Raw genomic sequence first — 230,686 nt, forward strand, 5'->3', positions numbered from 1 at the left:
GCGGTACAGCGCTGCCAGCCGGCAAAGTCCGCCAGGTCCACGTCACCGTCACCGTCCGCGTCGGCCCACACGGTACCGCAGTCGCACGCATCGCCGGTGCCATCGCCGTTCGAGTCCACCTGCTCCGGGTTCCAGGCGCCGGGGCAATTGTCGTGGGCGTCGGCGATTCCGTCCACGTCATTGTCGGTCTGGAACGGCTGCCTCTGCCTAAAGAACAGCGGGTCGATGCTCTCGACCAAGCCGAACATCTGGAAGAGATGGTCGACCAGGCCGGAATCATACGGGACCCAGGACGGGTTGGCCGACGAGACGCGCGTCAGGCCGTAGCGGAACCGCACGTCGCTGTTGGGCGGCTGGGCTTGCGCGAACTCGAGCAGCGTGTCGAGATCACCCCACGCCGCCACGGCTTCCGGCGCGAAGACATTGTGATGATTGTAGATGCGGTCGGCGAAGTAACCGCTCGGATCGACGCCGGCAGTCAGGCCGTAGAGGTAGGGCAGGTTCAGCCCCATGGCGCCGTAGAGCGCATCTGCCCGCATGTGATTCAGCATGTACTGCTCGAACTCCGCGTTGGCGGCGAAGTCAGTGTTGAAGAAGTGCTGCTGGTGTACCCAGAACGCCGGGGCGAACCCGCCGGCGTTGTCAGTGAGTGTTGGAATGCCCTGGTACGAAATGTGCAGCACGTTGGCCGCGTTCAACCACAGCGGCGCGACCGCCAGGGCGCGCTGGTTGTTCGGTTGACGCAACGCCAGGCTCACCACCAGCATGTACTCGTTCCACGGCCGCAGCTCACCCGGTAGCGCGCCGCCGCCCGGGGCCATGCCGAGATACACGCGTCCGTCCAGGCTGGGATGGATCGCGGCGTTGAAGTCCGTTGTCGCATAGAGTTCGTCCGCCAGCGCGGCGATCGTGGCGTTGCCGTGAAAGTGGTTCTTTGCGAACAGTGCGCCGCTCACCAGCAACGCCGAGCCGATCGGGCTATACGTCGGGTCCCAGCCGCCGCCCGCGTACGCCCCCGTCGCCGGATCCATGAAATGCACCCAGTGCCCGTCCGGCTGGCGATCAGGAACCACGCCGGGCGTGTGCCCGGCGTACGCGGAGAGAATCCACTGCACCGCGACGTGACCGTTGTACATCAGGCCGAGATGATCCGCGGCGCAAATCGCCAGCAGCTCGAAGCCGGCGGCGTCCGGTGTGGCGGGGTGATAGGGTGGCACGGTCGGCGAATTGGGCAGGCCGTCCCGGACCATGCCGTTGCCGCACAGGGCATCGAGCACGTACGCCTTTGCGCGCTGCAACTGATCGGCGCGCAGTGCGTCAAGGTCGGTCGCGAAGTCGGTGCGCGTCAACGCCCATTTCACCCAGCGGATGCCGGATGGCTGGCCGTTGCCCACCTGCACACCCGAACCCTTCATGCGGATGTAGTTCGTCTGGCCAGGCACGAAGCACGTCACGGGGATCGTCGCGGCGTACGCGCGCGCCGTATCCATGTACTCGCTCTGTACCGGCTCCAGATTGGCAAGCGTTGGACCGGCAGAGACGGTAAGGTCAAAGGACTGCGTGAAGTGCTGCGATACAATGATGCGAAAGCGATACTGGCGCGCGTCGGCCGGGACGCCCGCGGGCAGGTCAAAGGCGATGTCGATCTGATCACCCTGCCAACCCATTTCGCTGGGCCAGGCCGTCGTCACGCCCACCGTGCCGCTGAACCCGGTGAAGTACGTCAGCGACCAGTCGCCGAAGTTCGTGACGTCAAAGATCGTGGTCGTACCGCGGGCGGGGAGCGCGCCGAGGCCGAGCGCCAGCCATACGCCTGCCCACATCCACGGTCGCGCACGCACCACGCTGCTCCTCACGACGACACCTCCACTCCACACTCCGGGCTGGTCACTCCGGCGTCATCCAGACGCCCTTCGGTGATGAAACGGGCATACCAGTGCCCACTGGCCTTGATCGTGCGGTGTTGTGTTTCAGGATCGCAACGCACGATTCCAAAGCGCTTGGTGAAGCCATACGACCACTCGAGGTTGTCGAACAGCGACCAGACGAAGTAGCCGCGCACATCCACGCCTTCCGCCAGCGCCTGCCCGACGGCCGCAATGTGATCGCGCAAGTACGTGATGCGCGGCAGGTCATTCACAAGACCGGTCTCGGAAGGCTGGTCGTCAAACGCGGCCCCGTTCTCTGTAACGTAGATCGGCAGGCCGGCATAGCGCTCGTGCAGCCAATGCAACAACCGGCGCAGACCATCCGGCACCACCGGCCAACCCATCTGCGTGTGCGTAACATGCCGCTGGGGAACGATTTCCAGCTCCATCGCCCCCACCCCAGGGGCGTGGCGCACAACGTCACTCGAGTAGTAATTCAGCCCCACAAAGTCCATCGAACGCTTCAGCAGTCGGCTATCCTCCGGCGAAAACGGCGGCAGCAGCGCCCCGAGGCGCTCGCGAAGCACGGCGGGGTAATCGCCAAAATACGGCGGGTCGGTGAACCAGCCGCCGAAGTTCAGCGTGGCCCGCTCGGCGGCCTCGGTATCCGCCGTGCTGTCTGACGCGGGATAGTTGTAGGTGGTGTTCAGCGCGAAGCTGATGGCACCCTGATTGTGCCGCCCGGCTCGATATTGCGCGACAGCATAAGCGTGGGCGCGCAACAGGTTGTGCCCGACGACGTAGCCGAGCGCCCGGTCCTGAATGCCAGGTGCGTGAACCCCCCGGAAGTAACCGTCGTTCACCACGACCCAAGGCTCGTTCACGGTCAGCCAGTGGCCTACGCGGTCGCCGAGACGGTCGAAGACCTGCCGGGCATAGTCGGCGAAAATCGCCGGCAGCTCAGCGCTGGTCCACCCGCCAAGCTCCGCCTGCAGCACAGCCGGAAGGTCCCAGTGGTACAACGTTGCCAGCGGCTGGATCCCGGCGGCTTGCAGCTCGTCCACCAGTCGGTCGTAAAAGTCCAGACCGGCGGCGTTCACGGCACCGCGACCGGCGGGCATGACGCGCGGCCAACTCACGCTGAAGCGGTACGCACGCAGATTCAGACGCCGCATAAGCTCAACGTCGTCCCGGAACCGGCGATAGTGGTCGCAGGTCACCTGGCCCGTAGCTCCGCCGGCGACCTTGCCGGGCCACTGGCAGAACTCATCCCAGATGCTGGACCCTTTGCCATCCGCGGCGTCGGCGCCCTCGACCTGGAAGGCCGAGGTCGCGGCACCCCACAGAAAGCGCTCGGGGAAATTGACGGCCATACGTGATCCACAACTGGACAGGCGGGCGCCTACAATATCTTAGCAGGTGACGCTCATGCCGGCACGCGGTACCCCGGAAGGCACCTGAATGCAAGTGCCCATGCAGCAAGCAGTTTGCGATCACAGGCGCACGTCGGCGCGTGCAATCGCGCCCGCACCTGTCCCAGAGCATACCAGATTATGAAAGCGCTTGCAATGCGAGTTTTCCCGTGGTATACTCCATAGTGCTCAGGACGGCACTCCGTCCTCCGGGCGCCGTGTCGCGAGTACACCGTGTCCTCGGCCGGCGCCGTGAGACGCAGATCGCACGTCTCGGCATCATTCTCCAGGAGGTGTGAACAATGAAGACAGCCATTAGCGTGTGCGTACTTCTGGTAGTGGCGACGGCCGTGGCGTCGCCGGTGATCGACTCCGCCATCATCAAGCCGCGGCTCTGGAACGACGCGTCGTATTCGGTCTTCACCAGTGGCAACCTGTATCCAGCGAGCATCTGGATGGACGACCAGGGCCTGGACCAGGGTGGCTGGGCCAACCGCCACAACTTCCGCCTTTCGGCCAACGGTGGCATCAGCGAAGCCGTCTTCATGAACAATGACGGCTTTGCGTTCTTCAGCGACGTGACCATCACCGGCACGGCCAACATCGAGGGCGGCCTGAACGTGTCGCCGTGGTGGTCGAAGGACTTCGACGGCGTGTTCATGCTCCGCACGGATGACGGCGAAGTGTCGTGCTGGGGCGGCCGGCTGCCGTTCTATAACTTCACGGCCAATCACGGCGTGACCTACACGAACGGCGAGACCGTGCGTCTGGGCGTGGTGTACAACCCGAACAGCCTGACTGCGGAGGATCCGGGCACGATCCAGTATTTCTACACCGAAGGTGGCACGACCTACACGAGCGGCGTCCTCAACTTCGACATGGGCAACCCGGCTGAGGACCCACCTTACGGCCTGTGGGGCATCCTGAATGACGCCCGCGTGGGCGGCTGGTTCATGCCGAAGGTGAACAGCGCGATCCCGGGCAACTGGGGTCACATCGAATTCGCGAACATGGTGTACACGCCGGAGCCGGCCGGCCTGGCGCTGCTGGGGCTGGGCCTGGCGCTGCTTCGGAGAGGACGGTAAGGGTCGCGCGGCCGCACGGATGTTGCGGCCGCTTGCTTTGAGTCGGCGCGCCCACACGGAGCCGGGTCACCGTCCCGGAGGCCGCGGGTCCGTGTGGGCGGCAGATGGTGAGCCAGGCACGGAGCGCCGGAGTACGACAGATGGCCTCGAGCGACAAGCGTCAACACGGGTGCACACAAGCGTTCACGCTCATCGAGCTCTTGGTGGTGGTTGCGATCATCGCGCTGCTGATATCGATCCTGCTGCCGGCGTTGGGCCGGGCGCGGGCAACGGCCAAGGAAGCCGTCTGCCGGTCCAACCTGCATCAGCTCGCCCTCGCGACGACGTACTACTCGGACGACAACAAGGGCCGGCTGCCGTACATTCAGGGCACGCCGGATGGCGAACAGGATCGCGCGCCTTACTACCAGTACCACCAGTTTTTCCACTTCTGGCCGTACCTGAAAGATCTCCGGGCTTACAAGTGCCCGTCGGCGGCTGGCGAAACGTCGGTTCTGTCGTACAAGCCGACGGACGAAGAATATAGCTTCTACGTCGTGAAGAAGGCGGACTCGCTCTACATCAAGGCCTTCAAGAACGGCTGGTGGCCGGCGATCAATCCGACCGACTATACCGGCGAGCTGATCTCCGCCCTGTACACCGAGTACTGGTTCAACGACTGGGGCAAGTGGGCTTCAACCGCGGAGGGTCCGGTGCCGGCGGTGAGCGGCGGGCTCATCAGCAAGATCCCGTTCGTCGCCGATACCGTGACGATCTGCGACGCGAAGTGGGAGTCGATGACGCCGCGACACGGCGACGGGCGCGCATTTGCGTTTCTCGACGCGCACGTGGAGCGGCTGTCACGCACCCGCTACAAGGACCCCGCCAAGCTGAAGGACTACGACGGCCATAAGAACCGCCCGTTTTACTGCTGGGGCCTGACGCGGACGGGGATAGACGGCGATCCTTGAACCTGACCATCGTCGCTCAGGCGCCTGCGCCGGACAGGGCATTGCGGTTCGAGACGCGTGAACATCTGTCCGTGTGTTTCTGTGTGCGCTGCAATTGAGAGGACTAAGGCGTTATGACACTACGCAGGGCAATGACAATCGGCGTGCTCGGGCTACTCCTGGCGCCAGCGGCGCTGCTGGCCCGGCAAAGCATTCTGAAGAACGGCAGCATGGAGTTCGGCGAGGGCGCGGGCGCGATCGATCCGCAGGTCGCGGACCAGTGGACCGAGTTCGGCATCAACGTCGAGCGCTCCCCCACCGTGAACTACTACCCCCCGGACGGGGGCTACGCGCTGAAGGCCTTCGGCGATGGCGACAGCACCGCGTCCGGCGCGAACCAGGTGATCGCCGGCGTCAGCGCCGGGCAGATCGTGAGCGCCTCGGTGCAACTGCACACCCCCTCATTCGACAAGCTCGGCGGCAGCGGTCAGGCCGGGCTGGTGCTTGAGTTCCTGGACATGTTCGGCGGCACGATCAGCCTCTACCAGGTCTATCCGCTGAACGCGGCTTCCCCGGGCAGCACCTGGATCCCGGCCGCACTCGGCCCCTACACGGCCCCGGCGGGCACCGTCAAAGTGCGCGTCGCCTGCCGCCTGACCTGGACGCCAGGCGACATTTCCGGCGCGGCGTACTGGGATGATGTCATCGTTCTGGTCAACGGGACTGACCTGGTGTTGAACGGCGATTTCGAGACCGCCGGCCACAGCACCGGGCAGAGCTCGATGGGCATCGACGACTGGATTGGCTTCAACGACCAGGAAAAGTCCGCCGACGTCGCGAACGACGGCCTGGCGAGCCTCAAGCTCGGGACGCGCGAGGCGTATTCCGGCCTGTTCCAGAACATGAAGACACTGCAGGAGGGCGACCGCGTGTACCTGCAGGCCTACGTCTGGAACCCGCAGACCGACCCGCTCGTCGAAAACTCGCGCGCCGGGCTCAAGCTGGAATTCTCGGCCGGCGGCGGCAGCGCTCCGCCCCCGGTGGAGAACCTGGCGTTCGATGAGACGGCGACCGCCGATCAGTGGACGCTGGTCGACCTGAGCACGACCGTGCCGGAGGACGTGTCCATCGCGAAGATCGTCTGCATTTACGTCGGCGACGCGCAGACGATTGGCGACGTGCACTTCGACTGGGCCTATGCCGAGCTCAGCACCGCGCCTGGCGTGAACCAACTGCTGAACCCGAGTTTCGAGGACGGCCTCGGCGGACCGAACGGCATCGCGGACTGGACCGAGTTCTATACGACGGGCGTCTCGTCCGCGCGCAAGAGCTGTTTCACGGTGCCGGCCTACGATGAAATCTGCACGATGAAGGCCACCGGCCAGGCCGTCGCCGGCATCTTCCAGGAAATCGCGGTGACACCCGGCGAAACACTGGACGTCAGCGCGTACCTGTACACGCCGAGCACGGCGAAGCTGACCGGGCCGGGCCTGGCCGGCGTCAAGGTCGAGTGGGTGCTGGGCACGGTGCCGCCGCCGGTCGACATCGGTCCGGCCAGCAACACGATCAACGCGAGCGCCCCGAAGAACACGTGGATCAGGCTCTACATCGACTACACGATGCCCGCGGGGACGAACGCGACCACGCGCTTCGTGGACATCATCGAGAAGGGCACGGCCCTGAGCGGCCGGGTCTACTTCGACGCCTGCGAAGCGGTTGTGCTCAACCGGTTCGACGGCGCCGATGCCGACGGCGACGACGACGAGGACCTGCACGACTTCGCCCAGATGCAGATCGCGTATACCGGCAGCGGGGGACCGATGAAGTGGAACGGCATGGTGTTCGACTCGACGGGCGACAATGACGTCGACTTTGCCGATTTCCAGTACTTTGCGCCGCACATGACCGGCCCGCTCCCGTAACCCGGAGGAATTGAAGATGCTTACACGTCGAATTTGTGCCCTGCTCGCGGTCGCGGCCCTGTCCGCCTCCGCGCTCGCGGCCGGCACCGTTTCGTTCATCCTCGAATCGCCCCAGGCCGGCACGAATGTGGCCCCCGGCGCGATCATCGACTGGACCATCAAGGTCAGCGTCTCCACCGGCGACAACGTCGGCCTGGCGCTGTTCGCCTGCGACCTGACGCAGGACGCCGCCAACCCCGAAAAGTTCGATCTGCCGTACGGCAACGCCGCCTCGATTCCCGCCGCACTGGCCAAGTTCAACCGCCCGCTCGGCATCACCAATCCCGGCGAAGCCGGCAACCCGTCCGGCTACGTCGGCGTGCAGCGCGGCACCGCCGGCGCGAAGAACCTGGTTCAGATCGGCGGCGCCCAGAACACGTTCGGCACCGCGATGGCCTCGGGCTCGGGCATTGCTGAGAACGCGGTCGTGACCGGCGGCATCGGCCAGAGCGGCCAGCAGATCGTGCTGTCCGGTTCGTTTACGGCCCCGGCGACCACGGGCGCTTACACCTTCCGCCTGGAGAACGCCCTGGCGAACGTGTTGACCAGCGTGGCGACGCCGCCGGCGTATTCGCCGGTGACGGCGGCGACTGTGAATGTCGCCGGTGCGAGCTTCACGTTCAACGTTCAGTCGGCGCCCGCGTACTGCCTGGGCGACCTGAACTGTGACGGCGTGGTGAGTTTCGGCGACATCAACCCGTTCGTCCTGTACCTGTCGAACTACGCGACGTGGCAGACGACCTACGCGGGCTGCAATCCGAAGAACGGCGACATCAATGATGACGGCGTGTATCCGGGCTTCGGCGACATCAACCCGTTCGTGACGCTGCTGAGCACGAGCTCGCTGCCGATCACCTGCCCGTAACGGCGGGCGCGACGTAGCACTTGAGCGTTGTTCACACACGCAGGCCGGCGAGTCATCGTCGGCCTGCGTCTCGTTTCTGCGTCACGGCGCCAGCGTCAACACCACGCGACCAGTGAGCGCCGTCAGCTTCACGTCGTGGTCGCCGAGCAGCTCCGCCGGCTGGCCGTCAAGCGTCGCCGCACGGATCGGACGCGCCAGCGGGTTATGGAGCACCAGACCGCCGGGCGGTACGGTGCCCGTGCCTTTTAGCTCGCACACCAGCTCATCACCCGCGAGTTTCAGCGTGTACGCCAGCGCGCCATGCTCCGTCGGAAAATCGGCGATCGCCACGCCGTCGGGTGATGTCAGCCACTCCGGCCGCACGCCGGCCGCGAGCACCAGGGCGACATCGGACTCGCGCTCGTACACAAACAGGCTGCGCACAGCACTGATATAGTCCGAGCCGACCCACGTGTGCGGCATGTCGCCGATGAACTTCGGCGTCGCCGGATTGCTCCAGACAACCTCGGCCCAGTGGTTCCAGCCCTGTGGCCGCTGGTCGCCGAAGAAAAAGTCCAGCAGCGCGTGGACGCGGTCCGGCTGCCCCAGGCGGACCAGCGTACCGACGATGCGAATCTCGTACGGCGTGTAGTTGTCCCAGTTCATCGGCCGCGTATCGCGCCGCTGGCAGAAGAAATCGTAGTACCGGTCAAATGTGTTGGTCAGCGCGGGTTGCGGCAGTGCCTCGAGTTCGCCACACGGGAAGATGGCGATCGCGGTGGACGTGGCGTCGAAATCGCCAAGTTCCACACAGCCGGGGATGTAATCGACGTGCTTCAGCTCCATCGCCAGGCGCAGTGAGTCGTACAGGCACTTGCGATAGTCATCGCGCAGTGCGCGGAAGCGCTCCTCCAGCTCCGGCCGCTCGAGAATCTGAGCGATCGTCGTCGCGTCCTTGAGCCCGCGCAGCGTGAAGAAGCTATCCCAGTACGAGTGCATCGGCTTCGCGGAATAGCCCTCGTGGCTGATGGACTCCGGCACCAAGCCGTAGCACGCGCGCTTTTCCGGCGGCCCGTCGCGGTATTCCGGCGTCATGCGTTCCTGGCGCAAGGCCTCGATGTAGTCCACGCCGGCGATGACCCGCGGCAAATGGCGCTCCAGCAGCGCGCGGTCATGCGTAAAGAGGTAGTATTTCCGAAGCAGGTAGATGAACTCGCCGGTGCTGTCGTGCTCCGGCACGGGGTCGGGGCCGCGCCGGTCGACGACGCAGGGCACCTTGCCACTGGGGAACTGGTAGCCCGCGTACCAGTCGGCGAAGGCCCGTGCACGCTCGCGATGACCGGTGTAGAGCAGCGCCGTAGACGTGAGCGCCCCGTCGCGAATCCAGCTTCGCTCGTAGCTCCGCGAACCGGGCTGAATCGACGGCCCGTCCGCGTTGATCAGGATGTACGCCTGCGTGGTCCGGAACGTGTTGACCAGTCGTGCCGCGCTCGCGGGCAGCGTCAGCTTGGCGCGATTCAGCTCGGCCGACCAGAGAGCGCGTACGTCCTTCTCGATCTCAGCGTAGCGCGCCTCCGCATTCGCCGGCACATCGGCGATCTTGCCGTGGAATGGCACCGCCACGACGTAGGTCGCCTGCGCCTGCTGCCCCAGCGCGAAATCGTAGCGCAGCGCGCCCGAGGCCCAGCCGGTCGGGTCCTGCACCGCGCTCGCCCCGGGCAATCGCTCCGCCGCCAGGTATTCGGTGATATCGCCCTGCGCGAACGTCATGGCCCCGAACGCCGCCGGCTTCGTCCACGGCACAACCACCTTGTCGTCGTTGACAGCGAGGCGCTGGCCATCCCACGCGAGCGACTCCACGCGACACGCACCGCCCGTGATGTTCAGTTCCTGCCACGGCGGCAACACCTGGAACGGTCGCACGGCCAGAAACAGCGTGCCGCGCACGGGCTGCGCGCCGCGATTCATAAGTTGATAGCGTGCGTAGAGCGTTGACGCCCCCGCATCGCCCGCCGCCAGCGCCGTCGTCACGAGTTCCAGATCGCCGTGTAGCCACGTCACCGACGGAATCGGCAGGTAGTCGTCGGCCAGCGACGGCGTGCTCTCCACGTCGGCCCAGGTGACCAAGCGCCCGTCAATGTACAGGAACGGCTCAATGCGGAAGCGGAGCTTATCGACCTCCAGCGCACCGAATATGTCGATCAGCGCTTCTTTCTCATCGTTGGCGACGCCGACCACCGTCCAGGGCGTCTGCTCGCCCAGGAAATAACGCGGCAAGCGCCCGCGCGACTGCTCACGCGCGATCGTGCTGAACATGTTGTTTGGCGTTTCCGCAAAGTCGACGCTGAGCAATCGCACATGCTGCACGCGCACGCCCTGTCCGCGGCTGGTCTCACGCACCGTGACCCGGAGTTGACGCGCCTCGGCATCGCGCAGCGGAATATACTCGCGCCCGCCGTCGGCGCCGGCAATCGTCGCAACGCTCTCCCAGGCTTGCCCATCGAGCGACAGCTCGATTTCGTACGCCGTGGCAAAGTCGTCGTTGCCCCAGTCGAGCGCCAGGCCGCCGAACTCGCGCGCTTGCTGAAAATCCAGCCGTAGAAACGGTTGCCGGTCGTCCGGCGCGCTGACCCACTCAATGAGCCCAACCTCCGCGAGCTGTGTCGGCCCGGATTCGCCATGCGCCGTGCCAGATGAGAAATGCGCTACCGGCAATTGCGTGACCGGCTGTGGCTCGGGCAGGCGCTCAAACATCAGGTTGTCGATGAGAATGTGGCCCTGACCGCCGGTCGCGGCGGCGACCGCGATTTCGATCGCCCCGATCTGCTCCAGCGGCGTGCCGCCCGACGGCCCCCACGCGAAGCGGAACTGCCGCGCCTTGAACCTCAGCGTCCGCCAATCCGTCGGAAACTCGAAGCTGCGCTGCGGCACCCACCAGACGTTGTCCCCGCTCGGATCGACGAGCTTGAATTCCAGCGTATTCGGCGACGCGGAACCACGCAGCGCAACGCTGAAGCGGTAGTTCTTTGGCAGCGTTAACTGCACGTCCCGGCGAACGACGCAGAAACCGGAGCCGCTCTGGAAATCGAAGTCCAGCCGCAGCGCCCCGCCATCGAGCCCGTCCGCCCGACTGATCTTCGCGACAACACCATCGGAGGCGACGACCTTCCAGGCGTCGAGCGTATCGCAAGCGTCGAGCACCGGTTGCTGCGCGACAGCCTTCGCAGCCACGCCGAGAGCAACGCACGCGAGTACGAACTTCAGGATGAAGCGCATGGTTTAGACTCCCAATTCGCACACGCGGCCCGCCGCCGCGCGCGACGTGTGACGATCGACCCACCCCCGCGACGGCCTATTGATGTTCCTCGCGCTTCAGCGCGGCCAGCCGCGCCAGCATCTGCCTGATGTCCACGGCGCCGCGAATGGCGACATACACGGTCACCGTCGAATACCACACCAGGCAGGCCAGCAGCAGCAACCCCCAGAACCACTGTATCGCAACGTGCGTGACCGCGAGAAACATAGGTTTCGCTCCGGGCTATGCGTGCGCCGACCGAGCTCCGCCGGGCCGAACGAAGACATTCTTGAGCAGCGAGCCGATCACCATGGCGGCCGCCGTGGCACCGTAGGTGCCGATGTTCAACCAGTGCGGCCCGATGTGCGCGGCGGTCCAGCCGATCATCTTGGTGGTGTTATTCTCGACCACGGGCACCTGCACGAGCTTGTCCAGTGCCAGGCCGATCACCGGCAGCGCCGCACCGACGATGATTGCAGCGATCGCACCCCAGCTATTCGCGCGGCGCCAGTAGCAGCACGCCAGCAGCAGGATGGACATCGCCGCCAGGTAGATCGTGCCCGTGAGCTGGAGGTACGCCCACAGATCGCCCTCCAGCTTGTACCACAACCCCCAGATGAGCAGGAAGATGCCAATGCACGCGACGATGCAGCGGTTCCACAAGATGCCGGCCCGCTCTGTAATCCCGCGCCGCCGGAATGGGCCGAGGATGTCGTTGTAGATCACGCTGCCCCACGTGAGCATATAGGACGAGTCCGTGGACATGTCCGCCGCCAGCATCGCCGCCACGAGAATGCCCATCAGCCCGCTGGGCAGAATCAAGGCCAGGTAATAGGGCATCGCGAAAATCGTCCCATCCTTTTCGCCCATCGTCCCGGCGATCTCGGCAAGCTTCTCCGGCGACACCGCGACGGCCGCCAGCGCGCCCATGGCCCAGAGGCCCGGCAGCATCCAGCGGGCGATGAAAAAGAACGACGTGCGCGTGTAGATCCTGCGGCCCGTGCGCGTGTCCTTCGCCGCCAGCACGCGGGTGATCACGGGCTGCCAAGTAAGGACGGCGGCCAGGCTCGTGAATGAGTTCGACAGCACAAACTGCCATTTCAGGTCCGGATTTACGAACGGGTTGAAGCCACCGTCGCCATGGTGCACGGCGACCGCGGTCACGATGTCGGCCCAGCCCGTCTTGATCAGCACCAGGATGGTCACCGCGACCAGGCCAACACTCATCACCACGAACTGCAGAAAGTCCGTCACCAGCACCGACAGCATGCCGCCCAGCACGGTGTACACCGCCACCGCGATGAGCAGGAACGTCATCGTGATTTCGAGGTAGTGCAGGTTCAGCCCGCAGCACACGACCAGGAATTGCCCGCCCATCCGCAGGAACACACCCATGTTCAGCAACCCGCCCAGGACGATCACCATGCCCGACAGCCACCGGACGAACTTGCCGTAGCGCTGCTCATACAGCTCCGGGATCGTCATCACCCCCGAATCGCGCAGCGGCTTGATCCCCAGCCCCGTGTAGCCCACGAGGAACATCGCCACCACGTTCGTCAGCCCCGGAATCGCCCCTGAAAAGCCGTACTTGTACGCGTTCTGCGCCGTGTACATGCACGTGACGATGCCGAACTCGGTCGCCGCCAGCGAGGCAATGCCGAGATACACATTCATCTCGCGGCCGGCGACCAGGAAATGCTCGACCTTGCCAACGTACTTGCGGACCATGATGCCCGCGATCATCGTCGCCAGCAGGTAGAAGCCGACGATGCTACCGTCGATCGGCCAAGAGAAATTGGTCTGCTCCGCGAGTAGGCTGAGCATGCACGATCTCCAGATCGGGATCGTGCGACATCATATCGCCCGCCGACCCCGCGACAACCCGCCCCGCGGCCCCGGTTTCGCGTGCCAACCGCCGCCCGCCGTGGTACCATGCCTGCCGCACGGTGGGGCTGTGGCGTATGTCTCCAATGCGGCGAGGATTTCCATGGCCGGCCGAGGTGTGATCATCGCGATGTGTGCTCTACTCAACTCCGCTCAGCAACTGGGGGCCAACTTGTCAACCACCGGACCGGCCATCGTGCCACAACCCGCCGAGCTCCAGCTCCAGTCCGGCACCTGCGCGCTCGCCAGCGCGACGGTGATCCGCGTCGACTTCGAAACCGCCGGCGTACGGGTGGTCGGCGAGTTCCTGGCCGATCAACTCCGCGCCGCCACCGGCCAGACCCTGCCCGTGCAGGAGACCGACGAGCCGGTCGCCCGCGACGGCGTCATCCTGCTGACGCTCGCCGGCGCACCGGAAATGCTCGGCGACGAGGGTTACGAGCTGTCCATCACGCCGCAGTCGGTCATGTTGCGGGCCCGTACGGCGCGCGGCCTGATCTATGGCGTCCAGACGCTCCGACAGCTTCTGACGCTCGACGCGCAGGCCGCCGCCGCGTGGCCGTGCCTGAAGATCGTCGACCGCCCGCGTTACGCGTGGCGCGGGATGTTGCTCGATTGCGGCCGGCACTTCATGAGCAAGGAATTCGTGAAGCGCTACATCGACCTGCTCTCGTACCACAAGCTGAACGTCCTGCATTGGCACCTGACCGAGGACCAGGGCTGGCGGATCGAGATCAAGAAGTACCCAAAACTGACAGAGGTCGGCGCCTGGCGCACCGTCACCCGCGACTCGGAGCAGGAACGCGACGACGCCGGCCGCTACGGCGGGTTCTACACGCAGGACGACGTGCGTGAGATCGTCGCCTACGCCGCCAGCCGCGGCATCACCGTCGTGCCGGAGATCGAAATGCCCGGCCATTCGCTGGCCGCCTTGGCCGCGTATCCCGAGCTGTCCTGCACCGGCGGGCCGTTCCAGGTGCGGACCGAATGGGGCATCACTGAGGACGTGTACTGCGCCGGCAACGACCAGACCTTCGCGTTCCTGGAGGATGTGCTCACCGAAGTGCTCCCGTTGTTCCCGTCCGAGTTCATCCACATCGGTGGCGACGAGTGCCCCAAGGCCCGCTGGCAGGCGTGCCCGAAATGCCAGGCGCGCATCCAGGCCGAGGGGCTGAAAGACGAGCGCGAACTGCAAAGCTACTTCATCCGCCGGATCGAGCGCTTCTTGAACAGCCACAACCGGCGACTGATCGGCTGGGATGAGATTCTCGAGGGCGGGCTCGCGCCGAACGCGACCGTGCAGGCCTGGCGCAGCCTGGACCACGCCGTCACGGCTGCCCGGGCGGGCCACGACGTGATCTGCTCACCCACCAGCCACTGCTACATCGACTACCCGCAGTACGCCGATCCGGCCCGGCCGGAATGGATGGGTTTCATCACGCTGGAAAAGTCGTACGCGTTTGAGCCCACGCCAGCCGGACTGACGCCTGAGCAAGCGCGGCACGTGCTCGGACTGGAGGGCACGATGTGGACCGAGCGGACCCCGATGTCGCGGGTCGATCACCAGGTCTTTCCGCGGATGTGCGCCCTGGCGGAGGCCGCCTGGTCGCCAGCCGAGACGCGCAACGCGGCCGACTTCGCCCGCCGGATGGACATGCATTATGCACGGCTGGAAGCCCTCGGCGTCACCTACTGCGTCCCCCCGCCGCGCCTCACACATCCCCAGGCGACTTTCACCGAGTCCGTCACGGTCGAGTTCGCACCGCCCTTCCGCGGCGGCGAAATCCGCTACACGACGGACGGCAGCGAACCGGACGCCAAGTCGCCGCAGTACCAGCAGCCGCTGAAATTCACCGAGACGACCATGATCCGGGCCCGCACGATTCTGCCCAGCGGCAACGCCAGCGACGCGGTCGAGATTCGCTTCGCGAAGCTGGCCGCGCATGCCCCCGTCGTGCTCCCCAAGGTGGTGCCCGGCCTGAGCTATGAATACTACGAGGGCCGCTGGAACCGTCTGCCGCAGTTCGCCAAGTTCACGCCGGCAGCGATCGGTCAGGCGACGGGCTTCGATCTGGCCGTGCGGCTGCGCGACGCGCAATTCGCGCTGCGTTTCACCGGCTTTATCGAGGTCCCCACCGACGGCACGTACACGTTCTATCTCAAGTCGGATGACGGCAGTCGGCTGCTGATCGGCACGGACGCGGTGGTGGACAACGACGGGCTGCACGCCGCGGAAGAACGGCGCGGCGAAGTGCTGCTCCAGGCCGGCCGGCACCCCCTCACGATCGAGTATTTCCAGGCCGGCGGCGCCCTGGCCCTCGAAATCAGCTACGAAGGCCCCGGCCTGCCGCGCCAGGCATTGCCGAACACTGTGTTGTTCCGCGTCCCATAGCGTCACTCCCCTCCCTCCCAAAGGGGGGCAGGGGAGGGTTAAGCGTCCAGAACTCACACCCTCATCCTGCCTTCCCGCTAAGAGGGCGAGGCCTTGGCGCAGTCCGCGACGATCCGGCTCAGCGCGTGCTCCTGCCGCTGCAACGACTGGAGCAGCTTGAATTGCGCGCGGCAGCGTTCCAGATTGTGCTCTGGGTGTCGCGTCTTGTAGTACGTGTCACCCGCCACGTAATCGGTCAGAAACCGCACGCCCTGCTCCAGCGTGATCAGCTCGCCCGCTGTCACCAGGTGTGCCCGTTCGGCCGCCGTCAGAAACGCTCCGGCAGCCGATACGTAACCGCGCGCCAGCGCCGCAAACAGGCTCGGTTGCACCTCGACCCGCGCCAGGTCCGTCTCATCCTCCGGCGCGGGACAGGTCATCGACCGCACCATGTCGCCGAAATCGTACAGCGACAGCCCCGGCATGACCGTGTCCAGGTCGACGATACACAGAGCTTCGCCGCTATCCTCATCGAGCAGCACGTTCGTGATCTTCGCGTCGTTGTGCACCACACGCTCAGGAATCGCGCCGCGCCGCTGCAGATCGAGCAGCACATCCGCCAGCGGCCGGTGCTGCCGCGCGAACTCGATCTCCGCCGTCGCACGCCGCACACGCTGGCAGACATCCGCGGCACACGCCCGGTCAAATGCCTCGAAGCGCGCCGGTGTATTGTGAAAATCCGCGATCGTCTCGTGCAGCCGCGGCGGCGGCAGGTCCGCAAGCAGCCGCTGAAACTCGCCGAACGCGCGCCCCGCCTGCTCAGCTTGCGCCGGCGTCTCCACCAGCGCATGCACGCGCGTGCGCTCGATGAACCGATACGCGCGCCAACACGCTCCGTCCGCCGCTCGGTGGAACGCCGCTCCGGCCTTCGTCGCCGTCAGCGTCAAAGTCCGCCGCGTCAGATCGGCGATGCCGGCCACCGCCAGCCGCCGCGCGACATGCTCCGTCACCCGCTGGATGTTCTCCATCACGCGGGCCGGCGCGCGAAAGACCCGCGCGTTGATCCGCTGCAGCAGGTAGCCGGTCGTGCCCTCAGGCGCGCGGCAGGTCAGCCGAAACGAGTCGTTGATGTGCCCCCCGCCGAACGGCTCACACGCCACAACCTCGCCCGCGAAGTCGAACGCGGCGCTCACCGCTTCGAGCTCGGGCGGCACAGTCAATCCCATAGCTGCGCCGGGTAATCGCCGCGCGCGACGAATGCGCGAATCGCCCGCTCCACGCGCGGCTTGTCCTGCGGGTTGGTCACGCCGCACCACACGCTGCCCGCCGGCAGGACGCGCACCCGCGCGCGGCCCGCCTGCAGCGCCTGCTGCACCGCGCTCGGCAAGTGCAGCTCCGTGTCCGCCCGCCCGCCGGTCTGCTCCAGGTACCGCTGAAACGCCGTCTGCAGCTCCCCGAAGATACCCGGCGTAAATGCCCACAAGTTCATCGAGACGATCGTGTCTCCGGGCAGCGTCCGCCAACCGCCATGCTCGTCCGGGCAGCGCGCATCAGCTCCGCACCGCTCGATCTTCAGTGTCTCGACGATGCTCTCCAGCCAGCCGTCGCGCGTACACTGGCAGATGCCGCGCGACACCGTCCCTTCCTCCGGCAGTGTATCGCGCAGCCGATAGCCAACCAGCGCGTGGTCCGACCCGCCGCCGCGCAGGAAATCCGCCGTCGCCGCCAGCCCCTGCGCCCCGTAGAAATCATCCGCGTTCACGACCGCGAACGGCTGCGTCACTTCCCGCGCCGCCAGCACCGCATGCCCGGTGCCCCATGGCTTCTTGCGGTCCGCCGGCACGCTGAACCCCAGCGGCAGGTCGTCATGCCGCTGGTACGCATACGCCACCGGCACGCGCCGCTCGTAGCGCCGCCCGACCGCCTCGCGAAACGCCCCGTCCATCTCCGGCCGAATCACGAACACCAGCCGGCCGAAGCCCGCCCGTAGCGCATCGTAGACCGAGTAGTCCATCAGCGTCGCGCCGCCCGGGCCGAATTTCTCGAGCTGCTTCATTCCGCCATAACGGCTGCCCATGCCGGCGGCGAGCACAACCAGCGTCAAGTCCATCGCCTGTTCCTCGGCCGCCGCCACCCGGCACAGGGCGGTTTCTGTCGCGGCACAGGGCGTAACGGTACCATATTCCCCGCGCGTGCGTCACGGGCGCACATCGCCTGCCAGTCCTGTGGAGAAGCGTCGCCATGACCGATTCTGCCGACCTGCACCCGCCGTCCGCCAGCGAACGTGAACCCCGCTCCCACGAGCACAACCGCCGCGATTTCCTGCGCCTGGCCGCCGCCGCCGGTCTCGGCGCCCTCGGTGCGCTCAGCCTCGCGGGCTGCGCCTCGGTCGGACGCCGCCTCACACCCGCCCCGGCCAAGCCGTTCGCCGCCCCGCCGATGCCGCGCGTACGCATCGGCTTCGTCGGTGTCGGCGGCATGGGCTCGAACCACGTGAATCAACTCCTGAAAGTCCCCGGCGCGGAAATCCGCGCGGTCTGTGACATAGTTCCGGAAAAGGTCGCCCGCGCGCAGGAAACCGTCGTGAGGGCCGGCCAGCCGAAGCCGACCGGCTACGACCGCGGACCATGGGACTTCAAACGGCTCTGCGAAACCGAAGACCTCGACCTCGTCTTCACTGCCACGCCGTGGGAATGGCACGTCCCTGTCTGCGTCGCGGCCATGCGCGCCGGCAAGCACGCCGCCACGGAAGTTCCGGCGGCCGTAACCATCGACGAATGCTGGGAGCTGGTCGAGTCGGCCGAGCAGTACGGCAAGCACTGCGTGATGATGGAGAACTGCTGCTATGACCGCGCCGAGCTGATGGTGCTGAACATGGTCCGCAAAGGGCTGTTCGGCGAAGTCCTGCACGGCGAATGCGGCTACCTGCACGACCTGCGCGACGTGAAATTCGGCACGGCCGGCGAAGGGCTCTGGCGCCGCGCGCACTCCATGCGCCGCAACGGCAATCTCTACCCCACGCACGGCCTCGGCCCCATCGCCCAGTGCATGGACATCAACCGCGGCGACCGCTTCGACTACCTCGTCTCCATGAGCGGGCCCTCGCGCGGCCTCCAGCTCTATCAACAGGAACACCTCGCCGCGGACGACCCGCGCCGCCGCGAGCAGTACGTGCTCGGCGACCTCAACCTGACGCTCATCAAGACGGTCAACGGCCGCACGATCTATCTTGTCCACGACACGAACCTGCCGCGCCCCTACAGCCGCATCCACATGCTGCAGGGCACACGGGCGATCAAGACCGGCTACCCCGATCAAATCCACGTGGAAGGCCGCAGCCCCGCCCATGCGTGGGAGCCGCTCGACAAGTACGCCGCCGAATTCGAGCACCCGCTCTGGCGCGCGGAGTCCGTGCAGCAGGCCAGCGGCGGCCACGGCGGCATGGACTACCTAGAGGATTACCGCCTGATCCGCTGCCTGATCACCGGCCAGCCGCTCGACATGGACGTCTACGACGCGGCGGCGTGGAGCTGTATCTCGGAGCTGACGGAGCGGTCGGTTGCCAACCGCAGCCGCGCCCTCGCCGTCCCCGATTTCACGCGCGGCCGGTGGAAGACCCATCCGCCTGTGACTATCGTCGAAGCATGAGGGCATCATCGGTTCGAACTGAGGACATCATCATGCGCCTGTGTCCCACGCTGTTGATCACCGCGCTGCTGTGCTGCGCCGGCTGGCCGACACACGCCGTTGCGCAAACGTCCGCACCGACCACGACCAGCGCACCCACGGCCGCCGGGCCGACCGCGGAAGCCTTCGCCGGCCTGAAGTTCCGCTCGATCGGGCCGGCTCTGATGTCCGGACGCATCGGCGATTTCGCGGTCAATCCGCAAGACCGGCGGCAGTACTACGTCGCCGTCGCGTCCGGCGGCGTGTGGAAGACGGGCAACGCCGGCACGACCTGGACACCGATCTTCGACGGCCAGGGCTCGTACTCGATCGGCTGCCTCGCGCTCGACCCGCACAACCCTTCCGTCTTGTGGGTCGGCACCGGCGAGAACAACAGCCAGCGCAGCGTCGGCTTCGGCGACGGCATCTACCGCACGCGCGACGGCGGGCAGACGTGGGACCAACTTGGCCTGAAAAACTCCGAGCACATCGGCCGGATCGTGATCGACCCGCGCGACTCGGACACGGTGTACGTCGCGGCCCAAGGCCCGCTGTGGCGCGCCGGCCCGGAACGCGGACTGTACAAGACGACCAACGGCGGCCGGACGTGGACCTGCGTGCTGTACATCAGCCCCGACACCGGCGTGAACGAAGTGCACATCGACCCGCGCGATCCCGACGTGCTCTACGCGTCGGCCTACCAGCGTCGTCGGCACGTGTGGACGCTCATCAACGGCGGCCCGGAATCGGCGCTATACAAGTCGACGGACGCCGGCGCGAACTGGCGCAAGCTCACGCACGGTTTGCCGGACGTGGATCTCGGGCGTATCGGGCTGGCCGTCGCGCCAGCCAACCCGGACGTGCTCTACGCGATCGTCGAGGCGGCGGACGGCAAGAGTGGGTTCTTTCGTTCCACCGATCGCGGCGAGCACTGGGAGCGACGCTCCGACTACAAGACCACGAGCCCGCAGTACTACAACGAGCTGACCTGCGACCCGCGCGACGCGGAACGTGTCTATGTCATGGATACGTTCCTGCACGTCACGACCGACGGCGGCAAGACGTTCCAGCCGCAGGTCAAGGACGACCGGCACGTTGATAACCACGCCCTCTGGATCGACCCGGCCAACACGGACTACTTGCTGCTGGGTTGCGACGGCGGCGTCTACGAAAGCTCTGATCGCGGCGCGAACTGGCGCTACATGGTCAACCTGCCAGTGACGCAGTTCTATCGTGTCAGCGTGGACAACTCGACGCCGTTCTACTACGTCTACGGCGGCACGCAGGATAACAACACCGTCGGCGCGCCCTCTCGCACGCTCGACCGCCTCGGCATCGCCAACGAACACTGGTTTGTCACCGTCGGCGGCGACGGGTTCAAGACCCAGGTCGACCCCGAAGACCCCGACACCGTCTACAGCCAGTGGCAGCACGGCGGCCTGGTCCGTTACGACCGGCCCAGCGGCGAGAGCATCGACATCAAGCCCCAGGAGCCGCCCGGCGCTGAGCCTTACCGCTGGAATTGGGACGCGCCGCTGCTGATCAGCCCGCACGACCACCGCCGGCTGTACTTCGCCGCCAACCGGCTCTTCCGCAGCGACGACCGCGGCGATAGCTGGACGCTCGTCAGCCCGGACCTCACGCGCCGCCTCGATCGCAACCAGTTGCCGGTCATGGGGCGCATCCAGCCCGCGGACGCCGTTGCCAAGAGCGATTCGACTTCGTTCTTCGGCAACATTGTCGCGCTGGCGGAGTCGCCGCTGCAGGAAGGCCTGCTCTACGTCGGCACCGACGACGGCCTCATCCAGGTGAGCGAGGACGGCGGGCGGAATTGGCGCCGCCTGGAGACCTTTCCGGGCGTGCCGGAGATGACGTACGTAAGCCGGCTCCAGGCATCGCGCCACGACGCGAACACGGTCTATGCCGCGTTCGATAATCACAAGAACGGCGACTTCCAGCCATATCTCCTGCGCAGTTCGGATCGCGGGCAGACGTGGACGTCATGTGCCGGCAATCTGCCCGCACGCAACGTGGTGTATAGCCTGGCCGAAGACACCGTCAGCGCGACGCTGCTGTTCGTCGGCACGGAATTCGGCGCGTACTTCACGAATGACGCCGGCCAGAAGTGGGTGCGTCTCACCGGCGGCCTGCCGACGATCGCGGTACGCGACATGGAGATTCAGGCGCGCGAGAACGACCTCGTGCTCGCCACATTCGGACGCGGCATCTACATCCTCGACGACTACACGCCCCTCCGCTCCGCCACGCCGGAGTTCCTCGAGCGCGGCCCTGCCCTGCTGCCGGTGAAGGACACCCTGCGCTACATCGAGAGCAATCGGCTCGGCGGCAATGCCGGCCGCGGCAGCCAGGGCGATGCCTTTTTCGCCGCCCCGAATCCGCCGTTCGGCGCTGTCTTCACGTACTACCTCAAGGACAAGCTGCAAACACGCCGCGAACGGCGTAAGGAGGCGGAGCAGAAGGCGGCCAAGGAGGGGGCGCCGACCACGTATCCGACGATCGACGAGCTGCGGGCCGAGGACCAGGAGCGCGCGCCGCAAATCGTGCTGCTGGTGCAGGACGCGACCGGGGCGACCATCCGGCGCATCACCGGCCCGCGTGAGAAGGGCTTCCAGCGTGTCGCGTGGGACCTGCGCTATCCGTCCTCCACGCCGACGCAGCTTCAGCCGCCGGGCGACCGTCCGCCCTGGGCCACCGATCCGGTCGGCCCGCTCGCACTGCCCGGCGAATACAGGGTGACGCTTGCGCAGGACGTGGACGGAGTCGTCACGCCGCTGGCTCTGCCGCAGTCATTCCAGGTGGTGCCGCTGGAGCGCGCCACGTTCGCGGCGCGCGATCGTTCCGCAGCCCTCGCGTTCAAGCAGAAAGTCGCGCGCTTGCAGCGTGCCGTGCTCGGCGCGTCGCGCACAGCCGGTGAGGCACAGGACCGGCTGGCGCACCTGCGCCGGACGATCCTCGACACGCCCGCCGCTGATCCGGCGTTGCTCGCCGAGGTTGAGCGGCTCGCGCTGCGCCTGGATGCACTGCTGACCAAGCTGCGCGGCGACCAGACGCGCGCCCAGCGCAACGAGCCGGCGCCGACCTCGATCACCGAGCGCATCGAGGGCGTTGCGGGCAGCCTCTGGTCATCCACCGCGGCCCCGACGCAAACGCAGCGCGACGCCTATCGCTACGCCGGCGAGGAGTTCGCGCCGGTGCTGGCCGAGCTGCGCAGCCTGATGGAAACCGATCTCCGGCAGCTCGAAGACCAACTCGAAGCCGCCGGGGCGCCCTGGACACCCGGACGGATTCCGACGTGGAAGCTGGAGACGGACTAGAACACGGTGCGTTTGAGCCGCACGCGTGCTGCGTGCAGGATTACAGCCTCACGCTACAGAAAGGGGGGCGCAAACCTCCGGTTTGCCGCGACAAAGCGGAGCTTGGCACTCCCCGGATGCGCGGACGAAGCTCAGGCCCGACTCACGCCAGCATCTTCCGCAGGTTGACCAGGCACTGCTTGACGCTGTCGATGGGTGCGCCCGCGTAGCGCTCCTGCTCGACGATGTACCACTCCGTACCGCCCTCTTTCTCGCAGAACCGCAGGATGTCCTTCCAGGCGACCTCGCCCTCGCCGATCACCGCGCCGGGCTTGCCGCCATGTTCCTTCAGGTGGATCGTCACCGAGCGCCCCGGGTAGCGCTTCAACACCGCCAGCGGGTCTGCGCCACCATCCAGGCAATTGCTCGTGTCGAGCTGCATCACGACTTCCGGACCCGTGTTGCCGAAGATCACGTCCCACGGCACCTGCTCCTCGACCGGCCGCAAATCGCCGGCGTGCGCGTGATACCCGACGCGCATCCCCAGCGGCCTGGCTTTCTCCGCCAGTTCGCCAAACAGCTTCGCCGTGTCCTTCAGCGCCTGCACCGAGGCCGTGTGGGTCGGCGGCAGACTCGGGACGATCAGGAACTTGTTGCCGAGCGTGCGGTTGAATTCGGCGGTGGCCTTCAGATTGTCGCCGGTGAGCGTGTCCAGCCCGGTGTGCGTGCCGCAGCACTTCAGCCCGTTGTCATCAAGCAGCTTGCGCAGCTCCTCGGCCTTGCGGCCATAATAGCCCGCGAACTCCACGCCCTCGTAACCCATCTTGCCCACGGCGGTCAGCACGCCCGGCAGGTCCTTGCCGCAGTCCTCGCGCACGGAATAGAGCTGCAATCCCACCGGAATCTTCTTCCGCGGCTCCGCCTGCATCGCCAGTCCTTTCGCCCGTGCCGCCCACAACGCCGCCGCACTCGCACCCAGTTTCAATATGTCACGCCGTGAGAGGTTCATGTCGTCTCCTCAGGTTGGCCTGCCGCCGTTCGCGGCTAAGTTCGCCGCGCAGAATACCGCACGAACACGCCGCATGCGAGTGGCGCACCCATCACGCTTACATCGCTACCGCGCGTTCGCGGGCATCCAACGTAGTACCTGCCCATCCGCATTCAGCCGCTTCGCCAGCCGCTCGTAATCCACGGCCTGCACGTCCACGTCCGCCTCGATCGCCAGCACCGCCGCCGTCGCCGCCGACTCCCCCAGCACCATGAACACCGGCTCCATCCGGATCGAGCCGAACGCAATGTGCGACGCCGACAGGCACACCGGCACCAGCAGGTTCGTGCACTCCTCCCGCCGCGGCACGATCGCCCGGTACGAGATCGGATACGGCGGGAACCCGCCCACCTGCACGTCGCCTTCGTTGCGCACGTGCCCGGTCGCATCCACATACCGCTGCACGTTGTGCGAGTCCATCGTGTACGCGGCCAGCCCGACGGGGTCCTCCGCCACGCGCTCGCCCTGGCAGTCATGCTGCGTCATCACGTAGTCGGAGATCATCCGCCGCGCCTCGCGCACGTAGAGCTGGTGTGGCCAGTTGTCGTTATCCATGAACTCGTCGCGTGCCAGCCCCCATGTCTGAAAGTGCGTCCGGACCGCCTCCGGCACGCGCGGACTGTTCGCCAGCGTCCACAGCAGGCCCTGCTGATACGACCGATGCGCCTGGATGATCCGGTCCCGCGTCGCGTAGTCGCCGTCCGGGTACGCGTAGTTCATGCCGATGTAGTCGGTCGAGATCGCGAAGTTGTTGTTCGTGTCCGTCTTGCGGTTCGGCATCGGCACCGGATGCCACGGCACGCGCAGGTCGCCGGCCTCGAAGTTGCGCAGCAGCAGTTCGTACCGCTGCGCGTCGTAATCCGCCGGTCGCGGCCACGGCCGGCGATTCTCCGGCACATCCGTCGTGCACACCCGGAAGTTGTAGGCCTGCACCCGCGCATCACCGCTGCCGTCCGGCCCCGGCGGCCGCGGCTCGATCCCCGGCAGGAGCCCGCTCGCCGGATCGCCCGGCACAACGTACGGATCAACCGCGTGCGTGAACTGGTGCTTCGTCGCGTTCGCGGCCTGCACGCCATTGAGCGTCTCGCCATAGGTCGCGTTGCTCTCGCGCCCCACGTGATAGCGCACGCCGGCCTTCGCCAGCACGTCACCCTCGTAGCTCGCGTCAACGAACACTCGCCCGGCGAACGTCCGACCCGACTCCATCGTCAGCGCCACGATCCGCGCTCCGTCCTTCCGCACGCCGCTCGCCAGATCCAGCCGCTCGCCGCGCACCACCGGCACTCTGGCCTCGCGGACCAGGTCTTCAAACACGCGCTCGGCGACGTGCGGCTCGAACTTCCAGCCCTCCTCCGCACCATACGCCCGACCAATCCGCCGGTAGAAATCGCGGGCCATCCCGCCGATCGCCCGCTTGTTCCCGATGTCCGTCGCCCCCAGCCCGCCCGCGCTGAGCCCGCCCAGATGCCGGCCCGGCTCGATCAGCACCACCGAGTGCCCCATCCGCGCCGCCTTCACCGCCGCCACGACGCCACCCGACGTCCCACCGTAGACAACAACGTCGTAGCGCTCGCTTCCCGCCCGACAGCCCGCGAACATGCAGACCGACATCACTCCGCACAGAAGTCTAGCTGTCATGTTCGTGCTCCCAATCGGAGACTACGGCCGCCGCGTCACCGGCAACCGCTCGTACCAGTAGCGCATGTTCCGCACGTGCGCCAGGTGGGCCTCGCCCGTCTGGCCGGCACACCCCCACACCTGAAAGCCGCCCTGCTCAACACGCGAAATCACGTGCATCCCCGCCGGGCCAGGCTCATCGACCGCCCGCCGCTGCGCACCCGCGCAGGCAATCAGCGCGTCCGCCGTCTCGTGCGTGCCCGCATACCGGCCCGGCTCGACGTACGAGTGCGTCACCAGCAGCAACTTGCGCCCCGCCGCGGCCTCCTGCGCATACCGGCAGAAATCCCGCACGTCCTCCGGATCAACGCGCCGCTGCCCGTCCGCTGCGACGTAGCCAGCGTACAGCGTGTCCGCGAGATACAACGCATCGATCCGCGCGAAGTACGTCGGCACTTTCAGGATCGCCCGCACCGCCCCGAAGCCGGCGCTGAACGACGACACGCAGACCCGGCCCCACTCGGCGGTCGCCGGAACGCGTCCACGCTGCCGCAGCTCCGCCAACGTCTTTTCCAGAATCGCACCGAAGAGCGCGGGATCCGAAAATGGCCGCTCATACGCGCTGGAGAGTCCCGGGATGCTGACCGTGACGAGCACTGCCTGCATTCCCGCGGCGGCGAATTCGCGTTCGGCCGTGGCCGCACCTCCGTGAAAATGCACGACCAAGTCCACGTGCTCCTTGTCCGCCGGCATTTCCGCGGGCACGAACACCTCACCCAGCGGGCTGAGCCGGAACCGTTCTGCCGCCAACGCCGGCTGCGCCGCCGGTGTCGGCTGTGACGCCGGTGCTGGCTGCGGCGTCGGCGCGACCAGCCCGCGCACCGCGGCCAGCGCCGCCGGGATTTCGCGAAACGACTCCCAGTTGTAGACCGCCACGAAGCGGCATTGCGCGAATCCCAGCGTGCGCTCAAAACTGACCCGCCACCCGGCCTCGTCCGCCGCCCCGCGCCACCATTCGCACGCCGCCCACTGCCGCCGCCCGGCGGCGCGCAGATCCGCCGGCAGCGAACCACAGTCCGGCGGATCATGACTGTAGAAGCTCCAGCCGGGGATCGAATAGTCGTTAATCGCCGGCTTGAACGACAAGTGCTGCTCCCAAGGCGCGTAGGTGCCGCCCTGATGCGTGAAGAGCAGATGTCGCGGCACACCGCGCCGCTGCGCCTCCGCGCTGCAGCGCAGCAGGTACTGCTGCGTGAGGCGCTCCACATCGTCGCGGGTCAACGCTCCGCCGCGCTTGAGGCCCGCCGTGCACGCCGCCGCGTAGCCGAGCGGCGCAACACCGAATGTCCACCCTTTCGCCGGGTCGTGCCCCTGAGGATCACGCGACTCGTCGTCCGGCCACTGTTCGAGGATGCGATTCCCGTCGGGGTAGTAGTACGCGTTGACGTTGATCGACGCTTCCCAGCCCACCTTCAAGCCGCCGAACAGGTACTTGCGCTCCGGCGGCAGCGCGCGGTACCACGCGACGATGATCGGAATCAGCACGTCGTAGCGCCGCCAGTGCTCGGCGAGAAAACGCGGCGACGCGATGTTCGGCGCCGGCGCCACGCGGATCTGCCGGCCCCAGTTGCGCCAGCCGATTTTCACCGCGTGCTCCGGTCCCCACCCGGTCCACTCGACATTCTCACGATTGCGTGGGTCGTACCCGGATCGGCCTGGGTCCCACCAGTTCCACAAGTCCGCGCGCGACTCCCACCAGTTCTGCCCGTCCAGCGTGATCAGCACCGGCACGTCCGCCGCCTGCGCCGCGCTCAGCAGGTTCCGCAGCGCCGCGGCGAGCGTCGCCGGATCATCCTCGAGAATCGAGAACACGAAGTGCACGCCGATCCGCAGGCGCGCGTCCCCCGGCGTGCCAACCGCCTCGATGATCTCGCGACACGACTCCGCGGTGAAGCTCTCCGGCCGCGCTTGCCGCCACGCGCGCGGCCCCCCCGCGGTCGGCGATTTGTTGAAGAAGATGTAGCGCGGCAACTCCCCCGCCGCCACCGGGTCATACGGCTCCCGGCCGGAGGTGACGCACCCGGTCAGCGCAATCACCGGCGCCAGCGCCAGACACAGCGCGGCCATGTTGTGCGACAGTCGCAGTGGCATCCCCGCACTATACCGGCCGCGCCCCGCTCCTGTGAACCGGTCGCATGTCGCCAACCCCGGCGGCGCGGTAAGTTACCCCCCGCGGCGCTGCGCCGCACCGGAGCCCAGCACGATGTTCCCACGGCGTTGTCCACCGCGGCACCCGCGCGCGTCCGCGCTTCTGCCAAGCCTGCTCTTCCTCACCGCGTGTGCCACGGCACCACCCCAGCCGCCCCCGCCCGCCGCGCCGGCTCCGCCGGCCCCGTCAGCACAAGAGGCACCCGCCGCCGATGTCAATCCGCCGCAGTACATTCGGCAGAATTACACCAAGCACGAATACCGCATTCCCATGCGCGACGGCGTGCACCTCTTCACCGCCGTCTACGCACCGAAGGACACGTCACGGCGCTACCCCTTCCTGCTCATGCGCACGCCGTACTGCATCGCCCCCTACGGCGAAGCGGCCTACCCCGAAGAACTCGGCCCCAGCAGCCTCTTCCCGCCCGCCGGCTACATCTTCGTCTACCAGGACGTGCGCGGCCGGTTCATGTCCGAGGGCGAATTCGTCAACATGACTCCGCACCTTGACCGCAAGTCCGGCCCACTGGACATCGACGAGAGCACCGACACCTATGACACCATCGAATGGCTGCTCCACAACATCCCCAACCACAACGGCCGCGCCGGACAGTGGGGCGTCTCGTACCCCGGTTTCTGCGCGGCGGCGGGAATGATCGACGCGCATCCGGCCCTGAAGGCCGTCTCACCACAGGCCCCCATCGCCGACTGGTTCTTCGACGACTTCCACCACCACGGCGCGTTCTTCCTGCCCGATGCATTCAACTTCTTCGCCTCGTTCGGCCAGCCGCGGCCCCAGCCAACCACCGAGTGGCCGCCGGAATTCAACCACCCCACGCCGGACGGATACCGGTTCTTTCTCGACCTCGGCCCGCTGAAAAATGTCAACGCCCGCTATTTCAAGCGCGAAATCGCCTTCTGGAACGACCTCTGCACTCACCCGAACTACGACGAGTTCTGGCAGCGCCGCAACATCCTCCCGCACTTGCGCCACGTCGCGCCGGCCGTCATGACCGTCGGCGGCTGGTTCGACGCCGAGGACCTCTACGGCCCGCTGCAGATCTATCGCGCCATCGAAAAACAGAACCCGGGCATCTTCAACGTGCTCGTCATGGGCCCGTGGGCCCACGGCGGCTGGACCTACTCCGCGGGCGACCAGCTCGGCAACATCCATTTCGGGGCCCCCACCGCGGAGTTCTACCGCGCGCAGATCGAGCTGCCCTTCTTCAACCACTACCTCAAGGACCAGGGCGAACTACAGCTCCCCGAGGCGTATGTCTTCGAAACCGGCGCCAACCGCTGGCGCACATTCACCCAATGGCCCCCGGCGAACGTGATCTCCCGGCCGCTCTACTTCGTCGCCGACGGGGGTCTGGCGTGGAGTGCGCCGTCGGCGTCCGGACGAGTCTGCGATGAATACGTCAGCGATCCAGCCGCGCCCGTGCCGTTCTGTGAGCGGACCGACCCCGACGTGCCGCAGGAGTACATGACGGACGACCAGCGCTTCGCCGCGCGGCGACCGGACGTGCTCGTCTATCGCACGCCGCCGCTGACGGCGGAAGTGACCGTCGCCGGCCCGATCCGCGCGGACCTGTGGGTCTCCATTTCCGGCACCGACGCGGACTGGATCGTGAAGCTCATCGACGTGCTGCCGAGCGACGCGCCGGACAACGATAACACGGTCCCCGGTCCACACCCGGGCGGCTACCAGATGCACGTGCGCAGCGAGGTCTTCCGCGGCCGGTTCCGCAACAGCTACGCGCACCCCGAGCCCTTCGTGCCCGATGAACCCGCCCACGTCGCGTTTGACCTTCAGGACGTCCTGCACACCTTCCAACGCGGACACTGCATCATGGTGCAGGTGCAGAGCACATGGTTCCCCATGGTCGACCGCAACCCCCAGACATACGTCGACAACATCTTCGAGGCCGACGAGGCCGATTTCATCCAGGCCACACACCGCGTGTACCGGGCGTCCGATTACCCCACGCACCTGCAACTTGGCGTGCTGCCGGCCGAATGATCGGCCTCAATAGCAGATCAACTTCCGCGCTGCCCCTGGGCCGATCGGCACACGCGCCAGGATGCGCGCAATGCGCGCACCCGCCCGTCCGTCACCGTACACCGTGCGCCCCCCGGCATGCGTCCGCAACCGCAGCGCCGCCGCCAGCCCCGCGCGCACCGCGGCGTACGTCTCCCCCACCTGCACAACCGAGCGGCCGCCCACCTGCCGCCCGGCCTGCCGCTGCCCCACGTTCACCGACGGCGTACCCGCCAGCGGCGCCTCGATGATCCCGCTCGACGAATTGCCCACCAGCACGTCCGCGGCGAGCAGCGCGCGCAGATATGCGTCCCGCGGCAGCGAGCGCACGACCTCCACATCCCGCGCATGCCGCCGCGCGTGCCGCGCGAGCGCCTGCAGCACGCCGCGATGACCACGGTCGCTGTTCGGATACAGGATAAGCCGCCGCAACCCGCGCTCCGCAACGGCCCGCAGCAGCGCGTCCATCGTCCGCGCCTCGACTGCCGCTGGCCGGCCCCACGCGTGATAAATGACCAGCGCTTGCCCGGCTGCACCCGAGGCGCGCGGCCGCCGGCGTTCGGCCACCAGCTCGCGCAGCCGATCCAGCCCCGGCGCCCCCACGACGTGTACTGACCGCGGGTCCTCGCCCATCCGCACGATCCGCCGGGCCGCATCACGCGTCGCCGCCAGGTGCACATGTGCCAGCTTCGTGATGGCATGCCGCAGCGCATCGTCGAAATCGCCAGACGCGACGTCGCCACCGTGAATATGCGCCACGAGTCGCCCGGTTGTAACGGCCGCCAGCGCCCCCGCCAGCGCCTCGATCCGATCGCCGAGCACCACCACGATGTCCGTCCGCGCCGCCCTGAAGAACCGCGCCAGGCCCGCGACGCCCCGCGCCAGACCCGTGGCCTGATCCAGCGGCGCATCCGAGCCCGACTGCATTGCCACCCGCGCGTCGATCCGCCACCCGTCGCGCACGATTTCATCAACCGTGTGCCCAAACTTCCGCAGCAGGTGCATTCCCGTCACCACGACCTGCAGCTTCAACCGCGGGTCCGCCGCAATCGCCTGCATCGTCGATTTCAACAGGCCATATTCCGCGCGCGTGCCGGTGACCACCGCGATCCGCCGCACACGCCGGCCCCGCCCGCCCCTCATTGCACGTGGTCCCACGTCAGAACCGTATCCGGTGCGATGTTGACCACCGCGTGCCGCCCCACCACCAGTTCCAATTGGTCCGGCGCGATACCACCGCCCGGACGTTTCACCGTCAGCATCACTTCGGTCACCTTCGTCCCCGCCGGAATCGCCACGGCCGCCACGACGCTCTTGCGAGCCACCGCCCGCACATCAGCCTCGACCGCTGACATGCCCAGCACGCCGTTGCCCAGCGCCGTTTCCGCATCCCGCGCCGCCGCCACGTACTCCCGCAACTGCCGCGGCTCGAGCGACATGGCATGGTCCGGACCCGCGGACCCGCGATCCAGCGTGAAGTGCTTCTCCAGTACGCACGCGCCCGCCGCCACCGCCCAGCCGGCAATCGCCGTCGATTCCGTGTGATCGCTGAATCCGCACGGCACGCCGCCAACCTGCCGCAGCGTCGCAAGTGCCCGCAGGTTCGCCTCTGCCAGCGGCGCCGGGTAGCCGCTGATGCAATGCAGCAGGATCAGCCGCGCGCCCGCACCCCAGGCCTTCAGCCGCTCCACCGCCGTTGCGATCTCATCCGCCGTCGCCGCCCCCGTCGAGACAATCAGCGGCAGGCCCGTGTCACTCGCCGGCCGCACCAGCCACGGGTTGTTCAGGTCCGTCGAGGCCAGCTTGATCGCCGGCACGCCCAGCCGCACCAGCCGCGCCACGTCCGGCGGACTGAACGGCGTCGCCAGAAACGCGATTCCACGGCTTCGGCAATGCGCCGCCAGGCTCGCGAAATCCGCATCCGACAGCTCCAGCCGCGCCAGCATCTCCCGCTGCGATGAGGCTCCCGCCGCCTTCTGGTAGCTCGCCGCGTCCGCCGTCGCCGTCACCAGCTCCGCCGCCCGGAACATCTGGAACTTCACCATGTCCGCGCCCGCGTCGACCGCCACGTCAATCATCCGGCGCGCGCGATCCACATTGCCGTCATGGTTGACCCCCGCCTCCGCAATGATCAGTACGCGCTGCCCTTCACCCACGAGCCGGCCGCCAATGTTCACGGCCCCCACCCCCCGGCCCGTGACCGGCGTATTTGCGTACCCACCAGGCGCGGCGAATCTCGTCATGCGAGCGCGACCTGCGGCATGTGTTCCAACACGAACTGCGCGTATTCCAGATCTTCAATCGTGTCCACATCGATGCCGCGCGCCGCCGGCATCGGATACGCGACCACCTTCCGCGGGCAACGATCCTCGACGTAGTCCTCCCAACGGTAGATGTAGATTGCACCGTTGAGCCGATACATCGTCCCCTCGCCGCAGCAGCGCTCGAACTGCCCGTCGCGCCCGATCCGCCCCGCCCACGATTCCCGCACCAGCGGCGACACCGCGACCACGCTGCACGGCGCGTGGTCCTCGAACAGGTCGTACGCGGCCCGAATGTCCCCTGCCGTCCGCAGCGGCGACGTCGGCTGCAACACCATCACCGCATCGTAGCACTCCCCGCGGCGTGCCAAGCAGTCCAGCAGATACAGGTTGGAATCCCGCGTCGGCGTATCATCCGCGGCCAGATGCTTCGGCCGCAGCACGGGACACTCGACGCCATGCTCGCCGGCGACGGCCGCGATGCGCGGATCATCGGTGTTCACGTACACGGCGGCGAGCACCTGACTCTCGAGCGCGGCGACGCACGTGTGCGCGATCAACGGCCGCCCCGCGAACGAGATGAGATTCTTGCCCGGCAACCGCTTCGAGCCCGCTCGCGCGGGAATGAGGGCGACGACCGACATTCGATCTCTCCCAGCCGCACCAGCGGTCGGGAGTCCCACGCCGCCGCGACCCGTCAGATCAGCGTCGGCCGGGGAGCCGGGCCCTCGGCGAAGCGGACACCCGCCAATCGACCCAGCACGACCACCGGCACAATTCGTCCGATAAACAGCGCCAGCATGAACCAAGCCATGCCGTACTGATATAAATCGACACCTTGTCGGATTCCTCTGGAGAGGTTCGCACCCGTTAACGACGCCAGCACGCCCGTCGTCAAGCCAGCGCCCGCGACGCTCGAACTTGCATCGACCAGCGCGTCGGCGAACGACGGCGGTGACTGGTGCGGTGAGCCGATGTGCACCTCGATCAGGAGCGCGCCAAGCGCGATAAGCACGGCGAGCCCCAGGAACGCACCTCCGAGCGCGCTCCCGCAATAGAACAGCTTTCGCGCCGCTTCACCCGGCGCGGACCCCTTGCCGCGCCCGACGAGCGCCGTCAGTGGCGTAAAAAGTGTGATGAACAGCGGCCACTTCAGCCCACCGCCCGCCGAACCGCCGAGCCCGCCGATCAGCACGACGCCCGCGAGGACAACCTTGGTGCCTTCGCTGACCGCGCGATCCGCGAGCGGCTCGGTCTGCATGCCGGCGCCCGACGCCGTGACGACTTGCGTCAGGGCGCGCGTGAAGCGCGTCCCAGCCGGCTGATCCGCCAGCCGCGTAGCTCCGGTTAGCTGCGCGCGTGTGCGCCCGCGCGGCTGTTCCAGTGCCGCGACCAGGCCCGCACAAATCAGCAGCAACACAACGTAGCCGCAGATCGTCGCCACAAGCGCCCTGGACCGCAGCTCACGCCGGCCGACCGCAAGCCACACCGGCCAGCCCAACGCACCCACAAACGCTACGACCGCAAAGCCCCAGCCATGCCGCCCATGCGACCACCCCAGCGACGCGAACGCTGCGATCGCGTTCTGCGCCGCATCCGCTACGTCGCCACCTCCGCCCGCGATCCTCCCGACCAGCGCAGCCAGCACCACGCAGGCAACCTGCAACCCCAGAAACACAGCTACGATCACGCGCAGCCGCGGCAACACCGTACCGCTCGCCGCCCACAGCGGCGCCGCCGCCTGCCGCGCCGCGGCCAGGTACAGCAGCGCGCCGGCCAGCCCCAGCCCCGTCAACACCCAGCGACCCGCTGGCGTGTAATCGTCTTCGATGCTGTACGTCAGCAACCCCGCGCCGCAGACCGCGCTCAGCGCATCGAATCGCGCCTGCCAGACGGGGCGCAGCCCATACGAACCCCGGTCGCGCTCCGACAAGTGCACGCAACGATCGTCGCGCAGCGGCTCGCTACCCAGTGCCGTCAGCACCGCGATCGCCAGCGGAAACCAGACTCCCGGCCGTCGCAGGAAGCTCATGCCTCCAGCCCCAACAGCTTGCGCCACTGCCGAATCTGCTCCAACGCCGCGCCCGGCTCACAGGCTCCGCCTTCCATCTCGCGCAATTGCCGCACGATCGTCTCTTCCGGCTCCTCGAACAGCCGCAATTGCCGCATCCGCCGGCGCTGCACCGCCGCCAACACCGGTCGCTGCGACTCCCGCGAGAACGTCTTTTCCAGTTCGTTCAGCACGGCGTTTGCCCGCTCCAGCACCGCGCGCGGCACGCCCGCCAGTTTGGCCACGTGCAGCCCGTAGCTGCGCCCCGCCGCCCCGGTCACGATCCGGTGCAGGAAAACCACCTGGTCCTCGTACTCGCGCACCGCGACGTTCAGGTTGAACACCGGCTCGAGCAGCTCGCCCAATTCGGTCAGCTCGTGATAGTGCGTCGCAAACAGCGTCCGGCAGCCGCTGCGCGTCGCCAGGTGCTCGGTGATTGCCCACGCCAGCGCGACGCCGTCGAACGTGCTCGTGCCGCGCCCGATCTCGTCCAGGATCACCAGACTCCGCGCCGACGCGTTGTGCAGGATGTTCGCCGTCTCCAACATCTCGACCATGAACGTCGACTGCCCGCGCGCCAGCTCGTCGCTCGCCCCGACGCGCGTGAAGATGCGGTCCACCACGCCCAGCCGCAGCGATTCCGCCGGCACCCAGCAGCCGCAGTGTGCCAGCAGCGTCAGCAGCGCGACCTGCCGAATGTACGTGCTCTTGCCCGCCATGTTCGGGCCGGTGATCAGCGCCAGCGAGCGCCCGCCCGCGCACAACTCCGTGTCGTTCGCCACAAAGCCCGCACCCAGCACCTGCTCCAGCACCGGGTGACGCCCAGCGCGAATCTCCAGCACCGGCTCATCCACGAACTCGGGGCGGCAGCCGTGCCGCACCGCCGCCAGTTCCGCCCACCCCGCGAGCACGTCGAGCCGCGCCACCGCCGCCGCCGCCCGCTGCATGGCTGGGATGTGCGGCGCCAGCCCGTCACGCAGCGCGATGAACAGCTCGTACTCGAGCTCATGCGCCCGGGACTCGGCCGACAGCGCCTCCGACTCGTAGCGCTTCAACTCGTCGGTGATGTATCGCTCCGCGTTCTTCACCGTCTGCTTGCGGACGTAATCCGCCGGCACTCGCGCGCGGTGCGTGTTCGTCACCTCGATGTAGAAGCCAAACACCTTGTTGTACGCGACCTTCAGCGACGGAATGCCCGTCCGCGCCGTCTCGCGCGCCTGGTACTCCGCCAGCCAGCGCTCCCCGTCCTGGGTCAATGTGCGCAGCCGATCCAGCTCTGCATCGAACCCCGCCGCGAAAATCCCGCCCTCGCGCATGGTCAGCGGCGCATCCGGCTGCAAGGCCGCGCAAAGCTGATCCGCAACTTCGTCCAACCCACCCAGCGCCTCCGCCAGCACGTCGCACTCGTCCGACCGCAGCCCCGCCAGCGCCGCCCGCAGCTCGCGCAACCGCCCCAGCCCATCGCCCAATCCGCGCAGATCGCGCGGCGTCGTCCGCTGCACGCCCAACCGGCCCACCATGCGCTCGATGTCACCAACCGCGCGCAGCTCCTTCCGGACCGCGCCACGCACCGCCGCCGCGTCGCGCAGCGCCCCAACCAGGTTTTGCCGCTGGCGAATCTCCACCACATCCCGCAGCGGGTAACACAGCCATCTGCGCAGCAACCGCGCGCCCATCGGATTGCTCGTCCGGTCCACCGCTGCCAGCAGCGTCCCCTCGCGCGCCCCCGTCCGCAGCGTCCGCTCGATCTCCAGCGACCGTAGCGTCACCGGGTCCAGCACCATGTAGTCTGCGCTCTGCACACGCCGCGGCGGCCGCAGGTGCAGCGCCGCCGCTTTCTGCGTCTCACGCACGTACGCAAGCAACCCACCGGCGGCCTGCAGCGCCACATCGACCGTTTCGAACCCGAGCCCCTCCAACGCACCCAGCTCGAAATGCTCGCGCAAGAGTTGCGCGGCCCGCGGCGGCGTGAAGTCCGCCAGACTGCGGTACGTGATCGCCACCTCCAGCCGCGCCCGCAGTTCGGCTTCCAGCGGGTGTCGCCCGACCCCCTCCGGCTCGGGCAGCAGGATTTCCGCCGGATCGATGCGGGCCAGCTCGTCGAGCAGCCCCTGCCAGGCGCCATGGCCGCCGGCGTCGCGCCGACCGGGGCAGGTTTGCACGTCGAATCGGCCGCTGGAGAGTTCCAGCACGGCCAGGCCAGCCTCGCCACCCTGCGGCATGATCGCCGCCAGGACGTTGCTGCGGGCCTGCTCGAGCAGCCCGTCCTCGGTCAGTGTCCCCGGCGTGACAATCCGAACGACCGCCCGGTCAACGACACCCCGGGCCTGGCTGGGGTCCTCGATCTGCTCGCTGATGGCGACCTTGTAGCCGGCGGTGACCAGCTTCGCGAGATAGCCCTCCAGGGCATGGTGCGGGATGCCCGCGAGCGGCGTCTTGCCCCCGTCGCGGCTGGTGAGCGTGATGCCCAGGATGCGGGCTCCCAGCTCCGCGTCGTCGTAGAACATCTCGTAGAAGTCCCCCATGCGAAATAGCAGGATCGCGTCGGGGGCCTGCTGCTTCTGCTCCCAGTATTGACGCATCGCGGGCGTCAGCCGCGCCCCGTCCGGCGGCTGCGTCGTCGGCCGCTGCGGTGTCGACGCTTTCGAGGCCACAATCGGAATCTAGCCGACCCCCAGTGTCCGCGAAAGCCCCCGCCCGGCGCGGGAGTGCAAAGCTCCCGCTTTGCCTCGGGCAGGATCAGGCTCCCGTCTTGCCGCCACCAGTGCAAAACCCCTGTTGACGCGGCGAAACCGGCAGCGAACATAGGCGTGTTGCGATCCTGTTCCGAAGCGAAGGCAGCCGACCATGAAGATCTTTGTCGCCGGCGGTGCGGGGTATGTGGGCAGTCACTGCGTCCGACGACTGGTGGCCGCCGGCCACGATGTAACCGTGTATGACAGCCTCCTCGCTGGCCACCGCCAGGCCGTCGCGCCAGAGGCCACTTTCATCGAGGGCGACCTCGGCGATACCGCGCTGCTCGATGGCGCCATCGAGGGCGGTCGCTTCGACGCCGCCATGCACTTCGCCGCACTGCTCAACGTCGGTGAATCCGTCCAGGTCCCACTGACCTACTGGCACAACAACGTGGTCAACACCCTCAATCTGCTGCAGGCCCTGCAGGCCCACGGCGTCCGGCGGTTCGTGTTCAGCAGCACTTGTGCCGTCTACGGCGAGCCCGACCAGCTACCCATCACCGAGGACCAGCCCAAACGCCCCATCAACCCCTACGGGTGCACCAAGCTGGCAGTCGAGTGGATGCTCGCGCACTCCGCGACCGCCTGGGGCTTGGGCTCGGTTGCCCTGCGGTACTTCAACGCCGCTGGCGCCGCGACCGACGGTGCGCTCGGCGAAGACCACGACCCGGAGATTCACCTGATCCCGCTGGTGCTGCAGGTCGCCCTTAATCAGCGGGCGCACATCAAAGTCTTTGGCGCCGACTACCCGACCCCGGACGGAACCTGCATCCGGGACTACGTTCACGTCGAGGATCTTGCGTCCGCCCACCTCGCGGCAGTCGAAGGCTGCACGCCGGGGCTGGCCGAGGCATTCAATCTCGGGACCGGTTCCGGACACAGTGTGCTGGAGATCGTCGCCGCCTGTCGCACGGTGACCGGGCACGCGATCCCCGTAGTCAGGGCCGACCGGCGGCCGGGGGATCCTGCCGTACTGTACGCGGATGCGAGCCGAATCCGGGTGCGGTTCGGCTGGCAGCCACATTATCGGAGCGTGACCGAGATCATCGCCACGGCCTGGAACTGGCACCGCGCCCATCCGCGCGGATTTCGAAGTTAATCGTGATTTTTTCTGGATGAACTGGACACGTGGTGCGGATATACTACTAGACGAAGTCGATATACTTTAGTGGCGGTTGTGTTGAGGCAAGTTATACATCGATCGCACTCTTAATCTCTTTTAGCTCGATATTCTGATCGTCCCACTCATCCTCGCCTCCCAACGCCGACATTCCAACGAGCCCATGAACGCGGTCTGTTGCTGACCTGCCACCGGAGCTGGTGCGCCGGATTGGCAGTAACGTCGGACCGGGCGGGCATTGCGCCTCCTCTCCTCCTCCCTCTCCGTGCCCACCCTTGCCCGCCCGGTTCCTCGACGTTCTGCCCCGCGACACAGCTTCGGTCAGTGTGATACGAAATGCGTTGTAAGTGCGTGAGGTAGACCCATGAGTTGGCCATTACGCCGGTCCATGATTAGACGAGTCGATGAAGCCTTTGGTCCCGATCTGACGCCAGAAGAGCTGACAGGCAATCTGTCCCTGCTCGAACGGCATCTGAACCGTACCATGAAGTGTACGGCGGGCCGGAACCAGGTTTATATCCGGTCGCTGTTGACCGGACAGTCGACGACCCGGCCGCGCATCGCGCTGAAGTGCCCGCTGCGGCGGGACATTGGCGAGACGCCCGAAGTCTACTTCGAGCACATTCGGGACGTGTGCTGCTCCGATCCGGACCAGTGCCCGGCCTGGCAGGCCTTCAAGAAGCGGCACGTCGTTACGTAGCGCAACACAAGCCGCGGTGCGGGGTCGCGCCGGTACCCTTGGGGAGCGACCCCCACCGACGGCTCACGATAGGGAGCCAGTGGAAAGGGCCCGCCTGCGGTTCACGGTGAACCGCAGCGGGCCCTTCTCCTTATGCCGCGCAGATCATCCGCGGCGAGAAATCGTCCGCCGATCAGGGCAGCCCGGGTGCGGGTGTCGGCTCAGGGGCCGGCTGCGTGGTCGCCACAGGCGGCTGAAACGCCTGTGCCACCGGGGGGTCATCGCGCAGCGCACCAATCGCCTTGTCGTAACGCCCACTCTGTTCAGGCGTTAGAATCGCCCGGACATTCTTGACGAATTGCTCGACGCGCTCCTCCGCCGCTTCCGGCTTTTCCGACCGGGCCGCAGCCGCAGCGGAACGGTACTCGGCGAGCAACGCTTCCAACTTAACGTTTTGTTCCGGCGTCAACCCCAGCTTGCGTGCGGCCCGCAGCACATGCACCGGCCGCAGAGATACATCTCCGGCCGTCTCCGCGCGCTTGCGAACGGCACCCAGACGGCCCTTCTGCTCATCATTCAGCACCGGCGTGAGCTGTTCGAAAAAGTGATTCTCCGCCTGGACCAGCGGGGCCATGTTCCGCAGTTCCTCCTGCAGCCTGTGCGTCAGCTCGACGTCGCCGGCCGTCTGGGCCGCTTTGACCTCGGCGGCCTTGTCCTGAATCCGCTGGAGCAGGTCGGCCGCGTTCTGCTGCAGGTCGGCCAGCTCGGCGTGATAAGTGGCAATCAACGCCTCCGCCTGCTGCATTTGCTGATCATCGAGCCGCAACTGACGGCAAACCCAGCGCAGCTTCTGCTCACCCTGTGGACCGGTCGGCTCCGCCGGACGACCCGGCGCCGGCCGCGGGGCGACTGGAGTGGGCGGCATAGGCGGCGGCTGAGCCACGGCGGACGCCGCACAGAACACACCGATGAACCAGAGCGTTACGCGTCGCATCATCGCACTATCCCCTGCGCAACTTAGGGCCTTCGCGGCCCCGGGCGACCCGCGCCGCCGGCCAGCCACGAGCCCGCTACCTTACTGCGTGGCGGCTGCTCCCGCAACCGACGCCGCGCGAGCCCCCGGGCTGCGAAGACCCCCGGAGGCGGGTATGCTATCCGACCTGACGGTCGCCGGCAGGGTGCGCGGCAGGCAGGCGCGGTGCGAGCCGGCCGCGGGGCCCGGGCGGCCGGTCCTGGAACCGCAGCGTTGCTGAAGGCGGTACTATTTCGACCGGAAACCCTGCTGGCCGGGACGTTCGGCGGTCTCATCGCGGCCGGCACGCTCCTGCTCAGTCTGCCCGTCGCCCACGCCGGCGAGCGCGTCTCCGTGCTCGACGCGTTCTTCACGTCCACGTCGGCGGCGTGTATCACGGGGCTGATCACGGTGGACACCGCGACGCGCTATTCGCGGTTCGGGCAAGGCACGATCCTGGTGCTGTGTCAGCTCGGCGGCCTGGGCATCATGACGTTCGCGGCGCTCGCGGCCCAGCTCTTCCGCCTGCGGATTTCATTCTCGTCGCAGGCCGCCTGGCACCGGGCGCTGTTCGACGGGGAGGCCCGCATCAACCTGCGACAGGCGCTGCGCCACATCTTCCTGCTGACCCTGCTGCTCGAAACCAGCGGGGCGCTGCTGCTCCACGCCGCACTGCGGGACCTCCCGCCGGAGCACGGCGGCTGGTTCGAGGCGGTGTTTCACGCGATTTCGGCCTTCTGCAACGCGGGCTTCTCCGTGTACAGCAGTAACGCCGTCGCCTTGCGCGAGTCGCACCTGGCGCTCTGGACCATCATGGGCCTGATCGTCGCGGGCGGGCTGGGCTACACGGTGCTCATGGAGCTGTTCGCCCGCACGGTGCGCGCCGTGCGCCGGCGGCGCGAGGGCCCGGTCGTGTGGAGTCTCCACTCGCGCGTGGTCCTGAAGGCCAGCGCGGTGCTCATCTTCGGGGGGGCGCTGTTGCTCATGCTCACGGGCCTGACCGCGGGTGAGAACACGTGGGGCGCCCGCCTCACCCACGCGCTGTTTCAATCCGTAACGGCACGCACCGCCGGCTTCAACTCCCTTGATATCGGCGCGCTGCCCGTGCCGTCACTGTTGATCCTGATCGCGCTGATGTTCATCGGCGGCTCGCCCGGCTCGTGCGCCGGCGGGATCAAGACCACGACCGCCACGGTCTGGGCGGCACGCGTGCGGGCCCGGCTGAGCGGCCGCAGCGAGGTCACGATCGGCGAGCGGCGGGTGCCGCATGATGTGGTGCGCCGCGCCGCGCTGGTCATCTCGATCGCCACGCTGTGGAATCTGGCGGGCGTCTTCCTGCTCGCCACCGCCGAGATCCACGCCGGCGGGCCGCGGCTGGAACAATTGATCTTCGAGCAGATCTCGGCGTTTGGCACGGTCGGGTTGTCGGCGAACGCCGGTGCGGCGGTCTCGCTCTCCGGCACCTTCACAGCCGTAGGCAAGCTGTGGATTATCGCGACAATGTTCGTGGGCCGGGTCGGACCGCTGACGCTGGCGCTGGCGGTCATCTCTACGCCCCGCCCGCTGTATGACTACCCGTCCGAACGGGTCATGATCGGCTAGGAGTGTCGCGATGAAACAGGTGTGCGTCATCGGGCTGGGGCAGTTTGGCACCCATCTCGCCCGCGCGCTGGTCAAGATGGGCTGCGAGATCCTCGCGATCGACAGCGACGAGGAGCGCGTCGCCGAGATTCGCGACGATGTGCACCGCGCCCTGATCGGCGACGCGCGCAACTACCAGACGCTCGCCAGCGTGGTCACGCCCTCGATCGACGAAGCCGTGATCTGCCTCGGCGCCAAGGACCTCGAACCCAGCATTCTCTGCACGCTGAACCTCAAGCGGATCGGCGTGAAGTGCATCCGCTCGACGGCCGCCAACGACGACCACGCACAGATCCTGCTCGCGGTCGGCGCCACCGAGACCGTGTTTCCGGAGCGCGACTCCGCGGTGCGCACCGCCCGGCGCGTCGCCAACCCGGACATCCGCGACATGTTCCCCCTGGCGGAAGACTACCGCATCATGGAGATCGACGCCCCGCCCAAGACGCACGGGCGGTCGCTGGCGGCGCTAGACTTGCGCTCCAAGTTCGACATCCTGATCCTGGCCGTCAAGAACCCTGAGGATCCCCACTTCCGGTTCCTGCTGCCAGCCGACAAGGTGATTCGCCAGGGCGAGATCCTCATGGTGCTGGGCCGCGAGCTCGACCTGGTGCGGTTCGCGAACTACGACTGAGCCCGGCAGGGCACGCGGCAACGGCTCCGAAACCGCGTCCGCACTGCCTGGGAGCGGCCGGGGGGCGCGCGACAGCGCCAAAATCGCTAACTTTTTGCAAATTAACGCTCCGTGCGGTAAACTTAGGAAAGGAGACCGGAGGTGCCAGTCGTCATCGACGGTAACAACCTCCTGTACGCCGCCCGCGCCGTGGGTACGTCCGACCTCTTGCTTGGCCGCTCGATGTTGTGTGACGCACTCGGGCAATGGGCCGAGCGGCGCCACGAGCGCGTGCACATCGTCTTTGACGGCCCGGCGCCGCCTCCCGCCTTCGCCAGTCAGGTTGCCCACCGCGCAATCGACGTGAGCTACAGCGGGACCGGGCAAACGGCGGATGCCGTGGTGGCATGCATCCTCGCAACCGATTCGGCTGCCCGACGCCTCCTGGTGGTTTCCTCCGACAGGGCCATTATCCGAGCGGCCAAACGCCGGCGGGCCCGGCCCATCCGCTCGGAAGACTTTTGGATACACGTGCAGCGCGATCTCGCGCGCCCGGTCCCGACCGGTCAGGAACCGGAGGAGAAGGAGGCGGGACTGAGCCCCGAAGCCACGCGCCAGTGGCTTCGCGAGTTTGGGCTCGATGATTCGCCCGGCACGGGCAGTTGAGCCCGTGCGGCGAAGGAGATGCGGTCATGACGACGCATGAGGTGCCTCCGACGCAAACCTTCGATTCCACCGCCACCAGCCTGGGCTCGCGCGTCGCGGCCGAGCGGCGCTTTGAAACCCGCCGGCCCGTGCTGTGCGACTTGTGGATGATCGATCACCACGGCTCCACGGTACTGCGCTGTCGGTGTATCGAAGTCTCGAAAAACGGGATGCGCCTGCGCGTGCCGCTCGGCTACGGCGTGGCCGAGGGCCAACGGTACGAGTTGCGCTCCCATCTTCCCGGGGCACCGTCGCAGACTTCTCTCGGACTGGTCGGCAGTCGCTGGGCCACCGTGGTGCGGACGCAACTGCTCCTCGGCGAACACGAGGACTACCTGGACGTCGGTGTCGTGCTCGACCACTCCGACGCCCTCTTGCCGCGCATGGTCAGTTGAGTCCGCGCGGCGACTGAACCAGTCCACGGAGCCGGCCCGCCCGTCAGCGGGCCGGCTTCTTTGTTGCGCCGGCCGGCACTACAATCCGTACCGCCCACCCGGTACAGGAGCTGCGCGGATGGCCAACCCGGTGCCCGACTTCTGCGACTTCATCTGCCCCCACGCCGAATTCCCGCCCGCCGAGACCGCCGGCATCTGCCGCACCATGTCCGGCGTCTGGTGCCGCCAGCTCCGCGCCCTCGTCCACAAGAACGCCCCCTGCGAATGGCGGCGCCGCGGCGGCCAATCCAAGGCCAAGACGACCAGGCGCCGCACCCGCTGAAGTCGGCGAGACCCACGAATACAGCTATACTCCCGACACGCAACCCGCTTGTCAGGAGACACCTGTGCCCGCTGCCGACCTGCAATCCTTCGTCGCCGAGCTCGAGCAGCGCGGCTGGCTCAAGCGCATCCGCGCCGAAGTGGATCCCATCCTCGAGATTACGGCCATCGCCGACCGTGTCACGAAGGCCGGCGGGCCGGCCCTGCTGTTCGAACGCGTCAAAGGCTCTACCTTCCCACTCCTGATCAACACGTTCGGCACGCGCGAGCGGATGTGCCTGGCCCTCGGCTGCGAGAGCTTCGATGAAATCGCCACCCGCGTGAAGACGCTCATCAAGCCGGAAATCCCGACGACGCTGCTGCAGAAGCTCAAGAAGCTCCCCGAGCTCGCCCAGCTCGGCAGCCTGCCGCCAAAGATCGCCAAGCGCGGCATCTGCCAGGAAATCGTCCACATCGCCGACGCCGACCTGTTCAGCCTGCCCGCCCTGAAGTGCTGGCCGGAAGACGGCGGACGCTACATCACCCTCGGCAGCGTGTTCACGAAGCACCCCGAGACCGGCGACCGCAACGTCGGCATGTATCGCGTGCAGCTCTTCGAGCCGCGGCTGGCCGCCATGCACTGGCACGTACACCATGACGGCGCCCGCCATTTCCGACGGCACCAGCAGAGTGGGCAGCGCATGCCGCTCGCGATCGTGCTTGGCGGGCCGGCCATCCTGCCCTACGCGGCGACCTGCCCGCTGCCGCCGGGCGTCGACGAATGTCTGTTTGCCGGCTTCCTGCAGGGCCAGGCGCTGGAACTGGTGCCGTGTGTCACGCAGCCCGAAATCGAAGTCCCCACGACGGCGGAGTTCGTCATCGAGGGCTACATCGACCCGCGCGAAGAGCTGATCCGCGAAGGACCCTTCGGCGATCACACGGGCTTCTACTCGCTCGCCGACATGTACCCGCGTTTCCACGTAACCGCAATCACGCACCGGCGTGCGCCGCTGTACCCGGCGACGATCGTCGGCAAACCGCCGCAGGAGGATTACTGGCTGGGCAAGGCGACGGAGCGGATCTTCCTGCCGCTGTTGCAGATGATCGTGCCGGACGTGATCGATTATGACCTGCCGATGTTCGGCTGCTTCCACAACTGCGCGTTCGTGAAAATTCGCAAGGAGTATCCGTACCAGGCCCGGCGGGTGATGCATGCGATCTGGGGCGCGGGGCAGATGTCGCTGACGAAGATCATCGTCGTCGTGGATGAACACGTGGACATCCACAACCAGGACGACGTGCTCTTCCACCTGTGCAGCAACGTCGATCCGCAGCGCGACCTCGAGTTCACGCACGGCCCGCTGGACATCCTCGATCACGCGACGCCGGTCTGCGGCGCGGGCAGCAAGCTGGGCATCGACGCGACGCGCAAGCTCGCGGGCGAAGGTCAGGTGCGGCAGTGGCCGGCGGAGCTGGAAATCCCGCGCGAGATCAGCGACCTCATCACCCGGCGGTGGGGGGAGTATGGGCTGTAGGGGACGATATCTGAGGCGCGCGGTCTGGAACGCCGTCCTGGTAACGGCGCTTGTGCTCGGGGTCGCATCCGGGTTGTTGGGGTTGCTTAGCATCTACTTTGGGACAATCGAATTCGAAGTGAGCTTCTGGCCGGAGACGTGGCCGGGCAAAATCGGCGACGGCGAGGTGGACTATACAGCTTGGTCGATCCACTTCTACCGCGGCGCGGTCACGTTGCGGCGATGGGACCACTTGTTCGACGTCGGCGGAGGAATCGACAACCTATTTCCGGACGAACGAGCGCTCGAAAAACTGGTCGCGTATTCCCGGCACGAATCGTCGAGCAACCGGATCACCGAACTCCGCGTGACGAGCCTGTTCCCCTTTCTTGCACTGGGCGTGCCAGCGGCCATCATCCTGGGCCGGCGTGCGTGGCGCGCGCGACGATTGCATCGCGTCGGGGTTTGTCGAAAATGCGGTTACGACCTCACGGGCAACATGTCCGGCCGCTGTCCGGAGTGCGGGACCGCGTTCACGGGGCATCCAGCTGTGTAAAACGGATCAGTTCACAGAGCACGGGGTATGGCCAATGAAATACGAACGCTTCGAGCAACTGCCGGTCTGGCAAGCCGCGATCGAGTTGGGGCGGCGTGTGTTCCGTCTGGTCGATGACCGGAGCTTCGGCGGCCAGGGCGACCTGCGCGACCAGTTGCAGCGCGCCGCGGTGTCCATCAGCAACAACATCGCTGAAGGCTTCGAACGCGGCACGACGCAGGAGCTGCTGACGTTCTTATACTACGCCCGCGGTTCGGCGGGCGAGGTACGGTCAATGCTTCTCCTGTGCGAGCGCCTGCCCTACTTCGATCATCTCAAATCTGATATCTCAGATTTGAAATCTTTGGCGGAGTCCATCGCGCGCCAGGTCCGCGCGTGGGCCGACTCCCTCCAGAACTCCGACATTCCGGGCCAGCGCCGGCTGACCGACGCCACGCGGGCGGATTACCAGGCCCGCCGGCGCGCCGCCGTCTTCTGGCACCAACTCGATGCACTGCGCGGCGCGGCACCGCCGGGTGGCGGCGGCGAGATGCGTCCTTCAGCGTGAGAAACGGTGCGGGCAGAGATCCGGGCGGCTAAGGCCATTTCGGCAGCGGCAGGTCGCCGGTGGACTCAAAGCCGGGCTGATTCGCGAGATAAGGTGATACGTCCGTGCCGCGGCACTTCGGGCAGGTGACGCCCAGCGGCAGGCGGAGTGGCCCACCCGCTTCGCGCTGCTCGAGCGGCGGCACGAAGCGCTTCTTGCAGGTGAAGCAGTAGTACCACGGATAGAAGGCCTGCTGTTGACAGCTTGGACAGCGGTGGGGGGCGGCCTCCTCGCGCGGGTAGGAAACCTGCGCCTCGCCCTTGCAGGACAGACAGATTCCATGCTCGGTGAAGCGGTCGCCGATCGACACGGTTTGCGATCCGCGGCCGAACACCATGTAGCCGGCAATCCCAAGGGCCACCACGCCCACGGCTCCCAGCACAGCCTGTCTCGTTTGCACGGCGATATCCTTATTTACGCCCGGCCTGATCACTGGGGAGATTGTGCCAGGCTTTGTTCAGCGTGCGCCAGGCGGCGTTCAGCTCTTCCGGGTAGGCAAACGGGTGGAAGTTGTCCAGCTCGGCGAGTTTCTTTGCGCCCGTCAGGCCGGCGGCCCTGATTTGCTGATACCGCGGCACCCGCCCCCGGTAGGCCTCGATCGTCGACTGGTTATCGCGGAAGTCATACTTGTCATAGCGTCCGCGGACCGGGCTTTCGCCGGGCAACCACGCAAACGTCCGCGTCGTGTCGAACGTGTTCCAGTACAGCGTGGTCGGGTCGGAGATCGGTGAGGACTTGGGAGTGAAGCCGGACACGTGACCATCGCGGTACACGAACTGGGCCGCGCGGTCGCGCCCGTGCCGCCAGCCGATCGAAGTGGCCCCCTCGGCCGGGAAGCTGACGGGCGGCACACCGTTCAGGACCTTGGGTGCCATGAGCCAGGCTGCGTTGATCGACGAAAACCACGTCCACCAGCCATCCGCCGCGTAGACCTGGTTGGATGAGCTCTTCCACACATCCTCGCGGAAGTTGTAGTGCAGCACCGCGTTCAACGTGTAGCTGTTGCGGATGCCACCTTTGGGCGTTTCCCCGGCGCCAAACCGGCGGACGAACTTATAGTTCCAGCCGCCGGTCGTGGTCCGCAGCTTCACGACCTCGTCAGGCTGCTGGTCGCTCGGACAGATTTGAGCATCGGGGTTGCCCAGGAACCCGAGGTCGAAAAGCGTGTCCGCCCACGAGAACAGGTACCATTCCGTGCCCGGACTGGGATTCGCGCCGCCATCATCCCAACTCGGACCAAAGTCGTTGTACTGCGCCCAGCAGTTGGCCACCGCCTGTCCGATCGAGTGCAGATTGGCCCCGCACTTCGCCTTCTTCCCCTGCTCCCGCGCGCTCCCCAGCGCCGGCAACAGGATCGAGATCAGCATCGCGATGATCGCCACCACCACCAGGAGCTCGATCAGCGTAAATCCCCCGCGCGCCCGGCGAACACGTGCCTGTCCGTCCATGTTGATCGCTCCCGTGCATGACCGCACGCCGCGACCCGCGGCTCGGCGGTGCCCGCCAGCCTGTTTGGCTTCTCTCCCGCCGTGCGGTCGACCGGCGGAATCGCAGCTGCCCAGCCTGCACAGCGTCCGAGCAAATTGTAGCACAAGACGCGGGCGCTGCCAGTGTTACGGCTATTTATATCGGCACCACCGCCGCCCAGAGGTGAACGCGGCGCGCCGCCGCGACGGCCACGGCGCAGCGCAAACCGGCCGCGGGCGGATCGCCCGCTGCGACCCCCAACAGCGACGCCGCGGCCGACCACCGACGCCGTCCCCGCACGCCGGGCTGCTTTGGACGGCCGCAGCCGCGATTTAACTTGACAGGCGCACATCCGTGGGCTAAGTTCATTCTGATTAGGAGTTTGCCGCACTCCGGGACCTCCACTTAAGCTCAGAGGTCACGTGTAACGCGGGAGCGCGGCGGGATGAAGCAGGGAGAAAGACGCACGCGCCTCAGCGAGTCGCATGCCTGCGGAGTGGATTCGTCGCGAGCATCTCGTTCGCTCGATATGCGCGCCGCATGACGGCAGCCCGTCGCGCGGTGCACCCCGGAACCACGAAGGTCGCAACGACAGGTCACCCACACACGAGGCCCCTTGGAGGATTGCCATGAAGAACTGGTGTTGTCTCACAGCAAGTCTCATGCTGTTCGCTCTGCCGGCGCTCGCCGGGCCCCCCGTCATCGACGGCTCAGCCAGCGATACGCTCTACCCCCCGGATACCCCCCTGGTCATCCAAGACACGCAGACAAACTTCGGCAACGCCAGCCTCGGTCGCCCGGACGCCTGCAACGGCTCCGAACTCGATGCCGCCTACGGCGTCATCTACAACGGCACGCTCTATCTCACGCTGGCTGGCAACTTCGAGGACAACGGCAACCGCCTCGAGATCTTCTTCGACACCCGCGCCGGCGGACAGAACCGCCTGCTCAGCACCAACCCCGGCACACCCAACGTCGGGCTGCTGCGCATGTCGGATGACGGCAGTGGCAACGGCCTGACCTTCCAGTTCGGGTTCGAGGCCGACTTCTGGGTCTCGGTGAACTGCTACGGCCGCAACCCGACCAATCTGTATGTGGACTACGCAGAGCTGTACGTGAACGCCGGCAATCCCGGCGTGTCATATTATTGCGGCGCCGGGCTGACGAAGTGCGAGACCCTGGGCGGGGTCCTGACGGGCGGTGATCTCGGCGCGCCGGCGATCCTCTGTACTGTGGACAACAGCAACATCTACGGCGTCGACGGCGGCGTCGGCGGCAGCGACGGCTCGGGCGTCCTGACCGGCATGGAACTGGCGATCCCGCTGGCGGCCCTCGGCAACCCGACGGACGAAATCTGGATCACCACGTTCATCAACGGGCAGCAGCACGACTTCGTGTCGAACCAGGTTCTCGGCGGCCTGGCCGGCCTGGTGGGCGACAACCTCGGCGAGCCGCGCAACGTCAACTTCGGGACCGTGGCGTTCGGTATCCAGCAGCCGTTCGCCGTCCCGGTCGCGCCCACGCCGACCGGCGCCTGTTGCATCGGTACGGCGTGCTCGATCCGGACGCAGGCCAACTGCGTGAGCTCGGGTGGCGTGTACCAGGGCGACAACTCGAACTGCGACGGCAACCCGTGCGACGCAACGCCGGCCGGCCGGTGCTGCATCGACGACGGCTACAGCGGCCAGTGCCTGATTCGGACGCAAGCGCAGTGCACGTCGCTGGGCGGCACGTGGGGCGGCGCGGAGACGACCTGCGAAGGTTGCCCCTGCCTGTTGGCAGCGACCGGCGCCTGCTGCGTGGCGAACACGTGCAGCGTCGTGACCGCGGCCGAGTGTGCCGCGCTGGGCGGCATCTACCAGGGCGACTACACCAACTGCGACAGCTCGCCGTGCGAAGCCGGCGCCTGCTGCGACGGACTGGTCTGCACCGAGACGCGGCGGTTTGAGTGCACTGGCCTGACCGTCTTCTTCCCGGGTGTCACCTGCGCGAGCAACCCCTGTGCGGAACCGACGATCGCCACGCCCTACGCGGCCGGGCAGATGCAGAGCCCGAACCAGTGGGACGCGGGCGCTGACCCGATGATCGAAACGGCGCCGGGTAGCCGGATCTGGACGATCACGTTCAGCGGGCTGACGGTCAATGGCCGTTACGAATGGAAAGTCACCGATGGCACGTGGACCCACAACCTGCCTTCGGCAAACAGCTGGTTCTACGCGAGCGCCGCGGGCGATATCACGCTCACGTACGACTCCAACTTCTACAGCGACGGCTGGTCGCCGACGCGCGACCGCCTCGGTGTGAGTGTGGACGCCGGCACCTGGACCGCGGTCGGCGACTTCTTGAGCGAGCTGGGCGGCGCCGACTGGAACAACGCCGACCCGCACGGCGCGATGGCCCCGCAGGGTGGCGGCATCCACAAGCTGGAAGTCACCGGACTGCCGGCCGCAACCTACGCCTGGAAGGCCGTGAAGACCGGCACGTGGGATTCGATCAGTTGGGATGCGCGCAGCGTCAACACGGCGAACTGGCAGTTCACGGTCGGCGCCGCGACGGACACTGTCGCCTTCTGGGTGGACGGGCTGGTCGGGCGCGCGAAGGTCGAAGTCACGGCCGCCCCGGAATACTGCCTGGGCGATCTGAACTGTGACGGGCAGGTCGCGTTCAGCGACATCAACGCCTTCGTGCTCTACCTGTCGAACACGCCGGCCTGGTTGACCACCTACCCCGGCTGCCCGCTGAAGAACGGCGACATCAACGACGATGACTCGTATCCGGGCTTCGGCGACATCAACCCGTTCGTGACGCTGTTGAGCACAAGTTCGCTGCCGATCATCTGCCCGTAGCAGCGATCCTGGAGGAGGAGCACATTGGTGTGGCGCCGGGCCACGGGGCCCGGCGCCACGATTGTCGCGAGGAACCTTGGAGTCTGAGGAGGAAGTCTAAATGAGAGCAATCGCAGTTGTATCAGTGTTGGCCGCGCTGGCCATGCCGGCCCTGGCGGATTACTTCGTCGCCGGCAGCTTCCAGGGCTGGAACCCCAGCGATCCGGCCTACGTGATGGCGGACATGGGTGGCTGGTACCAGTACACCGTGCTCGGCGCCACCGGCCGGCACGAGTGGAAGGTCACGGTCGGCGACTGGAGCCAGACGTGGCCGGGCAACAACGCCCGCGCGGACTTCGGCGCGGACGGGACCTTCACGATCAACTTCTATCCCGGCGCGCAGGGCGACGGCTGGTTCCCGCCGGAGAACCGCGTCGGCTACGTCGACAAGGGCCTCCACGGCTGGGACGTGATGGGCTCGTTCAACGGCTGGAGTGCGCCGGTCGTCACGCTGTCCGCGCTGGGCAGCGGCCTCTACGGCGGCGGGTACGTCGTTCCGACCATGGGCACGTACTACTTCAAGTTCCGCAAGGAGGGCGACTGGGACATTTCGATCGGCTCAGACTTCAGTAACTACGGCTACGACATCACCTGGACAACAACCGCCGATAACGAGCCGCTGTACTTCCTGCTCGACCTGCCGAACGGCCGCTGGAACGTCATCCCCGAACCGGCTTCGCTGCTCGGGTTGGCGCTGCTGGGTCTGTTCATCCGGCGCCGCTAGTCGGAAAGCCGCGTGTTTGAATCCCCGCGGGCGCGGGCTTGCGAAAGCCCGCGCCCGCTTTATTGGTCCTGCACGCACCGGCACACCCGCGCTGCTCTGGCTTGGTCGTCCGTGTCGCGCCCGGTATAATCAGGTGACTCCAGCGGCGTGCGCTGCGCCGCCGAACGAAAGAACGCCGCCCTCCCGCTCGAGGTCCATCCATGCCCGCGCGAACCCTGCTGCTTTGCAGTCTGGCCGTGCTGACGCTTGGCGCCACGCACGACAACGATGTCGAATGGGACGGCGTCACGCACATCGACTGGCTCGACCGCGCGCCGCGCTGCCCGATCGGCGGCGAGAGCTTCACCATCGCGTTCCAGACATATCACTATGACATCACCGCAGCCCGCGTTTACGTCAACGCCGGCGCGCCCGTCTGGGTGGACGCGGCCTTCAGCCATCACCGCGGCGTCTACGACGTGTGGCAGGCCACGGTCCCCGCCTCGACTCCGACCGGCACCCTGCAGTACTACATCGAATTGACCGACGGCAGCGACACCGACTACCTCGGGCCCAACGGCATGTCGGACGGCGTGCCGGCCGCTGCTTGGACGCTCAACTTCAGCACGCTCAGCCACGCCCCGCTCGGCGCCACGCTCACGAGCGACGGCGGCGCGGTCTTCAAGGTCTGGGCGCCCGGCGCAACCTCCGCGTACGTCGCCGGGCAGTTCAATGGCTGGAACTCCACGTCGCTGCCGATGACCAAGAGTGGCGCGTACTTCACGCGCAAGGTCGCCGCGCCCGTCAGCGCCAACCAGCAGTACAAGTACGTCTTCCAGCCGAACTCGGTGTGGAAGACCGACGCCCGCGGCCGGGCCATCAACCCCAGCGACAACAACAACACCTACATCATCGACCCCGACGCCCACGCGTGGGACGACGCGGACTTCGTCACGCCGCCGTTCGAGGACCTGATCATCTATGAGCTGCACGTGGGCACGTTCTCGGGCTACAACGACGGCCTGAACCGCATGGGCCGCTTCCGCGACATCGTCGACGCGCACCTGGATCACCTGCTCTACCTGGGCGTGAACGCCGTCGAGCTGATGCCGATTACCGAATTCGACTACTACGAATCGTGGGGCTACAACCCGATCGAGAACTGGGCGCCCGAGAACGCCTACGGCAGCCCCGCCGACCTGAAGTACACGATCGACCGGCTGCACCAGCACGGCATCGCCGTCCTGCTGGACGTCTGCTACAACCACTTCTCCCCCAGCGGCAACTTCATGTGGTACTACGACGGCACACAGATCTACTTCGACAACCCGGCCGTCGAGACACCCTGGGGCTCTCAGGCAGCCTTCTGGAAGCAGGAGGTCAAGGACTACTACGCCGACAACGTGCTGCACTGGCTCGACGAGTACCACGTCGACGGCTTCCGCATGGACGCCACCCGCTACATGCGCGACAACGCGATCTTCCCCGGCGGCTACCCCGATGGCTGGGCGCTCATGCAGCGCATCAACCACAACATCGACGCCCGCAAGATCGACGCCATCTCCATCGCCGAAGAGCTGCCCAACGATCCGTGGATCACCTACACGACCGGGGCCGGCGGCGCCGGCTTCGACAGCCAGTGGCACGACTCGTTCAACGACAACGTGCGGCAGGAAATCTTCGACGCCGGCTACGGCGACCCGGAGATGTCGAAGGTCCGCGACGCCATCACGGATTCCAGCTACCCAAACAAGACCCACCTGACGCGCTACGTTGAAAGCCACGACGAGGCGGCCCAGGGCCGGCTGGCGGTCGCGATTGACAGCGGCAACCCGTACAGCCTGTGGGCCCAGGGGCGCTCCAAGCTCGCCCAGGGCCTGACGCTGCTGGTCCCCGGGATCCCCATGTTCCTGCAGGGCGGCGAGTGGCTCGAGAGCATCGCCTTCGGCAGCGGCTACAGCAACCGCATCGACTGGTCCAAGGCCGTCGGCCGTGCCCCCATGACGTTGTTCTTCCGCGACCTGATCAACGTGCGCAAGACCAACTGCGGCTTCCGCTCCAACGCCGGCTATGAGATCCACCACGTCGACGACTACAACAACGTCATCGCGTTCCACCGCTGGTGCAACGACGGCAACGACCTCATCGTCGTCGCCAGCCTTAACAACAGTGATCTGTACAACTACCAGATCGGCTTCCCGCAGAGTGGCACCTGGTACGAGCTGCTCAACAGCCAGGCCGGCGCGTACCTCGGCAACAACGTCGGCAACGGCGGCTCGGTCAACGCCGTCAGTACGCCCTACGACGGCATGCCCAACTCGGCGTGGCTCACGATCCCGCAGATGGGCCTGCTGGTGTTCCGCTACAACCAGCCCCCGTTCCTGCGCGGCGACTTGAACTGCGACGGGCAGGTCGGCTTCGGCGACATCAACCCGTTCGTCCTGCGCCTGAGCAACCCGGCCACGTACGACGCGCTCTATCCGGATTGCCCGGATGCCAACGGCGACATCAACGCCGACGGCACGGTCGGCTTCGGCGATATCAACCCCTTCGTCGCCCTGCTGAGCGGCACTGGACGGTAGGCCGCAGCGCGGGAGCCGCTCTCAAATTGACCTGATTCGCCTGCCCTGGCCGTGACACCGTGACCCGCCCCACCGCGGCCGAGGCGCGTCACCAAGTCCCTGTTTCTCGTGATCGTGCGGGCGAGCGCGCGGTATACTGCACGCGGCGTGCGTTCGGCTGGCAGGCTTGGCCCTGCCGCGGCGCGACAACTCGGGCGGAGGTAAGACAGCATGACAGCCACGCATCTGCGGCGCGCTGGCCCGCTTCTGGCAGCGCTGCTGCTGAGCGTCGTCGCGCTGGGCCAGGACTCCGGGGCCATGGTTGTCTGGGGCGATTATGTCGCTCGGCCGCCGAGCGCAATGACCGGGCTGGTGGCAGCGGCGGTAGGTTCCGACCACTGTCTCGCTGTGCGTGGCGACGGATCGGTCGTCGCGTGGGGCCGCAATATTGACGGCGAATGTGCGGTCCCAGCGCCCAACACGGGCTTCACGGAGGTTGCGGTGGGCACGACCTGCAGCCTGGGCCTGCGCAGCGATGGCACAATCGTAACCTGGGGCTCCAGCAGCGCGCCGCCGTCGTCGGGCAACGGTTTTGTTGCGCTGGCGGTCGGCCGAATGCACGGCCTGGGGCTGAAGGCCGACGGGTCGATTGCGGCCTGGGGCGTCAACAACCAGGGCCAGTGCAACGTGCCGGAACCCAACACGGACTTCATCAGCATCGCGGCGTGCGAGAACCACAACCTGGGCCTGAAGTCCGATGGGACGATTGTGGCGTGGGGCAGTAACACGTACGGCGAGTGCAATGTGCCCGAGCCCAACGCCGACTTTGTCGGCATTGCCACCGGCGATGCCCACTGCCTGGGCCTGAAGGCCGACGGCTCGGTCGTCGCGTGGGGCAGCAACACCTACGATCAGTGCGACGTGCCCTCGCCTAACGCGGCCTTCGTGCGCGTCGCGGCGGGCGCGGCGCACAGTTTGGCACTGCGGGCCGACGGCACGCTCGTTGCGTGGGGACGCCGCTACGCCGGTCAGTGCAATATCCCCGCACCCAATGCAGGTTTTGTGGACATCGTCGCGGGCGGCGACCGGAACCTGGCGTGGAAGGCGGACAGCTCGGTCGTCGCGTGGGGAAACAGCCACTATGGCCAGTGCGACGTGCCGCCGTTCAACAGCGGGTTCGTCGGGATCTCGGGTGGCGGCTGCCTCTATGGGTACCCGTTTGGAATGCACCTCGCGGGCCTGAGGACCGACGGCTCGATCATCATCCGGGGATCAGACCTGGACAACGTGCACAGCGTCCCGTCGCCGAACTCGGGCTTTTTGGCCGTGTCCGCGGGAGGACACCACACTCTGGGCTTGCGGAGTGACGGCTCCGTCGTCGGGTGGGGCTGCTGTGCGTGCGGCCAGTGTGACGTGCCAGTGCCGAACAGCGGCTTCATCGCCGTGGCCGCGGGCGAGTGTCACAGCCTCGGCCTGAAGGCGAATGGGTCGGTAGCGGCGTGGGGCGACAACTCCGAGGGGCAGTGCCAGGTACCGCAGCCGAACGAGGGTTTTGTGGCCATCGCCGCCGGCGCGTATCACAGTCTGGGCCTGAAAGCCAACGGCACCATTGTGGCCTGGGGCGGGAACTCGTCCGGGCAGTGTGATGTCGCCGCTCCGAACCTCGGGTTTCGCGCGATCGCCGCCGGCGCGCATCACAGCCTGGGCCTGCGGATGACTGGCGCACTGGCTGCCTGGGGTCTGAACTCCGCCGGGCAGTGTGACATCCCTGCGCCCAACGCAGGCTTTGCCGCCATCGCGGCCGGCGCGGAGCACAGCATCGGGTTGAAAGTCTTCGGCGCCGTTGTCGCGTGGGGCTCGAACGAGTACGGGCAGTGCGCCGTCCCCGCGCCCAACGCGGACTTCGTCGCCATCGACGCCGGCGCATATCACAGCCTGGGACTGAAGGCCTGCCGCGGCGACTTGAATTGTGACGGGCTGCTCAACTTCGGCGACATCAACCCGTTCACGCTCTACCTATCGAGCGCCACCGCCTGGAAAACCGCCTATCCATACTGCCACGCGTTGAACGGAGACCTCAACCACGACGGGTACGTCACCTTCCGCGACATCAACCCGTTCGTCGCGCTGCTGAGCAGTGGCAGCCAGTAGTGACACGGTCAGCCCTTGACCGCCCCCAGTTGCAGGCCGCCGACGAACTGCTTCTGCGCCGCCAGGAACAGCACGATGCACGGCACCATCGTCACGATGCTCGCCGCCATCAGCCAGTGCGCATCGCGGAAATCGCCGTACTGGTTCTTGAATGAATTTAGCGCCACCGCCAGCGTCATCTGGTCCTCGCTGTGCAGGTAGATCAGCGGGCCCAGGAAGTCGTTCCACACGAAGATGAATACGAAAATCGCCGTGATCGCGATCACCGGCTTGCACAGCGGCAGCATCACCCGCCACCACACGCCGATGTGCCCGCAACCGTCGATCCGCGCCGCCTCCACCAGTGCCTCCGGCACCTGCGCGCAGAACTGGCGGAACATGAAGATGTAGAACGGCGTGCCAAAGAACATCGGCACCACCAGCGGCAGGAACGTGTTGATCCAGCCGAACCAGCGGAACAGGATGAACATCGGGATCATCGTCACCTGCGCCGGCAGCATCATCGTCGCGATCATGACGACGAACGCCGGCCCGCGCCCCCGAAACCGCAGCCGCGCGAACGCGTAGCCCACCAGGCTGCATGAGAGCACCTGCCCAATCACACTCAGCACCGTGACCACAATCGTGTTCGCCAGCGCGTCCAGAAAACCCTGCCACGGCTGCCGACTGCCCATGTTCCGCAGGGCCTCGGGATAGTTGTGCCAGTTCGCAAGCTGCGGCATCCAGTTGAAATCGCTCAGGCTGGTCGCCGCCGCACTGGCCTGGGCGGGCGTGGACAGGCTCACGCTCAGCATCCACCACAGCGGGAACAGCATGATCAGGCTGCCCGCGACGAGCGCGATCAACACCACCAGCGTGGAAGGCTTCATGGCGTCACGTCCGCAGGGCCTCGTAATACACGAACCGCCGGCTGCCGCGCATCACCAGCAGCGTCAGCACCAGGATGATCAGCAACAGCAGCCACGCCATCGCCGACGCATAGCCCATCTCGTGCAGGTCAAAGGCCTGGTTATACAGGTACACCACGTAGAACCGCGTCGCATCGCCGGGCCCGCCGGCGGTCATCACGTACGCCTGCGTGAACGTCTGCAGCGACGCGATCATCGCGATGATCGTATTGAAGAAAATGACCGGGCTGAGCATCGGCAACGTCACGTGCACGAAACGCCGCGGCGCGCTCGCCCCGTCGATCGACGCGGCCTCGTACAGCTCGCGCGAGATGCCCTTCAGGCCGGCGAGATAGATCATCATCGTCCCGCCGATGCTCCAGAAGCTCATGATCACGAACGCCGGCACGCCCCAGGTCTGCGCGTCGCGCTCGAACCAGCGCGGGGCCGCGTAACCCTCGGGCAGCAGCGGATTCAGCAGCGCATTCAGCATGCCGTGCTCGTGGTGGAAGACCCACTTCCACAGGATCGCGATCGCCACGCCCGCCAGCACGCTCGGGAGATACCACGCCGCCCGGAACAGCCGCACGCCGCGCACCTCGTGGTTCATCAGCAGCGCCGCCAGCAAGGCCAGTATCTGTCCGAGCGGCACCGCCAGCGCCGCGTAGAACGCCGTCACCCACAGCGCGTTGGCGAACGTCGCGTCGCGGCCCATCTGGCGATAGTTGTCCAGCCCGACCCATTCCGCATGGTCCAGCGTCGCCAGGCCGCTCCACTGCGTAAACGCCAGCAGCAGCGACAGCAGCACCGGAAACGCCGTGAAGGCGACGAAGCCGATCACCCAGGGGCTGATCATCCCCAGGCCCGCCAGCTCCTCGCGCAGCGCGATGCGGCTCGGCCGGCGCCGCCACCAGAGCACGCCCGCGACGACCAGCAGCCCGGCCAGCGGAATGCCGCTCCCTGTCGCGATGGTGCCCCACCGCACGCGCGGATAGTCGGTGCCCAGCACCTGCGCCTGCCGGTACGCCTCCCACTCGCGCTGCACGTCCGCGAGCACCGCGCGCACCGGCCGCGTGCCAATCTTGAAGATCTCCTCCATGCGCTTGCGCAGCCGGTCCATGTATTTCGGGTCCGCCGGCCAGTCGATCGCGCGGGCCCACGGGATCGCCTTCAGGTACACGTCGTCGTTGTCCGGCTTGAGCGCCGGGTCCGCAAACGACTTGCTCTCGGCCACCCGAATCATCGACGGAATCGCCAGCCCCTGCTCGGAGATCAGCCGCTGCCCCTCCTCGCCGCACAGGTACCGAATGAGCTTCCACGCCGCCTGCGGGTGCTTCGAGTTCGCGGACATTGCCCACGCGCTCGTGAAGATGCCGTTGGCCGGCGGATGGTCTCGCCCGTGCGGCAGCGGCGCAAAATTCCAGTCGAAATCGGTGATCAGGCGATAGACCGGCACCTTCCAGCGCCCAAACGGCCCAGCCATCCCCACCCGGCCCGACAGAAACGGGTCCTCGCCGGTCTCGAGCTGCGTCTTGGCGCTGGCCAGCGCGCGGGTGTCCTCGAAGAACCAGCCGCGCAGCCGGTCGAGCGCCTCCGCCAGCCGTGGGTTGTTGAAGTCAAACGTCTGGAATCCATCGGTCGTGAAGTCGACACCCTCGGTCCAGCAATACACCCGCAGCATCGCTTCCCACGTGACAAAATCGGCGCCGTAGCAGCCCGGCAACTGTCCGATCTGCCGGGCCGCCGCGATGAACTCATCCCAGGTCCAGCCGTCCGGCGACGGCTCCGGCACGCCGGCTTTACGGAACAGGTCGCGGTTGTAGTAAAACCCGACCGTCGTGAAATCCTTCGCGATCGCGTACAGCGGGCCACGCCCGGTCACACGGCCGTCGAAGCGAAAACAGTCGATCACGTTGGTGTAGAAGTCGCTCTGCGTCAGCGCGTCCGGATCGCCCGCCGCCCGGTCGGCCTCCATGAACGGCTCGAGCGCCGCGAGCAGTCCCTTGTCCGCCCAGCCGGCGACCTTCTCGTACCCGAGCTGCAGCACGTCCGGCGGATCGCCCGCCGCCACCATCGTCTGGACTTTGGTGGTGACGGAATCGGCACCGCCCGGGTTGATGCGCAGGATGCGAATGTCGGGATGTTTCCGCTCGAACCCCGCGACGAGCTGCGCCACGATCTGGTCCTCGCGGTCGTCCCCCCAGTGCATGAGCGTCAGTTGGACCTGGCCCGGACGCGCTTCCGCGTGGCGCAGAAACGGCCGGACGGCCACCCACCCGAACGCCCAGAGCGTCAAGCCCGCCGCCACGACTACCACGGCGATGCGGAGCAGGGACGCGATCTGGCGGAAAATGGCCGATGTCACGCGCGGTCCAACTCGTCGTCCACAGGCTTGCACGAGCAGCGCCACCGCGTTGCAATACCGGGAACCGCTCGGCACAGACGACGGAGTATAATCCGCGCCATGACACGGTTCAAACTGACCGCTCGATCCATCCTGCCGGTTGGCTGCTGCGCGCTTCTTCTGGCAGGAGCATTCTGTGCCTGCGCCGCGCGCGCCGGCGACGACTGGCCGCCGGCCCCGGCACTGACGATCGCGCGCGACGTCGATCCAGGTGCGCTACCCGCCTCGGTCACCACGACGTCGCTCGAGTCCGGACGCTGGCGCTGCCGGTTCGACTTCAAGCCGGATACGCCGGTGAAGTCCGTCACGCTCGCCGGCACGTTCAACAACTGGAACCCGACCGCGATGCCCATGAGCGGTCCAGACGCCGACGGTCGCTGGTCCACCACGCTCGACCTGGGCGCCGGCGTGCACCTCTACAAGTTCGTGCTCGACGGCGATCGCTGGCTGCCCGACCCGCAAAATGCCGACCGCGTCTCCGATGGCCGCAGCGGCGAGAACACGATTTTGCGCCTCGGCCGCATCGCGCAACTCAAGCAGTCGCCGGCCCGCACGGGCGACGGCCAGGTGGACGCCCTGGCTTTTGAGCATCAGCCCGACCGGCCGATGTATTTTCAGCGCCTCGCCGACCAGACGGTGCTGGTCCGGCTGCGCACACTGACCCACGATGTGGAGCATGTGTGGGTCGTGCCCGTCGGCGGCGACCGGGCTGAGATGGATGCCATCTCCACGGAAGAGCCCTTCACGCTCTGGGAGGCGCGCGTGGCCGCACCGCCGGCGGCCAAGGACGGCGCGGAACCGGAAATCCGCTACGTGTTTGTCGTGGCGGATGGAACCCTGCGGGCGAGCAGCCCCGAGACCTATGGAGTGCCCGTGTCCAAGGCCGACATCTTCCAGACCCCGCAGTGGGCCCAGCACGTCATCTGGTACCAGATCATGGTCGACCGCTTCCGCAACGGCGACCCGACCAACGACCGCGAGCCCGTGCGGCCCTGGACCAGCGAGTGGTTCACCAAGTCGCCGTGGGAAGGCCAGGACGGCCAGACGTTCTACAAGCACTTCGTGTTCGATCGCCAGTACGGCGGCGACATCGACGGGCTGGAAGAGAAGCTGCCCTACCTGCGCGACCTCGGCGTGAACGCGATCTACCTTCTGCCGATATTCAAGGCCGAGAGCAGCCACAAGTACAACGCGACGAACTACCTCCACGTCGACGACCACTTCGGAACCAAGGGCGACTACGACGCCGTCGCGGCGCAGGAAGACCTCACCGACCCGTCGACCTGGAAGTGGACCGCCTCGGACAAGCGCTTCCTGAAATTCCTGAAGACAGCGCATGCACAGGGGTTCCGTGTGATCATCGACGGCGTGTTCAACCACGTCGGCACGGCCCACCCCGCGTTCCAGGACGTGGTCAAGAACGGCAAGAAATCGAAGTACGCCGACTGGTTCAGCATCCTGTCGTGGAAGCCCTTCAAGCATGAAGGCTGGGCCGGGTTCAGCGAGCTACCCGTGTTCCGGAAGAGCCCCGACGGCCTGGCGTGCGAAGCGGTCAAGCAGCACATCTTCGCCGTCACGCGCCGCTGGATGGACCCCGATGGCGACGGTAACCCCAGCGATGGCATCGACGGCTGGCGACTGGACGTGCCGAACGAAATCGCGCCCCCGTTCTGGGTCGAGTGGCGCAAGCTGGTGAAGAGCATCAACCCCGACGCCTACATCAGCGGCGAAATCTGGGACCGCGCCGACCAATGGCTCGACGGCCGGCACTTCGACGCCGTCATGAACTACGAATTCGCCCGGCCGGCGACCGCGTGGGTCTTCAACCGTAAGCACAAGATTACGCCGAGCGAGATCGACCGCCGGCTGCGCGAGCTGCGCGTTGCCTACCCGCTGGCCGCGACGCTCGTGCTGCAGAACCTCCTCGACAGTCACGACACCGACCGCGTCGCGTCGATGGCGCTAAATCCGGACCGGCCCTACAACGAGGGCAACCGCCCGCAGCTCGAAGGCGTCAAGTACAACAACAACAAGCCGTCCGCCACGGAGTACGCCCGGGCCCGCCTGACCGCGCTGCTGCAGATGACGTACATCGGCGCACCGATGATCTGGTACGGCGACGAGGTCGGCATGTGGGGCGCCGCCGACCCGACCGGCCGCAAGCCGATGCTCTGGGAAGACCTGCAGCCGTACGAGAAGCCGGAAGAGAACTTCGTGATGCAGGACCATCTGGCGTTCTACAAGGCGATCATCGCGCTGCGCAACGCCCACCCGGCGTTGCAGACCGGCACGTTCCAGACGCTGGCCACCGACGACGAGGCGGACGCGTGGGCGTTTTTGCGGAAGGACGACAACGAGCAGCTCGTCGTCGTGCTCAACGCGTCCGACGTCGAGCGGCAGGTGATCGTGCCATTGCCGCTCAGTGCCCCGAACCCCTGGCGCTTCGTCTTCGGCGCCGAGGGCGACCTGACCGCGACCGAGCACAGGCTTACCGTGCGCGTCCCCCCGATCGCCGGCGTAGTCCTCCACGCAGCAACGCCGAAGTAGGGTGGGCACCGCCCACCACCTGAAGGCACGAAGGCACGCAGGCACGGAGGGGGACAGCAAAGCTCTGCTTTGCTTCGTGTGTTATCGGCGTCCCGCCGGTGATGTGGCGTCGGCCCCCCGTGGCGCGCGTGCGGTGGCCAACCCTCGACTCGGCCATCCAGCATGTAAGGCAGGTCGCATCTGTTCGCGACCTGCCAGCGAGCTGGACCACCGCGCCGCCGGGCAATCGCCCCCCGCCATTCCGTTCCCACGTTCCCGCATTCGCACGCGCCTCCCCCTCCTTGGCTGCGTGGCTCCACCGCGCTGCGCGGACCCGCCCGCTGGCGCTCGGGGCTCTGCCCGCATCGTTGCGTGGCACCGTGGCTTCGTGGCTCCTGTTCACGCCACGGCGGCGAACTTGCTGCGGGCAGCGTTGCACACCGGACACTTGTCCGGCGCCTCGCCGATCACCGTGTGGCCGCACACGGCGCAGACGTAGATCGGGGCGGCGGGCAAGTCGCGCCCGGCCTGCACCGCCTTCAACGCCGCGGAGTACAGATCGTGATGCGTCTTCTCCACCGCCATGGCGTTGCGGAACGATGTCAGCGCCGCCTTCTGACCCTCGCGCTCGGCCTCCGCGACAAACTCCGGGTACATACTTCGAAACTCGTGCGCCTCGCCCTCCATTGCCACCTTCAAGTTGTCCGCCGTGCCCTGCACGCCGTGCAGCACCCGCAGGTGGGCGTGCGCGTGGATGGTCTCCGCCTCGGCCGCCGCCCGGAACAGCCGGGCGACCTGCGGGAAGCCATCGGCCTCCGCCTTCTGCGCAAACGCCAGGTACTTGCGGTTGGCCTGGCTTTCGCCGGCAAACGCCGCCTTGAGATTGTCGGTGGTCGCCATGATGTCGCTCCTGGTTGGGTGTGGCTGCAGGCCGAGTTCGCTCGCCCGGTCTGCCCGTTGTCCTATGCCTGTTTCCGGCCGCGAATCGCCGCCTCGAGCATCGCTCGGTTGGCAAACTCGATCTGCGACCCCGGCGCAATTCCGCGCGCCAGGCGTGTCACGTTCACGCCGGTGTCTGCCAGCACGCTCGTGATGTGCAACGCCGTCGCGTCGCCTTCGAGCGTCGGGTTCGTCGCGAGAATCACCTCGCGCACGTCGCCGGCCCTCACGCGCTGCACGAGTGCGTCGATCGTCAGGTCCGCCGGCCCCAGCCCCTCGAGCGGCGCGATGTGCCCCATCAGGACGTGGTACACGCCGGTGATCAGGCCGGTGGCTTCCAGGCTCAACAAGTCCTTCGGCTGCTCCACGACGACGATCTGGGCCTGGTCGCGGCGGCCATCGGCACAGATGTGGCACAGCTCCGCGTCGGCCAGGTTGTAGCACCGCGCGCACGGGCGGATCTCGTCCTTCGTCGCGACGATCGCCTTCGCCAGCGCCAGCGCCTCGTCACGCTCGGCCTTCAACAGGTGGAACGCGATCCGCTCCGCCGAGCGCGCCCCGATGCCCGGCAGCTTCTTCAGCTCGTCCATCAGCCGTTGCAGCGGACCCGTCAGCGTTGATTCACTCATGGCGTCATTATGCGGCCGGCAGCGGACGATCCGCTACCAGCGCTCCTCCTCGGACGGCTCCGGCTCCTCGCCATGCTCGTCCCCCGCATCCTCCTCTTCCAGCGCCGTCTCACTCTCGGCCCGCTGCCAGAACCGCAGCCGCGTCGGCCCGACCGCGACACCCGCGATGCCCAGGCTCGCCAGCAGTCGTTCGAGGCACGCCTTCAGCGCAGCCGTCCGTGCATCCAGGCACGCCTGGCAGCACTGCGGCTCCCAACTGCGCCCGACGAACAGGAACGGCGCTTTGAGCGCCGGCTCGGCCGCCACCGCTTCGTCAACCACGCCGGACTCCGCCGGCCCGAACGAGTGGGCCGGAAAGTGCTGCCAGTCATAGTAGGCCCGCCCCACGTCCGCGCTCAGCGGCGGCAGATCGGGCGCGTAGTAGCGTGCAGCCGCGCTCAACTCCGCCTGCGGACTGGCGAACCACGCCTCGAACGTCTCGCCGAAGTGCGGCGGTCGCAGGTAGTACAGCGCGCGGAAGCGCTCGATGTCGCGTGGCTGGCTCAACAAGGCCCCGTAGAAGTGCATGAAGCGCTCGATATGCTCGAAGCCGCAGCGCAGGATCGGAATTGGCTCCGTGTGGTCCTCGAACTCGTCCGCGCTCCAGCCGAACCACGGGCTGCCCGGCGCCGGCCAGCGCGTCTCGCCCGGCTGGCGCACCATCAGCCGCCACGGCCACTCGTAGATCTCGGCCACCTCGTACCGCTGGCCGATCGTCAGCGGCGCGCGGGCCTTGGCCGGCGCGTCATCCTGCTCTTCGCCGATGTACTTCAGGATCATCCCGCCACCTCGCCACCGCTCCCGCGCGGTCGCGCACGCCTACGGTCGGCCCCCGCCCAGCAGGTCACCCATGCCCGGCAGGTTCAGCCCGCCAGTGAGCTCCTGCATCTCCTTCTGCACGGCGGCCCGGCTGCGATTGACGGCATCGCGGACCGCGGCGCAGGTCAGGTCCTCGAGCATCTCGACGTCGCCGGCCTGGACCAGCGCCGGGTCGATCTTCAGGGCGACCATCTCGCCGCGCCCGTCGACGGTGGCCTGCACCTGCCCACCCCCGGCCTCGCCCACGAACCGCGCCGCCTGCAAGCGCTCGTTCATGTCCTGCATGCCCTGCTTGATCTGGCCGGCGTTCTTCATCAGGTTCATGATCTGGCCGAGGTTTCCGAACATGGCTCACTCCGCAAGGGGGTCCGCAACGGTCGGGGCCGCAGCCCGCCGCTCGACATGAATCAAAACTCCGTCAAAAAGCTCCAGCGCCTGCCGTACCAGCGGATCCTGCTCCACCCGCCGCCGCTCCTCAGCCGAGATCTCGCGCCGGACGAGCTCGCCGGCGGGCGCGGGGGCTGCAGCCGGCGGCGTTTCCACCGACTGATAGTCATCCGGAATCTGTGTCAGGCCGTCGTGCTCCACGTCCGGTTCGTCCAGCGATGGCAGGTTCGGTCCCGAGCGCCGGACAACATCCACTGGGGGACCGACCTCTGGTCGGTCAGGCGACAGGCCGGAGGCCTGTCCTCCAGGGCCGGGATGCATAACCTTAGCGCTCGTTGTGTGAACGGGGGGACTTACCGCCGGCCGGACGGGCGGGAGCTTTTTTTTTTCGCCACCGCTGTCAGCCGCGGCCGGCACCTGGCGGAGCAGTTGCTCGATCGACGCCCACGCGTGCATCCGCGCGATGCGCACGAGCACGGCCTCCGTCAGCGCCCGGCCCACGCCACTGTAGCGCACGTTGCGGCGCAGCTCCTCCAGCATGGCGATCATCTGCACGTAGTGCGACAGCTCGAAACGCTGGCTGAGCGCGACGTACGCATCGCGCGCCCCGGCTGGCACGTCCACCATCGCCGCATCCGGCCCGCAGGTCCGCACAAGCAGCAGCGTTCGCGCGATCTCAATCGTGTCGTTACAGAAAACCTCCAGCCCCTGCCCGGCCCCGAGGATGCCGTCCAGCTCGCTCAGCAGCGCGGGCACGTCGCCCGCGGCGGCGTGCTGCAACAGGCTGAAGATGCGTTCGTCCTGGGCCGGCGGAAGCAACTCGTCGAGCACCGCCGCACTCAGCTTCTGGGGCGACACCGCGAGCAGTTGGTCCAGAATGCTCAGGGCGTCGCGCATCGAGCCGTTGGCCAGCCGCGCCACGCGCTGCACCACCGCCGGCTCAGCCTGCGCCCCCTCGGCGACAGCAATCTCCGCAAGACGCTGCGCGATCGCCTCGGGGCCGATGTTGCGGAAATTGAAGCGCTGGCAGCGGCTCTGGATCGTGGCCGGAACCTTGTGAATCTCGGTGGTGGCGAGGATGAACTTGACGTGCTCGGGCGGCTCTTCGAGCGTCTTCAGCAGCGCGTTGAACGCGCCGGTCGAGAGCATGTGCACTTCGTCGATGATGTAGACCTTGAAGCGGGCCCGCGCCGGCCGGTAGGCGGTGTTGCTCCGCAATTCGCGAATGTTGTCCACGCCCGTGTTGCTGGCCGCGTCGATCTCAAGCACGTCGACGTCCTGCCCTTCGGCGATCGCCCGGCAGACGTCGCACTCGCAGCACGGCGTGGCGGTCGGGGCGTCGTATTTCAGGCAGTTGAGGGCCTTGGCCAGGATGCGGGCCATGCTCGTCTTGCCGACGCCGCGCGTGCCGGTGAACAGGTAGCCGTGGTGGATCCGGCCGACCTGGATGGCGTTGACCAGGGTCGTGGCGATCGGCTCCTGGCCGATGACCTCGGTGAAGGTGCGGCTGCGGTATTTGCGGGCCAGGACGGTATATGCCACGGCCGGAACGCCTCGCTCATCTGCACAGGAACCCGGTCACAACGCAACTGCACGTGCCGTGGCACGCCTTGTTACCTTGTTACCTGGTCACCTTCGAACTCAGCAAGTGCCCGAGGCTCCAGCCAGGTTGACGCTGCACGTGGGCCGTGCCGGGTGGGCTGCTACCTTCCGGTCCTGACCCGTTGTCCGACCGACGCACTGCACCGGCCCAGCCGTCACCTCGGGCAACCGGGTATCTTACCCCTCCGCGCCCGAAGCATCCAGCCGGGGTTCCGGATCCTCAAAATCCTCGACGCACGTGTCGTACACGCGGATTTCGACGCGCCGGTTCTGGGCCAGTTGACCCTCGCCGTAGGCCGGGCGGACCAGAGGCTCGTACGCGCCGGCGGCGCTGACGCGGATGCGCTCGGGCGCGATGCCGAGTTCGATCAGCTTCAGACGGACCGCCTCGCCACGGGCAAACGCCAGGGCCATGTCGCTGGAGAACGGTGCATCGGCAGGCAGCGGTTCACGGGTGGCGTGACCGCGGATCTCAAGCTTGTTGCGGAAGCCGCGCACGCGCTCCGCGAATCCGGCCAGCAGCGGCTCGGCTTCCGGACGGAGCTCAGCGCTGAAGCGGGTGAAGGCAACCGGGCCGCCGACCACGAACTCCACCCCGTCGCGGATGTTGCGCACGGCCGCGTCGGGGCCTTCCAGCCCCTCCGCGTCGGCCCGGGCACGGTTGTTCCGGTTCGTCAGATGCACCACCTCGATCAGTTGCTGGTGGAGGGAGTTGAGATCGATTTCGTCGGCAGGCAGCCAGCCAACCTGTCCCGGCGTGCCCAGCGCCTCGCGGATCGACTCGATGGCAGTCATCAGGCGCTTGTCCTGCTTGTCGTAGTTCGCCAGGGCCGCCAGCATGATGAAGAAGCACAGCAGCAGCGACATCATGTCGCCGTAGGTGACGATCCAGTCCGGCGCCCCCGATGGAGCCTCACGCTTCTTGATCGCCATCGGGCTGTCTCCCGGCCCCGGGGCGGGCCTAGCTGCTCTTCTCGCTTTCCAGCTTCGCGCGCAGCCGCGGCGACAGGTAAACGGTCAGCTTGGACTGGAGAATGCGCGGGTTGTCCCCGGCCTGAATGCCCAGCACGGCCGCCTGCGCGATCGTCAGATTCAACATCTCCTGCGCATGGCGGTTGCTGAGCTTGTCGGCGAGTGGCAGACAGACCATGTTGGCCATGATCGCGCCGTACAACGTCGTCAGGATCGCCACCGCCATGCCAGGCCCGATCTTCTTCGGGTCATCCATGTTCGACAGCATGATCACCAGCCCGACCAGCGTGCCGATCATCCCGAACGCGGGGGCGTACTTGCCGAGCAGGTCGACCACCTGCTTGCTCTCGCCATGGCGGAAGTCGATCGCCGCCATCTCGGCCTCCATGCTCTGCTTGACGGTGTCCGGGTCCATGCCGTCCACGACCATCCGCAGCGCCGTTGCCACGAAGCGGTCGTCAATTTCCTCCAGGTATTTCTCGAGGGCCAGCACACCCTCGCGCCGGCTGACCTCGGCCAGCCGCACGAGTTCCTGGATCATCTGCAGTGGCGACTTCCGGTGGGTGAAGAGCGCGTTCTTGACGATCGACAGGAACCCCAGGAAGCGATCCAAGCGCACGCTGAGCAGCGTCATCGAAATGCCGCCGCCCAGCACCATGATGACCGAGGGATAATCGAGGAAGCCGCCGATGGAGTCACCCGCTCCAGCGATCAGCGACCCGATGAAGATGACCGCACCGGCGACAAAGCCAATGAGCGTCGCAAGGTCCATGCGTGCGCGTTGCCCTGGTAGACGAACAGTGGCCGCGCACCATGCGCGGCGTCCCGCCTGCTCCATACCTCGTATCGGTCCGGCAAGAACCAGCGTGCAACCGCGACGAGGATTCAATGCCCCGGCCCGCGGGCGCCTGCGGGCATGCCCATAATCCGGCCACCCGCACCGCGCCGGGGCGCTCCCGCCCCGCGTTGGCCGGCCCGGATCCGACACCCTTGCCGGCCCGGCGCCTTGGTGCTTCAATGCGGCATGGCCCCATACGGAGTACGGGTTATGAGACGCGCTACGCAGCGCCGCCCGCGAGGCGGCTGCGCATTCTTGCTGGCGACTTCGCTCTTGGCCTGCGCCGGCTGCGGCGGCAGTCAGTTCGGCAGCGAATTGTCCGCCCGCCCCAGGCCCCGCCTCATCGGGCAACCCCACAGCACCACGCTTCGGGTGCCGCAGGACGAGCGCTTTGCGATCGCCCTGCCGCGCAGCACCCGCCAGGCCGGCCTCGACGGCACCGCGGACGGGGACGCCACCGCCGACCCAACCGGCTCGGCCAGCGCCACGGCCGCCGTGAAGTTCAGCGGTACGGCCGAGAGCCTCTTCCAGCTTGGTCACTCGCTGGCGAATGGCACCGACCAGCAAATGGACCTCGACATCACCGCCCGCTGCCACAGCACATATCGCCTGCACGCCGAGCCCGACGCGCAGTTGCCGGACGCGGTTGTCGGCCTGCGGCTGTACGTGCGCGACAGTCGCGGGCGCATGCTGCGCGACCTGGTGCTCCTCGACCAAAACACCTCGAACGGCACCACGCAGAGCCAGGCCGAGCAGAGCCCGCGCTTCACGATCACGCTCGCGCCGGGTGAATTCGCCGATATCTACATCGCCGGCCTGGCCAAGGTCGACATCCCCACCGGACGCACCGCGACCGCCGAGTTGACCCTCAGCGGCCTGCAGTTCGAGGTCGTGACCCAGCCCGCGCCGCTCGTGCCGGCCGCCAGCCATGAGCCCCGGTAAGCCCGGTCCCGCGGACATCGCCGCCCGCATCGCGGAGCTGCGCGCCGAGCTCCGCCGCCACGACCACCTCTATTACGTCCTGTACACGCCGGAAATCAGCGACGAGCGCTACGACGCGCTGCTGCGCGAACTGCGGACGCTGGAGACCGCCCACCCCGAGCTCATCACCCCCGACTCGCCGACCCAGCGCGTCGGCGAACGCCCCCTCGAGGGGTTCGCACACGTCCGCCACGCCGTGCCGATGCTCTCCATCGATAACACGTATTCGCCCGAGGAACTGCGCGAATTCGACGCGCGTGTCCGGCGGGCACTGGGCGACGAGCCGTACACGTACCTCGTCGATCCCAAAATCGACGGCGTGGCCGTCGCGCTGCGCTACGAGGACGGCGCGCTCGCGCTGGGCGCTACGCGCGGCGACGGCGAGACCGGCGACGACATCACGCAGAACCTGCGGACGATCCGCAGCGTGCCCCTGCGCCTGCACGGCACCGGCTGGCCGCGCATCGTCGAGGTGCGCGGCGAGGTCTACTGGCCGCGGGCGAATTTCGAGGCGTGCAACCGGCAACGCGTCGCCGATGGCGAGGAGCCCTTCGCCAACCCGCGCAACGCGACCGCCGGCACGCTGAAACAGCTCGACGCCCGCATCGTCGCGCAGCGCGGCCTGGCGTTTCAGTGCCACGGCTTCGGTGTGCTCGACCCGGCTCCGATCGGTGCGCGAACGCACAGCGCGCTCAATGAACGCTTCCGCGCGTGGGGCATTCCGATCAGCCGCCACGCGCGCCAGTGCCGCGATATCGATGCGGTGATCGCGTTCGTCCACGAATGGGAACCCCAGCGGCACGCCTTGGAGTATGACACCGACGGGCTGGTCGTGAAAATCGACCGCCTCGACCAGCGCCGCCGGCTTGGGACGACGAGCAAGGCGCCGCGCTGGTGCATGGCGTACAAGTACGCCGCCGAGCAGGCCCAGAGCCGGCTGCTTTCGGTGGACTTCCAGGTCGGCAAGCTCGGGACGATCACGCCGGTCGCGAACCTGGAGCCGGTGCAACTGGCGGGGACCACCGTGAAGCGGGCCACGCTGCACAACTTCGACCAGGTGCGGCGGCTCGATCTGCACGTGGGCGATACGGTGACCGTGGAGAAAGCCGGCGAGATCATCCCGCAGGTCGTCGCGGTCGATGCGGCCCGGCGCCCGGCGGGTGCGAAGCCGATCCGACCGCCCAAGCATTGCCCGGAGTGTGGCGGGGACGTCGTGCAGGATGAGGGTGGCGTGTACGTCCGGTGCCTGAACCCGGCCTGCCCGGCCCAGGTCATCGAGCGTCTGCGGTTCTTCTGCGCCCGGGACCAGATGGATATCGAAGGAGCCGGCATCAAACTCGTCGAAGCCCTGGTGAAGAACAGGCTCGTGCACAATTATGCTGACCTGTACCGCCTGCACGAACGACGCCCCGCGCTGATCGAGCTCGAGCGCATGGGCGAAAAGAGCGTGGACAACCTGCTGGCCGGCATCGAGGCGAGCAAGCGGCAGTCGCTCGCCCGGGTGCTGGCCGCCCTCGGCATCCGCCACGTCGGCATCACCACCGCCGAGCTGCTCGCTGAGCACTTCGGCGATATTGACACTCTACTGGCCGCGGACGAGGCCACGCTTCAAGAGGTTGAGGGCATCGGGCCCGAAGTATCTGCTTCGCTGCGCGAATGGCTGACCAGCGCGACGGGCCAGCGCACCATCGCGGAACTGCGCGCCGTCGGCGTGAACATGCGCCAGCCGCGCACGCGGAAACGCGCCGCCGGCAGCCCCCTGGCCGGCAAGACCGTCGTCGTCACCGGCACGCTCAGCAAGTACTCGCGCAGCGCGGCCGAGGCGCTCATCAAGGAGCACGGCGGGAAAGCCACCGGCAGCGTCAGCAAGAAGACCGACTACGTTGTCGCCGGCGAGTCGCCGGGCAGCAAGCTGGACAAGGCGCGCGAGCTGGGAATACGCGTTTTGACGGAGGCGGAGTTCGAGCGGCTGCTGGCCGGCGCGGACTAGAACATGATCCGAAACCGCGCGAACACGCGCCGGAATTCCTCGTCGGAGAGCGTGGTCGCGAAGACCAGGTAGCGGTCTTTCGCCAGCACGCAGTGAATCGGCCCGGAGTACACGTCGCGGTCGATGCTGCGCGTCCGCGGCCGGGGCGCGCCATCGGGCAATACCAGCGTGTTCCACACGTCCAGCATGACGACGCCCCGCTCGACGAGATACTCCCACGTGGCGACCTTCTCGTGCGCAATGACACCCCGCTCCGTAATCGGTTGGTGCGCGATCCGGAGATCGTTCAGCCCGCGAAAGTCCAGCGCGGGCAGACGCGCGTAATACGGCAGCGCCCCCGCACCCCCCACCGCGATCAACGTGTCGTCACGCAGGTAGCCCTCGTCGACCAGCTCCCTGAGAAACAGACCCTCCTTCGTCCGCCACTGGGCATAGGCGCCCATGTTCTCCAGATGGGCGATCCCGCGCCGCTCTTCGTACCGCAGCGTGTTCGGCCGGTACGCGCACCACACCAGCCCCACCGCCGCCCCGATACACGCCAGCGTCACCACCACCCGCGTGCGCATGCGCCGCCACGGCCGCGCGCCCAGCGCGCGCAAGCCATCCTGCAGCAGCCAGAACAGCAGCGGCAACACCGGCGTCATGAAGCGAAACTCAAACCGATCGCCGCCGATGCAGAGCAGGTACGCGGCGAATGCGAGCACCAATACCAGCAAATACGCAGTGCCCAACTCCCGGCGCAGGACCACGACGAGCACCAGCCCCGGCAGCGCCCACACCAGCCAATGATCGGCGACAAAGAAGCCCAGGTACGCCGCCCCCTGGTCCAGCCACAGCCCCGGCACCTTGGCGTAAAACGTATTCGGCAACCACTGGCCATAGTAGCTGTAGCGCCACAGGAAGTGCGCGCCCACCACGACGCCGAATAACGCGCTCCAAATCGCCAGTGCCCGCCAGGTACGACGCCGCAGCACCAGCCAGTCGCATGCGAAAAACAGCCACGTCAGGCCGAAGAACAGCAGACCCTCCGGGCGTGTGAGGGCCGCCAGAGCGAAACAGGCCGCGGAGCCCCACGGGACACGCACGTTCCGCTCGCGCGCGCGCAAGAATATCAGCGCACCCGATAGCACAAGCAACGCAAAACACTGCGTCTCCAGGCCGCCCGTGGACCAGCCGCAAAACGTCCGGTTGACTGCCAGGGCCAGCGGCGCGATCCAGAGCCACGGCTCCGTCCAGCGCCCACCGCGCCCGCCCCACCACACCAGCACCGCCAGGATGGCCCCGCCGCATGCAATTCCCAGGACGTTGGCGACGAGCTCCACCGGCAGTTCTACCCACAGAGCCGCCGCCATCAGCAGCGTCCAGAGGAAATTCGTGTAGCCCTCGACGCGCTCGCCGACGTTGTAGACCAGTCCGTGCCCCGCCACGAGATTCTGCGCGTAGCGAAACGAAATGAAGCAGTCGTCGCCCAGAAAACAGTACCTGGCGACAAAATGGGCGAACAGCCACGCAACCGCCGCCGCGCCGGCCAGCGGGATCGCCCACGCCAGCCACCGCCAGCGCGACCGCGACGCGGCGGTCACCGGCGGCACAGCCTGGGGACTAAGGTCGAAGTGCTGAGATTCCGGGGTCGGTTCCATGATTTCAATCAGGAGTCAGGCTCGTCGCCACCGCGCCGATTGTCCGCCCGCCCGGCACGCAGCGTCAAGCCGTTCCGCGCCCGCGTCGCACGACAGAATTGACCCGTCGTGGGCAGATTCCTATACTCGCGCATCGTGCTCCACCCGATCAAAATGGCATGAACACCCGCGTCCCCCGGTTACTGGCTTCGCTCGTTCTGGCCGCGCTTGCGGTCCCCTGGAGCGGCTGCGACCGCGGGACCGGCCCGCAGGCGCGCCAGCCGCGCAACGTGCTGCTGGTCACGCTCGACACGACGCGGGCCGACTACATCGGCTGCTACGAGCCCCAGCGCGCCGCGAACACGCCGCACCTGAACGCCCTGGCCGCCGACGGCACGCAGTTCCTGCGCTGCATTTCCGCGTCGGCCGCGACGCCCGTTTCACACGCGTCGATCCTCACCGGGCTCTACCCGTTCGAGCACGGGCTGCGCGTCATCTACGCCAAGTCGGGCTGCCGGCTGAAGGCCGACGTGCCGTATCTGCCGGCGCTGCTGCAGGCCGCGGGTTGGCGGACCGCCGCGTTCCTGAGCGCGTTCACCGTGAGCGAGTTCTACGGATTTCAGCGCGGTTTTGACACGTTTGACAGCGGCCTGACGCGCGCCGCCGAGGGGATCATGCGCCCGGACGAAACGGGCCACTACGAATGGGGCGTGGTCGACAACCAGCGGCGCTCCGATCACACAACCGACGCGGCTCTGGCCTGGCTGGACCAGGCATCGCCGCGCACGCCGTTCTTCCTGTGGGTGCACTACTGGGATCCCCACGACTGGACGCCGGGCGTGCCCGAAACCGCCCCGCCGCCCGAGTTCAGCCGGCCGTTCATGGAGGCCGCGACGGGCTCCGGCCCCGACCAGTTGCGGGCCATGTACGCGGCCGAGGTCGCGTTCGTCGATCTGCAATTCGGGCGGCTGATCGACAAGCTCAAGGCCCGCGGCTGCTACGACGACACGCTGATCGTGGTGCTGGCGGATCACGGCCAGGGGCTGGGCGATCACAACTGGTGGCCCCACCGCCTGCTCTACCAGGAGCAGATCCACCTGCCGCTCATCGTGCGCATGCCGGCCCAGCCTGGTGGCCGGCGCATCGACAGCCTCGTGCGCAGCATTGATGTCTATCCGACAATCCTGGAAGCGGTCGGCGTGCCCAGCCCACAACCGGTCACCGGCGAATCGCTGCTCGGCCTGCTGCAGGGGCGCGCCGGCGAGCCGCGCTACGCCTACGCCGACGGCCCGCACAAGTACGACCTGAACGCGGCGATGCTCGCGCGGCGCCCCAAGGACGGCAACCTGTATTGCCTGACCGACGGCACCTGGAAACTTCTGCTGCGGCTGGACAACCAGGACGACAGCGAGCTGTTCAACCTCGCGTCCGACCCGCGCGAGGCCCGCAACGTGTATCGCACCGAGGTCGCACAGGCGGAGCGACTGCGCCGCATCCTGGACGATCTGAACCCGTATCAGCTCGAGCCATTCGCGGACGAGGGCCGCGGCGACCGCGGGGCGCTCAAGGCCCTGGAGAGCCTCGGCTACGTCGGCAGCCGGGCGGATGACCAAATCGAACCGGATACCCAACCGACTTCACGGAACGCGCCCTCCGACGACTGACGCCCCGGTCAACGACCGCTCTGCGCATTGAGCGCATCCACCAGCACGGTCGGCACGCGCCGCATCCGCACAATCGCCGCCCGCTCGCTACCCTTGACCTTGTGCGGGGAAACGAATTCCCAGACCACCTCGCCCGCGGGCGTCACCTCGAACGCGCGGCCTTTGTCCGACTCCGCGATCAGCGTGTTGCCGTTGGGCAGTCGCTGCGCCGAGCCTTTGCTCGCTGTGTAGAACGAAGTCGCCGGCTGCGCCTGGTAGCGCCAGACGATCTGGCCGGCCAGCGGATCGATTTCGAGCACGCGCGACGCCCCGCGGCCCAGGCCATTGTCGAACACCAGGATGTGCCCGTTTTCGAGCACCTGGGCATCGTGCGGCCCGCTCAATTCTTCCTCCCCCCACGCCCAGACCACTTCGTTGCGCTCCCAATTGAAGACGGCGATGCGATCCTGGTGCCGGAAACACACCAGGATGTTGCCCAGGTCATACAGCGGGTGCCGGCCGACCAAGTGCTCGCGGTGCAGCCACTCGACCGAGTTCGAGTGAAACACGTCCACCCACGGCGGCCCGCCCAGCACCGACGGCCCCACGCGCTTCAGGCGGAAGACCTTCGCGCTCCGCCGCACGGCCGCCAGCATCGAATGCGCCGCGCTCACCGTGCCATCGGCGTTTAGCAGCGTCAGGTAATCGTCGCGCGTGGGCACCTGCGCATTGATCTCCGGCTCCATCCGCCGCTCGAATGTGAGCACCAGCAGCTTCCCGTCGGGCACCGGCGTGATGTCGTGGTGGGCGCGGAGTTGTTTCTTCCACAGCACCTGGCCGTGCCAGTCGAGCCGCAGCACGTAACGCGACTCGTCCGCGATCCGCTCTGGAGGCCCGCCATCCTTCCAGACGTACGGGGCGGCGCCCACGGCGACCAGGTCGCCATTGGGGAGCAGCTCGGCACGCTCCCAGCGATCGCTCGGGGCATGATTCCAGGACCTGAGCACCCGCCCCTGCGCATCGATCAGCTCAGCGCGGCTGAGCATCTGCACTTCGTACAGGTTGTAGCCGGGGCAAACACGCTCCGCGTCGCAGAACACGACCCCCTCGGGCTCGTCGCCGCGTGCCGCCATGCTGTCCACGTATGGCAACGAGCGCAGCCGGTCAATGTCACCGGTCGTCGCCGCGGGCGGCGGCGCGGTCCCCGCCTCGGGCGGCTCGGTCTTACCGCAGCCGGCCAGGCACGCGCCCATCATCAGCAGAACCACCCCCACGGTCCGCAGGCATACCACGTGCGCCATCGCCGGCATCCGCCGCGCTTTTGAGGTACCGGCGTTCACTGAGCCCGTTCGCCGGCGCCGGGGGTTGCGGGCCGTGCCAGAAACTCGCCCAGCGCGGCTACGGCGGCGTCCGCCAGGTCGTCCTCGCCGCCCTCGCGGAATGACTGGCTCTCGGACTTGACGAGGGCATCGAGCGCCGGTTGGCCAGCCACCGTCATACGGACGCGCGCCAGCAGCAGCCCGCCGCTCAACAGGCCCTTCTTCTGGAAGTACTGGACATCGCTGGTCACGGCGAGTTGCGGCTCTCCGCCGGGATACCGTGGCCGCAGCCGGGCCACGAGCTGATTGGCCGAGCGGTCGTAGGCCCGGAGCACGGCGCTGGGGCACAGGCCCGGGCCGATCGTCGTCGTGGCCGGCGAAAACGTCAGCTCCGCCGCGCGCGCTAGCGCCGCCGCATCGGGCTGCGTGATGATCAGCACTTCGCCCTGCGCGCCGCGCACTTCGTAGTACGCCTGCTTGACCACACTGAAGCAGCCCGTCAACGGTAAGAACGACACCATCAGCGCCAAGACGGCGCCGCGCTGTAAACGTGTGCGCATCACATCCTCCCGGCCCACATCACGCATCGGAGAGACGCGCGGCGTCGGCATCCGAGATCTCGAAGTTGCTGTGCACCGCCTGCGTGTCATCGTGCTCTTCGAGGGCGTCGATCAGCTTCATCATCCGATCGGCCTCTTCACCCTGGAGCATGACCGACGTCGATGCGACCATCGACACTTCGGCACTCTCCGGCGTGATGCCGGCCGCCTCGAGGGCCTTCGAGACCGCGCCGAACACCGCCGGATCGCAAGTCAGCTCGAACGCATCCCCCAGCGCGCGGACGTCGTCAGCCCCGGTTTCCAGGGCGATCCCCGTGAGCGTGTCCTCGTCGGCCTTGTCGGCCGTGATCAGGAAGACCCCGCGTTTCTTGAACAGCCGCGCCACGCAGTTGGCCGCACCGATCCGCCCGCCGCGGGCCTCGAAGATCTTCTTGATCTCGGGCGCGGTGCGGTTGCGGTTGTCCGTGAGCACGCTGCACAGGATCGCCGCCCCGCCGGGACCGTAGCCCTCGAAGAGCAGTTCCTCGTACGTTGCACCGCCCAGTTCACCCGTGCCCTTCTTGATCGCGCGCTCGATCGTGTCCTTCGGCATGTTCGCCGCGCGGGCCGCATCGATCGCGTAGCGCAGCGTGAGGTTCATGTCAGGATCGCCCCCGCCCTGCCGCGCCGCGATGATGATGCCACGCGACAGCCGACTCCACGCCCGGCCGCGGCGCGCATCCGTGACCCCCTTTGCCCGCTTGATCCGTGCCCAGTGTGAATGCCCGCTCATAGTCCGTTCCCAGAAGTCGCGCGGCAATCGCAGCCGCCGCATTGTCGCTTCATTCTACGGCAACCGGCGGACGCCGCAAATCCCGTCCATCCGTCAGCGCCGCTTGACCGCCAACTGGTATAGCCGCCGTCCTTCCCGCAGATACTTGATCTCGAAATTCGTCGCCACCCGGGCCGCCTCCACGCCGAATTCCGGATCGTCGAACGGCGTCTCCCGCAGACCCGGATGGCTCAACAGCAGGCCCCGGATAACCTCGAAATACTCGGCGTGGTCCGTCTGCACCGCCCAGTGCCCGCCCGGTACCAGGCATTCGACCGCGGCGTTGACGAACGCCGGCTGGAACAGGCGACGCTTCTGGTGCCGCCGCTTCGGCCACGGGTCGGGGTGGTAAACGTGCAGCGCGGTCAGCGAGGCCCGCGGACACACCACCCGGATAAAGTGGCTGGCATCCGTGCGCAGCATCCGCACGTTTGGCACACCCCATCGCGTCAGGCGGTCCGCCGCGAAGCGATAGAACTCGTTCGCCCACTCGATGCCCAGGAAGTTGCGCTCCGGCCGCGCCCGCGCCCGGCGCAGCAGGAACCCCGCTTTGCCTGTGCCAATCTCCACCTCGACGGGGCGCTCGTCACCGAAGAGGACCTTCCAGGTGAAGTCGGTCAGCTCGTGGAGTTCAACGATCACATTGGGCGACGGCATGGCAACGTGAACTATCGGACCTCGACGGCCCGCGCCGGACCCGGCAATGCCGGCCCGTGCGCGCGCCGATGTAACCGATACGGAGCCGGACCCGGCCCGGCTCATCGCGCACAGCTTTTCTAAAGGAAGTGCGGCCGTGCGGCAACCAGTTCCCATTCCTACCGAGCGTCGCAAGGATCCGCGCTACCCGCAGGCCTTCGCGTTCTGGATCTGCCCGGAAGAGGGGTACCCGCGCACCAGCGCCTGGATGCTCGACATGTCGGCCGGCGGCGCCGCGTTCCTGACCGCCGCCGCCGAGGCCCCACCTGTCGGCGCCCGCATCAAGCTGGTCGAGATGCAGACGCACGACCGGCTGGTCCGCGAAGGGGCGGTGACCTTGCCGACGTTCGCACGGGTGCTCCGGCACGACGGCACCGAAGGCCTCACGCGCCGCGTCGCGGTGCGCTTCGAATCCGACGCCCAGTTGCCGATCGATCCGCTCAAACGCCGCACCGCCGCGGCCGTCTGCCCGCATTCGCCGTCCGCCCCGCCGTTGCCGCCGCCGGGCGTCACCCGGATGCCTGGCATCATCCGCGCGGCCGAGCGGACCGGTTCCGCCTCCGCGTGCTGAGCCGCCCACACCGCCGGGGCACGACTATACTCATGACTGGCCGAGTCCGCCGGACGGGTATCTCCCGCCCGGCGAGTCCACGACTGCAGGAGCGCGAAATGGGCCGACTCTTTGATGACGCCACCCGCACGATCGGCAATACGCCGCTGGTCCGCATCAATCGCATCATTCAGGCCAAGGCCACAGTCTACGCCAAGCTCGAATTCTTCAACCCGCTCAAGAGCGTGAAAGACCGCATCGGCGTGAGCATGGTCGAGGACGGGGTCCAGCGCGGCAAAATCCGCCCGGATACCACGCTCATCGAGCCGACGTCCGGCAACACCGGCATCGCGCTGGCGTTCGTCTGCGCCGCCCGAGGCCTGAAGCTCATCCTGACCATGCCGGAAAGCATGAGCCAGGAGCGGCGGGCCGTGCTGCGGCACCTCGGGGCGGAACTGGTGCTGACACCCGCAGCGGAGGGCATGAAAGGCGCGATCCGCAAGGCCGAAGAGCTCGTCGCCGCGACGCCCGGCGCCTTCATGCCGCAGCAGTTCCGCAACCCAGCCAACATCGCGATTCACAAGCAGACCACCGCCGAGGAGATCTGGAAGGACACGGACGGCCAGGCTGACATCCTCGTCGCCGGCGTCGGCACCGGCGGGACCATCACCGGCGTCGGCGAGGTCATCAAGCAGCGCAAGCCGACTTTCCAGTGCATCGCCGTCGAGCCGACGCATTCCCCGGTGATCACGCAGGCCCGCGCGGGCCAACCGCTGCAGCCCGGGTCGCACAAGATCCAGGGTATCGGCGCGGGCTTCATCCCCGAGAACCTGCACCTCGACGTGATCGACGACGTGGTACAGGTCAGCAACGACGAGGCCTTTGCCTGGGCGCGCCGGGCAGCCCGCGAGGAAGGCATCCTCTGCGGCATCAGCTCCGGGGCGGCCCTGTGCGCGGCCGACCAGGTCGCCCGCCGGAACGAGAACCAGGGTAAGCTGATCGTCGTGATCCTGGCATCCGCGGGCGAGCGCTACCTGTCCACACCACTGTTCGAGCAGTAAGGCGAAGCTCCAGCGTCACCGTACCAGGGGAGAGCGAAGCTCCAGCTTTGCCGCGAGCGCCTATTCCCGCCGCGCCACCCAACCGCTAAGCTGCCCCTTTTGCCGGCCCGGAAACGCCGGCACCGGCTTGGGAGCGAATGAACCGTAATGACGACACAGAAGGCAACCAACATCACCTGGCACGAGGGTCACGTCGAGCGCGCTGATCGCAACCGGCTGCTGAAGCAGAAAGGCGCAACGATCTGGTTCACCGGCCTGCCCTCCTCCGGCAAGAGCACGATCGCCTTTACGCTCGAGCACGCTCTGACCGAGCGCGGGCACCTCGCGTACGTGCTGGATGGCGACAACATCCGCCACGGGCTCAACAAGAATCTGGGCTTCTCGCCCGAGGACCGCAACGAGAACATCCGCCGCATCGGCGAAGTCGCCAAGCTGTTCGCGGACGCCGGCGTGCTGACCTGCACGAGTTTCATCAGTCCGTACCGGGCGGATCGCGACCAGGCGCGGAAGATCCACGCCGAGGCGGGGCTGCCGTTCATCGAGGTCTTCGTGCAGGCCTCGGTCGATTTGTGCGAGCAGCGCGATCCGAAGGGCCTGTACAAGAAAGCCCGCGCCGGCCAACTCAAGGAATTCACCGGCGTATCCGCGCCGTACGAGGAGCCGCTGAACCCGGAGCTGGTGCTCGACAGCGGCGAGCTCGATCCGAAGCAGGCCACCGCGGTTGTGCTGGCATACCTGGCAGCCAAGGGTCTGCTGCAAGGCACGTAGGCGTCGGTCACCGCGAGCCCAGTTGATTCCCAGACCACTCCGTGGCATCGTGCGCTACCATGAAACGCACGCTCACGCTTTCGGATCGCGCTGCCGGTGTCTTGCTCCACCCAACTTCGCTGCCCGGCCGCCACGGCTGCGGCGACCTCGGCCCCGCGGCGTACGAGTTCGTCGACTTCCTGGCGGCGGCCGGCGTCCGCTGGTGGCAGATGTTGCCGGTCGGCCCGCCCGGCCTCGCCAACTCACCCTACGCCGCCCTGTCCGCCTTCGCTGGCAACGCCCTGCTGATCAGCCTGGAGCGTCTGGTCACGGACGGGCTGCTCGACGCGGCGGACAGCGTGCCGGCACGCGGCTTACCGCCCGACCGCGTGGCCTACAGCGTCGTCACGCGCTACAAGCACGCGCGCCTGCGGAAGGCTTTTGACCGCTTCGTGCAGCGCGGTGGTCTGAAACGGCGTGCCTTCACGCAGTTCTGTGCCGCACAGTCCGCCTGGCTCGACGACCATGCGCTGTACACCGCGCTGCGCCAGGCCCACGGCAACGCAGCCTGGCCAGAATGGCCGCGCGACGTGCGGCTGCGCGAGCGTGCCGCGCTGCGTCAAGCCCGCGACACACTGCGCGCCGCCATCGACTGCGAACGTTTCGTGCAATTCGAGTTCGACCGGCAATGGAGCGCGCTCAAGAAGTACGCGAACACGCATGGCGTCGGCCTCATCGGCGACATCCCCATCTTCGTCGCTCACGACAGCAGCGACGTCTGGAGCCAGCGCGCCCTTTTCGATCTCGACGCCGCCGGCCGACCGCGGACGATCTCCGGCGTGCCGCCCGACTATTTCAGTCGCACGGGCCAGCTCTGGCGGCATCCGCACTACGCCTGGCGCCACCATCAAGCCACCGGCTTCGCGTGGTGGATTGCGCGGTTCAGGCGGATGCAGGCGCTGTTTGATGCGGTCCGCATCGACCACTTCCTCGGCTTCAATCGTGTGTGGGCCGTGCCCGGGCGGGCACAGACGGCGCGACGCGGCAAGTGGGTCAAGACCCCCGGCCGGGAGTTGTTCACCGCTCTGCGCCGCGCGCTGGGCCGGCTGGAGATCATTGCCGAGGACCTGGGGCTGGTCACGCCGGAAGCCGCCGCGCTGCGCGACCGCTGCGGATTCCCCGGCATGCGGCTGCTGCACTTCGGGTTCGGCCCGGGTAACGGCCCCCGCTATAACCAGCCACACACCTTCCCGCGCAACTGTGTCGTCTATCCCGGGACACACGACAATGAGACGACGGTCGGCTGGTTCGCACATCTGCGCCAAGCCGCGCACAAGCGCCGCCCCGCCGGCACACTCAGCGATTACGACCGCGTGTTGCGCTATCTCGGCACCGACGGCCGCGCGATCCACTGGGACATGATCCGCCTGGCGTTGTCGTCGCCAGCCAACACGGCGATCATCCCCGCACAGGACCTGCTCGGTCTGGGCAACGAGGCCCGCATGAACACGCCAGCCACGACCACCGGCAACTGGCAGTGGCGGCTGCGGCCGGGGCGCCTGACGCCGACGCTCGCGACACGTCTGCGCGAAATGACCGAAGTCTACGATCGTGAGAGGTGAAGACGCCGATGCCGAACAAGCGGAATACGAAGCCGGATGTGCTTGCGCGCGTGGACGCCCTGGCGCGGAACCTGTGGTGGACGTGGAACCCCGATCCGCAGCGTTTGTTCGCCGCGCTCGATCCAGCGCTCTGGGAAGCGACCAACCACAATCCCATCGCGACATTGGCGGCGTTACCGCCCGAGCGGCGGGACGTGGTCAGCAACGAGCCGGCGGTTCTCGCCTTATTGCGCGACTGTGAGCGCCAACTGGCGAAGTATCTGGCGGCGCCGACGTGGTTCCGCCGGTCGGCGACCGCGCCGCAGCGCCGCGTGCGTGTCGCGTACTTCTGCGCCGAGTTCGGTCTGCACGAGTGCCTGCCGCAATACGCCGGCGGATTGGGAGTACTCGCGGGCGATCACCTCAAGTCCGCTTCGGACCTGGGCATTCCGCTCGTCGGTGTCGGACTGCTGTACCGCTGCGGGTATTACCGCCAGGAGCTGCGCCGCGATGGCACAACGCACGCCGTCTTCCCCCGCCACGATTTCAGCCGACTGCCGATCATTGACACCGGCAAGGTCGTGTCCGTGCCGCTCGGCCGCCGGAGCGTTCGCGCGCGCATCTGGCGCGCGCAGGTCGGCCGCGTGCCGCTCTACCTGCTCGATACTGATATCCCGGCGAATCGCCCGCGCGACCGTGCCATCACCGAGCGGCTTTACGGCGGCGACCAACAGACGCGCATCCAGCAGGAACTCCTGCTCGGCGTTGGCGGTGTGCGAGCACTGGACGCACTGGGCGTCCGCGCCAACGTATTCCATCTCAATGAAGGACATGCTGCGTTCTGCACGTTGGAACGCCTGCGACAACTGCGCCAGGCCGGTGTCGGACACGCCCGCGCCGTCGAGCGCGTTCGCGCGTCAAGCGTCTTCACCACGCACACGCCCGTCCCCGCCGGCCATGACCGTTTCCCGCCCGCGCTGCTCGCGCGCTATCTCGGCCCGCTGCTCGATGCGCTGCGTCTCAGCCGGACGGATGCACTCGCACTCGGGCGCGAGAACCCGCGCGACCGCCACGAGCCGTTCTGCATGACGGTCCTCGCGCTGCGCCTGAGCGGGCGCTGCAACGGCGTCGCGAAGTTGCACGGCGAGGTCTCGCGCCGCATGTGGCAGCACGTCTACGGCGCACGCCGGCCGAAAGACGTTCCCATCGGACATATCACCAACGGCATCCACAGCGCGACGTGGCTCGCGCCGGAGATGCGGCCGCTGTACGACAAGTACCTGAAGCCGCGCTGGCTCGCCGCGTCGCCGACCGACGACGGCTGGCGCAACGCCGGTCGCATTCCGCCGGCCGAACTCTGGGCCGCACGCCAGCGCCTGCGCGCCCGCCTCGTGCACTTCATCCGCCAGCGCCTCGCGCAGCAAATCGCGCGCCGCTGCGAGCCGCTCTCCGAATTGATCGCCGCCTATGAGACATTCGACGAGCATGCACTGACCATCGGCTTCGCCCGCCGGTTCGCGACGTACAAGCGCGCCCTGCTGATCTTCCACGACGCGCAGCGCCTCGCCGCCATCCTCGGCGATCCGCGCCGCCCCGTGCAACTCGTCTTCGCCGGCAAAGCGCATCCCGCAGACGCCGCCGGCCAAGCGCTCGCCCGGCAGGTCTACCGCATGGCACGCCAAGCCGGCTTCCGCGGACGCGTCGTGCTGCTCGAGGACTACGACATGCACGTCGGGCGCCTGCTCACCAGCGGCTGCGACGTCTGGCTCAACAACCCCCTGCGCCCGCAGGAGGCCTCCGGCACCAGCGGCATGAAGCCCCCGCTGCACGGCGGCCTCAACTGCTCGATCCTCGATGGCTGGTGGCCGGAAGCGTACAACGGCCGCAACGGCTGGGCGATCGGCGAGGCCCGCCCCCAGCGCACACGCGCCGCACAGGACCGCCACGACGCCGACGCGCTCTACCGCCTGCTCGAACGCGAGATCGTGCCGCTGTTCTATCGACGCGACCGCGCCGGCGTGCCGCGCGAATGGGTCCGCCGGATGACCGCTTCCATGAAGACCATCTGCGGCCAGTTCAACACGCACCGCATGCTGGCGGAGTACCTGGCGCTGTATGCCCCGCGCGGCTGATCTGCAGCCCACCCGCGATTCCCGGCGTTTTGGTTTGAGGTCACCGGCCGGATTCGCTATCGTGCAGGAAGAATGGTCGCGCGGGGGCACGTGCTGGGTCCTGCCCCGGCGGGCGGCAGCGGCCGGCCCATGAAGGACAAACCGGATGCTTTGGCAAGCGATCTGCGCTCTGGCCGCGGGGCTGCTCCTCACGACGGCCCTCGTCTTCGCCCAACCCCAGCTCGACGAGCGTGTCGCCGACGACGTCTTCTACCAGTTCATGCCCATCGCCTGGCGTGATTCCGATAACGACACGTACCGCTTTGGCGACTTCAACGGCATGACCGCGTCGCTCGACTACCTCGAGCAGCTCGGCGTCACCGCCGTGTGGATGAACCCGGTCTTTCCATCGCCCGCCTACCACGGGTACCAACACGGCCGCGCCGACCAGCTCAACGCGTGGTTCGGCGACGAGGACGCCTTCGTCAACTTCATCCAGCAGGCCCACGCCCGCGGGATCAAGGTCTTCGTCGACCTCGTCTGCTACGGCATCAGCCACGACTCGCCCTGGTTCCAGAGCGCGTATGGCAACCCGTCCAGCCCGTATGACACCTGGCTCGCGTTCACCAATTCATCGAACACGACGTACCAGGGCAGCGTCTACACGACGTGGAACGGCAGCAGCGTCGGGTTCATCCACTGGGACCTGCGCAACTCGAACCCATTCAATCTCGTCACGAGTTGGTCGCAGAAGTGGCTCGACCCGAACCAGGACGGCGACCTGTCGGACGGACTCGACGGTTACCGCCTCGATCACGTCTGGGTGCAGTACGGCTACGGCCCGGACGGTTGGGGCTACAACCTCGACGACTTCTGGGCACCGTGGAAGGCCGCCCTGCAGACCGTCAATCCCGACGTGTTCATCTTCGCCGAGCAGGCTGACTGGGGCGTCACCGGCGCGACGCTGCTGCCGGTTTTCGACGCCACGTTCACCAAGCCGTTCGAGTTTGCCGCCCGCGACGCGCTCGCCAGCGAGAACGCCAGCGCGCTCTACAGCACCATGGCGGCCACGCTCGCGGAACTGCCGGACGGCAAGGCGTTCCTCGGCACGATCGGCGATCACGACGTGGACCGTTTGACGTCCGTGATCGGCGGCAGCCTGACGAAGGCGAAAGCCGCCGCCGCGGTCCTGCTGACGCAGCCGTTTCCGCCGGTGATCTACTTCGGTGACGAGCTGGGCATGCTCGGCGTGAAGGCCAACTACGGCAGCGACGCGAACGACATCCCGCTGCGCGAGCCGTTCAAGTGGAACGCGGTCGCCGGCGCGCCGATGAGCAACTACTGGATCCTGAACAGCCAGGCGTACAACAACCGCTTTTCGCAGAACAACGACGGCCGCTCGGTGCAGGAGCAGGCCGGCGTGACGGGCTCGCTGCTGGAAGAGTACCGGCTGCTGATCGCGACGCGCAGGGATCATGTCGCCCTGCGCCGCGGCTCGTATCACCCCATCACTGCCAGCAGCTCGCGCATCTGGGCGTTTCTGCGGCACCTCGCCGCGGAAGAGACGCTGCTTGTGGCGATCAACGTCTACGGCAGTACACGCACACCGGCGCTCGACCTGAGCAGCGCGATCATCCCCGGCGGCACAACTACGCCGATCGACATTATCAGCGGCCAGTCCCTGCCGGCTATCACCGACGCGAACAAGAGCGCCTACAGCGTATCGGTGCCGGCGTACGCCTATCGCATTCTGTCCGTCAACCTCATCCCCGGCGCGCCGCCGGTGAATACGATCGACGGCACTGAGATTCCGACGGACTTCACGGCCGGCGATCTCATCGCGACGCAGAACAACGCAACCGGGATGGGCGACAACGTCAACGAGCTGGACCAGTTGTACATCCATCCCGAAACGACCGGCCTGCGCATCGGCTTGAGCGGCAACCTCAACCCGAACGGCACCGGACTGTGCGTGTTCTTCGACACGCTCGCCGGCGGGCAGAACGTTCTGCGGATCGAGGGCGATTCGCCGCCGCCGTACATCCCTGGCCAACTTGCGGGGCTGCGCTTCGATGCCGGCTTTGCACCGGATCACCTCCTGTACCTCAATGTCTTCAGCGGAACGCTGTACGTCGATCAATTCACGCTACCGGCCACCGGCAACACGACCAAGACCTACCGCGGCGCCGGCACGATGAACGACGGCGACGGCTATCTCAGCGGCGGGCAAAACCCCAACGGCATGCAGATCGCGTTCAACAACACCAACACCGCCGGCGTGACGGATACGGATGCGTCCGGCGCCGCCACCGCGACGACGGGCTTCGAGCTGGTCGTGCCGTATCTCGACCTGGGCCTGCCCGCGACGCCGGACCAGACAATCGGCTTCGTGGTGTTCATCGCGGAGAGTGGCGGGCAGGTGGGCAACCAATGGCTGCCGGGACTGGGCGGCGGCTATTCCAACCTTGGCGTCGCGCCAGACCTGACGACGATCCCCGGAACGCAGTATGCGCTGGTGCCGCTCGTCCGGCGGGGCGACCTGAACTGCGACGGCGTGGTCGGCTTCGGTGACATCAATCCGTTCGTACTCGCGCTGACCGACGCGGCGCTGTGGCAGGTGACCTACCCGGCGTGCCCCACGCTCAACGGCGACATTGATGGCAATGGCAGTGTCGGCTTCGAGGACATCAACCCCTTCGTCACGCTGCTGTCGAATCCGTAGCGGTGGGCGGGAACCCACTCGCTGGCGCTCGGGGCTCTGATTGGCGCCCGCGCGCTTCGGGTTCGGAATGGGAGGGACACGGCGACGCTGTCAATCACGGCCTGGCTGCGCCAGACGGTGCCACGCCACGCGGGCCGCTGGCGCTAGGGGTCCTGATCGCCGGTGCTGCCTACGGCGGCGTCGTGAGCAGTGTCACGAAGGGGTTGATGTCCTCGAAGCCGACACTGCCGTTCCCGCTGATGTCGCCATTCAGCGGATTGCAGCCCGGATACGTGCTCTGCCACAACGTCGGGTTGGTAAGCAACAGCACGAACGGGTTGATGTCACCAAAACCGACCACGCCGTCGCAGTTCACGTCGCCGAGGATTACTTGCGTTGTCGGAATGCCGCTGATCTGGATATCGTCGATGTTCCAGCCGGAGTACGCGTACGCGCCGCTGCCGATGCGATAGCCCCAGCGCACGTACACGGTCGCTTGGTGGTCGGCCGTCGCGGAGAGATCGTACTCCTTCAGCGACCAGGCGCTGTCCGTCGTCACAATCGTCCCGTTCGACCAGACCGGGGTCCAGGTCGTGCCGTTGTTCGACACGTCGACCGTGGCGTATGCATACGGCTGGTAGTCGCTGTTCAGCCAGCGCTGGAAGCCCAGCTTGGTGTGGCTGTGATCGCTCAGGTCCACCGGTCCCAGCGTCACGTACCACGGCCCGCCGATCGTCGTCGCGTAATCACCGTTCAGGTTCACGCCGTACACGTTCGTGCCGGTCGCGCCGCTGCTTGGATCGGGGTTGCCGTGCGCAAGTCCGCCGCCGCCGGTCGGCTGACCGAACGCCCACTGGCCCTGCACCGGCCAGCCCGGATCGCTGTCGAGCGGATAGCTGACCACGACCTGCGGGCCGACGGCGGAGACCATGAAGTCGGCATCGGAAGCGTCCTCCGCGGCATTACCGTCACCGTCATGCGCGATGGCCTTCACGCGGCATTGCTCCGACGCCGGCAGGCCCACCGTCCACGCGTACGCGCCGGAGTTCGGCAGCCCGGCGGCGAGCGTGTGCGGATACGTCGCGCCGCCGTCCACCGAGAGCAGCAGGTCTACGCTTGCGACGCCGACGTCGTCCGTTGCCGTCCAGGTGATATCGTGCGTTTCGCCAGCGATCCAGAGTTCGCCGCCGTTTGGCGCATTCAAGGTGATGTGCGGGATCGGATCCGGCGCGGCGCTGGGGACGTGCATGACGATGCAGTGCATGGCACCGGCGGCGGTGATGATGCTTGAGTTATCAATCTGGTGGATCGTGTAGCCGGGCATGGCCGCCTGATAGACCGCCAGGGCCTGCGCGTCCTGGGGCACGTTGAACCGCGAGATGAACACCTGGTTGTTCAGGACGACCGCGTTCGTGTAGGTGTAGTGCGTGCCGCCCGACTGCCAGCCCGGCGTGCGGTAGACGGTGTAGCCGCGCGCGGTGAGGTCGGCGACGGCGTTCTCAGTAATCGTGTAGGGCTGGCCGGTCGCCTGAGCATACTGGCCGATGATGACCTTGTTGTCACCGGCTGGGAACATCCACATGTCGATGTGCTGCGTCGAGTCGAAGCTGGTCGGGAAGCCCGGGTAGATCGTCAGGTTGAGGTTCTGATACTGGAGGTAGTAGTTCTTCACCTGCTGTTCGGTCAGGCCGGGGTTCTCGTTCAGGATGAGCGAGGTCATGAACGCGTCGCCGTTGGCGAACAGGTGGAAGTTGCCGCCGCCGTGCGTGAGCGGGATGTCGTACTGCGGAATGCTCCACAGGGAACAGAGGTAATCGTTGAACGCGTTGTCGTTGGGGCGCGGGCGATTGTAGGTGTGGTCGATGACTGCCCAACTGCCGTTCTCGAGGATGAAGCGCGGACCGTAGTCGCGGATCCAGACCGTGTCGGTGGTGCGAACGATGAACTCGACCTGCGACATGTCCGCGCCCGCATTTGCCAGCGTGGTGGTCGCCGAAGTCTGCTCCGACGCTGTGTCGACCACGACCCACACGGTCGCAACCGGATCGAGCGTCGTGATCTTCACGACGAGCTCGGTCAGAATCGTCGTATAGCCCTCCCACGCGATGAAGAGCCCGTCACACGGCGCGTACTCCGGCGGGCAGTACACGGTCCCCGTCGGCGGCGCGAGCACGTCGCGCTGCACCGGCGGCAGCGGCAGCAGACGCTCCTCCGGCGTCAGGTAGGCGGGCAGTCCGTCGGCGTACTTCTCCGCGATCAGCGCCCGGATGTCGGCCTCCGCGCGGGACGGCGTCTGCGCCTCGCACCAGCTCGCGAGCGACAGGACCAGAATCAACGCGTACGCAGGCTTCATTGCGGCTGCTCCTTTCCCAGCGCGCCGTCGGGAGTATCAGACGGTGGTGCGCACTCCAGCCCGCACCCAGGCGATATCGCGCACCCGCCCGGCCGGGCCTGGTCTCATTGTAACGGGCGACGCCGGCGGAAGCAGCATGATTTCCCGCGTCTGGAGCGCCCGGCAAAGCGGCAGGGCCTGCGTGCTTACGGGGTCGACGACGTCAGCAGCAGCACGAACGGGTTGATGTCCGAGAAGCTGACCATGCCGTCACTGTTGATGTCCGCGTTGTAGAAGTGGCACATCGGGAACGCGGGATAATACTGATCCTCGCCGCCCGTGAGTGCCAGGATGAACGGGTTGATGTCGGCGAACGTCACCGAGCCGCTGCAGTTGGTGTCGCCCCGGCCGGCCCCATAACCCGTGTTGACGATCAGGTGCCCCACGCCACTGATCACCGACCCGCACTGGTTCGTGACGACGCAGTCGTAGAAGCCCGCGTGGAAGGCCTCCGCGCTCAGCACGGCCATGTACGCCGAGGTGACACCTGCGTAGTTGGGGCCGTTGGTGAGGTTCACGCCGTTGCGGCGCCACTGGTAGGTAATTGTCGGTGAGCCGGTGGCGATCACGTTGAACGAGGCGTTCTGATATTCGCTGATGGTGACGTCAACGGGCTGCTGGGTGATTTCGATTGAGGAGTAGACGCCCAGGAACACCAAGTTCGAGGCCGCGATGCAGCCGTCGGCCAGGTTCGTCACCAGGCAGTTGTACTGGTCGCTCACGTCGGCGAGGGTCACGTTCGCAATCGTCACGGTGGCCGTGGTGGCCCCGAAGATGTGGACGCCGTCATCGACCAGGTTCGTGGTTCCGATCCGCCACTGGTAGCCCGGCGAGGGGATGTCGACGGCACAGGTAAACTGCGCGTTCGTGCCGGAGCAGACGTTCGTGTTGGCCGGCTGCTGCGTGAACTGCGGCACCTCACACGGCGGGTAGTCGTAGCCGATCGCATCGAACACGTTCAGGTCCGCGGTCGAGAAGTAGTTCGGGTAGTGCGTCTCGCCGTAGCTGAAGGCCGGGTCCATCAGCCCGATCCACGGGCTGGTCTGCTCGCGGAAGTGGCTGGCCTGCCACGGATCGCCGTCCGACATACGGTACTCGGCCGAGATGAGGTCGGTGTTGTGATCGTCATCCGGGTTGTTGTAGTCGATCAGTCGGGGACGGACCTGGAACTCGGCAAGCGTATCCGGGTTGTAGTCCTGCGTGCCATCCGTGCGCTGGAAACGGAAGAGGTCCAGCCCCTGCATGCCCGTGCCGCTGTCCGTCGCTGAGACGAAGCCGAGCGCGTGGCCGGTCTCGTGCAGGGCCACGTCGACAAAGGACATCGTGCTACCGCTGATGCCGTTCGAGGGGTCGTAGTCAAACGAGAACTGCGTGTTGAACGTCATCGACGCGGCGTTGCCGGTGGTCGTGCCGATCGTGGCGCGGTAGTTGGCCCGCGTCCAGCTGAGCGACGACACGTTCGTGATCGTGTCCGTGGACCCGTTGTAGCGCACGGGCACCGTGCTCGTGGTCGGCAGCCAGGTCTGCAGTGTGTCGTCCGAGTCCATCCCGTTAATCAGGCCGTTCTTCGAGTTCGTGTAGGACACGCCGTTCACGTAGTTCGGCGAGGTGGCCCCGATCACCGACGGATCGCCCATGTTCTGGAACGTGAGGGGGATCGTCACCGTGATCGGATCGGCGAAGAGCGACTCGAGGTAGGCCTCCACCAGCGTGAGCGCCGTCACCGCCTGCGCTGGCACGGAACCGTCGGTCGAGAACACAATGTTGATGGCGGTGGTGCGCTCCGGCCGCGGCGTGTCGATGATCACCACAGGCCCCGTGCGCAGCGCCTCGGCATGGTGCTCGGCGAAAGCCCGCAGGTCCTCATTCGAGATATTCGTCGGATTGGAGCCGCACATCAGGGTCCAGCGCTGCTCGGTCTGGATGACGATCTCGCTGCCGTCGGCGTAGAGCGTGCTCAGCTCAGGCTCGCCCGGGATGACGTAGCTCGGCCAGACAACCGCCGGTGCCAGTATTCCCTCATCCAGTTCAGGTACGCGGGCGTCATCCGCGAGTGCGAGCGCGGTACTCAGCGCACCGATCAGCAGAACGCTCGCAAACCGCTCGGCGCGCAGCGGCACACGGTCCTTCCATTCGCGCATGATCATCAGCCGACTCCCAAGAAAAGATCCTGCCTTCGGTGCATGCTGCTACCATGTGATCGCGTGCACGAGTTCGCGACGGGTGCTGGCACGCGCTACCGGACGTGAGTCCACAGACACCCAGGACACGCCCTCGTCGGTGGACCCCGGGCATCCCAGCGCACGTCGCGGGCAACTGCGTTTCCGGGGCAGAGCGCATACACCCTGCGCCGAAACGCTATAAGCTTTACACTGAGCCTATCCGTTGCGCATACCCAAGTCAAGTTTGTGCCCCGCGCCGCGCTGCTGAAGCCCTATATTCCGCGACGATTCCAGGCGCCATCCGCATCTCGCCGCGTTCCGGCACGCGAATGATGATCGTGAGCGCGCCACGCCGCTTATCGGACGCATGGGCGCCGCCGCGGACGGCGGACCTTTGGCCGGCGCGCGACGCTCGTTACACTGTCCCAGCGCGGCCCAGCGGTGGGCCGGGCCGCATGGAATTCGACCATGCCGTTAGCAGCTCGGATCATGACCAGCGCCGCGCTCCTCGTTGCGGGGTGCGCACTCAGCGGTTGCACGCGGACCACGGCACCGGCCCGGGTCAGCCGCTCCCGTGAGATCATGGGCACGCTGGCTACGCTCACGGCGGTCGCCGACGACGAGGGCCGGGCCGCAGCCGCCGTCGAGGCCGGCTATGCTCGCCTCGCGGACGTGAACCGCCTGATGAGCGACTACGTCGCCGAGAGCGAAATCGGACGGCTAAACCGCCTGCCCGCAGGGAGCCCCGTCGCGGTTGCGCCGGAGACGTTCCAGTGCGTGCAGCGCGCCGTCGAGTTCGCGCGGGACAGCGGCGGAGCTTTCGACGTGACGTGCCGCCCGCTCGTAGCGCTCTGGAGGGCCGCCGGCGAGCAGCAGCGCCTGCCGACGGCCGACGAGCTGCGCCAGGTACGCGACCTGGTCGGAACCGAGAAGCTTACGCTCGACGCTGGCGCGCACACGATCACGCTACAGCGCGCCGGCATGCAAATCGACTTGGGTGGGATCGCGAAGGGCTACGCGCTGGATCTCGCGGCCCAGGCGATGCGACAGACCGGCGCTGCCAGCCTGCTCATCGACGTGGGCGGCGATGTGCTGGCGCTCGGGTGCGCGCCCACCGGCCAGCCGTGGCATGTCGGTGTCAAGCACCCTTTCACGGGCGGGCTCATCGCGGTGCTGCAGATCAGTGACCGGGCCGTGGCGACGTCAGGCGTGCAGCAGCGTTTCCACGAGATCGGCGGGAAGCGCTATTCGCACATCGTGGATCCGCGGTCCGGCCAGCCCGCAGAGCAGGCACCCAGCGTGACGGTGATCGCCCGTGACGGGATCACGGCGGATGCGTGGGCGACGGCGTTCAGCGTGCTCAGCGTCGCCGAGGGGAAAGAACTGCTCGCGGCGGGGGCTGCGCCGGGCGTGGAAGTGCTGTGGATCACGGGGTCGGCCGCGCAGCCGGTGCTGGACCAGACGCCGGGGTTCGCGGCCTACATGGTGCGCTAATCGCCGGGAGGGCAGACGGGGGCTGCCACCTCGGCGCCGTTCGCGGCGAGCCGCGCCGCGTATTCTGGCTTCGGCTTGCCGAACTGCACGAGCACCTCGGCCGGGCACTTGTCGAGCACCGGCTGGAAATCCTCCTGCCCGGTGTACTTGTCGTAGTTGAGGTAGGCGAGGTTGTCCTTGACCTCGAAGACCTCGGCCAGAAGGCGCTGGCAGGCCTTGCAGCCCATGCAGCCGACCTTGCACACCTGCTTGACGTTGCGGGCCGGCTCCTTGTTGGCACAGGCGACCACGAGCATCCGGTCCTGCTTGAAGGGAATTTGCTCGATCAGGCTGCGCGGGCAGGCCTTCACGCAGGCACCGCAGCCGGTGCACTTGTCGTAGTTGACGACCGGCTTGCCGGCGACCATGTGGAGGGCGTCGAACGTGCAGGCCTTGGAGCAGTCGCCGAAGCCCAGGCAGCCATACGTGCAGGCCTGCGTGACGCCGACGATGTGCGCTTCGGCGCAGGTGCGCACGCCCTCGTATTCGACCACGCCGAGCTTGTCCTCAGCGCGGGCGGCGCAGTGAATGACCGGGCGATAGGGGAAGGTCTCGACGACTTCGATGCCGAGCACCGCCGCGACCTTCCTGGCCACGGCGGAGCCGCCGACCGGGCAGCCGTCGCAGGCGGCGCGCTGTTCCACGACGGCCTTGGCGAAGTCCGCACAGCCGGCGAACCCGCACCCGCCGCAGTTGGCAGCCGGCAGGACCTCGGCGACCTGCCCGATGCGCGGGTCCTCGTCGACCCGCAGCTTCTCCTTGGCCACGCTCAGCAGCGTCGCGAATACGAGCGTGAGCCCGAACAGCACGACTCCCGCCATCAGGACGGTCATGATTCCATCTCCACAGCAGCGTTACTTGCCGATCCCGGCAAAACCCATGAACGCGAGCGCCAGGATGCACGCCGTCAGCAGCGTGATGCCCGCGCCGCGGAACGGTTGGGGGACGTCGCTGAACTGCACGTGCTCCCGGATGCCGGCCATGATCGTGATGGCCAGCGCGAAGCCGACCCCGCCGCCGAAGGCAAATACCGTCGACTTCAACAGGCTGGCCTTGTAGACGTCGTTCATATCGATCAGCAGGCAGGCGCCCAGGATCGCGCAGTTCGTCGTGATCAGCGGCAGGAACACGCCGAAAGCCGTGTACAGCGACCGGAAGAACTTCTTCAGGTACATCTCGACGAGCTGCACCATGGCGGCGATCACCATGATGAACGCCACGTACTTCAGGAAGTACAGGGCCTCCGGATTGCCGATGGCGCTGCCGATCGGCGTCAGGATCCAATGCACGATCATCCAGGTCACGACGCCGGACACGGTCATCACGAACGTTACCGCGCAGCCCATGCCAAAGGCCATGTCCACCTTGCGGGACACGCCCAGGAACGGGCAGATGCCGAGGAACGTCGAGAAGACGAAGTTGTTGATCAGCACGACCCCGATGAAGATTCCGATCAGTGCGCCGAAGTCCATCACGCACCTCCCTTCGCCGCCGCGCGGGACCGCACATGGTTCACGATGCCGATCACGATGCCCAGCGTCAGGAACGCGCCGGGCGGCATGATCATCACCACCCAGGCATGCGGCTCGAACAGCTTGGGATCGAGGTGCCAGCTCCAGCCGGCGTCCTGCAGGATCGTGATCCCGCCGGTGCCCAGCAGCTCACGCACAGCGCCCAGGATGCACAGCGCCAGGGTGAACCCGAGGCCGCAACCGAGGGCGTCGACAAGCGACCGCAGCACGCCGTGCTTGCTGGCGACGACCTCCGCCCGGGCGATGATGATGCAGTTCACAATGATCAGCGGCACGAACGGCCCGAGCTTCTTGCTGACCTCGAACACGTAGGCCTTCAGCGTGAGGTCCGCGATCGTGACGAACGTGGCGATCGTCAGCGTGAAGATCAGGATCCGCACGTGCGGCTGGATGAGGTTCCGCAGCAGGCTCGTGACCAGGTTGCTCATCGTCAGCACGAAGATCACCGCCGCACCCATCACCAGCGCGTTCTCGACCGAGTTGCTCACCGCCAGCGTCGGGCACATCCCGAGCAGCTGCACGAGCACCGGGTTGTTCGCGACAATCCCGTCCGTGAACTGCTTCAGGTTGGAGCCGTTGTTTTCCGCCATCGTCAATTACTCCCTCCGGCCGCGTCGGCCGGCACCTGGCGCCGCTGCTGCAGCTCCGGCCGCACGCGCGCCAGGGCCGCGTTGACGATGTCCGTCACCGCCTTGCTCGAAATCGTCGCCCCGGTCACCGCGCGCACCTCGTTCTGGCCCGCCACTGGCGGATGCTTCTGCACCGTGATCGGCCGCCCCGCGTCCAGGCCCTGGTATTGTCCGGCCCACTCCGCCTCGGCGATCTTGTTGCCCAGCCCCGGCGTCTCCACGTTCTCGATGACTTTGAGGCCGGTGAGCTGGGCACAGTCGGGCGCGAGCCCGGCCACGATGCGGATCTTGTCCGCGAAGCCGTTGCCCAGCATGTCAAGCGCCCAGCCCACGAACCGGCCCTGTGCGTCGAAACACTTGAACACGTTGCGGTCATACGTCGGTTTGAGATCCACCGTCTCGGTCTTCACCGCGCCGGGCACGACTTCGCCGATCGCCTCGTTCAGCGCCTTCGCCTGGTTCACCTGGATGCGCGGCAGCAGCGTGGTCTGCGCCCCGGCCAGCAGCACCGCGAACACGATGCCCAGCACCAGGATCAGCCAGGATTCCTGCACGAACTTCTGCACCGTACGTCCTCCAACCCGCTACGCGGGCACCTTGCCGCCGAACGGCGTCGGCAGCGTCCAGCGCTCGATCAGCGGGGTCAGCGCGTTCATGATCAGGATCGCGTACATCACACCCTCGGGATAGCCGCCGTACAGGCGAATCAGCATGACCAGCACGCCGGCGCCGAGGCCGAAGATCCATCGCCCGCACGGCGTAACCGGCGCGCCGACGTAGTCCGTCGCGATGAAAAACGCGCCAAACACCAGGGCGCCGCTGAGGAGTTGATATTCAACCACCTGGAAGCGGTGTCCGATGGCGCCGCCCGCCGCGATGAACGCGAACACGGCCGCCGCCAGCAGCATCCCCAGGGCCGGCCGCCAGTCGGCGACCTTTCTGATCACCAGGTAGAGCCCGCCGATCAGCGCCGCGAGCGCGCTGGTCTCGCCGACGCAGCCCGCGACCCTGCCGAAGAACAGGTTCGCCACGCTGGCCAGCACGTCCGAGCCGTACTTCGCGGCCGCCAGCGGCGTGGCCCGCGTGACCGCGTCGACATCCCCGATCGCCCGCAAGGTGCCCGGCTCCATCCAGGTCGTCAGCGCAACCGGGAAGCACACCATCAGGAACGCGCGGCCGACCATCGCGGGGTTGAACAGGTTCTGCCCCAGCCCGCCGAAGACCATCTTGCCCAGCCCGATCGCCACAACGCCCCCGATGAAAGCCTGGTACAGGCGCAGGCCGGGCGGCAGCGAGAACGCGAGAATCACGCCGGTGACCAGGGCCGAGCCGTCGCCCAGCGAGCTCTGTGTGCGGCCGCGCATCCAGTTGGCCACGGCTTCGGCGGCGAGACAGCCGGCGGTCGTGACCAGCGTCAGCCACAGCGCGTTCAGCCTGAAGTTCCACAACGCGACGACAAACAGCGGCACCAGCGCGAGCAGGACCTCGAACATGATGCGCCGCGTGGTCGCCGAGTCCGACAGGTGCGGCGCCGGACTGACGAGAAAGCCGCGCGCGGCTTCCGGTTTCTGCGGGGCCACCGGCAGCGGCGTGCCCGAAGCCTGGACAGCATCGCTCATCGAATCTGACACTCCTTCGCCGGCGCTGCGCGGCCGGCGCTTCCACCCACTGCAATCCGCGTCACTTGGCGGCCGGCTTGGCCTGGCTCTGCTTCTTCGCCTGGAGGATCCGCCACTGGTTCTTGCCCGAGCGGATGTACTGCGGCAGCGGGATCTGCGCCGGGCACACAAACGCACAGCAGCCGCATTCGCAGCAGGCGTTCAGGTCGTACCGGTTGGCCAACTCGTAGTCCCGATGCTTGACCGCGTGCGCAATCTTGGTCGGCACGAGGTGCAACGGGCAGTTGTCGATGCAGCGCCCGCAACGGATGCAAGGCGTTTCCGCCCAGCGGGCCGTTTCCGCCGCCGTCATGACCGTGAAACCGCCCGTGCCTTTCACAATGGGTACGTTCAGGTTCGGCACGCACGGGCCCATCATCGGCCCGCCGGCCAGCACCTTCACGGCCGCCTCCGTCACGCCGCCGCAGGCCTCGAACAGGTCGGCGAGCAGCGTGCCGAGCGGGACGAGCCAGTTGCCCGGCTTCTTGATACCCTGGCCGGTCACGGTGACGACGCGGTGCGTGAACGGCTTTTGCTTCACAACCGCTCGCGCGATCGTGTGGGCCGTTGCAACGTTGACGACCACGACACCCACATCCAGCGGCAGCCCTTTCGGGGCGCTCGGCACCGTCCGCCCGAGCACCGCAGGGATCAGTTGCCGTTCGCCGCCCATGGGGTACTTCGACGCGCACACGACGACGTCGATCCCCGGCCGGCCGGCCGCGACCTTGCGCATGGTCTCGATCGCGTCCGGCTTATTGTTTTCGATGCAGATCAGGCCGCGCTCCGCCCCCGAAGACCGCATCGCGAGCTGCAGGCCAACCACGATCGCCTCGGGGCACTCCAGCATCAGCCGATGGTCAGCCGTGAGATACGGCTCGCATTCCGCGCCATTCAACAGGACCGTATCGACCGGCCGCTTGGCGTCCTTCTTCAATTTGATGAACGTCGGGAACGTCGCGCCGCCTTGCCCGACAATGCCCGCCGCGCGGATCGCGTTGCAGATCTCGTCGGATGCGTAGCGGCCGGGCTCGAAGCCACCCCAGTCGCGACTTAGGAAATCCTGCAGGAAATCCGCCGGCAGCGCGGGGGTGCCCGCAACCGGCTTCAACGGCAGCGCCGGCACGCGCCGCCCCGCCGGCAGCAGGCACATCGTCCCGGCCCCAACCGTGCCCGCGATCGAGGCGTGAATCGGCGCCGAGACAAACGCGTCGGTGTCCGCGATCTTCTCGCCGAGTTGCACCGCCTGCCCCGCCTTCACGACCGGGGTGCACGCCGCCCCGATGTGCTGCGCCATCGGCAGGAGCAGCTCTTTCGTCGGCATGAAGAGCTGGATCGGGTCGGACTCGGTGAACTTGCGATGGGGCGGATGAATGCCGCGATGGAAGCTCTTCAACCCGCCAGTGGCAATTGTCGTCATTCCTTACCTCGAGTTCCCAGCGCGCGTAGCCGGCAGATGCCCGCGAGCGCCAGCTTGGCGAGCACCGCGCCGGCCACGAAGCCCGCCGCGCCGCCCGCGAACTGCCACACGCTCAACGTCGCCGCTCCCGCCGCGCTCAGCTCGCCACACACGTAGGCCCCCAGGATGGCACCGGCCAGCGGGATCAGAAAGACCGCGCCGGCAGAAATGGGGATCGGCAGACCCGCTTCCCCGGTGGCCGGCGTCGCGCTCCCCGATTCTGCTTCCGCCGCGAACGGGCAGCCCTCACCCGAGTGGCAATGCCCGCAGCCGAACCAGAATCGCTCCAGCATCTTCAACGGTGTACTCCTGGATACTAAAGGGGCGTATCATAACAAGTTATCACATGATCGCAGAAGTGGCGCGGTGAGCCTTCGCGTCGCGTGCGGTCCCGCGGCGCCGCACGTCGCCACCTCGCCGCCGGGAGAGCGTAAGCTTATTCTTCGCAGGCACTTACACCCTAGAACGACACGAGGCAGTGCCAGATGTACGCATGCCCCAGCGCGTCGATCTCTTCCCAGATTCGCCGCACCAACTCTTCGCGCCCGGAGATCTTCGGCCACATGCGCCGGGCTTCGTCCCAGGGCACGCAGACGCCGGGGTGCCGGCCGGGTGACGCGGCGATCGTGCCCGGTGAGTCCGTTGCGGCTGGGGCTACCGGTAGCTCGGCCGCCGAGCCCGATGAATACACGCCGTACTCGCGTGTGAAATCCGTCAGCGCCTGCATGTTCTCCACGCGGGCGTCGTTCTGAACGATCGCGCTGGCGTCCATGATGTAGCCGCCGTCCGCCGCCACGCCATCGATCACGCGTTTGCACGCGGCCCGCACGTCCTCCGGCGTACCGAGCGCGAGCACCGTGTTTGGCACGCCGCCGCTGAGGCAGAACTTGTGCCCGATTCGCCGATGGATCTCCAGCGCATCGCCACGATCGATGTGGTACACGATGCTGGCGTCGGGCAGCTCCGCGAAGCGGTCGAGGTGGTACGTCCAATCGCCCTCGGCGTAGAACAGCGTCTGGTGCCCGCGGCGCCACAGCTCGGCGATGATCGGTTTCAGTGTCGGCCAGTAGTGCGACTCGAACTGCTCCGGCCGCACGAACGGCACGCACCCGCGGTGCATCCAGAAGCCGACCGGCACGTTGCACTCCGGGTCGGCCGTCGTCAGCGCGACGTGCACCAGGTGCGGCATCAGGGCTTCGCAGGCGGCAAGCACCTTGTCCGGTTGCCGGAACATATCCTTCGTCAGTCCCACGTAGCCGCGCAGCTTGTCCGCGAGGATGTCGAACGGCGCCTTGAGGATGCCGGAGATCGCGGACACCGCTCCGCACTCCGCGCGGAGGCGCGCGTTCTGCGCGCCAAACGCGCCGAAGTACTTCATCATCGCCATCCCGCCCTTCAGGAAGGACAGGTTGTGGCGATACGTCGCCGGCGACCCGGGTGCGACCACGTCGCGCGCCACGCGCGGCAGCCACACGTTGAACAGAAAGCCCGTCGGGTCCGCGATCAACGCGTCGTATTCATCCGCCCGCATGAATGCCTGGTCCGCCGGCGGCTCGCGATACTGGAAGCCCGTGTCCGGCGGCACGTCGATCCCGGGCACGCCGTAGTACTTCAGCCCGATGGCCTGCGTCAGCCCCGTCCAGACGTAGACCATGTTGCTGACGACGGCGTCCCAATCGAAATCCGCCGCACACTTGCGGACCGCCGCGAAGGCCAGCTCGTAGTCGTGTGTCACGTCCTGGCAGGTGTAGCCGGCGTAGCGAGCGGTGAATTCAGCGGCGAACGGGCGGATGGGTATGCGGTCGGGCTTGCCGTTGCGCAGCGCGGTGACATAGCGCCGCAGACGCTCCGCATAGCGGCGTTCCATGGCGCTGGGCGTGGGCGACGCGGCGGCTGGGGCGGACTCACTCATGGCTTCGCCAGTCCTCGTCCCCCGATTCCGGCACGGCGGTTACCGGGCCGGTGCGGTCGCCGACTGCGATGCGGGCTGCGAAGTCGGTCGCAGCGGCGACGTGGAGAGCCACAGTTGATACAGCGACTCAATCTTGGCCGGCTCGATCTGCCCGTCCCAGGCGGCGACGCCGTAGACCAGCCGCAGCGACTCGCCGGCTTTCAATTTCGTGGGATGTTCATGCAGCTTGAGCGTCGCTGCCAGGCGGGCGTATGGCGCTTTCGCGGCCAGCCAGGCGGCCGGCCAGGGATTGCCAGGATGATCGAAGAGCGCCAAGGTGACCGGCTTGCCGTCTGTGTTGGTGGTGTAGGCACACCAGCGCCCAGCGTACACCGTCGCGTTCTGCGACTCCGCCGAGGTGGGGGTCTGCGCGGTGATGAAATGCACGTCCAGCTCTGGTGCCGTCACGATTCGCAGCCCCAGGCCGGCGTCGCGATCGTCCGTCAGTTCCACATCCGCCACGCCCGGTGCCGGCTCCAGCACCATGCGCCAATCGAAGAGCACGGCGCCGGCGTCGAGAACGGGTTGGGTGCCCCACACCCACACGGTCCGGTGCTCGGCCAGCAGGGGCTTGCCCTCCGGCGAGCGCCATTCAAGATCCTGCATGAAGCCGGCGTTCATGCGCGGGTTGCCGGCGTGAATCGTCTGGTGAACGATTTTCCCCACCTTCGCGGCTTCGCCCCAAAAGTCCACGCCGTTGACCGTGGCGGCGTACATCAGGCCGCGGTGATGCGCGTACTCGGTCGGCGCCTCAAGCAGGAGTGGCACGCCCTTGGGCGTGTGGAGCGCCTGCAGGTAGGGCCTCGGATCGTGCTCATACCGGTAGCGTAAGATCACCCGCGCCCCCGCGGACACGGTCGCGAACTCGGGGTCGATCTTGATGTGCAGGGCATCGCCCGTCGGCAGCGGCACTTGCGCCGCGCCCGGTACGGCGCCGGCGGCCAGAGCCGCGATGACCAAGCCGGTGACGCACAGGCCGCGTCGTCTCGGATGGATGCGCATCGTCAGTCTCCTGTCCTCCGGCGGCAGTCGTAGTCCGTGGGCCGCCTACAGCCGATACGGCGCCCGCTTCGGCCGATCCAGCCAGCGGGCCGCGATGTCGTCGCCGACTAGTTCCTGTCGCGCCGGGTCCCAGTGCAGCGTCCGCCCCAGCCACCAGGCGATGTTGCCGAGGTGACAGACGATCACCGAGGTCGCGCCGATCGCCACGTCGCAAATCGGCCGCCCGCGCGTGCGGATGCAGTGCAGCCAGTCCTCGTAGTGCCCGCGACTCTCGTACAGGTGCACCTCGTTTGGCCCGAGCGGCGATTTGCGAATGCTCGCCGGCCACGTCGTCAGATGATCGCGATTGACCTCGAGCTTGCCTTCCGTACCGGTGAAGAGCACGCCATCCGCGCCGCCGTGCTGCACCAGTACGCCGTTGGCATAGCGGTAGGTCAGCGGCGCGCCGGTTTGCCCGTTCGGTGGGATGATCTCGACCGGCCCGCTGCCGTCCATGCCGAGGCCCCACTGCGCGATGTCGAAGTGATGCGCGCCCCAGTCCGTCATCTTCCCGCCCGAGTAGTCACGAATCCGCCGCCAGCCATCCTCGTAGTACGACCCGCAGCGCAGGTGATGATAGGGCTTCCAGGGTGCTGGGCCCAGCCAGCGCTCGTAGTCTAGCCCGGGCGGCACCGGCTCTTCCGGCAGGTAGATTTCCGTCGAGGGCGGCCCCACGCCGACGTTGACGGTCTTCACTTCACCGATCCGGCCGCTACGCACCAGTTCGCAGGCCAGGCGGAAGTTCGCGCTGGAACGCTGCTGGCTGCCCGTCTGGAACACCGTGCCGTAGCGGCGCGCCACGCGGACCATCTCCTGCGCCTCGCGGATTGTCAGCGACAACGGCTTCTCGCAGTACACATCCTTGCCAGCACGACAGGCCGCGATGGCCATGATCGCGTGCCAATGCTCCGGGACGGCGAGCACGACCGCGTCAATGTCGGCGCGCTCCATGATCCTTTCATATTCGTTGTACGCGGCACAGCCCGTGTAGTGTCCGTCGCGCTGTGCGGCGCCATAGGTCTCCTCAACCTGGTGCTGCGCCTCGTTGCGCGCGGTGGTGTCCACGTCGCAGACAGCGAGGATTTGCACGCCGCCGTGGCCGAGCAGATTGCGCACGTGCTCGCGGCCCATCTTCTTCAGGCCGATGATGCCGAGCGTGACACGCTCCGACGGCGCCCGCCGTGCCGGCGTACCAAGCACGGTGCGGGGCACGAGCCAGGGCGCGGCGACGGCGACCAGCCCCGCCCGCTTGAGAAATCCACGTCGCGTCATCGGTTGTGCGCGGGACATGCTTCACCTGCCGGTTTCGGGCTCTTTCAGGGGCACGGCCCAGATGTTGCGAAAGCGTATGCGATTGCCGTGGTCCTGCAACGCCAGCGGTGCAGGGCCCGGGCCTTCCGGCCGGCCGGCGCCCGTGCTATTAGGCATGGTGACGCGGTCGTGAATGCGCGTGCCGTTATGGTACACGGTAAGCTGGGCGTTCTCAGTCTTCTCGCCGGCAACGTTCCAGCGCGGCGCGCGGAAACTGATCTCGTAGGTTTGCCACTGACCGGCCGGCAGAGCCATGTTGTAGTCGGGTGCTTTCACCTTGTAGATCGCGCCGCAATTGTCGTCGGTCGGCTCCTGCCCCGCCGAATTCAGGATCTGCACCTCGTAGCGCCCCTGCAGGTAGACGCCGCTGTTGCCGTTCGCCTGCCCCGTCTTCCCGTTGTCATCGACGCTGAACTCGATGTGCAACCAGCAGTCGCCCAGCGCGCGCCGCGACACGATGTTGCCGGTGCCCGGCTCGACCTCGAGCACGCCTTCAGCGAACTTCCATTTTGCGAGCTCCTTCGGCCGCTCGGCTGGCTGCCACGCATCGAGACCGGTCGTCGCGTCGAGCAGGACGATCGCATCCGGCGGGCGCTGGCTGGCGGGATTGCCGAGATCCTTGATCCGCAGGTTCCGCCAGCGCACCTCCAGCGGCTCCGTCTCTTTCGTGTGGTGGACCTGCAGGGCGATGAACCCCCACTGTGTCAGACTGTCGTGCAGGTCCGCGGCCGCGACGCCGTTGAGCCAGGTCTTGATCGAATCGCCCGTGGCGACGATGCGCAGGTGGTTCCACGCGCCTGGCTTGAACGCCTTCTGCGCCGGCTCGTTCTTCTCCAGCGAGCACAGCCAGTCGCGCCGGCTCTCATCGTAGATCCCGCCGGACCACGCCCGCGCAGACGGATCGATCTCGACCTGGTAGCCGTGGACGACGCCCGCGCGATAGCCCGGCACGCTCTGGCTGCGGATCTGCACGCCGGAGTTCAGGCGCGGATCGACCTTGAATTCCAGCTCCAGCTCGAAGTCGGCGTAGGTGCGCTCAGTACAGAGGAAGCTGTTGGGCGTGTTCGGCACCGTCTGGCCGATGATCTCGCCGCCTTCGACGCGGTACTTCGCCGCGCCGCCGCGCTGCACCCAGCCGGTCAGCGTGTCGCCCTGGATGAGGTTGGCCCATTCTGGGCCTGCAGCGACCGCCGCGCGCCCGGCGCCGATCAGCAGTGCGAGTACGCATACGGGTTGCGCGATCCGTTTCATCATGCTTTGTCTCTCCAGGCCCATCAGAATACCCGCGCGCCCGCCGTTCGGCACGCTGCCGCGGCGCACCCCTGGCCGGACCGGCTCACGGCGCGAGGAAGTGGCTCTCGATGTACCTGGCGGCCGGATCGAAGGCGTCCGCAGCCTGCGTGAAATCGACTGGCATCGTCCGGATGGCATCCAGTCGGCCGACGCGCGACGGCACGGTGGCTGCCCGGTGCAGCGGGATCTGTGCCGATGGCCCGGCGGCCAGCCGCCCCTCGACCTCCGCGGACAGCAGATAGTTGATGAGCTGTGCGCCGGCCTCCGGATTCGGGCAACCCTTCACCAGCGCCAGCGTGTTCGGCAATAGCAGCGTCCCCATCTGATCGGCCCCGCCGTCCGGGAAGACGATCTTCACCGGCTTACCCGTTTCCAATTCCACGATCGCGTCATCCGTGTCGGTCAGCGCCATGACCAGGCGCCCGGCACCGACCATCTCCGCACACCCCTTGTTGCCCGACAGAACCTGCACGTCGTTGTTTCGCAGCGAGTCCAGCAGCGCCGTCGCTCGCGCTTCGCCGTGCAGCGCAAACAGGCACGCGACGTGCGACGCCGTCGTGCCGAACAGCGGCTTCGCGATCCCAGTGCGGCCTTTCCACTGCGAATCGGCCAGGTCGGCGATCGACGTGGGCATGCGTTCCGCCGGCACGAGTTCCGTGTTCACGATGAGCACGCGGGCCCGGGCCGCGAACCCGAACCAGTAGCCGTCCGGGTCGCGAAACTGCGGCGGATAGTTCGCCGCTTCAGCCGGCGCGCACGGCTGCAGGAGCCCCTCGTGCCTCAGCCGCAGCGTGTTCAGGATCTCGTTGTTCCAGAACACGTCACACCGCGGCCGGTTGGCCTCCGCGCTAATCCGGTTCGTCAGCCCGACCGTCTTCGTCGCCTCGCTGTCGTAGGCCGGGCGCACGACGATCCCCGTTCGCGCCGTGAAGTCGTTGAGAATCGGCTCGGAGAATTGCCGGTCCAGCGCCGTGTAGACGATCACCTCGCCCACCGCCGGCTGCGAGCTCGTCGAACCCGCCGGCGTGCGCTCACAGCCCGCCACGACCCCCAGCACCACGACCAATGACAGAACACCACCCCACATCACTCACGCTCCTTCGCGTAACCGCCGCCAGTGCCCACGCCACAACAGCAGCATCAGCAGCGCCCACGGCACCACGATCAACCCAACCGACAGCACCGCCAGCACGGCCACGTCACGATACACCCCAAAGTGCAGCAGCGTAAACGCGCGCACCGCCGCCACGGTCACGCCCGGCGGTGCCAGCAGCAAGGTCGCGCCCAGTTCCGCGAAACTGAAAATCACCAGCACCAGCCACGCCAGGGCCACGTCCGGCAGCAGCGCCGGCAAACGCACGTGCCAGTGCTCGCGCGACCAGTCACAGCCGTCGACCCGCGCCGCCCGTTCCGCATCCCGCGGCACACGCCGCACGCCGGGCACGAGCAGCAACACCGCCACCGGCAGGAACCGCACGAAGTACCCGAGTACCACGATCGCCGCCGAGTCGTACACCGCTCCCGGCCAGCCCGGCCGGTTCAGCAACCCGATGAGACTGATCGCCACGACCGGCGCCGGCACGGCCAGGAGCACGACCACGGCCGCGCCGGTCACCCAGCCGCGCCGCCCGCCGCGCGCCAGGCCCCACGCCAGCCCGCTCGCGGGCAACACGGCCGCTGTCGCGCCCGCGACCGCCAGGAGCGCCGACAGGCCCAACTCGCCGCGCAAGTCCCACGCCGCCGCCGTGACCAGCTCCCACGGCGTCAGGTGCCGCGCGAGTGCCCAGGCCAACGTGCCCAGTCCCGCCAGCAGGCACGCCGCCAGCGTCAGCGCCAGCACCCAACGCCACCGGCCCAAGCTGAACACGCGTGGTCGGGCGCCGAATTGCCACGGCGTCTGCTCGCCCACCAGCCGATAGCGTGCCTGCGCAGCGACCAGCAGGGCCGCCAGCACCAGCAGCACGGGCAGGCCGGTGAGCAGTGGCCCCGCCCGCCGGCCCGCGAGCGCGTACTGACTGCGCACTTCCTCCGCAAACGTCCGCACGCCGAGCAGATCGCCGATGGTGCTGTCCGTGACGATCAGCAGCACCAGGACGACGGCCAGCACGATGAAGCCCCACGCCGCGGCGGGCAACGTCACGCGCCACAGCACGCGGGTCGGCGTCGCGTCGAGCAGCGCAGCCTCCTCGAGCTCGCGGTCCGCCGACCAGAACGTCGCACCCAGCACAAGCAGCGCCAGTGGCGTGTACACGAGCCCGTAGAGCAGACCGCACGCGACGGCCGAGTTCATCGCGCTGATCAGCGGGATCGCGGAGAAGACGAAGGTGAGGCTGACGTACACCGGCACGCATGCGCCGAACAGCGCCGCTGCCAGCAGCAACCCGCGCCCGGGCAGATTGGTGCGGGTCACCAGCAAGCCGAGGCCGCCGCCCACCGTGGCCGCGACCAGAAGCCCAACGCCACAGACGATCGCGGTATTCCTGAGGAGCAGCCCCCAGCGGCTGATGTCGACCAGCGCGGCCCGCGGCGCGGCGTCCGTCGGGTCCAGCAGCGCCTTGAGAGCGTCATACGCGGCGTACGCCGGCACGATGAGCGCCGCCAACAACACCAGCGCATGCACGACCGGCACGCTGCCGCGCAGCCAATCGCCGAGTCTGGACCCTCGCGCGTGCATCGCGCGCAATGTAGCACAGGCCTGCGCCGCCTTCGAGGTGAGACACCCTGGCCGCGCTACGCCAGACCATGCCACCCTTCGAGGCCAGCATTCAACGCGACAGGCCGGCGGAGTGCTCCGCCGGCCTGCCGGAATGGTCACTTGTTGCTTGCTCTGCCGCGCTGCTACGGGCAGATGATCGGCAGCGAGCTCGTGCTCAGCAGCGTCACGAACGCGTTGATGTCGCCGAACGACGGATAGTTGCCGTCCGCGTTGATGTCGCCATTCTGCGGCTCACAGCCCGCGTAGGTGGTCTGCCAGGCCGCGTAATTCGACAGGTAGAGCACGAACGGGTTGATGTCGCCGAAGCTGACCTGGCCGTCACAGTTCAGGTCGCCAATGCAGACTTGCGGCGCGGCGGGCACAGTGGCGCCGATGTAGAGCAGCGCACTATAAGCCTCGTCCGCGGGGATCGACGGGTCGTAGTACTGCGAGGTCGGGTCGTTGTATTCCAGGTCGTTGTTGGCATCGTAGATCATGCTCACGTTGAGCACGAGGCCGCCCAGCGTCGTCGCATCGCGCGTCGGCACGTCCGCGGCCGGTAGCACGCCCAGGTGGCCGGTCTCGCTGATGTTGCCGGACCACGCCGTGCCGGACGAAACCGAGTTGCTGTCCGCGACGCCCATGAAGTTGATCGTCCACCAGCGACCGGAGTTCTGCCCCGGGAAGGCCATGCCGAGCTCCGCCACCAGCTCGAGCTCGTAGCCCAGCGTCGCCGGGTTGTAGACCGCGCGGATCAGGGCCGAATCCTTGTCGTCGTCCGCAGTGTTCGGCAAACCATCGGGGCCGTACCAGATCATCGCGGAGACGAACCAGATGTTGCCGACCGAGTCGATCAGCGGCGCCGACAGTGACGGCCCCAGCGGCGCCCCGCCGGTCACGTCGAACATCGTCGTCAACCGCCCGATCGGCGTGCCGCCCGGGCCGTCCAGGATCGGCTTGCCCGTGCCGCCAACCATAGTGGCGTCCGAGGAATAGGCGACCAGCGACCACTGGATCGTGTTCGGCGTGCCACAGGTCACGCGGGCGACGACGATGTCGTTCCACGGATTGTCATACCCGGCATACGTGGCCACGTCATAAAGCACGCCCGCGGCAAGCAGGCGGCCCTGCTGATCCACCCCCAGCGCGATCGGCGCATTGCCGCCGCTGTACGCGACCTGGCTGTGATAGTGATCGAACACCGCACCTGTATAGGAGAGCATGCTGGGGTTCGTTGGGTCCGCGATCGGCGCGGCCGGCATTGTCAACAGCAGCGTGCCGGCGACGCTGGCGTCGCCGTTCAGGCCCCACACGCTGATCGAATCGGTCGGGCCGTTGCCCGCGGTGCTCTTGCTGATGATCGCCGCCGTCCCGTGTGTGCCGGCCACGCATGGCACGTTCCGGGTCATGTACGCGATGCCGCCGCGATGATCCGTCGTGCCGGGGCGGTGCGCGGTCGTCGTCGCCGGCGGGTTGGCCGCGCCATACGTGTATTCCTTGTTGAAGTTCGTCCCGATGAAGTACGGCACGCCGAAGATGCTCTTCGGACCGATACCCGGCGTGTTGTGGATCACGGTGCTGTTCCGCACGATCCAGTTGGTCGCGGCGGCGTCGGAGCCACCCGTGGCGGTGGCCACATTCCGTGCCCCGCAATTGCGCGCCAACATGTCCACGTTGAACATCTGGTTCGCCGAGCCCGTCACGCCGGTATCGCCCCGGAACATCACGTTGCCCCACTCATCGACCGCGCCGACGCCGTACTGCAGCAGGTTGTCGCTCGCGCTGTTGCCGTTCGTCGCGGCCTGCACGCGCTTCACGTACAGCCGGGTGGGCTGCGCCGGATCGTAGTTGACCACCGCGCCGAGCACGCCGCTGTAATTCTGGCTCGCGTCAGTCGTGCCGAAATCCGCGAACGCGACGCCGAACTGATTGCCGGTACCAGTCGGGCTGACGGTCCCGGGCGCATTGTTCATCGTCGGGTGCGTGCCCTGCCCAGGGGTGTTGACCCACAGATCATAGCTCGCCGCCGGGTACGGCACGCCGAGCGCCTGGATCCGGCTGATCCCCTGCGCCGAAATCTGGCTGTTGAAATACTCCTTCGTCGCCGCGCTCGTGCTCGACTTGCTCGCCTTGACGAGCGGCGCGATGCCAAACTGCGTGCCCCACGAGGCCGTGAACGGCGTCAGGTCCACGACGTATTCCGCACACTGCTGCGCTGTGTCCCACGGCGACAGGGCATCGCCCGGCAAACCGCCGAGATTCTTCGATACGCTGTCCTGCGCCGCCACCGGCATGGCCAACACGGCCAGTGCCAATGCAATCTGCAATGCTGCTCTCATGCTGCTGTCCTCCTGGTGGGTCGAAACTTGTTCTGGCCAGGTGCTTCTATCGCCTCACGCCCCGCAGCGTCCGCGCCGTCGCGGCACGCCCGCCGGGGCACGCCCTATCCCTGCCCCGCTTTCTCCCGGCCGCCGGTGCGCTCCGTCGCGGCAGCCATCCCCCCTGGAGTTCCGCAGCGCCTCCGGCGGCCCGCGCACGTGGCGCGAAGGCGCACCGCTGTGCCGCTACGGGACTACGGAACCAACCGGTTCACCCGTCATGCCCTCGTTCGCCGACTGCACGACGCCGCCCTTGGGGTACCAGAACTGCAGTTCGCGCGAGCGCTGGTCCGCAAGCCGGTCCACGTGCCCGTCAAAAAACAGGGCGTTGATCGTCCCTTTGTTGTCGTGCGCGTCGCCCGAAGCGATGCCGCGTTGCCCCCCATGCCGGTAGGTGACCGGCAGATTCAGGCCGTTCGACACGGAACCACGGCCGACCGCCATGCCGGCCCAGTTCTTTGAGCCCCCACGGACTCCATAAGCCTGACACCCAGACCACCACCCGCCGGGCGAGGTATACGAGCCGAACCAGTCGGGGAACGGCGACGTGTCATGGTCAACTTGCGTGCTCTCGTCGACAAACCGCGTGCCGTCCGCGGCGAAGATCTTGCGCGCCGCGGGGCCGATCTGGTTCAACCGTCCCGAGAAATCCTGCACGAGCACTTCCCACTCGGCCGGCGAGACCTTGGCCAGAATGGGCAACGTCGCCACCTTTTCGTCGAATCCCACGACCTTGCCGACGGAGCGCTGCCCGAAGTACTGGAACGCGCCCGGCATCAGGTAGCTGACCCCCGGGATCGCGCCTTGAGCCTGAAATTCGCTCTTGTCCGGCCCGCTGCTGCCGTAGTAGGTGATCGACGTGTACATCTGCGACGGGCACCGATAGCGTTCCATCAAGAAGCGGAAACGCTCGGAGCGCAAGGCGGGCATTTCCATGCCCGGCGCCAGAATCGGCGTCATCCAGTCGAACGACTGTACGGGCATCTTGGACTGATACAGCACACTCGGGTTCCCGCCCATGCTGATCATCTTCGCGCGGATGGCCACGCCGGACGTGTTCACGCCAGGGATGTAGTCCTTGTTGTCGCCGAAGTAGATCTGGAGCCCGTTGCCGAACTGGCGCATGTGCTGGCCGCAAACCACCGCGCGCGCATGCTCGCGGGCCGAACTCAAGCTAGGCAGCAGAATCGAAATCAGCAGCGCGATGATTGCCACAACCACCAGCAGCTCGATGAGCGTGAAGGCACGGCGACCACCCTGGGCCGTGGCCGACGGGTCCTTACGGGGTCTTGACAACCAGTGTCTCGATATCGACATAGTGGTTCTTGTCTCCGAGTTGGACGAGCGCGTCACGATAGTGCGGGGTCACGCGCACCGCACCATCTCGCTCGGAACACGGCAATAGGGTCTGTTCGCCGGTGTCGGGGTTGACCTCCGGGATCAACTTGACCTTGTCGCGCGGCAGCGTGAACACTTTGCCCGTGCTGACGCACACGTAGCGCACGCCGCTCGGCAAGGCCCCCGGCTTCCAGAACTGCCGCGCCACGAACACGCCCGCCACGACGATAAGCACCCCGGCGAGTATCGCTTTGTTTCGACTGCTCGCCCAAAAGCTCGCCATCGCGGTTGCTCGCTCCAGTTACCGAGCGTGGGCTTGATCTAAACCGGGTTGTCAGACGGTCACCGCAGACCGACACCGCGCTGCTATCCCAACCCACATACCTGATCTTATGCGGCACATGTTACCGAGACGCGAATCATCTGTTAAGCCTTCGTGAGGCGATTTCCGCTCATTCCGCGCGCAGCGGCGGCTTACTCAGCACCCGCGTTCGAGACGCCGGGCGTTCTTGACAGCCTGTCAATAACAGCCCATCGCACCGCGCGCAGACCGGGGGTGGTGCGGGCATCTTGACCGTTCCTGCGACGGGCGGGATCCCCGTACCCCCCTGATTCCTTCAACTGCCGGGCCGCGGCGGAATGCCCACCGGCCTTTCCCTCAGCAGCTCCCGCGCACGCTCCAGCTTGACCATTGCCGCCTCGGCGCCACCCGCCGCCAGTCGCTCAGGCGTGCACGCGTCCTCGATCCGGAATGGCCCTACCGCCAGCCGGGCCAACGCAGTGAGGCAGCCGCCCGTCCCGAGGCGCTCCCCGATGTCCCGCACCAGCGCGCGCACATACGTCCCGCGCCCGCACGCGACGTCGACCTCCAGCTCCGGCCACTGGTACCGCCGGACGTGGATCCAGTAGATCTGGACGGGGCGCGGCGTTAGCGTTACCGGCCGACCCGCCCGGCTGAACTTGTAGGCCGGCCGGCCGCAAATCTTGACCGCGCTGGTAGCCGGCGGAACCTGTTGGACGGTGCCCTCGAAGCCGCGCAGCACGTCGGCGACGCGTTCAGCCGTGGGCGGCTGGGCGACGGCGACGGGCACGAGCGGGTGCTCGCGGTCATAGCTCACGCTGGTCACATCGAGCGCGATCGCCGTCCGATAAATCTTGGGCTGATCCATCAACGCCTCAACCAACTTCGTCGCCCTTCCCAGGCACAGCACGAGTACGCCCGACGCCAGTGGGTCGAGCGTACCGGCGTGGCCGCTCTTGCGCTGACCGGTGATCTCGCGGACCTGCTCCAGCGCCTTCGCGCTGGTCACGCCCAGCGGCTTATTCAGATTGATGATGCCGTCCATGCGTCCGTTCCCGGCGGCACGCTCGGGCAGTCCGTCAGAGGCACCGCAGCGATCTGAGAGAGAGCGAAGCTCCGCTTTGCTCTGGCGAATCGGCGGTTAGGCGCTCCCCGGCGCTGATACCACCAGCGTGCCCCTGCCGACCGGCAACCGCAAAGACGAGGTTGTATCCGCCGCTCTGCGTGCGGAATAGGGGCCCGGCAGGGGCAATCCAGCCGGGCCCTCTTTTGCTCGCCCCCGCTTCCGGATACGCTGCAGTGGCTCCCGATTGGCAGGTGGCATCATGCTCAGCTTGCTTGGCACCCTCGCGCGTCTCTCCATCAGCCTGGCCGCCGCCGGCAGTCTGGCCGGCGGCACGGGCTGTTTCCGGTCTACTAGCGATGGCGGTGCGACCGGCGCCACGGACGCGACCCGTGCGACGACGGGCGCCCGAGCCAGCGACACCCAGCGCACCTATCCGCTGGACACGCTGCCGACCAGCACCGTAACGATCAATGCCCAGACGTTCCGCGTCTGGCTCGCGCGCGAAAGCGCATCGCTACCGCCCGGCGCCGAGCACACCGTCATCGAAGAGGGGCTGATGCACGTGCCCACGTCCGAGATCGCGGACGACCAGGGTATGCTCTTCGTCTTCGACAATGAGCGCATCCGCGGCTTCTGGATGCGCAATACCATCGCGCCGCTCGACATCGCTTTCGCCCGCATGAACGGCACCATCGTCAAGATCTGGCAGATGCCGGTCCTGACTCTGCGGACGTTCAGTTCGATCGAGCCGGCCATGTACGCCCTGGAAGTCAAGCAAGGCACCTTCGAGCGCTTGGGGATCAAGGAAGGCGATCGGCTCGAGATCCCCGCCGACGTGCTCACCGGCCGCTAGGCCCGTGACCGCCCGCTAACGCAACCGGCCCATCGCTGGGCCGGCCCGCTTCTCCCACTGGCTTGTCCCCCGCGCACCGCCGCGTCCTGCTAGCGCCGCCGCAGCATCAGTACCGCAAACGCCGCCAGGGCCAGCGCCTCCGGTTCCGGCACGCCAAACAACTGGAACGGGAAATCCGTGGTCACTTTGGCGCTCGTGTCTCCGACGAACGTCCACTCGGGATAGTTGAAGAAATTGCTCTGGAACATGCCCATTGTCAGGCCGTTGATCGTTGGCACGCCCGCCACCCGCCCGGTGGTCAGGAACACGTTGCGCCCGTCCTCGTCGCCGTTGGCGCCGTTCACGAGCCGAATGCCGAAATAGTAATGCCCCGCGGGCAGTTGCACGGCCGGCAGCGCTGTATACCCGTTATAGACCTCGAAGCCCTGGAACATGCCGAACGTGTCGATAATGGTCGGCTGTCCCAGCGAAAACTCGTAGGCCGGCGTGAGCGCGCGGTCGGTCTCGGCCAGGATGATAATCTCGACGGTGCCGTAGTCGAATCGCGGGTCGCGTCCGGCGGCCCACTTGATCCCGGTGATGGTCACGGGATGCGTCCAGACGGCGTCATCCGCGATCCACGAGTCTTCGACGGCCGCGTTGCGTTCCGAACTGAAGTACGAGTAGCCGTCGAACCCGCCGTCGTTCGCCGGGTCGAGTGTCAGGAAGTTGTCCCACAGCAGATCCGCGCGGGCCGCCGTCCCCGCCACCGCCAGCACTCCGATCAGGCATGCCAGTCCAAATCGCGTCATGGGCGTTCTCTCCTGCCGGCGCCTCCGGCGAGCCCAGCACCCGCAGCAGCAGCGCGACCGCGCGGCGCGCCGCAACGCAGGCGAAGCCAGCCGCGCGCCGCCGCGCCCCGCCGCACAGTCTGCGGGCGCACGCCAGCGCGCGTGTGACAAAGGGCGGCCGCCTGAAGTGCGACCGCTGTAGAGTGGTCCAGCCCCTCTACACCTAGTCTTAGGCCCGCATCCAGCGTCCGATCAAGCCCAAGCTCCGAGAAAAACGCACAAGACCGGGTCGGCGGGCAGGTTCCTGGTCCGGGCGGCACGCGGCGGCGATTCCAAAACGGCGTGCCAGGCGATACGATAGGCGTATCGGAAGCGGCCGCAGGCCGTGCAAAGGGCGGCTAGCTCAGCTGGCTAGAGCGTCTCGCTTACACCGAGAAGGTCACGGGTTCGAGTCCTGTGCCGCCCAATCGTTGTGGCCGGGTCACCGGTGGATCCGGCCCCCTGAGGTCGGCGCGGTCGCTGCATGGCTTCGCCACTCCACCTTCGTGCCTACGAGCGTTCGTGCCCCCGTGTCCTGGCCCCTCCGTGCCTCGCGAGGCGCCGCCTGCCCTGTTTGCGGCTGCACCACCCCGCCCGCCGCACACCATACAGCGCCCCGAGCACCAGCAGCGGCGTCAGGCCGATCGGCCCGCAGATGCCGAGCAGCGGGTGCGTCGTGACGACCACGTAGTACTCATCCTCCACCGCCACTTCCGCGGACTCGCCCGCCACAACCGCCGGCACTTCCGCCGCCGATACCGTCGCCGACACCACCAGCGCCCCCGCCGCCAGCGCGCGGAACGTCAAGTCCAGCTCGACACTGCCGTCCGGCGGCAGCTCGCCGATGAGTACCGTCACGAACCCGGCCCCCTCGTCCGCGATCTCCGCGTCGATACCACCGGCGCTTATGGACAGCAGCTCAGCGCTCGCCGGATACGTGATCGTCACCGCCACCGCGGTGGCCCGGCCCACGCCCGCGTTGGAAACCGCGACGACAAACTGCACGTCGTCACCCGTCAGCGCATCGCTGGCGTCGGTCGCCGAGACCACCTGCACCTCCAACACCGGCGCCGGCTCGTTGGCGTCGTCCGGCTCGGCGGCCGTCGTGAACATCACCGTCGTGCCATACGCGGTGCCGATCGCGTTGGTGGCATAGGCGCGGATATAGTACGTCGTCGCCGGCGAAAGCCCTGCCAGGTCACATGAGAATCGACCGCTCCCCGCACCACTGTCCAGTGTCTCGTCAGCTACCGTCGGGTCACCGGCCGTGTTCCAGCACACGCCCCGCGCCGTCACGACGGACCCGCCGTTGGTCGTTATGCGCCCGCCCGCCCGGGCCGTCGTAGTCGTGACGGACGACACCGCCGCCGTCGTCACCGTCGGCACCGTCAACGCCACGGTCGTGAAGCTCACCTCGTCGCCATACGCCGTCCCAGCACTGTTCGTCGCGTACGCCCGCATGAAGTACGTCGTACCCGGCGCAAGGCCGCTCACGTCGCACGTGAAGCTGCCCGTGCCCGTGCCGCCCGCCGCGCTGTCGTCGGCGTTCGTCGGGCTGCCGGCGGTGTTCCAACAGACACCACGCGCGATGACGGCTGCCCCGCCGTCGGCGGTAACCTCACCGCCGCAGTCCGCCGTGCGCGTCGTCACATTGGCCACCGCACTGGTGGTCACGGTCGGGACCACAACCGCCGGCGTCGTGAAGCTGAGCTCGCCGCCATACGCCGTGCCCTGCGCATTCGTCGCGTAGGCGCGGACGTAGTACGTCGTCGCCGGCGTGAGTCCAGTCAGGTTGCTCGTGAAGTTCCCTTTGCCGGTCCCGTTCGAGGTTTTAGCGTCCGCGGTCGTCGGCGTGCCGACCGTGTTCCAGCACACGCCGCGCGCGGCCACCGCGGCGCCGCCGTCGCTGGTGACATTGCCGCCGGACTGGGCCGCGGTGGTTGTGACGCCGGCAACGGCAGCAGTCGTCACCGTGGGCGTCGTGGTGAGCGTGGTGAGGCTCAACTGCTGGCCGTAGGCGGTCCCTTTGTTGTTCGTCGCGTATGCCCGCACGTAGTACGTCGTGCCCGGCAACAGCCCGGTCAGGTTGCTCGTGTAGCTGCCCGACCCGCCGCCGTCGGTCGTCTTGCTGTTCGCCGTCGTCGGCGTCCCCGTCGTGTTCCAGCACACGCCTCGCGCCGTCACCGCCGCCCCGCCGTCCGCCGTGATATCCCCGCCCGAGTCCGCCGTCGTGATCGCGATGTTGGTGACGGCCGTCGTCGTGAGCGTCGGCGTGGTCGCATCCGTCGTGAAGCTCAGCTCGTCGCCGTATGCGGTTCCTTGCCCGTTCGTCGCGTACGCCCGCACGTAGTAGATCGTCGCCGGCGACAGCCCGGTCAGGCTGCTCGTGAAGCTCCCCGTGCCGGAGCCGTTGGTCGTCTTGTCGTCCGCCGTCGTCGGCGCGCCCGCCGTGTTCCAGCACACGCCCCGCGCCGTCACGGCGTCCCCGCCGTCGGCCGTCACGTTGCCGCCCGAGTCCGCCGCGGCGTGCGTGACATTCGTCACCGCGGTCGTCGTCACCGTCGCCAGCGTCTTCAGCGTCGTGAAGTTCCGCTCGTTGCCATACGCCGTCCCCTCGGCGTTCGTGGCGTAGGCGCGCACATAGTACGTGACGCCCGGTGCCAGCCCGGTCAGGCTGCTCGCGTAGCTTCCCGCGCCTGCCCCGTCGGTCGTCTTGCTGTCCGCGGTCGTCGGCGTCCCCGTCGTGTTCCAGCACACGCCCCGCGCCGTCACGGCCGTCCCGCCATCGTTGGTGACCTCGCCACCCGAGTCCGCCGTGGTCACGGTGATGTTCGTGATCGCCGTCGTCGTCAGCGTCGGCGTGGTCGCGAGCGTCTCGAAGCTCCGCTCGTCGCCGTACGCCGTCCCCTGCCCGTTGGTCGCGTATGCCCGCACGTAGTAGGTCGTGCTCGGCGCGAGGCCGGTGAGGCTACTCGTGTAGCTCCCCGTGCCCACCCCGTCGGTCGTCTTGTCATCGGCCGTCGTCGGCGTGCCCGTCGTGTTCCAGCACACGCCCCGCGCCGTCACGGCGTCCCCGCCGTCGGCCGTCACGTTGCCGCCCGAGTCCGCCGCGGCGTGCGTGACATTCGTCACCGCGGTCGTCGTCACCGTCGCCAGCGTCTTCAGCGTCGTGACGTCGATCGTGCCCGAGTCCGCGCTGCTGCCGCCCGTGTTGTATGCCCGCACGCGGTAGTGATAAGCCGTGTTCGGGCTCAACCCGCTAACGACGTACGTCGTGACGTTGCCCACATCCAGGTTCTGGTATCCCGCCACGTACGATGTGAACCCGCTGTCGGTGGCGACATCCAGCCGATACCCCGTTGCCCCCGCCGAGGCGGACCAGTTCGCAGAAAAGCCGCTGGCCGTCGTGCCCGTGGCCGCCTGTGCGGCGGGCGCGGCCGGCACCGTGTACTGATTCAGCGGGTTCCCCGCCGCCGTCGCCGCGTAGTAATGCTCGTCACCGGCCGTCCCGTTGTACTCGCACACCATCGCGCGGTACTCGGTGATCGCCGCCAAGCCCGTCACCGTCACGCTCGTGCCCGTGCCGTCGTACACGCAGTACCACCCCGACGTGCCGATCTGCGTCCCGGAACCGAAAGCCGCGTTGGCGGTGTACGTGATCGTGTTCACCGGCGCCGGCGTGCCCGTGTCCCCCTGCTTCATGAATACCGCGCAGCGTGAACCGTCGCCGCGCGTCCAGCTCAACGCCAACTGGTTCGTTGCCGCGCTCGTGCACGTGACATTGTTCGCCTGCAGTGTCGGCGCCTGCACGCCGACGTACTTCATTACGACGCACTTCCACGCCTGGCCCGAGTCCGCGAACGCCACGTACGGATCACCATCCAGCACACGGATCGACGTCACATCCACCTGGCCGGTCGAAAAGCCGCCCGTCCCCACGAGCGACCAGGTCCCGCCGGCATAGCGCATCACCGTCGCTTTCGTCCCATTGCTCTGGTCGCCGTAGATCACGTACGGCTTGCCCGCCGCGTCACAACCCACCGCCGTCAGAATCGCGATGCCGGTCGAGAACGCAAACGACCCGACATAGCTCCAGCTCCCCGCGCTGTACTTCATGCACGTGGCTTTGTTCCCGTGACTGCCATCCTGAAACGACACGTACGGCGTATCGTTCCCGTCGAGCGTCAGGGCGGTGTAGGTCACCGCGGCCGGCGAGAACCCCGCCGCGCCCACGTTCTGCCAGCTTCCGCCCGTGTATTTCATCACCGTCGAGCGGTTGGCGGTGCCGGCATCGACGTACGCCACATGCGGCTCGCCGACGCTGTTGATCGCCAGCGTGAGATACGTCGCTGCGCCGGCGGAGAAGCCCGCGCTGCCCACCAGTTGCCACGCGCCGCCGGTGTAGCGCATCACCGTGACGCGCGACCCGTTCGCCGCGTCCGAATACGCCACGTACGGCTCGTCGTTGTAGAGCGCCAGGCACGTGTACGTCACGGCCCCGTCGGAGAACGCCGCCGCACCCACGATTTGCCACGTGCCCCCGCTGCAGGCCATTACCGTGGCTTCGTTGCCGTTGGCCGCATCGCGAAACGCGACGTACGGCTCGCCGGTGCTGCTGATGGCGAGCGCGGTGTAGCTGATCGCGCCGGCGGAGAAGCCGGCGCTGCCGACGGTCTGCCAACTGCCGCCGGTGTAGCGCATCACGGTGGCCTTGGAGGCGGAGCCGCCGTCCGAATACGCCACGTACGGCTCGCCGTTGTGGATGGCCAGCGACGTGTAGAACGCCGTCCCCGCGGAGAAGCCCGCCGTCCCGACCGCCTGCCAGTCGGCGCGGGCGAGGCACGCCGCCGCCAGGGTCGCCGCGCCGACGGCGAGGCGCGCCCAGCGAGTTGAACGAGATGGCGGTTGGCGTGCGCTCATGAAGTACTCGCACTTCACGCCGGCAACGGCGCGCGGCACATGCCGCGGGCCGGCGGGTCCTGCGCCACCGGCGCGCAGCAGCGGCGTCCGGCCCGCCCACATAGCGGACCGCACGCACTATTAATTCGACATACTGGGGAGCCCCCTTGACGACGAACGAGTCCACGCCGCCGCGCCAACAGTCCGATATGGGTTGTACGCGCTTACCAGCGCTACGTGCCCGCCGCGATTATGGGACAGAGCAACCGCCGGTTCTCGCGCCGGACGCGCGGCCCCCGGCACAGCGTGCTGCCCGCCCGGGCAGGGTGGGTGCACACCGGCGGCGGGTTCAAACGCTGGACGTGCGGCGCTGGATCAGGGCGCGCACCAGCGCTTCGACGTTCCTGACATCGCGAACCGCCAGGAAGCCGACATCCGTGGCGCGCGTGTGACCCTCACCGTCACACCGCGCGTCCAGGGTGAAGACCAGGTCGCCCGAGCCGTCCGGGTGCTGCTTGCGGCGCAGGTCGTTCAAACGCTCCGGCTCGAACGACCGCACGGTCACGCTCCCCCGCCACCCGGCGGCAAACACGAGGGCGCGCTGATCCGTGAGCACATATGCGCTGCGGCGCGCTTTGCGGCTTGCCCAGAACGGGCTGGAGAGCATGCCAAACCCGATGAGGATGAACGGCACGCCGAACAGTGGGAACGCACTGAAAAGCCCGGGGCCGCCTTCCATCTGAGAAGTGCCCCACGCCGCGCCCGCGGTCCAGAACAGGGCGAAGGCGGTCCACGGAATGCCGAAGAGCACGACCGGCAGGGTCGACCGGGCCATGCGGCTTGGAATTGGTTGTCCCAGCCAGGTGATCCGCTCACCGGGCTGCAGTTCCGCCTCGACCAATGCGTGCAGCGGCTGCGGTAGGCTGCTCATGTCCGGGTAGTTCATGATGCCCAACACAACGTACGAATGTCTGGATCCGTCAAGGCCGCCGGACCGGGGCGCCCCGTACACACGCACTCATTTTTCCGCGCATGCGGTCGCGTGACAACACACTCCCGCACGCCGGATCGGCGCGCGGGGGTCGCTATGCCGGTCCGCCGGGGCGCTGGCCGGACGTGGCGCCGTTTTCGGGTTGCGTGGGCCGGGCGAGGCGCCAGAGCAGCGCCGTCAGCGGCGCGCGGAACCACGTCACCGCCAGCAGAAAAGCCGCCGGCCACGCGAACGCATTGACGATTGACACGACGAACAGCCCGAACGTCATGGACACACCTCCCGGACTCATCCTCGGGGGCCTCGGCGTCTTCCCCGACAACCGCCCCGGGGACCGCCGCACGGGAGTGGATGGGAATCGAACCCACCAAGCGCTGCTTGTACAACGCTTCAACGGCTTTGAAGGCCGCGGGACCCACCAGGCGTCCGGACACTCCCAAGTTTGGCGTCATGCTATCGTGAGCGCCAGTGGTCGTCAAAATTCCTGGTTTTTTCAGCAACTTTTTGCTGTTGTGCGCCGGGTCGGCCGCGTCCACTCCATCACCGTCACGCGGCACCACGGCTGGCCAAGTGACCCCGGGGCGCGTCAGTGCTCCAGGGCATCGACGAAGACCTGCGCAACGATCTCGTTGCCCGCTTCGCTCAGGTGGTTGCAGTTGACGAAGTTGGCAGCACTGGCATGCAGGTCATCATCCGCCGACGCGATGTCCACGACCCCGGCCCCGCCGCTGGCGGCCGCCTGCCGGATCCGCTCATTCAGGAGGGACACGTAACCATTCGCGTTCTGCGCCTGGGCCGGCAACATGACATCCAGCGGCATGGGATCGCACGCGGCCGCCACCTCCTGGAACGAGAAGTACGTCGCGACGTAGACGGTCAGGCCGGCCGCCTGTCCAGCGGCGATCGCGGCCTCGATGTCGGCCTGGATGCGGTCGAGGGCCTCGGCCAGCCGCGTCGTGTAGGGATAGCTCGGCGCCAGCGGCGAGAAGAGCAGCAGGCCATCGATTTCCCGGATCAGGTCGATCAGGTCCGCGCCCCCTTCCCAGTACAACAGGACCTCGGCGTTCGGATAGATGCGCGCGGCTAGCAGTTGACGCAAACGCTCCAGCCCGGCACCGGCCGTCTCGCCATCACTGCCTTCGTTCGCCATCGCCCCCGCGGGCTGCCCCAGCCGTTCAGCCAGGATTTCGGGATAGCTGCGCGCCGCACGCCCGGACGTACTCGAATCGCCGAGCGCCAGGTAGCGCACGGCGGGGTCCGGAATCAACAGGCGGTTGTCGCTGCACCCGGCGGCCGACCAGAGCAGGCTCGCCAGGAGCAGCCGACCGGCAGCAGCATGGACGCGGCCGCGGCGGTCCTTCGGCGGGCGGTTGGCCTGATCAGGGTTCACACTCATGTCGGTTTTGCTGTGCCAGCCGGATCTCGCCACCGCGATGACGCCCGTTGGAGCCGTCGGTATCCGCGCGGGTCGCACGGCACCACGTCAGAGACCCTTCTGCAGCTTGGCGACCACCTTGTCGTTCGCGAACGTAACGGTGATCGACCTCTGCTCGTCGCCCCACTTCATCACTTTCGCCGAGCCGGCGACATTGCCGATAGCGCCGCCGATGCCGGCCTCCTCGGTCCCTTGGCCGAGAATGTCCTCGACCTGCTTGACTGTCATGCCGGTTTCGATCTTGTCGTAGTTGGCCTGGGTGACCCGATTGCAGCCCGACAAGGCGACCACCAACAGCGTCAGCACGGCCACTCCGATGACTTTTCCTGACATCCGCGTGATTACACCTCCACGGTGCCTGAGTTGCTGCCGTTGAGATTATACGGTCGGCCCGCGGCCACGGCGCGCGCGCCGCCTCCACGCGGCTGGACAGCCACGCGCGGGGACTATTACAGACCAGACTGCGGGCCCCGTGCTTTGAGGACGGCCGCGCTCTCAGCGGCGGCGATACGCCAGCAGCAGCGCCAGCGCGAGCAACCCGGCCGCCGGCTCGGGCACAGCGGCGAAGCGCGCGCCGAAGTTGTCATTCAGATCGGGGAAGATGTTGACGCGGCGCCATTCTCCGACCCACCGCTGCCAGAAAAAGTCGCCGCTGCTGCCGATGGTGGGCGGGTCGTACCACGGCAGATCGGGATACCACCCGCTCGTGGACACCGGTGCGATCGTCCAGGTGAACGTGTCGGGCACGAGCACGTTGGGCAGCGGCAGCTCCGCCAGGGTGATGGTGCCATACGTGTACTCCACGTCGAACGCATCGTCGCGGTAAAGCAGCGTGCGCGGGGCGCCATCCGGCCCGTCGTTGCGATACAGACTGAAGCGCAGACGGGCCGCACTGGAGCCGTACGCGCTCGAAACGAGCGGCAGCGTGAAACCCGTCAAGACGCGCGCCGTGCCGCCCAGTGTGACCTCGTCACCCTGCTGCAATGTGACCCCGCTGAACGCCCCCGTGGTCGTCACGAGGTTCTCGTACACGATCTCGCCGCAGGCCATCGACATCCCGGCGACAGCCACTGCAACACTCACGCAGACACGTGCCAGCCCCGACTTCATGGTGTCGCCTCCTCCGCCGGCCATTCTACAGCGCCCGGGCTGGCGGCGCGCCTGTTTCTCGACACGCGTCAGGGCGCGGCGAACGACCGGGTCCGGCCCGTTTCATGGCGCTGCAGGACACACGTCACAAACGCTCAGCCGGACGCACCCGAATATCGTGGAACCTTTGGCCGATCCGGGCGTCCAACCTGACACGCTGGCGGTCTCGTTTGACCTCCCGCACGCAGGTCGGGACCGCGCGGTTTCTGCAAGGAGTCTTCCCATGCGCCGCTTTCCATATCTGACGTTGTGCGTGGCCGGCGGGCTGATGTTCCTGCTGCCGAAAACAGCCCTCGCCCGGATCAAGCTGATCACCCTGCCGGTCCGGGAACGCGTGGAGATCCAGCTCGATCATCCCAGCGCGACGCTGGTGGAGGAGGAGCGGCTCGTGCCGCTGGTGAAGGGGCTGAACCAGGTGGACTTCTCCTGGGCCAACACCGCGATCGACCCGGAGACGATCCTGCTGCGCGTGCTCGCCCCGGCCGGCGACCAGCCCCTCGACGCGCGGGTGCTCTCGGTCAGCTACCCGCCCAACGAGGCGGCGCTGGTCTGGGAGGTGGCCGCCAGCGCGTCGGGCTCGGCCCGCGTGCGGATCAGCTACGTGCTGGGCAATCTCAGCAAGAGCTTCAACTATCGCGCCGTGGCATCGCACGACGAGCAGACGCTGACGCTCGCGCAGTACATGCGGCTGCAGAACTTCGCCAACGAGGAGTACGCGGCCAGCGGCCTGTACGCCGGGTTCGGCAAGCAGTTCCTGCGGCCGGTCGGCCTGAACGAGACCAAGGAGATGCTGGTCGAGCGCGTCGCAGCCGTGCCGATCCGCAAGACCTACACGTGCGACCCCGCCGAGTTCGATTACCTGGACCGCCCGAAGAACAAGCTGCGTGTCCCGATGCATTACGTCCTGAAGAACGACGCCGCCAACCAGCTTGGCCGGGCGCCGCTGCCCTACGGCAAGGTGCGCATCTTCCAGGACGACGGCCACGGGTCGACCGCGTTCCTGGGCGAGGACTGGGGCCAGTTCACGCCGATCGACGACGAGCTGCGGCTGTTTCTGGGGGTCGCGCAGGACATCGTGGTCGTCCGCACGATCGAGCGGAACCACAAGCAGCGCGTGGCCGGCAACCTCGAAGATATCGACGTGGTGATCAAGTACGAGCTCGAGAACTTCAAGGACCAGCCGGCGGTGCTGGATGTGCGCGAGAACCTGCGCTACATCCGCAACGAGGTGTACCGCGACACGGGCCGCGACGTGCAGTGGGTGCTGGGGCCGGAGACGACGTTCGCGGGCGGCGTGGACCGGGAGAAGACGACCTGCGAGCAAGTCGTGTTCCACGCCGAGCTGCCGCCGCGCGCGGCGGAGGGCCAGGCCGCGAAAGTCGTCCACAAATTGCACGTGACTCTGAAGAACGAGTGGTAAGGCAGACGCTGCACAGTGAGGGCTTCATCCATGCATACTACGTTCCGACGGCTGGTTCCCGGGCTCATCGTTGCGGCCTGCTTGCCCCTGGCGACGGCCCGCAACATCGATCTGTCCACCGTGCCGCACCGCGATACGGTGCAGCTCACCATCTACAATTCCGAAGACCTGACCCTGGTGCGCGAGACGCGCGTGCTGACGTTCAAGCAGGGCGTCAACCCGTTGCAGTTCAGTTGGGCGAACACGCTGATCGACCCGACCTCGGTCGAGCTGACGTTCCGCACGCAGCCGGACCAGCTCACCGTCCTGGACACCACCTTCCCGCACGACAAGCCGCAGATGCTCTACTGGAACGTGCAGAGCGATTTCGACGGCGAAGCAACCGTTGAGATCAGCTACTTCACGTCGGGTATCTCGTGGTCGGCGGACTACGTCTGCCTGGCCAACGCCGACGAGACGCAGATGCACCTGGACGGCTTCGTGCGGATTGTGAACCGGTCGGGTGAACAGTACGAGAACGCGCAGATCCGGCTCGTGGTCGGCACGATCAACCTGGTGGAGAAGATCGCCCAGCTTGCGCAGATCCCGATGGACAAGGTCGACCAGCTTCGGGAGGCGGTCCGGAGCGAGCTGCGCCTGCGGGCGGCACGGGGCATCATGAAGCCGGCGTCGCAGGCTGAGTACGGATCAGCGGACGAAGCGGGGCGCCTCGATGAGGCCAAGATCATCAAGGAGGGCCTCAGCGAGTATTTCATTTACACGATCGAGGGGACGCAGACGATCCCCGACGGCTGGGCCAAGCGCATGCGCAGCTTCGAGGGCGAGGCCGTCCCGTTCCGCATCCAGTACCGCTACCGCCCGCAGGAATACGGCGACCAGCTCGTGCGCATGTACCTGCTCACGAATGACACGCCCTCCGAGCTCGGCACGACGCCGCTGCCGGACGGCGTGGTCCGCGTGTTCCGCGACAACGGCCGCGACGGGCTCAGCTTCCTGGTGGCGCAGACCATCAAGTACGTGCCGATCGGCGACAAGATCGAGCTGAACCTCGGGCCCGACCCGGAGGTGATCTTCGAATTGATCAAGCTGCGCGCGTTCCGGGACAATCTCTGGCTGCACATCCACGGCACGGACCTGTTCCGCCGCGCGGATGACGGCGCCTTCCAGATCGACGTCAACAGCACCGTGGCCGGCTGGGATGACCACGAAATCTACACGCAGCGGATTCGCAACTACACCGCCAAGCCCATCGCCGTCGAAATCCGGCGCACGCTGCCCGGCCACGTCGTGTTCCGCAGCGCCCTGCAGGCGAAGCTGCACGACTACCAGACGGTCGAGCTCCGCACCGCGGTCGAGCCGGCCAAGCGGGCCGATCTGCTGTTCGAGGTGGTCCGCCACCAGGGCCGCAACGCGACGCAGCACAACGTCACGCTGGAGGACGCGGCGGTCCAGCCGTAGGCGCCGGCCGAGAGGCGCGGTTTTTCAACCGGGCCAGCGTGCCGGTGCGTGGTCCTGGCCCCGTCGCGGGTCGCCGACATACGCGACTCCGGACGAGTCCGCGCGGCGCGCGCTCTCCGCCGGCGCGGGCTCCGTCCGGGTCAGCCGGATGCGGGTGAGGAAGTGACATTCCCGCACTCGCTCGGTGTTCGTGTAGTAGAGCACCGGCGCCGCCTCGATCTGCTGGAAGCCCGGCGAATACCAGCCTTGCCAGTAGGGCCGCTTCTGGCCGGTCACGACGCGCCAGGCGCCGGGCGTGCCGCTCTGCTCGATCACGCACGTCCGCCCATCCGGGGCCACGAGGTGCGCGCAGCGCTCCGAGACGATCTTCACCTGCAGGCCCGGCGCGACGTGCAGCAGTTGCGAGAAGCGGTGCTTCCGCGCGTCCCTGGCCACCAACTGATCGCGGATCTCGACGGCCCGGGGCGGCACGAAGTAGAACGCCCGCGTGTGCACCGCATTCGGCAGTTGATGCTGCGCCTTGACGAAGTCGTGCCTGGCGGTCCGGCCTGAGTCCATCAACCGGACCGGCCCCAGCTCGAAGTCCGCCTCGTCCACCAGCACCAGGTTGTGCGCCCGCGCGCTGCGCATGTACGTCCGCTCCGGGTGCGTCTCCATGTAGTCATACAGTCCGGAGTCCACCAGCCAGTCGCGGCCCAGACCGTACAGCACGAACGACAGCGCGTCGCGGTGATAGTGCGCGTACTCGAACGCGTTGCACTTGAACAGCGCGTAGGTGTCCGGCTCCGGTCGCACCGCGTCGCGCGCGTACGCCGTGAAGATCGCGTACCCGGCCGCGAAGCTCAGCACGAACTCGCCCGGCTCCGGCCGCGGATTGCGGACGGTGGAGCCCGCGGGCGGCGGCACGTTCCCCGCGCCCCACCAGTGCTCCCAGAGCTCCCGGTCCGAACCCGCCGCCACCGCGTGCGTGTCGCCGATGTTCACCACCTCGTTGTTGGGCTTGATCAGGTAGGGCCACACGCTCGCCGCGCGGCGGGCGGTCTCATCGACGCCCGGGACTGGAGGCAGCCCGTTGGCGCGCAGAAAGCCCGCCAGGGAGCCCAGTCCTCGCAGGACGAACCAGTGATAGCCCGGTGACTGCTCCAGGTGAAAGCCCTCGCGGCTGAAGTTCTCGGCGACGTACTTGCGAAGGCGGCTCCTGGCCACGTCGCGCCAGCGCGGCGCGTTCGCCAGTTCCGGCACGACCGACGCCGCCTCCACCAGCGCCAGGTTCTGTTCGAGGCCATGATTGGCCCGCGGGCGGTACTCGGCCCCGCCGGCGATGAAGTCCGCGTGGCCGCTGATCAGCTCGAGCAGCTCGCGGGCGAAGCGCTCTTCCAGGTCGTCACTGGTGCGGTACAGTTCCCAGAACCAGCAGAGCAGGCGCAGGCGGTTGGCCGGCGCGTGCGAGGCCCAGACCATGGGGGTCGCGCCCGGACGCCGCTCGTTGTGCGCCCGCCAGTCGCGGATGACCCGCTGCGCCAGCGCCAGGCACTCCGGATCACCGGTGCTGCGCCAGACCTCCACCAGTGGCTTCAACCACCGCAGCGAATGCCGATTGAGGTCCCAGGTGCTGTTGCCACTGGGGTTCCGGTCCCACGGGGGCGGCACGCCCAGCGGTAACTCCTCGAACGCGTCGGTCGGGCGAAACCAGCCGGCACGCATGCGCTCCACCGCCGCGCGGTCCTCGGGCCCGGCCTTGGCGTCCAGGTTGTGGGTCAGCAGCTCCCTGGGCAGCGGCTTGCTGCTCCAGTACTCCAGCGTTGGCGCCGCGGATTTGCGGAAGAGCTTCTCATACCGCCCGTCACGCTTGCGGGCCGGCTGGTCTTCCGGAGCGGTGGCGCGACCCGGCCCCGCGCAGCCGGCGGTAACCGCGAGCAGCCCCAGGACCAGCCCCCGCACCGCCCAGGTCCGGACGATCTGTCCACGCACTGTCTGTCTCCAGGTCACGCGCCGTCCGTCGGCGCGGTCTCATTCGAGGGCTCGTCGGTCAGCCGCAGGAAGATGTCCTCCAGCCGGCCGTTCATCCGCGCGTGGTCGCGCAGCTCGGTCAGCGTGCCCAGCGCGACCAGCCGGCCGTGGTGGATGATGCCGATGCGATCCGCGACCTGCTCCGCGACGTCGAGCGTGTGCGTGCTCATGAACACGGTCCCGCCCGCGTTGGCCAGCTCGCGAAAGATGTCCTTGATGATCCGCGCCGTCCGCGGATCGAGACCGATCATCGGCTCGTCCACGACCAGCACGCGCGGCGCGTGAATCAGCGCCGCCGCCAGCGCGACTTTCTGCTTCATGCCGTGGCTGAACGTCTCGCAGAGCTGGTCGAGGAAGCCGTCCATCGCCAGCCGACCGGAAAGCGCAGCCAGCCGCTGCCCCGCCACGTCCTCCGGCACACCGTACATCTCCTGCGTGAAGCGGATGAACTCGCGGCCGGTGAGCTTGTCGTAGACGAAGGGCTGGTCGGGAACGTAGGCCAAGTGCTCCTTGGCCGCGCGCGCCGCGCGGGTCATCAGGTGCCCGCACACATGGATCGTGCCGCGATCGGGCCGCAGCAGCCCGGTGGTCGCCTTCAGCGTCGTGGTCTTGCCCGCGCCGTTCGGGCCGAGGAACGCGAACACCTCGCCACCGTAGAGCGTCAGCGACAGATCGCGCACGGCGACCTGCGTTCCAAAAGACTTGGTGATGCCCTGGATCTGCACGGTGATGTCGCGGCCCGCGGGCTCAACTGCGCTCATGGGTGGTCGGACTCCTGCGGCGCGTCGTGGCGCTGCGCTTCGGGCTTGCCCGGCACGGAGCGCACCGCCTGGAGGCGCGCCTCCTCGTCGAAGGGCTCGTCAAGCAACACCAACTGGCCGAGCAGCGGCACGTTGACCTCCTGCCGCAGCACGCGCCCGTCGGGGTGGACCCAGGCGGTCGCCCCGCCGTTCTCGACCTGGACGACGAACGCATCCACCAGGCCGGCCGGGGTCTCGATCCGCTCCCGCCCGGTGACTTCGATCAGCGGCTCTTCGAGCGTCATGCCAACCTGCTTCAGCTGCGGCACCATCTGGGCCAGCGGATCGAGCAGCTTCAGCCGCCAGCGCCGGCCCACGTACAGGTCCGGCAGACGGTCGAACGGCCGGATCACATCGCCCAGCGCGGCCGGCACGCGTGAATCCATCGTGATCTCACCGTGTTCCGTACCGACCTTCCAGGCGCAGGGGAAATCGCCCGTCGGCAGCGCCACGCAGTCGAGTTCGATCGGCATTCCCAGGCCATACATGTGAAACTCGAGCTGGTCGACCGTGGACGCTGCGGCGAGGTACGTGATTTCGGTCTGGATGCAGACCCGCGGCGTGGTGACCCCGCCCGGCAGAGGCAGCGGCCCGAGCACGGTCGTCGTGGTGACCAGCGCAATGTCGCCGCCGCCCAGCGCGCTGCTGACCGTCCAGCTCGTGCCCACGGCGCGACCCGCGCTATCATAAATACCGACCTGCGCCTGGCGCTTCTCGCCGGGCGCCAGCAGGTCGATCTCGGTTGGCGGTGGATCGCCGATCAGCCAGCCGGGCAGGACGTCGCGCCAGAAGACCGCGGCGACGGCGAGAATCATGAGGCAGCCGGACACAATGCCGATCCAGCGGTTCAGCATGCCCCCCATCCTAAGATATCCGCGGCCCCGCTGCACGGGACCCCGACGCCCCCGGCGGGCGGGGCGGGGCGAGCTTTCAATGATGGCGAAAAGCCCGGGCGTGTCCGGGCCCCCTTGACCCGGGGACATGAGCCCCCGATTATCACGCTGTTCGGACACGTAGCGAGGAACCAGGTCATCAGTACCTTCATTTTTCCAGGATGGACGAACCGCCTGCGCGTCCTGATCGCGGCGGCGGCAGCGATCGGCCCCGTCTACGTGGTGCTGCTGGTCGCGTATGGGGCTTCGACCACCACCACCGACGTCGGCTATGCCCCCCTGCAGCCGATCCCCTACAGCCACGCGCTGCACGCCGGCGACCTGGGCCTGGTTTGCCGCTACTGCCACACGTCCGTGGAGGTCGCGGCGGCGGCCACGGTGCCCCCGACGCAGACCTGCATGAACTGCCACACGCGCGAGCACGGGCTGCGGCCGGAGAGCGCGAAGCTCGTGCTGCTCCGCGAGGCGTTCTACGGCAGTGAGCGGACGCCGGCCGGGCTGCCGATCCCCTGGGTCCGCGTGCACGACCTGCCGGACTACGTATATTTCGACCACAGCGCGCACGTCCGCCGCGGCGTGGGCTGTGTGTCGTGCCATGGGCGGATCGACCGCATGGAGGTGGTCTACCAGGCGCAGCCGCTCAGCATGAGTTGGTGCCTGGAATGCCACCGCGACCCGGCGCCGAACCTGCGGCCGCTGGACGCGATCACCGACATGACTTGGACACCGCCCGGCGGCGCGCAGGCCGCGGAGTACGGCCGGACACTCATGCGGGAATACAACATCCGGGACGTGGAGTACCTGACAAGCTGCTCCCTGTGCCACCGGTGACGGCCGGCATGGAGCACGCCGCGAACGCGAACGCATGACCCATTCTGACAGACACACCGGACCGGCGTACTGGCGCAGCCTGGACGAGTTCGCCCAGACGCCGGATTTTCGCCGCTTCGTCGAGGCGGAATTCCCCAGCCTGGCGCCGGAGCTGCTGCACCCGGCCACGCGCCGGCAATTTCTGAAGCTGATGGGGGCGTCGCTGGCGCTGGCCGGTCTGGCGGGCTGCCGCTGGCCGCGGGAGACGATCGTCCCCGCCGGCCGACAACCGGCCGGCCGCATTCCCGGCGTGCCGGTGCAGTACGCGACGGCGTTCGAGCTGGACGGCGTGGCGACCGGGCTGCTGGTCACGAGCTACGACGGTCGGCCGATCAAAATCGAGGGGAACGACAAGCACCCGTTCAGCCGCGGCAAGACCAACACCTGGATGCAGGCGTCGATTCTGGACCTGTACGATCCCGACCGTAGCCGGCATCCGGTCGGGCGGAGTGATCCGGGCGGACGCCTCACCCGTACGTGGGACGAGTTCGTTGCGTTCGCCAGGCCGCACTGCGCGCAGCTGCGCGCGGCGGGCGGGGCGGGGCTGGCGGTGCTGAGCGAAACCTCGTCGTCGCCGAGCCTGACGGACATGAAGGGCCGGTTCTCGCAGGCGTTCCCGCAGGCGCAGTGGTTTGAATACGAGCCCGTCTCGCGCGATAACGAACGCGCGGGCGCACGCCTGGCGTTCGGCCGGCCGTACCGTACGCACCTGCACCTCGACAAGGCCGACGTGATCGTCAGCTTCGATAGCGATTTCCTGATGACGCATCCGGCGGCGGTGAAATATGCGGGTGATTTTGCCGCGCGCCGGCGCGCGGACGACGGCACGATGAACCGGCTGTACGTGCTGGAGAACCGGCCAACGGTGACGGGCAGCATGGCCGACCATCGCTACGCCGTGCGGTCGAGCCAGATACGTCGCGCATTGGAGCACATCGCCAGCGCCGTCGCAGACAAACTGGGGCGCGGCCAGGACAGCCCGATTCCGCCGCCCGGTGGTAGCACGCCGCTCTCGCCGGCGGAAGCCGACGCAATTGCGGCGGACCTGGTGGCGCATCAAGGGCGCTGCGTAGTGATCGTCGGGCCGCAGCAGCCGCCGGAAGCGCATGCCGCAGCGCACGTGCTGAACGCGTGGCTCGGCGCGCCGGGCCAGACCGTCACATTCACGGGTGAACCGGATGCCGACCGCCCGTCGCACGCGGAATCCATCGTGAAGCTGACCGCGCAGATGTCCGCGGGCCAGATCAGCACGTTGGTGATCCTGGGCGGGAATCCAGTGTACAATGCACCGGCGGACGTGCCGTTCGCTGACGCACTCGCGAAGGTCGTAAACTCGATTCACCTGAGTACGTACGTCGATGAGACTTCGCAGCGCTGCACATGGCACCTGCCCCGCGCGCATTACCTCGAATCCTGGGGCGACGCGCTGGCGTGGGACGGCTCGCTGAGCATCGTGCAGCCGCTGATCGAGCCGCTGTACGGCGGCCGCACGCCGCTCGAACTGCTCGCGCTGCTTTGCGATGACAAGCTGACGAGCGGCTACGACATCGTCCGGCGGACATTCGGCAACGCGTTTGACTTCGGTGTGGACCGCGCGCGCCTGTGGGAAGATGCGCTGCACGATGGCCTGGTAGCGAACAGCGCGTGGCCGTTGGAAAAACCGACGCCGACGGTCGGCCGCATCCCCGAGTACGCCGGCGGCGGCACCGAAGAGATCGTCTTCGCCCCCGACTACAGCGTCCACGATGGGCGCTTCGCGAACAACGCCTGGCTGCAGGAATGGCCCGACCCGATCACCAAGCTCACGTGGGACAACGCCGCGCTGGTTTCGCCGGCCCAGGCGAAGAACCTGGGTGTCAAAGACGGCGATATCGTGCGGATCGAGCTGGCCACGATCGGCCAACGGCAGACACCACTCGCGCTCGAACTGCCGGTGTACGTCCTGCCCGGACACGCCGAGGGCTCGCTCACAGTGCCGCTGGGCTATGGGCGCGGGCGCGACGCGGGCGTGGTGGGTGCAGGGGCTGGGTTCAATGCCTATGCGCTGCGCTGCGCCGCCGAGCCGGACGTCGCCCTCACGTTCAAGCTCAGCAAGACGGGCCGCAAGCACGCGCTCGTCACCACCCAGGACCATCACGCGATCGACTCGCAGGTCGGCCGCGCGGAAACACAACGCCGCATCGGCGTCCTCGTCCGTGAGGGCACGCTCGCCGAGTACCAGCACGAACCCGACTTCGCGCAGCACGTCGTCCACCTGCCGCAACTGAAGTCCCTCTGGCAGGAAAGGGAGTACCCCGACCACAAGTGGGGCCTGGCGATCGACCTGTCCGCGTGCATCGGCTGCAGCGCGTGCGTCGTCGCCTGCCAGGCGGAGAACAACATCCCCGTCGTCGGCAAGGACGAGGTCGCGCTCGGCCGCGAGATGCACTGGATCCGCATCGACCGCTACTTCAAGGGCGAGCCGCACGCGGCGCCGGCGAACGTCGAAATCGTGCATCAGCCCGTGACGTGCACGCACTGCGAAAACGCCCCCTGCGAGCAGGTCTGCCCCGTCGCCGCGACCGTCCACGACGAGGAGGGCCTCAACGCGATGGTCTACAACCGCTGCATCGGCACGCGCTACTGCTCCAACAACTGCCCGTTCAAGGTGCGGCGCTTCAACTGGTTCTACAACCACCACGGCCCGCACCACCCGCGCTCGGTAAACGGCAACGCCCCCGCCCTGCCCGGCAAACTCAACCAGCAGGACCTGACCGACATCGAGAAGCTGCTGAACAACCCCGCCGTGACTGTGCGCAGCCGCGGCGTCATGGAGAAATGCACCTTCTGCGTGCAGCGGATCATGGCGGCGAAGATCAAGGCCCGCAACGAGCGCTGGGACAGCATTCCCGATGGGCTGATCACGCCGGCCTGCGCGCAGGCCTGCCCCACGGATGCGATCGTCTTTGGCGACCTGAACGACCCCAACAGCCGCGTGCGCACGCTGCACGCGCACAACCGCGCGTACGAGATGCTGGCCGAGCTGAACATCAAGGCCCGCACGCGCTACCTGGCGAAACTGCGTAACCCGGCACAGACCGAGACGTAACGAGGATCACGGCACCGATGGCCTCCACGGTCGGCGAAATCGACAACACGCTCGAAGTCCCGGGCCAGCGCCCGACGCTGATCACCGGCGGGCACGACTTCGGCTCGCTGACCGACCGCGTGGCCGCCGTCTGGGAAGCGCCGCGCCCGCCCCGCGCCTGGTACATCGCCTTCACCATCTCGGTGGTGCTGCTGGCCATCCTCGGGGCGATGATCGGCTACCTGGTCTTCAACGGCGTGGGCGTGTGGGGGCTGAACAACCCCGTGAGCTGGGGTTTCGACATCACCAACTTCGTGTTCTGGGTCGGGATCGGCCACGCCGGCACGCTGATTTCCGCGATCCTGTTCCTCTTCCGCCAGAAATGGCGCACCAGCATCAACCGCTTCGCCGAGGCGATGACGATCTTCGCGGTGATGTGCGCCGGCATCTTCCCCGGCATTCACGTCGGACGCGTCTGGCTGGCGTACTGGCTGGGGCCCATCCCCAACCAGATGGGCATGTGGCCGAATTTCCGCAGCCCGCTGCTGTGGGACGTCTTCGCCGTCAGCACGTACTTCACCGTGTCGCTGCTGTTCTGGTACGTGGGCATGATCCCGGACCTGGCGACGTTCCGCGACCGCGCCACCAGCCGGTTCAAGCAGATCATGTACGGTCTGTTCGCGCTCGGCTGGACCGGCTCCTCGCGCAACTGGCACCGCTTCGAGCGCGCCTACCTGATTCTCGCCGCCCTGGCGACGCCGCTGGTGCTCAGCGTGCACTCGGTCGTCAGCTTCGACTTCGCCGTCTCGCAGCTCCCCGGCTGGCACACCACGATCTTCCCACCGTACTTCGTGGCCGGGGCCATCTTCGGCGGCTTCGCGATGGTGACGACGCTGGCCATTCCGGCCCGACAGCTCTTCGGGCTCAAAGACATCATCACGCCACGCCACCTGGAGAACATGTGCAAGATCATCCTGCTCACCGGCAGCATGGTCGGCTACGCGTACATGCTCGAGTTTTTCATCGCCTGGTACAGCGGCTCGCCGTACGAGGGCTTCATCTTCCGCGCCCGCGCGCTCGGCCCGTATGCCTGGGCCTACTGGACCATGATCGCCTGCAACGTGCTCATGCCGCAGCTCTTCTGGTTCAAGAAGGCTCGCACGCACCCGGGGCTCATGTTCCTCGTTGTCATGGCGGTGAACGTGGGCATGTGGTTCGAGCGCTTCGTGATCGTTGTGTCGTCGCTGGCGCAGGACTTCCTGCCGTCGAGCTGGGACTACTACCGGCCAACCTGGGTCGAGTTGCTCACGCTCGCCGGCAGCTTCGGCCTGTTCTTCACCCTCTTCCTGCTGTTCTGCCGGTTCCTGCCGATGGTCGCGATGGCCGAGGTGAAGACGGTCATGCCACACGCTGACGCGCACGCACATCCGCACGAGCACGTGCCGGCGACGCGGCGTTTCGATTACAACCCGGACGAGTACGAACCGCCGAAATAAGGAGTCGTGTTGAGCACCGCCACGCCGCACAATTCGCCCCCGCCACAGCAGCCGCATCTCGCCGGCCTGCTGGCCGAGTTCGACTCGCCCGGGGCGCTGGTCACGGCCGCCGAGCGCGTGCGCGACGCCGGCTACCAGCGGTGGGACACGCATTCGCCGTTCCCGGTGCACGGGATCGACGAGGCCATGGGCATCCGCCCGACGCGGCTGCCGTGGATCGTGCTGGCACTGGGCATCGCGGGCTGCACGGCGGGGCTGCTACTGCAATGGTGGACCAACGCGACCGATGTGCGGCAATTCGGGTTCGTGCCGACGCACTTCCAGGGCTACGCCTTCGTCGTCAGCGGCAAGCCGCTGTTCAGCCTGCCGGCGAACATCCCGGTCATTTTCGAGACGACCGTGCTGCTGGCCGCACTCGGCGCGGTCATCGGCATGCTGGCGATGAACAACCTGCCGCGGCACCACCGCCCCCTGCTCGCCCACCCGCGGTTCAAACGCGCCACCACCGATCGTTTCTACGTCGTCATCGACGCGGCGGACCCGCGCTTCGACGCGACCACGACGCGCGCGTTCCTCGGCACGCTGGGCGGCACGGCGGTCGAAGCTGTCGAAACACTGGTTTCATCGGCGAAGCTGCCGCGCGCGTTCGTGATCGGCGGCCTGATCGTCGCGTGCCTGGCCCTGCTGCCACCGCTGTTCATCGCCCGGGCCCGCGTGGTCCAGACCGACCGACCGCGCATCCAGATCATCCAGGACATGGACAACCAGGAGCGCTTCAAGACGCAGCAGGCCGCGGCAATCTTCGCAGACGGCCGCGCGATGCGTCCACAGGTGATCGGCACACTTGCACGCGGCGACCTGCGCCGGGACACGCACTTCTACGCGGGCACGCGGGACGGCGATTTCGCGACGACGTTCCCGCCGCAGATCGAAATCGACACGGCGTTCGTCCGCCGGGGCCAGCAGCGGTTCAACATCTACTGTGCCCCGTGCCACGGCCTGGGCGGTGCCGGCGACGGCATCGTCGCGCAGCGGGCCATCAACCTCGGCACGCCCGGCTGGGTGCCGCCGACGAACCTCGCGACCGACCCCACGGTCATCGAACGCCCCGTTGGTCACCTCTTCAATTCAATCACGAACGGCATTCGCACGATGCCGCCGTACGGCGACCAGATTCCCGAGTCCGACCGCTGGGCGATCATCGCCTATGTGCGTGCCCTGGAGCGCAGCCAGAACGCGCGGCTGGAGGACGTGCCGCCCGAGTTGCAGCCGGAATTGCGGTGAGCAGATCGATGAGCACAGGCAGCAAGAACGTGAGTGAAGTCCGGCGGATCGGCGAGCCCGCGCGGCGCGCGGCCCGGATCGCCGCCGCGCTCGGCGTGCTCGGGCTGGCCGGCGGCGCGGCACTCGGCTTCGTCAGCGGGTGGGACGTGTTTTTCCGCTCGTATTTGCTCAACTACTGCTACATCCTGAGCCTCGCGCTCGGCGCGCTGTTCTTCGTGCTGCTCCAGCACCTCGTGCGCGCTGGCTGGAGCGTCTCCGTTCGCCGGCTGGCCGAATTCACCGCGCAGACCCTGCCGCTGCTGGCCATCCTGTTTCTCCCGCTGCTGGTGCCGGTGCTGACCGGCATGCGCGGCGTGTGGGAATGGACCGATCCGCACGCGGTGGCCGCGGATGCCCTGCTGCAACACAAGCGGCCGTACCTGAACGTCCCGTTCTTCATCATCCGGGCGGCGTTCTACTTCACCGTGTGGGTGGCCCTGGCGCGCTTCTTTTACCGCCAGTCCGTCGCGCAGGACACGACCGGCGATCCGCGGCTGACGCTCCGCATGCAGTGGTGGAGCGGCCCCGGCATGGTGCTCTTCGCCCTGACGGTCACGTTCTTCGCGTTCGACGCGCTGATGTCGCTCAACCCGCACTGGTTCAGCACGATCTTCGGCGTGTACTTCTTCAGCGGCTGCGCCGTGGGGTTCTTCGCGCTGCTGGCGATCCTCGTCAGCGCCGTGCAGCGCGGCGGCTGGCTGAAACGCTCCATCACCGTCGAGCACTACCACGACATCGGCAAGCTCGCCTTCGGCTTCGTCGTGTTCTGGGCCTACATCGCCTTCTCGCAGTACCTGCTCATCTGGTACGCGAATCTGCCGGAAGAGACCGTCTGGTACCTGCCCCGGCAGGGCGACACGTGGTGGATCGGCGTGAGCCTGCTGCTGCTGGGCGGGCACTTCGTGGCCCCGTTCCTGGCGCTGCTGTCGCGCTGGCCGAAGCGCCGCCCGGGCACGCTCGCCCTGGCCGGCGCGTGGCTGCTGTTGATGCACTGGCTGGACCTGTACTACCTCGTGGCACCGCGGCCGCACGCCGGCGAACACACGGCCCCTCTGCACGCCACGGACGGACTATTGCTGCTCGGCCTGGGCAGCCTGTTTGTCGCCGCGCTGGTCCGGCCGATGGTGCATACGTCATTGATCCCCGAGCGCGACCCGCGGCTGCCCGAGTCCCTGGCGTTCCAGAACGTGTGAGGCTGCAAGCATGAGCACCGGCGGCGACCCACCCGCGGCAACGACCATCCTCGTCGGCATCGTCGGCGGCATCCTGCTGCTGGCTGTCGTGCTCGTCGCGCAGGTGCTTTTCTACAACGTGCAGCGCAGCGAAGACGAGGTCAAGCTCTACGCCGTCCGCCCGCAGGAACTGGCCGATCTCCAGGCCAAGCAGCTCGCCGAGATCAGCAGCTACCGCTACGTCGACCGCGCGCAAGGCGTCGTCGCCGTGCCCATCGATCGCGCGATCGAACTCTACGTCGCCGAGCAGAAAGCGCCCGCCGCACCCGCTAGAATGCAGGCGCCGGAGCGCCCGCCGGCGACCGCCCCAGGTCAGGGACAAGCGCCGTGAGATGCAGGACTTTCAACAGCCCCGTCCGCGCCCTGCTCATCGTGCTGCTCGCCGGCACGAGCGCGTTCGCGCAGGCGCCCGCGAATTCGCCGCCGACGTCCGCCCCCGACCGCGCGGAAGCCCTGCCGCCCGAGCTCGAAGGCGTCGGCATCGATGAGCACCCCGGCGACAAACTGCCGCTCGACCTCGAATTCGTCGACCACACCGGCCGGACCGTGAAGCTGGGCGATTACTTCGACGGGCAGCGCCCCGTCATCCTCACGCTGAACTACTACAAGTGCCCGATGCTCTGCGGGCTCATGCTCAACGGCCTGCTCGACAGCCTGCGCGAAATCGACTGGACCGCCGGCGAGCAGTTCCAGGTCGTCACGGTCAGCTTCGACCCGCTCGAAACGCACCAGCTCGGCTTCATCAAGCGACAGAACTACCTGAAGCAGTATGACCGCCCCGCCTCCGCCACCGGCTGGCCGTTCCTCACCGGCCGCAAGCCGAGCATCGACGCCCTGCTGCAGGCGACAGGCTTTCGCATCCGCTGGAGCGAGAAACGCCAGGAATGGATGCACCTCGCGGCGCCGATCATCTGCACGCCGGACGGCCGCATCTCGCGCTACCTCTACGGCGTGATGTTCGCGCCGAAGACGGTGCGCCTCTCGCTGGTCGAGGCCTCCGAGGGCAAGATCGGCACGACGTTCGACCGCATTCTCCTCTACTGCTATCACTACGAAGGTGGCGAGTACACGCTCGCCGCCCTGAACATCGTCCGCGCCGGCGGCGTGCTTTCGCTGCTCGTCGTCGGCGTCCTGCTGCTGGTCCTCTGGCGCCGCGAACGCCGGCGCGGAAAGGCGGTCGCGGCCCAGCCATGAACCCGCAAGCGATGTCCGCGCTGCTCGCCCAGGCCCCGACCTCACTGCCGGCCGTCGCGCCGGAAGGCGGCACGTTCTGGATGCCGCCCGCCGCGTCCACCGGCGCCGTCGCGACCGACGCCGTCTTCTATTTCATCTACGCCGTCTCGCTGTTCTTTTTCGCCCTCATCGTCCTGCTGATGGCGTATTTCGTCATCCGCTATCGCCGACGGGTCGAGGGCGCGCGCGGCCCGGGTCGCGCCACGCACAACACGGCCCTCGAGCTGACCTGGACCGCGATCCCGCTGGTGCTGGTCGTGATCATGTTCTACATGGGTTTTCGCGGGTTCATGAACATGATCAACGCACCCGCCGGCGCGCTCGACATCCGCGTGCTGGGCCAGAAGTGGTTCTGGTCGTTCACCTATCCCAACGGGCACATCGACACCGAGCTGCACGTACCGGTGGACATGCCCGTCCGGCTGATCCTCGAATCCAACGACGTGATTCACAGCTTCTTCGTGCCGGCGTTTCGCATCAAGCGCGATGCCGTCCCGGGGCGCTACAATAAAATCTGGTTCAAAGCGACCCGGCCGGGCGAGTACCTGGCTCTCTGCGCGGAGTACTGCGGCACGCAGCATTCGGACATGTTGGCGCGCGTGGTCGTGCACGAGCCGGGCCTGTACGAAAAGTGGCTCGACGAGGCCTCCGACCCGTTCAAGACGCGCACCCTGGCCGAGGTGGGCGCGCTGCTGGTCACGCGGCGCTGCGGCGGCTGCCATTCCACCGATGGCAGCGCCAACATCGGGCCGACGTTCAAGGGCCTGTACGAGCACGATGTGGCCCTGGCCGACGGCACCACGGTCCAGGCCGAGGACAACTACATCCGCGAGTCGATCCTTGAGCCGCGGGCCAAGATCGTGCGCGGCTACGACCCCGTGATGCCGACCTTCAAGGGCCAGCTCACGGACAAGGAAATCACGGCGATCATCGAATACTTGAAGGAACTAGGCAAATGACCGGGGCTGGTGGCCGATATGAGCGCGATTGATCCGGGCATTTCGCTCCCCGCCGGACAGCCGCAGGCCGCGGCGGGCGACAACTACCTCACGCGGACCCGGGGCATCCGGTCCTGGCTCTTCACCGTCGACCACAAGCGCATCGGCATCATGTACCTCGTGTCGATCCTGGCGGCGTTCCTGCTGGGCGGCATTTTCGCCATCCTCATCCGCACCGAGCTGCTCACGCCGCAGCGCACGATCATGAGCGCGGACAACTACAACCGCGTGTTCACGCTGCACGGCGCGATCATGACCTTCCTGGTCATCATCCCCGGCATCCCTGCGGCCCTCGGCAATTTCGTCCTGCCGATCATGCTGGGCGCGAAAGACCTCGCCTTTCCGCGCCTTAACCTGTTCAGCTACCACCTGTGGGTGCTCGGCGCGCTGCTGTCCGTCGTGGCCATCCTCATGGGCAGCGTCGACACCGGCTGGACCTTCTACGTGCCCTACGCCACCGACACCAGCATGGGCGGCGTCATCCCCGTGCTCCTCGGCGTGTTCGTGCTCGGCTTCAGCTCGATCTTCACCGGGCTCAATTTCGTCGTGACGATCCACAAGCTCCGCCCGCCGGGCATGACCTGGTTCCGCCTGCCGCTGTTCCTGTGGGCGCTCTACGCGACCGCCATCATCCAGATCCTCGCGACGCCGGTGCTGGGCATCACCGTGCTGCTGCTGATCGTGGAGCGCGCCTTCGAGCTGGGCATCTTCCAGCCCGGCTTGGGTGGCGACCCCCTCCTTTACCAGCACTTCTTCTGGTTCTACTCGCACCCCGCCGTCTACATCATGATCCTGCCCGCGATGGGCATCGCCAGCGAGGTGATCTCGATCTTCAGCCGCAAGCACATCTTCGGCTACCACTTCATCGCCTTCAGCAGCATCGCCATCGCGATCTTCGGCTTCTTCGTCTGGGGCCACCACATGTTCGTCAGCGGCCAGTCCGCGCTGGTAACCACCATCTTCAGCCTGTTGACGTACAGCGTCTCCATCCCGTCGGCGGTCAAGGTCTTCAACTGGCTCGCCACGCTGCACGGCGGCTCGATCTCGCTGAAAACGCCCATGCTTTACATGCTGGGCTTCATCTTCATCTTCGGCATCGGTGGCCTCACCGGCCTGTTCCTCGGCGCGCTGGCCACCGACTACCACCTGACCGACACGTACTTCGTCGTCGCCCACTTCCACTACGTCATGATGGGCAGCACGCTCCTGGCGATGATCGGCGGCATTCACCACTGGTGGCCAAAGATGACCGGCCGCATGTACTCCGAGCTGTGGGGGCGCGTGGCCTTCGTCGTCGTCTTCATCGGCTTCAACCTGACCTTCTTCCCGCAGTTCATCATGGGCACGCACGGCATGCCCCGCCGCTACTACAACTACCCGCCCCAGTTCGAGTTCCTGCACGTGCTTTCCAGCATCGGCTCGTACCTGATGGCGGTCGGTTTCGTGATCACGGCGATTTACCTGCTGCATTCGCTCTTCGCCGGCCGGCGCGCCCCCGCCAATCCGTGGGGCGGCGCCACACTTGAATGGCAATGCCCTTCGCCGCCGCCCACGCAGAACTTCGACACGCCACCCGTCGCCGGCGACCCGTATGACTTCAGCGACCTGGAATACGACGCCCGCACCGGCGGGTACGTCCGCGTGAACCGTCCGGGTGCCAGCGTGCCCGGGCATTAGCGAGCCAGAACCCGATGTCCACCCTCAACCCCAGCGATGCAGCGCCGCCCCACGAGCACCCGCCGCATCTCCAGCACCATTTCGACACGCCGGCGCAGCAGTTCGAGTCGGTCGTGCTGGGCATGTGGCTGTTTCTGGCGACGGAGATCCTGCTGTTCGGCGGGCTGTTCTGCGCCTACGCCGTCTACCGCGCCAATCACCCCGAGATCTTCGAGTACGCCCACGTCTACCTGAGCAAGCCGCTGGGCGCCGTCAACACGGTCATCCTCCTCGTCAGCAGCTTCACGATGGCCACCGCGGTGTGGGCCGCGCAGCACACCCGCCGCCGGCTGCTCATGGTCATGCTCGCCATGACCATCGCCTGCGGCCTCGGCTTCCTGGGCATCAAGTACGTCGAATACGAGCACAAGTGGAAAGACGGGCTGCTGTGGGGCAAGCACTATCAGCCGGCGCACCCGCACCCGGGATTCGCCACCCACGCCGCGGCGGAGCACGGCACCGCGCCGCCGCCAGCCGCGTCGCAGCCCACTACCGCCCCCGCTGGCGAAACGGCCTGGATCGTGCAGCCGGCCGAATCCGGACCGCGCGGCCTGCTGCGACCCGGCGCTGCGCCGCTCGAGCTGTCCACCGAACCCAAGGTGCACAACGTCCAGGTGTTTTTCGCGGTGTACTTCGCCATGACCGGCCTGCACGGCCTGCACGTGATCGCCGGGCTGGTGCTGATCGCCTGGCTGCTGGTCCGCGCGCAGCTCGGGCATTTCACCGCCGCCTACTTCACGCCCGTGCCGATGGTTGGACTGTACTGGCACGTGGTTGACCTGATCTGGATTTACCTGTTCCCGCTGCTGTACCTGATTCACTAGCGGCGCCCCGCGCGCCGGCGAGGATCGCCGATGACCGCTCCCGAGTCCCCCACCACCGCCCACCGCCAGGTCGGCCACCATGTGCCCTTGTGGGTGCTCGCGGCCACGCTCGCCGCCCTGCTCGTGCTGACGTTCATCACGGTCGCGGTCACGCGCGTGGCGTGGCTCGACTTCGGCCCGACCATCAACCTCTGGATTGCCCTGCTGATCGCGACCGTCAAGGCCACCCTCGTGGCCCTGTACTTCATGCACCTGCGCTATGACAAGCCCTTCAACGGCGTCATCCTGATCGGCGCACTCCTGTTCGTCATGCTCTTCTGCGGCCTGGCGCTCATGGACTCCCTCGCCTATCGCCCGGACGTGCAGGAATATCGCGACGTCGATCCGGCGCGCTACGCGCCGGCCCTGCAGCAGCCGTGAACACGCCCCGGCCGCCCGCAACCCCCGCCGGCCTCAGCGCCGGCCGCCTCATCATGCTGCTCTTCCTGGCGTCGCTCGGCATGGGCTTCGCCGCCGTGCTGGTCTTCTATTTCGTCATGCGCAGCCGTGCCACCGCCTGGCCGCCACCCGGCACACCGCCGCTGCCGGCCGGGCTGTGGCTCAGCACCGTGCTGCTGATCGGAACCAGTGCGAGCCTGCTCGTGGCCCGCCACAGCCTGCGCCAGGAACGCGCCCCCGCGGCTGCACGCGCCCTGCTGATCGCGCTGCTCGCCGGCCTCGCCTTTCTCTTCAGCCAAATCGCGAACTGGTGGCTGGCCTGGGCGGCGAACCTGCCGCCCGGCCGCAACATGTTCTCCATCACTTTCTACCTGCTCACCGGCCTGCACGCGGCGCACATCATCGGCGGGCTCGTCCCGCTCGCCGTCGTCACCGCGCGGGCCCTGCGCGGGCGCTACAGCGCCGCACACCACGCCGGCGTCACGTACTGCGCCATGTACTGGCACTTCCTCGACGCCGTCTGGCTGGTCATCTTCGCGGCGCTTCTGCTGAGCACTTGACCCGTGCCCGCCGCCGCGTGCTAATCCGCATATGCGCATCGCCGTCGCCCAAATGCCCGGCGCCTCCCTGGACCGGTGGGCGGAAACGCTGGCGCTGCTCGAGGCCCTGGTTACGCAGGCCGCCGAGCGCGGCGCGCAACTCGTCGTGCTGCCCGAATGCGCCTGGCCGGCCTATTGCCTGGGCAGCATCGCGGAGTATCGCGCCGCGCGAAACGCCGGCCTGCCCGCCCCCGCCACCTTCCTCGCCCGACTGCAACAGCTCGCCCGCAACCAGCACATCGCGCTCTGTGCCGGCTTCGTCGCCGAAGATCACGACCGGCTCTACAACGCCGCCGCATTCGTCGCCGCCAACGGCGCGCTGCTCGGCATGCGCCACAAGTGCTTCCTGTGGGCGTTCGACCGCAACTACTTCTCGCCGGGCACGCGCATCGAGCCGCTGGACACCGACTTCGGTCGCATCGGACTGATGATCTGCGCCGACGCCCGCCTCCCCGAAATCGCCGCGACGCTGGCCGCCCGCGGCGCGGAGCTCATCCTGCAACCCACCGCCTGGGTGAACGCCGGCGCCACCGACGCGCTTTGGAACCCGCAGCCGGATTTCCTCATCGCGGCGCGGGCCACGGAGTTCGGCGTGCCGATCGCGTCCGCCAGCAAGTGGGGCCGCGAACGCGACACTACCTTCGTCGGATCGAGCCTCATCTGCGCTGCCGACGGAACGATCCGCGCCCAGTGCGGGTCAGCCGAAACCACCGTGGCCGTCGCCGAGGTAACTCCCGCCCCGCCCCGCCGCCCCGTCATTACGCCCGCGGAGCGCAGCGCACTGCTGTCGCCCGCTCCACCGGACCCGCCGCGCGGCGATGTCCGTCCCGTGACGGTGTGGCCCGTCGCGCACACCATCAACGACCACGCCGTGGCCGCACAACTGGACACCCGTGCACCGGTTCCAGAGCACTTGCTCGTGTTACGCGACGGCCCGTCGTCTGATCCCGTGCGGGGCGACCGCTATACGCTGTTGAGTGGACCGACGCCCGCGCCGCTGGACATCGCTGGCGTGCGCATCGGCTCGGTGCGTGCCCCCGCTGCCGCCCGCTTCGCCCCGCTCCGCTGTCTTGCGCTGCGCGGCGTGCACGCCGTCGTCGTCTTCGGCGCCGACTGTCCGCGCTGCGCGCTCCAGGCACGGGCGTGTGAGAACCGTATCTTCGTCGTCCAGGTGACCGCTGCGCACGGACAGATCATCGACCCGCACGGCCACGTCGTGCCCGCCACCGACGCCCCGGTCACGCTCGCCGCGGCGCTCGCCGCGCGCAAGACCGTGGCCCCCGGGACCGACGTGCTCGCCGGCCGCTGCCCCGCGCAGTACGAGTTCTGACTCGCCGCCCCACCCCGTGTCACGGATTCTCGAAATACGGCTTGCCGGCCTCAAAGAGCGCCTGGTGTGCCTGGTAATCCCGGACATCGTCCGGCCGATTGGCCGCCTGAGCGATCTTGAGCGCCTCGCCGACCCACTTGCGGGCATCCTCGAACCGACCGGCCGCCGCGTACGCCGCGGCCAGCGTGTCCAGCATCGTGTCATCCCGGTGATTCGTCGCCGCGCAGGCCTTCTCCGCCCACTGGATCGCTTCCTCCGGCTTGCGGCGCGTCGCATCCGCGCAGGTCGCCAGCAGCCACGCGAGCGAGTTCGCCAGCTCCGGCCGGTCCGGCATGACCTGCAGCCCGTCGCGCAGCAACTGCTCGAGGGCGGCGTAGTCCTTCGCGATGGTCAGCAGATCACGCAGCGCCAAACGAGCCGCCAGGTACTTGGGGTCGGTGCGCAGCGCCGCGGCAAACTGCTCGCGCGCGCCGGCCACGTCGCCGGCGCGGAAGAGGTAGAGCCCCAGCGCGTGGCGGGCGGCCACGAGTTCCGGATCCAGCTCGACTGCCTTGGTCAGCGCGGCACGCGCCTCCGCTTCCTGGTCCAACTGCTGCAGCCAGCCGCTGGCCGCCAGATACAGGTCGCCGCTTTGCGGCTGCGCGGCCAGCGCGGCTTTGATCACCGCGACGCCGGCGTCCGGCGTGCCCCGGGCCATGGCCAGCGTGCAGAACCGTCGCAAGGCCTCTTCGTCCGCCGGGTTCTTATCCAGCACACTGCGCAGCAACTGCTCCGCCCGGTCGAAGTCCTTCTTGAGCAGCATGGCAAACGCGAGCTTGCACTTCGCCGGCGCGTAATCCTTGCCGTCCGGCAGGCTCAGCACACGCTCGAACTCGCGGACGGCGTCATCGAGTCGGCCTTGCTGCGCCAGCACGTCGGCCAGTTGCGTGCGAGCGCGCACGCCCGAGGTGTCCACGTCGATCGCTTCGTTCAGCAGCCGTTCCGCGAGCGAGAACTGCTTCCGCTCCGCCTGGGCCGCCGCGGCTTCCAGGAGCGCCTCCAGATCGTACCCCCGCACCAGCAGCGTGCCTTCCATCGGGTCGATCAGTGGGCGGATGTGCGTATCCTGGCCGGCCCGGCGGCGCCGCGCGGCCGCTTCCGTGGTCTCACCGCGCGCCTCGAAAACGGCCGCAAGCCCCAAGTGAGCCGGCCCGTAGTGCGGCGCTGTCTTGAGGGCCCGGAGGAAATGACCCTGCGCCTCGTCCAGCTTGTTTTCGGCTACTAGACACAGTCCAAGACCGGCGTGCCCCACGACGTCGGCCGCGTCCGCCGCCAGCGCCGCTTCGAAGAACTCGCGCGCCCGGGCTGGATCGGTTTCCATCAGCAGGGCCGCCAGGCGCGTGCGCGCCGGCTTGTAGTCGGCGTTCAGGGCCAGGGTCTTTTCATAGGCGGCCTTGGCCTGGGCGGGATTACCCGCCCGCGCGTGCGCCAACCCGAGCGCGTACAGCCACTGCGACTCCTGCGGAGCCAACTGGGCCACTCGCTCGAAGCACACCACCGCCGCCTGCGGGAACCCGTGCACGTAGCACAGCGCCCCCAGGTCGGCCACCTTGCCGATGTCGTTGGGCACCCGGAGCGCTTCGCGCCGCGCCGCCCCCAGCTTTGTTTCGAGCACCAGCGGCAGCGTGCCCAAGTCCAGTTCCGGCAGCGGCAGCTCCGCCGCCCCGGCCATCGGCGCGGTGCCCGGCTCCGTTCCCGGGGCCGCGCTGGCGCCCTCGGGGGCAGCGGACTCGCGCTTGCACGCGCCGCCGGCCAACAGCCAGCCGCCGATCGCCAGCCCCACCAGACACGTACCCGCATACCGTCGTGTAATCATCGCCCGTTCCTGTCCAACAGGCCGTGAACCAGGGCACGGCACGCCCACCGGGGACCCGCGCCGCATCCTTTTGCCAGCATACCGTGCCGTCCGCGCGCCGCCAACGCGCGGCGTCGCGCCGTCACCGCCGGCCCCCGTAGACGCCAGAGCCGTTCTTCACTCGTGCACAAAATCCGTCGCGGGATTCTTCACCACCAGCACCGGGCACGGCGCATGCTGCACAATGCGCTCGGCCGTGCTGCCAATCAACACATGCCGCAGCCCGGTACGCCCGTGCGTCGCGACGATGATCAGGTCGATCTGCGCGCTCTCAGCATACTTGCAGATGCCATGCCAGGCGTTGCCGAAGATGATGTCGCTGACCACCGGCGGGTCGCTGCCGAACTGCTCGGGCACCACGCTCGCCAGCCGCGCCCGGCAGGCCTCGATCAGCTCCTGGTCGGAGAACGTCACCGGCACCTCGGTCGGCAGGGTCACCGCCAGGTCCGCGGTGAGCGGTGGCGGAATCACGTGAATCACGTGCAACTCCGCGTTGAAGGACTCGCGGAAGGCCCGCGCGTAGCGCGCCCCGTGCAGCGACAGCGCGGAGAAGTCCGTCGGCCACAAAATCCGCTTGGGCTTCACGACCATAAGGCACCTCGTTGGATTGTACGCCGCGACCCGACTCGACCTGCCCCCCGGACACCCCTCTGACAACTCCGACTTGGCCCGCGCTCAGGCGTCCGGCTCGATCCGCGTCCCGCTGCGGCCCGCCAGCGCGTCCGCCATCCGCTCGATACTGCAGATGATCACGCGCGCATCCCCTGGTCTGCAACCCCGCACGAACTCAATTGCCGCCTCGATCTTGGGCCCCATCGACCCCGGCGGAAACTGCCCTTCGTCCAGGTAGCGCTGGGCCTCGGACGCTGTCAGCCTGTCCAGCGTCTTTTCCTGCGGCGTGCCATAGTTCAGCGCCACGCGCTCCACGCTCGTCACGATCAGGAGCACCGGCGCATCCAGCGCGCGACCCAGCAGCGCCGCCGTGCGATCCTTGTCGATCACGGCCTCCACGCCGTGCAACTCGCCATTGGCGTCGCGCGCGACCGGGATCCCACCGCCTCCCGCCGCCACGACCAGCTCCCCCGCGCTCACGAGCCGCTTGATCAAGTCAATCTCGACGATCGCCTTCGGCGGCGGCGACGGCACGACGCGGCGCCAACCCTGCTGTGGCACCGAGATCATGTCCCAGCCTTGTTCGCGCTGCAGCTCCAGGGCCTTGTCCTTGCGGTAGAAATTGCCGATCGGCTTCGTCGGCCGCTTGAACGCCGGGTCGTCGCGGTCGACCTCGACGCTCGTCACGATCGCGGTCGCGGTCCGAGGGATGTTGCGGCGATGCAGGGCATTGTTGAAACACTGTGCGATCATGAAGCCCATGCCGCCCTGCGTGTGCGCGCCGCAGATGTGCAGCGGCAGGCGGTACAACTCGCGGGCCGCCAGCTCGACGCGCCGCAGCACGTTGCCCACCTGAGGACCATTGCCGTGCGTGACCACGAGCTGATACCCCGCCTCGACCAGGCCGGCCAGGTACTCGGCGGTGTAGCTGGTGTTCTCGAACTGCTGAGCGACGTTGCCTTCCTGGTTGGGGCGTGAAATCGCGTTCCCGCCCAACGCGACCATGATCAGCTCTTTGCGATACGTGTATTCCGCAGGCACGGCGTTCAGTCCCGGCTGAGGGATTCAGATAAGCCAATTATCGGCCGTGCGCGCCCGCCGGCTGTAGGCCCGGGCGCGCTCCCGAATCTCATGGCTGGCGACTACGTTCCTTCGCCCGACGACGACAGGTAGTGCACCTGTTCGCGCGTGAGCCGGTCAATGCTGATCCCCATCGCCTGCAGCTTGAGCTTGGCCACCTGCTCCTCGATCGCCTTCGGCACCTCGTGGACCGCCACGCCGAGCTTGCGCCCCTTCTTCACGATCCACTCGGCGGTCAGCGCCTGCGTCGCGAAGCTCATGTCCATCACGCTCGCCGGGTGCCCGGTCGCCGCGCTGAGGTTCACCAGCCGGCCATCGGCCAGCAGGTGAATGCTCTTGTTCCGCCCGAGTTGGTACTCGGTCACCAGCGGCCGGACGTCCTTGATGACCTTCTTCGACATCTTGCGCAGCGCCGGGATGTCGATCTCGACGTCGAAGTGCCCGCTGTTGCAGATGACCGCCCCGTCACGCATCTTGCGGAAGTGCTCGGCCCGCAGCACGTGCTTGTTGCCGGTGACCGTGATGAACACCTCCCCGAACTCGACGGCCTTGGCCATCGGCCGGACGTCAAAACCGTCCATGGCCGCTTCGAGCGCCTTGAGCGGGTCGATCTCGGTGACGGTGACAATCGCACCGGCACCGCGCGCCCGCATCGCCACCCCGCGCCCGCACCAGCCGTAGCCGACCACCACGACGTGCTTGCCGGCCAGCAGCACGTCCGTCGCCCGTACCACGCCGTCGAGCGTGCTCTGCCCCGTGCCGTAACGGTTGTCGAACATGTGCTTCGTGTCGGCGTCGTTCACCGCCACCACGGGGAACTTGAGGATGCCTGCCTGCGCCATGGCCCGCAGCCGGATGACGCCGGTGGTCGTCTCTTCCATGCTGGCCAGAATCCCGCGTGCCTCGCGCTGGCGGCGCGTATGCAGCGTGTTCACCAGGTCCGCACCGTCGTCCATCGTGATCTGCGGTCGAGTGTTGATGACCGCGTTCAGGTGGTCGTAGAACACCGGCACGCTCTCGCCACGGCGGGCATACACGGCGACGCCAAAATCCTTGACGATGCTCGCTGCCGTAGGGTCCTGCGTACTGAGGGGATTCGACGCGCACAGCGCGACCTCGGCCCCGCCGGCCTTCAGCGTGCGCATCAGGTTGGCGGTCTCGCTGGTCACGTGCATGCAGCAGCCCATGTGGATGCCCTTCAGCGGCTTCTGCTTCTCGAAGCGCTGGCGAATCAGGGCCAGCACGGGCATATCGCGATCGGCCCAGAGGATCTTCTTGCGCCCCTCGGCCGCCAGATTCAGGTTCGTCACGTCACAGCGCGTCTTCGCCATGCCAGTCTGCTCCTCACAGCAACCCTGCCCCCGCGGCCGCTGCAACCGGCCGAATCGCGAAGCTTATCGGCTCGCCGGCGATTGCACAACGCCTGCGCGCAGGGACGAAGGCTCCGTTGTGGGGATGGAGTAGCCCCCGCACGATCGCGCTAAGCCGGGCTGGGCAGCGGGCCGGCTTCGGTGTCGGGCGGGCGTTGCACGGGGCGCGCCACCGGCGTCTCGGCGCGGCGGCCCTGCTCGGCCGCGATCAGGTCCGCGACCGTCGGCTTGTTGAGGCTCTCGCCGGCCATGACGGCGCGGACTTCCTCGCCACTCAGCGTTTCGTATTTGAGCAGCGCCTGCGCGACCGCCTCGAGCTGCGGGCGATGTGCCTCGATCAGGCGGCGCGTGTCTGCATAGGCGGCGTCGACAATCCGCTTCACCTCTTCGTCAATCATCCGCGCGGTCTGGTCGGAAAACTCCTTCGTCAAGCCAAAGTCCGGCCGCATCTGCCGGCCGACCGGGTCGTCTCCGTAGTAGACGAATCCCAGTCGATCGCTCATGCCCCACTCGGTGACCATCTCACGCGCGAGCTGCGTCACCTGGCGGATGTCGCCGCCGGCACCGGAATTCACGTCTTGACCGAGAATCTCTTCCGCCAGGCGCCCGGCGCACGCGACGCGCATCTGGGCCTCGATCCACTTGCGGCTGTAGTAGCTGCGGTCCTTCTCCGGCAGCGCAAACGTCGCCCCGCCGTACGGGCCGCGCGGAATGATGCTCACCTTGTGGACCGGGTCGGCGTCCTTCAGAACGGTCTGCACGACCGCGTGCCCGGCCTCGTGATACGCGGTCAGCAGGCGGTCCTTGTCATCCACGACCCGGCTGCGCTTCGCCCGGCCCCAGCGCACCTTGTCGCGGGCCTCTTCGAGGTCTTCGAGCTCGACCGCGTCCTTGCCGGCCAGCGTCGCCAGCAGCGCGGCTTCATTGATGATGGCCGCCAGGTCCGCCCCGCTGAACATCGGCGTGCCCCGCGCGATGCGCGACAGCTTCGGCTCGAGCGGCGGCTGCACCTTCACCTTCTGCGCGTGGACGCGCAGGATGTCGATGCGCCCCTTCACGTCGGGCAGCGGCACATACACCTGGCGATCGAAACGCCCCGGGCGGATCAGCGCCGGATCGAGCACGTCGGCCCGGTTCGTCGCCGCAACGACGATGACCTGGTCATTGCTGTCAAAGCCGTCCATCTCGACGAGGATCGCATTCAGCGTCTGCTCGCGCTCGTCGTGCCCGCCGCCATTGTAGCCCATGCCCCGCCGCCGCCCGACCGCATCGATCTCATCGAGGAAAACGATGCAGGGCGAGTTTTCCTTCGCCTGACGGAACAGGTCGCGCACGCGCGACGCGCCCACGCCGACGAACATCTCGACGAAGTCGGAGCCGCTGATCGAGAAGAACGGCACCTCGGCCTCGCCGGCAATCGCCTTGGCCAGCAGCGTTTTGCCGCACCCCGGCTCGCCCACCAGCAGCACGCCGCGCGGGATGCGCCCGCCCAGCCGCTGAAACCGCTTCGGGTTCTTCAGGAACTCGACGATCTCGAGCACTTCCTCCTTGGCCTCCTCGACGCCGGCGACGTCGGCGAAAGTCACGCTGGTGTGCTCCTTGGTGAGGATACGGTGGCGGCTGCGGCCGAAATTGCCAAGCATGCCGGCGCCGCCGCCCGTCTGGCGCAACTGCCGGAAGAGCAGGAACCAGATAATCGCGAACAGCAGGAGCCAGGGTATGATCGAGAGCAGGATGTTGACGAAGAGATTGTTGCTGGCCTGGCTGCCGAAGTCGACCGGCTTGGCGCTCCGGGCGCTTTTCGCCTCAACTTCCTTGCGGATCTCCTCGATCTTCTGAACGACGCCCAGGTACTCGCACTCGAAGAGCTTCGTCTCCGGGGTCACGTTGGCCGGGATGCGGTCAGGCCGGAATTCGCCGGTGATCGCATTCTCCTTGACGACCACCTTGGCGATATCGCCGTTCTCGATGTGCGTCCAGAATTCGCTGATGGAGAGCTTGTGCACCTTGTTCATGCTCTGACTGAGCATGACGAAGAACATCAACCCCAGGCCGACGATGACGATCCAACTGAACAGCCCGCGGGACATGCGCACGGGCGGCTTCGGGGGTCCACCGTCCCCATCGCCGCCGCCGCGCGGGCGTTGAGGTTGTCGTTGCTCATCGGGCATCGGTTCACCGTCCGGTGGCCGCGGGCCAACGCGCTCCGGCTGGCGGCGCGACTGCCCGGCCGGGGCGGCGCGCTCACCAGTCCTCGTACATCAGAGCCACAATCCGGGCGGCCAGGCGGTCGATGGCCCGCTCCTGGGCGAACTTCTCGCTCTCGCCGGTGGGGTTCAGATAGTCCACCGTCTGGAGCATGGCCGGCTGATCCACCAGCAGGCGTCCGGTGCGGATGTCCTTCCACTGAACCCGGACCGTGAGGTTCAGGTGCTTCTCGCGCGGCTGCCGGGTCTGGTAGTCGGGCGCGAACGCCGCCTGCCGCTCTTCCAGTACTTCCGCTACCAATATGGTATCGGCCTTTTCACGCGGGGCCAGCCGATAAGGCGTGTCCATCCCGATTCGCTTCTTCAGGGCTTCCGTGAGCGTGAATTCCAGGTCCCGGCGAAATTCCTTCGACCCGACCATGTCCACATACACGGTCCGCACGTCCGTCCGATACGGACCACCGGCCCGATATCCGCACCCGGAAACGGACACCAGCACGAGCAGCAGGCCGGCCACGAGGTGGGGTCTGGTCACGGCGCGACGTCCTCCGCCGGAGTCTCCCCGGTCGCGGCCCCCATGGCCCGCAGGCGCGTGTGTGCCTGCCCGGCGGCCAGCGTGTCCGGCCAGTCCTTCAGAATCTGCCGGTAATAAAACTCCGCCGCGCTGGGCTGACGCGTCCGTTCGTACCAGCGGGCGATGTCGAGGTCTTTCTCCGCCCGCTGCTGCCGGATGCCTTCCAGGCGCTGCGCGACGTTCTCGCGCTCGGCATACCCGGGAAACGCTGCCATCAACTGCCGATAGCGCTCGTCCGCCTCGACCAGCGGCGTGGCGTCGAAACGGATGCCGGGGAAAGCAGCCTCGGCGGACTCTGCCGTGCGCAGCATCGCAAACTGCACGTAGCGCCCGCTGGCATACTGCTGGGCCAGGTTGGCGTACTCATCCTGAGCCAGATCGAGATCGCCGTGCGAGAAGTAGTAATCCGCCTTCAGCTTCAGCGCCAACTCGCCCAGCCGCGAGCCGGGGACGCGCTCCCAGACGCGATCGAGAATCTCAACGCCCTCGGCGTACGCGGGCAGGCGCAGGACGCGCCAGACGATGCGCTTCTGTCCGGACAGAAACGCGCGGGCCACGTCGACACACCGCTGGTTGGCCAGTTCGAAAATCTCGCCGGACGCATCGTCCGCGACGCTGGTGTAGCGCTTCACCGCCTGCCAGAAATCGCGGCCTTCAAAGTATGTATCGCCGAGCAAGAGCGTCGCCTCATAGCTGCGCTCATCGTCGGGGTTGGCCTTGATCCAGCGCTTCAGCAGCGTGCGGGCCTTGCCGGGTTTGCCCTCTGCGAGATAGGCACGGGCCTGCCCCAGCTCGTCGGTCGGCTCACCTTCAATGGGCGCCTCTTCGGCAACCCACTCATCCGTGTCCGGGTCGAGTACTTGGCGTTCGCGGTAACGTTGCTCCTGCGAGAGCAACGAGAACTCCGTCAGCACCGCCACCAGGCTGGTGAGTGCGATCACGCGAAAATCCATGCCGAGGTTGATCATGCGGGCCCATTATAGGCCGTGAGCGCGCAGCCAACAATCGGGCGCCCCGCCATTCACGGGCCACAGCAACACAACTCAGCCCCGCGGTCGCCGTGCCGCCGCGACTTGGCCCCCGTACCCCCCCGCGATATCCTGCCGCCCGCGGGGGTGTCTCGTCCGGCACAGCGACCGTTGCGGAGTGCCGATGGTCGGGCGCAAGTGGCGTACATGGGTGGTGCTGGTCGTCGTCGGCGTCGCCGCCGCGGCCGCGCTGCGCCCCACCCTCCAGAGCCCGTTTTCCCGTGGCGCACACCGGGAAACGGCAAGCGCACTGCACCCGGGGGCTGAGCCGCGCCAGCCCGCGCAGTGGCCGTTTCACAGCTTTGGAGTTCAGGCGCTGACCCGCTGGTCATGGCGGTTGGACGACATCGTCTGGGGTCCGGTCGCGGGCGGGCCGGGGTGGACGAACCTCGCGCTGCATGTCGTCAGCGGATGGCTGGTTGCCGCCCTGGCGCTGATCCTGCTGCGGAGTGGCGCCGCGCGGGACGCGCGCCCCACCGTCACGCATTACGGGGCAGCCCTCCTCGCCGGGCTGCTCTTCGCGCTCCACCCGTTGCGCGTCGAGCCCGTAGTGTGGGTGGCACAGCGCGCCACGCTGCTCAGCGGAATGTGGGCACTGGCCGCGACGCTGTGCTACTTGCACGGGGCCACGCGGGCCCACCGCGCGTGGCTCGGCGTAGCGCTCGCGTGCGGCACGTTGAGTTTCGCCGCCGGCAGCGCCGGCCTGACGCTGCCACTCGTCTTCGTCGTGCTCGACTGGTATCCGCTGCGACGTCTGGGCCTCACTGCGGGCTGGTTCAGCCGGCGCACACGTGGCGTGTGGCTGGAGAAGCTGCCGTTCGTGGTGTTGGCGGCCGGCGCCCTTGCGCTGGGACTGGCCGCGCAGCGGGCGGCGGACACTTCACCGGCGCTCGGCGCGCTGGAACGCATCGCGGTGGCGGGCCGGAGCGCGACCTTCTACGCCTGGAAGACCGTCTGGCCACACGGGCTCGCGCCGCTGTATGAACTACACCGCCCGGTCCCCTGGCTATCGTGGCAGTTCGGCGGCGCCGCCGTCGCGGTGCTCGTCGCGCTGGCTGTGGCCGTTGTCGTGGCCCGCAAGGCGCCCGCTGTGACGGCTGCGGCACTGGCCTATGTCTTGCTGCTCGCCCCCGACGCAATGCTGTTTCCGAATGGGCTGCTGGCGGCGGCCGACCGTCACGGCTACCTGCCCGGCGTGATCATCGCGCTCGCGCTGGGGGCGGCGCTCGCGCGGCTTTGGGCGGAGCACGACGCACTCAGTCGCATCTTAGCGACGGGCGCGACGCTGGCCGGCTGCGTAGCGGTCGGCGCCCTCGGCATGCTGACCTGGCAGCAAGCCCAGCTCTGGCGCGACCCGCGCACACTCTGGCGCTACACTGTGGATCAATACCCGGGCAGCGGGCTGGCCGCCTGGGAGCTGGCCCGGGCGCGCGAACGCGTGGGCGAGACTCAGCCGGCCATGCAACTGTACAGCGCCGCGGTGCGGCTCAGTCCGCAGGTCCTTGAGCTGCGGCTCACCCTGGGCGCCGCGCTGCTCCGCGAGTCCAACACCAAAGCGGCGATCGCGGCCTACCAGGGCGCCGTCCAGCTCGCCCCGCAATCCGCCGCGGCCCACTTCGGACTCGGCGCGGCCCTGGCGGCGGGTAACGACCTGGCCGCGGCGGAGGAGCACCTGCGCCGCGCGCAGAGCCTGGCCCCGGATGACCCGCGCCCGCCGAGCAGTCTCGGCCACCTGTTCATGCTGCAAGCCCGCTGGTCGGAAGCCGCGGTGGCTTTTCAGGCCGCGCTGCGAATGGTGCCCGACGACGCCGACCTGCACTACGACCTGGGACACGCCCTGGATCGCGCCGGCGCCCGCGAAACCGCCGCTGCCATGTTCCGGCGCTGTCTGGAATTGTCCCCCAACCATGGCCTGGCGCGCGCGGCGCTGGCCGCGCCGACGGACCCGCCTACCGAGCCGCCCCCGCCTCCGGCTGCAACTCAAACCAGTCGTCCTTCCGGCAGACCGTGAGCACCGGCGTCTCCACTTCGTGGTCCAGCACGAGCAGGCCGTGGTCGGCGGCGAGCCACGCCAGCAGCGCCTGCTTCGACGCCCGGTTCTCGAGCGGGAACAGGTCATACGCCATGTTGTACGGCGCCCCCAGGTGGTGCCGTGTCGGCATGAGGTCGCCGGCGAAGACCAGCCGCCGGTCCCGGCCGGCGACGACGATCGAGTGATGGCCGCGGGTGTGGCCCGGGGTCGGCCGCGCCTGAATCCCCGGGACGATCTCGCCGGCTCCCTCGAGCGGGCGCCAGGCGCCGGCACGCTCGAGCGCGGCGTAATTCTCCTCGCGGTACGTCGCGGTCATGATGCCGAAGTTCGCGCGGGCATCGTCCAGCTCGGCCCGCTGCACGTGCACGCGGGCGCGCGGGAACGTGGGCCGCACCTCTCCATTGCGCTCGTACGTCAATCCGCCGGCGTGGTCAAAATGCAGGTGCGAGACGATCACATCGGTGATCGTGTCCGGGTCGACGCCCAGGTCGACCAGCGCCGGCAGCAGCCAGTGCGCCGGATCGATCGCGAAAATGCGCTGCTCTTTGTCGCCGTACTTCGGCCCGTGCCCGGTCTCGATGATCGCGCGGCGCTCACTCGGGCCGGGCCATTCGACCAGCAGGCAGTTGCAGTGCAGTGGAATGCGGTTTTGCTCGTCCGCCGGGCAGGCCCGCGACCAGAGCGGCTTCGGAATCAGCCCGAACATGGCGCCGCCGTCCAGCCGCAGGCGCCCGCCGTTGACGAGCGTGACCGTGCAGCCACCGAGGTCATAGCGTGGGGGTGACGCAGTATGCATGGCGCCCAAGTTCCCGGTCGCGCTCCAGCCCGACGAAAGAAGTATAGGCCACCCACGCGCTGCTGCACGCGGGGCCGGGTCGGTTATGATACCCGCACGCTGGCGGAACGCCTCCGCCGCCCCGAGCAAGGACCCACGCTTTGGCCCTCGACGCCCGATTGCGAGCCATCCGCGCCGTATGCCTGGACGTGGACGGCGTGCTCACCGACGGCCGGTTGTACATCGACGACACCGGCCGCGGCGCGCGGCTGTTCGACGTTCACGACGGCTTCGCGCTCTATTGGTACCAGCGGCTCGGCGGCATCGTCGTGATCTGCTCCGGCAAGCACTCGGAGGCCGTCGCGGTGCGGGCCGCTGAGCTCGGGATCACCCACGTGGTCCAGGGCAGTCGCGACAAGCCCGCCGACCTGGCGCCGCGGCTGGCGGAAATCGGGCTCGGCTGGTCTGAGCTGGCAGTCATCGGCGACGACCTGCCCGACGTGCCGCTGCTGCACCGCTGCGGTTTCCCGATCGCGGTCGCGAACGCGGTGGACGAGGTCAAGGCCGTCGCGCAACTGGTGACGCGGCGCGCCGGCGGGCGCGGCGCCGTCCGCGAGGCGCTCGAACATCTGATGCGGGCGACCGGACGCTGGGCGGAAGTGCAGGCCCATTACGGTCTCGCGCGAACCGCGCGGCCCGACTGACAGGATCCGGAACCATGGTGCGCAACATCGTCCTTGCCGTTTCTTCGCTGGCCGTCCTCGGGCTGCTCTTCGCGGCGTACTGGCTGCTTCTGGGAACGCCCGCCAGCGCGCCGGTCGAGCGCCCGGTCACGGAGACTCTGCAGACGCCCCAGGTGCCCACGACGCAGCCGCTCAAGATCGGCGACGCGATCGAAGTGCCCGCCGGCGGCAAGATCATCTTCCGCCGCTTCGACGAGAAGACCGGCCGCCCGCGGGATATGTTCGCGTGCCAGGACTGGCAGCCCGTGCCCGACGCACGGAACGAGATTCGCGTGACGGCCCCCGAGCTGGCCATGCTGCTGCCCAGCGGGATGATCGCCACGATCACGGCGGACGCGGGCCAGATCACGGTGGACCGCGTCGAACAGTCGCAGATGCGGCCCAAGAACGGCCATCTCGCGGGCCACGTGCGCATCGTCGTCGATCGCGACACCGCGCCCGAGCGCACGCCGGCGGCCGAACGGCCGGAAGACCTGATCACCATCAGCGTCGACCGCCTCGAGTTCGACCTGGAGCTGGGCGAACTGCAGACCAACGAGCGGCTGACCGTGGCCAGCGAGGATTTCGAGATCGCCGGCAGCGGGCTGCACCTGATCTGGAACCAGGCCGACAACCGGATCGAGACGCTCTCGATTGCCCATGGCGAGGAGTTCGTGCTCTACCCCGCCGCCGGCCTGTTCGGCATGGTGACGAACGACGAGCAAGCCGGGCCACCCCCTACGCCACCCCTGCAGGCCGGCGAGCCGCCGCGCCGGCGCCCGCGGCCGCGGCGCGCGACGGCGTACCAGTGCATCCTCGACGGCGGGCTGGTGGCGGAGCAGTTCCGGGGCGCGGAGCGCGTCGGCGGCCTGGAGGCCGACGAAGTGAAGCTGTTGTTCGACGTGGGCGGCGGCGCCGACAAGTTCCTCCGGTCGCGCCCGACGTCCGCCCCCGCCACGCGCCCGGCGCGCGAGGAGCGCGAACGGCTCGTCCTGCGCTGGAACGGGCGGCTGCAACTGACGCCCACGGCCGCGGCGCCGGCCGGCGAGCCCAACCGTCGGCGGTTCGAGGCCCGCGGCCACCCCGTGGTGCTGTCGCGCGGCGACGGCCACGTGCGCTGCGGGCAGGTCGCGTTTCACGATGACACGCAGCGCGTCTGGCTGTATCCGATGGAAGGCGGCACCGTCGAGTTCGGCCTGGGAGCGAAGCTGGCCGCCGCGGCCCAGAGCATCTACATCGACCGCCTGGCGCGCATCGTCAAGCTGATCGGCAACGTCGAGCTGCGCTCCCAGCGCGGCACGGGCACGACGGCCCGGCTGTCTGCGATCCGCTGCGCGTACTGGGGCGAATTGCACATCGCCGCGGGCGCGGCGACGACGCAGCCCACCGCGACCGACGACGCATTGCTGACCGCCGAGCGGCTCGAATCGGCCGTGTTCGTCGGCGACGTGCAGGTGGACCTGGGGGCGCAGCAACTCACCGGGCACCGCCTCGATGTCGGCTTCCGCGCCGACGCCGGCGGGCAGACGCTCGAGGAACTGCTCGACACGGCGCAGGCCTCGGGCAACGTGCGGCTGACGAGCGGCAACGGCCGGCTGGAGTGCGGCGATCTGCGGTTGGTGTTCGACCTGACGCCCGCGCACGAGTTGTACCCGTACCAGATGGACGCCACCGGCGCGGTGCTCATCTCGCGCGGTGCGACCAGCATTCGGGGCCACCGCGTCACCGCCGATCTCGCGCCGCCGCCGGAACAACCCGGCGCCAAGGCGGTGTTCGTGATCCGCGCGCTGCGCGTGCTGGGGGCGGCGGAGCTGATCGATCCGGACAACCGGGTCGCGGCCCGCGGGCATGAGATCGCGGCCGCGTTCGCAGGCGTCAACGAGCTGACCACGGCCACGGTCCGCGGCGGCGAGGGCGAGTTCGGCGTCGTCCACGCGCGGCCGTACACCGTGCGGGGCGAGCTGATCAGCCTCGACCGCGCCGCCCAGACGGTGCACGTCGACGGCCTCGCGCGCCTCTCGTTCAAGACGCAGCGCAGCCTGCAGGGCGAGTCGCGCAGCCAGCCCACGCCGATCGTCGTGCACAGCCGCCGGCTGCTGCACATCGACGGGTTGCGCAACACGGTGCGCTTCGAGGGCGACGTGCGCGCGGACAGCGGCGACGAGCAGTTGCAGGGCGACACGCTGACGCTGCTGCTCGAAGACATCACGGCGCCGCCCGCGCCTGCGCCGACCACGCTCTCGCTGCGCGATGTGTGGCGGACGGCGCGGCGCCTGCTCGGCGGCCAGGGCGATTTGCCGTCAAAGGATGACCTCTTCGCGCTGCGCGTCAGCGGCCCCACCGAGCGCTTCCGCAAGGAACCCGTGCGCCTGACCGCGGACCACGCGCTGGTCGCCAGCGAGAGCTACGCCCCCGGCGAAGACCTGCCCGTCGTGCACACCAGCATCTCGGCACCGCTGCTCGAAGTGGACATCATCAACCGGCAGATCACCACGACCGGCGAGACGGAACTCCTGATGACGGATCGGCGCGGCCTCAACGACGTCGAGCCCGCGCGCGACGCGCTGGGCGTCCCGTCGGCGCTGCTCAGCCGCGGGGCCAGCCAGACCGCGATGGGCTGCCTCGGCCGCATGACGTACACCCTGGGCGTGGACGGCCCCGACCGGCGTGACACGGTCGTGTTCGAGGACCGCGTGGTCTTCGTGCACCGCACCGGCAAGGAAATGGTGGACGTGGAGCAGATGCTGCCACGCGGCACCGACCGGACCGTCGCGGTGGAGAATCTCAAGAGCCGCAACGCCACGCTCGACTGCGATCGGCTGGAATGCTGGTTCAGCGTGGACTCGGCCGCGCCGCGCGCCGCGCGCGGCGGCGTGCTCACGCGGGCCCCGCTGCGCCTGGCCTCGCTGATCGCGTCCGGCGGCGTGTACCTGCGCGATCAGGAGGAGGCCCGCGTCCGCGAAGTGAACGCGGCGTGGATCGAGTTCAATCGCGAACTCGGCCGCATCCACGTGCGCGGCGCGCCCCAGGCCGACGCCCGCGTCTACTTCGAGAACCTGCAATCCGGTCAGTTCGACGTGCACGCCGGCCCGGAACTGGTCATCAATCTCAACGACGGAACGATCCGCACCGACACGCTGACGGGTGAAATCCGGCGGTGACGCCGGCGGTTCGGACGGCGGTTGGACGGCGAGCACAGCCATGGCCAGAACAGAAGTCGGCGCCAGCATCCCCCGCCGCTCCGCCCTCGCCACGGACGCCGCGGAATACGGCCTCGTCTGGCCGGGCCGGCGCGCGGCCCTGGCCGCGGCCCATGCGTCCGGCGCCGACCGTTTTCTCGCCGCTTCGGGCTCGTTGGTGCGCCCCGCGGCGGTCGGCCACCTGCTCATCGAGGGCGACAACCTCGCCGCGCTGCGCCTGCTCCAGCCCACCCACGCCGGGCGCATCAAGGCAATCTACATCGACCCGCCCTACAACACCGGCGCGGACCGACTCTACGCCGACCGTTTCCGCGGTCGGCGCGGCCTGGCCCCGTCCGCCCGCCTCCATGCCCGCTGGCTTTCCATGATGGCGCCGCGCCTGCTGCTGGCGCGCGACCTGCTCCGCCTCGACGGCATGATCTTCATATCCATCGACGACAACGAAGTGCACAACCTGCGGCTGCTGATGAACGCGCTCTTCGGCGAGGAAAACTTCATCAACACCATCGTCGTCAAGACCAAGGAATCCAGCGGCGCCAGCGGCGGCGGCGCCGACAAGAAGCTGAAGAAGAACTGCGAATACCTGCTGCTCTACGCGCGCTGCCTGGCCCACTTCCGCCGCACGGAAGTCTTCCAGCGCCGCCCGCTCAGCGCCCTGCTCGACGAAAAACGCGCCGCCGGCAAGCCCTACGAATATCGCCACGTGCTGCTCGACTCCGGTCGCCGCACCCACGTGGCGACGCTGCGCGACGGCCGCGGCCAGGCCCTCGAGCTGTACCGCCACGCCGGGCACGTGGTCGCCACGATCGAGCAGCTCGCCAACGACGAGCGCCTGCCCCTCGCCGCCGCTTACGCCCGCCACCACGCCCGGGTCTTCCGCACCACCAACGCGCAGACCTCCATCCGCACGCGCGTCCGGGCCGCGCTGCGCGGCGCCGACGGCCTCTACTCGCTCGATTACGTGCCTGCGTCTGGTCGCGACCGGGGCCAGCCCGTTACGAAGTACTTCACCGGCGGCCGCGCCGATCTCCTCGTCTGGCTCAAAGACACCTCCGAGCTGCAGGACGGCCAGGTCATCAAGCGCGTCAAGGCCGGCACACTCTGGGACGACCTCGCCTGGACCGGCATCGCCCGCGAGGGCGGCGTCGATTTCCCGCACGGCAAGAAACCCGTGCGCTTCGTTCGCCGAATCCTGGAAATCGCCACCGGCGACGACCCGGCAGCCCTCGTGCTCGACTTCTTCGCCGGCTCCGGCACCACCGCCCAGGCCACGCTCGAGCTGAATCGCGCGGACAGCGGCCACCGCCGGTTCATCCTCATCCAGAGCCCCGAGCCCACCGATCACCCCGCCGGCCCCACCATCGCGGCGATCTGCCAGACACGTGTGCAGCGCGTGCTCGCGGAGTTCCGCGCCGCGCGCCCCGACACGCCCGCGGACGACCTGCGCCTGCAGGTGCTCAAGATCGGCACAGCGCCCGCGCCCGCGCGAAAATCGCGTCCAGCATCGGCTCCGTCAGCCGTTTCGTGAATGTGTTCTGCTGGCTGGGGTGAAAGCTCGCGAGGACCACGCGACCATCCGCCAGCACGTACTCGGCGCCGTGCGCGAATTTTGGCAGCCTTACACCCAGCACCCGGCCACTCTCATCCCACGCCAGCCGCCCCAGCGCCACCAGCACCCGCCACGGCATACACGCCAGCGTCTCGGTCAGATACCCCGCGCAATTGCGGATCTCCGCCGGCGTCGGCTTGTTCCCCGGCGGCGCGCAGCGACACACCGCCGTGATGAGGCAATCGGTGAGCACCAGCCCGTCTGTGCGGTGCTCGGAGCGCGGCTGGCTGGCGTACCCCGCCTTGTGCAGCGCGCGGAACAGCCATTCGCCACTGCGGTCACCCGTGAACATCCGCCCCGTGCGGTTCGCCCCATGCGCCCCCGGCGCGAGCCCCACGAGCAACAACCGGCCCGCCGGGTCGCCGCAATTCGGCACCGGCCGCCCCCAGTATTCCTCGTTCCGGTACGCCGCGCGCCGTGTCCGGGCGATCAACCGGCAATGGGCGCGCAGCCGCGGGCAGCGCATGCACCGCACCACCCGCGCATCCTGACCAGCCAGCCAGCCGTCGTCGCCAACCGCCATCACCAGCCCCAACTCCCACTGCGCCGCGCAGATTCCAGGATCATACTGCGTGATCGGCGGCGGCCAGCCCTGATGACAACGCATTCTCAGCAAGCCCGCCAACGCCGGTGACTTCCGGCGGGACCGGCCATCCGCTATACTTCATTTTCCGGCTGCCGGGCATGTGCCGGAAGGTGGGTTGGCGGGCTCGGAGGACGCCTGTCCGCCTTTGCCGATAGAATCCTGTAATCCCCAATCCGCAAGGAGCGAACGATGCGCATCCGTAACCTCGTAGTCGGGCTGACGTTGGTCACCATCCTGGGCAGCACCGTGGCGTGGGCCGACGACACGGCCATCACCTTCGCGAACGGCCGAACCCTGCTCGCCAAGGCTGATTTCGAGGGCGCCCTGCAGGCGTTCAAGATCGCCGTCACGGCGCAGCCGGAGAACAGCGAATACTTCCAGGAGTACACGCTTCTCCGCCGCGTCATCAACCTGCGGGCGCAGCTCAAGGATGAGCAGGATCCCGAGACGTGGCAGAAGATGAGCCAGGCGCTTTATAACTACTACCACTCCCGCAAGATCAACGGCGAGGCCCTGGCGACCGCCGGCGCCCTGTACGAGAAGGTCAAGACCGGCGAAACCGCCGCCCTGCTGGCCGAAGCCCAGTTGACCGCCGGCGACAGCAAGGCCGCGGCCGAGCTCCTCGCGGGCCTGGACCAGGAGCAGCGCACGCCGCGGACCGATATCCTGCAGGGTATTGCGCTGGCCTATCAGAGCGACGCCGCGGGCGCGAAAACCATCGCCACCCGGCTCGAACTGCCGAAGGACTGCGAAGGCCCGGTGTGCTACGACGCCGCCCGCCTCTATGCCCTGGTCGGTGACACGGAGAAGGCGCTCGGCACGCTGAAGTGCGCGTTCGAGTGCACGCCGCCGAACCAGCTCGACGTCGTCAAGGCCGACGCGAAGGAGTGCAAGGACTTTGCGGCGCTCGTGTCCAACCCGGCGTTCGCGCAGGCCCTGGAGGCGAAGTCGAAGGTCGCGGCCGGCTGCGGCAGCCAGGCCGGTTGCGGCAAGTGCCCGAGCAAGGCCGGCTGCGCCGGCGCGGGTGACAAGGACAAGCCGCCCGCCGAGTGCAAAGGCCACGAGAAGGCAGGCGAGAAGCCGGCCGGCTGCGAGCACGAGAAGAAGACCGAGAAGTAACGCGCCCGGCGACCCGCTGGCGTTTACCGATGCTAGAGCAAACGGTCTGGCGCAGCCAGGCCATGGCCGCAGTCCCAACAAGCACCCACATTGCCGAGACCGCCCCCACCGGGTAGAACCGCACCCCGGCGGCCCGTGCGCGGCGCGCTACGATCAGTGGATTGGTGCGCCGCTTCATCCGCCAATTCGCGAGTGGTCTGTTCGATCCCGATGCACGACACTGCCGCTCACGTTCCGCCCGCGCCGCCTGCCGCCCCACCCGTCCGCGTCGGCGTCGTGCTCACCGCGCACATCCTCTACACGCTGCTGAACGCGCTGCTCTTCACCAACATGTTCTGGCTCATGCCCATGCTCGTCCGGCTGCGCTTCGGCTCCGACGATCCGACCTGGCGCGACTGGCAGACCACGCTCGTCACCGCGGCCGTCCCGATCTTCATGATGCTCTCGATCTTCTGGCATGAGCTGCTGCGCCGCACGACTTTCCGCACATACCTGATCGTGTTCTGGCTTGTCGGCGTGCTGCCGCTGGGCTGCGTCGCCCTCGCCCAAAGCTTCTGGCAGATGTTCGCGTGCCACGTCGTGGCGACCATCGGCCTCGGCGGCCAGGCGCCGGTCAACGGCAAGCTGCTCAAGCATTTCTATGCCGACGCCGTCCGCGGCCGCGTCTACGCCCTGCTGAACGTCGTCGCGCTCGCCAGCAGCATCGCGTCGATCTACCTCTTCGGCGTGTGGGTCGAGGCCGATCACGACGCGTTTCGCGTGTACTTCCCCGTCGCCGCCGGGCTGCAACTCGTCGGCATCGCCCTGCTGCTCTGGCTCGCGCAGCACACACGCCTGGACGCCGAGCGTCCGGCGTCGCAGCCGCCGGCGTGGAGCGACCTGCTGAAGCCGATCCTGCACATGGGCGCGGTGCTGCGTGCCGATCGCACGTTCCTGCGCTACGAACGCGCGTTCATGACCTACGGGGCGGCGTACATGCTGTGCGATGCGCTGCTGCCGGTGCTCGGCACCGAACTCGGCCTGCGCTACGAGGACTACGCCCACTCGACGCAGGTCGTCACCAAGCTCGTCACGCTGGTCGCCACGCTGCCGATGGGCTGGCTCATGGATCGCGTCGGCGCGGTCCGCACGTCCGGCATCGCCTTTGCCGTGCTCGCGCTGTATCCCGCGCTGCTGCTCACCGCCCGCGGCACCGTCGGCATCGGCGTCGCCAGCGTCGCGTACGGCCTGGGGCTCGCCGGCGTCCAGATGGGCTGGATGCTAGGCCCCGTTAATCTGGCTGGCACGCCGGACAAAGTGCCGCAATACGTCGCAATCCACGCCACGCTCGTCGGTGTCCGCGGCGTGATCTTTCAGGGCCTGGGGATGCTGCTGTACAAGCTGACCGGGAGCTTCACCTGGCCGCTGATCGCCGCCGCCGCCGCCTTCCTGTGGGCCGCCATCCAGATGGACCGGCTGCAAGGCGCGCTCCGCCAACAGGCCGCCACGGCGACGCCCCCATCCCCGCCGCGCCCGGTCGCGACCACAATCCGCGCCGCGAGCGGCAGTGAGCGAATCGAGGGGGCGTAACAAGGTGCCCAGGTAACAAGGTGACAACGTGAGCCGCATGGGGGTGATCAGGTGACAACGTGATCGGGTGACAAAGGTACGCCGCGCCCGCCACGGTTTACAATCCCAACACGCGTGACCCGCATGGTCGGCTTCAGCCGACCGGCGTTTGCCACCGACTTCAGTCGGTCGGACTAAGACCGGCGGCCCTCCCATTCCTCGTCTCCCCGCCCGCAGGGCGCACGCCGGTTGCCAGGGATTTCAATCCCTGGAAGACCAGACCTCACCCCCTCCTCTTCCTCGTTCAGCCCAACCGGCTGACGGAGCACCCGTCGTCGCCCCACGTGCCCATCCCCGTTCCCACGTCCCCACCTTCCCACATTCCCCCGCATTCCCGCGCCCACCCCGCCGAGATCTAGCAATCCTAGCATTTTCGGCGCCCGCGGCGTTCTCCGCGGCTATCTTCCTTCAGGAGGCGCGGATGCGCATCTGGCTAAATGCCGAGTGCTGAATGCTGACCACTTCAACGTCCGAATAACGAAGTGTGCCAATTAGGCCGCGCAAAAAGATTCTCTCTTGCACCCCTGAGCCGACCGGCAACTGGCACCGGCTCGCGCCGCGTGCCCGGCCCCGTTCCGACATTCCCACGCCCCACCCCCATTGCCGCAGCCAGTAGAATGTTGGGCGCAGGTGAGTGGAACCGGGGGTCGGAGAAATCGTGATGCGCTGCATTCCGGCACTGGCGCTGCTGCTGTTCACCCTCCCAGCACGCGCCGACGCGCCCGCCGACGTCGACCGCAACGGCTACGTGGATCTGGCGGATTTTGCCCTGCTGCAAACGTGCTTCACCGGCCCCGGCGTGCCGCAGCCTGCACCCGAATGCCAGGTCTGCCGCCTCACCCCCGATGTCGCCGTCGATTTCGCGGACTTCTGCTCCTGGACCGGCTGCTTCCACGGCCCCGGCGTCTCAGTGCCGGCGAACTGCACGCCGCAGGGCACGCAGTACTTCCCGCGCGAGTCCACCTGGTACCAGGACATCTCATTCTGGCCGGAGGACACGCAGTCCGATGCGGTGATCCAGTGGCTTACGGCCGCCGGCGGTTGGGGCCTGGGGCACATGCAGATCGACTTTTCGATCGAAGTCCTGCAGGCGGACGCGACCACGCCACTGCTGCCGTTCATCCAGACGGATGACTGGTACTACCCGGATTGCGATTTCGCGCCGGTGCCGGTGCCGCCGGGCGGAGCACTCGAGGGCGAGGAAGGCTACGAGTGCCTCAGCGACGGCGACTGTCACCTGCTCGTCGTGCACCCACCGACGCAGAAGCTGTACGAGATGTGGCGCGCGAACATCGTGGGCGGCACGTTCTACGGTGGTTGCCTGGCGATCTGGGACATGACGCGTGTCTACCCGCCGCAGGGCCGCGGCGAGAACTGCACGAGCGCCGACGCCGCCGGCTACCCCATCGCCCCGCTGCTGTTCAACGCCGACGAGGTGCAGGCCGGCTGGATCGACCACGCGATTCGCTTCATCCTGCCGAACAGCCGCATTCGCCACGGCGTGTATCTGCATCCGGCAACACATTCGACCTCCGCAACCAGCGGCGGCACGAACGCGCCGCCGTACGGCGTGCGTCTGCGGCTGCGCGCGGACTTCCCGATGGAGACACTGCCGAACGACGGCGCGCGGGTCGTCGCCCGCGCGATGCAACGCTATGGCATCCTGCTGGCGGATGGCGGCAGTGTTGCGCTGACCGCACAAAGCGACCGCTTCACGGCGGCCAAGTGGGCTGACCTGCTGGATTCGCACGACCTGGTCGCGATCCAGGTGAGCGATTTCGTCATGGTGAACGGCGGCGCGCGGCTGCCCTACACCGGCGATTGCGTGCGTGAGCCGCTGGCAAGGCAGCTCGCCCGCGGCGCGTTGGTCCTGGGCCGTCGCCTGGCAGACTGGGGACAGCAGGCGCTATGCAGCGCCTTCGGGAAATGAATGGATTGGCGTGTGTAACCGCCTTCCTCTCCTTTTCAGGGAGGGCGAAGCTCCTGCTGAGCCGCGGCTCGCCAGGAGACTCGCTCTCCCCGGATCGCGCGGGCGTCTACACCCAGCCGCGATCCTTGCAGGCCTGGGCCACGCGCGCGATCGCGATCGTGTACGCCGCGTCGCGCATGTACAGCTTGCGCTTCTTGGCCAGCTCGTACACGTCCCGGAACGCCGTCGTCATCATCACGTCCAGCTTGCCGAGCACCTCGTCCTTTTCCCAGAAGTAGTTCATGTTGCTCTGGACCTGCTCGAGGTAGCTGCACGTCACGCCGCCGGCGTTCGCCAGGAAATCCGGAATCACGAAGATGCCGCGCTCCTGGATGACATGGTCCGCGTCCGGCGTGGTCGGGCCGTTGGCGCCTTCGGCGACCAGCTTCACGCGCTTCGAGATGCGGTCCGCGTTCTCGCCGGTGATCGAATGCTCGAGCGCCGCCGGGATGAGGATGTCCACGTCCTGCTCGATCCACGCGTCGCCGGGGAGCTTTTCGTAGCCGAGCGCCGCGGCCTTCTTCTGATCGAGCCCGCCGAAACGGTCGGTGATGCCACGCAGCGCGTTGAGATCGATGCCATCCTGCTTGCGATATGTGTAGGCCTGCTGGTCGCCCTGGTCCCAGCACGCCACGCAGATGACCTTGCCGCCGAGCTGCTGGTAAAGCTGGATCGCGTACTGCGCGACGTTGCCGAAGCCCTGTACGGCGGCGATCGTGTCCTGCGCGCGGATGCCCAGCTCCTTCATCGCCTCGCGCATGGTAAAGACCACGCCGAAGCCGGTCGCCTCGGTGCGGCCGAGCGAGCCGCCCATGCCGACGGGCTTGCCGGTGATGAAGCCGGGGTAGCGGCCGCCGTGGATGCGCTCGAACTCATCGAGCATCCACAGCATGTGCTGGGCGTTGGTCATCACATCGGGGGCGGGCACATCCTGCACGGGGCCGACGTTGTTGGCCACGGCCCGGACCCACGCGCGGCAGAGCTGCTCCTGCTCACGCTGGCTGAGGCTGTGCGGCGAACAGACCACGCCGCCCTTGCTGCCGCCTAGGGGAATGTTGACGACGGCGCATTTCCAGGTCATCCACATGGACAGCGCCCGGACGGTGTCGATCGTCTCCTGCGGGTGAAAGCGAATGCCGCCCTTGCCCGGGCCGCGCGCGTCGTTGTGCTGCACGCGGAAGCCGCGGAACACCTTGAACGTGCCGTCATCCATGCGGATCGGCAGGCTGAAATGATATTCGCGGAGCGGGTAGCGCAGCAGGTCTTTGGTCGCCTGGTCGAGACCGAGTTGGTCCGCGACCTTGTCGAACTGGGCTTGAGCCATCTGGAACGGATTGAACGGCTTACTGCTCATGGAGATCATCCTTCGTCCCGCCGTCCGGCGCGGGAGCCACGCCGCGCAAGGCAGAGCGCCCCCGGGGCGTGCTTGTAGCGTGGAAAACCCTGTCACGAGAACGCATGATGCGTGAAGTCCGATCCGTTCCCGTCCGTCGCAGGCCGGGCTGCGTCCGTCGAGAACGATCGGTGTGCATGTCGAGATCCGCTCCTGCCGCGCTGTCGCTGCAACCGACAGCCGAGCCCTGAAGGATAGCCGAACGGGGGCCGGAGTGTCAAACCGGCCGCGCTGGCGTGCGCCACACCCAGGCTGGTGAGCCTCCCGCCTGCGGGCTAGAATACGACGGGCGGTCGGTTCCGACCCGCCATGACAGCCGGCGCCCACGTCCAAGGCGGCGGTGGGCCATGGGCGCACGATCCAGCGAGGAACACATGCCCGATTCCGCCGCACACGGCAGCTACCCCGCGTTTGACCGCCGGTTCCTCGGATCCGACGAGAACTTTACCGTCATCGGCAGCGGCGAGCTCGGGGGCAAGGCCACGGGGCTGGCGTCGATCAAGCGCATCCTCGCGGAGCATTGCCCGCCCGGCACGTTCCCGGACGTGGACATCTCAATCCCAACTCTGACGGTGATCGGCACCGACGTGTTCGAGCAGTTCCTGGCACTGAATGACCTGCACGCGCTCGCGCTGAGCGACGAGCCGGACGGGCACATCGCCCATCGGTTTCAGCGCGCCGAGCTGCCACCCACGATCGTGGGCGATCTGCGGGCCCTGGTAGAGCGCTCGCACACGCCGCTCGCCATTCGCTCATCGAGCCTGCTCGAGGACGCGCTGCAACACCCCTTCGCCGGCACGTACGCCACCAAGATGATCCCCAACAACCAGCCCCGGGTTGACGTCCGCTTCCAACGGTTGACCGAGGCCATCAAGTTCGTCTGGGCGTCCACCTTCTTCCGTGACGCCAAGAGCTATATGCGTGCGATCCGCGTGCCGCCGGAGCGCGAACGGATGGCGGTCATCATCCAGGAGATCGTCGGGCAGCGGCTCAACGAGCGGTTCTACCCGACGCTGTCCGGCGTGGTCCGCACGCACAACTTCTATCCCAGCGGGCCGGCGCGGCCGGAGGACGGCGTCGCAAACCTGGCCCTGGGGCTGGGCAAGACAATCGTGGACGGCGGCGTCTGCTGGACGTATTCGCCGGCGCACCCGCGGCACAGCGCTCCGTACGGATCCGTGGCGGACCTGCTGAAGAACTCGCAGACGCGTTTCTGGGCGGTGAACATGGGACCGCCTCCGCCGTACGATCCGATCAATGAGGCCGAGTACCTCGTGGAAAGCGGTCTGGATGACGCCGAGTGGGACGGCGTGCTGGGTCCGCTGGTCTCGACGTACGACGCGCAGGCCGACCGGCTGGTGATGGGCATGGGGCGGCCCGGACCACGTGTGCTGACCTTCGCGCCGCTGCTCGATCTGGAGGACGTCCCACTCAATGCGATCATCGTGCATCTGGCCGAGTGCTGCAAATCGGCCCTGGCGGCCGACGTGGAAATCGAGTTCGCCATGACGCTGGGGCCAGGCCGGGGGCTGCCGGCGCGGTTCGGCTTCCTGCAACTGCGCCCCATGCTGGTCTCGGGCGAATGTGTCGACGTGGCCGAGGACGAACTCGACGGCCCACGCGTGCTGGTGAGCAGTAACCGTGTGCTGGGCAACGGCGTGCGCGACGGGCTGACGGACGTTGTCTATGTGAAACCCGGGACGTTCGAGGCGCGGCACACGCGCGCGATCGCGCAGGAGCTCGATATCCTGAACCGGCGCCTGGCAGAGGCCGGTCGCAATTACGTGCTAATCGGGTTCGGGCGGTGGGGCAGCAGCGACCCGTGGCTGGGCATACCGGTGACCTGGCCGCAGATCTCGGCGGCGCGCGTGATCGTGGAAGCAACGCGCCCGGACATGAACGTCGAGGCCAGCCAGGGCACGCACTTCTTCCACAACATGACCAGCTTCCAGGTGGCGTACTTCACCGTGCGGCACGACGGGCGACAGCGCATCGCGTGGCCCTGGCTCGACGGTTTGCCGACGGCAAGCGAGACGGACTTCGTGCGACACGTGCAGGCCCCGGGGCCGCTGCACGTGCGCGTCGACGGGCGGGTCGGACGGGGGGTCATACTGCACGCATGAGTAGAGCGTGCGGGAGCAGTAGTCATGGCGGAACACGGCGACAAGATCGACAGCATCATGCGCGACCTGCACGAACGGGCCAAGGAACTGAACTGCCTCTACACCGTGGAGGAGCTGGCGAACGACGCGGATTCATCACTGGACGACGTCTTTCGCGGTGTGATCAAGGCCCTGCCGAACGGCTGGCAGTACCCGGACATGTGCCAGGTGCGCATCATGTTCAACGGCACGACCTACCAACCCCCGGATTACGTGGAGTCGCCGTGGAGCCAGAGCGCCACCATCTGGGTGCGGGGCCAGCCGGTTGGCACGCTCGAAGTGTCTTACAGGCGCATGATGCCGCCGGAAGACGAAGGCCCCTTTCTGAAAGAAGAGCGGAGGCTGATCGACTTCATCGCCGACCGGCTCGGCAACTGCGTGACGCACCGGCAGCTCATGGAAGGGATGCGCGACTGGCGCTCCACCGAGCACGCCCTGACGCACAACACCATGCAGGATTGGACGGTGATCATCGACCTGCTGCGGCGGACGGACCAGGCCCTGCTGCTCCGCATCGCGCGCAAGATGATCAATCACCTGTGCTGGAGCGGCGTGAAGGACGCGGACGTGCTGCTCCAGAACTTCGGCGGTCCGGGGCAGCCCGCCCAGCCGGATCCCCTGCTGGAGATCAACCGGCCACGCCGCGTAGACAACGGTCCGCGGGCCGAGACGCTGGTGGACGAGGCCTTTCGCCTCGCGGCGGTGCACCTCAGCGACGCGGAGATCGTGGCCTGCATCCACAAGTGGATGAAGCAGGACCGCGCGAGCTTCCTGGTCAACACGCTCGAGAACTACCACACGTCGCTTGCCGAGGTCGGCGACGCGCTGCAACGCTACGAGCACGCGACGCACGGCGAGGTCGAGCTGTCGCCCTCCACCATGAGCGGGCTGCGCGTCTCGCTGATCCGCCGGCTGCTCACCGGGCAGCTCGAGTTCATCAACGTCGCCAAGCGCTACCTGGACATCCGCGACTTCCACGAGCTGATGCACCGGATGATCTACCCCGGCGAGGGCCACGGCAAGATCGGGGGCAAGAGCTCGGGCTTGCTGCTGGCCGGGCATATCGTCCGGCAACACGCGGCCACGAACGAGGTGCTGGCCGGCCTGAAGGTGCCGAAGACCTGGTACGTGACGTCCGACGGACTCTATGATTTCGTGTACACCAACCACCTGGAAGATGTCTTCACGCAGAAGTACAAGGACATCGACCAGATTCGCCAGGAATACCCCGACATCGTGCAGGTCTTCAAGCACTCGCATTTCTCGCCCGAGATCATCCGCGGCCTGTCGCTGGCCCTCGACGAGTTCGGCGAGCAGCCGCTGATCGTCCGCAGCTCCAGCCTGCTCGAGGACCGTTTCGGGGCGGCATTCTCCGGCAAGTACAAGAGCCTGTTCCTGGCCAACCAGGGCCACAAGCGCGAACGCATGGCCGCGCTGCTCGACGCCATCGCCGAGGTCTACGCGTCCACCTTCAGCCCCGACCCGATCCTCTACCGCACCGAGCGCAACCTGCTCGATTTCCAGGAGGGTATGGGGATCATGATCCAGGAGGTCGTGGGGACGCGGGCCGGCGATTATTTCGCCCCAGCGTTCGCCGGCGTCGCCTTCAGCCACAACGAGTTCCGCTGGTCGCCGCGCATCAAGCGCGAAGACGGCCTGGTGCGGCTGGTCCCCGGCCTCGGCACACGGGCGGTCGACCGGCTCGGCGACGACTACCCCATCCTGGTGTCGCCCGGACAGCCTGGCCTGCGCGTCAACGCCACGGTCGAGGAAGTGGTGCGCTACTCGCCCAAGTACATCGACGTGATCAACCTGCGCACGAACAGTTTCGAGACGGTCGAGATCGCGCAGTTCCTGCGCGCCTGCGGAGGACAGTGGCCCGGTGTCGAGCAGCTGGTTTCCGTCTACGACCACGGCAACCTGCGCCAGCCGCTGCTCGGGCAAGTGGACTTCGAGCGTGACGACCTGGTCGTGACCTTCGAGGGTCTGCTCGCGCGCACGACATTCCTGAAGCAGATGCGCACCGTGCTCACGTTGCTCGAGACCGAGATCAAGTCGCCGGTGGACATCGAGTTCGCCTCCAACGGCCGCGACCTGTACCTGCTGCAATGCCGGGCGCAGACGCCCGCCCGTCACTGCACGCCGGCGCCGATCCCGCGCGACATACCACGCGACCGACTGCTCTTCTCCGCCCATCGCCACGTGTCGAACGGCAGCGTGCCCGACATCACGCACATCGTCTACGTCGACCCGGAGCAGTACAGCTGCATCGGGAGCCTCGAACGCCTGACCGCAGTCGGCCGGGCCGTCGGCAAGCTCAACAAGCTCCTGCCTAAGCGGCAGTTCATCTTGATGGGCCCGGGGCGCTGGGGCAGTCGCGGCGACATCAAGCTTGGCGTGCGCGTCACTTATTCCGACATCAACAACACGGCGATGCTGATCGAGATCGCGCGCAAGAAGGGCGACTACACGCCGGACCTCTCCTTCGGCACGCACTTCTTCCAGGACCTCGTGGAGGCCTCGATCCGCTATTTGCCGCTGTACCCGGACGAGGACGGCGCGGTGTTCAACGAGCGCTTTCTGACTGGCTCCGGGAACATGCTGGCCGACCTGGCACCCGAGTTCGCCGCGCTGTCCGATGTGGTCTACGTCATCGACGTGGCGCGCGCCACCGACGGCCGCGCGCTGCGCGTCCTGATGAACGCCGATCTCGACGAGGCCGTCGGCGTGCTGGCGGCCCCGACCACCACGATCGAACCCGCCGTCACCGACGAGGCCGTGGACCGGCCCCAGCGCGAGCAATACTGGCGCTGGCGCCTGCGCATGGCGGAGCGCATCGCCAGCCAGATCGACCCCACCCGCTTCGGCGTGCAGGGCGCGTACGTGTTCGGCAGCGTGAAGAACGGCACCGCCGGCCCGGCCAGCGACATCGACCTGCTCGTGCATTTCCGCGGCAGCGCCGACCAGCGCGCGGCCCTGGAACGCTGGCTCGAGGGCTGGAGCCTGTGCCTGAGCGAGATGAACTACCTTCGCACCGGGTACAAGACCGACGGTCTGCTCGACGTTCACATCGTCACCGATGCGGACATCGCCAGCCGCACCAGCTTCGCCCTCAAGATCGACGCGGTCACCGACGCCGCCCGGCCCCTGGCCTTGAAGCACGCGCCGTCCGACGATATCAAGGCTGAATAATCGGGCCGCTGAGCCGGCGTCCGTCAGCCGCCGCGGTGACCCGCCGAGGCTCGGACCGTGGACGACATCGAACTGCAACGCGCCCTGCGCGAGCTCGCCGCTCGCTTAAGTCGCCTCGAACGCCTGGCCGGGATCACCCCCCCCATCGAAAGCACGCCCAGCGCACCTGTACCGCCGCCCCCGCCGCCGCCCGCGCCTAGGGACGCGGAGCCACCACCGGCGCCAGCGCCGGTGCCGGAACCGGCCATCATCGAGTTGATTCGCACGCCAGCGCCACCGGCGGCGCCACCCATCAAGCTGCAGGCGGCCGTTCCAGTGATCCAGGGTTCTCCGCCGGCCAAGCCGCCGCGTCCCGCGCGCCAGATCTCGCTGGAGCAGCTCATCGGCGAGCGCTGGATGGCCTGGGTCGGCGCGCTGGTCGTCGTGCTGGCCGCCGGTTTCTTCGTCAAGCTGGCCTACGATCTCGGCTGGTGGGGCCGGTTGCCGCCGCTGGCCAAGTGCCTGATCAGCGCCGCGTTCGGCGCAGCGCTGGTCGCCGGCGGTGAGATCGCCCTGCGTCGCGTGGGGCGCATCGCCGCCGTCAGCCTGTTCGGGGCCGGGCTCGGCACGCTCTACCTCACCGCCTACGCGACCTTCCGCTATTTCAACCTGCTGTCGCAGTCGGGCGCGTTCTGGCTCATGCTGCTGGTGGCCCTGCTCGGCTTCGCGCTCACGCTGCGCGGCCACCTGGTGGCCATCGGCATCCTCTCGCTCATCGGCGGTTACCTGAGCCCGATCCTCCTGTCAGAGCAAGTCACCTTCGCCGCCGCCCTGCCGCTCTACATCACCATGCTGCTCGCCGTCGCGCTCGCGCTGTCGGCGGTCCTCCCCGAGCCGTTCCGGTTGCTGCGCTACGTGGGCATCGCGCTCCACCTGATCGTCGCGACACTCTGGGCCTACCGCGAAGGCAGCGGCCACTGGCTCATCGCCGTGTCGTTCGCCACGCTGTGGTGGGCACTGGTAACGGCGGAAACGCTCTGGGCGGCTTTTCGCGGTCAGTCGCCGCGTGGCAACCCGACCGTCAGCCTGCTTTTCACGTTCTGGTATGTCTCGCTCGGCTGTGGCGTGCTGGCCGCCGCCAACCCCGGCGAGCGCAACTGGCTGGGGCTGTTCACCGGCTGCGTGGCGGCAGTGTGTGCCTGGCTGGCGTTGCCGCTGGGTCCGGGCGTGTCGGTGCTGCGCATCCGACCCCGCCGGGCCATCGAGCGGATGATCGCCGCCCTCTGGGCGCAAGTCGGCATCCTGTGCGCTGCCGCCATCGCCGTGCAGTTTCGCGAGGGGTCGCAATCGTACGGCATGACGATCGGCTGGCTGGTGATGGCCGTGGCGTGCATCGAGCTAGGCCGGCGGCTGCCGTCGCGCGCGGTGGATGTGTTCGGCCTGCTCATCGGCCTGCTTGCCCTGGTCCGCGTCTGGGGCGTCGACTCGTTCCACCCTGCGCTCCCCACGCCGAGATGGTCGTACGGCAATCTAAGCGTCAGTTACTGGGCCGTGCTCGTGCTCGGCGCTATCACCGCCACGCAATTCGCCGCGCGGCGGCTGCGGCTGCATGGCGACTGCGCCTGGCTGTGGCTCACGCAGTGGCTGACCTGGCTCAGCGCCTTGCAATGGCTCGTGCTGTGCGTCTTCACGTGCCGCGGCCTGGCGCTGACAACCGGGTGGCTCGTCGGGGCCGCCGCGCTGCTCGCGGCATCGTCCTGGAAGCCCAGCCCGGCGTGCCGGCCGGCGGCCGTGTTCCTACTGGTCTGCGCGGCCGCGAAATGGCTGCTCGGTGACGCCCTGGGCACGCGGACGTCCGGCGCGTGGGATCCGAACGCCACGCAGCCATTCGCGAACTGGCAAATGGGCGTCGCGCTGCTGCTCTTCGCCGGTGCGTGCGGCGTCTACCGGGTCTACACCCGGCGCCGCGCGACCGCCCCGCTGGACGAGTCGCCGGCGGATGAAGTCGCGCCGGTGCGCCCCTCCGCCTTCGCGGGCGGCGTGCTCGTCGTCGCCGTATGTTTCCTCATCACCGCGCTGAGCTTTGAGGTGGAGCACCTGATTGGCCAGCTCGAAACCACCCGGCCCACCGGCGCGCCGCGCCCGGCCGAGGACCCGTCCCAGACCCGTCTGCTCTGGTTCGCCTTACTGTGGGCCGGCGGCGGACTGGCGGCGCTGATCTACGGTCGCGCGCGGGGGATCAGCGCGCTCGCCGCCGCAGGCACGGCGATCATCACCCTCGCCGGCCTGACCTGGCTGATTCCGGGCACACTCTCCTGGCGCATCGTGCACGGCGTCACACTGTGCCCCGTCTTGGTCAACATCACGTTCGGCATCGGACTGGCCACCGCGGCCGCCGTGTTCGTGACCGGCATGCTACTGAGACGAGACGCGCAGCCGGGATGCGCCGACGTCATGCCACGCGCCGCACAAACCGCGTTCACGGCCGTGCTTTCGTTGGTGCTGATCGCGCTCGCCTTCGAGATCGATCGCTGGCTGGGACACCGCGCAGCCGCGCGGCCGGAAGGTGTGACGCCGCTGTGGACAGGCTGGCACGAACGTGCGCTCTGGGGCACACTGCTCGCCGCGGCGGGCGGACTGCTCGGGCTTGTGCTGGGACGCTGGCGCCGCGTCCCGCAACTGGTCGTCACGGGCTGGGCCCTCCTTATCGCCGCCGGCGTGGCCTGGTTGAGCGTCGGCACGCTTCTGCCGCGGCTCCATCACGGCGTCACGCTCAGTCCCGTGGTGTTGAACCTGCAGTGCGGCGTCGGCGTGCTGGCCGCCGTGCTCCTGGCCGCGGCGACCTGGTTCACGGCCCGCGACCAGACCGAGTGCGAGTCCCGACTGGTCGGCGTCTGGCTCGTCGCGCTCATCGGCTTGTGGCTCGGCAGCCTGGAGCTCGACCGCTTCTTCGCCCCGGCCGCGGCGCGCGTCAGCAACCCGGCGATGGCGCGGCAGACGGCATGGAGCGTCTACTGGGCCCTGTACGCGATCGGCTTCGTGGCCGTCGGGTTCTGGAAACACTCCGCCGCCACACGCTACGCGGGCCTGGGCCTGCTGGCAATCACGCTGGCCAAGGTGCTGATCGTCGATTTGGCGCATGTGCAGTACGCGTATCGCGTGCTGTCGCTGCTTGTCGTGGGTCTGTTGCTCATCGGTACTTCGATCGCGTACTCGCGCCTGGCATCGGTGCTCTTGCGGCCGCAGACGCCGACCACCAATCCGACGCAGCGCAAGGAGTAAGCCGCGGTCGCCGGCCGCTACAGCAGTGTCCGCGTGGCCCGCGCGGGGTCGGCGGGATCGAACCGCACGAGGGCCAGCTCCGGGCCGTCGTGGGCCGCCGAGAAGCAATACGTGTCGCCGATGCGGTCCTGCCAGGCCCCCGTGAGCCGCGCGGACTCATGCACGTGCCCGTGCAGCGTGATCCGCGGCTGGCGCGTCTCGATGAACCGCCGGATCGCGACGCTCCCCACATGCACATCCAGCGGCGCATGGTCCACGCTGCGACCATCGAGCGCCGCCCGGTCCAGCTTCGTCTGGTAGGGCGGTGAATGGAACAGGAAGATCGCCCGCGTCAGAGCGTGCACACCGGTGAGCTCATCCAGGTCCGCCTGGATCGTCCCGCACTGCAGCTCGTGCTCCGGCACCAGCACAGTGTGCAGCCCCTCCTCCGGCGCCAGGCAGCCCGGCTCGACAAAACGCGATACGTCGTAGCGCTCCCAGTCCTTCAGTCTAAACGGCGTGGGTGGTACGCAGGCGTAACCATAGACGTCGAACCCGCCCAGCGTGACGTGACGGGCGTGGACGTGCTCCCAGACGCCCGCCACCTCCCCCACCGTGAGCGCCGGCTCGGCGGCCCGCGGATCGTCATTGCCCAGGATCGCGAACACGCGCGGATACGCCGGCCCGAGAAACGCCTGCAATTGGCGCAGTGACGCCTGGACGAAGTCCTGCAGGAAGTCGTCGAAATCGGCAGCGTGAGTCCACAACGACCGGCCGCCGCTCGGCAGCAAGTCGCCCCCGAGAAACACGGCCTGGGGTCGCTCGCGTGCCAGTGCGTCGAACAACTTGCGATACCGGTCCAGCCGGCCGTGCAGGTCGCTCACAAAGAAGCAGATGCCCATGTGGCACTCCCGGGCCGCCGCCGCGGCCGTCCATATGAGTGTATCACGCCGCGGTGCCCCGCGTGCGGGATCACTCGCAAGTGGGTTTCGCGCCCGCAAAAAAACCCCTATAGTGTGCCTGCCGCCCCACGCGCCGTTTGGTGGCCGCGGGCGCGTCCAGCGGAGTGCTGCCCATGCTCACTGCCTTCAGGCCTACCAGAGTTCTCGTGGTCTTGGTTACAGGACTTGCCCTGTGCGGCGCATGGGCTTCCGCGGCGCGCACGCCCATCCCGGAGCCGCCCGCCGCAGCGCAGGTCGCGGACACTCAGCCAGCGGTGCCAGCGACCCAGCCCGCAGCCGACGCGCAGCCTGCCGCAACGCAACCGGCGTCCGACGCTGCCCGCGACGCGGACAAGCAGGCCCGCGAACGCGAGCGCAAGCTGGCGCGCCTGCGCCGGCAACTGGAGATCGCCCAACTGGGCGTGGCCAAGGCCCGGACCGCCATCGAGCACGGCGACCTCAAGTACAACGACGCGCTGGCCGCCGCCGAGACGGAATTCGAGCTCGCCAAGAAACGGTTGCAGATCTTCCAGAAGATGACGGTGCCCAACCGCCTCGCCCGCGCCGAGCTCGAGCTCCGCCAAGTCGAGGACGGCGTCACCGAGTCGCAGGAGGAGCTCTACCAGCTGGAGCTCATGTACAGCGACGAGCAGCTCGCCGACCAGACGCGCGAGATCGTCATTGAGCGGGCCAAGCGCCGGCTGGAGCGCGCCCAGCGCGACCTGGAGCTGCGCCGCGAGGAATTCCGCGTGCTGAAGGAAGTCAACCTGCCGCTCGAAGAGCAGGAGCTGGACCACGCCGCCGAGCTGAAAAAACGCGCCGTGCTCCAGACCCAGCGCGACAACGAGCCAGAGATCATCGACCGCCAGGTGGCCGTCATCAACGCCGAGCTCGAAGTGACCCGGCTGGAGGAGGAGATCGCTGATCTGGTCTCCGAGGCCCAGGCGGCCGCCTCGCAGCCGGCCCGGTAGGCCCGCCCCGCGGAGCACGCCATGACCGTCGCGATCCGATGCGGACTGCTGCTGCTTGCGGGGGGCGCTGGCCTCGCCGCCGCCGACCGCCTGAAGCCGACCGACATCACGCCGGCCGTCGTGCAGGCGGGCGTACAACGGGGGGTGACGTTCCTGCTCGGCGCGCAGAACCCCGACGGCTCATGGGGCGGGGCCGCGCGCTCGATCACCACGTGGAGCGGCGACATGTGGACGTCGCCCGAGTCGCACCGCAGTTGGCGCGTCGCGACCACTGGCCTGTGCTGCCTGGCGCTGCTCCAGGTCGGCGACTCCGACGCCGCTTACGCCGCCCTGGACCGCGGCCTCGACTACCTCGTCGCGAATGCCTGTGTGAAACGCCCCAACGACTGGGACACGATGAACTGCTGGGCCGACGTGTACGGCCTGCAGGCGCTCGCCGCCGCGCTGCAGCACCCGCGCCATGCCGCGTCGCCGCGCCGGGCGGACCTCTGCCGCGCCGCCGAGACGCACCTGCGCCAGATGGCGTACAGCCAGTCGCTCAGCGGCGGCTGGGGCTACCTGGAGTTCAACACGCCGCGCACCGCGCGCCCGCAATGGGCCACCAGCTTCACCACGGCCTCGGCGATCATCGCGCTGCTCGAGGCTCGCGCCGCCGGCCTGCCCGTTGACGCCGATGTCGTACGTCGCGCGGTCCGCGCCGTGCGGCGGTGCCGGCTGCCCAACGGCGCGTACGACTACTCGGTCTCGGCAATACCCAATCCGGGCTGGACGGGCTCCGTCAACGGCGTGAAGGGCTCGCTGGCCCGCATCCAGTCCTGCAATCTGGCGCTCTTCCGGGCGGGCGAACGCGTGCCCCGCGAATGGCTGCAGACCGGTCTCGAGCAGTTCTTCCGCGAGCACCGCTTCCTGGACATCGCCCTGCACAAGCCGGTCCCGCATGAGGCGTTCTACCAGAACTCCGGGTACTTCTACCTCTACGGGCACTACTACGCGGCCGAGGTCATCGCCTGTCTGCCACCCGCGCAGCGCGACCCGTACTGGCCGCGACTGCAGTACGAAGTGCTCAAGCTTCAGCAGGCCGACGGATCGGTGTGGGACTACGACCATCATGCGTACGCCAAGCCCTACGGTACGGCGTACGCGCTATTGGCGCTGGGCCGCTCAATCGACGCGGGACAGCGCGCCGGTGACCTCGATCACGATCGTGACCGTGACGCCGGTGTCGGTGGTCAGCGCGAGTGAGTCGTACAGGTAGGCGTTCAGCCGCCCGTCCTCGAGGAGCGCGTACACGGCGGACTCGATGCCCGTGCCGGTGACTGGCGCCGCGCCGACCTGCCCGTCCTCCACGCTCAGCTCCATGTCGTAGCGCGTCGCGGTGTCGTCAAACGTCGCGGCCGTGGTCGTGCTGACGATGTCCAGGTCCAGCCGGCTCGTCTCCACTGGGATGATCCGCTGCTCGCCGACGTCCGGCAGCGGCCCGTTGCCGGCGTCGTCCGTCACCTTCCCATTGTCGTCGATCGTGACCGTGTAGTCGTACGGCACGTTCTTGGTAACGGCGATTTCGCCGGACTCGATGACGGTCACGCGCATGGTCATCTCGCCGGCCCAGCCGCCGGCCATCGGCGCCGGGGCGCCGGGGCTGGAGACCGCGCCGCGGCCGACGGTCGCGGTGCTGATTGCCTGGTTGAAGCCGTTGATGACGGCGTTGGCGCGCTGCTCGCAGGTGCCGTGGGCGCCCTCGGCAAACCAGGGCACGCTGTCCGGGTCGCCGGTGGTGCAGGCAAACTCCTTCAGCAGTTCGGCGATCTCGCTGACGTTCGCCGAACCGTCCTGCTGCGCCAGCGTGCCCATGTAGTAGCCACCGCGCACGTCCGCGTCCTGCTCATACTCGAACGACGTGGAATACCGGATGTTGTTGGCGTACTGCACCTGGTGCCCCCACTCGTGCGCCACAATCAACATCGTCGGCAGCTCGCTGTCCCACTCCTGCACAAAGCGCTCGAACAGGCCCGGATCGTACACCACGCTCGGCGGCAGGCTGTAGGAGATGGCGTTCTGCCGGACCAGCGTGTAGGCCGACGCGTCCGCCCGGAACACGCACGTGCTGAGTTTCCAGAAGTCGTTCAGCTTGTTGCCGTACCGCGCGATCTTGTCTTCAGCCTCGGCGAGCGCGTCGATCGGAACACCCACGGGCGTGTAGTCGCTGTCCACGCTGCACTTGGCAACCGAGCCCCCCGGCGTGTTCCCGTCCTGGGTGTCGTTGCTGTCCCCATCCGTCGTGCCATCCGTCGGACAGCCGCCCAGGACCGCCGCCAACACCATGACCAGCCCCGCCCGCACCATCCGTCCCCAAGCCACGCCCGTCATCTCCAGCTCCGATCGAATCTTGTCTGCCCCCACTCGTGAACTAGCCTGTCCACGGCCCAATCTATCAAAAAATGCAACTGAAAATCAAGTAGATCGGCCGGGTCGCCGCCCCGCTCACTCGAGGCGGATAATCCGCCGCCCCAGGGATGTCTGCCCGTACACATCCGTCGTGCGCACCTCGATCAGGTGGGTGCCGGCGGAGAGGCCCGCGGGCAGCACGCCGCGCCAGATGTGCTTCGTCTTGTCCGGTTTCGGCAACTTGCGCCCCTTCGGCGGCGGCGTGGCCTTTTCCGATTCCTTCAACTCCACATAGTACGGATCCTCGCGCTCGACGCGTTCCAGCGGCGTCCACGCCCCGTCTACACAGCGCATCTCGACGGTCGAGCGCTCCGAGCCCGCAAACACGTTCACGAGGACTTCCGTCTGCCCCGCCTGCGCGGCCGGCACGGCGTCGGGCGCGTAGATGTTCATCTGGTAATCGGCCGGGCGCCGGGCCGCGCGATACTCCACGGCGTGGTCGTGGCCGGCAAACGTCACCATACACCAGTTGTTTGGCACACCGTCCGCCATCGTCGCGTGCGGGATTCCCACCTCGTCCAGCGCGCCATTCCACCAGCTTCCGCACGTCGCGCCGACCGTCGTGTGATGATGCGGCGTCGCGCCGGGCCAGCCGTCGCGCGCATCGATGAACCAGTGTCGGTAGTCGTGCGTGTGCCCGGAGAAGGACACCGTGTGCGGGTGCTCCGCCAGCAGCGCGTACAACTCCTTGCGCTCCGCGATCTGCACCATCGGAATGTGCATCGTCAGTACGACGAGCTGCTCACGCGGCACCAGCTCCAGGTCGTTGCGCAGGAACTCGAGCTGCGCCGCCCCCAGGCCCGCCGTGTAATGCCCCTTCTTCTCCGCTGTCGCGCCGTGCCAGATCACATCATCCAGCACGATGAAATGCACCGGGCCGTAGTCGAACGAGTAATACGCCGGCCCGTAGGTCCGCTCAAAATTGGCGTCCGAGTGCTGGTCGTCCGGGGCGGCGTAGTCCATGTCGTGATTACCGAGCACGTTGTACCAGGGAATACCGAGCTGCGCGATGGCGCCACTCAGCGGCGCCCGCAGCGCCGGCTTCTCGTGCACCAGGTCGCCCAGCGAAATACCCAGCCCGGCCGGCGTCCCGCTCGCCGGCTCCACGATGTCGTGCGCAAAGTCGTTCACATCCTCGATCGAAGCCGTCTGCGTATCGCCGAACAAGAGCACCTGGAAACGGTCCGGTTCCGCTTGTCGCCGCAGCGCAAAATCGACGCTGGCCGGCAGTGGCCCGGTGGGCGCGACACCCGGATAATTCAACGCCGGCGTGCCCTGGGGCTTATGAATATAGTAGAACCGTGGCTGGTTGAACGGATCGACCGGCGTCATCCAGCCGCGCGGCTTGATCACGAAGAGAATCGTGTCGTCGTCGATCGGCAGCCGGTACGCACCGTGCCCGTCGGTCAGCACCACGTCGCGCCCGTTCGAGACGCGCATGCGTGCCAGGCCCTTCTCGCCGGCATCACGTACGCCGTTGCCGTTCGCATCATCGAATACAAAACCCGTAGCCACGGGGCCGGCGGGCGTCTCGGCCGCGGCGGGCGTCGGCCGGCCCGGCGTGGCGCAACCGCAAAGCCACCCGCTCCCCGCCACCAGACCCAGTACGCTCACAATCCGCCGCATCAGGGCACCTCACTCCACCCGGAACTCAATTCCCCCGGCGAGGACTGTACGGAGCGATCCGGTTTCGTTCAACTGTGCGGTCGTCAAGGAGTGTCACGTGTCCATGGACGCGGATTCAGCGCGCGACGGCCCGCGCCTGCGGACCGCCCGTCTGGAACTTGTCGCCAGCACGGGCGCGCTGGCCTGCGCGGACGCCGCCCGCGACTACGCGACCCTGTCCCGGCTCCTGACGGCGACCATCCCGGCCGACTGGCCGCCGGCGTTGACGCTCGATGTGCTGGATTTCTTCGCGCAGACGCTGACGGCGCACCCGGAGCAGGTCGGCTGGTGGGGCTGGTTCATCGTTCGGACGGGTACCACGCCGGCCGAGCGTGTCCTCATCGGCGGCATCGGCTTCAAGGGGCCGCCGACACCGGAGGGGACGGTCGAGATGGGCTATTCGGTGCTGCCGGCGTTCGAGCGGCACGGCTATGCAACGGAGGCGGCGCGGGCCCTCATGGGCTGGGTGTTCGCCGATACCCGTGTGGCGCGCGTCGTGGCCGAGACGCTGCCGGACGGCATCGCCTCGCAGCGCGTGCTCGTCAAGCTCGGCCTCCAGCTGGCCGGCCCGGGCTGCGAGGCGGGGACACTGCAGTTCAAGCTCGACCGTGCGGACTACCGCACGCAGTAAGCGCTCCGGGCATCCGCCGCGCGGACGGGGATTAGTCCATGCTTGACAACAGCACCACAAACGGATTGATGTCTCGGAAGGACGGATAGGCGCCGTCGCCATTGATGTCGCCGTTCGCTGGCAGACAGTTCGGGAAACTGGCCCACCATGCTTCGAAGTTGGCCAGATACAGGACGAACAGGTTGATGTCGCCGAAGCCGACGCAGCCGTCGCAGTTCAGGTCGCCGACGATGACCGTCGGCTCCCACCAGGTGTACTTGAGATCCTCGTGCGTCCGATCCCGATAGGCAATGTGCGGAATCCCGTCCGCATCGACCGCGATCGATGGCGTGTACCCCACATCGTCAGGCCCGGAATCGTCTGCGGTTTGGATGCACCAGGAGGAAGTCGTGCGGTGCGCATACTTCAGGCAATCCGCATACCAGCGGTAGTACGCGACGTGCGGATGGTCAAACGCATCGAGCACCGCGGCGTTCGAATTGACCACGTCGTCCGCGATGATGTCGAATTGCCAGCCCGCGGCCGTCCGCTGGCGGTGCGACAGGACGCCGTCCAAGGTGGTAAAGACATGCGCATCGCCGGATGAATCCAGAGCCAGCGCCGGCGCCAAGCCCGAGGCGCAGAGGCCGCACTCCGCGACGTACTCGTTGGACCAAACGCCGGCGTCGAATGAGTAGTAGAACAAAGAGCAACCCATACTCCACTCCCAGGCCCAAGCGATCCGTGGATTGTCATTCGCGTCCAGAGCGAGCGCCGGGCGGCAGCCGGAGAGCCCGTGCCAAGCGATGATCGTGGTCGCCCAGGCGGGTTCCGCCGGCGTCGCGTACCCGAGCCAGCAGCCGGTCCCATCGTTTATGTAGTAGGCGATGCGCGGCTCATCCGCAGTCGTCAACGCCAATGCTGGGGGCACAATAGCTCCCACCATGCCCCCGGAGACGGCCGTTTCTGTCTGCCACTGCGTTCCAGTCCAGTGCGAGTACAACAGCCCACCTGGCGTACACCAGGCAACATGCGGCCGCCCCTGCGAATCCACGGCCAGGGACGGATAGTACGGCATGCGCGTGTCGACGATCTGGGTCTCCCAGGCGTCGCCGACCCGCTTGGCGTACTTGAGACAACCCAGCGTGTAGTCGACGTACGCCACGTGTGAGTTGCCCTCGGCGTCGATCGCCAATGATGGCGATCCACCAACCTCTCCCCCGCTCTCTACCGTCGCAACGTGCCAGTCACCCCGGGCCGTCGCCGGCAGCACGACCGTCGCCGCCAGCACCATCGTCAACAGGCGCGCTGACCCACAGAATCTGCTTTTCACCCGTAAGCCTCCTTTGTTCAAACCTTCCATCGTGAATACCCGAAACACACCCGTGCGAGGCCCGCACCCGGGCGCCCACATTCATCAGGAGAGGAACCACCCGCCCCCAGCGCCGCAGGAATTGAGAATTGCGGCAGACAGCGGAGGAGCGGCGTTGCCGGCCAGTACACTCCGGCGCGCTCCTCCGCTGCCCAGACGGTCGCGGCACCTATTGTGCGCCGGCCAGCAGCGCCACAAACGGATTGATGTCCCGGAAGGACGGATACGTGCCGTCGCCGTTGATGTCGCCGTTCGCCGGCGGGACGAAGGGGAATACCTCCTGCCAGATTTCGATATTGGACTGGTACAGGACGAACGGGTTGATGTCACCGAAGTTGACGCAGCCGTCGCCATTCAGGTCACCGGTCGTGACGGACGGATCCCACCGCGCGTACTTCAGATCCCCGTTCGTGTCATCGTAGGCCACAATGTGCGGGCAGCCGCTGGAATCGACGGCGATCGTGGGATCGACCATCCTGCCGGGGTCAAAGGTCGTCACACACCACGCAGAGGTCGTCCGGTGGGCGTAGCCGAGGCGGTCAAACCCACACCCGTAGGCAACATGGGGCTGGTCGCATGCGTCCAGTGCCAGACAAGGCCGCTGGGCGATGGGTGGCGTGATGGTCTGGTGGATCCAACCTGAGCCGCTGCGGTAGGCGTAGGTGGCCGTCAGCGAACCAGAAGACGAGTAGACGACATGCGGCTGGTCCAGTGAGTCCAGGGCCAGGGCACCCGTCGTGGTCCATTGATCCACCAAGGCAACGGCCTCGTCAGACCACTCGGCCCCGTCGAACTCCCAGTAGTAGAGGTAGCAGTCATAATAAGACATCGCGATGGCGATCCGCGGATTGTCCGCGCTGTCCAGGGCGAGCGCCGGCCGCGTCCCGGCCCAGGCGGTCTGCACGAGAACCGTCGTCATCCAGCCAGCGCCGTCAGATTCCATGTAGCACAACCAATAGCCGGCGCCCATGATGGCGATGCGGGGCTGGTCGGTTGAGGTCAACGCCAGCGACAGGCATGGCGAACGGCCCGGCGGCTGAAACTCCTCGGCGATCCACTGCGTCCCATCCCAGCGCATATAGGCCAGTGGCTCCCAGTGCCAGGTAAACTCGTTACAGACAATGTGCGGCCGGCCTTGCGAGTCCAGCGCGAGCGACGGCGTGCCGCAGCCTGAGCCCATGTGCGGGGTCGGCACAGTCTCTGTTTGCCAGCCGTCGCCGACCCGCTTGCCGTATTTCAGGCAACCGTTCGTGGCATCGATGTACGCCACGTGCGGAATCCCGGCCGCATCGACCTTGATCGATGGGTAGCCGCCGACGTTCCCTTCGCTGTCGATCGTCTCGAAGACCCAATCAGCACGTGCCGAGTTCGGCAGCGCGACGGCTGCCGCCAGCACAGCACTCAGAACAACAGTCACTTGTCTAAGAACTTGGCTCTTCATGGGATGTCCTCCTCTGTTCGGACTGTCACCGCGACGACTATCCCGCGTTCCTTTTCCCGTTCAACGAACGACGACGACGCGCACCCACGGCGCGCGTGTCCGGCGCACATGTCAGGCTCCGCCGCTCAGTAGCATCACGAACGGGCTGATGTGGCCGAACGACGGAAATTACGCGGAAGCCCGGACCTCGCGTGGCCGCTGTGCGTGTTAAGTGGGAACCCAGGCAAGTGTGGCGGTCTTCGGACTCGGCCCGAATCACCGATCGACGTGGCTACGACGCCCTTGGCCGTCACGCTTCCTGCAATCGGCCACGTCCGCGGTCAAGCGCTATGCTACAACTTGCCGTACATACGTCAATGAGAATCTGCGCGACCCAATCTGCTCCCGGCAGGGAAACCCTGCGCGCAAACGTAGAGCAATCCCACCCCATGCAGCACCGCAGCCTAATCCCCGCCATCGACCGCCCTCCTGCCCCCGCGGTACTTCCCGCGACGCAGTGGCTGTGCTCCTACGGCGGGCCGCTCATCAGCGTCACAAACGGATTGATGTCCCGGAAGGACGGATACGTGCCGTCGCCGTTGATGTCGCCGTTCGGCGCCGGGCAGTTCGGATACGTCGCCTGCCAGGTTTCGAAGTTGGCGAGATACAGCACGAACGGATTGATGTCGCCGAACCCGACGCAACCATCGCAGTTCAGGTCGCCGGTAACGATTGACGGCACCCAGCGCGCGCACTTCAGGTGAGTCTCGGATCCGACGGAGGCGATGTAGGCGATCTGCGGGTGGCCGTCCGGATCGACAGCGATCGCGAGGTACGAGACGTTCGCGCCGTCCACCGTCTGGATACACCAGGCACTGGTGGTCCGGTGCGCGTACTTCAACGGGCCGGCGTTCTCCCATGAGCTCTCCGCGTACGCGATGTGAGGACGGTCATTCGCGTCGAATGCCAGGCGCGACCGCGCCGCCCACGAAGTCACCGCTTCAAAGGACCACACGCCGCCGACGCGGGCGCCGTAAGTCAGCCAGCGCCCGTCCACAAGCTGCTTGACGAACACCGCGTGCGGCTGGTCCGCAGTGTCCAGCACGAGGCTCGCAGAGTACTGATCCACGTTCTGGCCGATCCACTCCGCAGGCCACGGATACGCGCGACCTGGCCAGGCATACACGAGGTAACCGCCGTAGCCCCAGCCGATCCGCGGGTCACCATTGGCATCCAAGGCGAGCGACGGAACGAACCCACAACACCCGTACCCGGACCCGCACACATGCTCCGACGACCACGACGTTCCGCTCGGAGACGCGTACCAAAGCGTGTCGCCCGAATCGCCGTGCGACATGTACGCGATTCGAGGCTCGTCTGCCGCGGTGAGCGCCAGCGCCGGGTATTCGGTGCTAAGTCCGCCCGCCGCCACGAGACTTGTCTGCCAGGTCGTGCCCGTCCAGTGCGCGTAGCACACCCCGTGGGCGCTGCCGATGTAACCAAGATACGCGATATGGGGACGACCCTCAGAGTCGAGGGCGAGAGACGGCACGCACCCACTGACAGGCAGGACTGGGACGGTTTCTGTCTGCCAGCTCCCGCCGGCATGCTCGCCGTACTTGAGCGCGCCAGCCGAGACGTAGGCCACATGCGGGTTTCCGTCGGCGTCGATCGCCAGCGACGGCGCCGCGTTCCACGAAGTGCTGTCGACAGTCTCCAAAACCCAGTCCGCACGCGCTGGTCGGGACATCGTAACAGCTACGAGAAGCACAAGAACACACGTTAGACCCATCGCCGTTTTCATGGCAGACTCTCCTGTTTCCGGACGGTACTCCCAAACACCCGTGAAAGATCCGCGTCAGGCCCACACGAAGTGGTCCACAGAGGGCAGGAGAGGAAAGGACTGCCCGAAGCGCCGCGGAATCTGCGAATCGTCGAGACCGCACAATGCGCGAGCCGTGGCCGGCGCCCTGACCGGCCGCGGATGGGGTGGCGACTTCTCTCGTCGGATCCGAGGTCGACCGCTACCCACCGCCAGTCGTCCTGGGCAGTTCAGCACGCGGCCAACCGGGCAGACCCAGCCGGCGGCCAACAGCATCCACAGCCGCCACGGTCAGCGAGCCACCGACCGGCCAAGGCGAAAGCAGCACGGTGGCATGTACGTCTTTCAGCCAGCAGGGATAAGCAGCGAACCCCCACCGTACTCCAAAGGCCGCCGGCGCCTGCAGGCCGAGGGCGATCGCGTCGAGTGAGCCTGTCTCCGGCACGGCCACGGTTTGCCTGGCCGGGGTTGGCAACATCGCGTACTGAACATAGTCCGTGAGGATCCGTGGCAGAGAACTCCGACCGTTGCGGCCCTCGGGCGATTCGTCCAGCGAAGCGCGGAGTGTCTGCCAGCGGAGATCCGGAGTCAGCCCATTCCACCAAGGCGGAGCGACGCGCTGGAAACCATTCCACGCCTGACGGTAACGACCGGCAGAGCCGGCGAAGCCGTAGGCGCGTGTTGCCCCTTCAAGGTCGCCACGCGACTCAAGGTACCGCGCGTAGTGGCACTGCGTGACCACCTGCGCATTGGCCTGCGACGTCCAGATGGCCAGGGCCAGGTCATCGCGCCCCGTGGCGGCGTAGAGGTCGGCGTCCACCCGCACCAGCCCCAACGTGGAATCCAACCGGCCCAGGCTGCGGGCCTGCCGCAACAAGGCTTCCGCTTTGGCGTAATCTCCACACTGCAGCGCCGCATCGGCGAGATTGACGCACAGAAAGCCGGCGCCGGGAAACGCGCGAAACGCGTTCCGCAGTCGCGGATATGCGCGGGCCGGCTGATCCAGCAGCAGATAAAGCTGCCCGAGCGACGCTTCCACGAGCGGATCGGGATCGGTCAGCAGGTCCATCTGCGACCAGGCCTGCAGGCAGGTGTCGACGTCGTGGCACAGGTACGCCAGCAGCCCAACGGCGCGGAGTTCCAGCGCCGCGGCGTGCTCCAACTCTTGCGGCTCCAACTGCGGAAAGGCATCGCACGCAGACCAGCCCTGGGCATACGCGCACGCAAGCGGCGCGCTGGTCCGCAAGCTCGGTGGCCAGACCGGTGTCTGGTCCGGGTGGACACACAAGTCGCGCGCCAACTGGACGATATCGCGCTCCAGACGCAGGGCCGTGTTCGCCGGCTGAAGGCGCAGCGCTGCCCGATAGCTGGCCAGTTCGGCGCGCAGGAAGTCGCCGGCCGCCGGGGTGCGCTTCCCCGGCGCGCCCCGCCAATACACGGTGACGAAGATTGCGTCGTTGCGATTCGGATCGAGCAGGCCCAGCCGCGCTTCGCTCACGTGCCGCTCGACCCAGCGCGGCACCATGAACACATAGCCGCCGATCAGCATGGCGAGGGCCAGCGCCGCGACAACGCCGAGCACCGAGCCAATCACCGTCCCGCGATTACGCCGCGCCAGCTTGATCGTCCGCGTGATCAGGCCCGCGGGCCGGGCCTTGATCGGCTGCAGGTGCAGCAGCCGCTCCAGATCGTCCGCCAGCTCGTCCGCCGTCGCGTAGCGCCGCGCGGGGTCGGCGTCCATCGCTTTCGCGACGATCGTCTGCAGGTCCACGGTCACGCGCGGGTTCACCTCCCGCAGCGGCGTGGCGGCGCCGGCCTCGATCTTGCGCAGCAACTCGGACCCCGTCGCACTCTCGAACGGCAGCCGCAACGCCAGCGCGTGATACAGCGTCACGCCCAGGCCGTAGACATCCGTGCGGGCGTCCAGCGCCGCACCGGCCCCGCGCAGTTGCTCTGGCGCCGCGAACGCCGGCGTGCCCACGAAATGCCCCGTCAGCGTCAACGCCGGGTTGTCGAGCTCGCGCGCCAGACCGAAGTCGGACAGCAGCGGCGTACCGTCGCGGCGGAGCAGGATGTTGGCCGGCTTCACGTCGCGGTGGAGCAGACCGGCGCGGTGCACCACACCCAGCGCGCGGGCGATCGCCACGCCGATCTGACAGACAAAGGTCGTCAGCGTTCCTTGCGCCAGCGCCGCCGGCGGACTGCAGAGCAGCACCCGCACATCCGCCAGGGTCGGGTCGTGAGACACCTGCTGGAGGTGCGCGATCAGCTCCGCGAGCGTCTTGCCGTCAACCCATTCCATCGCGTAGGCAAAGACGCCCAGCTCGTGCACGACGTCGTGCACGGCCACGATGTTCGGGTGCCGCAGCCGGGCAATGGCGCGGGCCTCGCTGCGAAAACGATCGCGGGCCGACGCGGATTGCGCAATCGCGGGAGCCAGCACTTTCAGCGCGACCGGCCGGCCGCCGACGCGCTCCTGCCGCGCGAGGTAGACCGTGCCCATCCCGCCCTGCCCGAGCTCGCCAAGGATCGTGTAGCCGGGCATGGTCGGCATCAGTCGGCTTTGCCCGACCGCCACCTGTTGCGCCAGGCGAATGAGCCGTTCCGCCTCCGCCAGCAGGTCCGGCCGATCATCCAGCCACTCGCGCGGATCGACCGGCAACCCCTCCTCGATCCGCTCGACCGCCTGCTCAAAAACCCAGTCAAGGCGTTCCTGGTCGTCGGCACCCAAGCCCGACGCGCGCGGCATCGCTGTCTCCTCAATCCTCGTCATCTCTCTGGAGAGGATTCGGCGAGCAGGACGCGCGCGGCTTCCGGCGAAATGCTCTGCGAGCGCGTGGCCAGCTCCGCCATGAGGTGCTTTTGATAGAGTTCCGCCCCGCGTCGGAACCGGTGCCGCACGGCTGATGCGCCCAGTTGCAGGCGCTGGGCGATTTCCTCGACCGGCAACTGTTCGAGCAAGCGCAGCCGGACCACGTCCCGCACGTCGTCCGGCAGCCGTTCCAGCGCTCCCCGCATCGCCGCCGCCTGCTCGCGGTACACGGCGATGCGGCTGGGCGTGGTGGAGTCCCACGGCAACAGGGCGCTCCGGGTGCCGCTGGCGGTCAGCGCCGAGAACTCGACCGCCGGGGTATCGCCGCCGCGCTTCTGGGCGGCGCTGCGGTCGGCGAGATCCTGGATGCGGTGGTCGATGATGGTCAGCAGCCAGTTGCGGAAGCTGCGGACGCCCCGCCACTCGTGGCGCGTGCGGTCACGCCAGGCGTGCAGGAGAGCCTCCTGGAGCACGTCCTCGGCAGGGTACTGGCGTTTGAGCGCAGTACTCATCCGCAATTCGATGACGGCCAGCAGCGCGGCGGGCCCGACGGCTTCGAGCAGCCGGTCCCAGGCACCAGGAGAATCAGTCAGCAGCGGATTGTCGTGCGGCCCCACCATGCACGCGTTTCCCGACCCGTTGGACTCCGCCTATTGGCGCATACAACACACCCCGGAAGCTGCACTGGTTCGCCCTAACTCCAGCACATCGGTCATTGTACTCTCGCCCTGCCCCCCTGCGGAAGTGGGAAATGGCAGCGCCTCCAAGGATTATCCCTTGTCGCCTGAAATCTGGTCGTGCACGCGGGTCTATCCTGGATTCGACAGCAGCGTCACGAACGGATTGATGTCGCCGAACGAGGGATATACGCCGTTGCCGTCGATGTCGCCGTTGACCGCCGGGCAGCCGGCGTACGTCGTCTGCCACACCGGGAAGTTCGACAGGTAGAGCACGAAGGGATTGATGTCGCTGAAATTCACGACGCCGTCGCAATTCAGGTCGCCGCGCGGATAGGCCACCGTGAACGACAGCGTCGCCGCGCCGCCCGCCACACCATTACCCGACGGCAGCGACGCCGGGTCCGCCGGGTCGGCAATCTCACCGTCCAGGTGCTGCCCGCTGTTCACCGCCGTCAGCGCGTCGCTGACGGTCAGCGTGTACGTGTCCGGCGGCAAGGGGCCTGCAGTCGTGAGCGTCGCCGTGTAGGTCGCGCTGTTGTACGCGAAACCGACCGGCTGCGCCCCGGTGCTGGCGCCGACGAGCGCGTAATTGCCCGCCGCCGTGCTGACGTTCGTGTGGAACGTGACCGCCAGCGTACTCGCGGCCGGGCTGGGAGGCAGCATATCCCCCGGCGCCGGCGTCATCGCCACGATCTTCGGCGGACCGGCGACGTAGCTCGTGTTGCTGACCGTGCTCCACAGCACCCACGCATCGGGGTCGAACTGCACCGTCGTCGCCGGCGCGGGGATCGGAATGACGAAGTGCTGCGGATCGGCGCTGTCGAAGATCTTGTAGGTCGTGCCGTTCACGACGATGTCGATCGGCATCGTGAATCGCTGATACGATGCCGACTGCGTCTGATCCACATACAGCAGCAGGTAGTCCTGACCCGCGACGTTGACCGTGGACCATCCGTACGCGTACGCCGGAGCACGCTCACCGTAGATCCACTCCTGGAAGAACCAGTCCAGGCTGGCCCCGTAGAACGACTCGCACACGGCCTGCAGGTCCGCGGTGGTCGCGGCGCCGTACTCGTGCGCGGCCCGGTACGCCGCCAGCATGGCGAAGAAGTCGTCGTCGCCGAGCACATGCCGCAGCATGTGCACCACCCAGCCGCCCTTGTTGTAGCTCGTGTTGGTGTCGAAGATGCTGTACAGGCTGCCCAGCTCGGCGTCGGTCACATACACGCTGCCTGCGCCGGTGTACTTCTTCGCCGCCATCGTGCTCTTCAGCGCCGGCAGGCCCGGGCTGCCGGGCTTGAACTCGGCCCAGAGCCCCTCGGCGTACGTCGCGAAGCCCTCGTTGAGCCAGATGTCGTTCCACGTCTTGCAGGTCACCATGTCGCCCCACCACTGGTGGCTCAGTTCGTGGACCGTCACCCACTCGGCGAACGTACCTTGCGCCGTGAAGGTCTGGTGCTCCATCCCGCCGCCGAACTGGCACTCATAAATGCCATACTTCTCGTTCACGAACGGGTACTCGCCATACAGGTCGCGCAGCGTGTACATCATCTGCACGACCTGCCCCCACGCCGCCCGGTTCGCCGGCGTGTCGCTTTCCGGGTAGATGTAGAAGAGCACGGGCATCGTTCCGCCGGCCAGCGGCACGTAATCCAGCGACCAGGTGTTGTAGTTCGTCGACGAGAAGCACACGAGGTACGTGGCGACGGGGTAGTCGCTCGACCAGTTGTAGCGCTGGCGGAACCCGGCCAGCGTGTCGATACTCTGCAGCACGCCGTTTGACGCCGTAACCATCGTCTCCGGCGCCGTCAGCGCCAGGTCCAGCGTGAACTTGTCGCCGTTGTCACCCGCCAGGCCGAAGTCCCCGTCCTTCACCGGCCACCAGGTGTACGCGTAGTAGGGCTCGCTGAGCGTGTAGACGATGTCCGCCCCGTTGTGCGTGTCGAACTCGATCGAGCCGAAGCCGCGCGACTCCGCATGCCCGTGATACGTCACCGCCAGCGTGAACACCTCGTCCAGCCCGTAGGCGCGGTCGAGCGTCGCTACGCGCGTTGTGTCGGACAGCATGGTCACGCTAACCGGCGTGGTCCCGTTGATGAGCGCGCTGTCAATGACGAATTGTCTGCGCAGCCGGAATGAGAACTGCGTGAGCGCCGCCGACTTGCTCTGAACGGTCATCGTGTTCGTGCCGACCAGGTTGTCGTACTGGGCTGGGAGAATCTCCAGGGCCAGCGCGCAATGCAGCAGGTCCGTATCCTCCAGCGCCTCGCGCAGCCCCGCGGCGACGTGGGCCTCGTATTCCGCCCGCTCGGCCTGTTGCGCTTCCGCTGCCGCCATCCGCTGCGCCAGCGCGTGCGCCTTGCCACACCCGACGGGGAGTCGCTCGTCCACCACCTGCGCCGCGGCCGCGACGGCCAGCCCCAACCCCAGAACGACCGCCAGAACGCAACGATTTTGCTCACTGGACAACATGCAGCGCGCTCCTTTCCGGTTCGCACCGACTTCACTGTGCGCAACGCACCAGCCACGCCGGCGAGAGAGTCCCCCGCCGCGCGGCTCCGCCTGCTTAATCATACCAGTCTGTTCAACCCGCGCCCCCCGGATCAGTTCGCCCCCGGCTGCAAATCGGTCGGAATTGTCGCGCAGTCCACGATCTCGCCGTTCCGGTAACACGTCGGCGCGCCCGTCCCACCCAGAGCCAGATCCCGGGCGATCCAGCCGCTCACGAAACAGGCCGCGCTCGCCACCCACTGCACCGGCGTGCAGCCGACGCTGCCCAATGCCACCGTCAACAGCACGACCCCGGTCACGAAGCGCATCCGACCACGACGCATGCCGGCTCTCCTGGAACACGCGCGCCCGATTTCCGTGACGCACCCATGACATCGACAGATGCGATCGCGGCGGCGCGCGGCCCGTCATCTTCATCAGGGCCAGCCGGCCCTGTCGCGGTCCCAAGCGCAAGAACTGCGTGCCCGCGTCCGACACGAACTAGCGCCGGCCAGACAGCAGCATCGTGAAGGCATTGATGTCCGTGAACGACGGATACTGCCCGTCGCTGTTGACGTCGCCGTTGACCGCCGGGCAGCCGGGGTAGGTCACCTGCCAGCCCGCGAAGTCGGTCAGATAGAGCACGAACGGGTTGATGTCGGCAAAATCAACGGCACCATCGCAGTTCAGGTCACCGGCGACGCCCGGCGCCGGCGGGCCGAAGTCCCGCCCGTTCGCAAACATGTAGCAAATCCGCCAATACCAAAAGTCGTAAAGTGTGATGCAGTGGTCGCCGTCCGCATCTGCCTCCACTACGTAGTTGAGATCGCCCGCGCACGTGCCAAACGCCGCCAGGATCACCCAGTAGTCGTCCATGTCGACGTCCGCGTCCGCGTCGAGGTCGCCACAGTCATCGCACGAATCCGGAATGCCGTTGTAGTTCAAGTCGGGCTCGCAGTCGGAGCCAATGCAGTAGCCGCCCCACTGAATCCCGATGTCGCACTCGTCCGGCCGCGTGTTGGCGTTGCAGTCCAGACTGTCGCCGCTGGCGATATCACACTCGTCCGGGACGCCGTTGCCGTTGCAGTCCTGGCTGTCGCCGCCGGCGATGTCACACTCGTCCGGGATCATGTTGTAGTTGCAGTCGAGGCTGTATCCGCACCAGATGTCGCATTCATCCAGCCGGCCATTCGCGTTGCAGTCGTTAGAGGCCGTGAGCCCCGTGGCCCGAATCAGCCAGTTGCCCTCCAGGCCGGGGAGGGTGTCGATGTTGACGGGCGGCACGTCCGCGGCACCCAGGTTGTTCGGATCAAGGTTGTACGTGGTATCACCCGCGATCCAGCTCTGACCGTGCAGCGGGCCGTCACTGTCAGCCGAAGCAGGGTGCTGACCCGCGGCATGCTCGATGTACGCACCCGCGAAGAAGCCCGTCCCGGCTGGCCCGACACTCGTGGCCGGGATGGTGACCGTGCTCAGAATATCCGTGTCGGCGTTCGCGACCACCGTTGGGGCCGAAGCGATGACCTGCGCGTCGGTCGGGTCGTCATCCTGGTTCGGGTCGCTCCACAACATAACTTCGCAGTACGTTCCATCCGGCACGTCGCCCCACGCCACGCTGATCGCGATGATGTCCATGCCGCCGTCGATGACGAAGTGGTTCATCCAGGCGATCGCGCCTCCAGAGTTCAAACCGATCGTGTTCTCGTGCGTGCCGTCATCGTACTGCAAGATGACCTCGTCACCGCCCAGTTGGCACTCGTCCGGAATGCCGTCCCACTGGCAGTCCTCGCTCACTCCGCTCTCAATATCGCATTCGTCCGGAACCCCGTTCTCATTGCAGTCGTGTGCGGCGCCGCTCAGGATGTCGCACAAATCGTCGTGCCCGTTGAGATTGCAGTCATCGCCCGCGCACGTCGTGTTGTCGCCGGCGTAAGTCCCGTCGGCCGCGGTGCAATCCGGCTCGTACGTAACGACGCAGCTCCCGTCCGGCTGGCAGCAGGCGCCCTGCGGCCATGCATTACAGACGATGTTCAGATTGAACTCGCCGCAGCCGGTGCTGTACGACGCGACGCGGATCCAGACTTCCTGCCCGGTGACGAGGTCCACGCTGAGACGTGACCACAGGCCCGTACCGCCATCATCATCGCACGCCAGCTCGTTGCCGCCGCACGCGTCGTACACCGACAGCACGGTGTCGCTCTGCATGCTCCCCTCCGTGTCCATGACCACCGTACCGACGCAGGTTGCGGTGTAGCGATACCAGAGGTCGTGGTGTGAATTCGACTGGCACGACGCCGTGCCGTCGTCGGTCGACAGGCAATTCTCACCGCTCACCGCCGGCGTGCCGTCGGTAACGACCTCGGCGTTCACGCACTCGTCGTTCGGGTGGAAGAAGCCGGTATAGAAGATCGTCAGCGTGTAATCCGAGCAGGATGGGGCCGGCCACGTGTCGATCATGAGGTAATACGTGCCGGCGGTCAGCCATACGTAGGGGATGGATGGATTGCCGCTCGAGCTCGTGTTGTACGCCAGGCAGGCCGGCCCCGGCGGGCATACGGTGTCGATTGCCATACCCAGATACGTCAAGGCCCCGTCGACGCTGATCCAGAGGCTCATATCTTCGTTCAGCGTCAGTTCGTAGATGATGTCCTCGCCGCCGTCGTAGTACCCGAGGCAAGTCGTCGTGTAGTCGTTGAGGTGGCCGCACGTCGTGTTGTCGTCAACATACGGCAACGCGTTCCATGAAAGCTCAACGGCGATCGGGGCCAAACAGTCGGTTCCGGGCTGCGGACAGGTGTTCGGCGTGCACGTCGTGCCAGCACCGCCAAAGGCACCACCCAGCCCCACGCACGTAGCCTCGTCCAGCGTCTCCTCGCAGGAGCCGTCGGTGTAACAGCAGGCACCCACGCAGGGATTCGGCGCGCAGTTCGAGCCGTTGCCCATGTACACGCCGCCCGCCGCGAGGCAGTCCACCTCGGTCACCGGGGCCGTGCAGTCCATGCCGGTGCAGCAAGCGCCTTCGGCGCCGGCCGGCAGGACGTTGATCGTGTAGTCCTCAACCTCGCCGTAGGTCGTCGCACCGCATGGATCCAGCGTGCCGGTGTACGTGATGCGAACACGCATCCGCGTCGGGCCTTCGAGCGCGGCCACCGGTGGTATGATCGTGCCGGTGTACGGGCCGTTGCCGGGCGACCCGGCCAGCGTGAAGGCTTCGCCGGCGTCGTAGAAATCCAGATCCTGGTTCCAGTCCACCCACACCTTGCACTGGTCGCTGCTGTACGGGTGGCCGTTCGTGACCGTGATCACATAGCCGCCACCAATCGTCATGTCGGCGACCAGGGCGGTGTAGTCGCCGTAGCCGCCGGGCGCTGCGCAGTCCGTCGCGTTGTCGATGCTGCCGACCTGGACGCGTGCGATGTGTTCATCGCAGCCGCCGCCGGCTTCGCAGTAGCCCGGCAACCGCAGCACACGCTCGGCCTCCGCGACGTCCGCGCCCGCCGCACCGCTCACACTCCAAACCAACCCCACCAGCCCCAGGCCCCGCACCCACCTCGTCGGCTTCATGCCCCGTCTCCCGTAATGGCCCACCGGCGGAGTCCGCGCTCCGTGCACCGGCGGCGTTCAGGTTGGGCTGAGACAGTCCCCGGACGGTGGGAACTGCCGCCCACCGGATACGCACGTCAGTATATCGCGCGTGCACCCCGCGCTACAAGGCACTTCCGTCCCGGCCACCGCCCGCCGGCGCGCGACACCGCGCGCCGGGCCAGCCCATCGGTTACTCCGTCGCTGCCGCGGCTTTGCGGTGCGGCGGCCGGACCACGAACGTGACCAGCGCCGCCGCGATCAGCAGACCGGCCGAGCAGTAGTACGCGAAGCTGAACGAGTGCGTGCGGTCGTAGACGTTGCCCGCCAGCAGCGAGAGTACGAAGCCGCCGAGACCCCACGCCGTGAACACCAGGCCATAATTCACGCCGAAGTTCTTCAGTCCGTAGAAGTCCTTGGACACCGACGGGAACAGGGACAGGTTCGCGCCGTAGTTCGCGCCGACGAGCGCCGCGAGCACACACATCACCGGCAGCGTGGCCAGGGCGCTGCCGCTCTGCGCGCGGGACAGCAGCAGGATCGTGATCGCCTGCAGCACGAAACAGATGAACATCGTCGTCTTGCGGCCCAGCCGGTCCGACAGCGTCCCCGCCACGATGCGCCCCGCCCCGTTGCCGATCGCCAGCACCGAGACCAGCATGGTCGCCAGTGAGAGCGACAGCCCGGCCTGCGTCGACGCGATCATCTTCACTTTCGAGATGATCATGAGCCCGGCCCCGGCCCCGCACGCGTACATGAACCACAACACGTAGAACTGCCACGTCGCCAGCATCTCGGACGGCGTCAGGTCTTCTCGCTTCATCGCCGCGGCCCCGGGCTGCGCCGGCGGCGTACCGGGCGGCACGTACCCCTTCGGCGGCGGGGCCAGCAGTTGCGCCAGCAGCACAACCAGCACAAGGAACCCGATCGCCAGGATCATCATCGTGCGCGGCAGGCCGTAGGCTTCCGTCAGGTAACTGGCCAGCGGCGCCGCATAGACACTCGCCAGGCCAAAGCCGGAGACCACGATCCCGGCAATGAGCCCGGTCTTCTTCGCCGGAAACCACTTCACCGCTGGCGGAGTCGCGGCCGCATAGCCACAGCCAATGCCCGCGCCGGCGAGCAGGCCGAAGCCGACGATGTAGCCCAGCGCCGAGGTGGTGAAGCTGGCCAGAATCATGCCCGCGCCGACCAGCAATCCGCCGATCGTCGCGACCACGCGCGGCCCGATGCGATCCTGCATCCGCCCGGCCGGGACCATGACGAGGCTGAACGTCAGGCACGCCACGGCGTACGGCAGCGACTTGGCCGCTTCCGACCAGCCCCACTCCGCGGGCACGCCCTTGCTGATGACGCTCCAGGTGTAAAGGATGCCGAGGGCCAGGTTGATGCCGGTCCCGGCCAACGTCACAACCCAGCCCCGCTGCGCGGGGGCCGTGACCGCCGTGGCGGCCGGATCGTCGAGCTGCGGACCAGAGGCAACGGTGGGACTGCTCATCGGGTCATCCTTTCAGGCGCACGCCGGAACGTGCAACCTAGATATGTGGGTGCCAATTTCCTGATATCTCGCCGCCGCGCGCCAGCGTGAGCCGCGAGCGCGGCGCGGCCCCCGGGGCGCGCGCCGCGCACCCGGGGGCGGGCGCCCGTCGCCTACTTGTTTTCGATCAGGTGCTGCACCACGCTCGGATCCGCCAGCGTCGTGGTGTCACCAATCTGGTCCGCCTGGCCTTCGGCGATCTTCCGCAGGATGCGCCGCATGATCTTGCCGCTGCGCGTCTTCGGCAGGCCCGGCGCCCAGTGGATCACATCCGGCGCCGCAATGGGGCCGATCTCCTTGCGCACGTGATTGACCAGCTCCTTGCGGAGCGCGTCGGTGTACTCCTGGCCAACCTTGAGCGTCACGTAGGCATAAATGCCCTGCCCCTTGATCTCGTGCGGGTAGCCGACGACCGCGGCCTCGGCGACCGCCGGGTGCGACACGAGCGCACTCTCGACCTCCGCCGTCCCCATGCGGTGGCCGGATACGTTGATCACGTCGTCGATGCGGCCGGTGATCCAGTAGTACCCGTCCTCGTCGCGCCGGCAGCCGTCGCCCGTGAAGTAGTAGCCCGGCACGCGCGTGAAATACGTCTCCTTGAAGCGCTCGTGCTGCCCGTAGACCGTCCGCATGATCCCCGGCCACGGCTCGGCGATGAACAGCGCGCCCGACGTCGCGCCCTCGATGATCTTGCCCATCTCGTCGATGATCGCCGGCTTCACGCCGAAGAACGGCAGCGTCGCCGAGCCGGGCTTCGTCGGAATCGCGCCGGGCAGCGGCGTGATCAGGATGCCGCCCGTCTCGGTCTGCCACCACGTATCGACGATCGGGCAGCGCTCGCGGCCGACGTGGCGGTGATACCACATCCAGGCCTCGGGGTTGATCGGCTCGCCGACCGAGCCCAGCAGCCGCAGGCTCGACAGATCGTGCCCGTCGACCCACTTCTCGCCCTCGCGCATCAGCGCCCGGATCGCCGTCGGCGCGGTATAGAACTGGTTGACCTTGTACTTGTCGACCACGTCCCAGAACCGGCCTGCGTTCGGGTACGTCGGAATGCCCTCGAACATCAGTGAGGTCGCCCCGTTGCACAGCGGCCCATACACGATGTACGAGTGCCCGGTTACCCAGCCGATGTCCGCCGTGCACCAGAAAATGTCCCCGTCATGATAGTCGAAGATGTACTTGTGCGTGACCGCGGTGAAGACCATGTACCCGCCGATCGTGTGGAGCACGCCCTTCGGCTTGCCCGTCGAGCCGGACGTGTACAGGATGAACAGCGGATCCTCCGCGTCCATCCACTCAACATCGCACTGCGGCGACGCGTCCTTCATGACGTCATGCCACCAGTGGTCGCGGCCTGGCTTCATGGCCGTCTGCACCTTGTCGCCGACGCGCCGGTAGACGATGCAGGTCTTGACGTTCACCCCCTGCTTCGCCGCCAAGTCCATCGCCTGGTCTGCGTTCGCTTTCAGCGTAACCGCTTTCGCCCCGCGCATCACGCCATCCGTCGTCACCAGGAACTGGCAGGTCGAGTCCACGATGCGGTCCGCCAGCGAATCCGGGCTGAACCCACCGAACACGATCGAGTGGATCGCGCCGATCCGCGCGCAGGCCAGCATCGCGATCGCCAGCTCCTTGACCATTGGCATGTAGATCGAGACCCGATCGCCTTTCTTGATGCCGTACTTCTTCAGCACGTTCGCGAACTTGCACACCTCGGCGTGCAGTTCGCGATAGGTCAGCTTCGCGTCCTCGGTCGGCTCATTGCCTTCCCAGATCAACGCCACCTGGTTGCCGCGCTTCTCCAGGTGCCGGTCCAGGCAGTTGTAGGTGATGTTCGTCTTCCCGCCCACGAACCACTTGATGGTGATCTTGTCCTTCCAGTCGTACTCGCGAACCTTGCTCCACTTCTGCTGCCAATGGAACCCGTTCGCCACCTCGCCCCAGAAACCCTCTGGATCCTTGATGGAGCGCTCGTACATCTTCCTGTACTCATCCAGCGACTTGATGTGCGCCCGCTTGGCAAACTCGGCCGGCGGATTGAAGACGCGCTCATTGGCGCCGGAGTCCGTCATGACTTCCTGGGGCATCGTGGTCTCCTCAATACTTCGTCCCTGCGTCGGTGAAAGTGTCTGCTACGCCGCGACCCACCCGCGTCCACCATGTGTCCCCTCCGACTCAGAAGACCGGACGCGGCCCCCCGGGGAAACCAGCCTTATAGCGGTTTTCCCGTCCCGTCGCAACCCCGCCGCCCCGGGACAAGCCTCGCCCGCCACGCTACGATGGAGGGGGTCGCACCGGTGCGGCCCGGCCTGCGCGAGATTTGCGCCGTCATGCTCACCATCCACGGCATCGCGGTCGAGCCCATCATCGGGCTGGAAATCCACGTCCAACTCGCGACGCGGACCAAGATGTTCTGCCGGTGCCCGCTCGAATTCGGCGCCCCGCCCAATTCCCGCGTCTGCCCGGTCTGCCTGGGCCTGCCCGGCGCCCTGCCCGTCATCAACCGCCTGGCCGTCGAACTCGGCGTCCGCACCGCCCTGGCCCTCCATTGCACGGTGGCGGGCACCACGAAATGGGACCGAAAGAGCTACTACTACCCCGATCTGCCCAAGAACTACCAGATCTCCCAGTATGACCTCCCCATCGCCACCGGCGGCCGCTTCGAGTTCCCCTTCGACGGCCGCTTCTCCCGCGTACGCATCCACCGTGCCCACCTCGAAGAGGACGCCGGCAAGAACGTCCACGACTTCCCTGGCTTCACCGGCGTCGACCTCAACCGCGCCGGCACGCCACTGCTCGAGATCGTGACCGAGCCGGATCTGCACTCCGCCGACGAGGCCCGCGAATTCGCCATCCAGCTCCAGCGCCTCGTGCACTACCTCGGCGTGAGCACGGCCGACATGCAGAAGGGCCAGATGCGCTTCGAGCCCAACATCAACCTCCGCATCCTCCAGCATGGCCAGGAGCACATCACCCCCATCGTCGAGGTGAAGAACCTCAACTCGTTCCGCTCCCTCCACGGGGCAATCGCCTACGAGATCCAGCGCCAGGTCGAGCTCTGGCAGCAGACCGGCCAGACCGCCGCCAGCGGCAACAAGTCCAACCGCGGCTGGGACGACGTCCGCGAGATCACCGTGCCGCAACGGGAGAAGGAAGAGGCGCACGACTATCGCTACTTCCCCGACCCCGATCTGGTGCCGGTCACGCTCGACGCCGCCTGGGTCGCGGCGCTGCAGGAGCACATGCCCGAGCTCCCCGTCCCGCGCACCGCCCGCTTCGTTCACGCGTACCGCCTCTCCGAAAGGGACGCCCCCGCGCTGGTCGACGACCGCGCTACGGCTGACTTGCTCGATCACGCCGCGGAAGCCGGCGGCGACCGCGTCACGCTCGCGAAACACTTCCTCGGCTTCTGGTCCATGCACGCCCACGCCCGCAACACCACCATCGCCGGGCTGGGCATCTCCCCCGGCCGCCTTGCCGAACTGGCCAACCTCGTCGCCGACGGCCAGGTCAACGCCACGGCCGCCGCCCAGATCGCAGAGGCCATGCTCACGACCCACGACCGCCCGGCCCAGCTCGCCGAGCGCCTCGGCGTGTTGCAGAGTCGCGACACGGACCAGATTGCCCGCTGGGTGGCTGAGGCGTTTGCCGCCAATACGCAAGCCGTTCAGGACGCCATCGCCAACCCGCGTAAGCTCAAGGCCGCCCGCGGCTTCCTCACCGGCCAGGTCATGAAGCGCTCCGGCGGCCAGGCCGATCCTAAGATCGTTGGCGAGCTGATCGAGGCCGAATTAGCGAAGATCGCGACCCGGTCGACAGGAGCAGACAGCGCCCCGGGCAAGTAACTTCTGCATTCCGATCAAGCCCGTTCGTGTCCCTGCCGATGCGCTGTTCATGCGCTCCGCGCATGCAGGCTGTTTGCTGTCCCCAGCTGCGCGGTTAATCTAACGGCAATGACGCGGCCGGACGCGGCGTCCGCAACCGGCCATGCGGGGCGTGTGAGAGTGCTCATGGACGACGTGACGCTGTTCGGCCTGCTCGGCACCGCGGCCTTCCTCGGCTTCTTCCACACCGTCACCGGCCCGGACCACTACATCCCCTTCATCGCGATGTCCAAGGTCGGGCGCTGGTCGTTTCCGAAGACCATCGCGATCACGCTCGCCTGCGGCGTCGGCCACGTGCTTAGCTCGGTGCTGCTCGGCTTCCTCGGCATCGCCGCCAGCCTGGCTGTCGCGCGGCTCGAGTGGTTCGAAGGCGTCCGCGGCGATCTCGCTGCCTGGCTCCTGCTGGGCTTCGGCCTCGCGTATATGGTCTGGGGCATCCGGCGGGCGATCCGCAACCGGCCGCACACGCACGTACATGCGCACGCCGACGGCGCGATCCACGCGCACACGCACACGCATCACGAAGACCACGCGCATCCGCACGTGGCGGAGTCCGAACCCGCCCGCCGCGCGGGCCAGATGACGCCCTGGATCCTGTTCACGATCTTCGTCTTCGGCCCGTGCGAGCCGCTAATCCCCATCCTCATGTACCCCGCGCTGCAACTGAACATCTGGAGCGTCGCGCTCGTCGCCGGCGTCTTCGCGTTCTTCACGATCGGCACGATGACGACGATCGTCGCCGGCGCGTACTGGGGGCTGATCCGCCTCTCAACCTCGCGCCTGGAACGTTACTCGCACGCAATCGCCGGGGCTGCGCTGGCCGCGTGCGGCGGCGCGATGGTCGCCGGCCTGTAGCGTCGGTGTGGGGGCACCTCTGACCCCAGGGGACCGACCTCCGGTCGGACGTGCGCTTGAAACCGCCCATCCACCGCGCGACACTACGCAGCGCATGCACACCGCCCCGCAAGCGCATCTCAGGTTGCCCGTGCTGCGCGGCCACCCAGTCCGCACACGGCTGTGGCGCGAGTGGTGCTTCTTCCGTGTCGCCATCCGCAGCTTCCGGATCAACTTTCTGGTGCTGGCGCTCCTGCTGCTCGTCGGCGGTGGGCTGTTTCGCGTGCTCGAGCCCGAGAAGCAGCACACGCTCGGCCGCGCGATCTACTATACCTGGTCGCTGATTTTCGCCCAGCCGCCGGAGGATTTCCCCAGCGCGCTGATCCTCCAGGCCATGTTCTTCATCGTCCCGGTCATCGGCCTGCTCGTCATTCTCGAAGGTCTCGTCGATTTCGCCCTCGTGCTGCGCGACCGGGAGCGCCACGAACGAAGCTGGTGCAAAGTCATGGCTGCCTCACTCTCCGATCACATCATCCTCGTCGGCCTCGGCAAGCTCGGCTGTCGCATCTTCCGCCTGCTGCGCCAGCTCGGCCGCCCCGTGGTCGTCATCGAGCGCAACGCCGCCAACCAGTTCCTGGAAGAGATTCGCCGCGACGGGGCGCCGCTGTTCATCGGCGACGCGCGCCGCGAGGCGTTCCTCGAAGACGCCCACGCCGCCTGCGCCAGCAGCATCATCCTCGCCACCAACGACGACCTCGCGAACCTCGAGGTCGCGCTCGACGCCCGTCGGCTGAACCCGAACATCCGCGTCGTCATGCGCATGTTCGATCAGAACATGGCCGACAAGATCCGCGCCGGCTTCAACATCCAAACCGCGATGTCGCAGTCGGCGCTGTCCGCGCCGGCCTTCGTCACCGCGGCTCTCGAAGGCGCCATCGTCAGCAGCCTGCTGGTCAACGATGAGCTCGTGCTCACCCAGCGCTGGCAGGTCGGCGACGACAGCCCGCTCTGCGGCCAGACCGTGGGGGCCGTGATGTCCCGCTACGGCGTCGGCATCACGGAGCGCCGCCCGCGCGACGGCCAGCCGCGCATCCTGCCGCCGCCGGACACACAACTCGCGGCCGGCGACGAGCTGCTCGTGCAAGGCACGCTGGTGGCGCTGGAACGCCTGGACAGCCGGCATCTCGGCCTTGCCGCGGTCACCGCCCGCGAGCCGCAGCGCCCCGCGCCGTAACAAGGCCTGCAGGTAACAAGGTGGGCCCGCATGGCATCTGTGCGGCACCGGCCCATTGTGCGGCACCAGCAATCCTGCCCGTGGCCTGAGGTATCGGCGTCCCGCCGGTGATGTGGGGGAGAGCCAAGCTCTGCTTTGCTGCCGAGTGGTATCGGCATCCTGCCGGCGGTGCGGTATCGGCACCCGGCCGGCGGCGCCACAAACCATCGGCAGGATGCCGATGCCGCAGAGCGGAGCTTCGCGCTTCCCTCCGGGGGCGTCGGCTCCAGCTTCCGGGGCCGGTTACTGCGGCAACACCGGCCGGCCGGCCGGCCCGGGCATCCCTGGCTGGCCCGGCATTCCCGGCGGTGCCGGCGTCTCCGGCGTCTCGGGCTTGTCGCTCTTCACGTACTCATCCAGCCCGCGCAGCAGCTTCTCGCAGTCCGCCGGCCGCATGAGGAATATGCGCTGCTCGGCGACCAGGGCCGCCAAGCGCGGCAACTCGCCCGGCCGCGGCTGCGCCATCTTGATGACCGTCTCGCCGCCATCGGCCAGCCGGATGGTCACCGTCGCCGGCGCGTCGACGAGCCCCGCGGCGGCCAGATCGCCGTCGCGATACGCGGTGTACGTCTCCGCCCGCATCTGCGTCAGCTCTTTGGCGAAGTCCTGCACCTTCTTCTGGTTCAACTCGACGTACGGGTCGGGCGCGTACTTCCACACGTCGCCGACCTTGGCGAGCTCGAGCGTACCGCCGGTCGCGACGACCTTCACGCCGACGATATCCTCCGGCTTGAACGTGAAGAGCCGCGGGTCAATCAGCTCCGCCGTCAGCACGCGGTACACCGTCTCGTCCAGCTCGAAGACGAACGGGTCGTCATCCTTGCACGCGTACGCGACCTTGTCCTGCAGCGCGACGCGCAGCACGTGCTCCTCCAGCGCCTCGGCTGGCGCGGAGCTCGGCTGGCTGTCGGCCGGCGCCGCGGCCAGCGCGAACTGGATCGTGACCCCCGGTTCTTCCAGCCCGTACTTAGCCGCATCGCCACGGCTGACGACGCGCTTCGCCCGCAACCGCGACAGGTCATTGACCAGGTTCTGCACGTTGCCGGCGTCCAGCGGCGCATCCGCCGGCTCGGTCAGTTGCCACACCCCGGCGGCCCGCGTCAGCGCCGTGCGTCCCGGCCCGCGCGTAACCGCGACCGACTGCACCTGCTCCGGTGGGAACGAGAAGACCGCGCGGGAGCGCAGCGTCAGCGGCGTCACCGCCAGCCGCGCCGCGACCGCCTCGGTGATGACCATCACGCCCGGCTCGCCCTCGCGCTGCACGTACGCGTTGCGCCCGCTGGCGGACTCACTGCCGACCCGCACCGTGATCGGCGCCACCGCGCCGGCGACGCTCGCCGTCAGCACGGCGCGCGGCGTCGCCAGCCCGTACTGCCCGAGTTCCTGCGGGTCATCGACATAGTTGATGGCCGCCAGCTCGGCGAACGCCGTCAGCACGTCGTTGACCGCTTCGGGGTCCACGGTGGCGAGATCGCCGGTGCCCTGCCAGACGCCGTTCTCCTTCTTGAGCACGGTCGTCGTTTCGCCGGTGGTCAGCTCGAGCTGTGTGATGTCCGTCGCCTTGACACGTGTGATGCGCGGGTCGCGCAGCTCGCTGAGCTTCGGGACGAGGTTCGCGATGTTGGTCTGAGCGACGATCGCGACCCACGGGCCGGCATCGGTCTGCACGTAGCGACGCTCCGACTTCAGGTCCGCGGCGCCGCCGATCACGAGCCGCTGCGTCTGGGTGATGACCTCCGGCTCCGGTTGCGCGTCCCCGTCCGGCTGCGTGGCCGGGGCGGGCTTCGGGCGCTTCTGCTCGATCGTGACGGTCACGGTCATGAACGGCTCGTCGAAGCCGTAGACCGCCTGCGTGGCCGGCGACTCGTCCACGTAATCTGCTGCCTGCAGCGTGCTCAGCGGCGTGAGCAGCTTCTCGCGCAGCTTTGCGCTTTCAGCCTGCGCCCGCAGCGGCTGGTCAATGACCCACTGGTTGTCCGCGCCGCGCGAGAACTGGTACGTCTGGCCGGCGTGTTCAACCTGCACGTGCGTGGCCTCGTCCGGCTTGAAGCGGATGAGCTGCTGCAAGCGAAAGTCGCGCGGCTCCTTGTCGACCTGCGGGCGCAGGTCGCGCGCCGCCACGCGAATGTCCTGCTCGCCGCCGACCCGCACGTACGTGTCGCTGGACATCACGACTTTCTGGCCGACCTCCAGCGTGTAGGTCTTGCCGTCCTTGTCCGTCAACGTGACGGTGGCGGTCGGCGGCTCGAGCCCGGCGTCCTTCGCCGTCAGCGTGCTCGCGGCCCCCGGCCGCGCGATCGAGCGGGCCTGCAGATTCGCGACCGTGCGCACCAGGCCGAGGAGCTTGCTGCTGTCCGCCGGCACCGCGAGCGGCTCGGTCATCCGCCACTCGCCCGGACCCGGCCCGGCCGTGTCCGTCGCGACGCGTTCGAAGACCAGGCGCGGCTTGCCGGCCCGTTCCAGCGCGACGCGCACCAGTTGGTCATCCTGCGGCGGCGACGCGAAGACGGACTTCAACTCGTCGGTGGTCGGCGGCGGCGGCGCGCTGTCGCCGTCCCGCCGCTCCGCGCTCGGGAAGAACAGCCAGACCGCCACGACGATCACGAGCAGTGCCACGAGCAGTACGGTGGTCTTGAAACTCATGCCCCGTTACCTCCGCCGAATCAGCCACACCCCGAGCCCGACGAGCAGTGCCACGCCCGGCCAGACGCCGACCAGCAGCCACGGCAGGCGCGCGGCCCAGGCCTCGTCCAGGTCCTTCAGTCGCGGCAGCTCGCCGCTGCGCGGCCCCACCGCGATCCGGTCTGCATCACCCGCCAGCCAGTGCAGCGCGTTGATGAACAGGTCGCTGTTAGCCGGATACAGGGGCCCAACGATCAGCGCGTTGCCGCGCTGCTGCAAGCCCGACGCCTGCGCGAGCGCATCGCTGGCAAAATGCTCGCTGCTGAACACGACCACCCGCTGCACCGCGGGTTGCGAGGTCGGCGCGGACGACGGGGCCGCCGGCGCGCGGCTCGCCGCGACGGCAATGGGGAACGGCGTCGGCACGTCACCCGGGCCGGGCTGCACGCCCTGCTTGCGCTTCAACTGCTCCTCGATCGAATTCAGGTCCGCACATGCCCACACGTCCACCGTCTTGCGCACCTCGGCGAGCACGTCGAGCGTCAAGCCCGCCGGTCGACTGTCGGCCGGGGTCAAACGCAGGGGCGCCGCCAGCACGAACGCCGCCCGGTCTGCCTTCAGCGGCGCGGATATCTGGTGGTCACTGAGCCGTACCACGTCATCCGTGCTGAGCAACTGCGGCTGCCGCCCCGCGGGCACCCATTCGCCCTTCTTGTCCGGATGCTGGACAAACCGCAGCGTCAGACCGCCGTACAGCACGTCGATTCCCCAAGTCGACTTCAGGTAGTCCGCGTATTCGTAAGCCCCGACCGCGCCGGGCATCGGCGAGGGCGGCGGCATCCAGCCGGTCAGGAAGATCGCCAGGCCCGACGCCTCCACCGCGTCCAGCACGATCTTCCGGTCCGCGGGCGTCATCGTTCCTTCGGGCGACGGCCGCCGCGGATCCTGCTGGGGCGGCGGCTCGGGCGGCAGCACGACGTAGATGGTGCGGGCCGCGTTCTCCACAACTGGGGGGGTCTTCTGCGTGGCGACGTCCCATTCCTGCGTGACGAAATTCGCCTTTTCCAGCAGCGCGTTGCACTCCTGGTACGGCGCCCGCGGCATCTGCTGCATCATCATCGGATTCATCCGGCTGAAATCCGGGCGCAGCAGCGGCTCGCCACCGAACCGCGTGAACACCACCGCCGTCTTCTCGGTCTGCGTGAGCTGGAGAACCGCGGACGAGATCGCCGACTCGCCTGCGAAGACCCGGTCGTCGCCGTCGGGCCCGACGGGCGCGCCGGGGTCACTCGGCGCCGTCCACAGATCCCAGAACGGGATCACCCGCGCCTCGCGCGTGTTCTCGACCAGCACCGGGGGCCCCTGCCGCCAGCGGGTCAGGTTGTTGTACAGCTCCTCGACCTTCACGTCCTTCAGGTTCTCGGTCTGCTCCTGCAGCGTGCGCATCTCGGCGAGCAGCGGCTCGTAGCGCGTGTTCGCGTCCTGGAAGAACGTCCGCAAGTCCGGCGTGATGCCCGGGCTGGACAGGCCGTCGCCGGTCATCCAGGCCGCGGCGTCGCGCAGCAGCAGCTCAGCGTTCTTGACGTAGTCGCGCAGCGCCTTGACCGCCTGGCCGAAGCGCGGGATCTCGCCGTGCGTGAGGTCCTGGATCTTCTCCTGCGTATCCTGTGCGTCGCGGGCCGTCTGCTGGAGGTTCATGCGGATGATGGCCAGGTTGCGGTTGCGCGCAAGCTGCGCGTCGCCGCCCACCAGCGTGTCGAGCTGCTTGGCGTCGCTGTCAACGAGGGCCTTGATCTTCTCCGTCAGCTCGGCGGACTTGGTCAGGGCCTCCTGGTGCGGGCGGGCCTCGTCCTTGTAAGCCGGCAGCTCGAGCAGGTGCTGGAGCATGCGGTCGGTGGCCGCCTTCTCCAGCGACGGGTCGATCATCTGCGTGGTAACCCGCGCCCCGCCGGCCTGCTCGTAGAGGTCGAGCAGGTCACGCATGGCCCGGCGCCGCTTCTGGCCGATTTCGTCGCGCTTGTCGGGCTCGGCGAACACCGCCGTGATGCGGACGTCCTCCTTCAGCCCTTTCAGCAGGTTCACGGTGCGCGAGCTGAGGCTGTTGCGGCCGCTACCGGTGAGGTCGGCCTGCACGTTGAAGCGGCCCGCGATCCAGAGCAGCGCCACCACGACCACAATCGCCAACAGCGCCTGCACAAACACGTTGACGCCGAAGACGAGCCGGCGCCGGGGAGCATCCATGGTGCCGTTTACCGCCATCGCCGTGACTCCACCACTTTGACCGTCAGGAACAGGAACAGCGCCGCCACCGCCAGGAAGAACACGACCCCGCTGGTTTCGAGCTGGCCACGGGCGAACTGGCTGAAGCGCCCGATGATATTGATCTGCTGGACGAATTCGCGCTGCCAGCCTTCGACGCGGCGCACGAGGTTGTAGACCGACAGCACCAGCAGCATCAGCGGCATCGCACCGAGGATCCACGCCACGGCCTGGTCCCGTGTGAGGCTGCTGGCGAACATGCCGATCGCGGTGAACGTGATCCCCAGCAGCAGCAGCCCGATGTAGACCGCCGCCATCTCGCCCCAGTCGGGGTTGCCGAACGCCGCCATCAGCAGCGGGTAGATCAGCGTCCCCGCGAGCATGATCACGTAGAACACCAGCGCCGCGAGGTACTTGCCCAGGACCATCGCCGCGTCGGACACCGGCGCCGTCATCAGCGTCTCGAACGTCCCGCTGCGGTATTCCTCGCTCAGGCTCCGCATGCACATCGCCGGGACGATGATCGTCAGGATGAACGGCGTCCACATGAAGATGTCGCGGAGCGTCGCGGGCTTGCCGGGCCCGAACGCATCCGCGTTCCACACGGCGAGCGCCCCGGTCACCAGCCAGAAGCCCGCCATCACGATGTAGCCGATGGGGGAGCAGAACAGCGACAGTACGTCGCGCTGCATGATTGCCATCACGTTTCGCATCACAGAGCCCCTGCTCCTGACCTGGTTGTCACCGCGCGCCACCACGGGCCGCGATGATCGCCTTTACAAAGAAATCCTCGAGCGACGGCTGCTCCTGGCGCAGCTCGCGCACCGCCCAGCCGCGCGACGCCGCCAGCTCGGAAACGGCCTGCGATGCGTCGCGCTTCGCCGCGATGTCCAGCCGAGTCCACGGCCCGTCGGTCACCACACGGACGTTGAGCACGTCCGGGAGTTTCCGCACGCCCGCGGTGACGTCCGCCTCCGGCCCCTTGAGCTCGGCCAGCACGCGCCGCTCGCCGCCGACCTGGGACTTCAACTCCTCGACCGTCCCCGACGCGATGATGCGCCCCTCATGAATAATGAGGATGCGCTTGCAGATCGCCTCCACCTCGGACAGCGTGTGGCTCGAGAACAGGATGGGGTGATCCGCGGCCAGCTCGCGGAGAAGCGAACGCGTCTCGCGCACCTGCGTCGGATCGAGTCCAACGGTTGGCTCGTCGAGGATCAGCACCTTCGGGCTGTGCAGCAGCGCATCGGCCAGGCCCACGCGCTGCCGGAAGCCCTTCGACAATTGTCCGATCGGCCGGTGGTACGCCTCGCTGAGCCAGCAGCGCTCGACGACCCGACTGATCGCGGCCTGCCGCTGCCCGCCGTCGAGGCCGCGCAGCTTGCCGCGGAAGTCGAGGTACTCGCGCACCCGCATTTCCGGGTACAGCGGCACCGACTCCGGCAGGTAGCCGACCACGCTGCGCACCTGCATCGACTGCGACAGCACGTCGTAGCCGGCCACCCGGGCCGTACCCGACGTCGGCGGCATGTAGCCGGTCAGGATGCGGATCGTCGTGGTCTTCCCGGCCCCATTCGGTCCCAGGAAGCCCACGATCGTATCCTCGTCGACGGTGAACGAAATGCCGTTCACCGCACAACGCTGGCCGAAATACTTCGTCAGATTGCGAACTTCGATCACGCGCCTTCCTCCCGCGGTTTCCTGTCCCAGACCGCCAGGGGCCTCTGTGCCGGACGAAATCGTGCGAGGGCACCCGTCCCGAGGGGCCGGACGCCTCCGGCACCGCTCACCGACAACGCCGGCACGAGCCCGGTCTTCGGTGCGTACGAGTGGCGAAATTCTAGAGTGCCGTGGCAGGCTGTCAAGCGCAGGTCCGCGGCCGGCAGCGCGTGCCAAGTCGTTTTACCCACAAGACCTGCGCGCCGTGGCCGCACGCGCGCACCGGAAGCGCTCGGCCACTTTCTACCACTTTTACGCCAATGTACCTCGGCGGTTCGCGCCGCCGCCGGGCCACGGCGCAACCCGACCGCTTACCCCTTCCGTTTCGTCCGCGCCAGCAGCTTTGGGTGCGCCCGCCACGCCGGCATCGTCGCCATGTACGCCAGCGCCTGCTGCTCCGCGGCCGCCCGCGTCGGGGCCCGCTTCTGGACCACCATCCATTCCGCCAGCCGCTTCAACCGCTCCTCGAAGTCCTGCAACCGGCCTGACTCGTCCGTGCAGTGCCCGCAATACACGCCGGACGCAACCGGCATTCCGCAACTTTCGCACTTCCGCTGGGCAGGCATCGTCAGTCTCCAAGTCGAAATTCCCGCGCCGGCGATCCGCACGCGTCCGCGCGCCAGCGTCGAGCGCCTGGGTCCCGCGGTGCGCGCCACGGCAACCGCGTGCACGGCGATGGTTCCATTGTTGGATCGACGCGGAGCCCGTCAACCCCGATGCACTCAAGTTCCAGCGCGCCGTGCAGCGCGGCACACGCGCGCGACAACTTCCGACAACGTCCGACGCTTCGGCACAGTGGGGCTCTTGTCCGGGGCTTTATAGTTCTGATGGAGGCGAGACGTCGTTCTCGGGCTCGCGCTACAACGGGAGAGTTCATTCCTGGGATGTGGACAGGGCTCGTCCCTGTCGTTCGCAGCGGACAGCGCTGGCGGCAAAGTCGCCGCGGCGGGTGATGCAGGTCGCTTTCCGGCAGGAGGAAATGCAATGCGCGCAGCCCAGCACATCATGAGGGGAATGACCATCCTGATGTTCACAATCGGCGCGGCCAGTGCCACGGCCGCGGAGCCGCGCGGCACGCTGGAGGGGTTCCACGCCGTGGCCCAGGTCAGTCGCGACGAGTACGTCGCCGTGCACAACGACCTGCTCTACACGCACGACGGCGACGACCGCCTGTTTTTCGAGAACGAGCACAATCTCGCGCTGCTCAACATCTACGACCTGCTGGCGCGCTACGGGCTGAACCCCACGATTGAGCCGTTCACGTTCTACAACTATCCGGCCTGGAATGTCTACGGCGAGCTCATTGGCACGACGCGCCCGGACGAGATTTACATCATTGGGGCGCACTACGACACGTACGCGTCGGACAACCCGGAGGTCAACGGCAGCCCCGGGGCCGACGACAACGCCACCGGCGTCGCCGCGGTGCTCGAGATCGCGCGGCTCATTTCCCAGTGGCAGTCCGAAGCGACGATCCGTTTCATCGCCTTCGACCGCGAGGAATTCGGCCTGTTCGGCGCCGATGCACACGCGCGGGCCCATTCCACCGAGGACATCCGCGGCATGCTGTCCCTGGACATGCTGGCGTACCGCGAGACCCTGCACAACTACGTTGAGATCGCCGGCCGACCGACCTCCGGAGCTGTCAAGGCGGCCCTCACCGCCGCACTCGCGGACTATGCGGGCCTCGAGGCCATCGACATCGGCACGGCCGACCACAGCGACCACGCGCCGTTCGAGTGGCAGGGCTTTCAGGCGGCACTGCTGGGTGAGCCCAACCCCTACGCCAATCCGCACATCCATCGTTCGCACGATTCGCTCGATATCGGCGGCTACATCGACTACGACTACGCCCTGCTGATGACGCGGGCGGTGATGGGCTGGCTCGTCGAATCGGCCGGCATCACGCCCGGGCACCCGGCGGGCGACATGAACTGCGATGCCGCCGTCGACGGCGCCGACATCAACCCCTTCGTAACCGCCTTGACCAATCCCGCCGCCTACGCCGCCGCCTACCCGGACTGCCACCGCGCGAACGCGGACTTCAACGGAGACGGCCAGGTCGATTTCCAGGACATTACTCCGTTCACCGCGCTGTTCTTCGACCGCTGCGACGGACCACAGGCGGTCGCCAAACTCTGGGTGGCGGACGCCCCGAACGACTACCTCGGCACCTCGGTCGCGCTGGGGGCCGACCTCGCTGCCGTGGGCTCCAACGCCGACATGCTCGGCAACCTGTCGGGCTCGGTGGTGCTCTACACGCCGAACGCCGGCACCTGGGTGCAGACCGCGCAGCTTACATCGCCGGCCGGCGAATCCGAAGATTTCTTCGGCCGCGCCGTGGCCCTCGACGGCGCCACGCTGCTCGTCGGCGCATCCGGCGACAGTGAGGTCGCCCCGTACGCGGGCGCGGTGTATGTGTTCGAGCCCAGCGGCGCCGACTGGCTGCCGACCGGCAAGCTGACGGCGGACGACGGTGCCTTCGCCGACCTATTCGGGCAGGCCATCGCCATCCGTGGGGACGTGGCCGTCGTGGGGGCACCGGCGTGTGACGGGGCCGGACTTGACGTGGGCAGCGCGTACGTTTTCGAACGCGTCGCGGGGGTATGGACACAGACCGCGAAACTGACGCCGCCCGCCGGTGCCGATTACGACGCGTTTGGCTCGGCGGTGGCCGTGGACGGGAACACCGTCGTGGTCGGCGCAATCGGAGACAGCGGGATCGGCGCGGCCTACGTGTTCGAGCGCGATGGTACGGCGTGGGTTCAGACCGCCCGGCTGCTGAGCGAGGACGGCATCGGCGGCGACCAGTTCGGCCGGGCAGTTGGAATTGATGGCGACACGATCGTCATCGGCGCCTATCACACCAGCGCCGGCAGCGGCCGCACGATGGTTTACGTGTTCGAGCGCAGCGGCGGCGTCTGGCCGCAGTGGGGCGCGCGGCTGGGCACCTGGAGCCGCACGCCCGGGACATCCGTCGCCATCGAAGGGCAGACGATCGTGGTCGGACGCAGCGGCGGCGATCTGCCGGCCAACGCGGGCCAGGCCTGCGTCTTCCAGCCGATCGAGGGAGTCTGGACGCAGGTCGGAAGCTGCGCCGCCTGGGACGGCGTGAGCGCGGCTTGCTTCGGCAGCGCGGTAGCCGTGCACGGCGATACCGTGCTCGTCGGCGCGATGCTGCACTTCCAGGCCCCCACCGGGAACGGCGCCGCGTACGTGTTCAACCTCAACGGCGACGGCACGCCCCGGGTGCTGGAGTCGCCCGGCGACCTGACGGTCACTGCCGGTGAGGCGGCGACCTTCAGCGTCACCGCCGTCGGGCCGCAGTCACCGACCTACCGCTGGCGCAAGAATGGCCAGCGCCTCGTGGACGACGGCCGGATTTCGGGCGCGACCACCGGCACGCTGACCATCAACCCGGTCAATGCGGCCGACGTCGGCGTCTACGACGTGGTGCTCAGCTCGTACTGCGGCGCCGCCACCAGCACCGGCGCCACGCTGACCGTTATGCGCGGCGCGCCGTAGACACAGGCGCAGCACGGCCGCGCGCCGTCGCAGGCATCATCCCGCTGGTGCTGTCGGCCCTCGTGGCGGGTCCGGCCTCCCCGACTCGCCCGGGGCCGCAGCCCACTCGGCGCTGCCCGATAACAGGCCCTGGACGCCGCCCGCGCGGTCCGCAGGGCGCATTTGCGTAGTTTCCGCCACCCCACCCGGGTACCATGGAACGGAGGGTGCGCCGTGCGGCGCGCGCGCCGACGGCGGTGTCGGCTGGATCGGTGCACTGCCCAACACCTCGGGGAGAGGAGCAGCCATGCGTTCAGCAACTGCTGTAGCAAGCGGCGCCTTGATTCTCGCGGCACTCATGCCGGCTACCGCGTCGTCCGCCCGCGCCCAGGGCACGCCGTTGGGACGCTACGCCGCGAGCTGCGTGGACCAGGCCATCTTCGAGCACGTCCACGGCAACGTCCTGTACACGCATGATGGCGACGACAACGGGTACGGCCCGGAGCACGACCTGAGCCGCCTCGCCATCGAGGCGGAGCTCAGCTCCTACGGCTTCACGCCCGTGCTGGACCCGTTCGTCTACCAGGGGCAGACGTACTACAACGTCGTCGTCGAGCGGCTTGGCACCACGCGCCCCGAGGACATCTATGTCGTCGGCGCGCATTGGGACTCGGTCGACAACCCCGGGGCCGACGACAACGCCAGCGGCGTCGCCGCCCTGCTCGAGATCGCGCGGCTGATCGGGCAATGGGAATCCGCCGCGACGATTCGCCTGATCGCCTTCGACCGCGAGGAGCAGGGGCTCAGGGGCAGCGCCGCATACGTGCTCGATCACCTGGACGACAACTTCGCCGGCATGGTCGCGCTGGACATGCTGGCCTGGCGCGAGGGACCCCACAGCCTCGCCCGCATTTATGGCCGCGCGCTCTCGGACAGCGTCAAGTATCCGCTCGCCGCCGCGGTCGCCGACTACGCGCACATCCAGTGCAGCGTCCATGGCCTGCTCGACCGCAGCGACCACGCCCCGTTCGAGCAGCACGGCTTCCCCGCTGCCTGGCTCATGGAATACGACTTCTGGACCAATCCCTACTACCATTTGCCGAGCGACTCACTCGATACCCCCGGCTACATCGACTACGACTACGCGCTCGCCCTGACCCGCGGCGTGCTGGGCTGGCTGGTTGATGCCGCTGGCGTCGTGCCCAGCCATCCGACCGGCGACCTGAACTGCGACTACCGCTGCGACGCCGCCGACATCAACGCGTTCGTGCTCGCACTGAGCAGCGCCGCCGCGTACAGCGCCGCGTACCCGGACTGCGACCGCCTCAACGCCGACATTGACGGCGACGGCGAAGTGTCCTTCGGCGACATCAACGCGTTCGTCAGCCTGCTCATCAGCCCGTGTGCCGGCCCGCAGGTCGTCGGCAAGCTGCTGACCACGGAAGACGTCGTGGACGCCCGCTTCGGCGGCGCCCTCGCGCTGCGCGGCGATACACTCCTGGTCGGCGCGCGCGCCGACGCCGCGCCGGACGTCGGCGCCGGGGCGGCGTACGTCTTCACGCGCGCCGGCGCCGACTGGGCGGATGGCGTCCGGCTGGTCGCCGACGACGCCGCCGAATTCGACGCGTTCGGCACGGCCGTCGCGCTCGGCGCGGACACCGCCCTGATCGGCGCGCCGGGCGACGACGACGGCGGCGAGCTGGCCGGGGCGGCATACGTGTTCACGCACAGCAACGGCACCTGGTCGCAGAGCTGCAAACTCACGGCGGACGATGCGGCCGCGGAAGACGCGTTTGGCAGCAGTGTCGCGCTGGACGGCGACGTGGCCGTGATCGGCGCGCCCGGACGCGACGGCAGCGGCTATGACATGGGCGCGGTTTACGTCTTCGAGCACAGCGGCGACGCTTGGACGCAGCAAACGATGCTGCTCGCCTGGGACGGCCTGGACCTCGACAACTTCGGCTTCGCCGTGGCGATCGACGGTGACGTGGCGGTGGTCGGCGCGCCGTACCATGACGAGGAATACGCGGCCCGCGGCGCGGCGTACGTCTTCGAGCGGATCGACGGGGCCTGGACGCCGGCGGCGCGCCTCACTGCCGACGACGGGGCCGACTACGACCGCTTCGGCTGGAATGTCGCGCTCAGCGGCGACACCATCGTGGTCGGCGCGTTCCGCGACAGTGGCATCCCCACGGCGCTCAGTGCGGCTTATGTCTTTGACCGGCACGACGGTGTGTGGACCCAGACGACCAAGCTTGGCACGTGGACCTACACGTATGGCATCCCGCTGGCCATCGACGGCGACACGATCATCGTCGGGCGCGACTTCGGCAATCTCCCGCAGAACGCCGGCGCGGCGCGCCTCTTCCGGCGGATCGAAGGCGTCTGGCAGCGCCAGTCGGAGTTGACCGCCTGGGACGCCAGTGCCAGCGCGATGTTCGGTACGGCTGTCGTTATCGAAGCGGCGACCGTCGTCTGCGGTGCGACTTACGACTATGCGCCGGCCTCCGGGTTCGGCACCGTGTACGTGTTTGACCTGAACGGCGCGGGCACACCGTGGATTGCCGCCGCGCCCGTCGCGCCGGAGGTGATCCTGGGGCAGCCCGTCACCCTGACCGTGTCGGCCGTCGGACGCACGACGCTCAACTATCGCTGGCGCAAGGACGGCCACTGGCTGCACGATGACGAGCATGTGTCGGGAGCCATGACAGCCACGCTGACGATCGACGCGGTCACCGCCGCCGACGCGGGTGTGTATGACGTGGTCGTGAGCAGCCTGTGCGGCACGGTGACCAGCCCCGCCGCCACGCTGGTCGTGCCGCCGGCCGCGCCACCGGGCAGCATCAAGCGCTGACCGCCCCGGTCAACCGCAACTGGACGACTGGAGATTTGTTGACGCCCGGATTTTGGGGCCGTGGCGAGGTGTGCACTGCTCTTGAGCAGTGCTTCGTGCGGATACCGCTGCTCGAGAGCCGCAACACAGCGGCAGACCCGCTGGCGACAACTTACTCCCGCCGCGCGGCGAGTTGGGCCGCCAGGTCTTCCGGCGTGTTCACCGGCCGCTGACAGGTGAAGTCGCGGCAGACATACGCCGCGGGGCGGCCGGCGACCTGTTCGCGGTTCTCCAGCAGCGGCGATTTTACATGCGCATCCGGCCGCGCCGGGTTCTTCAGCATCAGCACGCGATTGGGCAGATAGGTCGCGTGCACCTGCCTGAGCAGGGCCTGCGTCTCGACCTGCCGCGGGTCACCGACAATCGCCAGCTCGACCGGGCCCGCCAGTGCGAAATCCACCGCCGCCAGAAAACGCTCCGCAGTCCAGGGCGAACCCTGCACGTCCCCCGCCAGCGCCTGCATGGTCTTCTGCGCCAGCGCGCGGTAGCGCTCGTCGCCGAGCATGACCGACAGCCGCAGCAGGTTCATGAGCTGCACCGAGTTGCCCGAGGGCACGGCGGCATCGCGCACGTCCTTGCTGCGGGCCAGCAGCGTCTCGTGGTCCGCCGCTGTGAAATAGAAGCCGCCGCGGTCGGCATCATGGTACTGCGCAATGACGACGCGATTCAGCTCGGCTGCGCGCTCCAGCCACTGGGGGTCGAACGTGGCTTCGTACAACTCGAGCAGCCCGTCGATCAGGCACGCGTAGTCGCTCAGGAAGGCCATGCCCAGCGTCCGCCCGGCGCGATAGGATCGCCGCAGTCGCCCGTCCACGTACTGTTTTTCCAGGATGAAGCGCGCCGCCTGCGCGGCGGCCTCGACGTATCGCGGCTCGCCGAGCACGCACCCGGCCCGGGCCAGGCTCGCGATCATCAGCCCGTTCCACTCGCACAGGATCTTGTCATCCAGCGCCGGGGGCACGCGCTGCGCCCGCACGGCCAGCAGTCTCTCCCGCCCGCGCGTGAGTCGCCGCTCGCATTCTTCCGGACTGATCCCGAACATCTTGGCACAGCAGGCATAGCTGCGCAGCTCGCGCAGCACGCTCTTCGGGGTGTGCGGATCGTGCGGATCCTGCCAGTTGCCGGCTTCGCGGATGTCGTAGTGCGCGCAGAACAGCTCTGCGTCCTCCGGGCCGATCGCCGCCGACACCTCGGCCCGCGTCCACACGTAGTACTTGCCTTCGACCCCCTCGCTGTCCGCGTCCCGCGCGCTGTAAAAGGCGCCCTCCGGCGCCCGCAGATCCGCCAGCACGTAGTCGCAGATCCCCCGCGCAATCCGCGCGTACCGTGGCTTTTGGGTGAGCTGATACGCGTCGAGGTAAATCCGGCTCACCAGCGCCTGGTCGTACAGCATCTTCTCAAAGTGCGGCACGTGCCACTCGACATCGGTGCTGTAGCGGTGAATCCCGCCGCCCAGCTGATCATAAATCCCGCCCGCCGCCATCTGGTCCAGCGTCAGCTCCGTCAAGCCCACCAGTTGCCGCCGCCGCGCCGTGCCCTCCGCCCGCCGCAGCGCCGACCGCAGCATCAGGTCCAGCGCCATGCTCGGCGGAAACTTGTTTGTCGCCCCGCTCACCAGGCCGCCGCTGACCGTGTCGAACGCGCCCGCCAGCATCTCCGCCGCCTGATCGACCGTGGCCAGCGTCAGCTCCGCATGCTCCGCCGGCGCCGCCTGCAACCCCGCCCGCACCACGTCCGTCAGCTTGTCCGCCTGCGCCGTGATGTCCCCGCGGTGCTGCTGCCACGCCTTGCCGATCGCCTGGCACAGCTCGCTGAAACCCGCCCGTCCGTCGCGCGTCGTGGGGGGAAAATACGTGCCGGCGAAAAACGGCTTCAAATCCGGCGTCAGCCACACGCTCATCGGCCAGCCGCCCTGCCCCTGGTTCAGCACCAGCGTGGCCTGCATATAGATCTCATCGAGGTCGGGCCGCTCCTCGCGGTCCACCTTGATGTTCACGAAGTGCGCGTTCATCACGGCCGCGATGTCGGGATTCTCGAAGCTCTCGTGCGCCATCACGTGGCACCAGTGGCAGGCGGAGTAGCCGACGCTCAGGAAGATCGGCTTATCCTCTGCGCGAGCCCGCGCGAGCGCGTCCGGGCCCCACTCGTACCAATCCACCGGATTGCGAGCATGCTGTTGCAGGTAGGGAGACGTGGCTTGGCTGAGTCGGTTCTCGGGCGCTGCGTGCGTCGTCATGCCGTGTTTCACCTGCTGCCCGGGCGCATCTGCCCAGCCTTGGCCACCCAGCGCCCACACAATCAGAACGGTCGCCACGCAAGAGACCCAGTTGCTCTGCATCAACGCCTCGTGACGTGGCCTAGCACCTCTTCCTCGCCACCCTGAATTGTTGGCGCGCCCGCGCCGAAATCAATCGCGCGCCCGGCGATTCTCCGATTCGGCCGCCCCACCCGCAAAACAGTACAGCACCCCGCTCTCCGTGCCGACCACCAGGCACCCCGCGCCCACCGCCGGCGACGCCGCAATCGCCCCGCCCGCCTCGAACCGCCAGACCTCCGCGCCCGTGCGCAAATCCAGCGCGTACAGGTTGCCGTCCGCCGAACCCACGTACACGCGCTCACCTGCAACCACCGGCGATGAATCAACCCGTCCGCGCGTCACGAACCGCCAGCGCTGCGCGCCATTCCGCGTGTCCAGCGCGTGCACCCGCTTGTCTTGGCCACCCACAATCACGAGGCCCCCGCTTACCGCCGCCGACGAAAGATACGGCAACTGCCGCTCCTCATCCTCGAACCGCCACAGCACCGCGCCCACCCGCCAGTCGATTCCCACCACCTCCTGCCCATACGTCGCTAAATACACATACGCACCGCTCACCGCCGCCGCCGCCCCGCTGACCGCGCCCAGCTGCACCCGCCGCACCGGCGTGCCGTCGGCGAGGTTCACGATGTGCAACTGCCCATCGCACGCCGCGACCAGCACCTGTTCGCCCACCACGGCCGGCGTCGCGTGCACGCGTTCCTGCACGTCGTAGCGCCAGACGCGCTCGCCGTCTGCAATCCGCAGGCAGTACAGCCCGCCATCGTATGACCCCACGACCAGACGCTCGCCCTGCGGAACCGCCGATGAAATGATCCGATCATCCGTCTTGAACGTCCAGCGCGCGGCGCCCGTCTGCGCGTCGCAAGCCTGCAGCACGCCGGCGTCATCCCCGCACACGACCAGACCGGCGACGACCGTTGGCGATGACTGGACCGCATCCGCGGCCGCGTACTGCCATCTCAGCCGCCCGGTGGCCAGCTCGAGCGCGTACAGCTTGCCATCATCATCGCCCACGTACACGACGCCGTTCGCGATCGCCGCCGTGGAAGTCGTGCCGGCCCCCAGCTCATGCTTCCAGCGCACGTGCAATTTCTCGGGGAGCGCCGTACCCGCAACGCCGGTGTTGGCCGAATTGCCGCGGAACATGGGCCAATCCGTTCCGGTCGCCGGCGCGCTGCTGGGTGCTGACGCCGGCGCGGACGCCGGTCGCGTGGTCGCTTCCTGTCCGCCGGACGCGCTGACGCAAACAATCGCGAGCAGGATCGCGATGCCAAGCCCGTGCTGTCGCCCGAATCGAAGATTCATCGTCGCCACGCTCATGTCGTCCTCATCGTCTTGGTCAGCAGCCACGCTGGCTGATTCTACCCCGCCGATCACGACTGCGCGCCGGTCTTCGACAGCCGGGCCATTCTGCGTGAGAATGCGCCCGGCGACACGCGAGGCGCCCGTATGAGAGTCGTCCATCTCGCCGCCGGGGCCGCGGGCATGTACTGCGGCAGTTGCCTGCACGATTGCCGGCTGACCGCCGCGCTGCGCGCGCAGGGCCGCGACGCCGTCCTCGTCCCGCTCTACACGCCCGTCCGCACCGACGAGACCGACCCCAGCACGCCGCATGTCTACTACGGCGGCATCAACGTCTATCTCCAGCAAGCCAGCGCGCTTTTCCGCCACACGCCGTGGCTGCTCGATCGGCTCTTCGACGCCCCGGCCCTGCTGCGCGCGGTCGGGCGCCTGGCCGCCCGCACAGGCCCGGCAGAGCTGGGGAAACTGACGGCCGCTGTCCTCGCCGGCGAACGCGGCCCCCAGCGCAAAGAGCTGGAGAAGCTCGTGGTCGGTCTGCGCCAGCTCAGGCCCGATCTCATTTACCTCCCCAACCTGATGTTCGTCGGACTGGCGCGGCGCTTGAAGGCGGCGCTGCACGTGCCGCTGCTTTGCGGCCTCACGGGCGAGGACATCTTCCTCGACCGCCTGCCGCCGCCGTACCGCGCGCAAGTCTTCGACATGATCCGCGCCGCCGCGGCCGGGATCGACGGCTTCATCGCGCTGACGGACTATTACGCACACCACGCCGCCGTGCATTTCGGCCTGCCCGTGGACCGCATCCACCGCATTCCGCTCGGCATTCAGACTGCCGACTTCGCCCCCGCCGCCGGCCCACCGGAGCGGCCTTTTACGATCGGCTATCTCGCCCGCATCTGCGCTGCCAAAGGCCTCGCTGAGTTGGCTCACGCCTTTCGCGTACTGCGCCGCACCGGTCGTGACTGCCGGCTGCGTGCGGCGGGCTATCTCGGCGGCGCGGACCGGCCATACCTGGAGCGCATCCGCGCCGAACTGGGCGCAGAAGACCTGGACTTCGAATATCGGGGTGAAGTAACCCGCGCCGAGAAGCGGCAATTCCTGCAGAGTTTGCACGTCCTCTCCGTGCCGACCGTCTACGCGGAATCGAAGGGTCTGTACGCGGTCGAAGCGCTGGCGGCCGGCGTCCCCGTCGTTCAGCCTGCCCATGGGTCGTTCCCCGAGCTGATCGAGGCGACCGGCGGCGGCCTGCTCTACGGGCCCGGCGACACCGAAGCCCTCGTCGCACACCTCGCCCGCCTCATGGACGATACCGCGCTCCGGCAGCGTCTCGCCGAACAGGGCCGCGCCGCCGTCCACCGCGATTTCACCGCCGCCCGCATGGCCGACGCCGCCTGGGCGTTGTACGGGCGCTTCGTATCCAGCGCCCATCCACCATATGATGCCGCATCGGAACGACACCGATGCTGAACGCCACCTCCATCTCCAAACACTATTCGACGCGCGCTGGCGAACTCGTGGTCCTGCGCGACGTTTCGCTCACCCTGGAACCCGGCCAATCCGCGGCCATCCTCGGCCCCTCCGGCTCCGGCAAGAGCACCCTGCTCAACATCCTCGGCACGCTCGAGCCGCCGACCACCGGGCGCTTGCGGCTCGGCGACTGCGACCCCTTCGCGCTCGCTGCCCGCGACCTGGCCCGATTCCGCAATCGCCACATCGGGTTCGTCTTCCAGGATCATCACCTGCTCCCCCAATGCTCCGTGCTTGAGAACGTGCTGCTGCCCACGCTCGCCGGCACACCCGCACCCGCTGCCGCCGATCGCGCGCAGCGCCTGCTCGCCCAGGTCGGACTTGCGGACCGTCTCGATCACCGCCCAGCCGAGCTCTCCGGCGGCGAGAAACAGCGCGCCGCGCTGGCCCGCGCGCTCGTCAATCGCCCGACACTCGTGCTCGCCGACGAGCCCACCGGCAACCTCGACAGCGCGACCACCAACACCGTGGGTGCCTTGCTCGCGCGCTTGCCGCGCGACGAGCAGGTCATCCTGATCGTCGTCACGCATAGCCCGATGCTCGCGGCCCGCTTCGACTGCCGGTACGAGCTCACCGACGGCGTGCTGCACCCGCAGCCGCCCGCGTAGCGAGGTCGCCGTGGACCTGCTGACCTTCCAGCGCCGCAGCCTGGTGCACCACTGGCGAGCCCAGCTCGCCGTGCTGCTCGGCGTGGCGGCGGCGACGGCGGCGCTTAGCGGGGCATTGTTCGTGGGCGACTCGATGCGCGGCAGCTTGCGGGACATGGCGCTCGAGCGCCTCGGCCGAGTCACCCACGCTGTGCAGACACCCACGACAATCCGTGCGGCGCTCGCGGACGAAATCGCCCAAGCGCCTGAAGCTGGCACCGTCGTGCCTGTCACGCTGCTGACGGGCTCGGCGCGCCACGCAGCCACGCGCGCGGCGGTCCATCGGGTCGCCATCCTGGGCATTGATGACCGCTTCTGGCAGCTCGATCAAACCCCTCTTCCTCCCGGGGGGACAGCAGGCTGGGGGCCGAGCGGCAGCGGTCTCGCCGTCCTTCTCAACCAGCCGCTCGCCGACGACCTCGGCGCCCAGCCGGGCGATGACCTCCTGCTCCGCGTCGCGCGGCCGGCGCTCATCTCCCCCGAACTGCTCCTCGGGCAACGTGCCGACACCACGCTCGCGCTGCGGCTGACCGTGCAGGCAATCATCCCCGCCGCCGGCAGCGGCGTCTTCGCCCTCCAGCCGCGTCAGACGCTGCCGCGCAACGCCTTCGTCCCGCTCGCGACACTCCAGCGCGCCCTCGGCCAGCCCGAACGCGTGAACACGCTGCTGGTCGCAGCGCCCGCCCTTGAAGCGTCCGACGAGGCACACCTGACGCAGCTTCTCGCCCGACACGCCACGCTCACCGATCTCAACCTCAGGCTCCGCGCCAATCCGAACCGCGGCTATGTCGCCGTCGAAAGCGACACCCTGCTTTTGCCGCCCATCGTCGAAGACGCCACCCGCGCCGCCGCCCGCGCGCTCGGCTGCGAAGCGCCCGCGATTCTCTCCGGCCTCGCGAACTCTATCGCGGTCGAAGCGCGCCCCGACACGGAAGTCCCGTATTCCACCGTCGCGGCCATCGAAGCCACACCCGCGCTGCTCAGCGGCCTGACGCTCGCGGATGGCACACCAGCGCCGCCGCTTGCGCCCGGCGAAATCCTGCTCAATGACTGGACCGCCGCCGCACTCGCCGCGCAACCCGGCGAGACCATCCGTCTGACCTACTACGCCGTTGGCCCGCTCGGCCGCCTCGACACGCAGGCCGCCGCGTTTCGGCTGCGCGGCATCGTCCGCCTCGCCGGCGCCGCCGCGGACACCGGGTTCACCGCCGAGTACCCTGGCGTCACCGACGCCGACAGCCTCTCCGACTGGCATCCGCCGTTTCCAATTGATCTGCACAAGATCCGCCCGGCGGACGAACAATACTGGAAAGACCATCGCGCGACGCCCAAGGCGTTCATCACGCTGGCCGACGGCGTGCGCCTGTGGGCCGCCGACCACGAGCGCTTCGGCCGCGTCACATCGGTACGGCTGTATCCGGCGCCCGGCCAAACCGCTGCCGGACTAGAACCCGCGTTCGACGCCGCCCTGCGCAAGCAGCTCGATGTCGCCGCCTTGGGCCTGCGGGTCGAACCGGTGCGGGCCCGCGCCCTCGCCGCCAGCGCCGGTGCGACCGACTTCGCCAGCCTGTTCCTCGGGTTCAGTTGCTTCCTGATCGCGTCAGCGGCGATGCTCATCGCGTTGCTGTTCCGGCTGGGCGTCGAACGCCGTGCCGCCGAAATCGGCCTGTTGCTGGCACTCGGCTTCGAGCCGCGCCGCATTGCGGGCATTCTGCTCGCGCAGGGCACGGTAATTGCCGCGCTCGGCGCCGCGCTCGGCCTGTGGGCGGGCCACGGCTATGCGTGGCTACTGCTCGCCGGTCTGCGTAGCTGGTGGCTCGACGCCGTGCACACAGCGCACCTGCGGCTGCACACCACCTTAACCAGCTACGGCATCGGCTACCTTAGCAGCGTCGTCATCGCCAGCGCCGCGATTGCCCTCGCCCTGCACGGCCTGACACGCATCTCGCCGCGCGCCCTGCTGGCCGGCGGCGTGGCCCAGCCGACGATCACCACCACGCCGCGACGCGCCCGCATCCACCTCGTCCTTGCCGTGCTGCTCCTTGGCGGCGCCCTCGCGCTCATGGCCCTGTCGCTGCTGACCGAGACTGTCCCCGCCCCCACGGCGTTCTTCATCGGCGGCACGGCGCTGCTTCTGGCCGGACTGGTCGCTGTGACCGCCTGGCTACGCAGCGAACCGCACACCGCGCTGCGCCCGTCCGACCCCAGCGCTTTACTGCGTCTCGGCGTCCGCAACGCCCGCCGTCACGCGGGCCGGAGCCTCCTCACCGCCGGCCTCATCGCCGCCGCCACGTTCATCATCACCGCACTGCAGGCCATGCGTCTCGACGCGCCGGCGAACACGCAGGACCGCCGCTCCGGCACCGGTGGATTCGCCCTGCTGGCGGAGTCCGACGCCCCGCTCACGTACGACCTCAACACCGCCGCCGGCCGCGCTGCGCTGGGTATATCCGACGCCGGCCAAGCCACCCTGACCAACACGCAGGTGTTTCCGCTGCGCCTCCGCGCCGGCGACGAGACCAGTTGCCTCAATCTCTACCAGCCGCGTCAGCCACGCATCGTCGGCGCGCCCGACGCACTCCTCGACCGCAACGGCTTCACCTTCGCCGCGAGCTGCGCGCAGACCCCCGACGAGCAGCGCAATCCGTGGCTGCTCCTGCACCGTCCGCTGCCGGATGGCGTCATTCCGGCGATTGCGGACGAGGCCGCCGCGCTCTGGCAACTGCATGTCAAGCTCGGCGGCGAGCTGCACGTCCCGCGCGACCGTGGCCCCGCCGCGCGCCTGCGGCTCGTGGGTCTGCTGCGCGGCAGTATCCTGCAAGGTGAAATCATCATCGCCGAAACCGACTTCGCGCGCCTGTTCCCGACCACCGCCGGGTACAGCTACTTCCTGATCGACACGCCGCCGGAGCGCGTCGCCGATGTACGACAGACGCTGAGCCGTGAGCTCGCCGATTTCGGCCTGGAGGTCACACCGACGGCCGCCCGCCTCGCCGACCTCCGCGCTGTCCAGAACACGTACCTCTCGACGTACCAGACGCTCGGCGGGCTGGGACTGCTGCTCGGCACCGTCGGCCTGGCGGCGGTGCTGCTGCGCAACGTCTGGGAACGCCGCAGTGAGCTGGCCCTGCTGCGCGCCCTGGGCTTCGCGCGCGTGGCGCTCGGCCTGCTCGTGCTCTCCGAGAACGCGCTGCTGGTCGCGACCGGGCTGCTGATCGGCCTGCTCTCCGCCGCCGTCGTGGCCGCCCCACACGTGCTCGCGCGCACCGCTGTCATTCCCTGGGCATCTCTGCTGCTGATGTTCAGCGGCATCCTCGTCGCCGGGCTGCTCGTGGGCATCCTCGCCCTGGCGACCGCGCTCCGCGCCCCGCTGTTGCCGGCCCTGCGTTCCGAGTAACGCTCCGCACGCAGCTTCCAGCCGGGGCCGCGCCGTGTTATGCTCCCCCAACGTTCAACCCAAGGAGCGCGTGTATGTTCGGCCATGTCAGACAAATCCTGCGCATCACCATCGGCGCCACCCTCGTGCTCGCCGCCACCGCGGCCGCCGCCGACTGGCCCTGCTGGCGCGGCCCTAATCACGACGGACTGAGCCCGGAGAAGGGCTTCGAGCCCAAGTGGGACGCCGCCCCGCCCAAGGTCTGGGAAGCCGACATCGGCTCCGCCTTCAGCGGGCTGACGGTCGTCGCCGGCAAGGTCTACACCTGCGGCACGCAGAACAAGCAGCAGACGCTCTTCTGCCTCGCCGCCGACACCGGCAAGATCATCTGGCAGACGCCCATCGAGGAAGAATATCCTGAGCGCCAGGGCGGCGACGGCACCCGCGGAACGCCCGCGTTCAACGACGGCCGCGTTTATATCCAGGGCGCGCTCGGCCGCGTCCTCTGCTGCGACGCCGAAACCGGCAAGGAAATCTGGAGCCGCCAGTACGAGGCCAAGCCGCAGTGGGGCTACGCCGCCTCGGTCCTGATCGACGGCGACCTCGCGCTGGTCACCGCGGGCGGCAAGGACGGCGCGCTGGTCGCGCTCGACAAGCAGACCGGCAAGGTCGTCTGGCAGTGCGGCCGTGACCCCGTCGGTTACGCCACGCCCTACCCCTTCACCTTCGAGAACCAGCGCTACATCGTCGGCTTCATGGGCAAGGAAGTCATCATCGCCGATGCCAAGACCGGCCAGCAGGTCTGGAGCATGCCCTGGCAGACCGACTGGGATGTCAACGCCTCCACCCCGATCTACCACGACGGCCACCTGTTCCTCAGCTCCGGCTACGACCACGGCTCGATCCTGCTCAAGCTCGCCCGCGACGGCGAGCAGCTCAAGACCGAGACGGTCTGGCAGAACAAGAGCATCCGGGCCAAGTTCCAGTCGCCCGTGCTCTACGACGGCCACCTCTACGCCAGCGACGAAGTCGGCCTGTCCTGCGTCGCGTTCGCCACCGGCGAAACAAAATGGAACCAGCGCGGCGTCACCAACGGCACACTGCTGATCGCCGACGGTCACGTGCTGCTCCTGACCGAAAAGGGCGAATTGCAGATCGCGCCGGCCTCACCCAGGGCATTCGAGCCGCGCACGACAGTCCCGCTGCTCAAAGGGCGCTGCTGGACCGTTCCGACATTGTGGAACGGGCACTTCTACGCGCGCAATTTCAAGCAGGTGGCGTGCTACAAGCTGACGAAGTGACCTGGCCGCCCGCGGGACGCCGTCGCTGCTACCGTCCGTCTCCCGCCGCTTCCGACGCCGAGAGCGCCGGCGCCGCCGGCAGGTACTTGCAGATCACGTGGATCAGCGCGGCGCGATTGATCGGCTTTGCCGCGTAGTCGTCACATCCCGCGTCAAGGCATCGCTGCCGATCATCCAGCATCGCGTGTGCCGTGAGCGCGATGATCGCGCCGCGGTAGCCCAGCCGCCGGAGCATCCCCGTCGCCTCATACCCGTCCATGACGGGCATCTGCATGTCCATCAGTACAACGTCGAACGGCTGCCCCTGCTCAACGGCGTCCCGGGCCGCCCGCACCGCGCACATGCCGTTTTCGGTGACGGTGACCGTGGCGCCCGCCTGGCGCAGGAAATGACTGATCAGCCGCTGGTTGTCCGGACCGTCCTCAGCCAGCAGCACCCGGCGGTGGCCCAGCGGGTGCCCGCCGTCGGCGGCCAGGCCGTCCGGCGGCTCCGCGCGGCGGCGACCCGCTTCGCGCACGCCCGAGACCAGCTCCACCCCCGCCCGCGGATCGACCGCCAGGGTCAGGCGAAAACAACTGCCGCTGCCGAGTCGGCTACTGACGAGCGTGACATCGCCGCCCAGCCGCTGGGCCAGGCGACGACTGATCGCCAGGCCCAGGCCCGTGCCGCCATGCTGGCGGCGCGCGGTCGCGTCGACCTGCGAGAAGGGCTCGAAGAGCAGGCGCGTCTGTTCGGCGCTCAGGCCGATGCCGGTGTCGACGATGTCGAATTCGAGCCGGGCCGTATCCGCCTCGGCCAGATAGCGCACCAGCAGGTCGACCCGCCCGACCTCGGTGAACTTGATCGCGTTGCCGACCAGGTTCAGGAGAATCTGCCGCAGGCGCGTCGGGTCCGTCTGCACGGTCCTGGGGATCGGCGTGGCAAACGCGGCCCGCAGGGCAACGCCCTTCGCTTCCGCACGGACCCGCATCAGCGAGAGCACTTCCGCCACGACGTCGGCCGGCGCGCAGGCCCGCAGCTCGATCGACATCTTGCCGGCCTCGATCTTGGACAGGTCGAGAATGTCGTTGATAACCGCGAGCAGGTGCTCGCCGTTGCGCTTGATGATCGCCAGGGCCGGCGCTGCCTCCTCGCCGCCCGCCTGCTCCAGCATCACTTCCGCGAAGCCCAGGATCGCGGTCAGCGGCGTGCGAATTTCGTGGCTCATGTTCGCCAGGAACTCGCTTTTCGAGCGATTCGCCGACTCCGCCAGGTCCCGGGCCCGCTCGAGCTGCGCCTCGGCCTGCTTCCGCAGCCGGATGTCAACAAACGACTCGATTAGGTGGGGGCGCCCATTGAGTTCGCAGCGGCTGACCGACTTGAGCACCGGGACTTGTTCGCCGCTCACGGTGCGCACAACGGTTTCCATGCCCTCGACCACCTGGTCCGGCTCGGTGATCGGGCAGCGTCCCCCCGGCGCCGCACACATGAACTTGCGGCACGACAGGCCGACCACCTGCTCGCGCGGCGCGCCAAACAGCCGCAGCGCCGCGGCATTGACCTCGGTGATCGTGTGCGACTCTTCCTCCACCAGGAACACGCCGGCATGCACGGTGTCGAGGATTGACCGCAGCCGCTCCTCGCCGGCCCGCAGCGCGTCCTTGGCCTTGCGGAGCTCCACCACGTCGCGCGTCAGCAGCAGGTTGTTATAGCCCAGCATGGAGAGCTTCTGCGCCAGTACCCACAGCAGCTCGAGTGTGCGCTCGAACTGCTCCAGGGACATGTTGGAGAGCTGGTCGTACGCGGCGAGCATGGCCGCCTCGTCCGCCCCGATCTCCCGCGCGTACGCGCGAATGCGCGGCCGGTCCACCCCCATGACGTTGCTCTGCCCGATCAGCCAGTTGGCGACGTGCTTGCCCCCCACGATGATCGGCGCGCTGGCGTCGACAAAGCCGCAACTGCGGCACTTCTCGTACGTCGGCCGCATGGACTGCCGCGCCCGCTCGCCCAGCACCCGGTCCGAGGCCTCGCAGTGCTGCCGGCCCTTCGGCGTGCTGCGCACAATCTGACACACGCCGCAGAAACTGCTTGGGCTCGTGATGGGCACCCCGTTCACGTCGCTGATAATCGACGCCACGCCGCTGGCCCGCGCGAAGGCGTCCTGGATGCGCTGCAGATCCTGCACGTCGATCAGGGCGGGCAGCGTGACATTGCCCACCACGCTCTCGTTGGACGCCACGCACTGCAGCTTCACCCGCAGGCGATGCTCGGCGGCCTCGGCCGCGGCCCGGGCCTGCTCAAGTTCCGCGGCCTGTTGCTTCAGTTCGTACGCCTGGGCCTCCGCGACGTTCTTCGCCGCCATGAGGTCCCGCGTCCGCTGCCCTACCAGCTCTTCCAGCGCCAGCGCCCGCTCGAACACCCCGAAGGCCGACGCGCCCGACGTCAGGCTGCGCTCCACGCGGGTCATCAGCGCCTCGTTGATGCGCTGCAGCCGCGCCAGCTCCTGTTCAAGCTGCGCGACCTGCTCCGCCGCTGGCTCGTGTGCCGTCATGCATCGTCACCCAGGACCACGCCCGTCAGCGTCTGGTTGACGTGCAGGCCGTTGAACTGCTCACCATACGTGCTGAAGCCAAACAGCTTCAGGTTATCGACCGTCCGCCGCACCGGCCGCCGCAGGTCGCGATCCAGGATCTCCAGCCGCCGCAGAATGCAGTCGAACCCGAGCGTCACCCGGATGTTCGGCACCACCGCCTCCAGCGCCCGCCGCTGCCGGTCCAGGTCCGCCAGAATGTCCACCGGCCGCCCCAGGCGCACCACGATGCCCTCCTCGATTGCACAGAACATGGCCAGGCTGCCGTCCGGCTCCGTGCTCCGGACCGCCCGCACGTAGTGGTCCTCGCCGACCGGCAGCAGCAGCGGATTGCGCGCCGCGTGCATCGTATCAAAGCCCTCCCGCGCGATGCCCGTCTGCTCCAGGTAGAAATCCGCCGGCGGAATCCCGTTGATCTCCAGCAGCCGGCGTGTCTCCGGCTCCGCGCGCGTCACGACGTAGCGCGTGTCGCGCGGCTCGAAATGGTCGGTCTTGAAGACCGTGCACGGCAACGACGTCTGGACCAGCGTCAGCACGGCCGCGTTCGTGCGAAACTCCCCGTCGGCAAAGACGCGCGTCTCGCGCCATTGCCCCGCCTCGCCCGCCGAACCGCCCACGATCGGAACCCCGCCCAGCGCCCCGTACAGCAGCGCCGCCACGTATTCCTCCCGCGCGCACAGCCCGTCGATCAGCAGCAGGCCGAAACGCCGTGCGCTGGGCGGACACGCGCCGCCCAGCCGCTCCACCAGGCGCCGCTGGAGCTGCAGCGCGGCCGCGTTGTCGAAGCTGCGCACGTCGAGGATCGCCTCCTGCGCCACTTTCATGTCCGGCGAACCCAGGCTGGCGACGGCCAGCCCGTCCTCCACGTAGCCGTGGCCCGGCACGATCTCCCCCGCCGTGGTGCACGCCAGCACCGGGCAGTCGTACGCGGCGCGGACGCCGCGCGCGAGTTCAGCGAGATCATGTTTCGGCGAACAATACAAGAACACGCACGCCGGCGCCGCCTGCGCGATCTGGCCGCGCACCTCGGCGAGCGCCGCGCGCGAGTCGTGTGTGGCCGTCCAGGCACACTTGAAATCCAGTGCCATCGTCTCACCTGTCCAGGGGGCTCTGCGCCCGCAGCGCGCCGCGTCCACACTCGCCGTGTCGAGCCGCGCACGACCGCGTCCGCACTATTCAGGGCATCGACCAGGCGCGCGCGACTCTCCAGCCTTTTGTGCATGCATTACTGCCCCCAACGCGGCGTCCTCCGCGCCCGCGCCCCCTGCGGCCCGAATTTATCGGGCACCGCCGGCCCCACGCGTCTTCAAATCACGCGCTGTCCCGCGACCCAGACCTGCTGAGGCGCCGGGGCGCGTTCCACCAGCCACGCCGCCGGGTCAGACACGCCGCCGGCGCGGGTAAAGGCAATCAGGTCCGCTTGTTTCCCCACTTCGAGCGACCCGATCC

165 protein-coding genes, 2 tRNA genes and 1 other RNA gene (1 of these 168 cut by a window edge) are annotated in these 230,686 nt (G+C 67.7%); 72 read left to right on the top strand and 96 right to left on the bottom strand.

Annotated elements, in window-relative coordinates; genetic code table 11:
• Positions 1 to 1,841 (bottom strand): hypothetical protein (locus KA383_08005; GenBank protein MBP7746063.1); only part of this gene is annotated, 1,841 nt, incomplete at its 3' end.
• An 11-nt stretch (positions 1,842 to 1,852) separates the two neighbouring features.
• A complete protein-coding gene (locus KA383_08010) occupies positions 1,853 to 3,241 on the bottom strand; it encodes a beta-glucosidase (protein MBP7746064.1) in 1,389 nt (462 codons plus the stop codon).
• A 341-nt stretch (positions 3,242 to 3,582) separates the two neighbouring features.
• On the opposite strand from KA383_08010, the gene KA383_08015 reads away from it, so the two are divergent.
• The 4 genes from KA383_08015 to KA383_08030 all read left to right on the top strand — a co-directional run bounded on the left by KA383_08015 (position 3,583) and on the right by KA383_08030 (position 8,120).
• Positions 3,583 to 4,365, top strand: a complete 783-nt coding sequence (locus KA383_08015; protein MBP7746065.1) for a hypothetical protein — start codon at positions 3,583 to 3,585, stop codon at positions 4,363 to 4,365.
• Between the two features lie 140 nt (positions 4,366 to 4,505).
• The gene (locus KA383_08020) at positions 4,506 to 5,315 is read left to right on the top strand and encodes a prepilin-type N-terminal cleavage/methylation domain-containing protein (GenBank protein MBP7746066.1); all 810 of its coding nucleotides are present in this window, start codon (positions 4,506 to 4,508) and stop codon (positions 5,313 to 5,315) included.
• Positions 5,316 to 5,428: 113 nt separating this feature from the next.
• A complete protein-coding gene (locus KA383_08025; GenBank protein MBP7746067.1) occupies positions 5,429 to 7,216 on the top strand; it encodes a hypothetical protein in 1,788 nt (595 codons plus the stop codon).
• A gap of 16 nt (positions 7,217 to 7,232) precedes the next feature.
• On the top strand, positions 7,233 to 8,120 hold the full coding sequence (locus KA383_08030; protein MBP7746068.1) for a hypothetical protein: 888 nt from the start codon (positions 7,233 to 7,235) through the stop codon (positions 8,118 to 8,120).
• 81 nt (positions 8,121 to 8,201) lie between these two features.
• On the opposite strand, the gene KA383_08035 is transcribed toward KA383_08030, so the two are convergent.
• The 3 genes from KA383_08035 to KA383_08045 all read right to left on the bottom strand — a co-directional run bounded on the left by KA383_08035 (position 8,202) and on the right by KA383_08045 (position 13,218).
• Positions 8,202 to 11,375 (bottom strand): discoidin domain-containing protein, encoded by a 3,174-nt coding sequence (locus KA383_08035; GenBank protein ID MBP7746069.1) that lies wholly within the window; start codon positions 11,373 to 11,375, stop codon positions 8,202 to 8,204.
• Positions 11,376 to 11,451: 76 nt separating this feature from the next.
• Positions 11,452 to 11,622: a hypothetical protein gene (locus KA383_08040; protein ID MBP7746070.1), complete on the bottom strand. Its 171-nt coding sequence runs from the start codon at positions 11,620 to 11,622 to the stop codon at positions 11,452 to 11,454.
• A gap of 15 nt (positions 11,623 to 11,637) precedes the next feature.
• On the bottom strand, positions 11,638 to 13,218 hold the full coding sequence (locus tag KA383_08045; protein ID MBP7746071.1) for a sodium:solute symporter family protein: 1,581 nt from the start codon (positions 13,216 to 13,218) through the stop codon (positions 11,638 to 11,640).
• Positions 13,219 to 13,381: 163 nt separating this feature from the next.
• Here KA383_08045 and KA383_08050 point away from each other — a divergent pair, with 163 nt between their 5' ends.
• The gene (locus tag KA383_08050; GenBank protein MBP7746072.1) at positions 13,382 to 15,670 is read left to right on the top strand and encodes a family 20 glycosylhydrolase; all 2,289 of its coding nucleotides are present in this window, start codon (positions 13,382 to 13,384) and stop codon (positions 15,668 to 15,670) included.
• A 77-nt stretch (positions 15,671 to 15,747) separates the two neighbouring features.
• Here the strand turns inward: KA383_08050 and KA383_08055 are convergent, their stop codons facing one another.
• Both KA383_08055 and KA383_08060 read right to left on the bottom strand, forming a co-directional pair.
• Entirely contained in the window at positions 15,748 to 16,875 is a 1,128-nt protein-coding gene (locus KA383_08055) for an aminoglycoside phosphotransferase family protein (protein ID MBP7746073.1), read from the bottom strand.
• Positions 16,866 to 17,759 carry an NTP transferase domain-containing protein gene (locus KA383_08060; protein ID MBP7746074.1) on the bottom strand — a complete coding sequence of 298 codons (894 nt, stop codon included), beginning with the start codon at positions 17,757 to 17,759 and terminating at the stop codon, positions 16,866 to 16,868. The genes KA383_08055 and KA383_08060 overlap by 10 nt, the downstream gene beginning before the upstream one ends.
• 131 nt (positions 17,760 to 17,890) lie before the next feature.
• Here KA383_08060 and KA383_08065 point away from each other — a divergent pair, with 131 nt between their 5' ends.
• Complete coding sequence (locus KA383_08065) at positions 17,891 to 19,297, top strand: Gfo/Idh/MocA family oxidoreductase (protein ID MBP7746075.1); 1,407 nt, start codon at positions 17,891 to 17,893, stop codon at positions 19,295 to 19,297.
• 32 nt (positions 19,298 to 19,329) lie between these two features.
• Positions 19,330 to 22,650 (top strand): glycosyl hydrolase, encoded by a 3,321-nt coding sequence (locus KA383_08070; GenBank protein MBP7746076.1) that lies wholly within the window; start codon positions 19,330 to 19,332, stop codon positions 22,648 to 22,650.
• A 142-nt stretch (positions 22,651 to 22,792) separates the two neighbouring features.
• Here the strand turns inward: KA383_08070 and KA383_08075 are convergent, their stop codons facing one another.
• The 3 genes from KA383_08075 to KA383_08085 all read right to left on the bottom strand — a co-directional run bounded on the left by KA383_08075 (position 22,793) and on the right by KA383_08085 (position 27,445).
• Positions 22,793 to 23,557, bottom strand: a complete 765-nt coding sequence (locus KA383_08075; protein ID MBP7746077.1) for a sugar phosphate isomerase/epimerase — start codon at positions 23,555 to 23,557, stop codon at positions 22,793 to 22,795.
• Positions 23,558 to 23,743: 186 nt separating this feature from the next.
• The gene (locus KA383_08080; protein ID MBP7746078.1) at positions 23,744 to 25,315 is read right to left on the bottom strand and encodes an FAD-dependent oxidoreductase; all 1,572 of its coding nucleotides are present in this window, start codon (positions 25,313 to 25,315) and stop codon (positions 23,744 to 23,746) included.
• Positions 25,316 to 25,336: 21 nt separating this feature from the next.
• Positions 25,337 to 27,445 (bottom strand): hypothetical protein, encoded by a 2,109-nt coding sequence (locus KA383_08085; protein ID MBP7746079.1) that lies wholly within the window; start codon positions 27,443 to 27,445, stop codon positions 25,337 to 25,339.
• Between the two features lie 112 nt (positions 27,446 to 27,557).
• Between KA383_08085 and KA383_08090 the strand changes: the two genes are divergently transcribed.
• A complete protein-coding gene (locus KA383_08090) occupies positions 27,558 to 29,525 on the top strand; it encodes a CocE/NonD family hydrolase (protein MBP7746080.1) in 1,968 nt (655 codons plus the stop codon).
• Between the two features lie 6 nt (positions 29,526 to 29,531).
• Here KA383_08090 and neuC read toward each other — a convergent pair whose 3' ends face one another.
• The 5 genes from neuC to mutS are packed head-to-tail and all read right to left on the bottom strand — an operon-like array spanning position 29,532 to position 36,436.
• Positions 29,532 to 30,686: a UDP-N-acetylglucosamine 2-epimerase (hydrolyzing) gene (neuC, locus tag KA383_08095; protein MBP7746081.1), complete on the bottom strand. Its 1,155-nt coding sequence runs from the start codon at positions 30,684 to 30,686 to the stop codon at positions 29,532 to 29,534.
• Positions 30,683 to 31,786 carry an N-acetylneuraminate synthase family protein gene (locus KA383_08100; protein ID MBP7746082.1) on the bottom strand — a complete coding sequence of 368 codons (1,104 nt, stop codon included), beginning with the start codon at positions 31,784 to 31,786 and terminating at the stop codon, positions 30,683 to 30,685. Before KA383_08100 ends, neuC begins: the two co-directional genes overlap by 4 nt.
• Positions 31,783 to 32,448: an acylneuraminate cytidylyltransferase family protein gene (locus KA383_08105; protein MBP7746083.1), complete on the bottom strand. Its 666-nt coding sequence runs from the start codon at positions 32,446 to 32,448 to the stop codon at positions 31,783 to 31,785. Before KA383_08105 ends, KA383_08100 begins: the two co-directional genes overlap by 4 nt.
• A 53-nt stretch (positions 32,449 to 32,501) precedes the next feature.
• Positions 32,502 to 33,836: a hypothetical protein gene (locus KA383_08110; protein MBP7746084.1), complete on the bottom strand. Its 1,335-nt coding sequence runs from the start codon at positions 33,834 to 33,836 to the stop codon at positions 32,502 to 32,504.
• Positions 33,833 to 36,436: a DNA mismatch repair protein MutS gene (gene mutS, locus KA383_08115; protein ID MBP7746085.1), complete on the bottom strand. Its 2,604-nt coding sequence runs from the start codon at positions 36,434 to 36,436 to the stop codon at positions 33,833 to 33,835. The genes KA383_08110 and mutS overlap by 4 nt, the downstream gene beginning before the upstream one ends.
• Before the next feature lie 265 nt (positions 36,437 to 36,701).
• On the opposite strand from mutS, the gene galE reads away from it, so the two are divergent.
• Both galE and KA383_08125 read left to right on the top strand, forming a co-directional pair.
• On the top strand, positions 36,702 to 37,688 hold the full coding sequence (gene galE / locus KA383_08120; GenBank protein MBP7746086.1) for a UDP-glucose 4-epimerase GalE: 987 nt from the start codon (positions 36,702 to 36,704) through the stop codon (positions 37,686 to 37,688).
• A 409-nt stretch (positions 37,689 to 38,097) separates the two neighbouring features.
• Positions 38,098 to 38,409 (top strand): hypothetical protein, encoded by a 312-nt coding sequence (locus KA383_08125; protein MBP7746087.1) that lies wholly within the window; start codon positions 38,098 to 38,100, stop codon positions 38,407 to 38,409.
• A gap of 172 nt (positions 38,410 to 38,581) precedes the next feature.
• Here the strand turns inward: KA383_08125 and KA383_08130 are convergent, their stop codons facing one another.
• Positions 38,582 to 39,385, bottom strand: a complete 804-nt coding sequence (locus KA383_08130; GenBank protein MBP7746088.1) for a hypothetical protein — start codon at positions 39,383 to 39,385, stop codon at positions 38,582 to 38,584.
• A 249-nt stretch (positions 39,386 to 39,634) separates the two neighbouring features.
• On the opposite strand from KA383_08130, the gene KA383_08135 reads away from it, so the two are divergent.
• The 8 genes from KA383_08135 to KA383_08170 all read left to right on the top strand — a co-directional run bounded on the left by KA383_08135 (position 39,635) and on the right by KA383_08170 (position 45,668).
• Positions 39,635 to 41,002 (top strand): ATPase, encoded by a 1,368-nt coding sequence (locus tag KA383_08135; GenBank protein ID MBP7746089.1) that lies wholly within the window; start codon positions 39,635 to 39,637, stop codon positions 41,000 to 41,002.
• A 10-nt stretch (positions 41,003 to 41,012) separates the two neighbouring features.
• Complete coding sequence (locus KA383_08140; protein ID MBP7746090.1) at positions 41,013 to 41,672, top strand: TrkA family potassium uptake protein; 660 nt, start codon at positions 41,013 to 41,015, stop codon at positions 41,670 to 41,672.
• A 141-nt stretch (positions 41,673 to 41,813) separates the two neighbouring features.
• Positions 41,814 to 42,317 carry an NYN domain-containing protein gene (locus tag KA383_08145; protein ID MBP7746091.1) on the top strand — a complete coding sequence of 168 codons (504 nt, stop codon included), beginning with the start codon at positions 41,814 to 41,816 and terminating at the stop codon, positions 42,315 to 42,317.
• A gap of 26 nt (positions 42,318 to 42,343) precedes the next feature.
• Positions 42,344 to 42,751: a hypothetical protein gene (locus tag KA383_08150; GenBank protein MBP7746092.1), complete on the top strand. Its 408-nt coding sequence runs from the start codon at positions 42,344 to 42,346 to the stop codon at positions 42,749 to 42,751.
• A 118-nt stretch (positions 42,752 to 42,869) separates the two neighbouring features.
• A complete protein-coding gene (locus tag KA383_08155; GenBank protein ID MBP7746093.1) occupies positions 42,870 to 43,073 on the top strand; it encodes a hypothetical protein in 204 nt (67 codons plus the stop codon).
• A gap of 64 nt (positions 43,074 to 43,137) precedes the next feature.
• Positions 43,138 to 44,586: a menaquinone biosynthesis decarboxylase gene (locus tag KA383_08160; protein ID MBP7746094.1), complete on the top strand. Its 1,449-nt coding sequence runs from the start codon at positions 43,138 to 43,140 to the stop codon at positions 44,584 to 44,586.
• 82 nt (positions 44,587 to 44,668) lie between these two features.
• Positions 44,669 to 45,121, top strand: coding sequence for a hypothetical protein (locus KA383_08165; GenBank protein MBP7746095.1), 453 nt, complete (start codon positions 44,669 to 44,671; stop codon positions 45,119 to 45,121).
• A gap of 34 nt (positions 45,122 to 45,155) precedes the next feature.
• Positions 45,156 to 45,668 carry a four helix bundle protein gene (locus KA383_08170; GenBank protein MBP7746096.1) on the top strand — a complete coding sequence of 171 codons (513 nt, stop codon included), beginning with the start codon at positions 45,156 to 45,158 and terminating at the stop codon, positions 45,666 to 45,668.
• A gap of 28 nt (positions 45,669 to 45,696) precedes the next feature.
• Here KA383_08170 and KA383_08175 read toward each other — a convergent pair whose 3' ends face one another.
• Both KA383_08175 and KA383_08180 read right to left on the bottom strand, forming a co-directional pair.
• The gene (locus KA383_08175; GenBank protein ID MBP7746097.1) at positions 45,697 to 46,107 is read right to left on the bottom strand and encodes a hypothetical protein; all 411 of its coding nucleotides are present in this window, start codon (positions 46,105 to 46,107) and stop codon (positions 45,697 to 45,699) included.
• A gap of 10 nt (positions 46,108 to 46,117) precedes the next feature.
• Positions 46,118 to 47,155, bottom strand: a complete 1,038-nt coding sequence (locus tag KA383_08180) for a prepilin-type N-terminal cleavage/methylation domain-containing protein (protein MBP7746098.1) — start codon at positions 47,153 to 47,155, stop codon at positions 46,118 to 46,120.
• A gap of 648 nt (positions 47,156 to 47,803) precedes the next feature.
• Here KA383_08180 and KA383_08185 point away from each other — a divergent pair.
• From KA383_08185 to KA383_08200, 4 genes are all read left to right on the top strand, one after another.
• Entirely contained in the window at positions 47,804 to 50,020 is a 2,217-nt protein-coding gene (locus tag KA383_08185; protein MBP7746099.1) for a hypothetical protein, read from the top strand.
• Between the two features lie 100 nt (positions 50,021 to 50,120).
• On the top strand, positions 50,121 to 50,783 hold the full coding sequence (locus KA383_08190; GenBank protein ID MBP7746100.1) for a PEP-CTERM sorting domain-containing protein: 663 nt from the start codon (positions 50,121 to 50,123) through the stop codon (positions 50,781 to 50,783).
• Between the two features lie 200 nt (positions 50,784 to 50,983).
• Positions 50,984 to 53,344 (top strand): alpha amylase C-terminal domain-containing protein, encoded by a 2,361-nt coding sequence (locus KA383_08195; GenBank protein MBP7746101.1) that lies wholly within the window; start codon positions 50,984 to 50,986, stop codon positions 53,342 to 53,344.
• 210 nt (positions 53,345 to 53,554) lie between these two features.
• Positions 53,555 to 55,474, top strand: coding sequence for a hypothetical protein (locus tag KA383_08200; GenBank protein ID MBP7746102.1), 1,920 nt, complete (start codon positions 53,555 to 53,557; stop codon positions 55,472 to 55,474).
• A gap of 8 nt (positions 55,475 to 55,482) precedes the next feature.
• Here the strand turns inward: KA383_08200 and KA383_08205 are convergent, their stop codons facing one another.
• Together KA383_08205 and KA383_08210 are read right to left on the bottom strand one after the other, a co-directional pair.
• The gene (locus tag KA383_08205; protein ID MBP7746103.1) at positions 55,483 to 56,343 is read right to left on the bottom strand and encodes a carbohydrate ABC transporter permease; all 861 of its coding nucleotides are present in this window, start codon (positions 56,341 to 56,343) and stop codon (positions 55,483 to 55,485) included.
• A gap of 4 nt (positions 56,344 to 56,347) precedes the next feature.
• A complete protein-coding gene (locus KA383_08210; GenBank protein MBP7746104.1) occupies positions 56,348 to 58,726 on the bottom strand; it encodes an extracellular solute-binding protein in 2,379 nt (792 codons plus the stop codon).
• 99 nt (positions 58,727 to 58,825) lie between these two features.
• Here KA383_08210 and KA383_08215 point away from each other — a divergent pair, with 99 nt between their 5' ends.
• Positions 58,826 to 61,312, top strand: coding sequence for a DUF3459 domain-containing protein (locus tag KA383_08215; protein MBP7746105.1), 2,487 nt, complete (start codon positions 58,826 to 58,828; stop codon positions 61,310 to 61,312).
• Positions 61,313 to 61,690: 378 nt separating this feature from the next.
• Here KA383_08215 and KA383_08220 read toward each other — a convergent pair whose 3' ends face one another.
• From KA383_08220 to KA383_08255, 8 genes are all read right to left on the bottom strand, one after another.
• On the bottom strand, positions 61,691 to 62,191 hold the full coding sequence (locus KA383_08220; GenBank protein ID MBP7746106.1) for a rubrerythrin family protein: 501 nt from the start codon (positions 62,189 to 62,191) through the stop codon (positions 61,691 to 61,693).
• A 62-nt stretch (positions 62,192 to 62,253) separates the two neighbouring features.
• A complete protein-coding gene (gene recR, locus KA383_08225) occupies positions 62,254 to 62,859 on the bottom strand; it encodes a recombination protein RecR (GenBank protein ID MBP7746107.1) in 606 nt (201 codons plus the stop codon).
• A gap of 33 nt (positions 62,860 to 62,892) precedes the next feature.
• Positions 62,893 to 63,678 (bottom strand): hypothetical protein, encoded by a 786-nt coding sequence (locus KA383_08230; GenBank protein ID MBP7746108.1) that lies wholly within the window; start codon positions 63,676 to 63,678, stop codon positions 62,893 to 62,895.
• Between the two features lie 39 nt (positions 63,679 to 63,717).
• Positions 63,718 to 64,041: a YbaB/EbfC family nucleoid-associated protein gene (locus KA383_08235; GenBank protein ID MBP7746109.1), complete on the bottom strand. Its 324-nt coding sequence runs from the start codon at positions 64,039 to 64,041 to the stop codon at positions 63,718 to 63,720.
• Positions 64,042 to 64,068: 27 nt separating this feature from the next.
• Positions 64,069 to 65,646 (bottom strand): DNA polymerase III subunit gamma/tau, encoded by a 1,578-nt coding sequence (dnaX, locus tag KA383_08240; GenBank protein MBP7746110.1) that lies wholly within the window; start codon positions 65,644 to 65,646, stop codon positions 64,069 to 64,071.
• A 117-nt stretch (positions 65,647 to 65,763) separates the two neighbouring features.
• Positions 65,764 to 65,861, bottom strand: an RNA gene (ffs, locus tag KA383_08245) — signal recognition particle sRNA small type.
• Between the two features lie 22 nt (positions 65,862 to 65,883).
• Positions 65,884 to 66,639, bottom strand: a complete 756-nt coding sequence (locus tag KA383_08250; GenBank protein ID MBP7746111.1) for an OmpA family protein — start codon at positions 66,637 to 66,639, stop codon at positions 65,884 to 65,886.
• Between the two features lie 28 nt (positions 66,640 to 66,667).
• Positions 66,668 to 67,450, bottom strand: a complete 783-nt coding sequence (locus KA383_08255; protein ID MBP7746112.1) for a MotA/TolQ/ExbB proton channel family protein — start codon at positions 67,448 to 67,450, stop codon at positions 66,668 to 66,670.
• A gap of 276 nt (positions 67,451 to 67,726) precedes the next feature.
• Between KA383_08255 and KA383_08260 the strand changes: the two genes are divergently transcribed.
• Complete coding sequence (locus tag KA383_08260; GenBank protein MBP7746113.1) at positions 67,727 to 68,458, top strand: hypothetical protein; 732 nt, start codon at positions 67,727 to 67,729, stop codon at positions 68,456 to 68,458.
• Positions 68,445 to 70,487 (top strand): NAD-dependent DNA ligase LigA, encoded by a 2,043-nt coding sequence (gene ligA, locus KA383_08265; protein MBP7746114.1) that lies wholly within the window; start codon positions 68,445 to 68,447, stop codon positions 70,485 to 70,487. The genes KA383_08260 and ligA overlap by 14 nt, the downstream gene beginning before the upstream one ends.
• On the opposite strand, the gene KA383_08270 is transcribed toward ligA, so the two are convergent.
• Entirely contained in the window at positions 70,484 to 72,127 is a 1,644-nt protein-coding gene (locus KA383_08270) for a hypothetical protein (GenBank protein MBP7746115.1), read from the bottom strand. The two genes, ligA and KA383_08270, sit on opposite strands and share 4 nt — an antisense overlap.
• A gap of 158 nt (positions 72,128 to 72,285) precedes the next feature.
• On the opposite strand from KA383_08270, the gene KA383_08275 reads away from it, so the two are divergent.
• A complete protein-coding gene (locus tag KA383_08275; GenBank protein MBP7746116.1) occupies positions 72,286 to 73,770 on the top strand; it encodes a sulfatase in 1,485 nt (494 codons plus the stop codon).
• Between the two features lie 8 nt (positions 73,771 to 73,778).
• On the opposite strand, the gene KA383_08280 is transcribed toward KA383_08275, so the two are convergent.
• From KA383_08280 to trmB, 4 genes are all read right to left on the bottom strand, one after another.
• Positions 73,779 to 75,050, bottom strand: a complete 1,272-nt coding sequence (locus KA383_08280) for an aryl-sulfate sulfotransferase (GenBank protein MBP7746117.1) — start codon at positions 75,048 to 75,050, stop codon at positions 73,779 to 73,781.
• 35 nt (positions 75,051 to 75,085) lie between these two features.
• The gene (locus tag KA383_08285; GenBank protein MBP7746118.1) at positions 75,086 to 75,628 is read right to left on the bottom strand and encodes a hypothetical protein; all 543 of its coding nucleotides are present in this window, start codon (positions 75,626 to 75,628) and stop codon (positions 75,086 to 75,088) included.
• Positions 75,629 to 75,647: 19 nt separating this feature from the next.
• The gene (locus KA383_08290; protein MBP7746119.1) at positions 75,648 to 76,400 is read right to left on the bottom strand and encodes a YebC/PmpR family DNA-binding transcriptional regulator; all 753 of its coding nucleotides are present in this window, start codon (positions 76,398 to 76,400) and stop codon (positions 75,648 to 75,650) included.
• A 93-nt stretch (positions 76,401 to 76,493) separates the two neighbouring features.
• Complete coding sequence (trmB, locus tag KA383_08295) at positions 76,494 to 77,096, bottom strand: tRNA (guanosine(46)-N7)-methyltransferase TrmB (protein ID MBP7746120.1); 603 nt, start codon at positions 77,094 to 77,096, stop codon at positions 76,494 to 76,496.
• Between the two features lie 46 nt (positions 77,097 to 77,142).
• Here trmB and KA383_08300 point away from each other — a divergent pair, with 46 nt between their 5' ends.
• The 6 genes from KA383_08300 (at position 77,143) to KA383_08325 (ending at position 85,927) form a co-directional block, all read left to right on the top strand.
• Positions 77,143 to 77,706, top strand: a complete 564-nt coding sequence (locus tag KA383_08300; protein ID MBP7746121.1) for a PilZ domain-containing protein — start codon at positions 77,143 to 77,145, stop codon at positions 77,704 to 77,706.
• Between the two features lie 98 nt (positions 77,707 to 77,804).
• Positions 77,805 to 78,746: a cysteine synthase A gene (gene cysK, locus KA383_08305; GenBank protein MBP7746122.1), complete on the top strand. Its 942-nt coding sequence runs from the start codon at positions 77,805 to 77,807 to the stop codon at positions 78,744 to 78,746.
• Between the two features lie 147 nt (positions 78,747 to 78,893).
• The gene (gene cysC / locus KA383_08310) at positions 78,894 to 79,514 is read left to right on the top strand and encodes an adenylyl-sulfate kinase (GenBank protein ID MBP7746123.1); all 621 of its coding nucleotides are present in this window, start codon (positions 78,894 to 78,896) and stop codon (positions 79,512 to 79,514) included.
• 59 nt (positions 79,515 to 79,573) lie between these two features.
• Complete coding sequence (gene malQ, locus KA383_08315) at positions 79,574 to 81,115, top strand: 4-alpha-glucanotransferase (protein MBP7746124.1); 1,542 nt, start codon at positions 79,574 to 79,576, stop codon at positions 81,113 to 81,115.
• Between the two features lie 8 nt (positions 81,116 to 81,123).
• Positions 81,124 to 83,226, top strand: coding sequence for an alpha-glucan family phosphorylase (glgP, locus tag KA383_08320; protein MBP7746125.1), 2,103 nt, complete (start codon positions 81,124 to 81,126; stop codon positions 83,224 to 83,226).
• Positions 83,227 to 83,371: 145 nt separating this feature from the next.
• Positions 83,372 to 85,927 carry an alpha-glucosidase C-terminal domain-containing protein gene (locus KA383_08325; GenBank protein MBP7746126.1) on the top strand — a complete coding sequence of 852 codons (2,556 nt, stop codon included), beginning with the start codon at positions 83,372 to 83,374 and terminating at the stop codon, positions 85,925 to 85,927.
• A 169-nt stretch (positions 85,928 to 86,096) separates the two neighbouring features.
• On the opposite strand, the gene KA383_08330 is transcribed toward KA383_08325, so the two are convergent.
• A complete protein-coding gene (locus KA383_08330) occupies positions 86,097 to 88,259 on the bottom strand; it encodes an agmatine deiminase family protein (GenBank protein MBP7746127.1) in 2,163 nt (720 codons plus the stop codon).
• Between the two features lie 185 nt (positions 88,260 to 88,444).
• A complete protein-coding gene (locus tag KA383_08335) occupies positions 88,445 to 90,445 on the bottom strand; it encodes an NF038122 family metalloprotease (protein MBP7746128.1) in 2,001 nt (666 codons plus the stop codon).
• Between the two features lie 483 nt (positions 90,446 to 90,928).
• Here KA383_08335 and KA383_08340 point away from each other — a divergent pair, with 483 nt between their 5' ends.
• Positions 90,929 to 91,954 carry an FAD:protein FMN transferase gene (locus KA383_08340; protein ID MBP7746129.1) on the top strand — a complete coding sequence of 342 codons (1,026 nt, stop codon included), beginning with the start codon at positions 90,929 to 90,931 and terminating at the stop codon, positions 91,952 to 91,954.
• Here the strand turns inward: KA383_08340 and KA383_08345 are convergent.
• The 17 genes from KA383_08345 to truB form a co-directional block, all read right to left on the bottom strand.
• Complete coding sequence (locus KA383_08345) at positions 91,951 to 92,826, bottom strand: RnfABCDGE type electron transport complex subunit B (GenBank protein MBP7746130.1); 876 nt, start codon at positions 92,824 to 92,826, stop codon at positions 91,951 to 91,953. The genes KA383_08340 and KA383_08345 overlap by 4 nt on opposite strands.
• Before the next feature lie 21 nt (positions 92,827 to 92,847).
• Positions 92,848 to 93,465, bottom strand: a complete 618-nt coding sequence (locus KA383_08350) for an electron transport complex subunit RsxA (protein ID MBP7746131.1) — start codon at positions 93,463 to 93,465, stop codon at positions 92,848 to 92,850.
• Positions 93,465 to 94,115, bottom strand: a complete 651-nt coding sequence (locus KA383_08355; protein ID MBP7746132.1) for an electron transport complex subunit E — start codon at positions 94,113 to 94,115, stop codon at positions 93,465 to 93,467. Before KA383_08355 ends, KA383_08350 begins: the two co-directional genes overlap by 1 nt.
• A gap of 2 nt (positions 94,116 to 94,117) precedes the next feature.
• Positions 94,118 to 94,720, bottom strand: a complete 603-nt coding sequence (locus KA383_08360; protein MBP7746133.1) for an FMN-binding protein — start codon at positions 94,718 to 94,720, stop codon at positions 94,118 to 94,120.
• 18 nt (positions 94,721 to 94,738) lie between these two features.
• On the bottom strand, positions 94,739 to 95,773 hold the full coding sequence (locus KA383_08365; protein ID MBP7746134.1) for an RnfABCDGE type electron transport complex subunit D: 1,035 nt from the start codon (positions 95,771 to 95,773) through the stop codon (positions 94,739 to 94,741).
• Between the two features lie 61 nt (positions 95,774 to 95,834).
• Positions 95,835 to 97,232, bottom strand: coding sequence for an electron transport complex subunit RsxC (rsxC, locus tag KA383_08370; protein ID MBP7746135.1), 1,398 nt, complete (start codon positions 97,230 to 97,232; stop codon positions 95,835 to 95,837).
• On the bottom strand, positions 97,229 to 97,570 hold the full coding sequence (locus tag KA383_08375; GenBank protein MBP7746136.1) for a hypothetical protein: 342 nt from the start codon (positions 97,568 to 97,570) through the stop codon (positions 97,229 to 97,231). Before KA383_08375 ends, rsxC begins: the two co-directional genes overlap by 4 nt.
• Before the next feature lie 161 nt (positions 97,571 to 97,731).
• On the bottom strand, positions 97,732 to 99,138 hold the full coding sequence (locus tag KA383_08380; protein MBP7746137.1) for a hypothetical protein: 1,407 nt from the start codon (positions 99,136 to 99,138) through the stop codon (positions 97,732 to 97,734).
• Positions 99,139 to 99,222: 84 nt separating this feature from the next.
• Positions 99,223 to 100,224 (bottom strand): PmoA family protein, encoded by a 1,002-nt coding sequence (locus KA383_08385; protein MBP7746138.1) that lies wholly within the window; start codon positions 100,222 to 100,224, stop codon positions 99,223 to 99,225.
• Between the two features lie 45 nt (positions 100,225 to 100,269).
• Complete coding sequence (locus KA383_08390) at positions 100,270 to 101,553, bottom strand: Gfo/Idh/MocA family oxidoreductase (GenBank protein ID MBP7746139.1); 1,284 nt, start codon at positions 101,551 to 101,553, stop codon at positions 100,270 to 100,272.
• 3 nt (positions 101,554 to 101,556) lie between these two features.
• Positions 101,557 to 102,828, bottom strand: coding sequence for a DUF1080 domain-containing protein (locus tag KA383_08395; protein ID MBP7746140.1), 1,272 nt, complete (start codon positions 102,826 to 102,828; stop codon positions 101,557 to 101,559).
• An 82-nt stretch (positions 102,829 to 102,910) separates the two neighbouring features.
• A complete protein-coding gene (locus KA383_08400; GenBank protein ID MBP7746141.1) occupies positions 102,911 to 103,954 on the bottom strand; it encodes an extracellular solute-binding protein in 1,044 nt (347 codons plus the stop codon).
• 3 nt (positions 103,955 to 103,957) lie between these two features.
• Positions 103,958 to 105,541, bottom strand: coding sequence for an iron ABC transporter permease (locus KA383_08405; protein MBP7746142.1), 1,584 nt, complete (start codon positions 105,539 to 105,541; stop codon positions 103,958 to 103,960).
• A gap of 164 nt (positions 105,542 to 105,705) precedes the next feature.
• Positions 105,706 to 107,901 carry a hypothetical protein gene (locus KA383_08410; GenBank protein MBP7746143.1) on the bottom strand — a complete coding sequence of 732 codons (2,196 nt, stop codon included), beginning with the start codon at positions 107,899 to 107,901 and terminating at the stop codon, positions 105,706 to 105,708.
• Between the two features lie 225 nt (positions 107,902 to 108,126).
• The gene (locus KA383_08415; GenBank protein ID MBP7746144.1) at positions 108,127 to 109,257 is read right to left on the bottom strand and encodes a prepilin-type N-terminal cleavage/methylation domain-containing protein; all 1,131 of its coding nucleotides are present in this window, start codon (positions 109,255 to 109,257) and stop codon (positions 108,127 to 108,129) included.
• Complete coding sequence (locus KA383_08420; protein MBP7746145.1) at positions 109,220 to 109,561, bottom strand: hypothetical protein; 342 nt, start codon at positions 109,559 to 109,561, stop codon at positions 109,220 to 109,222. The genes KA383_08415 and KA383_08420 overlap by 38 nt, the downstream gene beginning before the upstream one ends.
• A gap of 334 nt (positions 109,562 to 109,895) precedes the next feature.
• Positions 109,896 to 110,624: a tRNA pseudouridine(55) synthase TruB gene (truB, locus tag KA383_08425; GenBank protein ID MBP7746146.1), complete on the bottom strand. Its 729-nt coding sequence runs from the start codon at positions 110,622 to 110,624 to the stop codon at positions 109,896 to 109,898.
• 280 nt (positions 110,625 to 110,904) lie between these two features.
• Here truB and KA383_08430 point away from each other — a divergent pair, with 280 nt between their 5' ends.
• Positions 110,905 to 111,498, top strand: coding sequence for a DUF192 domain-containing protein (locus KA383_08430; protein MBP7746147.1), 594 nt, complete (start codon positions 110,905 to 110,907; stop codon positions 111,496 to 111,498).
• An 89-nt stretch (positions 111,499 to 111,587) separates the two neighbouring features.
• Here KA383_08430 and KA383_08435 read toward each other — a convergent pair whose 3' ends face one another.
• Complete coding sequence (locus KA383_08435) at positions 111,588 to 112,289, bottom strand: hypothetical protein (protein MBP7746148.1); 702 nt, start codon at positions 112,287 to 112,289, stop codon at positions 111,588 to 111,590.
• A gap of 371 nt (positions 112,290 to 112,660) precedes the next feature.
• On the opposite strand from KA383_08435, the gene KA383_08440 reads away from it, so the two are divergent.
• Positions 112,661 to 112,734 (top strand) — tRNA-Val (locus KA383_08440).
• Between the two features lie 83 nt (positions 112,735 to 112,817).
• Here the strand turns inward: KA383_08440 and KA383_08445 are convergent.
• The 7 genes from KA383_08445 to KA383_08475 form a co-directional block, all read right to left on the bottom strand.
• Complete coding sequence (locus KA383_08445) at positions 112,818 to 117,227, bottom strand: fibronectin type III domain-containing protein (protein MBP7746149.1); 4,410 nt, start codon at positions 117,225 to 117,227, stop codon at positions 112,818 to 112,820.
• A 328-nt stretch (positions 117,228 to 117,555) separates the two neighbouring features.
• Positions 117,556 to 118,137: a hypothetical protein gene (locus tag KA383_08450; GenBank protein MBP7746150.1), complete on the bottom strand. Its 582-nt coding sequence runs from the start codon at positions 118,135 to 118,137 to the stop codon at positions 117,556 to 117,558.
• Between the two features lie 154 nt (positions 118,138 to 118,291).
• The gene (locus tag KA383_08455) at positions 118,292 to 118,468 is read right to left on the bottom strand and encodes a hypothetical protein (GenBank protein MBP7746151.1); all 177 of its coding nucleotides are present in this window, start codon (positions 118,466 to 118,468) and stop codon (positions 118,292 to 118,294) included.
• Positions 118,469 to 118,539: 71 nt separating this feature from the next.
• A tRNA-Sec gene (locus tag KA383_08460) sits at positions 118,540 to 118,635 on the bottom strand.
• A 148-nt stretch (positions 118,636 to 118,783) separates the two neighbouring features.
• Positions 118,784 to 119,593 carry an SGNH/GDSL hydrolase family protein gene (locus KA383_08465; protein ID MBP7746152.1) on the bottom strand — a complete coding sequence of 270 codons (810 nt, stop codon included), beginning with the start codon at positions 119,591 to 119,593 and terminating at the stop codon, positions 118,784 to 118,786.
• A gap of 87 nt (positions 119,594 to 119,680) precedes the next feature.
• A complete protein-coding gene (gene bamE, locus KA383_08470; GenBank protein ID MBP7746153.1) occupies positions 119,681 to 119,938 on the bottom strand; it encodes an outer membrane protein assembly factor BamE in 258 nt (85 codons plus the stop codon).
• Positions 119,939 to 120,127: 189 nt separating this feature from the next.
• Positions 120,128 to 120,742 (bottom strand): hypothetical protein, encoded by a 615-nt coding sequence (locus KA383_08475; protein ID MBP7746154.1) that lies wholly within the window; start codon positions 120,740 to 120,742, stop codon positions 120,128 to 120,130.
• Positions 120,743 to 121,004: 262 nt separating this feature from the next.
• Between KA383_08475 and KA383_08480 the strand changes: the two genes are divergently transcribed.
• Together KA383_08480 and KA383_08485 are read left to right on the top strand one after the other, a co-directional pair.
• Complete coding sequence (locus tag KA383_08480) at positions 121,005 to 122,201, top strand: hypothetical protein (GenBank protein ID MBP7746155.1); 1,197 nt, start codon at positions 121,005 to 121,007, stop codon at positions 122,199 to 122,201.
• Positions 122,202 to 122,231: 30 nt separating this feature from the next.
• Positions 122,232 to 123,659 carry a hypothetical protein gene (locus KA383_08485; protein MBP7746156.1) on the top strand — a complete coding sequence of 476 codons (1,428 nt, stop codon included), beginning with the start codon at positions 122,232 to 122,234 and terminating at the stop codon, positions 123,657 to 123,659.
• Positions 123,660 to 123,683: 24 nt separating this feature from the next.
• On the opposite strand, the gene KA383_08490 is transcribed toward KA383_08485, so the two are convergent.
• Genes KA383_08490 through KA383_08500 form a run of 3 tightly spaced genes read right to left on the bottom strand, consistent with a single transcriptional unit; the run spans position 123,684 to position 127,323 of the window.
• The gene (locus KA383_08490) at positions 123,684 to 125,630 is read right to left on the bottom strand and encodes an alginate lyase family protein (GenBank protein ID MBP7746157.1); all 1,947 of its coding nucleotides are present in this window, start codon (positions 125,628 to 125,630) and stop codon (positions 123,684 to 123,686) included.
• Positions 125,631 to 125,644: 14 nt separating this feature from the next.
• Complete coding sequence (locus KA383_08495) at positions 125,645 to 126,430, bottom strand: ABC transporter ATP-binding protein (GenBank protein MBP7746158.1); 786 nt, start codon at positions 126,428 to 126,430, stop codon at positions 125,645 to 125,647.
• Entirely contained in the window at positions 126,427 to 127,323 is an 897-nt protein-coding gene (locus KA383_08500) for a hypothetical protein (protein ID MBP7746159.1), read from the bottom strand. Before KA383_08500 ends, KA383_08495 begins: the two co-directional genes overlap by 4 nt.
• Before the next feature lie 177 nt (positions 127,324 to 127,500).
• Here KA383_08500 and KA383_08505 point away from each other — a divergent pair, with 177 nt between their 5' ends.
• The 13 genes from KA383_08505 to KA383_08565 all read left to right on the top strand — a co-directional run bounded on the left by KA383_08505 (position 127,501) and on the right by KA383_08565 (position 142,488).
• Complete coding sequence (locus KA383_08505; protein ID MBP7746160.1) at positions 127,501 to 128,193, top strand: cytochrome c3 family protein; 693 nt, start codon at positions 127,501 to 127,503, stop codon at positions 128,191 to 128,193.
• Between the two features lie 34 nt (positions 128,194 to 128,227).
• Positions 128,228 to 131,320: a TAT-variant-translocated molybdopterin oxidoreductase gene (locus KA383_08510; protein ID MBP7746161.1), complete on the top strand. Its 3,093-nt coding sequence runs from the start codon at positions 128,228 to 128,230 to the stop codon at positions 131,318 to 131,320.
• A 17-nt stretch (positions 131,321 to 131,337) separates the two neighbouring features.
• On the top strand, positions 131,338 to 132,795 hold the full coding sequence (gene nrfD / locus KA383_08515; GenBank protein ID MBP7746162.1) for a polysulfide reductase NrfD: 1,458 nt from the start codon (positions 131,338 to 131,340) through the stop codon (positions 132,793 to 132,795).
• A gap of 9 nt (positions 132,796 to 132,804) precedes the next feature.
• On the top strand, positions 132,805 to 134,079 hold the full coding sequence (locus tag KA383_08520) for a DUF3341 domain-containing protein (protein ID MBP7746163.1): 1,275 nt from the start codon (positions 132,805 to 132,807) through the stop codon (positions 134,077 to 134,079).
• 8 nt (positions 134,080 to 134,087) lie between these two features.
• A complete protein-coding gene (locus KA383_08525) occupies positions 134,088 to 135,311 on the top strand; it encodes a quinol:cytochrome C oxidoreductase (GenBank protein MBP7746164.1) in 1,224 nt (407 codons plus the stop codon).
• A gap of 10 nt (positions 135,312 to 135,321) precedes the next feature.
• The gene (locus KA383_08530) at positions 135,322 to 135,681 is read left to right on the top strand and encodes a hypothetical protein (protein MBP7746165.1); all 360 of its coding nucleotides are present in this window, start codon (positions 135,322 to 135,324) and stop codon (positions 135,679 to 135,681) included.
• Entirely contained in the window at positions 135,678 to 136,544 is an 867-nt protein-coding gene (locus KA383_08535) for an SCO family protein (protein MBP7746166.1), read from the top strand. The genes KA383_08530 and KA383_08535 overlap by 4 nt, the downstream gene beginning before the upstream one ends.
• 11 nt (positions 136,545 to 136,555) lie before the next feature.
• Positions 136,556 to 137,542, top strand: a complete 987-nt coding sequence (coxB, locus tag KA383_08540) for a cytochrome c oxidase subunit II (GenBank protein ID MBP7746167.1) — start codon at positions 136,556 to 136,558, stop codon at positions 137,540 to 137,542.
• Positions 137,543 to 137,560: 18 nt separating this feature from the next.
• Positions 137,561 to 139,258 carry a cytochrome c oxidase subunit I gene (gene ctaD, locus KA383_08545; GenBank protein ID MBP7746168.1) on the top strand — a complete coding sequence of 566 codons (1,698 nt, stop codon included), beginning with the start codon at positions 137,561 to 137,563 and terminating at the stop codon, positions 139,256 to 139,258.
• A 287-nt stretch (positions 139,259 to 139,545) separates the two neighbouring features.
• Entirely contained in the window at positions 139,546 to 140,121 is a 576-nt protein-coding gene (locus KA383_08550; GenBank protein MBP7746169.1) for a cytochrome c oxidase subunit 3, read from the top strand.
• A 30-nt stretch (positions 140,122 to 140,151) separates the two neighbouring features.
• A complete protein-coding gene (locus tag KA383_08555; protein ID MBP7746170.1) occupies positions 140,152 to 140,541 on the top strand; it encodes a cytochrome C oxidase subunit IV family protein in 390 nt (129 codons plus the stop codon).
• Positions 140,538 to 141,119: a heme-copper oxidase subunit III gene (locus KA383_08560; GenBank protein ID MBP7746171.1), complete on the top strand. Its 582-nt coding sequence runs from the start codon at positions 140,538 to 140,540 to the stop codon at positions 141,117 to 141,119. The genes KA383_08555 and KA383_08560 overlap by 4 nt, the downstream gene beginning before the upstream one ends.
• A 31-nt stretch (positions 141,120 to 141,150) precedes the next feature.
• The gene (locus tag KA383_08565; protein MBP7746172.1) at positions 141,151 to 142,488 is read left to right on the top strand and encodes a carbon-nitrogen hydrolase family protein; all 1,338 of its coding nucleotides are present in this window, start codon (positions 141,151 to 141,153) and stop codon (positions 142,486 to 142,488) included.
• A 19-nt stretch (positions 142,489 to 142,507) separates the two neighbouring features.
• Here KA383_08565 and KA383_08570 read toward each other — a convergent pair whose 3' ends face one another.
• From KA383_08570 to bamD, 7 genes are all read right to left on the bottom strand, one after another.
• Complete coding sequence (locus tag KA383_08570; GenBank protein ID MBP7746173.1) at positions 142,508 to 144,343, bottom strand: tetratricopeptide repeat protein; 1,836 nt, start codon at positions 144,341 to 144,343, stop codon at positions 142,508 to 142,510.
• A 156-nt stretch (positions 144,344 to 144,499) separates the two neighbouring features.
• Positions 144,500 to 144,973 carry a universal stress protein gene (locus KA383_08575; GenBank protein MBP7746174.1) on the bottom strand — a complete coding sequence of 158 codons (474 nt, stop codon included), beginning with the start codon at positions 144,971 to 144,973 and terminating at the stop codon, positions 144,500 to 144,502.
• An 84-nt stretch (positions 144,974 to 145,057) separates the two neighbouring features.
• Positions 145,058 to 145,999: a carbamate kinase gene (locus KA383_08580; protein MBP7746175.1), complete on the bottom strand. Its 942-nt coding sequence runs from the start codon at positions 145,997 to 145,999 to the stop codon at positions 145,058 to 145,060.
• Between the two features lie 137 nt (positions 146,000 to 146,136).
• A complete protein-coding gene (locus KA383_08585) occupies positions 146,137 to 147,405 on the bottom strand; it encodes an adenosylhomocysteinase (GenBank protein MBP7746176.1) in 1,269 nt (422 codons plus the stop codon).
• Between the two features lie 149 nt (positions 147,406 to 147,554).
• Entirely contained in the window at positions 147,555 to 149,540 is a 1,986-nt protein-coding gene (ftsH, locus tag KA383_08590) for an ATP-dependent zinc metalloprotease FtsH (protein ID MBP7746177.1), read from the bottom strand.
• A gap of 148 nt (positions 149,541 to 149,688) precedes the next feature.
• On the bottom strand, positions 149,689 to 150,186 hold the full coding sequence (locus tag KA383_08595; protein MBP7746178.1) for a hypothetical protein: 498 nt from the start codon (positions 150,184 to 150,186) through the stop codon (positions 149,689 to 149,691).
• Positions 150,183 to 151,193, bottom strand: coding sequence for an outer membrane protein assembly factor BamD (gene bamD, locus KA383_08600; GenBank protein ID MBP7746179.1), 1,011 nt, complete (start codon positions 151,191 to 151,193; stop codon positions 150,183 to 150,185). Before bamD ends, KA383_08595 begins: the two co-directional genes overlap by 4 nt.
• A gap of 184 nt (positions 151,194 to 151,377) precedes the next feature.
• On the opposite strand from bamD, the gene KA383_08605 reads away from it, so the two are divergent.
• Positions 151,378 to 153,264 (top strand): tetratricopeptide repeat protein, encoded by a 1,887-nt coding sequence (locus KA383_08605; GenBank protein MBP7746180.1) that lies wholly within the window; start codon positions 151,378 to 151,380, stop codon positions 153,262 to 153,264.
• Here the strand turns inward: KA383_08605 and KA383_08610 are convergent.
• On the bottom strand, positions 153,203 to 154,081 hold the full coding sequence (locus KA383_08610) for an MBL fold metallo-hydrolase (GenBank protein ID MBP7746181.1): 879 nt from the start codon (positions 154,079 to 154,081) through the stop codon (positions 153,203 to 153,205). The genes KA383_08605 and KA383_08610 overlap by 62 nt on opposite strands.
• Before the next feature lie 188 nt (positions 154,082 to 154,269).
• Between KA383_08610 and KA383_08615 the strand changes: the two genes are divergently transcribed.
• Genes KA383_08615 through KA383_08625 form a run of 3 tightly spaced genes read left to right on the top strand, consistent with a single transcriptional unit; the run spans position 154,270 to position 159,510 of the window.
• Positions 154,270 to 154,764: an HAD hydrolase family protein gene (locus tag KA383_08615; GenBank protein ID MBP7746182.1), complete on the top strand. Its 495-nt coding sequence runs from the start codon at positions 154,270 to 154,272 to the stop codon at positions 154,762 to 154,764.
• Between the two features lie 14 nt (positions 154,765 to 154,778).
• Entirely contained in the window at positions 154,779 to 157,943 is a 3,165-nt protein-coding gene (locus tag KA383_08620) for a hypothetical protein (protein MBP7746183.1), read from the top strand.
• A gap of 40 nt (positions 157,944 to 157,983) precedes the next feature.
• On the top strand, positions 157,984 to 159,510 hold the full coding sequence (locus tag KA383_08625) for a site-specific DNA-methyltransferase (GenBank protein ID MBP7746184.1): 1,527 nt from the start codon (positions 157,984 to 157,986) through the stop codon (positions 159,508 to 159,510).
• Here the strand turns inward: KA383_08625 and KA383_08630 are convergent.
• Positions 159,440 to 160,114: a uracil-DNA glycosylase gene (locus KA383_08630; protein MBP7746185.1), complete on the bottom strand. Its 675-nt coding sequence runs from the start codon at positions 160,112 to 160,114 to the stop codon at positions 159,440 to 159,442. The genes KA383_08625 and KA383_08630 overlap by 71 nt on opposite strands.
• A gap of 252 nt (positions 160,115 to 160,366) precedes the next feature.
• Between KA383_08630 and KA383_08635 the strand changes: the two genes are divergently transcribed.
• From KA383_08635 to KA383_08645, 3 genes are all read left to right on the top strand, one after another.
• Positions 160,367 to 161,296, top strand: coding sequence for a hypothetical protein (locus KA383_08635; protein ID MBP7746186.1), 930 nt, complete (start codon positions 160,367 to 160,369; stop codon positions 161,294 to 161,296).
• A 210-nt stretch (positions 161,297 to 161,506) separates the two neighbouring features.
• Positions 161,507 to 162,865: an MFS transporter gene (locus KA383_08640; GenBank protein ID MBP7746187.1), complete on the top strand. Its 1,359-nt coding sequence runs from the start codon at positions 161,507 to 161,509 to the stop codon at positions 162,863 to 162,865.
• A gap of 697 nt (positions 162,866 to 163,562) precedes the next feature.
• Positions 163,563 to 164,834, top strand: a complete 1,272-nt coding sequence (locus KA383_08645; GenBank protein ID MBP7746188.1) for a hypothetical protein — start codon at positions 163,563 to 163,565, stop codon at positions 164,832 to 164,834.
• Positions 164,835 to 164,940: 106 nt separating this feature from the next.
• On the opposite strand, the gene KA383_08650 is transcribed toward KA383_08645, so the two are convergent.
• A complete protein-coding gene (locus KA383_08650; protein ID MBP7746189.1) occupies positions 164,941 to 166,227 on the bottom strand; it encodes a Glu/Leu/Phe/Val dehydrogenase in 1,287 nt (428 codons plus the stop codon).
• A 413-nt stretch (positions 166,228 to 166,640) separates the two neighbouring features.
• On the opposite strand from KA383_08650, the gene KA383_08655 reads away from it, so the two are divergent.
• The 3 genes from KA383_08655 to KA383_08665 all read left to right on the top strand — a co-directional run bounded on the left by KA383_08655 (position 166,641) and on the right by KA383_08665 (position 174,881).
• Positions 166,641 to 168,389, top strand: a complete 1,749-nt coding sequence (locus KA383_08655) for a hypothetical protein (GenBank protein ID MBP7746190.1) — start codon at positions 166,641 to 166,643, stop codon at positions 168,387 to 168,389.
• 24 nt (positions 168,390 to 168,413) lie between these two features.
• Complete coding sequence (locus KA383_08660; GenBank protein MBP7746191.1) at positions 168,414 to 171,620, top strand: nucleotidyltransferase domain-containing protein; 3,207 nt, start codon at positions 168,414 to 168,416, stop codon at positions 171,618 to 171,620.
• Between the two features lie 231 nt (positions 171,621 to 171,851).
• Positions 171,852 to 174,881 carry a DUF2339 domain-containing protein gene (locus KA383_08665; GenBank protein MBP7746192.1) on the top strand — a complete coding sequence of 1,010 codons (3,030 nt, stop codon included), beginning with the start codon at positions 171,852 to 171,854 and terminating at the stop codon, positions 174,879 to 174,881.
• Positions 174,882 to 174,898: 17 nt separating this feature from the next.
• On the opposite strand, the gene KA383_08670 is transcribed toward KA383_08665, so the two are convergent.
• Positions 174,899 to 175,762, bottom strand: coding sequence for a metallophosphoesterase (locus KA383_08670; GenBank protein MBP7746193.1), 864 nt, complete (start codon positions 175,760 to 175,762; stop codon positions 174,899 to 174,901).
• A 314-nt stretch (positions 175,763 to 176,076) separates the two neighbouring features.
• On the opposite strand from KA383_08670, the gene KA383_08675 reads away from it, so the two are divergent.
• Complete coding sequence (locus KA383_08675; GenBank protein MBP7746194.1) at positions 176,077 to 176,772, top strand: hypothetical protein; 696 nt, start codon at positions 176,077 to 176,079, stop codon at positions 176,770 to 176,772.
• Between the two features lie 21 nt (positions 176,773 to 176,793).
• Entirely contained in the window at positions 176,794 to 178,014 is a 1,221-nt protein-coding gene (locus KA383_08680; GenBank protein MBP7746195.1) for a hypothetical protein, read from the top strand.
• Here KA383_08680 and KA383_08685 read toward each other — a convergent pair.
• Both KA383_08685 and KA383_08690 read right to left on the bottom strand, forming a co-directional pair.
• Complete coding sequence (locus tag KA383_08685) at positions 177,934 to 179,139, bottom strand: hypothetical protein (protein MBP7746196.1); 1,206 nt, start codon at positions 179,137 to 179,139, stop codon at positions 177,934 to 177,936. The genes KA383_08680 and KA383_08685 overlap by 81 nt on opposite strands.
• A gap of 114 nt (positions 179,140 to 179,253) precedes the next feature.
• Positions 179,254 to 180,843 (bottom strand): calcineurin-like phosphoesterase family protein, encoded by a 1,590-nt coding sequence (locus KA383_08690; GenBank protein ID MBP7746197.1) that lies wholly within the window; start codon positions 180,841 to 180,843, stop codon positions 179,254 to 179,256.
• Positions 180,844 to 180,940: 97 nt separating this feature from the next.
• Between KA383_08690 and KA383_08695 the strand changes: the two genes are divergently transcribed.
• Positions 180,941 to 181,513: a GNAT family N-acetyltransferase gene (locus KA383_08695; GenBank protein MBP7746198.1), complete on the top strand. Its 573-nt coding sequence runs from the start codon at positions 180,941 to 180,943 to the stop codon at positions 181,511 to 181,513.
• 31 nt (positions 181,514 to 181,544) lie between these two features.
• On the opposite strand, the gene KA383_08700 is transcribed toward KA383_08695, so the two are convergent.
• From KA383_08700 to acs, 10 genes are all read right to left on the bottom strand, one after another.
• A complete protein-coding gene (locus KA383_08700) occupies positions 181,545 to 182,825 on the bottom strand; it encodes a hypothetical protein (GenBank protein ID MBP7746199.1) in 1,281 nt (426 codons plus the stop codon).
• Between the two features lie 208 nt (positions 182,826 to 183,033).
• Complete coding sequence (locus KA383_08705) at positions 183,034 to 184,305, bottom strand: hypothetical protein (GenBank protein MBP7746200.1); 1,272 nt, start codon at positions 184,303 to 184,305, stop codon at positions 183,034 to 183,036.
• A 508-nt stretch (positions 184,306 to 184,813) separates the two neighbouring features.
• Positions 184,814 to 186,034 carry a hypothetical protein gene (locus KA383_08710; GenBank protein ID MBP7746201.1) on the bottom strand — a complete coding sequence of 407 codons (1,221 nt, stop codon included), beginning with the start codon at positions 186,032 to 186,034 and terminating at the stop codon, positions 184,814 to 184,816.
• Positions 186,035 to 186,308: 274 nt separating this feature from the next.
• A complete protein-coding gene (locus KA383_08715) occupies positions 186,309 to 188,855 on the bottom strand; it encodes a protein kinase (protein MBP7746202.1) in 2,547 nt (848 codons plus the stop codon).
• A 20-nt stretch (positions 188,856 to 188,875) separates the two neighbouring features.
• A complete protein-coding gene (locus KA383_08720; GenBank protein ID MBP7746203.1) occupies positions 188,876 to 189,538 on the bottom strand; it encodes a sigma-70 family RNA polymerase sigma factor in 663 nt (220 codons plus the stop codon).
• A gap of 189 nt (positions 189,539 to 189,727) precedes the next feature.
• A complete protein-coding gene (locus KA383_08725; GenBank protein ID MBP7746204.1) occupies positions 189,728 to 192,070 on the bottom strand; it encodes a M1 family metallopeptidase in 2,343 nt (780 codons plus the stop codon).
• 131 nt (positions 192,071 to 192,201) lie between these two features.
• Positions 192,202 to 192,432, bottom strand: a complete 231-nt coding sequence (locus tag KA383_08730; protein MBP7746205.1) for a hypothetical protein — start codon at positions 192,430 to 192,432, stop codon at positions 192,202 to 192,204.
• A 157-nt stretch (positions 192,433 to 192,589) separates the two neighbouring features.
• Positions 192,590 to 195,652 carry a hypothetical protein gene (locus KA383_08735; protein ID MBP7746206.1) on the bottom strand — a complete coding sequence of 1,021 codons (3,063 nt, stop codon included), beginning with the start codon at positions 195,650 to 195,652 and terminating at the stop codon, positions 192,590 to 192,592.
• Between the two features lie 211 nt (positions 195,653 to 195,863).
• Positions 195,864 to 197,168 (bottom strand): OFA family MFS transporter, encoded by a 1,305-nt coding sequence (locus tag KA383_08740; GenBank protein MBP7746207.1) that lies wholly within the window; start codon positions 197,166 to 197,168, stop codon positions 195,864 to 195,866.
• 152 nt (positions 197,169 to 197,320) lie between these two features.
• Positions 197,321 to 199,297, bottom strand: coding sequence for an acetate--CoA ligase (gene acs / locus KA383_08745; protein ID MBP7746208.1), 1,977 nt, complete (start codon positions 199,295 to 199,297; stop codon positions 197,321 to 197,323).
• A 243-nt stretch (positions 199,298 to 199,540) separates the two neighbouring features.
• Here acs and gatB point away from each other — a divergent pair, with 243 nt between their 5' ends.
• The 3 genes from gatB (at position 199,541) to KA383_08760 (ending at position 203,162) form a co-directional block, all read left to right on the top strand.
• Complete coding sequence (gene gatB / locus KA383_08750) at positions 199,541 to 201,055, top strand: Asp-tRNA(Asn)/Glu-tRNA(Gln) amidotransferase subunit GatB (protein ID MBP7746209.1); 1,515 nt, start codon at positions 199,541 to 199,543, stop codon at positions 201,053 to 201,055.
• Between the two features lie 165 nt (positions 201,056 to 201,220).
• Positions 201,221 to 201,949: a hypothetical protein gene (locus tag KA383_08755; GenBank protein ID MBP7746210.1), complete on the top strand. Its 729-nt coding sequence runs from the start codon at positions 201,221 to 201,223 to the stop codon at positions 201,947 to 201,949.
• Positions 201,950 to 202,043: 94 nt separating this feature from the next.
• Positions 202,044 to 203,162 carry an NAD-binding protein gene (locus tag KA383_08760; GenBank protein ID MBP7746211.1) on the top strand — a complete coding sequence of 373 codons (1,119 nt, stop codon included), beginning with the start codon at positions 202,044 to 202,046 and terminating at the stop codon, positions 203,160 to 203,162.
• A 282-nt stretch (positions 203,163 to 203,444) separates the two neighbouring features.
• On the opposite strand, the gene KA383_08765 is transcribed toward KA383_08760, so the two are convergent.
• The 5 genes from KA383_08765 to KA383_08785 form a co-directional block, all read right to left on the bottom strand.
• Positions 203,445 to 205,844 (bottom strand): DUF4340 domain-containing protein, encoded by a 2,400-nt coding sequence (locus KA383_08765; protein ID MBP7746212.1) that lies wholly within the window; start codon positions 205,842 to 205,844, stop codon positions 203,445 to 203,447.
• 6 nt (positions 205,845 to 205,850) lie between these two features.
• A complete protein-coding gene (locus KA383_08770) occupies positions 205,851 to 208,082 on the bottom strand; it encodes a Gldg family protein (GenBank protein ID MBP7746213.1) in 2,232 nt (743 codons plus the stop codon).
• Positions 208,073 to 208,795: an ABC transporter permease gene (locus KA383_08775; GenBank protein ID MBP7746214.1), complete on the bottom strand. Its 723-nt coding sequence runs from the start codon at positions 208,793 to 208,795 to the stop codon at positions 208,073 to 208,075. The genes KA383_08770 and KA383_08775 overlap by 10 nt, the downstream gene beginning before the upstream one ends.
• Before the next feature lie 28 nt (positions 208,796 to 208,823).
• On the bottom strand, positions 208,824 to 209,762 hold the full coding sequence (locus KA383_08780; protein ID MBP7746215.1) for an ABC transporter ATP-binding protein: 939 nt from the start codon (positions 209,760 to 209,762) through the stop codon (positions 208,824 to 208,826).
• A gap of 350 nt (positions 209,763 to 210,112) precedes the next feature.
• Positions 210,113 to 210,367 (bottom strand): hypothetical protein, encoded by a 255-nt coding sequence (locus KA383_08785; GenBank protein ID MBP7746216.1) that lies wholly within the window; start codon positions 210,365 to 210,367, stop codon positions 210,113 to 210,115.
• A 418-nt stretch (positions 210,368 to 210,785) separates the two neighbouring features.
• On the opposite strand from KA383_08785, the gene KA383_08790 reads away from it, so the two are divergent.
• Both KA383_08790 and KA383_08795 read left to right on the top strand, forming a co-directional pair.
• Positions 210,786 to 213,326, top strand: a complete 2,541-nt coding sequence (locus tag KA383_08790; GenBank protein ID MBP7746217.1) for a M28 family peptidase — start codon at positions 210,786 to 210,788, stop codon at positions 213,324 to 213,326.
• Positions 213,327 to 213,612: 286 nt separating this feature from the next.
• Positions 213,613 to 216,159 (top strand): M28 family peptidase, encoded by a 2,547-nt coding sequence (locus tag KA383_08795; GenBank protein MBP7746218.1) that lies wholly within the window; start codon positions 213,613 to 213,615, stop codon positions 216,157 to 216,159.
• Positions 216,160 to 216,310: 151 nt separating this feature from the next.
• On the opposite strand, the gene KA383_08800 is transcribed toward KA383_08795, so the two are convergent.
• Both KA383_08800 and KA383_08805 read right to left on the bottom strand, forming a co-directional pair.
• Positions 216,311 to 218,434: a thioredoxin domain-containing protein gene (locus tag KA383_08800; GenBank protein MBP7746219.1), complete on the bottom strand. Its 2,124-nt coding sequence runs from the start codon at positions 218,432 to 218,434 to the stop codon at positions 216,311 to 216,313.
• Positions 218,435 to 218,605: 171 nt separating this feature from the next.
• Positions 218,606 to 219,868: a PQQ-binding-like beta-propeller repeat protein gene (locus KA383_08805; GenBank protein ID MBP7746220.1), complete on the bottom strand. Its 1,263-nt coding sequence runs from the start codon at positions 219,866 to 219,868 to the stop codon at positions 218,606 to 218,608.
• A gap of 99 nt (positions 219,869 to 219,967) precedes the next feature.
• Between KA383_08805 and KA383_08810 the strand changes: the two genes are divergently transcribed.
• From KA383_08810 to KA383_08825, 4 genes are all read left to right on the top strand, one after another.
• On the top strand, positions 219,968 to 221,284 hold the full coding sequence (locus KA383_08810; protein ID MBP7746221.1) for a glycosyltransferase family 4 protein: 1,317 nt from the start codon (positions 219,968 to 219,970) through the stop codon (positions 221,282 to 221,284).
• Positions 221,278 to 221,952 (top strand): ABC transporter ATP-binding protein, encoded by a 675-nt coding sequence (locus KA383_08815; GenBank protein ID MBP7746222.1) that lies wholly within the window; start codon positions 221,278 to 221,280, stop codon positions 221,950 to 221,952. Before KA383_08810 ends, KA383_08815 begins: the two co-directional genes overlap by 7 nt.
• Before the next feature lie 10 nt (positions 221,953 to 221,962).
• The gene (locus tag KA383_08820; protein MBP7746223.1) at positions 221,963 to 225,388 is read left to right on the top strand and encodes an ABC transporter permease; all 3,426 of its coding nucleotides are present in this window, start codon (positions 221,963 to 221,965) and stop codon (positions 225,386 to 225,388) included.
• 74 nt (positions 225,389 to 225,462) lie between these two features.
• Complete coding sequence (locus KA383_08825; GenBank protein MBP7746224.1) at positions 225,463 to 226,668, top strand: PQQ-binding-like beta-propeller repeat protein; 1,206 nt, start codon at positions 225,463 to 225,465, stop codon at positions 226,666 to 226,668.
• Positions 226,669 to 226,696: 28 nt separating this feature from the next.
• On the opposite strand, the gene KA383_08830 is transcribed toward KA383_08825, so the two are convergent.
• From KA383_08830 to KA383_08840, 3 genes are all read right to left on the bottom strand, one after another.
• Positions 226,697 to 229,198 carry a PocR ligand-binding domain-containing protein gene (locus KA383_08830; protein MBP7746225.1) on the bottom strand — a complete coding sequence of 834 codons (2,502 nt, stop codon included), beginning with the start codon at positions 229,196 to 229,198 and terminating at the stop codon, positions 226,697 to 226,699.
• Positions 229,195 to 230,325, bottom strand: coding sequence for an FIST C-terminal domain-containing protein (locus KA383_08835; protein MBP7746226.1), 1,131 nt, complete (start codon positions 230,323 to 230,325; stop codon positions 229,195 to 229,197). Before KA383_08835 ends, KA383_08830 begins: the two co-directional genes overlap by 4 nt.
• A gap of 218 nt (positions 230,326 to 230,543) precedes the next feature.
• Positions 230,544 to 230,686 carry the 3' portion of an amidohydrolase family protein gene (locus KA383_08840; protein MBP7746227.1) on the bottom strand. It continues 1,069 nt past the right edge of the window, so only the last 143 of its 1,212 coding nucleotides appear in the window; its start codon lies off the right edge, out of view — the gene reads right to left on this strand; it ends in the stop codon at positions 230,544 to 230,546.

The sequence above is a fragment of the Phycisphaerae bacterium genome (assembly GCA_017999985.1).
Taxonomy (GTDB): Bacteria; Planctomycetota; Phycisphaerae; order UBA1845; family Fen-1342; genus JAGNKU01.

What these genes read in the sequence shown, in the direction of transcription:
- KA383_08830 (MBP7746225.1), bottom strand. Translation starts at nt 229,198, where the DNA reads ATGACGGCACACGAGCCAGCGGCGGAGCAGGTCGCGCAGCTTGAACAG.
- KA383_08730 (MBP7746205.1), bottom strand. Translation starts at nt 192,432, where the DNA reads ATGCGTCGTGGTCGGATGCGCTTCGTGACCGGGGTCGTGCTGTTGACG.
- glgP (MBP7746125.1), top strand. Translation starts at nt 81,124, where the DNA reads ATGCCGAACAAGCGGAATACGAAGCCGGATGTGCTTGCGCGCGTGGAC.
- KA383_08170 (MBP7746096.1), top strand. Translation starts at nt 45,156, where the DNA reads ATGAAATACGAACGCTTCGAGCAACTGCCGGTCTGGCAAGCCGCGATC.
- KA383_08445 (MBP7746149.1), bottom strand. Translation starts at nt 117,227, where the DNA reads ATGAGCGCACGCCAACCGCCATCTCGTTCAACTCGCTGGGCGCGCCTC.
- KA383_08565 (MBP7746172.1), top strand. Translation starts at nt 141,151, where the DNA reads ATGCGCATCGCCGTCGCCCAAATGCCCGGCGCCTCCCTGGACCGGTGG.
- rsxC (MBP7746135.1), bottom strand. Translation starts at nt 97,232, where the DNA reads ATGACGACAATTGCCACTGGCGGGTTGAAGAGCTTCCATCGCGGCATT.
- KA383_08400 (MBP7746141.1), bottom strand. Translation starts at nt 103,954, where the DNA reads ATGTGGGGTGGTGTTCTGTCATTGGTCGTGGTGCTGGGGGTCGTGGCG.
- KA383_08110 (MBP7746084.1), bottom strand. Translation starts at nt 33,836, where the DNA reads ATGAGCTTCCTGCGACGGCCGGGAGTCTGGTTTCCGCTGGCGATCGCG.
- KA383_08340 (MBP7746129.1), top strand. Translation starts at nt 90,929, where the DNA reads ATGCCGTTAGCAGCTCGGATCATGACCAGCGCCGCGCTCCTCGTTGCG.
- KA383_08635 (MBP7746186.1), top strand. Translation starts at nt 160,367, where the DNA reads ATGCGCATCCGTAACCTCGTAGTCGGGCTGACGTTGGTCACCATCCTG.
- gatB (MBP7746209.1), top strand. Translation starts at nt 199,541, where the DNA reads ATGCTCACCATCCACGGCATCGCGGTCGAGCCCATCATCGGGCTGGAA.
- KA383_08105 (MBP7746083.1), bottom strand. Translation starts at nt 32,448, where the DNA reads ATGTCGGTCGTCGCCCTCATTCCCGCGCGAGCGGGCTCGAAGCGGTTG.
- mutS (MBP7746085.1), bottom strand. Translation starts at nt 36,436, where the DNA reads ATGCGTCAATACTGGGAGCAGAAGCAGCAGGCCCCCGACGCGATCCTG.
- KA383_08395 (MBP7746140.1), bottom strand. Translation starts at nt 102,828, where the DNA reads ATGATGAAACGGATCGCGCAACCCGTATGCGTACTCGCACTGCTGATC.
- KA383_08070 (MBP7746076.1), top strand. Translation starts at nt 19,330, where the DNA reads ATGCGCCTGTGTCCCACGCTGTTGATCACCGCGCTGCTGTGCTGCGCC.
- KA383_08195 (MBP7746101.1), top strand. Translation starts at nt 50,984, where the DNA reads ATGCCCGCGCGAACCCTGCTGCTTTGCAGTCTGGCCGTGCTGACGCTT.
- KA383_08230 (MBP7746108.1), bottom strand. Translation starts at nt 63,678, where the DNA reads ATGATCCTGAAGTACATCGGCGAAGAGCAGGATGACGCGCCGGCCAAG.
- KA383_08835 (MBP7746226.1), bottom strand. Translation starts at nt 230,325, where the DNA reads ATGGCACTGGATTTCAAGTGTGCCTGGACGGCCACACACGACTCGCGC.
- KA383_08260 (MBP7746113.1), top strand. Translation starts at nt 67,727, where the DNA reads ATGAGACGCGCTACGCAGCGCCGCCCGCGAGGCGGCTGCGCATTCTTG.
- KA383_08475 (MBP7746154.1), bottom strand. Translation starts at nt 120,742, where the DNA reads ATGAAGTCGGGGCTGGCACGTGTCTGCGTGAGTGTTGCAGTGGCTGTC.
- KA383_08810 (MBP7746221.1), top strand. Translation starts at nt 219,968, where the DNA reads ATGAGAGTCGTCCATCTCGCCGCCGGGGCCGCGGGCATGTACTGCGGC.
- KA383_08335 (MBP7746128.1), bottom strand. Translation starts at nt 90,445, where the DNA reads ATGATCATGCGCGAATGGAAGGACCGTGTGCCGCTGCGCGCCGAGCGG.
- ctaD (MBP7746168.1), top strand. Translation starts at nt 137,561, where the DNA reads ATGAGCGCGATTGATCCGGGCATTTCGCTCCCCGCCGGACAGCCGCAG.
- KA383_08570 (MBP7746173.1), bottom strand. Translation starts at nt 144,343, where the DNA reads ATGATTACACGACGGTATGCGGGTACGTGTCTGGTGGGGCTGGCGATC.
- KA383_08055 (MBP7746073.1), bottom strand. Translation starts at nt 16,875, where the DNA reads ATGGGATTGACTGTGCCGCCCGAGCTCGAAGCGGTGAGCGCCGCGTTC.
- KA383_08825 (MBP7746224.1), top strand. Translation starts at nt 225,463, where the DNA reads ATGTTCGGCCATGTCAGACAAATCCTGCGCATCACCATCGGCGCCACC.
- nrfD (MBP7746162.1), top strand. Translation starts at nt 131,338, where the DNA reads ATGGCCTCCACGGTCGGCGAAATCGACAACACGCTCGAAGTCCCGGGC.
- KA383_08410 (MBP7746143.1), bottom strand. Translation starts at nt 107,901, where the DNA reads ATGAGAGCAGCATTGCAGATTGCATTGGCACTGGCCGTGTTGGCCATG.
- KA383_08610 (MBP7746181.1), bottom strand. Translation starts at nt 154,081, where the DNA reads ATGCATACTGCGTCACCCCCACGCTATGACCTCGGTGGCTGCACGGTC.
- truB (MBP7746146.1), bottom strand. Translation starts at nt 110,624, where the DNA reads ATGGACGGCATCATCAATCTGAATAAGCCGCTGGGCGTGACCAGCGCG.
- KA383_08405 (MBP7746142.1), bottom strand. Translation starts at nt 105,541, where the DNA reads ATGCACGCGCGAGGGTCCAGACTCGGCGATTGGCTGCGCGGCAGCGTG.
- KA383_08015 (MBP7746065.1), top strand. Translation starts at nt 3,583, where the DNA reads ATGAAGACAGCCATTAGCGTGTGCGTACTTCTGGTAGTGGCGACGGCC.
- KA383_08715 (MBP7746202.1), bottom strand. Translation starts at nt 188,855, where the DNA reads ATGCCGCGCGCGTCGGGCTTGGGTGCCGACGACCAGGAACGCCTTGAC.
- KA383_08355 (MBP7746132.1), bottom strand. Translation starts at nt 94,115, where the DNA reads ATGGCGGAAAACAACGGCTCCAACCTGAAGCAGTTCACGGACGGGATT.
- KA383_08190 (MBP7746100.1), top strand. Translation starts at nt 50,121, where the DNA reads ATGAGAGCAATCGCAGTTGTATCAGTGTTGGCCGCGCTGGCCATGCCG.
- KA383_08205 (MBP7746103.1), bottom strand. Translation starts at nt 56,343, where the DNA reads ATGAAGCCTTCCACGCTGGTGGTGTTGATCGCGCTCGTCGCGGGCAGC.
- KA383_08580 (MBP7746175.1), bottom strand. Translation starts at nt 145,999, where the DNA reads ATGGTCGCGTTGGGCGGGAACGCGATTTCACGCCCCAACCAGGAAGGC.
- KA383_08650 (MBP7746189.1), bottom strand. Translation starts at nt 166,227, where the DNA reads ATGAGCAGTAAGCCGTTCAATCCGTTCCAGATGGCTCAAGCCCAGTTC.
- KA383_08670 (MBP7746193.1), bottom strand. Translation starts at nt 175,762, where the DNA reads ATGGGCATCTGCTTCTTTGTGAGCGACCTGCACGGCCGGCTGGACCGG.
- KA383_08030 (MBP7746068.1), top strand. Translation starts at nt 7,233, where the DNA reads ATGCTTACACGTCGAATTTGTGCCCTGCTCGCGGTCGCGGCCCTGTCC.
- KA383_08285 (MBP7746118.1), bottom strand. Translation starts at nt 75,628, where the DNA reads ATGCGCACACGTTTACAGCGCGGCGCCGTCTTGGCGCTGATGGTGTCG.
- KA383_08200 (MBP7746102.1), top strand. Translation starts at nt 53,555, where the DNA reads ATGACAGCCACGCATCTGCGGCGCGCTGGCCCGCTTCTGGCAGCGCTG.
- KA383_08450 (MBP7746150.1), bottom strand. Translation starts at nt 118,137, where the DNA reads ATGAGCAGCCTACCGCAGCCGCTGCACGCATTGGTCGAGGCGGAACTG.
- KA383_08795 (MBP7746218.1), top strand. Translation starts at nt 213,613, where the DNA reads ATGCGTTCAGCAACTGCTGTAGCAAGCGGCGCCTTGATTCTCGCGGCA.
- KA383_08660 (MBP7746191.1), top strand. Translation starts at nt 168,414, where the DNA reads ATGGCGGAACACGGCGACAAGATCGACAGCATCATGCGCGACCTGCAC.
- KA383_08710 (MBP7746201.1), bottom strand. Translation starts at nt 186,034, where the DNA reads ATGTCCCGACCAGCGCGTGCGGACTGGGTTTTGGAGACTGTCGACAGC.
- KA383_08815 (MBP7746222.1), top strand. Translation starts at nt 221,278, where the DNA reads ATGCTGAACGCCACCTCCATCTCCAAACACTATTCGACGCGCGCTGGC.
- KA383_08220 (MBP7746106.1), bottom strand. Translation starts at nt 62,191, where the DNA reads ATGGCGACCACCGACAATCTCAAGGCGGCGTTTGCCGGCGAAAGCCAG.
- KA383_08495 (MBP7746158.1), bottom strand. Translation starts at nt 126,430, where the DNA reads ATGAGCGCAGTTGAGCCCGCGGGCCGCGACATCACCGTGCAGATCCAG.
- KA383_08790 (MBP7746217.1), top strand. Translation starts at nt 210,786, where the DNA reads ATGCGCGCAGCCCAGCACATCATGAGGGGAATGACCATCCTGATGTTC.
- KA383_08090 (MBP7746080.1), top strand. Translation starts at nt 27,558, where the DNA reads ATGTTCCCACGGCGTTGTCCACCGCGGCACCCGCGCGCGTCCGCGCTT.
- KA383_08705 (MBP7746200.1), bottom strand. Translation starts at nt 184,305, where the DNA reads ATGAAGAGCCAAGTTCTTAGACAAGTGACTGTTGTTCTGAGTGCTGTG.
- KA383_08185 (MBP7746099.1), top strand. Translation starts at nt 47,804, where the DNA reads ATGAAGAACTGGTGTTGTCTCACAGCAAGTCTCATGCTGTTCGCTCTG.
- KA383_08620 (MBP7746183.1), top strand. Translation starts at nt 154,779, where the DNA reads ATGGTGCGCAACATCGTCCTTGCCGTTTCTTCGCTGGCCGTCCTCGGG.
- KA383_08480 (MBP7746155.1), top strand. Translation starts at nt 121,005, where the DNA reads ATGCGCCGCTTTCCATATCTGACGTTGTGCGTGGCCGGCGGGCTGATG.
- KA383_08075 (MBP7746077.1), bottom strand. Translation starts at nt 23,557, where the DNA reads ATGCAGGCGGAGCCGCGGAAGAAGATTCCGGTGGGATTGCAGCTCTAT.
- KA383_08655 (MBP7746190.1), top strand. Translation starts at nt 166,641, where the DNA reads ATGCCCGATTCCGCCGCACACGGCAGCTACCCCGCGTTTGACCGCCGG.
- KA383_08760 (MBP7746211.1), top strand. Translation starts at nt 202,044, where the DNA reads ATGCACACCGCCCCGCAAGCGCATCTCAGGTTGCCCGTGCTGCGCGGC.
- KA383_08085 (MBP7746079.1), bottom strand. Translation starts at nt 27,445, where the DNA reads ATGCCACTGCGACTGTCGCACAACATGGCCGCGCTGTGTCTGGCGCTG.
- KA383_08050 (MBP7746072.1), top strand. Translation starts at nt 13,382, where the DNA reads ATGGCCGGCCGAGGTGTGATCATCGCGATGTGTGCTCTACTCAACTCC.
- KA383_08800 (MBP7746219.1), bottom strand. Translation starts at nt 218,434, where the DNA reads ATGACGACGCACGCAGCGCCCGAGAACCGACTCAGCCAAGCCACGTCT.
- KA383_08735 (MBP7746206.1), bottom strand. Translation starts at nt 195,652, where the DNA reads ATGAAGCCGACGAGGTGGGTGCGGGGCCTGGGGCTGGTGGGGTTGGTT.
- KA383_08350 (MBP7746131.1), bottom strand. Translation starts at nt 93,465, where the DNA reads ATGGACTTCGGCGCACTGATCGGAATCTTCATCGGGGTCGTGCTGATC.
- KA383_08255 (MBP7746112.1), bottom strand. Translation starts at nt 67,450, where the DNA reads ATGGACCTTGCGACGCTCATTGGCTTTGTCGCCGGTGCGGTCATCTTC.
- KA383_08010 (MBP7746064.1), bottom strand. Translation starts at nt 3,241, where the DNA reads ATGGCCGTCAATTTCCCCGAGCGCTTTCTGTGGGGTGCCGCGACCTCG.
- KA383_08690 (MBP7746197.1), bottom strand. Translation starts at nt 180,843, where the DNA reads ATGCGGCGGATTGTGAGCGTACTGGGTCTGGTGGCGGGGAGCGGGTGG.
- KA383_08020 (MBP7746066.1), top strand. Translation starts at nt 4,506, where the DNA reads ATGGCCTCGAGCGACAAGCGTCAACACGGGTGCACACAAGCGTTCACG.
- KA383_08045 (MBP7746071.1), bottom strand. Translation starts at nt 13,218, where the DNA reads ATGCTCAGCCTACTCGCGGAGCAGACCAATTTCTCTTGGCCGATCGAC.
- galE (MBP7746086.1), top strand. Translation starts at nt 36,702, where the DNA reads ATGAAGATCTTTGTCGCCGGCGGTGCGGGGTATGTGGGCAGTCACTGC.
- coxB (MBP7746167.1), top strand. Translation starts at nt 136,556, where the DNA reads ATGTCCGCGCTGCTCGCCCAGGCCCCGACCTCACTGCCGGCCGTCGCG.
- KA383_08345 (MBP7746130.1), bottom strand. Translation starts at nt 92,826, where the DNA reads ATGACCGTCCTGATGGCGGGAGTCGTGCTGTTCGGGCTCACGCTCGTA.
- KA383_08640 (MBP7746187.1), top strand. Translation starts at nt 161,507, where the DNA reads ATGCACGACACTGCCGCTCACGTTCCGCCCGCGCCGCCTGCCGCCCCA.
- KA383_08510 (MBP7746161.1), top strand. Translation starts at nt 128,228, where the DNA reads ATGACCCATTCTGACAGACACACCGGACCGGCGTACTGGCGCAGCCTG.
- KA383_08325 (MBP7746126.1), top strand. Translation starts at nt 83,372, where the DNA reads ATGCTTTGGCAAGCGATCTGCGCTCTGGCCGCGGGGCTGCTCCTCACG.
- bamD (MBP7746179.1), bottom strand. Translation starts at nt 151,193, where the DNA reads ATGATCAACCTCGGCATGGATTTTCGCGTGATCGCACTCACCAGCCTG.
- trmB (MBP7746120.1), bottom strand. Translation starts at nt 77,096, where the DNA reads ATGCCGTCGCCCAATGTGATCGTTGAACTCCACGAGCTGACCGACTTC.
- KA383_08415 (MBP7746144.1), bottom strand. Translation starts at nt 109,257, where the DNA reads ATGTCGATATCGAGACACTGGTTGTCAAGACCCCGTAAGGACCCGTCG.
- KA383_08420 (MBP7746145.1), bottom strand. Translation starts at nt 109,561, where the DNA reads ATGGCGAGCTTTTGGGCGAGCAGTCGAAACAAAGCGATACTCGCCGGG.
- KA383_08680 (MBP7746195.1), top strand. Translation starts at nt 176,794, where the DNA reads ATGACCGTCGCGATCCGATGCGGACTGCTGCTGCTTGCGGGGGGCGCT.
- KA383_08330 (MBP7746127.1), bottom strand. Translation starts at nt 88,259, where the DNA reads ATGAAGCCTGCGTACGCGTTGATTCTGGTCCTGTCGCTCGCGAGCTGG.
- KA383_08770 (MBP7746213.1), bottom strand. Translation starts at nt 208,082, where the DNA reads ATGGCGGTAAACGGCACCATGGATGCTCCCCGGCGCCGGCTCGTCTTC.
- KA383_08390 (MBP7746139.1), bottom strand. Translation starts at nt 101,553, where the DNA reads ATGTCCCGCGCACAACCGATGACGCGACGTGGATTTCTCAAGCGGGCG.
- KA383_08525 (MBP7746164.1), top strand. Translation starts at nt 134,088, where the DNA reads ATGAGCACAGGCAGCAAGAACGTGAGTGAAGTCCGGCGGATCGGCGAG.
- KA383_08270 (MBP7746115.1), bottom strand. Translation starts at nt 72,127, where the DNA reads ATGGAACCGACCCCGGAATCTCAGCACTTCGACCTTAGTCCCCAGGCT.
- KA383_08605 (MBP7746180.1), top strand. Translation starts at nt 151,378, where the DNA reads ATGGTCGGGCGCAAGTGGCGTACATGGGTGGTGCTGGTCGTCGTCGGC.
- KA383_08065 (MBP7746075.1), top strand. Translation starts at nt 17,891, where the DNA reads ATGACCGATTCTGCCGACCTGCACCCGCCGTCCGCCAGCGAACGTGAA.
- KA383_08435 (MBP7746148.1), bottom strand. Translation starts at nt 112,289, where the DNA reads ATGACGCGATTTGGACTGGCATGCCTGATCGGAGTGCTGGCGGTGGCG.
- KA383_08235 (MBP7746109.1), bottom strand. Translation starts at nt 64,041, where the DNA reads ATGAACCTGATGAAGAACGCCGGCCAGATCAAGCAGGGCATGCAGGAC.
- KA383_08060 (MBP7746074.1), bottom strand. Translation starts at nt 17,759, where the DNA reads ATGGACTTGACGCTGGTTGTGCTCGCCGCCGGCATGGGCAGCCGTTAT.
- KA383_08365 (MBP7746134.1), bottom strand. Translation starts at nt 95,773, where the DNA reads ATGAGCGATGCTGTCCAGGCTTCGGGCACGCCGCTGCCGGTGGCCCCG.
- KA383_08430 (MBP7746147.1), top strand. Translation starts at nt 110,905, where the DNA reads ATGCTCAGCTTGCTTGGCACCCTCGCGCGTCTCTCCATCAGCCTGGCC.
- KA383_08765 (MBP7746212.1), bottom strand. Translation starts at nt 205,844, where the DNA reads ATGAGTTTCAAGACCACCGTACTGCTCGTGGCACTGCTCGTGATCGTC.
- cysK (MBP7746122.1), top strand. Translation starts at nt 77,805, where the DNA reads ATGGGCCGACTCTTTGATGACGCCACCCGCACGATCGGCAATACGCCG.
- KA383_08100 (MBP7746082.1), bottom strand. Translation starts at nt 31,786, where the DNA reads ATGACGAGATTCGCCGCGCCTGGTGGGTACGCAAATACGCCGGTCACG.
- KA383_08215 (MBP7746105.1), top strand. Translation starts at nt 58,826, where the DNA reads ATGACACGGTTCAAACTGACCGCTCGATCCATCCTGCCGGTTGGCTGC.
- KA383_08280 (MBP7746117.1), bottom strand. Translation starts at nt 75,050, where the DNA reads ATGGCGCACGTGGTATGCCTGCGGACCGTGGGGGTGGTTCTGCTGATG.
- KA383_08025 (MBP7746067.1), top strand. Translation starts at nt 5,429, where the DNA reads ATGACACTACGCAGGGCAATGACAATCGGCGTGCTCGGGCTACTCCTG.
- KA383_08575 (MBP7746174.1), bottom strand. Translation starts at nt 144,973, where the DNA reads ATGGTCGTGAAGCCCAAGCGGATTTTGTGGCCGACGGACTTCTCCGCG.
- KA383_08155 (MBP7746093.1), top strand. Translation starts at nt 42,870, where the DNA reads ATGGCCAACCCGGTGCCCGACTTCTGCGACTTCATCTGCCCCCACGCC.
- KA383_08300 (MBP7746121.1), top strand. Translation starts at nt 77,143, where the DNA reads ATGCCGGCCCGTGCGCGCGCCGATGTAACCGATACGGAGCCGGACCCG.
- KA383_08150 (MBP7746092.1), top strand. Translation starts at nt 42,344, where the DNA reads ATGACGACGCATGAGGTGCCTCCGACGCAAACCTTCGATTCCACCGCC.
- neuC (MBP7746081.1), bottom strand. Translation starts at nt 30,686, where the DNA reads ATGAGGGGCGGGCGGGGCCGGCGTGTGCGGCGGATCGCGGTGGTCACC.
- KA383_08035 (MBP7746069.1), bottom strand. Translation starts at nt 11,375, where the DNA reads ATGCGCTTCATCCTGAAGTTCGTACTCGCGTGCGTTGCTCTCGGCGTG.
- KA383_08775 (MBP7746214.1), bottom strand. Translation starts at nt 208,795, where the DNA reads ATGCGAAACGTGATGGCAATCATGCAGCGCGACGTACTGTCGCTGTTC.
- recR (MBP7746107.1), bottom strand. Translation starts at nt 62,859, where the DNA reads ATGAGTGAATCAACGCTGACGGGTCCGCTGCAACGGCTGATGGACGAG.
- acs (MBP7746208.1), bottom strand. Translation starts at nt 199,297, where the DNA reads ATGCCCCAGGAAGTCATGACGGACTCCGGCGCCAATGAGCGCGTCTTC.
- KA383_08290 (MBP7746119.1), bottom strand. Translation starts at nt 76,400, where the DNA reads ATGAGCGGGCATTCACACTGGGCACGGATCAAGCGGGCAAAGGGGGTC.
- ligA (MBP7746114.1), top strand. Translation starts at nt 68,445, where the DNA reads ATGAGCCCCGGTAAGCCCGGTCCCGCGGACATCGCCGCCCGCATCGCG.
- KA383_08555 (MBP7746170.1), top strand. Translation starts at nt 140,152, where the DNA reads ATGACCGCTCCCGAGTCCCCCACCACCGCCCACCGCCAGGTCGGCCAC.
- KA383_08485 (MBP7746156.1), top strand. Translation starts at nt 122,232, where the DNA reads ATGCATACTACGTTCCGACGGCTGGTTCCCGGGCTCATCGTTGCGGCC.
- KA383_08630 (MBP7746185.1), bottom strand. Translation starts at nt 160,114, where the DNA reads ATGGCGGTTGGCGACGACGGCTGGCTGGCTGGTCAGGATGCGCGGGTG.
- KA383_08385 (MBP7746138.1), bottom strand. Translation starts at nt 100,224, where the DNA reads ATGCGCATCCATCCGAGACGACGCGGCCTGTGCGTCACCGGCTTGGTC.
- KA383_08740 (MBP7746207.1), bottom strand. Translation starts at nt 197,168, where the DNA reads ATGAGCAGTCCCACCGTTGCCTCTGGTCCGCAGCTCGACGATCCGGCC.
- cysC (MBP7746123.1), top strand. Translation starts at nt 78,894, where the DNA reads ATGACGACACAGAAGGCAACCAACATCACCTGGCACGAGGGTCACGTC.
- KA383_08140 (MBP7746090.1), top strand. Translation starts at nt 41,013, where the DNA reads ATGAAACAGGTGTGCGTCATCGGGCTGGGGCAGTTTGGCACCCATCTC.
- KA383_08685 (MBP7746196.1), bottom strand. Translation starts at nt 179,139, where the DNA reads ATGACGGGCGTGGCTTGGGGACGGATGGTGCGGGCGGGGCTGGTCATG.
- KA383_08725 (MBP7746204.1), bottom strand. Translation starts at nt 192,070, where the DNA reads ATGTTGTCCAGTGAGCAAAATCGTTGCGTTCTGGCGGTCGTTCTGGGG.
- KA383_08130 (MBP7746088.1), bottom strand. Translation starts at nt 39,385, where the DNA reads ATGATGCGACGCGTAACGCTCTGGTTCATCGGTGTGTTCTGTGCGGCG.
- KA383_08500 (MBP7746159.1), bottom strand. Translation starts at nt 127,323, where the DNA reads ATGCTGAACCGCTGGATCGGCATTGTGTCCGGCTGCCTCATGATTCTC.
- KA383_08275 (MBP7746116.1), top strand. Translation starts at nt 72,286, where the DNA reads ATGAACACCCGCGTCCCCCGGTTACTGGCTTCGCTCGTTCTGGCCGCG.
- KA383_08530 (MBP7746165.1), top strand. Translation starts at nt 135,322, where the DNA reads ATGAGCACCGGCGGCGACCCACCCGCGGCAACGACCATCCTCGTCGGC.
- KA383_08720 (MBP7746203.1), bottom strand. Translation starts at nt 189,538, where the DNA reads ATGGTGGGGCCGCACGACAATCCGCTGCTGACTGATTCTCCTGGTGCC.
- KA383_08465 (MBP7746152.1), bottom strand. Translation starts at nt 119,593, where the DNA reads ATGAGTGTGAACCCTGATCAGGCCAACCGCCCGCCGAAGGACCGCCGC.
- KA383_08455 (MBP7746151.1), bottom strand. Translation starts at nt 118,468, where the DNA reads ATGACGTTCGGGCTGTTCGTCGTGTCAATCGTCAATGCGTTCGCGTGG.
- KA383_08755 (MBP7746210.1), top strand. Translation starts at nt 201,221, where the DNA reads ATGGACGACGTGACGCTGTTCGGCCTGCTCGGCACCGCGGCCTTCCTC.
- KA383_08785 (MBP7746216.1), bottom strand. Translation starts at nt 210,367, where the DNA reads ATGCCTGCCCAGCGGAAGTGCGAAAGTTGCGGAATGCCGGTTGCGTCC.
- KA383_08080 (MBP7746078.1), bottom strand. Translation starts at nt 25,315, where the DNA reads ATGACAGCTAGACTTCTGTGCGGAGTGATGTCGGTCTGCATGTTCGCG.
- KA383_08250 (MBP7746111.1), bottom strand. Translation starts at nt 66,639, where the DNA reads ATGGCGATCAAGAAGCGTGAGGCTCCATCGGGGGCGCCGGACTGGATC.
- KA383_08125 (MBP7746087.1), top strand. Translation starts at nt 38,098, where the DNA reads ATGATTAGACGAGTCGATGAAGCCTTTGGTCCCGATCTGACGCCAGAA.
- KA383_08625 (MBP7746184.1), top strand. Translation starts at nt 157,984, where the DNA reads ATGGCCAGAACAGAAGTCGGCGCCAGCATCCCCCGCCGCTCCGCCCTC.
- KA383_08180 (MBP7746098.1), bottom strand. Translation starts at nt 47,155, where the DNA reads ATGGACGGACAGGCACGTGTTCGCCGGGCGCGCGGGGGATTTACGCTG.
- KA383_08040 (MBP7746070.1), bottom strand. Translation starts at nt 11,622, where the DNA reads ATGTTTCTCGCGGTCACGCACGTTGCGATACAGTGGTTCTGGGGGTTG.
- KA383_08585 (MBP7746176.1), bottom strand. Translation starts at nt 147,405, where the DNA reads ATGGCGAAGACGCGCTGTGACGTGACGAACCTGAATCTGGCGGCCGAG.
- malQ (MBP7746124.1), top strand. Translation starts at nt 79,574, where the DNA reads ATGAAACGCACGCTCACGCTTTCGGATCGCGCTGCCGGTGTCTTGCTC.
- KA383_08550 (MBP7746169.1), top strand. Translation starts at nt 139,546, where the DNA reads ATGGCCACCGCGGTGTGGGCCGCGCAGCACACCCGCCGCCGGCTGCTC.
- KA383_08380 (MBP7746137.1), bottom strand. Translation starts at nt 99,138, where the DNA reads ATGGAACGCCGCTATGCGGAGCGTCTGCGGCGCTATGTCACCGCGCTG.